The sequence below is a fragment of the Methylobacterium sp. CB376 genome, assembly GCF_029714205.1.
Classification (GTDB): Bacteria; Pseudomonadota; Alphaproteobacteria; order Rhizobiales; family Beijerinckiaceae; genus Methylobacterium.
In genome coordinates, this window is sequence record NZ_CP121648.1 from 5374142 (window position 1) to 5599295 (window position 225154).

The window sequence follows — 225154 nt, forward strand, 5'->3', positions numbered from 1 at the left end:
CGGGCCCTGGCTCGTCACCGCGGACGAGGTCGGCGACCCGCAGAGCCTCGACATGTGGCTCGATCTCAACGGCCGGCGCATGCAGACCGGCAACACCCGGACGATGATCTTCCCCTGCGCGGAGATCGTCTCCTACGTCAGCCGCTTCCTCACGCTGATGCCGGGCGACATCATCACCACCGGCACGCCCCCGGGCGTCGGCATGGGCATCAAGCCGGAGCCGGTCTTCCTGAAGCCCGGCGACGTGATGACGCTCGGCATCGAGAAGCTCGGGACCCAGCGCCAGGACGTGGTGGCGTGGCGCCGGCAGGAGGGCTGAGGCGATGACGCCGTCCGATCGATTCCAGGGCCGGCGCGCCATCGTCACCGGCGGCGCCTCCGGCATCGGGCTCTGCGTCGCCGCGCGGCTCGCCGCCGAGGGCGCGGCGGTCAGCCTGTGGGACGTGAACGCGGAGGCCCTCGGGCGCGCCCGGACCGAGGCCGGGGCCGCCGACGTGCAGGCCCTCGACATCGCGGACCCGGCCCGCGTCGAGGCCGCCATGCAGGCGAGCGTGGCGGCCCTGGGCGGGCTCGACGTGCTGGTCTGCAGCGCGGGCATCACCGGCCCCAACGGCCCGGTGCGCGACTACCCCGTCGAGGCGTGGCGGCGGGTCTTCGACGTGAACGTCCACGGCCTGTTCTACTGCAACCGGGCCGCGGTGCCGGTGCTGGAGCGGACGGGCTACGGCCGGATCGTCAACGTCGCCTCGATCGCCGGCAAGGAGGGCAACCCGAACGCCTCGGCCTACAGCGCCTCCAAGGCGGCGGTGATCGGCCTGACGAAGTCGCTCGGCAAGGAGCTCGCCAGGACCGACATCCGGGTGAACTGCGTCACCCCGGCGGCGGTGCGCACCGCCATCTTCGACCAGATGACGCAGGAGCACATCGACTTCATGCTCTCGAAGATCCCGATCGGCCGCTTCGGCACGATCGAGGAGGTGGCCGCGCTGATCTGCTGGCTGGCGAGCGAGGAGGCCTCCTTCTCGACCGGCGGCGTCTTCGACGTCTCGGGCGGCCGCGCCACCTACTGATCCGGCGCCGCGACCCGCCGGCCATCCCACGACATCGCAGGGTGCGGGGCGCGGTGCCCCGCGCCCTCCCGGTTCCGCCCGCCCGCGCCGCGCTCCGAGCGGCGCGCGCGGCCGGCCGCGCGTCCGGCGGAGGGCCGGGCCCGGCCGGATCCGTTCAGGAGCGCCCCATGAGTGCGGCCCATGAGTGCGGCCCATCTCAGCCTGGCGGGCGCCGGCGATGCCGGCGCGGACGACCCGATCCGCCAGCGCGTGCTCGGCAAGCTGCGCACGCGCATCGTCCTCTACTGCTTCGTCCTCTTCATCATCAACTATCTCGACCGGGTGAACGTCGGCTTCGCGGCGCTCCACATGAACCGGGATCTCGGCTTCTCGTCCACGGTCTACGGGCTCGGCGCCGGCATCTTCTTCCTCGGCTACATCGCCTTCGAGATCCCGAGCAACATGATCATGCACCGGGTCGGGCCGCGGCGCTGGATCGCCCGGATCATGGTGAGCTGGGGGCTCGTCTCCTGCGGGATGGCGGCGATCCAGGGCGAGACGAGCTTCTACCTGATGCGGTTCCTGCTCGGCCTGGCCGAGGCGGGCTTCGTGCCGGGCGTGCTGCTCTACCTCACCTACTGGTTCCCGGCCCGCGACCGGGCCAAGGCGACGGCCGGGTTCATGACGGCGACCGTGCTCTCCAGCGTGATCGGCGCGCCGCTCTCGGGCTGGATCCTCTCCGCCAACCCGACCTGGTTCGGGCTCGCGGCCTGGCAGTGGCTGTTCATCCTCGAGGGCGCGCCCGCGATCCTGCTCGGGATCGTCACCTACCTCTACCTCGTCGACCGCCCGCAGGACGGGCGCTGGCTCGACGCGGAGGAGCGCGCGTGGCTGATCGCCACCCTCGCGCGCGAGAACCGGGACGTGGCGCGGACGGGCTCGCACGAATTCGCGGCGATCTTCCGCGACCCGCGGGTCTGGGTCCTGACGCTGATCTACCTGTTCAACGCGGTCGCGGTGTACGGGGTGGTGCTGTGGCTGCCCCAGATCGTGCGCAGCATCGGCGGCCTGTCCGATTTCCAGACCGGGCTCGTCACGGCCCTGCCCTTCGCGGTCGCGGCGGTCGGCCTCGTCGTGGTCGCGCGCAGTTCCGACCGCACCGGCGAGCGCAGGCTCCACACCGCCCTCGCGGCCCTGTGCGGCGGCGTCTTCCTGGGCCTGAGCGCGCTCGCCCCGAGCCCGCTGGCGGGCCTGCTGCTGCTCTGCGTCGCGGCCTTCGGGGTCTGGGCCGTGCTCGGCGTGTTCTGGACCCTGCCGACGCAGTTCCTCACCGGGGCGGCGGCGGCGGGGGGCCTCGCGATGATCAACGGCTTCGCGCAGGTCGGGGGCTTCGCCGGCCCCTACCTGGTCGGCTGGATCAGGGACGCCACCCAGAGCTTCACGCCCGCACTCCTCACGTTGGCGGCCGGACCGGTGATCGCGGCTTTGCTCTGCTTCGCGCTGCGGCTGCGGCCGGCCGCGCCGTGACGAAACCGCGCGTGCCGCACGCGACGGGAGAGTGGCGCGGCGCCCCGGATCGTGTATAGGAGGAAGCCCCCGCCAGTGTATGGCGGGGCTTTCGGCTTTGGACGACCGCGCTGGACGACATCCCGGCCCGGCCGAATCCGAAGCGGGAGCGGCTGTCGAGGGCCGCGCCCATCCTGAACCCTGACCAGAAGGACACGCGATGTCGATCACGGCAGAGCGCAAGACCGCGCTCATCAAGGATTACGCCCGCGGCGGGACCGACACCGGCTCGCCCGAAGTGCAGGTCGCGATCCTCACCGAGCGGATCGCCAACCTGACCGGGCACTTCAAGACCCACACCAAGGACAACCACTCGCGCCGCGGCCTGCTCAAGCTGGTCTCGCAGCGCCGGTCGCTCCTCGACTACCTGAAGCGCAAGGACGAGGGGCGCTACCGCACCCTGATCGAGCGCCTCGGCATCCGCCGCTGAGGCGCTCGCGACGCGGCCCGGATCCCCGGGCCGCGTTTTCGCTTGGGGGTCCGCGGACCCGCCGAGCGCGGCCGCCCCGGCCTCCGAGGCCGGCGGCGCGCCCTGAGTGGGCCGGAATGGGTCCGGCCGCTCGCCCTCCGGGATCCTGAGGCGTGATCGCCAGGGCAGGATCGCCAGGGGCTCTGCCGGCCGCCGCCGGCGCGCCGGGGTCGGCAGCGACCCCGCCCGGGGTCGACAGGCCCCGCAGAGCCTCTCGCCGTCTTGCACTGGCGCCGCCCCGCCCCGGACGACCGCATGAAGGCATGACGACATGTTCGATACACAACGCGAAGAACTGCTCTGGGGTGGACGCAAGCTGGTCCTGGAGACGGGCAAGGTCGCCCGCCAGGCCGACGGGGCCGTGGTCGCGAGCTACGGTGAGACCACCGTGCTCGCCACCGTCGTGTCGATGAAGGAGCCCAAGCCCGGCATCGACTTCCTGCCGCTCACGGTGAACTACCAGGAGCGCGCCTACGCGGCGGGTCGCATCCCGGGCGGCTACTTCAAGCGCGAGGGCCGGCCCTCCGAGAAGGAGACGCTGGTCTCCCGCCTGATCGACCGCCCGATCCGCCCCCTCTTCGTCGAGGGCTGGCGCAACGACACCCAGGTCGTGGTCACGGTGCTGTCGCACGACCTCGAGAACGATCCCGACATCGTCTCGATGGTGGCCGCCTCCGCGGCGCTGACCCTCTCGGGCGTGCCCTTCATGGGCCCGATCGGCGCCGCGCGCGTCGGCTACCTGGGCGGCCAGTACAAGCTCAACCCGACCGTCCAGGAGATGGAGGAGTCGAGCCTCGACCTGGTCGTGGCCGGCACCGACGCCGCCGTGCTGATGGTCGAGTCCGAGGCCAAGGAACTGCCCGAGGACGTGATGCTCGGGGCCGTGATGTTCGGCCACAAGCACTTCCAGCCGGTGATCGAGGCGATCATCCGCCTCGCCGAGAAGGCCGCCAAGGAGCCGCGCGACTTCCAGCCGACCGACCTCACCGAGGTCGAGAAGGCGGTGCTCGAGATCGGCGAGGCCGACCTGCGCGAGGCCTATCGGAAGACCGTCAAGCAGGAGCGCTACGCCGCCGTCGATGCCGTCAAGGCGAAGGTGATGGCGGCGCTCGTCCCCGAGGGCGGCGAGGCGAAGTTCGAGCCCGAGAAGGTCAAGGCCGCCTTCAAGGAGGTCCAGGCCAAGGTCGTGCGCTGGAACATCCTCGACACCGGCTCCCGCATCGACGGCCGCGACGTGCGCACCGTGCGCCCGATCCTGTCGGAGGTCGGCGTGCTGCCGCGCGCCCACGGCTCGGCGCTGTTCACCCGCGGCGAGACCCAGGCCCTGGTGGTGGCGACGCTCGGCACCGGCGACGACGAGCAGTTCATCGACGCGCTCGAAGGCACCTACAAGGAGACGTTCCTCCTCCACTACAACTTCCCGCCCTATTCGGTGGGCGAGACCGGCCGCATGGGCTCGCCGGGCCGGCGCGAGATCGGCCACGGCAAGCTCGCCTGGCGCGCCGTCCACCCGCTCCTGCCGCCGGCGCACGAGTTCCCCTACACGCTGCGCGTCGTGTCGGAGATCACCGAGTCGAACGGCTCCTCCTCGATGGCGACGGTCTGCGGCTCGTCGCTGGCGCTGATGGATGCGGGCGTGCCGCTGCGCCGCCCGGTGGCGGGCATCGCCATGGGGCTGATCCTGGAGGGCGAGCGCTACGCGGTGCTGTCCGACATCCTGGGCGACGAGGACCACCTCGGCGACATGGACTTCAAGGTGGCCGGCACGGAGGAGGGCGTCACCTCCCTCCAGATGGACATCAAGATCGCCGGCATCACCGAGGAGATCATGCGGGTCGCCCTCGACCAGGCGAAGGAGGGCCGCGCCCACATCCTCGGCGAGATGGCCAAGGCGCTGACCGCCGCGCGTCCGGAGCTCGGCGAGCACGCGCCCCGGATCGAGACCATGCAGATCCCGACCGACAAGATCCGCGAGGTCATCGGCACGGGCGGCAAGGTCATCCGCGAGATCGTGGAGAAGACCGGCGCCAAGATCGACATCCAGGACACCGGGGTGGTCAAGATCGCCTCGTCCGACGGCAAGGCCATCAAGGCGGCCTACAACTGGATCCGCTCGATCGTGGCGGAGCCGGAGGCGGGCATGATCTACGACGGCACGGTGGTGAAGACGATGGAGTTCGGCGCCTTCGTCAACTTCTTCGGCGCCAAGGACGGCCTCGTCCACATCTCGGAACTCGCGCCCCAGCGCGTCGCCAAGGTCACCGACGTGGTGAAGGAGGGCGACAAGGTCAAGGTGAAGTTCCTCGGCCAGGACGAGCGCGGCAAGATCCGCCTGTCGATGAAGGTCGTCGACCAGCAGACCGGCGAGGATCTGACCGAGAAGCTGAAGGCCGAGCGCGAGGCCGACCGCAACCGCGAGCGGCAGGCGCGCCAGAGCGCGGGCGAGTAGGCTCGCGTAAGCGGGCGCCCCGCGGGGCGCCCGATCCGACCGGCGCGGCCCCGCGAGGGGCCGCGCTTTTTTCATGACGGCTCTCCCCTCGCGCGCCGCCGCGGGCGCGCGGCTGCGGGCACGGAACGGCGCCGCTTCTCCCGCGTTCGCCTGTCGACCCCCCGACAGTACGGACGCGAGGAACCAGCGCATCATGTCGAACGCGATCACGGACGTCTTCCACGGCGACGTCAACCTCAGCACGAAGGAGCGCGCGATCTCCGTCGTGCTCGGCCTCGGCCTCGCCGCGGCCGCGGCGCAGCCGCGCCCGAACAAGTGGCTGAGCCTCGCGGTGCTGGTCGGCGGCGCCATGCTGGCGATCCGCGGCGCCACCGGCCACTGCGCCGCCAAGGCGCTCCTGGAGCAGGCGCCGGACCGCATCGAGCACGCCTGACCTTCCTCGGGGCTTTCCGGGGCCGAGCGGTCCCGGGGTCACGGCGTGGGACGAAGGGCGCCCCCGGGAGGGGACGCCCTTCGCGCGTCAGGCATGGGGCGTCAGGCATGCGGCGAGAGCGCGACGCCCCCGACCTGCAGGGCCACCGACCGGTCGATGTGGTCGCGCACCGCGGCGAGGCGCGCGTCGATGGCGAGGCGGCGGGCCTCCTCCTCTCCGTGGACCGAGACGGAGAACTTGCGCTGGATCTTTCGGCCCTGCGCATCGTCCCAGTAGGCGACCCAGAAGGCGGTGCCGCTCGCCTTGCGGACGAAGCGCGACACGCCGGGCAGGCCGGAGCGGCAATTCCGCCGCGGCCGCAGGCGCCGCATCAGGGCGAGACCCTCGCGGTCGGTCGCGGCCGGAGCGGCGACGAAGCGCTCGGCCTCCGCCCGCGCGGCCGCCTCGCCGCCGAAGGTCTCGTCCGCGAAGTGGCGGGTGACCGCGCGGCCCGCGCGGTCGGAGGTGGCGAGCCAGCCAATGCGGCCGGCGGCGTCGGTGCCGCGGGAGATGCGGGCGGCCGGGCTGGGCGTCGAATCGGACACGGGCCGGGCGCGCCGCGGCAGCGCCTCGGCGGAGGAATGGAACAGGGACATCGGGATGGGCTCCGCGCAGGCCGTCCGCGATCGAGCGGAGGCCCGCCAAGGGGGTTTCGTTCGCGTGGGGAGCGGTCACGAAACCCGCGGCGGCCCGCGGGGCGAGGCAGCGGAGAGGAGGATCGGCCGATGCGGCGGGTCCCGGCGGACCGGAAGCCGCGCCCAGGCGCAGGCGTGGGGCGGAAGGATCTGGGCGGGGAGCGCAAGGTCCGCGGCACCGGAGCCATGCGATCCGGGCAGGCCCCGCTCGTCGTCGTCGGCCAGGATCGCGCTGAGCAGGGCCCAGGGCGTCCCGCCCCCGTGCGAGCGCTGCGCCACGGCGGCGTGCCCGGGAGGCGCGCCGACCGGCAGGCCCGACCACCCGTCGAGGGACGCGGCGAGCGCCCCGATCAGGAAGACGAGGTTGAGGATCAGGGGGCTGCGCCGCAACGGCCGGCATCCTTCGCGGGTCAGCCGGAAGTCTACCGTTTCCGGGCCGGCGCCATCAAGCCGGGACGTGCGCCGGGCGGGAGGGCTGCGACCTCCCGCCCGGGCCCGCCTGCGGCTCAGTAGGTCGTGGTGCGCCGGCTCTGGATCATGCCCCAGATCCCCAGCACGATCACGGCGCCGACCACCGAGGCGATCAGGCCGGCACCCTGGTTCGGCCCGTACCAGCCTACGGCCTGCCCCAGAAAGGTGGCCACGAAGGCCCCCACGATGCCCAGGATCGTCGTGAGGATGAACCCGCTCGGCTCGTTCGGGCCGGGCATGATGAACTTCGCGATGACGCCGGCGACGAAGCCGATGATGATGGTCCAGAGGATCGACATGGAGGGTGCGCCTTTCGGCCTCGCTTGAAACTACCCGAGCAACGCGCGGAACGCCCCGGGGTTGCGTGGCCGTAAGCTTGTCCGCGCGCCCCGCGGGTCTTTACGCGGTGCCGCGCGGGGCGGCACAAGGCGCAGCGCCGCCCCGGCGGCGAATTCGGCACTCACCCAGGAAGCCAGCATGACCATCCAACGGATCGAGACCGGCGCGCGCATGAGCCAGGCGGTCGTGCATAACGGCACGGTCTACCTCGCCGGCCAAGTGGCCGAGGGCGACGACGTCGCCGCCCAGACCCGCGCGATCCTCGCCCAGATCGAGGCGCTGCTGGCGCAGGCCGGCTCCGCCAAGGAGCGGATCCTCTCGGCCACGATCTACCTCGCCGACATCGGCGCCTTCGCGGACATGAACCGGGTCTGGGACGCCTGGGTCCCGGCCGGCCAGGCGCCGGCCCGGGCCACCGTCGAGGCGAAGCTCGCCGGGCCGCAATACCGCGTCGAGATCGCCGTCATCGCCGCGGCGGGAGCCTGAGATGGCGCGCCCCCTCCTCGGCGGCCTGTTGGCCGCCTGCCTCGCCCTCGCCTGGCCCGCCGCTGCCGCCGGGGAGCGGGTCGTCAACATCTACAACTGGTCGGACTATATCGACCACAAGATGCTCGACGCCTTCACGCGCGAGACCGGCATCAAGGTGGTCTACGACACCTACGACACGAACGAGATCCTCGAGACGAAGCTGCTCGCCGGCAAGTCGGGCTACGACGTCGTGGTGCCGTCCGGGCCCTTCCTGCAGCGCCTGATCCGGGCCGGGGCGTTCCAGCCCCTCGACAAGGCCAAGCTGCCGAACCTGAAGAACGCGTGGCCCGAGGTGATGGCGCGGCTCGCCGTCTACGACCCGGGCAACGCCTACGCGGTCGACTACATGTGGGGCACGACCGGCATCGGCGTGAACACCGCGCTGGTGCGCGAGCGGCTCGGCCCGAACCAGCCCCTCAACACCTGGGACATCGTCCTGCGGCCCGAACTGATCGCCAAGCTCAAGGATTGCGGCGTCACCATGCTGGACGCCCCCGAGGACATCTTTCCCAACGTGCTGGCGGCGCTCGGCCTCAAGCCCGACTCGAAGCGCGTCGACGACCTGAACCAGGCCGGCGAGGCGCTCTTCCGCATCCGCGGGGCGGTGCAGAAGTTCCACTCCTCCGAGTACATCAACCAACTCGCCAACGGCGACGTGTGCCTCTCGGTCGGCTATTCGGGCGACGTGCTGCAGGCCCGCAGGCGCGCCCAGGAGGCGAAGAACGACGTCGACATCGCCTACTACATCCCGCAGCAGGGGGCGCTGATGTGGTTCGATTCCTTCGCGATCCCGAAGGACGCCGCCCATCCGGCCGAGGCGCACGCCTTCATCGACTTCATGCTCCGGCCCGAGGTGGCGGCGGCCAACACCAATTTCGTGTCCTACGCGAGCGGCAACCTCGCCGCCAAGGCGCTGGTGAAGCCCGAGATCCTGTCGAACCCGGGCGTCTACCCGGACGAGGCGACCTTCAGGCGCCTGTTCACCAACACCGCCTACGACGACCGCACCCAGCGGGTCGTCACCCGGCTGTGGACGCGGGTGCGCACCGGCAAGTGAATCCGGCAACTGAATCCGGCAAGTCAGTCCGGCAAGTCAGTCCGGCAAGTGAGTCGAGTGCCGGGCCGGAACACCGACCGGACCGGGTCGCGGCGGCTCCGGCTTCCGCGGCCCGCGCCGGTGCCCTAGGGTCGATCGCCCCGCGAGGGGCGGACCGGCAGGAGGCGGAGCGTGAACGTCCTCGTCGTCGACGACCACCCCATCGTGCTCCAGGGCTGCCGCCGCGTCCTCGAGGATGCCGGCGTCGAGGCGGTCCACGAGGCGACCTGCATCCGGGCGGGCTACCGCAGCTTCCACCGCCACCGGCCGGACGTCGTCGTGGCCGACCTCACCTTCCACGGCGCCGCCCTCAAGGGGCTCGACCTCATCCGGCGCATCCGGGCCGTGGCGCCCGGGACCCGGATCCTCGTCTTCACCATGCACGACGACCCGGTGATCGTCGCCCGCGCCCTCGACAGCGGGGCGCTGGGCTACGTCCTCAAGGACACGGCCTCGGCCGAGCTGCACCAGGCCTTCGAGCGCGTGCGCGCCGGCGAGCCCTACCTCGACCCCTCGCTCGCCGCCGAGGTGGCGCTGCTGCGCGCCCGCCCGAGGCCCGAGCCCCTGGCGGGCCTCACCGCGCGGGAGCGCCAGATCCTGGCCCTGCTCGGCGCCGGGCGCTCGCACGGGGCGATCGCGGCCGAACTCGCGCTCAGCTACAAGACCGTGGCCAATGCCTGCTCGCAGATGCGCCACAAGCTCGGCGCGCGCAGCCTCGCCGACCTCCTGCGGATCGCGCTCCAGGCCGCCGACCGCGCCCCCTGAGGCGCCCGGGGCCGGCCCGGGGCCGCCCGGCGCAGGCCGCCGGGCTCTCGGGAAAATCAGTCAACCCAAGATGTTGCACTGCAACGCGGGCCGTTCGGGTACTAATAAATCTCCGTTAATACTTCTCACTTCGGCAGTCACATTCTTGCCCAGATCAGCCCTATGTTGCGCCGCCTCAGCATATCAAAACGGGAATGTGAAATGTTTTCGAAGGCCAAGCTGGCGCTGATCTGTCTTGCCGCGTCCGTCGGCGGTAGCGCGACGCTCCAAGCCAGCACGCCTGCCCTGGCTCAGACCGGGGGTGCCTCGTGGTACGGGCCCGGGTTCCAGGGCCGGCGCACCGCCAACGGCGAGCGCTTCAACACCCACGCGCTCACGGCCGCCCACCGCAGCCTGCCCTTCGGCAGCCGGGTGCGGGTCACCAACACCAGCAACGGCCGCTCGGTCGTGGTGCGGATCAACGACCGCGGGCCCTACGTGGGCGGCCGCGTCATCGACCTGTCGCAGGCCTCCGCGCGGGCGATCGGCATCAGCGGCGTCAGCAAGGTCCAGCTCAGCCGCCTCTGAGGCGCCGGCGCCGCACTGTCCCCCGGCGGGATCGATCAGACAACGTCAAGTTTTCCGGACGGCAGCGGAACTGTTCGGGCACAGTCGAGGTTGGAGGACACAAGACCTTCGCCGTTCCGACAGTGCCCGGGGAGAGGCTCCATGCCGTCGCATCGTTCCCGCTCGGCCGCGCCCCGGCGCGGCCTGTTCCTGGCCCTGGTTTCGGGATGCCTGCTGATCTCGACGGCCGGCGCGGGCCGGGCGACCGAGGGGGACGGGCTCGGCGGCCTGTTCGGGGCCCTGTTCGGCGGCGGCGCCGCTCGCAGCACGGCCCCCGCGGCGATCCCGCAGCCCCTCGCCGAGCCGACGACCCGGCTGCGGCGGCGCCTCGCAGGGCGCAACCGGGCCGACGCCCGGGCCGCCCTGCGCCACCGGGCCCGCTACGCCGCCCTGCCCAAGGCCCCGGCCGAGGACAAGGCCGGGGCCCTCAAGGTCCTGGTCCCGGCCGAGCGGATCACCAATCCCTCCGAGGCCCGGGCCGCCCTCCTGCGCGACCCGACCCTGCGCCACGGCGACATCGTCATCATGCCGGAGGGACCGCGCGTCTTCGTGGGCGCGGCGGGCTCCGCCAAGCACCGCCCGGGCGAGTTCGAGGATGTGCGCCGCTCGCGGGTCGTCAACGACCAGACCCGCCGCGAGTTGCTCGCCCGCACGGCCCCGATCGGGGCGCTGCCGGCCGACGAGGCCCGCAAGCTGATGGCCCGCCTCGTCCGCCACGCCCCGAAACCGTGGACCGCGCCGGAGGAGGCGCGGACCGAGACCGCCATGCGGTCCGAGAGCGACGCGCGGGCGGAGACCGCCATGCGGGTGATCTACCCAGCCCGCTGACGCGCCCGCGCTCGGCCGCGCCCCTGCCGGGTGCGGCCCGCGCGGCACGGTGCGTCAACGCGGCCGTGGGATCCGACACCGTGGGTTGCGTCCCCGCCGCCTCCGCTTGCTAGGCTGCGCGCCCGCGGTCGCTCGCGACCGCTTCGTGTCAGGGATCCCCCATGGTGAGATGGATGCTGGTCGTGGCCACCGCGGCGTGCCTCGCGGCGTCGGACGCGTCCGCGGCGAATGGCGACCAGATCGTGACGCAGTGCAAGAGCCTCCTGCGGACCGCCAAGCAGCGCGGCGACACCCTCGACTACCGGCAGGACCCCGACACGGTGAGCTGCTTCGCCTTCATGAGCGCGGTGCAGAACCTCGCCGTGGTGGCCGAGCGCGCCGACGCGCCGCCCCTGCTCGGGGCCTGCCTGCCGCCCGAGGGGACGCTCCTGCAGCTGATCCGGGCGGTGGTCGCCTACGGCAAGGCGCACCCGCCCGCCCTGCGCGAGAGCGCGGGCGTGCTGGCGCTCCTCGCCCTCCGGGACGCGTATCCCTGCGACAAGAAGGGGTGAGCGCCGGCATCGCGCGCGGGGCCGAAAGGTTCCAGCGCGATATTTCCGCCCGCGACGCTTGCCGGCCGCGCCCCGCCTGCTCATCTCAGGTACCCCGATGGGGTATTTGGCCCCGCTCGGCAGCCGGAGGAGCAGGATGGCGAAGGCCGACAAGCACCACATGGGTCCCGGGACGCAGGGCAAGGGCTCGGGGACCGGCGCGATGACCGAGTTGCCGGAGGGGATCCTCCCGGAGAACATGGTGCTGAGCAACCGCGACAAGTCCCGCCACAGCCACGAGCGCGGGCTCGACAGCAAGAACGTGCAGACCGAGCAGTACCAGGACCATTCCGCCAATCGCCGGGACTTCGACGAGACCGGCGCGCCGCGGGGCGGTCAGCCGACCGGCGGCGACAACACCAGCGGCGCCGAGGCGCCGATGACCACCGTCTCGGGCAACGACAGCAGCCTGTCGAGCCAGCATCGGCGCTGAGCGCCATGCGCCGAACCGGTCACCGGCTCGGCGGCGAAACAGGATGCGGACCAAGAGACCCACCAGGCAAGAGACCCACCAGGCAAGAGACCCACAAGGCAAGGGACTCACCAGGCAAGGGACTCACCAGAATTGCCTCGTGCGATTCCGGTGAGGGCTGCGGCCCGGGACCGGCACCGGTCATGCGCCGGGCGGATGCCGGTCCCCCGCCGCGCCCCGTGGCGTCGCTCCCCCCGCTCGGGCAGAGAGGGCAGGGTCTCCCGGGAACGGCCGCGGGGACGTCTCGGGAGGAGGCGGTGGGACTCGTCTACGCGCTCGGCGCCTATCTGTGCTGGGGCCTCCTGGTCCCGCTGCACTTTCGCCTCCTCGGCAGCCTGCCGCCCTGGACGATCCTCGCCCACCGCATCCTGTGGTCGAGCCTGTTCGTGCTCCTCCTGCTGGTGGTCCTGCGCGGGCGCCGCGCGCCCTTCGTGCCCGCGCGGCGGCACGCGCTGCTCGCCGTCTCGGCGCTGCTGATCGCGGTGAACTGGTCGCTCTATCTCTGGGCGGTCCAGAACGGGCACATGGTCGAGGCGAGCCTCGGCTACTTCATCAACCCGCTGGTGGCCGTGGCGCTCGGCGCCGCGGTGCTGGGCGAGCGGCTGCGCCCGCTCCAGGCCTGGGCGGTGGGGCTCGCGGCGGCCGGGGTCGCCGCGGCGGTGGCGCTCGCCGGAACCCTGCCCTGGCTCGCCCTCGCGCTCGCCACGAGCTTCGCCCTCTACGCGCTGATCCGCAAGCTGGTGCCGATCGACCCGATCCTCGGCTTCGGCGCCGAGACCGTGCTGCTGCTGCCGGCGGCCTTGGCCTACCTCGCCGGTGCCGCGCCCGAGTCCGCCGCCCTCCCGGCCCTCGACGGGCGCACGGCCGGGCTCCTGCTCCTGACCGGCATCACGACCTCGCTGCCGCTGATCTGGTTCGCGGCCGCGGCGCGGCGCCTGAAGCTGGCGACGCTCGGGCTGATGCAGTACCTCTCGCCGACCTGCACCCTCCTGCTGAGCGTGACGGTGTTCGGCGAGAGCCTGGACCCGGCCCGGGCGGCCGTGTTCGGGTTCACCTGGATCGCCCTCGCCCTCTACGCCGCCGACGCGGTGCGCCTGTCGCGCAGCCCGGCCCCACCCCTCGCGCCCCAGCGCTGCCCGGGCTGAGGCAGGACCGCGTTTACACGTCCACGTCGGTGCTCTATCGCGGCCACAACACGGGCGGGAGGGGCGGCCGGCGGCCATGCGCGAGATCCTGGAGAAGGCCGCCTTCCTGCGGGCGGAGCGCGGCCTCGCCGGCCTCGCCGCCAAGGCCGCCTCCGTCGCCTACGACCGGGCCCTGCGCCGTCACCTGCCGCGGGCGGAGCCGGTCCTCTACGCGGGGCTGCCGACCGGCCGCTACCGCCGCTGGGGCGACCGCTGGCTCCCCGCCGCCCTGGTGGCGCAGGACATTCCCGATTTCGAGGAGGGGCTGGTCCGGGCCCTGCGCGCCCATCTCCGCCCGGGCGACGCCGTGACGGTGGTGGGCACCGGGAGCGGCGTCACGACCGCGGTCGCGGCCCTCGGGGTCGGCGCGGAGGGCACGGTCACCGCCTACGAAGGCGACCCGGGCGGGATCGCGGCGACGCGCCGGATGCTGGAGGCGAACGGGGTCGCCGCGCGGGTGCGGCTGCACCACGCCGTCGTCGGGGCGCCGGTCCGGGTCTATGGCGGGGCCGGCGCCGCCCGGATCGTGGCCCCGGCCGACCTGCCCCCGACCGACCTGCTCGAACTCGACTGCGAGGGCGCCGAGACGGTGATCCTCGGCGCCATGACGATCCGCCCGCGGGTCGTCGCGGTCGAGACCCACGGCTGCTACGGCGCGCCCTCCGCGGCGGTCCGCGCCCTCCTCGAAGGGCTCGGCTACGCGGTCACCGACACCGGGCTGGCCGAGCCCCGGATGGCGCGGCTCTGCCGCGAGGGGGACGTGCGGGTGCTGGTCGGGCTGCGCGGCGCGGCGGCCGGGGCTTGAACGGGCCGGGAACCTCGCGGACGGGGAACGGCGCGGGCGCCATGCGTCTCCCGCCCCACGGTTCACCCTTCGCGGCAGGGCCAAGCCGGGCAGGCCGCACCTCGCACCGTCCCCACCCTCTCAGAGCAGCCCCAGGGCCGCGAGTTCCCGGCGCATCGCCTCGGGCATCGCCGAGAGGCTCACCGCCGCGTCGCGGCCGAGGTCGCGGGGCGCGTCGGCCTCCGCGAGGTAGCGCCAACCCTGGAACGGCCGGCAGGGGCGCGGCTCGACCGGCACCACGGACGGATCGAGGACGAGGTGGCAGCGGCCGATCCCGTCCCCGTCCACGAAGGGCCGGATCGCCCGGATCGGCTGGCGGCAGGCGACGAGCCCCTTGATCACCCAGTAGAGCGAGCCCGCTCCCGCGATCGCGTCGGCGCGCTTGGGGACCATGCGGGTGGTGTGGACCTGCTCGAAGGCCGTCCCGGCCCGCCGCGCGCCGTCGCGCCGCTCGGCGATCCACGCCTCCAGGTCGCCGATCGAGTCGCAGCCGACGCAGAGCTTGAGGAGGTGAAGGGGCATAATCGTCTCGCGGGAGGGGCCGCTCTGCCGCCCGATCGTGGCACCCGCGAGGCGCGGCCCGGGCGCGCCCCGTCAGCTGAAGCGGATGATCTTCTCGGTCGGCGGGAGCCCGTCGAGGTCGGCGAAGGCCGCGCCGAGCGCGAGGTTCTCGCCCTCGAAGGGAGCCGGCTCGGCCGGGGGCGCCGGCAGGCTCGGCACGAAGGCGATGTCGTCCGAGGCCAGAACCGGGTCCTCCAGGTCGCGGCGGCGCACCGGCGGAGGGGGCGGCGCCGACGTCGCGATCATCGCGTCGACGTCGCTCTGGGCGAGTTCGGGCGAGGGCGCCACCGGCTCCGGCGGCGGCGGAGCCGCGTCGGCGTCGCCGCCCCAGATCTCGATCATTGCGGTGAGCCGCTGCTCCAGGTAGCGCAGCGTGTTGACGATCCGGCTGGTGCGCTGGGCGGTCAGGTCCTGGAACGAGCAGGCGGTGTAGATCCGGGTCGCGTTCTGGTCGAGCATGTCGCAGACCCGGCTGTCGGCGCCGCTCTCGCGCAGGGTCCAGGCAACCTCCTGCATCTCCTCGGCCGCGGCGAGGATGTCGGAGGTGGCCCGCTCCGTGGTGCGCACGATCGCGTCGAGGGCCTCCGAGGCGGCTTCGAGGCGGCTCTGGTCCTGGTCCGGCGACTGGATCGCCGTGATCTCGTCCTTGGTGCGGCTGATCGCCTTGACCATCTCGACGAGGTCGAGGCGCATGCGGTCCATCTCCGGCACCTGCCGGTCCGCCGCGATGGTGGATTCCAGGCGTCCGATCGCCGCGAGCAGGCGCTCGGTGTCGTCCCCGCGCTGGCGCCGGGCGAACTCGGCCAGGAACCACCGGCCCCGCGCCGTTTCCATCAGCGCCGACTCGATCACGCCATACTCGTCCGCGCCGGGCGTCGGGAGCGAGGTGAAGCCTGCCATGGTGCGTGTCCCGGGACTGTGAGGGCGCCCGATGGCCCGTTTTCATGGCTTGACATCCCCACGTTAACGGCCGCTTACGCGACGTCCGTTGTCAACCGGAGGCGATGTCCCTGCTCCCCCTCGCCGCCGGCCCGCGCCTCGGCCTGCTCTACGCCCTGATCTTCGCGGGGATCGGCGTGGCGATGCCGTTCCTGCCGCTCTGGCTCGCGAGCCTCGGGCTGCCGCCGGAAGTGATCGGCGCCCTGGTGGCCCTGCCGATCGCCGTGAAGATCGTCGCCACCGCGCCGCTGGTGGCGCTGATCGACCGGGGCGTCACCGCGCGGGCGCTCCTCGTCGCGGGCAGCCTCGGGCTCGCCCTCACCTACGCGCTGATGCCCGCGGCGGCGGCGCGGGGCTGGCCCGTCCTCGCCGGGGCGATCGCGCTCAACGCGGTGGCGGGGGCGCCGCTCGTGCCGGCGCTCGACTACCTCTGCCTCGCGGCGGTGCGGCGCGACCCGCGCCTCGCCTACGCGCGGATCCGGCTCGGGGGCTCCCTCGGCTTCCTGGCCGCGAGCCTCGCCGGCGGCTGGCTGCTCGGGCTGGTCGGCGAGCGGGCCGGGGTCACGGCCTTCCTGGCCGGCCTCGGCCTCGTCTCGGCGCTGGGCAGCGCGGCGCTGGCCGCCGGAACCGCGGCGGAGCCGGCGCGCCGGACGCCGCCGGGCTCCGCCCGGCTCCCCCTCGCGCTGCGGCTCGCCATGGCGGCGGCCGCGTCGGCCCAGGCGAGCCACGCGGCGGTCTACGCCTTCGGCAGCATCCACTGGACGTCGCTGGGCCTCACTCCGCCCCTCATCGGCGCCGCCTGGGCGACCGGCGTCGTCGCCGAGATCGCCTTCTTCGTCCTGGTCGGACGCGTCGCGGCCCTGCGCGACGCGCCCTTCCGGCTCCTCGCCCTCGGGGCAGGGGCGGCGCTCCTGCGCTGGGCCGGGCTCATTGGCCTCTCGGGCCTCTCGGGCCTCTCGGGCCTCTCGGGCCTCTCGGGCCTCTCGGGCCTCTCGGGCCTCTCGGGCCTCTCGGGCCTCTCGGGCCCGGGCCTGGCGGCCGCCCTGCTGCCCCTCCAGGCGCTGCACGGGCTCACCTTCGGGGCGACCCAGCTCGGCGCGATGGGGGCGCTGGCGCGGCTCGCCCCGGAGGCGGCCCGCGGCCGGGCGCAGGGGATCTACGCGGCGAGCGCCTCGCTCGCCTCCGCGGCCGCCACCCTGGCGAGCGGGGCGGCCGTCCGGCAGGGCGGGCCGCTCCTCGCCTTTGCCCTGATGCTCCCGGTCGCCGCCCTCGCGCTCGTCCTCACCGCGGCGGCGGCCCGGGCCGCGGCGGCGCGGTTTGTCACGCGCGGCGAGCCCAGGCTATAAGGCCGCCCGAGGGGATGTCGAGCAACCAGGAGGCCGGGCCCGTGTCGACCGAGGCCAGCGCGCACCTGACCGTGGCCGGCGCCACCCTCCTGCGCTTCCGCGACGGCGTCCAGGCGCGGCTCACCGGGTCCTGGACCGCCGACCAGGCGCCCGCCGTCGAGGCCGCCGCCGCCGCGATCGCGGCGCCGGGCGAGCCGGGGCCGCGCGTGCAGGTCGATCTCTCCGGGCTGGTCCGGCTCGACACGCTCGGGGCCTTCGTGCTGGAGCGCACCCGCAGCGAGATCGAGGCGGCGGGCCGCGCCGTCGACTACGCGGGCGCCCGGCCCGAGCACCGCATCCTGCTTCGCGAGGTCGCCTATCGGCGGGACACCCCCCCTCCCCCGCGCCGCCGCCGCCTCGGCCTCCTCGACGGGCTCGAGGCGCTCGGGGCCGGCCTGCGCCGGCTCGGGGCGGAGGGCCTGTCCTGGCTCGGCTTCCTCGGGGAGGTGGTGGCGGCCTGCCTGCGGGTCCTGGCCCGGCCGCGCCGCTTCCGCGCCGCCTCCTTCGTCAACCAGATGGAGCAGATCGCCTATCGGGGCACGCCGATCATCATGCTGATCGCCTTCCTGGTCGGCTGCATCGTCACCCAGCAGGGCATCATCCAGCTGCAGCGCTTCGGGGCGCAGTCCTTCGTCGTCAACATGATCGGCATCCTCACGCTGCGCGAGCTCGGGGTGCTGCTCACCGCCATCATGGTGGCGGGCCGCTCGGGCTCGGCCTTCACGGCCGAGATCGGCTCGATGCGGATGCGCGAGGAGGTCGACGCCCTGCGGGTGATGGGCCTCGACCCGATCGAGATCCTGATCGTGCCGCGCATCCTCGCCCTGATGCTGGCCCTGCCGATGCTCGGCTTCCTCGCCGACGTCGCGGCCCTGCTCGGCGGGGCCCTGACCTCGATGGCCTACGGCAACCTGTCCTTCGACGCCTTCCTGGCGCGGCTGCAGGCAGTGATCTCGGTCCGGCACGGCCTCGTGGGCATGCTGAAGGCCCCCTTCATGGCCCTGATCATCGGCATCATCGCGACGAGCGAAGGCTTCCGCGTCGAGGGCTCGGCGGAATCGCTCGGCCGCCACGTCACCGCCTCAGTCGTCAAGTCAATCTTCATGGTCATCGTGCTCGATGGCGTCTTCGCCATCTTCTTCGCGGCCATCGACCTGTAGAAGCGGCTCCCGTGCAGGCTCACGCCCAACCCCTTGCCTCCCCGGGAGGCGACGCGGTGATCCGCGTGCGCGACCTCGTGGTCGGCTTCGGCGAGCGGACGGTCCTGAAGGGCCTGAACCTCGACATCCGCCGGGGCGAGATCCTGGGCTTCGTCGGCCCCTCCGGCCAGGGCAAGTCCGTCCTGACCCGGACCCTGCTCGGCCTCGTGCCGAAGCGCTCGGGCACGATCGAGGTCTTCGGGGAGGATGTCGACCGCCTCTCCCCGGCCCGGCGGCGCCTGATCGAGCGCCGCTGGGGCGTGCTGTTCCAGCAGGGCGCCCTGTTCTCCGCCCTCACCGTCAAGCAGAACATCCAGGTGCCGATGCGCGAGCACCTGACCCTGTCCGAGCGCCTGCTCGACGAGTTCGCGCGGCTCAAGATCGAGCTCGTCGGCCTCAAGCCGGACGCGGCCGACAAGCTGCCCTCCGAACTCTCGGGCGGCATGATCAAGCGCGCGGCCCTCGCCCGGGCGCTGGCCCTCGACCCGGAGGTGCTCTTCCTCGACGAGCCGACCTCGGGCCTCGACCCGATCGGCGCGGGCGAGTTCGACGACCTCGTCGCCACCCTGCAGCGCACGCTCGGCCTGACCGTGTTCATGGTCACGCACGACCTCGACAGCCTCTACACCGCCTGCGACCGCATCGCGGCGCTCGGCGACGGCCAGATCATCGCGGCGGGCCCGATCGAGGAGATGCTCGCCTCGGACCACCCCTGGCTGCGCTCCTACTTCCACGGCAAGCGCGCGCGGGCGATCGTGCCCGGCGAGCCCCGCGCGGCGGCGCGATGACGCGATCCCGCGCGGCGGCGCCCCCCAGCTCCTCCGGAGGACCCTGACGGCATGGAAACCCGCGCCAACAACGTCCTGATCGGGACCTTCACCCTCGCGGTGATCGCCGCCGGCTTCCTGTTCGCGTTCTGGATGCGCGGCCCCGTCTCGAACGACGGCCGCATGCCCCTGCGCATCGTGTTCTCGGGCGGCGTCGGCGGGCTCGCCAAGGGCTCGGTCGTCACCTTCAACGGCATCCGGGTCGGCGAGGCGACGGAGGTCGAGCTGCTGCCGCAGGACCCGCGGCGGGTGATGGCCCTGGTCGAGGTCGAGCGCAGCACGCCCCTGCGCGCCGACACCCGGGCGCGCCTCGACATGACGATGCTGACCGGCGTCGCCTCGATCGCCCTCGTGGGCGGCAGCGCCGATGCCCCGCCCCTGAAGGCGCCGGAGGGCGACCGGATGGCGACCATCTTCGCCGATTCGTCGGACATCCAGGACCTGATGCAGAGCGCGCGCACCATCGCGCAGCGCGCGGACGACATGCTGCAGCGCCTCGACCGGGTGGTGGCGGGCAACGAGGGGGCGATCAACCGCACCCTCGCCAATGTCGAGCAATTCTCGAAGGCGCTGAACGACAGCGCCCCCGCCCTCGACGCCCTGGTCAAGGCCGTGGACGGCCGCAAGCTCGGCAGCCTGATCGACAATGCGGACCGCTTCTCGGCCGCCCTCGCGGCGGCGGCGCCCGACATCCAGGACGGGCTGCACGACGCGCGCCTCCTGGCCGCCAAGCTCAACGCCTCCGCCGACCGCGTCGACGCGGTGCTCAAGGGGGCCGAGGGCTTCCTCGGCTCGGCCTCCGGCGAGGCCGGCAAGAGCACCTTCGGCGAGATCCGCGAGGCGGCGATCTCGATCCGCGAGGCGGGCCGGGCCTTCCGGACCATGTCGGAGAACCTCGACAAGCGCACCGCGACCATCACGACGAGCTTCGGCCGCCTGAGCGGGGCGGGCCGGCGCGAGGTCCAGAACCTGTCCACCGAGGGCCAGCGCACCCTCAACAGCCTCAACAGCGCCGCCCGCACCATCGAGCGCGACCCCTCGCAGGTGATCTTCGGCGGCAAGCCGTCGTTGCCCGAATACAACGGTCGCTGACCGAGTGACCGGGCACGGCGGGTGCCCATGTGCGCTGCGGCACCACCGGGGCCCGGGCGTCGATGTCCGGTCAAGGTTTCCGGCCTATATCGGTGCGACGAACAGCCAGCCCATCCGTGCTCATGCCGCCTGTGTTCCTCCGGATCCCGCACGTCCCGACCGCGAGCGCCCTCGCCCTGGCGCTGGTGCTCGGCGGCTGCGGGGGTACGGTGCCCACGACCTTCGATCTCACGGCCCTGCCGGGCGCGGCCCGCGCGGGCAGCGCCCGCCGGAGCCTGATCGTGGCGGAGCCGGTCGGCCTGCAGCCCTTCGAGGCGGACCGCATCATCGTGCGCGAGCCGGGCGGCTCGCTCTCCTTCCTGGGCGGCGGGCAATGGGTGGACCGGCTGCCGCGCCTGATCCAGGCCCGGCTGATCCAGAGCCTGGAGAACGCCAGGAGCCTGCGCGCGGTGAGCCGGCCGGGAGACAAGATCGCCGCCGACACCCTGCTGGTGACCGAGATCCGCGCCTTCGACATCGCGGCCGGGAGCCGGGAGGCGGTGGTGGACCTGTCGGCCAAGCTGGTGTCGGAGGCGACCGGGAGCGTGGTCGCCGCGCGGGTCTTCGCGGCGCGGGTCCCGGTGGCGGACCTGAGCCCGGGCGCCTCCGCGAACGGCCTCGACCGCGCCCTCTCCCTCGTGCTCGCGGACGTGGTGCGCTGGGTCGGGGCCGGCGGCTGATCGGCCGCATCCCGCGCCCGCGCCGCGAAGACCCGCGCGGCGCCTGAGCGAGCCCGACCCGCATGGCGACGCAATCCGTCGGATGTCGGATCACTGCACGAGCTTGACGGTGCGCTTCAGGGTATTGCCGACGCCGTCCGGGACCGGGATGTCGCTCGACCCGTAATTCGAGTTGAGATAGAGGCTCGGCCCGTCGAAGAACTCGACCTGCCGCGCCACGATGATCGTGTAGGCCGAGCGGTCGGCCACCGGATTGTTCGCGTCGACGATGAGCCGACCGGCCGGCAAGTAGATCGTGCCGAGCAGGTTGCGGGCGTTGTTGCTGATGATGCGGTACTGGCGCATCGGGGGCGAGCCCGGCGGCGGCGGCGGCGGCGGCAGCTTGGTGTCGGACTGGACGGCGACCGGCGCGCTGACCGAGCGGTTCTCGAAGAACAGCAGCCCGGCCATCGGGCCGTCCTTCGGCGCCGTCAGGTCGATGCTGCTCTTGACGTCGAACAGCACCCCGCCCGCGTCGCCCGTGAAGTAGAAGCCGACGTTCTGCCCGGTGATCACGCCGTTCTTGTCGACGACCAGCGGACCGTCGTTGATCACGTAGATGCCGGCCGCGAAGGTCACCACGGCGCCGTTGGTGATCTTGAGGCCCCCGCAATAGACGCCGGGCATCAGCAGGGCCGTCGGGGTCCTGGTGCCGTCGATGAGGGTCTGGGTGGTGGAGTAGCAGGGCGGGATCGCGGGGCCGGCGCGGCTCGCCAGGGGGTCGGTGCGCGGCGGGCAGCCGCTCTGGGTGACCCCGCGGATCGTGGCGCGGCCGAGGGCGATGCCCCCGACCGAGCAGATCAGCGCGGCGTCCACGAAGGCCCCGTCCTCGATGTGGATGCCGGCCCGGTCCGCCGAGGCGCCGAACAGGCCGCAGCTCGTCGCCACGACGTTGGCGTTCTTGTGCAGGTGCATCGCGTCCGGGCGGGCCTCGTCGAGGGTCAGGAGGCAGACCCGGGTCGAGCCCGACGATTCGGCCGTGGCGCTCGCGCCGATCTCCATCGAGGGCAGGGTCAGGAGCCGTCCGAACAGGCTCTGCACCGTCTCGTTGATCGCCACCGTGACCGAGGTGCCGCGGCCGACCACCGCGGCGCTGACGCGCGTGATGCCCGGATCCGTGGCGCGGGCGGAGTCGAAGGCGAGGCGCCTGGCCATCGCCTCGACGGAGACGTCGGAGCCCGCCACGCTGAGCTCGCCGGCCGCGCCGAGGGCCGCGACGTCGACCGCCTTCTGCAGCTCCGCCCGCCGCTTGTGGATGCGGGCGTACTCGACCGCGGCGCCGCTCCCGGCCACGAGCAGCGGCAGGCTGAGACCGATGATCAGCGCAACCGCCCCCGTCCGGTCAGCGAGAAAGCGCCTGATCGCTCTCATCATCCGTTGAACCCCCTCCCCGATCAGGTTTGCGAGGGGGCCGTGAAGATTCCATTACTAAACCGGGGCGGCATCCCCGCCGGATTGACTGTCCACGACGAGGAAGATGTGGGCGAAGATGTCAAAATCCAAGTTGCGCGACTGCCGTACCGTTGCGCGCCCGACATCTCGGCGGCGGGCCAGGGGCGCAGCGGCAGGTTGCAGATGTCGCGGGCCTCCGCTTGCACCCGCGCGGGAGGTCGCGCCCGCCGGACCGGGCCGGAAGGCCGCCGCGCCCCGGATGACCGCGCGCCCGCCCGCGCGGGCGAGGCCGTCCTCGCGGGGCGCCCGCCCCTACTCCATCACGGCGGCCTTCATGATCACCACCATCGTGGCCCGCCCGGGCCGGTCGCCGACGCAGCGCACCGTGTGCGGCCGGTCGCAGCGGTAGCGCAGCGTCTCTCCGGCCTTGGCCCGCTGCAGGCTCCCCGCCACGTCGACCTCGAACTCGCCCTCCAGCACCGAGAGGCACTCGACCGAGCCGCGCTGGTGGGCGTCCGAATCGAGCTCCCCGCCCGGCTCCGCGGTGAGGTCGTACCATTGCAGCCATTCCACCGTCTTGATCCAGCCGGTGATGGCGAGCCGCACCTTGCCGTCCTCCGAGACCAGGATCGGCGTGTCGGCCCGGGACGACTTCTCGATGAACGGTTCCTCGTCCCCCGTCGCCAGCACCCGCTCGATCGAGACGTCGAGCGCCTGGCTGAGGCGCCAGATCGTGGCCAGGGTCGGGTTGGTCTCGTTGCGCTCGATCTGGCTGATGATCGACTTCGCGACGCCCGACTGTTCGGCGAGTTCGGACAGCGACAGATTGTAGGCCTTGCGCAGGCGCTGGATCGTCTTGCCGAGCTGCCCCGAAAGGACCTGGGCGCCCGTCATCAGGTCCTTGGCCCGCTCTCGTCCCCGCTCGACGCCCATCGCCCGCTCACGCCCGCCGTCGTTCCGCATTCCGAACGACCGTACGCTCCATCAAACGCAATCGCGGCGCAAGGGCAAGGGGCCAAGGGGGCCGGCGCCGAGGTTTTCGGGGATCCCTACCAGAGGGCGTGGAAGTGGTGGACCGGCCCGTGGCCCCGGCCGACGGCGAGCCGCTCGGCCGCCGCGAGCGCGGCCGCGAGGTAGGCCTTCGCCGCCCGCGCGGCGTCCGGCAGGGGCAGCCCGCGCGCGAGGCCGGCCGCGAGCGCGGCCGAGAGCGTGCAGCCGGTCCCGTGCGTGTGCCGCGTCGCCAGCCGCGGGCCGGTCAGGCGCAGGACGTCCTCCCCCGGCCCGACCAGGAGGTCGGTGCTCTCCTCGCCCGCGCCGTGGCCGCCCTTCATCAGCACCGCGCCCGGGCCGAGGGCGAGGAGGCGGCGCCCCTGCGCCAGCATCGCGGCCTCGTCGGCGGCCAGCGGCTCGCCGAGGAGGATGGCCGCCTCGGGCAGGTTCGGCGTCAGCACGCTCGCCCGCGGGATCAGGCGATCGCGCAGGGAGGCGACCGCGTCCGCGGCGAGGAGGCGGTCGCCGCTCGTCGCCACCATCACGGGGTCGAGCACCACCGGGATGCCGGCCGCGTGCGCCGCCAGCCCCTCGGCCACCGCGGCGATCACCGGCTCCCGCGCCAGCATGCCGATCTTCACCGCGCCCACCGCGAGGTCACCGAAGACGCTGGCGATCTGGCGCGCCACGAAGTCGCCCGGCACCTCATGGACCGCCTGGACCCCGAGGGTGTTCTGGGCGGTCAGGGCCGTGACGACGCTGGCCCCGTAGACGCCGAGCGCCGAGAAGGTCTTGAGATCCGCCTGGATCCCGGCCCCGCCGCCGGAATCCGAGCCCGCGACGGTGACGGCGATCGGGGTCACGCCGCCCCCCGCGCCGCGAGCGCCCGATCGACCAGCTGGCGCAGCGCGCGCGCCCGCGCCTCGACCTCGTCGGGAGCGCCGAACAGGGCCGAGATCAGCGCGATGCCGTCCGCCCCCGCGCCGATCACCGAGGCGGCGTTGCCGGAATCGATCCCGGCGATCGCCCCGATCGGCAGGCCGCCCCGGGCGAGCCGGGCCCGGAAGGCGATGCGCGCGAGGCCTTCCAGCCCCACCGGCGGGTCCGGGTTGCGCTTGCTCGCGGTCGCGAAGACGCCGCCGATGCAGGCGTAGTCCACCGGCAGGCGGTAGAGTTCGTCCGCCTGGGTGCCGGTCTTGACGGTGAGGCCGATGATCGCCCCGGGCCCGAGCAGCCGGCGGGCCTCGGCCGGGTGCAGGTCCTCCTGGCCGAGATGCACGCCCTCGGCCCCGGCCGCCAGCGCGAGGTCGACTCGGTCGTTGACGAGGAGCGGCACGCCGCTGCCCGACAGGGCCGCCCGGATCGCCCGCAGGCGGGCGAGGCTCTCGCGGGCGTTCGGGATCGCCTTCTCGCGGTACTGGAGCAGGGTGCAGCCGCCCGCCGCGGCCGCGCCGGCCATGCGCGCGAGCAGCGCGGGATCGCCGCCGCTCACCCCGACGTCGAGGATGCCGTAGAGCCGCAGGTCGACCGGAACGGTGCCATCCATGCCCACGGGGCGCATCGCCTTCCTCCCGGCCGGCCGCTCCGGCCCCGCCCCGAGTAAGCGTCGGCCGCGCCGGGCGTCAACCTGCGCGCGACTTCGCGCCCGGCCTCAGGCCGCGCGGGCGCCGCCGGCCGCCTCGCGGGCGCGCTCCAGCGCGACCCTGCGCTCGCGCCACACCGTGTAGACGCCGGCCGCCGCCACGATGCTGCCGCCGAGCGCCACCGCCGGCTGCGGCAATTGCCCGAACACGAACCAGCCGATCAGCAGCGACCACAGCATGGTGGTGTACTCGAAGGGCGCCACCAGCGAGGCGTCGCCGTGGCGGTAGCTCTCGGTGAGCAGGATCTGGCCGATGCCGCCCAGCACGCCGACGAGGACGAAGAGGCCGAATTCGGGCAGGCTCGGCAGGCTCCAGCCGAGGACCAGCGTCGAGAGGCCGAGCAGCGAGGTGAACAGGAAGAAGTAGAGGACGATCGCGCCCGTGCGCTCGGTCATGGTCAGGCGCCGGACCTGGATCGTCGCCGCCGCGGCGCAGACCGCCGCCAGGCAGGCGAACAGGGCCCCGATCGAGCCCGCGGCCCCGCCGGCCCCGAATTCGAGGTGCGGCGCCAGCATGATCAGCACGCCGAGGAAGCCCACCAGCACCGCCGCCCAGCGATAGCCCTGGACCCGCTCGCGCAGCACCAGGGCCGCCAGCACCACCACCAGGAGCGGCGAGGCGTAGCCGATCGCGATCGAATCGGAGAGCGGCAGGAAGGACAGGCCGGCGAAGCCCGCGAACATCCCGCAGGCGCCGATCAGGCTGCGCAGGACGTGGCCGCGCAGGTTGCGGGTGCGCACCGCCTCGACCACGCTCCCCTGCCAGCGCAGCCAGATCACGAGCGGCAGGATCGCGAAGGCCGAGCGGAAGAACACGATCTCGCCGGTCGGGAAGTGCCGGTCCGAGAGGCCCTTCACCCCCGCCGACATCAGCGTGAAGGCGAGCGCCGACAGCACCTTGAGGCCGATCCCGAGATAGGGCCGGCCGGACGAGGCGGGGCGCGCGGCATCCCCGCGCAGCGGGCGCTCGGGGAGGACGACGGGGGCTGCCATGGGAGGGTCGCACGCAGGACGAGAGGAAATTCTCCACACCACTTTTCGAATGGCCGAGCCAGCGGCCGCGGCGGTGCTCAGACCTGCAGCCCGCGCATGTGGACCTTAATCGAACCGCAAGAATGGCCTGAACCTGGTTTTCGCGCGGTCGAGACCGCCCAATTCCGCTCCGGGGGGAGCTTCGTCATCAAAGTGATACGGGAATGCGGTTTGGCATGGCGGCCATCGACCGCAAGGAGACGGATGTGGCCGACGACGCCGATGCGCTGCGTGTCCGCTCGCTCTTCCTGTCCGATATCCATCTCGGCACGAAGGGCTGTCAAGCGGAACTCTTGCTCGATTTCCTGCGGGAGGTCGACGCCGACGAGATCTATCTGGTCGGCGACATCGTCGACGGCTGGAAGCTGAAATCCGGCTGGTACTGGCCGCAGGCCCACAACGACGTCGTGCAGAAGCTCCTGCGCAAGGTGCGCAAGGGCTCCCGGCTGATCTACGTGCCGGGCAATCACGACGAGTTCCTGCGCGACTTCCTCGACCTGCATTTCGGCGGCATCGAGGTCCACGACCAGATCCTGCACGAGGGTGCCGACGGCAAGCGCTACCTCGTCATCCACGGCGACCAGTTCGACCTCGTCGTCCGGCACGCCAAGTGGCTCGCCCTGCTCGGGGACGGCGCCTACACGGCGGCCCTGTTCGTCAACACGCACCTGAACTGGGCGCGCCGGCGCCTCGGCCTGACCTACTGGTCTCTCTCGGCCTGGGCCAAGCTCAAGGTGAAGAACGCCGTCAACTTCATCGGCCGCTTCGAGGAGCTGCTGGCGGCGGAGGCCAGGCGCGCGGGCGCCGACGGGGTGATCTGCGGCCACATCCACCACGCGGCCAACCGCGAGATCGAGGGCCTGCGCTACCTCAATACCGGCGACTGGGTCGAATCCTGCACGGCGATCGTCGAGCATTACGACGGCCGCATGGAGGTGATCCGCTTCGCCGAGATGCGGGCCGAGGCGAGCGGCGCGCGGCGGGTCCTGCCCCGGCCCGAGCCGGTCGCGGCGGTCGAGCCCCTGTCGGTCCCCCGGCAAGCCGCCGAGCGGACCTCGTCCAACGCGCGGGCCTTGGCGTGAGGCTGCTCATCGCGACGGATGCGTGGCATCCGCAGGTCAACGGCGTCGTGCGCTCCCTGGAGCAGATGGCCAAGGCCGGGCCCGGCCTCGGCGTCTCGCCGAGCTTCGTCACGCCGCTGCTGTTCCGGTCGGTCCCGCTGCCCGGCTACCGCGAGATCCGCCTCTCGCTGGTGACGTCCCGGAGCATCGCGCCCCATTGGCGCGCCTTCGGCCCCACCCACGTGCACATCGCCACCGAGGGGCCGATCGGGCTCGCCGTGCGCCGCCTCTGCCTCTCCGAGCGCAGGCCGTTCACCACGAGCTACCACACGCGCTTTCCGGAATACCTCGCGGCGCGCCTGCCGGTCCCGCCCGCGCTGAGCTACGCGTGGCTGCGCCGCTTCCACAACGCGGCGAGCGGCACGATGGTGAGCACGCCGTCCCTGGAGCGCGACCTCGCGGATCGCGGCTTCCGCAACCTGATGCGGTGGACCCGGGGCGTCGACACCGAGCTGTTCCGCCCCCGCGCCGCGCCGGAGCCCGAGGCCCTGCGCGGGCTGCCCCGGCCGCTCTTCCTGTTCGTCGGCCGACTCGCGGTCGAGAAGAACGTCGCGGCCTTCCTGTCCCTCGACCTGCCCGGCACCAAGGTGCTGGTGGGCGACGGGCCGGACCGGGCCCGGCTCCAGGCGGAGCACCCGGGCGCGCGGTTCCTCGGCACGCTCACCGGCGAGGCGCTGGCCCGGGCCTACGCGGCGGCGGACGCCTTCGTGTTCCCGAGCCTCACCGACACGTTCGGGATCGTGTTGCTGGAAGCCCTGGCGAGCGGCCTGCCGATCGCCGCCTACCCGGTGACTGGCCCCCTCGACGTGGTGGGCGAGACCCGCGTCGGCGTCCTCGACCGCGACCTCCGGCAGGCGGCCCTCGGCGCCCTGCAGATCCCGCGCGAGCGCTGCCGGGCCGAGGCCCTGCGCTACACCTGGGCCGAGAGCGCGAGGCAGTTCTACCGCAACATCGAGGTCGCCCACGCCAAGGGCCCGGCCGACCGGCGCGCGAAGGGCCCGGCCGACCGGCGCGCGAAGGGCCCGGCCGGCGGGCGCGCGACGCGCACGGCCCCCCTCGCCGCGGATCCGGGCTCCCGCCCGCGCGAGGGCTGACCCCGACGCGCATCGGGCAAGACGCGCATCGGGCAAGACCGTCGTCCCCCCCGGGCCGGTGCGCGCGACGCCGAGACGCCCCGCTCCGCCCCGGCTCAGGTCGCCTTGCGCGGGCGCCCGCGCTTGCGGGGCGGCTGGGCCGGCTCGGGCTTGCGCGCCGCGCGCTCGCGGCGCAGCTGGCCGAGGCCGAGGCTCTTGGCGAGTTCGGAGCGCTGGGCCGCGTAGGTCGCCGCCACCATCGGGTAGTCCGGCGGCAGGCCCCACTTCTCCCGGTACTGCTCGGGGGTGAGCCCGCGCCCGGACAGGTGCCGCTTCAGCGACTTGTAGGGCTTGCCGTCCTCCAGCGAGATGATCGCGTCCGGCGTCACCGTCTTCCTGATCGGGATCGGCGGCACCGGCTTGGCCGGCTCCGGCGGCGGCGGCGACACGATCGTCGCCAGGGACTTGTGCACCGACACGATCAGCCCGCCGAGATCTCCCAGCGGCACCGAATTGTTCGCCACATACGCCGACACGATATCGGCCGCGAGATTGACCAGGCCCGCCTGGTCCGCCGATGGGTCGCTGGTCATGAGGAATGCCCCGCCGAGAAACTCCTTTTCAGGTGCGGGAAAAAGCTGCGACCGTCAATCGTTATCTGGATCCGCTCTGTGCTTACCCGACCTTCCGATTACCGCGGTGCGGGCTCATCATTTCGGTTCAGCCAAACTAAAGTTGTTACGAAGCGACGAACCGACGACCTCTCGGCGAAAGCTGACCTGCGGCGGATCTTCCCCGGGGCGAGCGGCGCCCGGAGGGCGGTGCGGAGGGCGGACCGGCGCCGCAAACCTCCGCGCCGACAAGCGTTTGGGTCGGGCGCGGAACGGCCCGCGGCGGCCGCCGCGCGGCCGGTCGGCGGCGGCCCGGCCGGCCGCGCCGGCCGCTCGGGCGATACAACCAATGAGAGAGGCGGGCCGGCCGCACCCGGGCCGCAATGGGGTGTGGATGGGTGGCGGGAGCGCCCCCGGGGCCGGGTCGTCAGGGCTTGGCCGAGGGCTCCGGCCGAGCGGCCGAGGGCGTCCCGGCGGGCGCGGCCGCGGACGGCTTCGGGGCCGGCGGCTTGGGCGTCCACTCCGCGTCGGCGCGCGGGCCGCCCGCGCCGTTGGTCGGGCCGGTGAGCTGGCCGGGCGCAACGTCGGCGGTCTTCTTCCAGGTCTGCGAGCCGCACAGGAAGCCGAGCAGGCAGCCGCGCACGGTCAGCTCGGACGGATCGTCCACCCAGATCGCGACGTCGTAGTTCTTTCCGTCCTCCGAATTGTAGATCTGACCCTCGTAATGGTCGTCGGCATTGGGCTTGAGGCCCATGATCAGCTGGTGCCCGAGGGAGGGGCGGTTGCGCTTCTTCGGATCGGTGTTCTTGAAGTCGATGCGCGGCTGGCCCTGGTCGTTGAGCGGGGTCTTCAACCAGACCACGTAGCCGCAGACCCGGTCGCTGCGGGTGAGGCACTTCTCGACCCGGATCCGGGCCCGGCCGTCCTCGGTCAGCCAGACGCCGCTCGGATCTTTCGGCGCGGCGAGGACCGCCGTGGGGACGAAGAGGCCGAGGGCGGCAAGGCCCCGGCTCAAGGGCTTCATCATGCAGGTCTCCTCCGGTGCGGCCGTGCGCGGAAGTACGACGCGACCGCCCGCGCCGCAACCCGCGCGCCGCGGCGCGGGAGGGCCGACGACCCCGGCGGGGGCGGGGCGTCGCCTGCCTCGCCGTCGCCTGCCTCGCCGTCGCCTGCCTCGCCATCACATGGCGGGATGTCACATGGCCGGATGTCACATAGGCCGCCGCGGCGCCGCCGCGATAGAGCGGCGAGGCCGGGGGCGAGCACCCGCGGCGAGGGAGCGGCCCGCGCCGCGGCCCGCCCGGCTCCGCCCGCCCCCCAGCAAGGCCCACGCATGATCCCGATCGAGATCCTCGTGATGACCTCCGGCCTGGTCGGCGCGATCGTGATCGTCGTGGCGGCGCGTCCGGGCCGGCTGTCCCTGCGCTGGCCGCGCCACGGCGCGGCGGCGACGCCCGGACCGGCCCCCGAGGCCGAGGACCCGATCCGCTCCGGCGCGTCCCTGCCCCCGCGCTGATCCGCGGCAGGATCCGCACAAGGCGGGCCCGAAGCTGCTATCCTGGCCCCGACACCACGAGTTGAGGAGGCCGACGCACCGTGCCGCACGCCACCGAGCTGATCGCCATCATCGCCCTCGGCCTCGTCTTCGCCTTCGCCGGGGGCATGCTGGCGCAGCGCCTGCGCCTGCCGCCGCTCGTCGGCTACCTGATCGCCGGCATCGCCATCGGCCCGCACACGCCGGGCTTCGTCGGAAACGGGGAACTGGCCGGCCAGCTCGCCGAGATCGGCGTGATCCTGCTGATGTTCGGGGTCGGGCTGCACTTCTCGATCGGCGACCTGATGGCCGTGCGCGCCATCGCGCTGCCCGGGGCCGTGGTGCAGATCGCCGTCGCCACGCTGATGGGCCTCGCCCTGGCCCTCGGCTTCGGCTGGAGCGCGGGCGCCGGGATCGTCTTCGGGCTCGCGCTCTCGGTCGCCTCCACCGTGGTGCTGCTGCGGGCGCTGGAGGAGCGCGGCCTGCTCGACAGCGACAAGGGCCGGATCGCGGTGGGCTGGCTCATCGTCGAGGATCTGGCGATGGTCCTCGCCCTGGTGCTGCTCCCGGCGCTGGCGGGTCCCCTCGGCGGCGAGGGGGCGGGCGCCGCGCACGCGGCCGGCGGGCCGCTCTGGCTGACCCTCGGCCTGACCCTGGCCAAGGTCGCGGCCTTCGCCGGGCTGATGCTCGTCGGCGGGCGGCGCCTCGTGCCCTGGCTCCTCGACCAGGCGGCCCGGACCGGGTCGCGGGAACTCTTCACCCTCGCCGTGCTGGCCCTCGCCCTCGGCATCGCCTTCGGCTCGGCGGAGCTGTTCGGCGTCTCCTTCGCGCTCGGCGCCTTCTTCGCCGGGATGGTGCTCGCCGAATCCGACCTGAGCCACCAGGCCGCCGCGAATTCGCTGCCGCTCCAGGACGCCTTCGCGGTCCTGTTCTTCGTCTCGGTCGGGATGCTGTTCGATCCCGGCATCCTGCTGGCGCAGCCCCTCGCGGTGCTCGCCGTGCTCGCCATCATCCTGATCGGCAAGTCCATCGCCGCGGTCGCGATCGTGCTGGCCTTCCGCCACCCGCTCGCCACCGCGCTCACCATCGCGGCGAGCCTCGCGCAGATCGGCGAGTTCTCCTTCATCCTGGTGGGGCTCGGCATCGGGCTGAAGCTGCTGCCGCTCGAGGGGCGCGACCTGATCCTGGCCGGCGCGCTGCTGTCCATCACCCTCAATCCGCTGTTCTTCGCCGGGATCGGGCGCTTGGTGGCGCTCCTCGACACCCGGCCCGGCCTCGCTGCCCGCTTCGAGCGGCGCGGCGCCGGGCCGCTGCCGCAGGTGAGCGGTGCGCGCGGGCGGCGGGCGGGCCACGCGGTCGTGGTCGGGTTCGGACGGGTCGGCAGCAGCATCGGCCGCGCCCTCGACGCCTGGGACCTGCCCTACGTGGTGGTCGAGCGCGATCGCCGCCGGGTCGAGGAATTGCGCAAGGCCGGGCGCGAGACGGTGTTCGGCGACGCGGCGGCGCCCGGCATCCTGGAGGCCGCCGGGATCGGGCGCGCCCGGCTCCTCGTCGTGGCGAGCCCCGACGCGCATCAGGCCCGCCACCTCATCGCCATCGCCCGGGAGGCGAATCCCGGCATCGACACGCTGGTGCGCACCCACAGCGACGCCGAGCGCCGGCACCTGGAGGCGGAGGGGGTCGGGCTCGTCCTGATGCCCGAGCGCGAGCTCGGTTTCGGCATGACCCTCTACGCCCTGCGCAGCCTCGGCATCAGCGAGGGCGAGGCGCGGGTCTTCGTCGATTCGAGCCGCGCCGAGAGCCGGTCCGACCCGGTCCCGGAGGCCGCCCCCGCCCTCGGCGCGCCGGAACTGCGCCCGCATCGGGAGGCGCTGGGGGGCGAGTGATCCGGCGGCGAGTGATCCGGCGGTGAGTGATCCGGCGGCGCGCGGACCGGCCCCGCCGCATTACGGGATGGCAATGCGGCGGTCATCATGGCCAGAGCCGCCACGGCGCATCATCGGCGCGACCTTCGGAAGATGGAGCGCTGCCGATGTCGCAGATGGATCGTCCGGCCGAGCTGATGATCTGGCACGCGAACCGTGCCGCGCCGCCCGGGGAGGCGCGGATCTACCCGACCCTGGAACAGGCGCTCCTCGCGGCCGCCGACTGCGCGGGCGACCCCGACGCGCTGCCCTGGATCGTCACCGAGGACGGCGAGATCCTGAGCCCGCACTGGATCGACCAGCACCTCGCCGGGCGCCGCGACCGGCCCGCCGCCGGCCGGCTGCGCAGCTGGCTCACCCACTGGGCATGACGCCGCAGCGGCCGGCGCCGCCGTGAAATCGCCGAAAGACGCTGGCAAGAAGGGCTCCCGTTCGACGCCCTCCGTGGTAAACTGTCTTCATGTCGAGCCTGCGCAAGTCCGTCCCACCGCGTCGCGACCCGGTCGCGACGACCTACGGCTACGGCGTGCTGCGCGGGCGGCCGCCGCGGCCCGGCAACGACAACCGGCGCGCGGCGCGCCGCCGGTCGGTGCCCCTGCTGCTCGGGGCGTGGTTCATGATCCTGGCATCGATCACGGCCCTGTTCTGGCGCTCGGCCGGACTCTGACCGGCCGGCCGATCCCGGCCGGGCCATAGGGTTAAGGCATCCGCGGGCGAGCGCCGAGTCCGTCAAGCATGGCGCGCGTCGCGTGTGGATGACGGGGCCGCCGGGACGGGGCGCCGCCGCGGAGGGGCGGTCACCCGGCACACTCGCCGCCATGCAGGCCGAGTCATTTCGGCCGAGTCACGTCGGCCGAGGCGCGCAGGCCAGGTCGTGAAACCCGGGATCGTGAGCATCACTCAGGCCGTGCGGCGGCGAGCGGGAGGACCCGGCGCGCACCAGGGCCTCGGCGACGAGGCCGCGCGGATGATCGCCCTGCGGCGGCGCTTCCTTCCCGCCGTCCAGGCGCTGGGTGCCGCCGGCCCGGCGCTGTCTCGCTGATCCGGACCTCGCGCGGCACCGTTCGGGCCGGTCATCGAGTCAGCCAGCCGATGTCGGCCTTGCCGGATGGCGAGGCTGAACCGCTCGATCGAGAACCGCATGGCGCCCGGGCGGCATGCGCGCGGTGCGGGCCCGACACCGGACCGCCGCGCTGACGGCGGCTCGGACCATCCTGCGGGCCAGGGGGTGGATTGGTGCCGGCGGAGGGCACTTAGGCACCGAACTAGGCGCGCTAACCATTTGATCTTATTGGAAACGATGCGCTTGGTGCAAGGGCTGGTATCACCCCGCGTATCACCTCTGACGGCTGTGGATAGCGCGGTGCCCGCACACCATAAGGTTCTCATTTCGTTCCCTCCATGCAATGATGCGCTCGGGGAGCGTGGAGGCTACTATGCTCAAGATCACCGGTCTTGATGAAATGTCCCGTACCTTGGAGCAGGCGCAGCGGGCGTTTGCAGACCTGGACGGCGAACTTGGCACAGTGCGCTTCGACCCCAACGACCCGGCAAGCATTGAGGCAGCCATTCAACATGCGCACGCTCTAATTGATGGGAAGCTGGGCGACTATGTCAGCAACCCTTTGGTAGCTCCGATGATTGAGGCTTCTAAGGAGCGGTTCCGGGAAGCCATCATTGAACGAGCGGCAGCCGCGCGCCTCAAGGGTGATAGCGAAGATGAGCAGCAAAACTGACGTTTTCACTCAAATCAACAACGCTGTCCTAGACCTACAAGGTGCGCACCTTCAGGGTTTTGAGCGTCCTCTGAAGACTCTTGCACGACTCCTGCAAAGCCCCGATCTTCAGGACATAAACCGTGAGTTGACTTCAGGTGTGGATTATGAGGGCTTCATCGCCGCAAGCGAGGCCACTATTGGCGGCATGGTCGGTAGCGGCAACTTGGTTTGGCCGGAGGACCAAAAGCAGACTCTCGGATTGACGCTAATTTTAATTGAGAAGCTGGCGGCCGAACCCGGTCATGCGTTGAATTTTGCCCATAACTTCTTCTATTCCGGGAACAAGCTTATTGCGGGTCTGCATTCCCTTGTCGGGCAAGTGCTGATTCCATTTGCTCGCGATTACAAAGCATATGTGTTGAGCAGGGGCGATGTGCAGCCACGACTTGTTCAAGCTGCATCTAACAAGGTGTTCATTGTTCACGGTCATGACGATGCGGCCCTTCAAGGATTGGCGCGATTCATCGAGAAGCTTGGCCTTGAAGCCATTGTGTTGAAGGAGCAGCCCGACCAAGGCCGAACCATCATCGAAAAGTTCGAGCAATCTGCCACCGATGTTGGATATGCTGTGGTGTTGCTGACTCCGGACGATATGGGGGGCGCCAAGACCACGGAAGAACAGGACACGCGCGCTAGGCAGAACGTCATCTTCGAGCTGGGCTACTTCGCTGGCAGGCTGGGTCGTGGACGAGTTTGCCTGCTGAAGAAGGGTCGTATCGAGATACCATCGGACTTGTTTGGCGTCATCTACACTGAAATGGACCCTTCAGACGGATGGAAGGCGCGACTGGTGGGTGAACTCAAGGCCGCAAAGCTAGACTTTGACGCTAACTCCTTTTGGCGCTAGCCGGGGTAGCCTGAGGGACCTAATGCTATCCTGGCGATCTTCGTTGCTAATTCTTCGCCCTTCGCGGTCAGTGTATAACAAACCTGCCTCAAGCTCTCGGGGCTGACACGACGTTCCAATAGGCCCAAACCCTCAGGCTTGTCCCGTGTCTTCGGCCCTAGGTCTAGCAGCATCCGGGACATGATGGGCTGAGTGGTCCCGAGCATTGGGGCATAGTCTGTGGGACCAAGGCCGGGCCGATTGGCCACCATCAGGAATCCCATGGCGTAGGTGATAGACATCCTGGGGTTCATCCCTCGGAAGGTGTCTAGTATCCACAAGGCTCGCATGAGGCCCCGAAGATAGTCGCCATCCTGCGTGAAGTCCGCGGGCGTGTCTTCGTTCATACCACCTCCGATTCCATGGTAACCTGCTTGGATACGGATCAGAAAAGAGGCCCGCTAGGGGAGCCTCAAGTCTCTGGCTTTAGGCCAGGGTCATTGTATGGAGCGATTCAGGTATGCCGTTCAGGGCATCCTCTATGTCCTCCAGGGTTGTCAGGATCACAGCTTCACCGGCCCGAACGCCAATGCAAAGGGTGAAAAGCCAGTCACGGCCGAGTTGAGTGAGCGCCTGTAGGCACACCGATGGTGTCTCGCCAAGGGCGCTAGGCCGCAGTGAGTAGACCACCAGATCAAGTAAGCCAGTCATTCTGCCATTCGAGCCCCATTCAGTCGCATCGTTGTGCAACCCGGGTTCTATGGCACCATCAACGTACGCTGTCTAGCTTATTTCTTGTTGAAATGCTTGCATAGGATGACAACTACCAATCCATGGAAAGTGGCATGATGTGAAATAACCCCTATAGTGCTTTATTTCTGGCTGCTCCTACTGGCCTCCCACAGCCTTCCATGCCGCGGAGTCTCGCATGAACCTTCTGCGCCCCGTGTTTCGCCAAAATGACTGCCTAGATGCTTCGGACACCCAAGCTCGATGGGACCCGTTGTTGACCGTGAGCCGGCCCCGCAGGACCACAACACACCGCAAGGCCCAACAACAACTTGAGGCTTTACCGAAAATTTGAAGATGGGGTGGTGGGGGTCTCAATCTGAAAAGCTCTGAGCCTGGGACTCCTAAGCTCTCTGATGGACCACCAACCCCGCTGAGGTGAGCCAGCGTCCACTCACAAGGGCTAATAGTGGCTGTGAGTGAGCTAAGGGCAGCCTGGGTCATTCACATGGACACGGGCAGACATTCGGGGACATAGGGTAGACATTCGCCCTATGCCCAGCCACGGCCCTCCTACAGCCCAACAATCTGTAAGGCGATGGAGGCTATCATCGTGACACACAGGGACACATAGGCCGCCCCTAAGATGTGGAGCGGGTTCCGTAGCGCGCCTTTGCCCTTGATGAGCAGCGCAATGAAGATAATGCAGAAGAGTACGGTCATAGATGATCATGCCAGTGTGATCGGGTGAGCGATATAAATGGCACGAATAGCCCGGGGTGGCAATGGGTGGGAACGCTTAGATCGGCTATATTCATGAAAGATAGTTGCTTCAACCCGGATATATCCCTTGCTGTGCTGAGTCGCTGCCTGTTACACCGATAGCAACGAGCGTAGGGCTCAGCGTTACACCAGGGGAGAGCGATGGCTCAGGGGCGGTTTGTGTCGTATCTGCGGGTGTCCACCGAACGCCAGGGGCGCTCTGGACTTGGCTTGGAGGCACAGCGGGAGGCCGTGTCAGCGTTCCTCAGCGCGGGCCAGGGGGCGTTAGTGGCCGAGGTGGTGGAGGTGGAGTCGGGAGGGCGCAATGATCGCCCCAAGCTCGCTGAGGCCCTGAGGCTGTGCCGGCTCCACAACGCCACGCTGGTGATAGCGAAGCTCGATAGGCTCTCACGAGACGCCGCCTTCCTGCTGACCCTTGAGAGCAACCTGAAGCGGATGGGTCTCCGGTTCGTGGCCGCTGACATGCCCGATGCCAACGAACTCACCATCCACATCATGGCCGTAGTGGCTCAGGCCGAACGCCAGATGATTTCCACGAGGACCAAGGCCGCGCTACAGGCAGCTAAGGCCCGCGGGACGAAGCTCGGGGGAGACCGGGGGAACATCGGGCAGATTAGAGCAGCAGGGGTGGCCGCCAGCGTGGCCAGGAGGGTCGAGAAGGCCGCTCAGAGGGCGGAGGACCTGGGGCCGCTCGTGGTGGAGCTACACGCCTCTGGGGCGTCCCTGAGGGCGATAGCGGCCGATCTCAACAGCAAGGGCATTCCGACAACCAAGGGTGGCCTTTGGGGTCCTGTGCAGGTCGCGCGCGTGCTGGCACGGGTGGCGAGCGTAGGGAGTGCGGCCGGCGCGTGAGGGCACCACAACTCCTACTCTGAGTCCTACTCATGCAGATTTTTTGGTCTTCCCGGCGTCTCTAACTGCGTGTCTTTGCTCGTATTCCTAATGAACCCTCAGAGGATGTGTAGTCCTCACGCCTCACAAGATCGTTGACTGATGCGAGTTGCTATCACATAGCTTCTTCGCGCTGACCACGGCTGCACAAGGCGGTCTGGCAGGCATTCGATTAACACGGTCCGAGAACAAGGGGCGGCTTCAGCTTGCCTCAAGGATCACGCACACGGAGAAACCATGCCACCACCATCAATATTCGACCTTGTCAGTGGGCGAGAGACTGCCCAGGGGGAGACTCAGACCGGCCCACAGGCAACACAGACGCCAATAGACCCACTCGCGAAGCTTGCTCAGTGGCAGTGGAGGCCAGGGCAGCCATTCGACCCGGCAAGCTCAGGGCAGCCGTTCGGGCCGATGCGGATAGCGATGCTGGACCCTGCCAAGCTCCCGGCTCCGGGAACCGAAGGCTTCACCACGGAGGACCACGCAGCCATCCAGCAGTGGGCTCGGGGTCGCCTCAGTGACCAGGAAGCCGATGAGGACCAAGAGCAGCAACGCCTAGCCAACGAACAGAGGTTTGCCCAGGCGGACGCTGAGGATGAAGCTCGGAGAGCCCAGGCGCAGGCTGAGGCTGAGCAGCTTGCCAACGCACCACGAAGCCCAGGATTGGCCGATAGCCCTTCGGCGCTTGCGGGTCTCATGGAGAGTCAGACAGCCCTTAGGCGCCTGGGAGGGGCCACAGGACGCCCAGGAGGACCGCAGGGAGGCGCGGGAGCCACCGCCCTAGCTCAGCAGGCTCAGAGCAGCCAAGCCGCCTTGAGGCAGCTAGCGCATACTAGCGGGCTGGTGCGCGGTGTGAGGAAGCCCGGCTATCCAGGAAGTCGGGGCTGACACATGGATAGCCAAGAGCAGACCACAAGCCTGCCTGACTCGGAACTCACTTACGAGCATCTGGCCGAAATAGAAGCTACTCAACCTCGCAACGAAGAGACACCAGAAGCTCTGAGGTTGGATCAAATCCGAGTGGCGGAGCAGGTGTTTCAGCCACGGGTCGGCCGGGGCAATCTGCTGGATGATACCCACTTCGTTCCGGTACTTGTGGAGGAGCTTAGGAGAAACCAAGGGCGGCCACTGGAGGCTGTGCTGGTTACAGCCATTGGACCAGACTTCTTTTGTGTGGATGGCCACCACCGGCTTGCTGCCTATGAGCAGTTTGGCTGGACGGAGCCGGTGCCGGTCAGAGTCTTTGAGGGAAGTCTGGTAGAGGCATTCGTTCAGTCGTGGACTGAGAACCGGAGGCCGAAGCTGTCTCCTTCAAGGAGTGACAGAACCGAGTGGGCTTGGCGGTTGGTTCAGCTTGAGAAGTTCTCAAAGCACAGGGAGCAGGAACTAACGGGCTGTAGCGAGGGAACTATCGCTAAGATGCGAAGGGCGCTCAAACACGAGGGCAACATAGTTCGTGGGCAGCCCTGGTGGTGGGTGCTCAGAAGGGAGAACAATAAGGAAGCTATGGATGTGGAGGAGTGGCAGGAGCAACAAGCTCAGCAGGTAGCTCAAGCCGTGGTGAAGCACACAGGTGTGAAGCTTGCTCGCAATCCTGAGGTACTAGCGAGGGCCATTTATCTCATTAATGATGGACTACCTGCCTTGCTCATGGAGATTTGGCGTGGGCAGATAGAGCTTGAGGCCGCTCTGGAGCAGATGGACATCTAAGGAGCAGCATGGGGTAAACCCGGGGCTTTGTCGTCTCGTGGTCTGCTATGGGCCGCCAGGGGGCTCCGGGTTACCCTATGCACCTACTGGAAGGCATTTCTGCATAAGCAGGGGTGCATTTGCATAGGCATATTTCCCTTAGGCAGCTACACGTCTGAGACAAGATAGATTGCGTGCGATTTATTACGAGTCTTGCAGCGGAGAGCCTATGTGTGGACAGCGGGCCTCGCCTCGGAACGCGCCTACGCGGTCTGGCTGTGTCAATGATCCATGATGCCTGTGCTGAGTGACTGTGGACAAAGGACCGCCTAGCGAGGGCGAGTGGCTTGCCTTGGGCTTCCGTTTGGCTACCAACGCAGGTAGGCAAATAGATGAGATAAACCACATGCCGCCAGAGCCTCAGCAGCAAACTAACTGGGATCGGATCATTGAGATATCGGAGCGGGCGGGGCATTGGTGGTGGGCGCTGGACGTTGGGACATTTACCTTCGTTACATTCTTTGTTGCTTTATTTGGTATGGCAATGGTCACTGGCAAGCGGCGGTTTGAGCTTGTGCTCAGTAGTTGTATGCTGACCGCCATGGCTTGCCTGTATCGATGGTTTTTGTCTCCAGCCGTGTTCTGACTCTCTCAAGGCTACTTCGCGGGAGGCTTGCCAGCGGCGGCCAGCTTAGCGTTGAGAGCCGCCTTGCGGGCTTTGGCTTGCGCAGGACGCACGTAGAAGTGCTCAAAGAGCTCATCTAGTATATCGAGGCACCACTCTGCCTCATGTGGCTCCACGTCAATAACCTGAAGGCTGGTGACATCGGTAAGCGGGTGTGCTGAGAAGTTGCCGAAGTTCCTAATGCCATCAATGGTTTCCCGTAAGGAGATCGGAATGGCTTTTGAGGCATCAGTCTCGTTTAGCAGAAGATCGATTTCTTTTGCTAGGTCTCTAGCTTTATAGCCGTTATTGTGAAGCACAGCCTGGAGACAGCGGCGAGCAAGAGCAGCAGAAGCCTTCGGACTTATCGATAACACCTCGGAAGCTTCTTTGTAATCCGATGCTAGCGACGCGGGCACATGCTCTGAAACTGGACCCCTATTAGCGCGGCGAGGATAGACCATAATCAAGGAGACGAGTCGGCTGGCCAAGAAGCAGGGTTTTCTCTATTAAAGGCAATCTCGATGATGTCATTTTTGCACTCCGGACATTTGCATATACGACCGAACCAACCACTTGGATGGGTGTTCAACATAAGGGCGTTTCTTGACCAGAGATCATGGATGCTGGTTCCGCAGTGGGGGCACTTCACAGGGGTACCTCTTATTGCGTGCTGAAAGTCGTTGGGGAGTCACGATTTATGAGAACCGCAATTCCTTCGCAAGAACCACCTTCTCCAATTGCTCGCGAAGTTGCCCTAAGCGATAGCCCTGGCCATATCCCTGCCCAATAGACCGCGTTCCCCATCCACCGATGAGGTTCTGAAATTCCTCCGGGACATCTGCGTGTCTCAGACGGTCCCTCATGGCGTGCCGGAAGGAATGCGTGGTTTTCTCAATCTTGAGCGCCTCAGACAGCCACTTGTTGATGGTCTGAGCGGCGCTGGCAGCCTTGATGTTCCTGTCCGCGGCATAGCGAGGGAACAGCCATCCTGACGACTCAGGAGCCTGCTGAGCGGCTTCTACGGCCTTCCGGGCAGCCCAGACCGCCAAGCCAACCAAGGGCACCAGCCGCTCGCTATTAGCGTTCTTCAGGGTCCTGCCGAGAGCGAGATGCGGCCTGATGTTAATGTGCGGAGTTTCATGGTCGAGCACTACGTCGCCCACCCGCAAGCCCACAATCTCTGCGATGCGAGCCCCTGTATCTGCCTGAAGGGCCATGATCTGGCGAATATCATCACCCTTCTGTAGACAGGCAGCAGAGATGGTCCGCAGTTCCTCTGAGGTGAATGGCTTGCGACCACCCGCATCCTCAGCCTCGCGAGGTATTTTCAAGCCCTCAAATGGATTGCCGTGACTCCTCAGATTGTACTCTCTTAGTCCGAAATTGAAGACGGCCCTTATACTGTTTAGGTGTCTGCGAACCGTGGTAGTCTTGTTTCCTTCCTTGAGCAAGCCGTCCCGTACTGCGTTAGCGTGCTTCCGCTCATACGTGTTAAGCGGGAAGTCTCCAACCAGCGTGAATACATGCCCCAGCGATCGCTTGGTATCCGCCACGAACTTGGGCTGATTCCCTTTGTCATGGTTCTGAAGGTACGCCGCCAGAGCATCGCTCAGCAGAGCACGGGGCTTGCCGGGGTCTTCCTTGGCCAGCCTGACAGCTTCACGCTCAGCAGGGGTCCACTGGTCCTCAAGCCATTCGCGCGGGGCGTTAGTGTTGTGGCGAAGCTCCGTGTAGGCTTGTCCGTACCGGCGCTCAAAGTAGGCGTCGAAGGCGTCCCCGGCATCAGGACCATCCACCCAGCCACGGCCCGGTGCAAGGTCGCCTGGGGCAACGCCAATGGCATTCAGGATGGCCACGGCAGCAAGGCGGTTCTCTGGCGTGGTCAGCTTAGCTGCTTGTCCCTCCCTGGATCGCAGCGATGTCCACAACGCATCATCCTGAGCCGCCAGTTGTGTGGCCTTCTGGGCTGCAACGGCCATGTCTCGCGTGCTGAGGCTGATTCGCCTGAACCGCTTGCCGGGGTAGTGGCTCAGGAGGTCCACAGGGATGCGGCGATAATAAAAGAGCGGGCCACCGCGTTTAAGGGGTCGGACGTATCGCACTGTGATTCGTAGCAAACCGGTATCAAGAAGCACCGAAGGCATCGGTAACACCCCGTGTATCACCACGGGCGCCTCAGCGCGATACCTAAGTGTCTAAGCTGGCTTCAAAAACCACTAGGGTGGTGGTGCCGGCGGAGGGGATCGAACCCCCGACCTTCGGTTTACAAAACCGCTGCACTACCGCTGTGCTACACCGGCCGACATCGGGAAGGCGTCGAGGACCACGCGACCGCCGCGGCGGTCCGGCGGCCTTTAGAACCCCTGCCCGGGCGGAGGTCAAGGCACAAACCCGCCCGTCCGCTCTCCGCCGCGCGGCCGGCCTCACCGCGTCAGCGCGGCCAGCGTCCGCGCCAAGTCGTCGGGGTCGATCCGGTAATCCTGGTTGATGCGCGCCTGGGTTCCCGCCCCCGGCCCGGCCTCCCCGTCGGTCGGCACGATTTTGAGCACGTAGTCGAGGCCGAGGAGCGCGCAGAGCTGCTCGAGCCCGCGGTGGAGGAACGCCTCGACGCTGAAGCGGCTCTCGAAGACCAGCACCCGCGTGCCGGGCCGGCAGAACAGCAGGTTGGACAGGTCGGAGCCGTGGCCGCCGACCACCACCCGGGCGCTCCGGAACAGCCGGGCCTGCTCCCGCGCCGGCAGCCCGCCGCAGGCCACCACGTCGAGCCCGAACCGGGCCAGGACCGGGGCGACCTCCTCGAAATTGGCGATGCGCCGCTTGGGCGCGGGCAGATCCTGGCGGCTCGCGAACAGCCCGCGCGGCGCCGCTCCAGGCGCGGGCCCGCGGGCGCCGAGGTTTGGGCCGGCGAAGCGGCGGACGATCGCGGCGAGCGGCCCGCGCGCCGGCCCCGGCCCGGGATCGCCCGCCCCGTCGAGCCCCCACGCGGCGAGGAGATGGGCGGCGAAAGCCCGGATCATCTCGGGATACAATCTGTTCTGGTCGAGGAACGAGACCAGGCAGGCCTCCTCCAGCAGGTGGTCCCGGCCGGGATCGAGGACCAGGAAGCGCTCGGCCGGGAGGCCGAAACTGTCCAGCACGGCCCGGTACGGCTCCCGCAGCGCGAGGGGATGGACGGCGATGCGCAGGTCCGCGCACGCCAGCAGGTCGGGGCGCAGCTGCCCGAGCAGCAGCAGCCGCGGGCACCAGTTGAACAGCCAGTGATACCACACGCCGTCGATCGGGCCGCCCAGCACGATGTGGCGCCCCGGGCAGGGGACGGGCGTTCCCTCCAGCCGGTAGCGGCCCTCCTCGACGCGAAACCGGGTCGGGAAGATCGTCTCGACGCCCGAGTAGGATTGGTTGAGGAACATCCGGCTCCGCCGGGTGTCGATCGGCACGAAGGCGCTCGTCACCAGAACGTCGCGCGCCGTGAAGCTCACGAGCTCCTGCGTGGTCCAGCGGAAGTCCGGCCAGAGCTGCAGGGCGCGCATCGCGACGCGGCGGGCGTCCGGGTAGTCCGCCGCGACCGCGTGGTCGTCGACGACGGTTCCGGCGAGGACCTGTCCGGCGGTCGGCGGGGTCATGGCGGGGTCATGGCGGGGTCATGGCGGGGTCTCGCGGCGGCGGGGCGCTCGGCGGCCGGGATGCGGCCGCCCGACGCGGGAAGAGGAGGCCGGGGGAGTCATACCACCGGTCATTTCTCATGACCGGTGGTGCGGCTCTCGAATTTTCGCCAAGCCTCTGATTCGCCAACCCTCTGGTTCGCCAACCCTCTGGTTCGCCAACCCTCTGGTTCGCCAACCCTCTGGCTTGAAATCGAAAATCCGAGATGGAGCAACGGCTCGATGCGTCAGCATCCTGAGCCGTTGGTATCAGTCCCGGCGGCGATTGGTCGAATCCCCGACCGGGGCGAGGCGCGGGAGCAGCGCCCGGGCCGCGTCCGGGTCGGTCAGCTCGGCCTGGAGATAGAGCCGCGCGATGTCGAGCCCGCCTTCCGGCCCGTGCTCGATCGTGAGGCTGCCGAACCCGAGGCGCGGCAGCAGCCGTTCGAGCAGCGTCCGGTCGATCCAGTGGAAGCGCGTGCAGGGGGAATCGTCGAAGGCGGAGTGGCGGCCCGCGTCGCGCAGCATGCGCTCGACGCCGCTCTCGCTCCCGCCATCCGCGAAGGTCGCCACCAGCCGCCCCCCGGGGCGCAGCATCGCCGCCGCGGAGATCAGGTAGACCAGGGCCGACTGGAAATCCATCATCATCAGGACGTCGATCGCGAGCCAGAGGTCGGCGGATCCGACCCGGCCGCCGTAGTCGCGCAGCAGGCCCTCGTTGTCGGTCCAGTCGATCAGGCGGGCGTCGAGCCGCCCCCGCGCCGCGGCCTCGCCGCAGCGCTGACGCAGCGCGTCGAGGAAGGCCGCGCTGATCTCGTAGGCGGTGACGCGGGCCGGCGAGCGGGCGAGCACCCACTCGGTGTACTTGCCCGATCCCGGGCCGATCTCGACCACCTCGCGCCACCCCGCCGCATCGCTCGTCCCGACGATCCGCCGCCAAGTCGCCTCGCGCAGCGCCGCGTCGGCCCATTCGTCTCCCGGCCAGGCCCAGTCCGCCCCGGCGGCGGCCTTGCGCGCCGGGAAGACGCGCCTGACGTACTCGTCGAAGAAGGATGCGGCCCCGGATCCTGGTGTCTGCACGTCGCTGCTCCCCGCCTCAGGGAGCGGCACCCTAGAGCATTTTCCGACGAAGTGGATGCCGGTTCGTCGCAGAAAATCCGGCAAGATCAAAGATCTAGAGCGGCACCCGGTTGCAACGTGATCGGGTGCTGCTCTAGAGATTGTCATGGGTCGTGGACAGGTGTCGTGCGGGCCATCGCAGCCTCCGGCCCGGATTGCCCGCAGGACGAGCGACGGGGCCCGCCCTCCCCCTCCGGGCGGGGATGACGCCACCACGGCGCGCCGCTATCGTCGGCCCGATCCGAATTCGCCCGGAGCGCGAAGGCACTCGTCATGCTGTCGGTGGGTGATGTGATCGTGACGGCGGCGCCGAAGCCTGCGGACAACGACAACGCATTCCGCGCGACGAACAGGTTGCGCGACCTCTGCGCGGGGCTCACGCTCCTGATCGCCGCGTCGGGAATCGGCCTGTTCGCCGTCCACCTCGAGGCCGTGTACGGCCTGCGGTAAGGGCGGGGCGGCGCCGCGCGTCCGACGCTGCCGCGGAGCCGCGAGCGCCGCCGGCAAGTTGTCGACCCGCGGCAAGCTCGTGTCGCGCTCACCCCCTCGGGCCGATGACGCGTTCCTGGCAACTGGCGTTCGGGCTCCTGCTCACGGGGCTCGCCGGCTACGTCGACGCGCTCGGGTTCATTCGCCTGAGCGGCCTCTACACCTCGTTCATGAGCGGGAACACGACCCAGCTCGCCGTCTTCCTGGGCCAGGGCCCGATCGACCACGTGGCAATGCCGGCCCTCCTCGTGCTGATGTTCCTGGCCGGCTCGACCCTCGGCAGCGGCTTGTCGATCCTCACCGCGCCCCGATGGTCCAGCCCGGTGGTGCTGGCCTACGAGGCGCTCCTGATCCTGGGCGCGCTCGCCTTCGGCCTCGCGATCCCGGATCTCGGCCTGGCCTCCCTGTTCATGGCGCTCGCCATGGGGTCGCAGAATGCCGTGCTCGGGTCGGTCAAGGGATTTCGCGCCGGCACCACCTTCGTCACGGGCGCGCTGCACAGCCTCGGGCAGAACCTCGCGGCGGCGCTGACGGGCACCGGCGCGCCCCTCGGCTGGGTCGGCGACGCGGCGGTCTGGGCCGCGCTCCTGCTCGGCGCGCTCTGCGGCGCCGCGGCCTATCACGCGCTGCAGCTCTACGCCCTGATCATTCCCGCCGGCCTCGCCGGATTGCTCGCCGTGGCAGCCGCCCTGTTCGCCGTCGCGCGCGGCTGAGCCGGCGCCGAGGCGCGCCCGCGACGGGTCGAGCAGGCGCGCGGCGCGCGGCCGGGCTCCCGGGCGACACGGCGGTCCGCCGCGGCGAGATCGGCCCTGGCGCACGGTCAGGTCTTCCGAGTCGGGCGCGAGGCTGGGGACCCCGCGGCCTCCGTATTGTGCCGGCAATCCAGGTCATCGCGGCATCGAAGCCGCGCGGCGCCAAGCATCCTCTCCACCCGCGCCGCACCGCAGCCGCCGCCTCAGCGTTGCCGATTCACAACATCAGCTGTGGATTATTTGTGGTTTCCAACTTATTCACAACGGCTCAGGTTGCAGCAATCATGTCCGGCACATTCTACTGGTCTCCTGGTTCCCGAAGGAGCCGGTCTCAGCGGGGACGAAGATGGAGTTGTTGTTGATCATGGGCGCCGTGATGATGATGGGCGCTCTTTCCCTGTTCCAGGGGCACAGGTTCGTGGGCCAGCGCGGAGCGGAGGGCGCTCGACTTGAGCGTCGGGGCCAAGCGATCGCCTGGGACGCGCCGGGCGAGCGATGACCCCGGACGATCGCGACGCGCTCACCCGGGCCCGCGAGGCCCTTGCCCGGGTCCGGCTGACGCTCGCGCGGCGCATCGCCGCGACGAACGATCTCGACCTCTCGAATGTCGAGGCGCTCACCAAGGTGCTGGGCGCGATCGAGAGCATCGATCGCGCGCTGGTCGACGCGGGCCACCCGTTCATGCCGGCCGGTCTCGGCGCCGATCCGGCGCCCTGAGCAGCCTCGTCCGAACCGGTCATCCGCTGCCCGGACGATCACGTCCGGACAGCGGATGATCCGGGATCCCCTTGATCGAAGCGGGTCGCGTGTCACGAGCCCGCGCGGCGCCTGAGCGAAGCCGAAATCCGCCATCCCGAAGCGATCGCCCGGATCTGGGATGAGGCATCCGGCCCCGGCGGCACGCGCCTTGCTGGACGACCCGCGTTGCTCCGCCAGCAGACCCCCTCTCACGCGGGCGACCGGCGGCCGGGGGCGGCGCGGCGCGCTCCCGGTCACCGCCCCCGTCCGCGCCCGCGGCGATGCCGCGGCCCGGGGACGACGCGCGAGGCGCCCGGCCCCGCCGTCACAGCTCCTCGGCGCAATCCGCCGTCCGGCTGCTGGCCACCGGCTCGGATGACGGGCGGCCGGGGCTGAGGGGGGCGATGAGCCGCGCGTATTCGCGCTCGGCGGTGCCGTAGCCGGCGCCCGCGATCGTCGCGAGGCGCGCACGGTCCAGAACGGTCAGCTTCCGGCGCCCCGCGGCGATCGCCTTCCCCCTCACGAGTTTCTGCAACGCCGCGGTGATGCCCGGGCGATGGGTTCCCAGCACCTGGGCCAGCACTTCGTGCGTGATCTCGATGTCGTCCCCGGGCAACCGGTCCGCGGCCTGCAGCACCCAGGCCGCCAAGCGCTGCTCGAGCTTGCACCGGTGCAGGCCGAGCGCCGTCTGGTGACCCGACACGATCGTCGCCTGCACGTACCGCATCAGGGTGAGGCGCAGGACGGCGTTCCGGAGGATCAGCTCACGCAGCGACCCGACCGCGATCCGCAGCGCGGTGCCGCCGACCCGCGCGCGCACCTCGTGCGGGGTGCGTCCGACCCCGAGCACCGACGCGGTGCTGACCATGCCCTCCTGCCCGACCACGGACATGTCGAGGCATCCGCGCCCGCCCGCGTCGAAGGACACCGACAGCAAGCCGCTCTCGGGAAAGAACGCGTACCGGATCGTCTCGTCGGCGCCGATGATCCTCTCGCCGACCTCGACCGGGACCTCCTCGCAGAGCGGCAGGATCCCGCGCAGCTCATCCGGCGGCAGAGAGACCAGCAGCTTGTTCCGCACATCGGCGTGCATAGCCAATACCCTGCCAGAGAGCCGCGAATCACCGGATCGGCGCCGATCACGCGGCGAGCGGCCGCCTCAGCGGCGCGCCCGCGGCCGATGCGAGGCCTCCGCTCTCACCGGCGGGGGCGGATCGGACAACAACAGCTCGTTCGACGAACAGTAACTGAGCGTCCTCCACTCCGTCCTGAGTTCGACCCAGTTGCTCATCCCGGATCCAGGATTGTTGGCGAAGCCCTGCACGAACTCCGCGGTCTCGTCGCGCCACCAATCCGCCCCGACATTCGCGATCAGGCCGAGGCGGGGATCGGTGACGCGCAGGTCCATCTGCACGTAGACGCCGTCGACGGAACCGGCCGGGAAGGTCCCTCGCGTGACCGGCCAGAAGTGGTTGTTGGACCCCTCCGGCGGGGCGGCGAAGGAGACCGTTCCGTCCTCCCCGCGGCTGATCGGCATCGGGCCCGCGCCGCCCCCGGTGAAATCGGCTCTGAAGAACCCGCCCGCGATCGGGTCGGCCTCCGAGGCTTGAACCTGTCTCCAGGTCCTCTCGATCCGGTCGTGAACGTAGGTCCGTACGCGCGCGACCTCGACCTTGCCGTCGAAGCCGCCGAGGGAAGGCCTGCGCTTGTTCTGATAGACCTGTCCCCAGGCGGTGACCGCCGAGAAGCCCGGCGGAGGGGCCGGGCGGGCCTTCTGGACCCCCGCATACCAATCGTAGCTGATAGGCACGCCGGCGGGCTCGCCCTCGCTGTTCCCCTTGGAATTCTGCCGGAGCGCCTCGCTCATCGACAGGGCGGCGGCGCCGGTCGCGCCGGGCAGGGCCGCGGCGGCTGCGATCGCGAGCCACGCCGCGGCGCGCCGGCAACGCGCACCGACGCGCCGCCGGAGGCCCGGCCACGGGCGCGGCGCCCGAGCGCGCCCCTCGCAGCCCGGAACGGCTTTCCTCGCCATGGTCCAACCTCCCGTGCCAGGTCACGAATGCCGCGAACCGCCCGTCCGCGCGGGCCGCCTCAGGCGGCCGCCTGCGCCCCGGGACGATGGCGCCTGAGGAAATCCGCCAGGAAGCCCGGACACATGACCTTGGCCACGAAGCCCGAGGCGTAGACCAAGTCGCGGGCGCCGAGGTCGCGCCGCAGGTTCCATCCGGCCCGCAACCGCGCGGCCCGCGCCTCGGCCAGGGTCGGGTCCGCCAGGGCCTGCAACCCCCGCCGCGCGAAGCACCGGCGCGCGTGGTCCTTGATGTCGCGGCGCAGCCGGTCGTCGGAGAGGCGCTCATCCGCCACCATCGACAACAGGTCGACGAGCTTCGCGCCGTCACGCAACCGCCGCTCGACGGCGAGGCGGGACGTCTCCGAGCCCGCATGGTAGGCGAACGTGGCGCAGGGCGCGTTGATGAAGCCGACCGCGTCGGCGAACAGGAACGGCGCCCAGGCCGCCACATCGGCCATGTGGGGAAGCTCGGACGAGAAGCCGCCCCGCTCCCGCAGCAGGTCGGTGCGAAGGGCGACGCTGCACATCGTCACGGAGATGCTGTCCCTCAGGTATTCGAGGAGCAGGTCCGGCCCTCGGCAGATCCCCGTCGCCAGGGCGGCGCTCCGCCGCGCCGGACGCGTCCGCGCGCTCGCCAGCGAGTGCAGGTTGCTCAACCCGATGATCGCGGGGAGGCCGGGCGATTGCCGCACCAGCCGCGCGCAGCGCTCGAGGAAGTCCGGCTCGACCCGGTCGTCATCGCTCAGCACGACGGTGTACCGGCCCCTCGCCATGCTCAGGCAGGCGTTCCAGTTCGGAATGAGGCCGATGTTGCGCCCCTGCCGCACGAACCTGAGGCGCGGATCCGCGACGTCCTCCAGCAGCCGCCCGGTCGCGTCGCTGGACGCGTTGTCCGACACGACGACCTCGAAATCGGGGAAGCGCTGCGCGAGGGCCGAGGCGAGGCAGTCCCGAAGCAGGTGCGCCCTGTTGAAGGTTGGGATCGCTATCGTGAACAACGGCGGAGCACCGTCCGACTGAGCGCGATCACCCGACATCCTGTCCTCCCTCTCAAGCCGGCGCCGCGCGACCGCGGACCATCACGCCGGCGGCGTCAGCGGGTCGCGATCACTCCGCGGCGATCCGCCTGGGAAGCTGCCCGCTCCGCGCGGACAGAAGCAGCTGATCATCGACGTCGTCGTAGCTCTCGAAGCTGTCCATCTCCAGGAACACGGCGATGACGGAGCCGAGCACGAACCCGAAGGCCAGGGCGAGCAGCACCAGCTGCTGGACCTGCGGAAACAGCGGGGACGTCGGACGGTCCGCCTGCTGCACGACGCGGATGCTCGACAGCTGCGCCTTCTTCGCGCTGGCCGCGCTGATCTGCTCCTCCATCATGCGGTTTCCGTAGAAGTCGGCGGCGCTCGCCGCGCGGGCGAGCACCCGCTTGAGGCGCTCGTACTCCGCCTCTTTGTCGGTGATCGCCCTCAACTGGCCATTGACGGTCGTCAACTCCTTCTGCAGCAGCGCTTCGAGGCTGACCGCGCCGTTGAGATCGGAATTGAGCTTCAGGAGGTTGGCCATCGCGTCCTGGTAGACGCGGACGAGGAGCAGCGGCGGCGCCTCCTCGAAGGCCGGGATCGGGTCGCTCCCCTGCCCGGTCTTGGTGTCGCGCCCGCCGAGCCGGCCCACGATCGCCGACACGGTGCGGGACTGCGTGACCGGCTTCATGAGACTGAGCTGGTCGAGGATCGCCTGCTTCTGCCCCTTGCGGTCGACGATCGCGCCGCGCGTGGTGGCGATCAGCGCGTCGAGCTCGCTGGCCCGCTTCAGGAGCAGCGCCTTCTGCTCCGTCGTCGAGTAGATCGAGGCGGCGATCGAGAAGTTCTTCAGATCCGATGCGGCCTTGTGGGCCTCCTCCTCCAGCCGCTTGGCCTGCTGCTGAAAGAACTCGTCCGCCCCGGGGATCTGGACGAGGCTCGCCTGCACGGTCACCAGCGCCTCGGCGAGCGCGTTGACGAATTTGGGGGCGACTTCCGGGTCCGGGAAGCGGAACGAGATGCGCAGCAGGTCGGACCGCCCCTCCTGCCGCGCCGAGATGAGGTCGCGCAACCCCGCGACCGCCTCCGCCCGGACCTGGGCGGGGTCGCGCTTGCGCTGCCGCTTGGCGATGGTCTCGCGGACGAAGGCGCGGGCTTGCTCGACGAGGCCGCTCACCGGGCGGGCCGCCTCGAGGCTCAGCACGTAGGTCGAGGCGGCTTCGAGCCCGTTCAGCGCCGCGGCGGAGAGCCATGTCCGGAACTGACCCAGCAGCGTCGTGTCGCCCTTCATGGTCAGGCGCTGCAGTCCGACCTTGTCGAGCGCCTCCGAGATGACCTGGTCGGTGGACCCGATGCGGCCGATCGAGTCGAGGCGGGCGCTGAGGTCCACCGAATCGCCCAGCGTGCTCCCCGTGTTGTTCTTGTCCTTGATGCCCTGCCCGACGCGCACGAGCGTGTAGACCTCGTACCGCTCACCGACTGCCGAGTAATAGACGAACGCGGCCAACGAGGTCGCGAAGATCGATACAACGATTATACTCTTACGGCGCCACAAAATGGAGGGAGTGCTAGCGAAAATGAGTCCAGGACTGTAGCGACGCGAATGCACATGAGTCTCCATTCAAAACGGCGTCCAGACACCTTCACGCGGGAGCTTCAACGGGCGCGCCGTCGAGGGGCGAGCCGAGACCCAGCCGAGGTCTACATCCGATTGCCGGCGACGAGTTGACGTTCGTCAGGTTCGTGCATCGCGGGACCAGTTACATCAGCATCACTGGCGTATCTCCGGCCGACAGCGCGACTCGGCCGCCGCATTGAGATCACCTCGCCAGGGATGGGGAAACAGATGAAAGTTGTCATCCTTGCCGGTGGATACGGCACCCGCCTCAGTGAACACACCAGCGTCATCCCCAAACCACTTGTCGAGATCGGCGGCAGGCCGATGCTTTGGCACATTATGAAGATTTATTCACATTATGGTCTCAACGATTTCGTGATCTGCTGCGGCTACAAGGGGAATGTGATCAAGGATTATTTCTTGAATTACGCCAAACATGACAGCGATTTCACCGTCGATCTTCGGAATGACGTGATCGAATGCCATCGAAAGCCGACGGAGCCGTGGCGGGTGACGCTGGTCGACACCGGCGAGAAGACGATGACGGGGGGCCGCCTGAAGCGCGTGCGCCCGCATCTCGGCAATTCGACCTTCTGCCTGACCTACGGCGACGGGGTCGGGGACGTGAACATCTCCGAGTTGATCGCCTTCCACCACCAGCAGAGCGCGCTGGCGACCGTGACGGCGGTGCGGCAGCCCGGCCGGTTCGGAGCGATCAACCTGTCGGAGGATCGTCCGCGCGCCGCCGGCTTCCGCGAGAAGGACATGGCCGACGGTCAGATGATCAACGGCGGCTTCTTCGTCGTGGAGCCGGAAGCCCTCGACACGATCGACGGCGACGGCACCAGCTGGGAGAACGAGCCGCTCGCGCGCCTCATCGCCATGGACCAGCTCGCGGTCTATCGGCACCGCGGCTACTGGCAGAACATGGACACGCTCCGCGACAAGATGATCCTGCAGGAGCTCTGGGATCAGGGCAATCCGCCCTGGTGCATCTGGAACAAGCAGCGCCCGGCCTCCGCGCCAGCCGGTGCTTCGGAAGCGATCCACGCGGTCAGCGCGATCTAAAGGAGGCAGCATTGCGTATTTTGTACACTGGGTCCGACGGCTATATCGGCGCCGTGCTTGGCCCGAAGCTGCTGGAGAGCGGGCACGACGTCGTCGGTCTGGATTCCGGGTTCTATCGGCGGGGATGGCTGTTCGACGACGGGCGCACCCGGCCGATGGTGATCTCGAAGGACACCCGCCACGTGACGGTCGCGGACCTGACCGGCTTCGACGCGGTCGTGCATCTCGCCGAACTCTCCAACGACCCGCTCGGGGAGAACGATCCCGAGGTCACGATCGAGATCAACCACCGCGGCTCGGTCGAGCTCGCGCGCAAGTGCAAGCTCGCCGGCGTGCGCCGGTTCATCTACGCCTCGTCCTGCAGCGTGTACGGCGCGGCCGGCGCCGAGGCGCGGGTCGAAACGTCGGAGGTCAATCCCCAGACGGCCTACGCGCGCTGCAAGATCATGGTGGAGAACGACCTGCGCAGGCTCGCGGACGAGACCTTCACCCCGGTGTTCCTGCGCAACGCGACGGCCTTCGGCGCATCGCCGCGGCAGCGCTTCGACCTCGTCCTCAACAACCTCGCGGGCTTCGCGTTCACGACCGGCAAGATCCGCGTGATGAGCGACGGCAGCCCGTGCCGGCCCCTCGTCCACATCGAGGACATCTGCCAGGCCATCCTGTGCGCGCTCGAGGCCCCGCGCGAGAACGTCAGCGGCGAGGCGTTCAACGTCGGCGACGACGATCAGAACTACACGATCCGGGAGATCGCCGAGATCGTCGGTCGCGTCTTCCAGAATTGCGAGGTCACCTTCGGACCGAGCGGACCCGACAGCCGGAGCTACCGCGTCTCCTTCGCGAAGATCGCGCAGCGCATGCCGCGCTTCCGGTGCCGCTGGAGCGCGGAGCGGGGCGCGCGGCAGCTGAAATCCGTGTTCGAGCGGATCCAGCTCGACGCGGCCACGTTCAACGCCTCGCCCTACACGCGGCTGTCGGAGCTGCGCAGCCTGCAGGTGACGGACCAGCTCGACGGGCATCTCCACTGGACGCAGCTGAAGGAACAGGCTTGGCCCGAGGCCGCCGAGTAGGCGCCGGCCGCGCCGGATCCGGGCCGGGCGACGCGGCCCGGCCGCCGGGGCCGGGCCCCGCGGCGGCTGCCGGTCGGTGCCCCTTCGGCGCGGCGCGGCGTCGCGGCCAGCGGGCGCCCGGTCGGCCCCGTCGGCCGGACGGGCCGGCCTCGGTTCCCGGTCGGGCGGTCCGTCGCCCGCCCCTCCCGATCGTCCTCACGCGCGGATTGTCTCGCGGCTCGCAGAGGTGCACTGCATGTCCAGGTCAGGTCTTCGCCTGCTCTCGGTGAACAACTACTTCTACCGCCGCGGCGGGGCCGACGTCGTCTTTCTCGAGCAGAACGAGTTGTTCGAGGCGGCGGGTTGGGAGGTTGCGCCCTTCGCGATGCAGCATCCTCAGAATCTGCCCACCCCATGGGCGTCGTACTTCGTGGACGAGATCGAGCTCGGACGCCGTTACGGGGTGGGGCGGAGCATCACGAATGCCGGCCGCGTGATGTATTCCCTGCAGGCCCGGTCCCGGCTGGCGAAGCTGCTCGATCGGTTCCGGCCGGACATCGCCCACATCCACAACATCTACCACCATCTCTCGCCCTCGATCCTGCCGCTGATGCGGGCCCGGGGGATCCCGATCGTGATGTCGGTGCACGACATGAAGCTGGTCTGCCCCGCCTACACGGCGTTCCGCGACGGCCAGGTCTGCCGCGCGTGCCAGGGCGCGAAACTGTACAATGCCGTGCGCTACCGCTGCCTCAAGGGGTCTCGCCTGCTCTCCGGCTTCGTCGCGCTCGAAACCTCCCTGCATCGGCTGCTGGGCCTCTACGCGTCGAACGTGAGCCGCTTCGTCGTACCCAGTCGCTACTACCGCGACATACTGTTGGAGGCGGGCTGGCCGAGCGAGAAGGTCGCCCACGTTCCGAACTTCGTCGATCCGTCCCACTACGACCCGTCCCCCGAGATCGGCGACCGGTTCGTCTATTTCGGTCGCCTCGACCGGCTCAAGGGCATCGAGACGCTGCTGCGCGCGGCGGCGCAGGCCGGCGTTCCGCTGACCCTGGCGGGGCGCGGCCCCGACGAGGACAGCTTCCGGCAACTCGCCGAGTCGCTCGGCAGCGACGTGCACTTCGCCGGTCACCTCGACCGGCCGGGCCTGGCCGCCCTCCTGCGGACCGCGCGCGCGGCCGTGCTGCCGTCCGTGTGGAACGAGAATGCCCCGGTCTCCGTGCTGGAGGCCTACGCGGCGGGCCGGCCCGTCATCGCCAGCCGGATCGCGGGCATCCCCGAACTGATCCGGGAGGGCGAGACGGGCGTGCTCGTGCCGCCCGGCAACGTCGCGGCGCTCGCCGACGCCCTGTCGGATTTCGCCGCGATGCCGCCGGGACGGGTCGCCGCGCTGGGCGCCGCGGCGCGCGCCTGGGCGGCCCGCGACTTCTCGCCCGAGGCCTACCGGTCGCGCGTGCTCGGCCTCTACGCCGAGCTCGGTGTCAGCGAGGGGACGGGAGCCCGGGGGGCCTCCAGTGAGGCGGGTCCCGGCCAGGGCCACGGCCTCGCCGGCGCGGGCTCAGCATCGTTCGCCGGAGGGGTCGCCGGCTAAGCATCATTCGCCGAAGGGGTCACCGGTTCGGCGGCGAGGAATGATGCGAAAGCAAGAGGCTCAGCAGAATTGCAGGGCGCTATTCTGCTGAGGCCGCGACAATGATGCGGGAGGAGGACGCTGAGCAGACGTGCCGCAGGCGACTCTGTTCAGCCCGGCCCGATGCGGGCGAGGCCGGGCCCGCCGCGGGCGGCTGTCCCGATGAGCGGCTGGACGAACCGGCCGGCGCGGCGCCGCCTCCAGGCCTCGCTTCGGCGCGACAGCCCTCGACCTCGGCAACGACGATCCTCGGAGGATTCAGACGTGTATCGGCGGGCAGAAGGGCTTCTTTGATGGATCGATACGCGGTCGCAGTCCGCTGCCTCCTCCTGAGCATGAGGTGCATGATCCTCGTCTGCAAATTCGGGCTCGCGTTCTTCATCGGGAAGTACCTCGACCTCGCCTCCCTGGGGATCTTCGGCCTTGCCGCGGGCGCGGCCTCGTTCGGCCCGATCGTCTTCGGACTGGGCCTGATCCAGGTGATCATGCGGGACGCGGTCACGCTCTCGCTCGAGCGCGTGGTCGAACGCGTGCTGGCGTACTGGTGCCTGGTGGCGCTCCTCTACGGCGTGATCCTCGTCGCGGCTGTCCTGACGACGGTCGCGACCGGCGCGCCCTGGCTCGTCGTTCTCGTCTGCGGGATCGTCGTGTTCGAGCATCTGGGGAACGACATCGTCCAGCTCTACTCGTACCGCGAGCAACCCCTGTGGGCGAACGGCAACGCGTTCATCCGGGGCGGCTTGTGGATCATGGTGTACGTGCCGGTCGCGCTGCTGTTTCCATCGTTTCGCTCGCTGTCCTGCGTGCTCGGCTTCTGGCTGGCCGGCAGCGCGCTGGCCTTCGTCATCTTCCTGCTGGCGACGCGCGACTGGCCGTGGCGGACGGCCCTGAGCGGCGAGCTGACGCCGGCCTGGATGAAGACGACGATCAGGCGCTCGCTCGTGATCTACGTCAGCGATCTCAGCTTCGCGGCGAGCCAGCAGATCGACCGCTACGTGGTGACCGCCTTCCTGGGGCTGCGCCTCGCGGGAGTGTACTTTCTCTACTGGTCGGCCGCGAACGCGGTCAGCAATCTCGTGAGCGTCTCCGTGCTGCAGATCGAGCGGCCGCGCCTGATCAAGGCGTTCCACGAGGGCGTCGCGCAGCACCGCCGGCTCGTCCGCTCGGTGATGCGGGTGACCGTCCTCTCCTCGCTGGGCTTCAGCCTGATCGTCGTCTGCGGCGTACTGCTGTTCCTGCCGCTCATGAAACAGCAGGCCGTGACGCAGTACCCGGGGGCGCTCGCCCTGATCATGGCCGGGATCATCGTGAGAAACATCGCCGACGTCGGCGCGATGGGGCTGTTCACGGCCCACCGGGACGGCATCACCACCGTGACGAATTGCGCCGCCGTGCTGGGCCTGCTGGCGAGCCAAGTCATCCTGCTGCCGGTCGCGGGCCTCTACGGCGCCGGGGCCGCGATCCTGATCGCCTTCGGTGCGGTCTCGATCCAGCGCCACGTCCTGTTGTTCGGCGGCAGAGCCCCCTGAGCACGGCCGCTCCGCCCCGCCCGGGCGATCGCGGGAGCGCCCCGCGGGCGGATGCCCGATCGCTCCCTGCCGCGGGTCTGCGCCGCGCGCAGCCCCTTCCCGGCGCGGCAGCACGCAATCCGGGCCCGCCCGGCGGTCGGACCGGGCGGTGCGCCGGGGGCTGCACCGGAGAGCCGGGCGCGCTTCGGCCAAGGGCGGCCCGCGACGGACGCGCCGGAATCGTCCGCCGGGGCCTCGGCGGGCACGGCAGCCCTCGCCGGTGACGGCCCGGGGGGCGTCGCGCCGGACCGGCCGGGATTCTCGACGGGGTCGTGCCGGGCGAGGCGCGCGCGACCGCCGCCGGTGACGCGCCCTCCGGCCTGGCGGCCCGGCCGGCGCACCGCCTCGGCAGGTCTCCCAGGGCTCGATCTTCGCCGGAAGCGCCTCGGCGCGGCTGGCGGCGGGGCCGGGTGCCCCGCCGCCAGCCGCGCGACGCGATGATCGTCCCCGCTCCGTCCTGACCTCGACCCGGCCGATACGGTCCCGGCGCGGAGGGGAAGCCGAGCCCGCCCCCGCGGACGGGCGCAACCGGGAGGAGGCGTGCCGCCGAGCCGCCGCTCCGCCCGTGCGCGGCGCGCCGAGGCCCTGCGCCGCCGACCGGCGCCGGCCGGACCGCTTTGCCCCGGCCGCGATCCTACCAGGTCAAGGTGTAGGTGAGGGGAAATCCGAACAATTTCGATGTCCTGATCGTGTAATTCCTCACGCCCGCGCTGTCCGCGATGCTGGCAAGTTCCTGCTTTGACAGCAAATTCATGTAATTGCCAGTTGCCCAGTCTTTCCCGATCAGCCGAATGAATCGGTCGAACATCTGCTTGCTCAGCACGAGATGGAGCAGCGGAACCCGCGTATGCAGCTCGATCGGAAAATACCGGCTGGGGGTCGTCACGTAGCCACGTGCTCCGACGCGTCTCAGCTCACTGAGGAACCGGATCTGAGCAGGCTTTTCCCCGACATGCTCGATGACCGCATTCGCGTAAGAAATCGAGAATGACCTGTCATCGAATGGAAGATCAAGTCCGTCGGCAATGACCGGAGACACGGCGGGATATTTCGCTGGAAAATAGGTCAGAGTGGACTGCGCCACGGCCGTAATATTATGAGGGTACTGATAATATTTTTCGAGATAGTTATCGTACGGTGAATATTCTTCGTCATTGACGCCGACGTCGACGATCTTATCTGCCGGAGAAGGTGAGAAACGTGACAGGAAATCGTCGAATTTCGCCTTGCGATTGCGCCCCGAGATTGTCGCGGCGATTTTCTCAACCAGAACGGACATGGTGATGCGCACCTCAGATCGTGAGTTGATGATTTGCGAGCGGACGGGAGGTCGTCCGCGCGGTGACCCGACGATTCATCTCAGGCTTGGTCCCCCAGATCTCCTCCGTCGTGACTGATGCGAGCTCGTTCTGCTCCGGCTCTCCGATGTCATTCCGGTGGAGTGGCCTTGCCGATTATCGTCCAACTACTCTTCCTGTTTCCCAGCCATTGCCGACAGTTGCAGGCCAAATCCGCCGGGCCCGTCGCATCCAAGCATCGCATTCAGCACGCAAACGACGGCGCAGCTTTCTCGGCATCGTATACGCTGGGCTGCACTGGTTGATATTGACACGCGTCAAATCCGAGCAGCGCGTGTCGGACGGTCCGTTTCGAGTGCGGATCCGTTTGTGCTTGCGAACGGTGGCGCGAGCTCGCTTCCGCGATGGCTGGCGCGGCGTCGCCGGAGCGCGCGGCCGCGCCATCGGGCCGTCCTCCGCCAGCACGGCCGCGCCCCTGGGCGCGCCGCGCGGCCGACCCGGGCGCGCCCTCCGCATCGGATCGCGCGACGGTCCTGGTTCCGAACGATGAGGGCCGGCCCGACCGGCGGGAGCCATCAGCCCCTCGGCTTCCTTCGGTCGGCGTGCTACGTTGACCGAATAAAAAGGTCCGGTCGGCGAGCCGTGTTTTGCGCGATCGGAAGCGATCCATCATGAAGCGTCATTCCAGATTGGCCGCCGACTGTGCCGCTTCACTTTGCGCCTGGCTCGCGATTCCGCGCGACGTCTGGCAGGAGCTCTATCGTCGGCGGCACCCGGCCAAGGTGGCGGCGGAGCCTCCCCGCGGCCGCCATGGCCGCCGCCGCCGACGGTCGCAGTGGCTGATCAATGCGCGCTACGGCGTCGATTACTTCGTCATCAGCGCCAGGAGGCGGCGCTCCAGCGCCGCGGACCGGAGCAACTTTCTCATCATGCTGACGGTCACGGCATTTCTGATCTTTTTCATCTTCATTTCTGGGTACGATTACTTGTTCGTCTGGAGCGATTTTCCCTGACGCGGCGATCTCCCGCGGCCGGCGGGTCGTCGCGCGCCGCGGCACGGTCGCAATTGACGGCCGTCAACTTCGGCTCGGCGGGTCGATGCAATCTGCACATCGCACGCCAGCGCGCCCAGATCCGGCGAGGACGAGCGTACCGGCGGTCTCACCGTCCGCGCGATCCCGGCGGCGTGAGGGATGCGCGCCCGGCGGTTTCCGAAGGCCGCGTGGCGCACCCCGCGGCGAGGAGGCCCGCCCCGCACCGCGGGCATCGAGGCTCGACCGACCCGCGGTCCCGACAAGAGCGATCGCCCGCCTTCGTGGGTCGGATCGAGACCCGTTCAGGCGAGACGGAGGTCACGTTGTTCTCATTCCCGGACTTCGCGCGCGAGATCGAGCGGACGGCCATCGACGTGACGTGGCGGTCCGGCCTGTCTCGCCTGTTCGTCCGAAATTTCGCCGGACGCGGCGCCGTGTACATGTTTCACAGCGTCGTGCCCGACCGGGCGAGATTCCTGACGCCCGGCCTGCGGGCGAGCCCGCGCTTCGTCGACCGCTTCCTGGCCGATCTGCGACGACGCGACATCGACATCATCAGGATCGAGGACCTCGAAGACAGGCTGAGATCTCCGAATTCCCGCAGGTTCATCGTCTTCACGTTCGACGACGGCTACGTCGACAACCTCCAATATGCGCTTCCGGTGTTTGAGAAGCACCGTGCTCCGATGACGATCTACGTCACAACCAGCATGATCACCGGCGAGCTCTACTGCTGGTGGCTCGCACTGGAGCGCCTCATACTCGAGACATCGCGCGTCGACATCGCCCCGATGGGGCGGCGATTCGTGTGCGCCACGATGGGCGACAAGCTTCGCGCCTACCGGGAGATCTCCACCTGGGTCTCGGACGACATCACCGGACGAGCGCCGCTTCTGCAGCCCCTCTTCCTGGTCTCCGGCGTGTCGACCCGACAGATCGTCGAGAATGTCGGGCTGTCCGTCGAACAGCTCAAATATCTCGGCCGGAACGATCTGGTCACCATCGGCGGCCACACCGACCGGCACGCCGAGCTCTCGCGGTTGGGCGAGAGCGAGGCCCGCGCCGAGATCGTGGCGAACAAGCGCTATCTGGAGGACACCCTTCAGAACGAGGTCTCGCACTTCGCCTTCCCGTTCGGGGGCAGGACGGCCTGCGGCGAGCGGGAAGCCCGGCTCGTGCGGGAGGCGGGGTACCGGACCGCCGTCACGACCGAGCACGGCTGCGTCTTCGATCGACACCTCGGTCGCCTTCACCTCCTCCCGCGGATCGGATCGTCGCGGCACTACGAATCCGTCAGCCTCGCTCACCTGCAGACCGACGGGGCGCTCGCGGCCCTGAGGACCTGGGCCCGGAACGGCGCGCGGTGGCGGGCGGCCGCCCCGAGGGCCTCGCACGGCTTCGGGACCGGAACGGGGCAAGGGTCGTTCTGACCTGCTCCCGAGAGCGGCCCGGCCGGGAAGCGAGGCAGCGACGACGGCCCGCCCGCGGCATCGCGGCTTTCGGCGGCGAGGAGGAGTCCGCGCGGCGGATGGAGGACCGGCCGGAGGGCACGCGCCTCCTCCGGGCATGACGGCCCCTAGAGCATTTTCCGACGAAGTGGATGCCGGTTCGTCGAAGAGAATGCGGCAAAATCAAAGACCTAGAGCAGGGTTCCGTTGCAACTTGATCGAACCCTGCTCTAGGCGCGGCGGAGCAGGCGGCGCAGCATGGGCGGGAGCCGCGGCCGCCGTCCGAACGTCGCCGGGTCGGGGCCGAGGCGGCCATCCGCGCGGTCGAGGGACGCGATGGCGGCGTGATCCTCCGCCGTGAGCGCGAAGTCGAAGACGCGGATGTTCTCGGCGAGCCGCACCGGCGAGGCCGATTTGGGGATCGCCACGCAGCCGTTCTCCAGGTGCCAGCGCAGCACGACCTGGGCCGGCGTGCGGCCGTGGCGGTCGGCGATGCCCCGCAGCACGGGATCGGCGAGGCAGCCGGCGCGTCCGAGCGGGCTCCAGGCCTGGGTCACGATGCCGTACCGCGCGTGGACCTCCCGCAGCCCTCGCTGCTGGAAGTGAGGATGAAGCTCGATCTGGTTCACGCAGGGCAGGATTCCGGTGGCGTCGGCGATGCGCGCCAAGTGCTCCTCGGTGAAGTTCGAGACGCCGATCGAGCGCACGCGGCCCTGCCTGCGCAGCTCCACCAGGGCGCGCCACGCGTCGACGTAGGCCTTGCGCTGCGGGCACGGCCAATGGATCAGGTAGAGGTCGATGACCTGGAGACCGAGTCTCGCCGCACTCGCATCGCACGCGCGCAGCGCCGCGTCGTAGCCGTGATCGTCGTTCCAGAGCTTCGTGGTGACGTGCAGGGCGTCCCGGGAAACCGGGCTCTGCCGCAGGGCCCGACCGACACCGGCCTCGTTGCCGTAATTCGCGGCCGTGTCGATCGAGCGGTACCCCGCGCCGATGGCGGCCGCGACCACGTCCGGAAGACGCTCCTCCGCGATCTGCCACACGCCGAGGCCGAGCTGGGGCATCGCGTGTCCGTCGTTGAGCTGGACGCGCGGGAGGGTCAGCACATCGTTCATCGGCACACCTTGAGGCTCTCGCCGCGAGCCCCCCTGCGCCGCGGCAGAGGGGTGACCGGCACCTGCCTTCCGTCGCTTCGCCTCACGACGGCTTGATCTCGCGCGGCGCGACGAGAGCCTTCCTCCAGTGCCTGCGCTTCAACATATCGGTCAGGACGGCCCGGACCTTGCCGGAATGCCGCTCGAAGAGGAGGTACAGCAGGCAGGAGCTCATGATGCATATCAGCGAGAACGTGGCCCACAGCAGAATTGAGGTCAGATTGTACTCGACGACTCGCGCCGCGAAGGCGACGTTGAGGGCCACCAGCATCGGATAGTGAAAAGCGTAGAGTGAGAAGCTCGACCGCGCGATGAGTCCGGTCCAGCTTCCCAACCGTGTCACGCCGACGTCGAGGATTTCGAGCGCCTTGATCGCGCCGGCCGTCAGCAGGCCCAGTTGCAGGTGGTACGCGGCCCAGGACGGCAGCAAACCCCGCGCGAGGAGGACGGCGCTGACCGCGACGCCGAGCGCGATCGCGGCGCCGATCAGCGGCCCCGGAGCGCGAACCGCGTACACGGCCGCGCCGATGCACCATATCGCAAAATAGAAGAAGAACTTGAGTCCGGTATGGGTCCCCTGGACGTCCAGGCGCTCCGACGCGACGAAGAGGGCAAGAACGAAGATCGCGATCAGCGGGCACAGGACATTCTGTCGGATGCTCAGCAAGCAGAAGAAGAGGACGTAGTACCATGCCTCGTTCGACAAGCTCCAGAGAGCGAGGTTTCCGGCAAACTCGTGGCAGAGGATGGTCTGCAGGAACAGCGCGTTGCATGCCGCGGCGGCGGGCGTGAGTTTGGCTTCGAGCAGCCGGTCCGCGTGGTACAGATCGGCGTGGGCAACGGCGAAGGTGGACCAGTTCGCCGATTGCTGCGAGAGCACGTAGAGGAGGGCGGAGAGCACGAGGGACGGGATCAGGACCGTGTAGAGGCGCGAGAGGCGCGCGCCCGCGTAGTCCGCGGCGCTCAGCCGCCCCGTCCTGGCTCGGACGATCGCCGGCCCACCCACCAAATACCCGCTCAGAACGAAGAACACGATCACGGCCGCGACACCGTGCTGGCTCACCATCCATACAAACGAATACAAGTATCTGATCGGCTCACTGTATTCCGCGCCCGGCACTTTCTCCAGAAACAAGAGCTGATACGAGTGAAATAACAGAACTTCGATTGCGGCTATGCCTCTCGCCAAATCCAACCATGCGCTGAGCCGGGGCGGTATTTGATTATCCTGGCGTATTGAGATCATTTCGGCGCCCTATGAGTTCTCTGAAAATGCTTTTTATTCACATTCTCAGTCCGAATCCGGCCCCGGAGACAAGGGCGCCAGCATGGCATCGGACATACGCCTAACGCGTCGGCCTGCCGGCGATTTGACGGCCGTCAACAATCTTCTGTTTCGCGGATGTGTCTCGGCGCAAGCTTGACGCCGCGCGGTGGCGGGCGCGTCCCGGAGCGACGCGGGGCCGGGCGTGACTCGGGCTCGCACCGGTCGGGCGCTCGCTCTCGCCGGCGCGCCCCCTGCCCCGAGCAGCCGTCCTGTCCGCGATCGGCGATCGCCCGGCAGGGTGGCCGGCCAGGGTGGCGGCGCGCCGCGTCATGGACGAATCACTCGGACGAATCACTCGGACGGATCGCCCGCTCGCCGACCGGCGGGCAGCCCGCGCGGCAGAGCCGAGGGCGCGAAGCCCGCGCGGGCGGGACGCGGCGCCCGCAGCCGCCGCCTCGAAGGCGGATGGCGCGGGCCCGCTCGGCGGGGTGGGATCGGCGTCGGCCGGCACGTGACGCGGGGGGGGGACCGGCCGTGCCAAGCCCGGAGGGCGTTCGATGCGCGATCAGGCCGGGTCGCGCCGCGAGCCCTCGGGTATCAAAGTTTCGATTTCAGTCTTTCTGCGCCGCGTTCTGAACTTTGCTCTTGGTGGTCTTTGCAATTATTTTCTTTATGTGCTGTTTTATTTGGTCTGCTCGCTTTGAAGAAGGGCTATCTGAAATTCTTTGTTCGAGGAATTCTTGTATATACATCGCCCGTCCCCTTCTCCAAGCATGCTCGCGCACCCGATGAGGGTCGGGCCAAAACGAGCATGGCGTCGCTCCGTTCCAAGCGTCCCGAGCAAGTTCTTTGCCTTGTTTCTGACATATAGCAGGAAACCGCCTGCGCTTCCATCACTAGTAACGCGTCAAAATGGGTGTCGTTGCCGTTACAAGCTTGACCGTGGCAGTGAGTTGCGGCTTATCGCAAACTACGTAGTGACTGCGTAGGCGCAGATCGGGTACTTTTGTGCGTGTTGATGGGGGCTGATGTGGCACAGCGCTTCTACGTGGATCTGTCAGACAGCGAGAACCTGATTCGCGACGAGGAGGGTGTAGACGCGGATTCACTGGAAGAAATTCTTGAACAAGCCAAAATCGTGATCGCCGAGATGCTGCTCAGCGGAAAATTCGATTACTCTGACGGCGGCTGGCAGCTCGTCATTCGGTCCGAGAATGGAGCCGTGGTGGCGACGATCCCGTTCGTCGCCGAGACCTGAATAGTGGCGAGTGTCAGCGTGACAGGTCGAGGAGCCGCATCTGATCGCGCGACGGCACGTAAAGCGGGAGCGTTGTTGTCGGGGTAACGTGTCCCGCCGGCGATCGCCGGACCCGGACTATCCTGCGCAGTCAGGGGAGAGCGCGATCCGATCCCGCTGCCGATCGATCCTGATCGAGTCCGCCGCGTTCGCGACCTGCCCGGCACCGATTCGGCGGGCGCGGCGTCGCGGAACCTCGGCGGCCGCGGTGGGCCCGACCCCACCGGCGCTGCCCGCTCGCGCCGCAGGAACCATCCGACCTGAAAGCGTGGCTTGCCGATCGGACGGACGCGCGCAGCGCTCCCGTCGCGGCGCGCGGGGCACCGCGCTCCCGTTCACGCTTGCCGGCCGCCCTCGCCGGCGGATCGGCGACCGCGGCGCTGAGCCGATCCCCGACACCGACGAGCGGTCCGATGCCGCGATGATCGCCCCGCGCAGGGTCTCCGGCCGGGCCGACGCGCCGCGCGAGGCCGATGCGGGCGCGGCGAGAGGTTCCGGTCCCGCATCATCTCCGCGACCGGACCGGCGACCTCTCGGCGCGCGATGCCGCGCCCCGCTGCAGCGCCAGCCGGGCGGCGTTCCGGCCGCGGCGTCCACCCGCTCCCGCGGCCGCCTCGCGCCCTGCCGGGGCGGCGCGGCCCAGACCAGCGAGCGCTGAAATGTACCGGACCGTACCTTCTGGCACCGATCAGGGCCAGATTTGATCAGCACTACCGGGAGCGCGAGCGCCCCTGTGCCAGACCATCCACGGCAGCATACCCAGAGACACCGATGTGCTGGGACAATGCCACGGCCGGCGCTTGGCCGATGGCGGCGATAAACAGGCGCCGCCGACTGCCGTTAAGCTTCTGTTAACCATTTCGACAGATTGTTTCAGAACCACGACCGAGGCTGCTTGCTGTTGGACAGCCCGCAGAATCCGTCCGTCAGGCCGATCGCGGGAGCGGGCGCGCTCCGGCGGGGGCGCGGTGTGCCGGCCGGGTACGACCTGACGGACGGTTCCTGACCGGCCGATGACTTTCGCGAGCTTGATGCGTCGCGCTCCGCCTCGCGCGGAGCTTCGACTGTGTACCGTGAGTAGCTTCGTCAAAAAAAAAGCAGATTCGAAAAAACTCATGGGGGTCGAGCGATGACGTTGTCGGTTGACGAGGTTCTGCGGCAGAACACGGTCGGCTTCAGCGAGGCGGCGCCGCTCGGCGTGCCGACCAGCTACTCGTGGTACGGCGGTGCCGACCAGTTCACGGCCGCGGCGCCCTCCGGCTTCACCGCCGTCACGGCCTGGGGCCAAGTCTACCAGGAGGCCGGGGCACCCGCCTACAGCAACCCGAGCGCCCGCGTGCAGGTCGGCAACACCCAGACCTTCGTCCACATCAAGGCCACCGGCGAGTGGGTTCAGGTCCAGAGCCAAGCCGGCAACGCCATCGCGGGCGGCCACTTCGCGACCGACTTCGCCGGCAACACCGCCACCGCGATGCCCGTCAGCACCGGCGCGGACGGCTCCGCGACCTTCGACGCGCCGTCGGCCGGCTACAACGACCATTTCTGGCCGACCGCGCGCGGCATCTACGCGGCCAACGCGGTCGATGCCGTCTACGTGCAGATGGACATGCGCGTCACGGATCCCAACCTCCACCTGATCGCCAATATCGGGGCGGACTGGTGGCGCGACGCGTCGGCCGGGTTCGTGGACGGCTTCGCCAACAATCCCTGCGCGGGCATGAACAACTGGGCCAAGCTGACGACCGAGTGGAGGACGCTGGCCTACTGCTCCTCCGACGCCGTGCTGCGGGCCGACCCGCCGCCGGTCGTGACCGGCGCCGCGCTCGAACCCACCGTCACGCCGCTTCCCCTGCCGGACACGATCCCGACCGTCACCGCCCCCACGGACCCGACCCCGCCGACCCCCGCGCAGCCGGACACGGCGCCGGCCATGACGCCGCCCGCGGCGGCGGCCGACGTGAACCTCCTGGTGAACGGCTCCTTCGAGCAGAGCGCGGTGGCGCCCGGCCAGGGCGCCGCCTTCGACGCGGTTCCGGGCTGGCAGGCCATCTCGGGCGGCAAGATCGAGCTGTGGAACCAGCTCAACGGGGTGTCGGCGACGGACGGCGCGAAGTTCGGCGAGCTGGACTACCTGGGCGCCCAGGACGGCCTCACCCAGACCGTGAAGACCGCGGCCGGCCAGAGCTACGCCCTGAGCTTCGACGCGCGCAACCGCCCCGGCCTGAGCGCCTCCACCTGCAGCATCGAGGTGCTCTGGAACGACAAGCTGATCGCGACGGTGCCGCCGGGCAGCGACTGGAGCCGGTACAATTTCCCGGTGGTCGGCACGGGCCAGGACGACCGGCTGACGCTGCGCGAGGTCGCGAGCCAGGGCGGGGACGGCCTCGGGGCCCTGTACGACAACGTCAGCCTCGTCGCGACGGGCCCGGCCGCTCCGGCGCAGTCGACGGCGCCGGCGACGGTCGGCGCCGGGTCGGACCAGCTCCTGCTGCAGATCAGCCAGGACGCCTACCAGGGCGACGCGCAGTACACGGTCTCGGTCGACGGGCGCCAGGTCGGGGATACGCAGACGGCGCACGCCTCGCACGCGGACGGCAAGGCCGACCAGCTGCTGGTGCTCGGGGATTGGGGCGCGGGCGGGCACACGGTGTCGGTCAACTTCCTGAACGACGCCTGGGGCGGCACGCCGGGCACGGACCGGAACCTGTACGTGACCGGGGCGAGCTACAACGGCGCCGACGTTGCCGGGGCCGCCCACTCGCTCCACACGTCCGGGGCGCAGAGCTTCGCGTTCGCCGCGCCCGGTTCGGCGACGGCGACCGATCCGGTCCAGCCGGCGGCGACGATCGGTGCCGGCTCCAACCGGCTCCTGCTGCAGATCAGCCAGGACGCCTACAGGGGCGACGCGCAGTACACGGTCTCGGTCGACGGGCGCCAGGTCGGGGATACGCAGACGGCGCACGCCTCGCACGCGGACGGCAAGGCCGACCAGCTGCTGGTGCTCGGGGATTGGGGCGCGGGCAGGCACACGGTGTCGGTCAACTTCCTGAACGACGCCTGGGACGGCACGCCGAGCACGGACCGGAACCTGTACGTGACCGGGGCGAGCTACAACGGCGCTGACGTTGCCGGGGCCGCCCACTCGCTCTACGGGGCCGGGCCGCAGAGCTTCACCTTTGGTGGATGAGGAGCGCCCGGCAGGGACCCTCCGGGGCCCGCGCGCGGGATCAGGACTCGGCCCGTCGCTCCTGCCGCGCCGCGTCGGCGGTCACGCCTCGCGGGGCTCCCGGGGCAGTTCCCGGCGGGCTGGGGCGGCGCGGCGCGTGCGGGCGATCCGGCACGCGGGCGGAGTCGGCCCGACCGGATCATCCTCCCGGAGCGGCGGCGCGCCCGAAACGGGTCGCGGTCGAGCGGACCTCGATGGGGTGGAACTCAGAAATAGGTGCCGTTTCGGAAATGCACGGCGACGCCTCCGGCCGCGTGCTCGCCGAAACCGCTGATGATGAACGGGTTGCCGGCCCGGGTCTCCGTCTGCGGCGAGCCGCCCACGAGCTTGGCCGCGATGAAGGCCGCCTCGGTCCGGTTTCGCGCCCCGAGCGCGCGGAGAAGCGCCGCCGTGTGGATCTTCGCCGTGCCCGCGGCGATGTTCAGGGAGTTGGCGATCTCCTTGTTGGACATGCCCTGGGCCAACAGAGGCAGGATCTCGTGTTGACGAGGCGTCAGCTTCAGCCGGTCGCTCGGCAGGGCAATCGACGCGGGGGTGTTCGGCTTGACGTCGTCCCCATCCGCGAGCCATCGTGGCACGTAGATCCGCCCCGAGAGGAGGTCCGTGATCGCTCTGATCAGCTCGCTATCGGGCTGCATCTTGTAAATGAAGCCATGAAATCCCGCAGACAGACAATTCAAGACGTCCGAGCGTGCATTCGAGGATGACATCACGGCAAATCGCATACTGCGGCAGGCAACACGCATTTCCTTGATGCGTTCGAGCGCTTCCTTGCTCAAGTTAAATGCATCTATTAGGACAAGATCGGCTTGGAAATTTTTATCGACTTGAGCGAGCGATGAGGCATCGGTAATACGGACTTTGTCAAGGTTAGCTTCAATAATATTACGAAGGCCGACGCGGTAGACACTGTGCTCATCGACAAGCAAGATTTCAGGCACGGCACGATTCTCCCGATCTTCACGTCGGCACCAAATCCAAGAGCTTGTTAAACCTAGTTACATCTGTATACCTCACCTCAGCCTCACCAGCGGTTGAATTCATTGTCCTCGATACACCTGACGCCAACATGCCATGTTAATACATTCAAATTATCCGCAGCGATCTAGATTTTGTCAAGGCTGGCGGCAAAAGCACAGCTTGCCTATCCCGTGAGAATGGCGGGCGATACAAATGCCAATAAGGCATCAATCGCATCCTATAGTGGACAAAGTTCGCTCATTACAAAATATACTCTAGCCATGCACCGACCTTTCTGTGACGCATGGTCTGGACAGGTTCTCTCCCACGGTAGCAACGTAAATACTTAAATACACAGCCGTTATAAGTTTACGCATTTCAGTTTGGATGTTACTCTTTGCAAGATCAACTCGATTGTTGCGTCGCGGTAGCGATTTCACACGAGATTTGTCGTCCGGCTGATAAGCGGGCAAGTGCCGGGCATCCACTCGCACTGCACACTAAGCGGCCGCACTTAACGATGACGCTGCACGTTAGCGAGCAGACAAAATCTTCTGCGGCTCGGCCCACAGCAGATTGTCCTCGAGCGTATCAATCGACCCTGCCGGTGCAACTATCGATCCGTCGATCTATGCCCCGAGGCGGGTCGCGCCGATTTCATCGCCGAACCGGCTCCCCAGGGGCGGCGCGGAATCCCGTGCGTCCCCTCCTGCGGCGCCGCAGCACCCGCGAACCTGCACCTAACGGTTGCGCCTGCCCCGCGGCGGGACCGATCCGCCCGCGCACCCGGCCAGTCACCCGTGCCCGGTCTCGGCCCGAGGCGGGCCGCCGAAGGTCCGGCCGGCGCCGCGCCGCCGGTGCGGCCGAGCCGGCCGGGGGAACGCGACCTCAGGCCCCGGTCGGGTCGGCGGGGGCGGTCCCCGTCACGGCGAATCGCTACGGGCGCCAGGCCGACATCCACACCGCCCTCCTCAGCCTCGCCTCGGCGCGCAGCACCTGGTGCTTGCTCGGTCCCTGGCTCCGCGCGGGTCCCGCGATCGGCTGCACGCTGCACGGCTGGTCGCGCAGGGGCACGATCTCGCGCAGGCGGGCCATCGCCGCCTCGTAGGTGTCGTACCGCTCCACCAGCGGCTGGCCCTTCCTCGGGATCGTCAGCAGGGCGAAGTGCGCCGGCCGGCGCCGGATCCAACCGCGCGCGCGCTGCCACACGACGACCGCGTGGCATGACTCGGTGCTCGCCGCCGCCCAGTCGGAGCCGTCCCGGTATTGCGGCCAATCGGCTTCCCAAATCGGTCCCTGGACGCGGAGGGCCATCCAGACAACGGACCGGGCCGCCGTGCGGTGGATCTCTCCATGTCTCATTCGGATTGCCTGGCGTGCGCGATGCGGGAGATCGGATGGCGCGGGGGTGAGGGCGGCGGCTGCGGATGCCCGCCCACCCCCTCGCGCGGAGAACGGCGCGCCGTGGACACTCTGAAACCGGGGTCGATCACGGTGCAATCGCGCCCTGTTCTAGAGCAGGATCCGGTCGCGGCGCAATCGGACCGCGTGATAGGCCCTTGATGCGACCGAATTTTCCGCATCGGAGGGGCGACCTTCCGGGACGCGACTGCGCGTCCGCGCGATGGCCGGATCCGGACGGCGAACCGGTGCTCCCTGCGCCGGGGGCTGGTCCAGCCGCGTCCTCCCGCGGGAGGGGGCGATCCGCCGCATTCGGCCTCGTCCCCACCGTCGGGGAGGCGGGAAAGGCGCGATGATTCACTTCGGATCCCGAGCCCGTGCGGGCCGCGGCTCGGCGCCTGACCGGGCCGCTGATTCCCGGTCGGCCAAGGGATCCGCCCAAGAGGCTCGGCGACGGCGCTCGGCCCGCCGACCTGATCAGCGGCTCACCGGGACGCCGCGCTTCAGCAGCGTCCCGGTGCGGAGAGGGTCCAGGGCAGCCGTGCCGCCCCGGACCGTTGGTCTCCGGGATCGTCCCGGAGAGAAGTCCGGATCGGGGCCCGGTCAGGCGCCGAAGGTGAAGCTCTGCGCCCCGGACGTGTGGAGCGAGTGGGCGGCCCCGGCAACGTCGGCGCCGTTGTAGCTCGCCCCGGTCACGTACAGGTTCCGGTCCGTGCCCGGCGTGCCGCCCCAGGCGTCGTTCAGGAAGTTGACCGACACCGTGTGCCCGCCCGCGCCCCAATCCCCGAGCACCAGCAGCTGGTCGGCCTTGCCGTCCGCGTGCGAGGCGTGCGCCGTCTGCGTATCCCCGACCTGGCGCCCGTCGACCGAGACCGTGTACTGCGCGTCGCCCTGGTAGGCGTCCTGGCTGATCTGCAGCAGGAGCTGGTCCGACCCGGCGCCGACCGTCGCCGGCGCCGTCGACTGCGCCGGAGCGGCCGGGCCCGTCGCGACGAGGCTGACGTTGTCGTACAGGGCCCCGAGGCCGTCCCCGCCCTGGCTCGCGACCTCGCGCAGCGTCAGCCGGTCGTCCTGGCCCGTGCCGACCACCGGGAAATTGTACCGGCTCCAGTCGCTGCCCGGCGGCACCGTCGCGATCAGCTTGTCGTTCCAGAGCACCTCGATGCTGCAGGTGGAGGCGCTCAGGCCGGGGCGGTTGCGCGCGTCGAAGCTCAGGGCGTAGCTCTGGCCGGCCGCGGTCTTCACGGTCTGGGTGAGGCCGTCCTGGGCGCCCAGGTAGTCCAGCTCGCCGAACTTCGCGCCGTCCGTCGCCGACACCCCGTTGAGCTGGTTCCACAGCTCGATCTTGCCGCCCGAGATGGCCTGCCAGCCCGGAACCGCGTCGAAGGCGGCGCCCTGGCCGGGCGCCACCGCGCTCTGCTCGAAGGAGCCGTTCACCAGGAGGTTCACGTCGGCCGCCGCCGCGGGCGGCGTCATGGCCGGCGCCGTGTCCGGCTGCGCGGGGGCGGCGACGGTCGGAACCGTGTCCGGCTGAGGCGTCGGCGTGACGGTGGCAGCCGGTGCGGCGCCGGTCACGACCGGCGGCGGGTCGGCCTGCAGCACGGCGTTGTCCGAGACGTAGGCCAGCGTCTTCCACTCGGTCGTCAGCTTGACCCAGTTGTTCATGCCCGAGCCGGGATTGTTGGCGAAGCCGTCCACGAACCCGGCCGACGCGTCGCGCCACCAGTCCGCCCCGATATTGGCGATCAGGTGGAGGTTGGGATCCGTGACGCGCATGTCCATCTGCACGTAGACGGCGTCGACGGCGTTGGCCGCGAAGGTGCCGCGCGCGGTCGGCCAGAAATGGTCGTTGTAGCTGGCCGACGGCACGTCGAAGGTCGCGGTGCCGTCCGCGCCGGTGCTGACGGGCATCGCGGTGGCGGTGTTGCCGGCGAAGTCGTTCCCGAAATGGCCGCCCGCGATGGCGTTGCCGGCCTGGTTCTGGACCTGAACCCACTCGCCGGTGGACTTGATATGGACGAAGGTCTGGGTGTTGGCGACCTGCACGCGGGCGCTCGGGTTGCTGTAGGCGGGTGCCCCGGCCTCCTGGTAGACTTGGCCCCACCCCGTGACGGCGGTGAAGCCGGAGGGCGCCCCGGGCCTGAACTGGTCGACACCGTCATACCACGAGTAGCTGGTCGGCACGCCGAGCGGCGCCGCTTCGCTGTTGCCGGCCGTGTTTTGCCGCAGAACCTCGTTAATCGACAACGCCATTCGATATCTCCAATTTAAATTGGTGCACCTGAAAGGAATGGTGCAGGAGGGCCAGGTCCATCCGCAACGTAGGATGGGCTACGCAACGCACATGGAGCGTATTCGCAAGGGCGGCGCTCGCATGTCCGGCCCAGATGACGCATCCGCGCAGCTTGGCGGTGCGTTGGCCGACATATATCGATCCAAACTGACGATCAAGCCTTTCGTTACCAGCCCCCGGAATGAGGCAGAATTGCGCGTAAGCCACCTAAAGGTACGGCAGAATACAATCAGTACTGCAGATGCCTGTGCTGGCTTCGGAATCTGGCGACCGCTGCCATGGGGAGATGCCTGGGGCGGCGCGCCGCGCCCGCGGTCGCGCGGAGTTGCCGGAACGCCTCTGGGGACGGTTCGGTCCGGCCGCGCTGCGGCGACCGGCCGCGGCCAAGCTGGCCGGAGGAACGGCGCGCGTCGGCCTCGCCAAGGGGGGCGCGGGCCGCGGAGGACCCGCCAGGGTGACCGCCCTCCCCCTCCCCTGCGCGATCCGCCTGGCGGAGCCGGGGGGGTCCGCCCCATCGCCGCCGGCACGCGCGGCGGAGCGGCGACCAGGGATCCGCGCGGAGTGCGGGGCGGCCGCGGGCCGGCGCCGGCCAGCGCGCGCCTCGCTTCGCAGCCGGTCAGCCGGAGGTCGTCGGGCGAGGCGGCGGCGCGGGAACGGCACCGTCCGCGGCGCCTCGGAGCCGGGCGCGGCGGACGGGAGCGACGGCGAGCCGAACGGCCGCCGGGTCGCCTCAGGGACGAGGCGTCGGGGTCGCCACCAGGGCGGGCTCGGGCCCGTCCGGGAGCAGGCCGCCGGCGCCGTGTCCGGCCGGCTCATCCCCGCGGCGCGCGCGGGCGCCGTACTCGCGCGCGGGCTCCGCGCCCAACCGCCGGGTCGTCCGCCCGGCATAGGCGAAGAACAGACCCATCGAGGAGAAACTCTCGATCAGGTTCTCCGAGAAAAAATAAACACACAGCACCAAGAACAGGACCCTCTCAGGGCCGTTCCCGAGGGATTTCCAGACGTGATAGAGGAAGCAGACGAACACGATGAGACTCGGCAGGCCATACTCGGCAAGCACGCGCAGATAGTCGTTATGCGGGGCCAGCGCCGAATAGGTGAGAGTGATGGTCTGCCCCGGGCCGTATCCGACCAGCCAGTTGGCGGGGTTCGACACGAACACGTCCCAGATGTTCGACCAATGGATGAGCCTGAAGAAGGAGGACAGGTCGGTGGAGCCGGTGAGCTCGACGAGATCCCGGTACGGCATCGACACCAGGGCTTGCGGCTGCATGCTGAAGACCAGCGAGAGGTTGTCCAGCGCGGCGATCACGCGATCGAAGGCTCCGAGCGAGAACGCGGCCACGCAGACGAAGGCGATGAAGATCCCGGCCAGGACCGACTCCTTGCGGACCGGCACGGCGATCCACAGCGTCACGGCAAGCAAAGTCGCCAGAATAGCGCCGATCTTCGTCATCACCGCCGCGTTGATGAGTTGCAGCACGATCGCGTACCGGCCGAGCATAGGAGCAGCCGCGAACAAGATCGAGCAATAGTAGAGAACGGCAGTGTTCTGGTTATAGATGTAGCCGATCGCCTCCTGATGCCCCCGCAATGCGATCTCGATCTCGTAAACTTTGCTCTTCCCGATCGCCATGAAGACGATCGGCAGCGCGAAGAGCACGAGGAGGGAGAACTTCTCGAAGCCGCGGATCGGCGATCGGTCACTCCGGCCCGCCGCGTAAAAAACATAAACCGAGATATATTTGATGAAATCTGACAAAACTAAAGATGTCATGTTGAACAGGGCGCTGATCGTGGCGAAAATGAGTGCCATCAGCAGGAAATTTTTGGCGCTGTGACTCGAGTCGGTGCAGAGGATCGACACGATGAGAGAATACGCCACCAGCACCACGCCGACGCCGACGCTCAGGGCGTTGAAGAGCCCGATCGCCGTCGCGTGATAGATGAAGGTCAGACCGTTCAGTGCGACCAGCGCGGTGCACAGGATGCCGAAATAGCCGCGAACCCACGCGCTCGTGTACGGGCGGTCTTGCTCAGGCATGCGTCGCTGTCCGCATTTCGGGGGATCGGGGCGCGGGCCGGTGACGGCACGGCCTCGCGGGGACCAGGGTGTGGATCGACGCGTCGGCGCGGCGAGCGCATCGTCCGACGAGGGCGGCGCCGGTCTCCCGGGAAAGCGGCAGAACCGAGGACCCGGAGCGGGGCCTGCTCGCGCCCGGAACCAAGCCCGCTCTAGGTGAGCTTGGAGTCGGAGATCTCGGTCCCCGCCGAGGTCGGGTAGGTCGGCGCGGAATCTTGGCCTCCCGTGGCCAGTTCGCGGTAGACTGCCGCGGTGCGGCGGGCGATCTTGGCCCAGTCGTAGCGGCTGGCATCGTTGCGGCGGATGGCCTCGCGGGCCGTCTGGTCGACCGACACGCCGACGATCTCGACCATCTTGGTCGACAGATCCTCGATGTCCCCGACCTTGAAGATCCTCGTCGGATCACTGATCACCTCCCTGTTGGACGGGATGTCGGACGCGAGCGTCGGGATGCCGTAGCTCAAGGCTTCCAGGAGAACGATCGGGAGCCCCTCGTGCGACGAGGGCAGGACGAAGAGCCCGGCATGCGCGTAGAGCTGCGCCAGGGTCTCCCCGGTCCGGTAGCCCGCCATCACCACGTCGGCGTCGCCCGCCGCCTCCGAGGCGAGCAGTTCGGCGTAGCTGCTCGCGTGGTCCGCCTGACCCACGATGACGAGCTTCCAGTCGGCCATCCCCGCCCTGCGGAAGGCGCGGAGGAGGTCGAGCTGCCGCTTCTCGGGAACGATCCTGCCGATCGTGAGCACGTAGCGGCCGGCCCGCAAGCCGAGCTCCCGGATGCGTCCGTCGTTGGTCGGCAGGTCCGGAACCTCGACGCCGTTCGGGATCAGCTCGCAGGTCAGCCCGTACTTCGACTGGATCAGATCGCAGATGTTGCGGCTGATCGCGATCCGCTTGTTGGCGAACTTCATCCCGAGATACTCACCGAGAACCAGGACCGAGCGCGCCGCCCGACCCCATTTCTCGCGGTTGTAGTCTTCGCCGTGATGGGTGACGACGACCTGCAAGCCGAAGAGGCGAAGCAGGGGCGTGACGAGCGCCGGACCGATGCCGTGGACGTGGACCAGCCGCGGCCGGCGGAAGGCCGCGACCAGGGCGCAGGCGACCGAGTGCATCAGGGTCTCGAGGTAGGTCTGCCGGACCGTCCAGATCCTCAGCAGCGTGACACCCTTCCAGGTTCGCTCGCGCGGCGTTCCCACGTAGGGCGACCGGCTGCAGGCCGTCACGGCGAAGCCGAGCTCGACCAGCCTGGGGGCCAAGTGCTCGACATGGGTCTCGATGCCTCCTTGTACATTCGGAAATCCGCGAAAGCCAAATACGAAGATGTCGCTCTTTCTCATCTTGCTCTGCTTTCATGAACGTATTGTCTGCATCGTGTCCGTGACATGCGCAGCAGTTCCGGGTGCAGCCGCAAGTCGGGGGCAGCGACGTCGGCGTATCGTCATTTCGCAGTCGAGTTCACATCGAGTGGGGACTTGCCGTCCTGCCGGCGCCATAAGCGTGAGCATGACAGGCACATCGGTCCAATAAGTGATATTCGGCCCGGTGGCGACGAAGTTGACGGGCGTCAAATTGCTGGCCCTGTTCAGCGCCCGTGCGGTCGAGAGCTTGTCGCGACGCGTGATCGGGGGCGGTTCGGGGCTCCGGCCGCACCGTCACCGCCGCGCGGGCCGATCATGCGCGTGCCCGTGTGCCGAACTCGGTCGCAGCCGGCCGCCCCTCGCCGCGCCCGGAACGCCGAATCCGGTCAGGCGCTCGTCACCGTGACCGGGGATGCCGACCAGGAGCCGGGCGCGCCCGCTCCCGCGGCGAGGGCGGGCGCGTCGACGGCCCGGAGCAACCCCGCCGCCTCCAGAGATCGCAGGGCCGCCTTCACGGTCTCCCACGGCAGGCCCGCGCGGCTCGCGATGTCGAGCACCGAATGCGCGCCATCCGACATATTGAGCAGCCAGAGCAGCGCCATCCGGTAGTCGGAGGCGTTCCCTCCCCCGACATTCTCGTAGAGATCGTACTTCCCGAGTCTCGGCTCGCAGAACGGCTTCTGGTTCACGTAAGCGAGGTTGTTCTCGAGGACGTCGATGACGGACATGACCTTCAGGGCCGAGTCGCGCAGCGAGGCCGGCCGGACGAAGCCGAGATCGTCCCCGGAGGTGTGATACTCGGCGAACTCCCCGTGCGGCGTCCGCATGAAGCACCCGACCGGCAGGTTGATGCCAGGCGAGCAGAACTGCCGCTCGTCGTAGCCGTAGGGCGAGAAGGGCCGCAGGCGAAATTCGCCGCCGCCCTGACCGAGCACGTAGGCCCAAGCGCGGTCGATCTCCGCCTCGCCGCCGCGGCTCTGCTTGTAGGTCGGCGCACCGCCGTCACCCACGCAGGACATCACGAAGCCGTGCTTGATGCGGTCGAGACGCGCGTGATTCAGGGCGAGCCACGTGATCGACCCGATCGTGCCTGGGATGAACAGGAAGCGGTACGAGTAGCGCAGGTCCATCTCGCTCAGCCGCTGCGCGACTGCGGTCGCCACGGCGATTCCCGACAGATTATCGTTGGCGAGCGACGGATGGCAGATATGGGTCGAGATCAGGACCTCCTGCGAGGACCTACCCTTGATCAGGAACTCGCCGTACGTCAGGTGACCGGGTGAGAGAGTCGAATCGATGCAAACCTCGTACTCGTCATCGTGCATGCCGTCGAGCTGGTCCTGGCTGAGGCAGAATCCCCAGGTCGGCGCATAATAGGACGTTCGATACGGGATCGATCCGCGCGACAGGGGATCGGTATGCAAATGCGTCTTGAGTTCGGCGAGACCGACCGTTCGCCTGATCGGCAGGCTGTAACTCACGACGTGCAAGTTCGAGCGATTGAAATCAACGATGCGAGTTCCGCTCCTGTCCTTGATGTAGGCGTCCCTGATGTTCCACTCCAGCGGAACGGTCCAGTCGAACACCTCCAGCCCGGAGGGAACCTCGACGACGGTCAGGGGCACGAAGCGCGACAGGGCCCTGAGGGTCTCGCGCACGCCCCTGCCGGTGATGCTTCGGCAGATCGGGTAGAGTTCGGCGACGAGGTCGAACATCGCCGAACCGCCCTCCGACGCCATCAGGCGCGGCGCCGCGTCATCGAATGGCCTTTCGGCTCTCAGGCTTTGATTGACCATGCGATCCACTTTGCTGCCGGAGGCACGTCCATGCGGGCGAAGGCGGGCTCAGGGCACGACCTGCGGATCCGGGATCGGGATGATGAACTGGCAGCCCCACTCGCGCGTGAACGACAGCTGCTCGATGATCTCGTCCTTCAGGTTCCACGGAAGGATCAGGATGTAGTCCGGCTTCGTGACGCTGATCCGCTCGGGCTCGTAGATCGGGATGTGGGTGCCCGGCAGGAAGCGTCCCTGCTTGTAGGGGTTGCGGTCGACCGTGTACTCGACGAGCGTGGCGTCGACGTCGCAGAAATTGAGGAGCGTGTTGCCCTTGGCGGGGGCCCCGTAACCCACCACGCGCTTGCCCGCCCGATTCACCTCGACGAGGAAGTCCCGGAGCCGGCGTTTGATCTGCGTCGCCTGCTCGGCGAAGGTCAGGTAGGTGCGGATGTCCGACAAGCCGGCCTTGATCTCACGGTCGCGCAGCTCGCCGAGGCGCGCGGAGATCGGCTGCTGTCCGGTCTTGGCGTTCTGCGCGAAGATCCGCAGTGAGCCGCCGTGCGTCGGCACCTCCTCGACGTCGAACACCGTCAGCCCGTGCGCTGCGAAGACCTTCTCGACCGCGATCAATGAGAAGTACGAGAAGTGCTCGTGATAGATGGTGTCGATCTGGCGCTCATCGTAGAGACGGAGGAGGTGCGGGAACTCCATCGTCAGCACGCCTTGCGGCTTCAGGAGCGTCCTGAGCCCGCTCACGAAGTCGTTCAGATCCGGGACGTGGGCGAGCACGTTGTTGCCGATCAGCAGATCCGCCTCGAGCCCCTCGCGGCGCAGCGCCCGCGCGGTGCGCTGACCGAAGAACTCCACCCGCGTCGGGATGCCCCGCGAGCGCGCCACCGCGGCGACGTTCTGGGCGGGCTCGATGCCGAGCACCGGGGTGCCCTTCTCGACGAAGTACTGCAGGAGGTAGCCGTCGTTGCTGGCGATCTCGACGACGTGGGAGGTCTGGTCGATGCCGAACCGCGCCGTCATCGCCTCGACGTAGTCCCGCGCGTGGCGCAGCCACGACTCGCTGTAGGACGAGAAATACGCGTAATCGCTGAATATATTTTCCGGAGCTTCCCACTCCTCCAACTGAACCAGGAAGCACTCGTCGCAGACAAACACCTTCAGAGGGAAAAACGGCTCGTTCTTGGAGAGATCTTTCTCCGTAAGATAGCTGTTGGCCAGAGGCGAGAGACCGAGGTCAACGAATACATTGCTGAGTTTGGTCTGACAGAATCGGCAGTGCGCTGTCCGGTTCGAAGGCGTGTGCGATTCGTGCTTGCCGGTGTCCAAATCGACGCTCTCGAGATCAAGCATCCAACCTCTCCTGTTCAGACATAGTGTCTGCTGAAAATGACATACTTGTTTGGGCCTCAGCTTGAGTTGACGGCCGTCAAGTCGGCGGTCCGGTTTCCGCAGGAGGTTCGGCCGCCGCCCTCGTTCTTCTGAGGGAACCGGCCCGCTCCGGCCCGGGCGCGCGCGCTCACCGCCGCGCGCGGCGCGGCACCGCGGCCGCGAGGCCCCTCCCCGTCCGACCGGGCGCGGCCGGCGTCGGGACGATTCCGCCGCCCGGCGCGTGGTCGGACGACGTGGATCCCGGTTCGTCGAAGACAACGCGGCACCGTCACCGGCCGAGAGCAGCGTCCGACTGCGACGCGATCGGGCGCGGCTCCGGGCCGCGCAGCGCCATGCGCGACCGCACCGCGTCCTCGACCTCGGCGAGCGCCGGCCACTCGGCGTCGCGCCTGGATATCACCTCGACCGGGATCGGCCAGGGAATCGCGAGCCGCGGATCGTCGTGGACGAGGCCGCCCTCCCCGTCGGGCGCGTGAGGTGCGGAGATCATGTACATCACTTCGCTATCGTCCTCCAAAGTGATGAAGCCGTGCGCGCACCGCTCCGGAATGTAGAGGCAGCGCCCGTTCTCGGCCGACAGTTCGGCACAGAGATGGCCCAGGTAGGTCCGCGATTCCGGGCGGAGATCGACGACCACGTCGAAGATCCTCCCGCGAACGCAGCGCACGTATTTGGTCTCGCTGTAGGGCGGGTACTTGAAATGCATGCCGCGAAGGGTGCCGCGCTTGATGTTGTAGCTCAAGCTTATTTGCGGAATGTGATGGATCAGGCCTCGCTCAGCGAGTTCCTGGGTGCAGAAGATGCGGGCGAAGTGACCTCGCTCGTCGCGCCTCGGATCGATGTCGACGATGTACACTCCCGAAAGGTCAGTCTCGGACACGATCATGGGCGGCGAATCCTCGATTGAACCGTGGACGTCGGGCGCCGGCCGCGCGTGCGCGCAGGATCGCGTCGCGCCCCCGTCGCCGGCGAACTCTCGAACCGCGCGCAGGTCCGCGCGCAGCCGCGGCACCGCCGCCGCGGCACTAGCTCAGCAACCGGCGCAGGACGTTCACCAATGCCCATAGCCAGAGCAGCGTCCAGCCGACGACCGAGCTGGCGGCGAAGGCCAGGATGATGACCACCAGCTTCGACCATAGCAGATCATGTCCGATCGGTTGTTCAGGCACGGCAGCCTCCCTTGTGCGCGCCGCGCCGCGAAGTTTGGCGCGGCGTTGCGGACGCGGATGAGCACGCGGCACCGACGCGGTCGGCCTCGGGGTCGCCTCAGGACGGGATCCGGCCCCGTCGCGCGCGGATCCGCTTCCTTTCCGGCGCGCTCTCCGCGCGGGAGCGCACGGAAATGCCGGCCGGCTTCTCCAGCGCGCATCAAAGCCGCGGCCGGACCGACGACCCATTCGGCAAGGAGTTGCTCAGTAGGCGCTCTCAGACTTGAGAACCCGCAGGACCGTCAGCAGGATGATGCGGATATCCAGCCAGATCGACCAAGATTCGATGTACCAGAGATCGCTGTCGACCCGCTGCTTCATCATCCTGAGCTCGGGCGTCTCGCCCCGCAGGCCGTTGACCTGCGCCCAGCCGGTGATGCCGGGCTTCATCTTGTGCCGCGCCGCGTAGCTCGCGATGAGGCGGTTGTACTCGTTGTCGTGCGCGAGGGCGTGCGGGCGCGGCCCGACGATGGACATCTCGCCGCGCAGGACGTTGAGGAGCTGCGGCAGCTCGTCGATGCTCGACTTGCGCAGCCATCGTCCCAGCGCCGTGACGCGCCGGTCGCCCCTGGTGGCCTGGACGATCACCGCGCCGTTGTCGCAGGTGGTCATCGTTCTGAACTTGAAGATCGTGAACGGCCGGCCGTTGAACCCGGTGCGGGTCTGCCTGAACAGGACCGGGCCCTTCGACTCGAGCCGGATCGCGAGCGCCACGATCGCCATCAGCGGCGCCAGGAAGAACAGGCCGGCCGCCGCCAGGACGCGATCCATGAGGTTCTTCGCGCATTGCTCGGTGACGCTCAGGGGCGCCCGCTGAAGCTCGATCACCCTGATCGGCCCGAAATTGAACGCGGGGTGGGAGAGCACTTGATTGGCCCGCATATCCGGCGCGAGCTTGACCGAGACCGGAAGAACCTGCAGCTGACCCTGGACTTCGAAGATCAATTCGGATCTGTTCCAGGGTATCACCAACAGGATTTCCTCGACATCGTGCGCCCGCACGAAATCTACGACGTCCTTGAGGACATCTCGCGCCCGATCGAGCCCGGCATCCGGATCCTGGGCGTCGAGAAGAACGAAATGCTTGGGCGTCGTGTACTCGTACTTGTTGATCTGCTGGAGATAGGGATGGCTCGCGGCCTCCAGCGAGTAATCCGATATGATGACCCGGTACGAACTCAGGGCCCGCTGCTCGGTGACGTGGCGGCAGAGTTTGACCGCCGACAGCTTCGACGCGACGACCCCGACTCCGCCGAAGGCGAACACCGCCAGCAACTCGCCGTAGGTGAGCCACGTCCCCACCCTGAGAAAATACACGAGCAAGGACAGGAACAGGAAGCTGGCGACCCAGGTCGCCAACGATTGCTGGATCTGCCACCTCAGCTTCAGCAGGTTCGGGGCCGCGTACAAGTTCGAGGTCTGCCCGAAGATCGAGTAGGTGACCGCCAGGGCAGCGCTCGACGGCGCGCAGTGGCTCCAATTCGACGCGACTGACAAGTCGCGCCCGTTCAGTGCCGACAAGCAGATGGTGCCCAGAGTCACGATGAAGACGATGTCGACGAGGGCGATGATCGGCGAGAGAACCCCGAGCGAGCCGGGAACGCTCACGGGCTCTGCGTCTTCTCCTTGCTTGTAGCGCGGCAACTCGTCGGCGAGGATCAAACGTCGCGTGATGTTCATCGTCCCAACCCAATATCCTCAAGGCCTGCAGGCGATCACCCATCAATCCCCGGCGATGTGATGGAGGCCCGGCAGGTCGAGGAACCGGATCGTCTTGCGGTTCGGCATGTCGATCAGGTTGCGCGCTTTCAGCTCCGCCAAGGTGCGGCAGACGGTTTCGAGGGACGTGCCGACGTGGTCGGCGATGTCGGCCCGCGAGATCAGCAGCCGCTGCGCGGACGGCAGCTTGGGATCCCTGGGCAGGTGCTTGCGTATCGTCAGGAGGAAGGAGGTGATGCGGGCCATGCCGCTCTTCTGGCTGATCTGCGAGACCAGCGACAATGTCTCGGCGAGAACCTGGTGGACGCCGCACCGCTCGCCGCTCTGACAGATGTTCGAGACCGCGGAGAGACGGACGCGGCAGTTGGTGACGGCCTCCGCGGTGAAGTGCTGGCAATCGGCCTGCGACGGCATCACCACGTCGCCGGACCAGAAGAAGGCCAGGATCTGCCGGTTCCCGTTGTCGAACAGCCGAACGGCGCGCACGACACCCTCGACGATCTCGATCTTGTGGGCCTGCGTATCGCCCTCCCAGAACAACGCGCGGCCGCGCGGGATCAGTGATCCCCTCGAGTGCGGTTGGATCAGTGCGGAAGTTCTGGGAATGTCGGTGTGATGCAGCGGGATGGATTTTGACCAAGCCGACTCGGTCGTCGCGAGAGCGCTCATTCCTCAGCCTCGTCATCTCAGGATTGAGTCAAGGCTTGCACGCGGAGGTTGGGAAAAAAACCCGTGCTGATGCTCTAGCCGCACACTGCGAAACGTGTAGCCGCGATGGCATAGGCCAAGTGGCTTAAAATCTATGCGGAAGGCCTCTGCGCGCCGGACCGGGATCCGATCCGCGGCGCCGTCCCCCCGGACCGGACGGAGCGGGGACGCGGTCGGCCGGGCGCGGGCCCCGGGCCCGTCCCGGGGCGAGGGCGCGACTCGCCGGACCATGGTCGCGTTGACCAGTTAACATCCCGTTAACGGTCGACTCGCGCGGCGATCGGCGCCGCGCCGGGCCCGCGTCCCGGCGCCGGATCGCCGGATCGCCGGCCGGGCGAGGCTCACCCCCGCAGCAGGGCCGCGGCGAATTCGCGGTCGGCATGCTCGACCTGTTCGGCGAGCAGGCGGAGGTAATTCGCCGTGGCCGCCGAGCCGTGCCGGTCGACGTAGCTCCTGAATGCCACCTCGCCCATGGTCTCGAGCGCCACGATCTCGTCGCAGCCTTTGCTCACGAGGTGCTGAAGCGCGAATTCCCACGCGTGGTGGGCGCGCTCACGCTGCTCTCCGACGTCCATCCCTGACCTACTCGACCGAACTCATCGCGTGCGCGCACTCTCTCCGCACTCGATGGCGAGAAAATGGAGGCAGGACCGTCGCGATGCATCGGCCGCGATTGCTCCGTCGTCGTGCTCGGCTGGGAGCCTGTTTGAGCGCCGTCGGCCGGGCGCGCCGATCTGCTTTCCGAGATCGCCGTGGCTTCCGCCCGGCAGGGTGAAGGGAAAGCAGATGGGCACGGACCGTCAGCGGAGGCGTCACGGGGCGCGCCCGAAGGGTGTCGCGTCGCTTGACGATGGTTAGGTGCCATATGAAACGGTTGGAGCGGAAGCACCTCGCGTTGCTCAAGGAGGCGGAGCGGCGGTCCATTGCCGGGACGGACAACATGCGCTCCTGTTTCGAACTGCTGGCGCTGGCCGATGCGATCGACAGGGATTGCGCCAGCCGCCTCGCACCTTTTCGCCTGTCCGAAGGTAAGTTCGTCCTGCTGTTTCTTCTCCGCAGCCAACCCGACGGACTGTCGCCGCACGAGTTGGCGGCGAGAGCCGGCGTAACGCGGGCAACGATCACCGGTCTTCTCGATGGTCTTGAGCGTGACGGTTTCGTCGCGCGGCGCTCCGGTCTCGACGACCGCCGCAAGATCGCGGTCGTGCTGACGGGGGCCGGACGGGAGATCACCCACGAGCTCTTCGATCAACACAGCGCGTGGATAGCCTCACTGTTCGCCGGGTTCACGGCCGCCGACCGCGAGGCGCTCACCATGCTCCTCCAGCGTATCTGGAAAAACGTCGATGCCGCCACCGAGCCGCGAGACAGCTAGGAGGTGTGGAGGTGCGCAAGGCCAAGCCCGCAGGGCGAAAGGTCACGGACATTCCTGCCGATCGACTGGCGCAACTCAATACGGGTGCGGCAGCGAGGACGCTCACCGAATGCCTCGCGGTCGACTTCGCAGCTCTCATGGGGCACGTGCTGCCCACGATCGGCAGCGACGCCCTCACCGGAATGAGGCAGGCAGCGGCAACCGGCATTTCAAGACGAATGCCGCTCGCTGCCCGCTTGATCGCGGACCATCTCGGTCCTTCAGGTCTCGATGACCTCGGCACGCACGCGTCCGACACGGTGCGCGGCTGGTGCTGTTTCATGATCGGCCTGCCCGGGGCAACCGACCTCGCAGACCGCCTCGACGCGATCCGGCCCTTTGCCGACGATCCGCATTTCGGCGTTCGCGAATGGGCCTGGATGGCGCTTCGCCCGCATATCGCGGCCGAATTGGAGCGGGCCGTTGCCCTCCTGGCGGACTGGACGGGGGCTCCATCCCCCAATCTTCGCCGGTTCGCGTCGGAAGCGACGCGGCCGCGCGGTGTCTGGTGCAGCCATATCGGGGCGCTGCGCCACCGCCCCGAATTGGGGCTCGCCATTCTCGAGCCGCTCAGGGCCGATCGATCCAGCTACGTGCGCGACTCGGTCGGCAATTGGCTCAACGATGCCAGCAAGGACCGTCCGGATTGGGTGCGGGAGTTATGTGCCCGCTGGACTGCCGAGAACCCGACCCCGGACACCCTGAATCTTTGCCGGCGCGCGCTCCGCTCGCTGCATCCCGACCAGTGATCCTCTCGGAGGAGGCAGAACGTGTCTCATTATCTCATCGAACTCTACACAGCCAAGCCGGCGTGGCTCGCCCTTTCTCAGGACGAACGAGAACACTTCCTCTCCGCCATCGATTCCGCCATGCCGCTGTTGTCCAAAGCTGGCGTCGAGCCGATGACCTTCGGCAGGGTCGATCCCTCCCAACGGCATCCCGCTTCCCACAGCTTCTACGCCGTGTGGCGCTGCCGGGACGAGGCCGCGCTCGAAGCGCTCGTGTCCGGCATCGCCCAATCGGGTTGGCACGACCATTTCGATACGATCAATGCCTGCGGTGAAGGAGTCGGTCTCATCGACCATCTCTCGCAACTCGGCGACCTCGCATAGGCCAGATCCTCCGACGCAACGGCGATCGCTTCGCGGCGCGTCACCAAATCCATCACCGGCGCTTCTCATAGCAACGATCAATCGTCATGATTGCTGGTTCCGTTCCGGATTCTCATCAAGCGATTTGCTCGTGTCGAAACCTTGAGAGGGGCGACGGTCCGATGCCCCGGCATTCCGGGAGGTTGGCATCGGAGCCTGCATGACTATGGCCGACTGCATTGATGTCGCTGGTCGGCCTGAATGAGCCTGCCGGATCGCATCGCTGCTCCGGCAGCATCGCCCGCGACCGCGGCGTGAACCCAGACATGCACTTCCACTTCATGCAGCCGATGCTCGCGCCGGCTTCATGCCCGAGATGTAAAGCGTCTGACGTTTTTTGAAACACATTTTCAAAGTTGAAGACAAGCCTGCTTGCTAGGGTGCCCTGGAACCGACCGTCCTTGCCGAAGGGCTTCGTCGTGCAGGTGAAACGCACCGTCCGCGTGATCAATGTCTTATACGACATTCAGGACGCCCTTGGCGACGAAGTCATGAACTTCCGCCCGATCATGGGACGTGTCCGGGAGGTACGTGACAGCGGCCACCACGCGATCATCGCGCTGCATCTGGCTCACTCCGCCAATACGGATTCCCGTCATGTCGGCACGGCTGCCTCTTGCGCGATCGCGGCCGTCGCACAGACGGTTGCCCTCGCCGAGCTGCACAGAGGCCTCGAACTGTCAAACTTCCTCGCGGCGCAAATCATCGTCGATCCTAGCGGGCATCAGCAATTATCGTTGGTCAACTTGACCAAGACCATCGCCAATCTCCTGAGATGCGGCGCCGTACCGATCGTATCCAGAAAGGTCGATGTCCTCCCATGCGCTGCCTCTCAGCGAGGTTATGAGAAGGCCTTCCTATTTGAATCAGCGTTTTTCGAAGAACTCACGCAGTCTGTCGGATGGAGAATGGCCCGTGCTTAAATTTCTGACCGACGGGATATCGTTACGCCCCGACACCAACCGGCCACCACTGCAAAGTGAGCTCGGGCGCAAACTCACGGGCGGCGAACTCCCCGACTCGATTTCGCAGTTGCGTGTCAAAGCGGATCCGACGGCGGCCGCGAAGGCCAGAATCTTGCTGCTGATCCCGCACTACACGCGGATCAGGCGCCCCCTCGACGTCGTCGCGGACAATCTGGTCAAGAAGGGGGGGCCGCATCTGAGCAGAGACCTCAAGCTGGTGCGGGATCTGCAAGCCGAGGGCATCACCTACATAGAAGAGATGAAACGGGCAGGCGTCCCCATGGGCCTGCTGCGCGTGGGCACACAGGCAAAAGCACAGGGATATGCCGTCAAGATCGTTGATGGAGCATATCAAGGATGGAATAACGAGCGCCACGCGTTTACATCTTCGGAAGGCAGCGAAATCTGGAGCTACGGAATCAATAATGATGCGATGAGCAGGACTATAAAGGAGTTCGAGCCGCACATCGTCGGAATATCTTGCGACTACAGCCACCAGTGGGGCAACAATCGTGCCCTCGCTGACCTGGTCAAGGGTATCGACGAAGACATCATCGTGATCATGGGTGGAACGCATGTGTCTGGCTTGCCGGAAGACGCGTTGCGCGATTGCCCGGCAGACTACGTCGTCACTCAGCAAGGTGATGTGACATTTGTCGAACTGCTCGAGGCGCTCCGCAAGAACTCCGCGATCGAGGACGTCGCAGGGATCGTGTTCCGCCGCGGCGGAGCAATCGTCCAGACGCGCCCTCGCGGATTTCTGCCGACCATGGATCTGTTTTCACAGCCGGATTATTCGTTGGTCGATTTCAGCCTCTATGACAGCCCCTTCCACTCAGGCGGCAAGCGCCAGGTCGATCATGGCCACCTCACCTACGGCTTTACGACGATCGGGTGCGACGTGCGCTGCACGTTCTGCACGATCCCGCGAGTCCAGGGAGGGTGGCTCAAGATGAACGAGGTGTCCTTCGACAAGTACCTCGCCAAATTGGTCGAGATTGGCATTACTGAGTTCATCGTCGAAGACGACCATTTGTTCCACGATCCCGAATGGGCGTTGAAGGTCTGCGACCTTCTGGAGAAATATAAATTGCCTTGGTTTGAGGAGGGCGGCGTCGCGTTATTTTCGTTGATTGCGCTGCTGCCGGAAGTGAGTGAGGACTTCATCCTCGCGAAGACCGGTCGCGAGAAACTCTTCGAGCCTCTCTTGAGAGCGAAGAGGTCGGGTCTCACCCTCGACCGCATGGTGAAACGAATGCGTGAGAGCGGATGCTACAGCCTCTACCTTGCCGTTGAAAGCAGCAACCTCGAGGCGCTTGGAACCGCCAACAAGCCGCCGATCAACACATTCGAATACTATACACAGCGCGTCCTCAATATCTTGTACGACAATGCGATCCACGCCACGGGCGGCTTGATGTTCGGATTCGTGAATCCTACCGCCGGTCGCAAGCTCTACGTGGAGACACGGGAAGACATCGAAAGGACGTTCGAATATGGCCGGTTCCTGATGGCGGCGGGTGCGTCCTACATGAACCCTTTCATCTTCACGCCACTTCCCGGCGCGCCGCATTTTCCGACATTGCGGCCCTACGCGACCACGAATACGGATGAAGGCTACTCGCACGAGTTCGCGACGATGAACGATGCACCGAACGGCGAGTGGACCAAGGATGAATTGAACCTGCTTCGCGTGCGCTCGCTCGTCGAAGTCAACGGCATGGAAAGCTACAGGACCATCCTGCAGACAGGCACATGGCCCATTTCACACAGCGATCCTATCTCGCGGCGCATCAACAGGGCGGCTTGACTGCGGTGCGCAAGATGAAATCGCTGACACACCGCACACGCGCAACAATCGTCGGCTCTTTGGCGGTTGTTCTGTGGTCATCTTTGGCTGCATTGACCATTGGGGCGACGCCAACCCCTCCACTTTTGCTCAATAGCGTGTGCTTCACCATTGGCGGCTTGATCGGATTTGGCTGGACTCTTTGGCGAGGTCATCTCTCAGCTCTCGGTCTGATCAAATGGCCTGTTTATGTTTTCGGCGCGCTGGGTCTGTTCGGGTACCACGTTCTCTACTTCTACGCTTTGCGGCTGGCCCCGGCCGCGGAAGCGAGCCTGATCGCCTATCTCTGGCCGCTCCTCATCGTTCTTTTTTCCAGCCTGCTGCCGAACGAGCGTTTCCGGATCGGCCATGTGGTGGGCGCCCTCCTCAGCTTTTGCGGCGCGGCCCTCATCATCGCCAACCAATCGCTCGATTTCTCGGACACCTACCTCACCGGCTTCGCACTGGCCGCTGCCTGCGCCCTCACGTGGTCGAGCTACTCCGTCGTGTCGCGGCGGTTTGGTGATATACCGACCGAAAGTGTTTTTGTTTTCTGCCTCGTCACCGCTGCTGCGTCTTGGCTTCTCCATGTTTTCGTAGAAGCAACCGTCTTTCCAACCACGTATCTCGGCTGGGCAGCGATCTTCATGCTCGGGGTCGGCCCGGTCGGTACCGCGTTCTACTTTTGGGACGTCGGAGTGAAGCACGGAGACATCCAATTGCTTGGAACCGTTTCGTATGCGGCACCGCTGCTTTCAACATTCATCCTTATCTGTTTGGGCAAGGCCGCGTTGTCCGTCACGCTCGTCCTCGCGGCGCTCCTGATCACCTCCGGCGCCGTAGTCGCCGCGCGTGTCAGCATGCTGAGACGCAAGCCGCCGGGCCGCTCTGAAATCTGATGGCGTGGCACCGTGTCGTCGGCGAAACGCATTCGTGAACGACGACGGGCTTTTGAAGCCGACCTCCAATGCGACCGAGGAAACGGGCCGATCCGATGAAATGAGAAGGTGCTCCGCATGACTAAGCCTTTCCTCCATTTGCAGCCGCTTCGGTGAATCACCGAAGGACCGTCTGATCGCACGGCGGAAAGTCGCCTCTGACATCCCGTTCTTCCTCGCAGCCGCCTGCACGGTCTCCGATATGCCGAAATTCCAGTGTTTTCCGCCTTCCAGCATCGGAAAATCTCGCGGCGAACTCTGCTTTATTAGCTCAATGATGGCCGTGAAGAGGGACGCACACTTGAACAGCTCACCGGGAGCCCGAAAAGACTCCTCCGCGAGGAACTTCATCAATCTTTGATGCGATGGCGTGATTTCGCCTATGACAAATCCACCGCTCTTTTTGTCGGCACAAACTGCCGCATCGGCCTGAATATTGATGACCAGAAAGATGCCATTTCTCGTGCTCTGAAATTTGTGCTCGGTTCCAGGGCCCAGGATGATCGCTTTCGAGGGAGTCAATCGATTGCTTTCTCCTCCGGCGCTCATCTCCATCTCACCGGACACAGGCAGAACAGCCTGAATGTAGCCATGGACATGCGTCTGACTCTGCCGTCCGTAGCTGCGGAAATTGCCTACAATGTCCCGTGTCAGCATGGGAATTCTCCGCGTTTTATCGGGCAGATCGGCTCGATCGCTTTTGCTCTGATGAGGTGCCTTGGAGACGTCATTTCGAGCGCGGATCGTGGATGGGCTTCGATGCAATTCTCGATCCGTCCAGCGCTGAGCCGCGGCGCGGTTCCGGCGTCCGGACGCCGCGACATCGGATGGAGCGGCGCTTGAGAGTTCTGAGGAAGGCCTCGTACGGGCCGCTCCGGCTGGCAACCGGCGCGAAGCAGGGCGTCAGGTCAGGCGCCTGAGCGAACAGCCCCGTGCCCCTTGCGGTCAAGGCAGCGCCATTGTCGGAGAGGTGCTCGGCGGCTCGGCGAGTGCGGGTCGCGGCGAACCGCTTCCCGGCGGCTTCCCGCATCCACCCGGCGACCTCACGGTCGAAGACGTCCGTCACGGGGGCGAGGCGGATGATGTCGCCATCCCGGCGGGCAAACTCCCGCCCATCGGAGCACCAGCGCCGGGTCGAGCGCATCGCCATCCTCGCCATCGCGAATGCGGCTCTCGCGGACCGGCGCATGCTCCCCCCGCTCCATGGCAGTGTTGCCGGTGATGCGGTGAGCCCTTTCGGCGGTGACGACGGGCCGATCGCCGACCCGTCGTTCGCGCTCGAGGAGGGCTGCGATCCGGCGACAGCCATCGGTCGGCCGCTGAGTCACAGGCCTGCGAAGGGCGGGCGGACGCCCTGAACTCGGCCTTGCGGCAGGGTCCGCGCGGCTTCGATCTGCCCTCGCGCCTCTCGGCGAGATGGGGGGCGCCCGGCGCGTCCGCGACTTTCCTCATCGGGCAGGACGAGCCGCGGATCTGGTTCGCGATGCGGCCGATTTTCAGGTCGCGCGCCTTGCGACCGGTCAGGAGGGTTCGCGGCCGCCCCTGGCGGCCCACAGCCGAGCACGACGCGTCGGTCAGGTCGGGCTCATGCCCATCCCCCCTCGCGGTCGGCGCATCTCGATCTTGCATGGTCGGCGAGGCCCGGCTTCGCCCGGTCCGTATCCAAAGCCCGCCCTGGTCTCCATGCACCGGTTCGCAACGGCGGCAGGGCGGCTCGGCATGTCGGCCTTCGGACGGACGCGAACGTGCCACCGCCGCGGTCCAGGTACCGCCGGGGACACGCATGGCGTCGCAGGCAATATGGAGACAAGGCACAGCCGCGCCGGCATTGTCTCCGCATTGACCCAGCTTACGAAAGCCGTCGATCACTGTAGGAAGTATATTTTGGAGCGGGCGAAGGGATTCGAACCCTCGACCCCAACCTTGGCAAGGTTGTGCTCTACCCCTGAGCTACACCCGCTCTCTTCGGCGTTGGCGCTGCGCCGCTGCCGATGGCCGGGATAAACACCATTCCGGCCGGCGGCGCAAGGGGTGCTGCGCCGCTTTTTTCGCGCCGGCTACCAGAGCGGCGCGGGGGGGCGGCCGTGGGCGATCTCGTCGAGGCGCGCCCGGGTCGCCGGGCTCGTCCCGGCCGGGAGCGCCCCGAGGGGGAAGAACCCCGCCTCGGCGATCTCGCGGTCGGGTCGCTTGGGCCCGCGCACCGCGAAGACCGGCGCGACGTAGAGGACGACGTGGTCGCGGCGCGAGACCCGGCTGTTGAAGAAGACCCCGTGCAACCGGGCGGCGCCGGGGTCGATCTCGATTTCGGCCTCCTCGCGGAACTCCCGCGCCAGGGCGTCGAGCGCGGTCTCGCCGGGCTCGACGCCGCCGCCGGGCAGGTGCCAGCCGTCCAGGTAGGTGTGCCGGATCAGGCAGACCCGACCCTCCCGGTCGATGGCGGCGCCGCGCACGCCGAGGGTCATGCCCCGCGAGACGCGCCAGACCAGGTGGGCGCCCCGCGCGAGCAGGCGCTGCGTGCGCGTCGCCATCCGACTCAGACCACCTTGAGGCGGATGGCGCCGACGCCCGCGATGCGGGCCTCCATGGTCTGGCCGCGCAGGACCGGACCGACCCCCTCCGGCGTGCCGGCGAAGATCACGTCGCCGGGCTCCAGGGCGAAGTAGGCGGACAGGTAGGCGATCTGCTCGGGCACCGACCAGATCATGTCGGAGAGGTCGCCCGACTGGCGCAGCGCGCCGTCGACGGTGAGCGTGATCGCGCCGCGCGCCGGATGCCCGATCGCGGAGGCCGGGCGCAGCAGACCGACCGGCCCCGAAGCGTCGGCGGCCTTGCCGAGCTCCCAGGGCCGGCGCAGGCTCTTGGCCTCGTCCTGGAGGTCCCGGCGCGTCATGTCGAGGCCGACCGCGTAGCCGTAGACGTGGTCGAGGGCCGATTCGACCGGGATGTCGCGCCCGCCGCGGCCGAGGGCCACCACGAGCTCCACCTCGAAATGGTAGTTGGCAGTCTTGGGCGGGTAGGGATGCTCGACGGTCTCGCCGTCCGGGACGACCTGCAGCGCGTCGGCCGGTTTCATGAAGAAGAAGGGCGGCTCGCGGGTCGGGTCGGCGCCCATCTCGCGGGCATGGGCGGCGTAGTTGCGGCCGACGCAGTAGACGCGCCGCACCGGGAAGAGGTCGTCCGTCCCCTCGATGGGAAGGGCCGTGCGCGGGGGATTGGGGATGACGGAGAGCATGAGCCTCGATCTCGGAGAAGCCGGGCCAACGACTTGGCAAGCCCGGGCCACTTGGCAAGCCCGGGCCACTTGGGAGGCCCGGGCCACTTGGGAGGCCCGGGCCGACACGCTATCTAGAGGCCGCCCCCGCGGGACGCCATCCTGGCGCCTCACCCTCTGACCGCGATGCCCCACTCCCCCCACGCCGACCTCCTCGACGCCCTGCGCGGACGCCTCGGCGCCGCCCAGGTGATCACGGACGCCGATGCGATCGCCCCGCACCTCGCGGAAACCCGCGGCCTCTATCGGGGCGCGGCGCTCGCCGTGGTGCGACCGGCCGACACCGAGGCGGTCGCCTTCGCGGTGCGGGCCTGCGCCGCCGCCCGGGTGCCAGTGGTGGCGCAGGGGGGCAATACCGGCCTCGTGGGCGGCGGCGTGCCGGAGGGCGGGATCGTGATCTCGCTCGCCCGCCTCGACCGCATCCGGGAGATCGACCGGGAGAACGCCACGCTCACGGCCGAGGCGGGCTGCATCCTCGCCCAGGTCCAGGCGGCGGCCGAGGCGGAGGGCCTGCTGTTCCCGCTCTCCCTCGCCTCGGAGGGCTCCTGCCGGATCGGCGGCAACCTCTCCACTAATGCGGGCGGCACGGCGGTGCTCGCCTACGGCAACGCACGCGACCTCGTGCTCGGGCTCGAAGTCGTGCTGGCGGACGGGCGCGTCTGGAACGGGCTCACGGCCCTGCGCAAGGACAATGCCGGCTACGACCTCAAGCACCTCTTCGTCGGCTCGGAGGGCACGCTCGGCATCATCACGGCCGCGGTGCTGAAACTCTCGCCGCGGCCGGCCTCCACGGCGACGGCCTTCGTGGGGCTGGCCTCGGCCCGCGCGGCGCTGGCCCTGCTCACGCAGCTGCGCCAACGGGCGGGCGGGCGCCTCACCGCCTTCGAGTACGTCCCGCGCTTCGGCCTGGAGATCGTGCTGCGGCACGCCCCCGGCGCGGTGCGGCCGCTCGGCGGCGACCACGAGGCCTACGCGCTCGTCGAGCTCTCCTCCGCGGCGCCCGACGCGGACGCGGCGCTGGAGGCGCTGCTCGCCGCGGCGCTGGAGGAGGGACTCGCCGAGGACGCGGCCCTGGCCCGCAGCACGGCGCAGGGCCGGGCCCTGTGGCACCTGCGCGAGAGCCTGTCCGAGGTCCAGCGGCGGGAGGGGGCCTCGATCAAGCACGACGTCTCGGTGCCGGTCTCGCGCGTCCCGGACTTCCTCGAACGGGCGAGCGCGGCCTGCGAGGCGGAACTGCCCGGCGTGCGGGTCTGCGCCTTCGGCCATCTCGGCGACGGCAACATCCACTTCAACCTGACGCAGCCGGTCGGCATGGCGGCGCCGGACTTCCTGGCCCTGTGGCCCCGCTTCAACCGGATCGTGCACGATCTCGTGCATGCCATGCGCGGTTCGATCGCGGCGGAGCACGGAGTCGGCCGGCTCAAGCGCGACGAACTCCTGCGCTACAAGGACCCGGTCGCCCTCGACCTGATGCGGCGCCTGAAGGCCGCCCTCGACCCGGACGGCATCCTCAATCCCGGCAAGGTCGTGCCCGTTCCGGAGGCAGCCCCGGAGCCCTGAGCGGCCGCGCTCCTCTCCCGGCCGATCCGCCGCACTGCCCGTTCCTCAGGCAGATCCGCCGCGGCCGAGCGTTGCGCGCCGCGCCTCGCGGCGGGCTCCCGCTGCACCCCGAAAGATTTTCCGCGCCCAACATTCAGATTTTCTGAGATGCGGTGAAGTGTAGCGGGCGCGGGCGGCGCCGGCTGCCTCGCGGCGGCACCCGCCGATCATCCGCCGCCCCCGGATCCCAGGGGCAGGCAGACCGCCGAGGCGAGATTCACCGCGAAGGACCGACGTCGCGGGCCCGAGACTGCCTCCGCGGCGCCTCATCCCGGCCCATCGGCCGATTGCCCGGGCCCGCCCCCTCCGCGCCGGCGCCGCGCTGGCCGCCCGCGCGCGGCCGCCGTTGCTGCGGTGCAGCATAAGGTCGCAAAGGAATTCCGTTAGCCGGGAATGGCACATTCCTCGCCTCACCACCGTTCAGTACGGCGGGCTTTCGTCCGGCCCGGGAGCCGCCGGTTGCGTGACCGCGGATTGGCCGGTGGAGGTGGTATGGCCGATTTTCTGACGGTGGCGCTGATCTGCGCCAAGACGCTCGCAGGACCGGATTGCTCGCGCGACACGGCACTCGACGTGGTGATCGCGCCCGCGCCCTCGCCCGTCGCCTGCATGATGCAGGGCGAGACGCTGGCCGCGCGCAGCAACCTCGTCGACCGCGACACCAACTATCTGAAGGTGTCCTGCGAGCGGCGCCGGACGGCCTCACTGGCGCCGACCGACTCCGTGGCGTCGCGGGCACCCTAGGATCCGGATCGGGCCGGACTCCAAGTCATCCGCCACTCATCCGACGCGGGCGTCTCCGCGGATCAGGGCAGCGCCCCGATCAGCGTCTTCGCCTGAGTCATCGTGTCCTCACAGGCATCGGCCTGGCCGGCCTTGTCCTGCTCGCGCGCCTTCGCGATCAGGGCACGGGCCTGCGCGATCTTCTGCGGATCGGGCTTGACGCCGGGATCGCTCGGCTGACCGCCGGGCGGCGTCGGAAGTGCACGGGGCGAACCGGTCTGCGTGCCGGTGCTTCCCGTGACGGAGGCCGCGCCCGCGCTGTCGAGTCGCCGCTCGATGGTGGCGATCTGCTCGGCACAGGACGTCGCGAAGGCCGGCGCGGTGCCGGACAGCGCGACGAGGACGCTCGTCACGGCGATGGTCATGCGCATGGGTGGGGTCTCCTGTCAAGGCGATTGCCGGTCGGCCTTTTCGGCAGATTCGGCGCGAGGACTTCACCAACCCCCGAGCGGGGCACAGGGTTCGCAGTTCGAGCAAAGGGTTAGCCGGGGCCACGGCGTCTCCCCGCAGCGGTCACAAGGGCGTGAGAATGCGGGCGCGGGGACGGGCGAGCCTTGTCGTGGATGCAGGTCCCGGCCCAGATGCGCGGCGGGCCGGCGAGAGCCCGCATCCGGGAGGACGCGCATGCGCATGCGGCACCCCATCGTCGCGGTCGCCGCGGCCGCGCTGACGGCAGCCCTGCTCCGGCCCGCGGCGGCCCAGGACATGATGCGGCACGTCGATCTCACCTCTCCCGACATGGCGCAGCCCGAGACCAGCCGCGAGGCCGTAGAGGCCATGATCGCGGCGTCGGGCGGGCGGCCCCTCGACCTCTCGGGCCGGCGGCTCTCGGGACTCGACCTGTCCGGCCTCGACCTGCGCGGGGCCAACCTGCGCCTCGCCCGGCTGAACCGGACCAAGCTGCGGGGCAGCGACCTCTCCGGGGCCGTGCTCGATCAGGCCTGGGCGCTGGAGGCGGATCTCTCCGGTGCGCGGCTCGCCGGCGCGAGCCTGTTCGCCCTGCAGGGCCGCGGGGCGATCCTTTCGGGAGCCGACCTGTCGGGGGCGCGGATCGTCGGCGACCTCACCGGGGCCGACCTCACGGGCGCGCGCCTGCGCGGGGTGCGCGGCGGCGCCGACATGCGCAACCAGTCGATGGGGCTGATCCGGGCCGTGCTGGTCTCGGCCAAGCTCGACCGCGCGGACCTCGCGGGGGCCGACCTGTCTCGGGGCAAGCTCGACTTCGCGAGCCTGACCGGGGCCGAGCTGTCGAAGGCCGACCTGACGGGGGCCGACCTCTCCGGGGCGGATCTCACCGGCGCGCGGATCGCCGGCGCCACCCTGACCGGGGCCGACGTCACCGGGGCGAAGCTCGTGCGCCTCGACGGCGCGCAGGCGGCGCGCGGCCTCGACCATCTCGTGAACGGCGACCGGGCGGTCCGGGACTGAGAGGACCGGGCGCGGGACCGAGAGCGGACCGAGAGGGGACCCTTGGAGCCCCGGCGGGCGAGCCGGCCTCAGAGCTTCGCCTGGATCTTGCGGGCGATCTCGCCCAGCCGCTGCTCCAGCAGCGTGGGCACCTCGCAGACGTAGGTCAGCGACTGGCTGCGCTCCTGGAAGATCCGCTTGTCCCAGTTGAAGCGGGTCTCCAGCTCGCTGAGCTCCTTCGTCTCCTTGACGTCCGGCGAGGTCTTGATCTCGCTGATCTGGCCGGCCTCGTCGCGGATGCGCTCGGCCATGACCCGCTGGCCGCGGGCGTAGCGGCCGATGCCGGCCACCACCTTGCCGCGCTCGCCGTTGATGACGTCGAACACGCCGGCGAAGACGCGGGTCAGGCGCTCGGCCTTGTCCGGCCCGGCCTTCTCGACGAACTCGGCCAGGAGGGGATCGACCTCGTCGAGGGGCGTCTTGCGCGAGGCGAGCTTCTGGGCGAGCTGCGCCGCCTCGCGGTCGCGGCCCCAATCCTGCAGGGCCTGGGTCGGGTCGGGCCCGGTCCAGACCGCGCCGAAGCCGAGGGTCGGCACCTTGCGCTGCGGGCAGGGCCATTCGGGATCGGGCTTCGGCTGCGCGAGGGCGGCGGCGGACCAGGCGGCGGCGAGGGCGGCGAGGGCGAGGGTGCGGAGCATCGTCACGAGGGATCCCGTCCGTGTCAGGCGGCGTCGCCCGCCGGGCCGCCGCGCCGGGCGAGGAGGCCGCGGCCGGGGTCGTAGGCGATCACCGCGAGGATGAAGAAGAGGAGGCCGGTGCCGAGCACCACCGCGCAGGCGACCGGCTCGAAGGCGCCGTAGAGGGCGAAGCGCACCAGTTCCACCGCGTGGGTGAAGGGGTTGGCCTCGCAGATCCAGTATAGCGTCGCGCTCGACTCGTTCACCCGCCAGAGCGGGTAGAGGGCCGAGGAGGCGAAGAACATCGGGAAGATCACGAAGTTCATCACGCTGGCGAAGTTCTCGAGCTGGCGCACCAGCGAGGAGAGGAAGAGCCCGATCGCGCCGAGCATCAGCCCCGAGGCCACGAAGGCCGGCAGCGCCGCGAGGTAGCCGGTCCAGGGGATGTCGGTCTCCCAGAAGGCCGCGACGGCGAGGAAGACGTAGGCCTGGATGATCGAGACCGCCACGCCCGCCGCGAGCTTGGCGAAGAGCAGGCTCCAGCGCGGATACGGGCTGGTGAGCAGCACCCGCATCGAGCCGACCTCGCGGTCGTAGACCATCGACAGCGAGGATTGCATGCCGTTGAAGAGCTGAATCATCGCCGCGAGGCCCGGCACCACGTAGACCTCGTAGAGCACGTAGGTCTGGTAGGGCGGCGTGATCGACAGGCCGAGCGTGTTGCGGAACCCCGCCGCGAAGATGAAGAGCCAGACCAGCGGGCGCACCAGGGCCGAGAAGAACCGCTCCTTCTGGTTGAAGAAGCGCAGCAACTCCCGGCGCGTGATGCCCAGGAAGCAGATCAGGTAACCGGTCGCGTCGAGGCGGCCGCGGGACGCCGCCTTGTCGGGCGCCGGGAGGGCGGGAGCGGAACTCATGCGACCTGCCTCCGGCCGGGCTCCGCCACGATCTGGCGGAAGGAGGTTTCGAGGGAGCCGGAGGGCTCGCTGAGCGCGCCCGCGAGCCCGCGGGCGACGATCCGGCCCCGGTGCAGGACCACCACCCGGTCCTGCGGCTCGACCTCGTCGAAGATGTGGGTGGCCCAGAGCACCGAGAGCCCCTCCTCCCGCACCAGCGCCCGCACGATGGCGACGATGTCGGAGCGGGCCTCCAGGTCGAGGCCGACGGTGGGCTCGTCGAGGAGCAGGAGGTCGGGGGCGTGGATCAGGGCGCGGGCGATCTCGATGCGCCGCGACTGGCCGCCCGAGAGGGTGCGGATCTTGTCGTCGCGCCGGTCGATCAGGCCGACGCGGGCGAGCAGGGCGGCGATGCGCGCCTCGGCGGCCCGGCGGGCGATGCCGTGGAGCGCCGCGTGGTAGAGCAGGTTCTGGCGGACGGTGAGGTCGGTGTCGAGGGTGCGGGCCTGGAACACGACGCCGAGCCGCGCCAGGGCCCGCGAGGGCTCCCGGCGCAGGTCGTGCCCGAAGATCGCCACCGCCCCCTCCTGGTTGGTGTAGAGCCGGGTGACCACCGAGAACAGGGTGGTCTTGCCGGCGCCGTTGGGGCCGAGCAGGGCGACGAACTGCCCCCTCGGCACCTGCAGGGAGACGTCGTCGAGGGCCGCGCGGCTGCCGAAGCGGTGACTGACGCGCTCGACGGCGAGCGCCGGCGCCGGCTCGGGCGAGGCGGCGCTCATCGGCCGAGGGCCTTGCCGGCGTCCCGAACCGCGTCCATGCACTCGTCGAACTCGCCCTCGCCCAGCTCGCGCTCGGCCGTGCGCAGGGCCTTCCTGAGGCTGCGCTGGAGCGGCTCGGCCGGCGACTTGGCCAGTTCGGCCTTGATCATCGCGATGCCGTCGCGGCAGGAGGCCGCGTCGTCGGCCCTCGCCGGCGCGGCCGCGAGGCCGCCCGCGAGGCCGCCCGCGAGGCCGGCGATCAGACACAGGGTGGCGCGCATGGGGATCCGGTTTCCTCCTCGGTCGGGGGATGATGTAGGTCGCCGCGGCGCGGGGCGGAACGCCCTCACTTCACGATGAAGCGCCCGGTCATGCCGCGGCTCTCCAGCCCCTGCACGAACCACGGGAACTCGCCGGCCCGCACCGCCACGAACTCGACCTCCATCGTGCCCTGGTCGTCGAATTCGAGGTGGTGCGGCGGGCCGGCCATGTGGACCTCGAGATGGTTCACGATGATCTGATTCATCCAGACGCCGCGGAAGAAGTCGGGCGCGAAGAACTTGTATTCCTTCTGACCCTTGGCGGTGATGCGGAGCCGGTAGGACTTGCCGGCCTCCATCTCGATATCCTTGGCGGAGACCGCGTAGTCGTTGCCCTGGTCGTCGCCGAGCACGAGGTCGGGCAAGTCGGTGCGGCCCTTGGCGAGGTCGCGGGCGGTGGCCGCGAGAGTGGCCGCGAGAGTGGCCGCCAGTGCGGCAAAGAGGGCGGCCTTGCGGAGGAGCGCGTGCATGAGCCTGTCCTGGTGGGGAAGCGGGGCGGCCTCAGCAGAGCGGCGCGGGGCAACTCTGCCGACCTCTTGTTCCTGCATCATCGCCGCCGCCGAACCGGCGACCGCTCCGGCGCGTGATGCTCAGCGGGGCGAGACTGCCACCCCCCAGGGCAGCAGCCCGACCGGGATGCTCTTCACCACCTTCAGGCTCTCGACGTCGATCACCGAGACGTCGTTCGAGGTGCCGTTGGTGGTGAAGAGCTGCTTCTGGTCCGGCGTGAAGGCGAGCTGCCAGACGCGCTGGCCCACCGGCAGGTACTTCTCGACCTCGAAGGTCCTGGCGTCGATCACGGCGACGCGGTTCGCCGGGCCCAGGGCCACGAAGGCGCGGCTGCCGTCCCGGGTCAGCCGCACGCCGACCGGCTGGATCTGCTCGTCGGTGACGCCCGGGATCTTGAACGAGATCTTCCTGACCACCTTGCGCGCCTCCGCGTCGATCACCGCGACGGTGCCGCCGACCTCGGCCGAGACCCAGAGCCACTTCCCGTCGGCCGAGAACTCGGCGAAGCGGGGCCGGGCGTCGACCAGCACGTTGTCGATCACCTGGTGCGTCCGGGTGTCGATGAAGTGGGCCATGTTGGTGGTCTCGGAGGTGTTCACCAGGATGGTGCCGTCCGGGCTCAGGCCCATCCCCTCCGGCTCCACGCCCACCGGGATCTCGGCGACGATCCGGTTCTTCTCGACGTCGAGCACCGTGACCTGGCTGTCATCCTCGTTGGCGACGTAGAGGGGGTTCCCGTCCGGCGCCAGGATGAACAGTTCCGGGTCCGGCCCCGAGCGCAGGGACTTGGTGATCTTGCCGGTGGCGGTGTCGACCACGTCGATGCGGTCGTCGTCGCTGGCGCAGACGTAGAGCTCCTTGCCGTCGCGGCTGATCGTGACGCCGCGCGGGCGCCGCCCCACCGGCCAGGTCGCCGTCACCTGCAGGGTCGCCGAGTCGATGACGCTGACCGAGTTGCCCTTCTCGTTCGTCACGTAGACCGTGTAGGCCCGCGCCGGCGGCGCGGCCGCGAGGCCGAGCCCCAACGCCGCGAGGGCGAGCGCGTCCCTGATCCGGTGGCGGCGCATGTCGGTTCCTCTCCGGGTGTCCGTCGTCTTGCCCCTATGGGCTTCGTCTTGCCCCTGCGGGCCGTCGGCCCCGCTATGCCGCGGGAAGGCGCGGGCCGCGCCTCACGATTTCGCCAGCTTGCACGGCGTCTCGGGCAGGTCGAAGCCGAGCGTGTCGAGGGGCGTGCGCTGGTGCAGGTAGCCCTGCTCGGGCGCCACCGCCACCAGGAAGCTCGGCTGGACCAGCAGGATCGGCTGGCGCAGCTGCCTGTCCCAGGGCCGGAAGCTCAGCGACACGCCCTTGTAGGCCGGCAGCGCGAAGGCGGGATCGGCGAGGAGCCCGGCGATCGCGGCCGGATCCGCGCTCTTGGTCTGCAGGGCCGCCTCGCCGACCGCGCGGATCGCGGTCCAGAACTGGTAGTCGAGGGGCCGCATCAGGCGCCCGGTCAGGCGGCGGAAGCGGTTCTGGGCCTGGGCCGCCCCCCAGACCTCGAGCGTCGGGTGCCAGGTCGTCGGGAAGAGCCCCTGCGTGCCCACCACGGGGCGCGGGTCGACGGTGTGGAAGGGCACGTAATCGCCGAAATCCCCCGCCTCGTCCGCCACCACGGCCACGTCGTAGTCGAGGCCGCGGGTGAAGACGAGGGCCTCCGCCCGGGTCGGCGTGTCGCCCCGCGCCTTGGCGAGGGGCCCGAAGGTCCAGGGCTTCTCGGCGGTGATCTGGAGCCCGAACTTCTTCGCCGAGCGCCGCATCGCCTCGGCCCAGAGCCGGTCCCCCTCCTGCGGCCCGACGATCAGGAAGAGCTTGCGCCAGCGCATGAAGGCCAGGAACTGCACCAGCGCGTCCGTCTGCATCGCCCGGCTCGGCGCGACGTGGAACACGTTGGCCCGGCAATCGGCCCCGCGCAGGCGGTCGTCGGGCGCGGCGGCGTTGAAGAGCGTCACGCCCGTGTCCTTCAGCGCGTCCGCCACCGCCAGCACCTCCGGCCCGGCGAGGGCGAGCACGATGAAGCGGATGCCCCGGCCGGCGAGGTCGCGGGCGGCCGCGACCGGATCCCGCGGGGGCGGACCGCCGGGCGCCGGGGCGGCGAGCGCCTCCTCCTCCAGGGCGTAGAACTGCTTGACGAAGCGGCCGGTGGCGTTGTTGTCGCGCACCGCCATGCGGGCGCCCGCCACGCCCTCGTCCTCGGGGGCGGCCTGCGCGTCGTAGGAGGAGGGCGCCGCCGGCGGCCGGTAGATCAGGCCGATGCGGATCTCGGCCGCGCCCGGGGGCGCCACCTCGGGCGCCGCCGCCGGGGGAGCCTTCTGGGCGAGGGCCGGCAGCGGCCCCGCGGCCGCGGCGAGCGCCGCGGCGAGGAGGCCGGTCCGGATCAGGGGGAGGCCGGGGAAGCACGCCATGCGGGCGGCACGCTAACCAGAATTCTCCCGTGCGCTCAACGCTTTATCGATAAGGGAAATCTAAGACGGGGATGGCGCGCGGTCGCACCCGAAAGTCCAAGCCGCCGCCGGCACGGGGCCGCCCCCCGCCGCGTTGCGCCGGCCGCCCCCGCCGTGGCATCGTCCGGCGATGCGTGCGGCCCGCCTCCTCCCATTCCTCGCCGCCCTGCTGCTGCCGGGCGCCGCGCTCGCCGCGCCGCGGAGTGCGGCGGTGTTCGGCATCGAACTCCTCGACCCGGGCGTGGTGGGCGGGCGCCCGCCGCGCCCCGAGGAGGCCCGCCGCCTCGCGCTGATCACCGACGCGCTGCGCCGGGCGGTGGCGGAGCAGGAGACGGTGCAGGCGGTCGACCTCGCGCCGAAGGCCGAGGAGATCCGCAAGGACGCGCCGCTCTACAAGTGCGAGGGCTGCGCCGAGCGCATCGCCAGGGAGGCCGGCGCCGGCCTCGCCATCTACGGCTACGTCCAGCGCAACACCAACCAGATCATGAACCTCAGCGTCACCATCTCGGACAGCGAGAGCGGCAAGGTGCTGCGCGGCGGCCAGGTGGTGATCCGCGGGGACACGGACGAGACCTGGCTTCACGGCCTGCGCTGGCTGGTGAAGAACCGCCTCTTCGCCGACCCCCTGCCCGACCGGTCCTGACCCTTGCCCGATTCCCCCTCCCTCCCGGCCCGCCCGCGGGTGCGGCTCCTGGTCAGCGTGCGCGACGCGGCCGAGGCGGCCCTCGCCCGCGCGCGGGGCGCCGACCTCGTCGATGCCAAGGACCCCGACCGCGGCGCCCTCGGCGGCCTGCCCGCCGCGACCGTGCGGGCGATCGTCGCCGCTTCCCCCGGCGGATTGACCAGCGCCGTGGCGGGCGAGCCCCGCGACGCGGCCGAGGCCGCCCGGATGCTGGCGGAGCTCCGCGGAACCGGGGTGGATTACCTCAAGATCGCGCGGCCGGCCGCGTGCCGCGGCCTCGCGCTGCCGCGGGGCGCGCCGGTGATCGCGGTGCTCTTCGCCGAGGACCCGATCGGGGCCGGCGATCCGGCGGCCCTCGCGCGAGCGGGGTTCCGCGGCGCCATGATCGACACGCGCGGCAAGGACGGGCGGCGCCTGACCGACCACCTCCCCCTGCCCCGCCTCGCCGCCTTCCTGGCGGAATGCCGGCGGCACGGGCTGCTCTCGGGGCTCGCCGGCTCGCTCGCCCTCGACGACGTTCCGGCGCTCGCCTCCCTCGGGCCGGATTACCTCGGCTTCCGCGGCGGGCTCTGCGGCGGCGGCGACCGGCGCGGCGCCCTCGACCCCGCCCGCATCGCGGAGGCCGCGCGACGCCTCGCCGCGGCTGCGGCCCGCCCCGCGGCGGCGTAAGGACGGCGCCATGACGCGCCCCCTCAGCGTGGTGAAGCTCGGCGGCAGCCTCGTGGCCGATGGCCCGCGCCTGCGCGGGCTGCTGCGCGGCCTCGCCGAGGGCGCCGAGGGCGCGGCCGTGATCGTGCCGGGCGGCGGCGGCCTCGCCGAGGCAGTGCGCGAGGCCCAGGCGGCCCTCGGCTTCGACGACGGCCTCGCCCACCGCCTCGCCCTCGACGCGATGGGCGGCATGGCGCGGATCCTCCAGGCCCTCGAACCGCGCCTCGCGGTGTCGCGCGACCCCGCGGCCGCGCTCGCGCGGGGCCTCGTGCCGGTCTGGGACCCGGCCGCGCTCAAGGCCGGGCACCCGGCCATCCCGGAGAGCTGGGACGTGACCTCCGACAGCCTCGCGCTCTTCCTGGCGGCCGAACTCGGGGCGGCGCGCTGCATCCTGGTGAAATCGGCGCGGGCCGAGGATCCGGTCGCGGCGGGGCTCGTCGACGCGGCCTTCCCCCGCTTCGCCCGGCGCTTCCGGGGCGAGATCCGGCTGCGCGGCCCGGGCGGCGAGCGGGTCTGGCGCGCGCCCGCGCCGGCGGAGGCCTGAGATGGCGCGCGCCCTCCCGCGCGGGTGCCGCCGCCCAGGTCCGGGCCGGCCATGACCGAGCACCTCGTCTTCGTCACCGGGCGCCTCGCCAAGCCGCGGCTCGAATCGGTCGTCGCGGCGCTCCCGCGCGAGCGCTTCACCGGCACCATCGCGGATGCGGGCGTGAAGGTCGCCGCGCTGATGACCGAGGAGATCATCCGCCGCCGCGTCACGCTGCCGGAGGGGGCCGACCGCGTCATCCTGCCGGGGCGCTGCCGGGCCGACCTCGCCGCGCTCTCCGCCCATTTCGGGGTGCCGGTCGAGCGCGGGCCCGACGAGATCGTCGACCTGCCGGCCCATCTCGGCCTCGCCGGCCGCAAGGTCGACCTGTCGCGGCACGACCTCACCATCTTCTCGGAGATCGTCGACGCCTCCCGCATGACGCCGGACGAGATCCTCGTCCGCGCCCGGGACCTCGCCCGCCGGGGCGCCGACGTGATCGACCTCGGCGGCCTGCCGGACACGCCCTTCCCGCACCTGGAGGAGGCGGTGCGGCTGCTGAAGGGGGCGGGCCTGCGGGTCAGCGTCGATTCCTTCGACCGCGAGGAACTCGCCCGGGGCGCGCGGGCGGGCGCCGATTTCCTGCTGAGCCTCAACGAGGACAGCCTCGACCTCGCCTTCGAGACCGACGCCGTGCCGGTGCTGGTGCCGGTGCGGCCCGACGACCTCGAGTCCCTCGACCGCGCGATCGCGCGGATGCGGGCGGCGGGAAAGCCCTTCCTGGCCGACCCGATCCTGGAGCCGATCCATTTCGGCTTCGCCGCCTCGATCGTGCGCTACCACGAGACCCGCCGCCGCCATCCCGACATCGAGATGATGATGGGGACCGGCAACCTGACCGAACTGACCGAGGCGGACAGCGTCGGGGTGACGGCGCTCCTGGTCGGCCTGTGCTCGGAACTGGCGATCCGCAACGTGCTGATCGTGCAGGTCTCGAACCACACCCGACGCACGGTCGAGGAGCACGACGCCGCCCGGCGGGTGATGTACGCGGCCCGCGCCGACGGGGCGCTGCCGAAGGGCTACGGCCGCCAGCTCCTCGGACTCCACGACAAGCGCCCCTACACGCAGACGCCCGAGGAGATCGCGGCGCTGGCCGCCGAGGTGCGCGACCCGAACTACCGCGTCGCGGTCGCGCAGGACGGGGTCCATGTCTACAACCGGGCGATCCACAAGGTCGGCACCGACGCCATGGCGTTCTTCCCCGACCTCGACGTGGCGACCGACGGCGGCCACGCCTTCTATCTCGGCGGGGAATTGACCAAAGCCGAACTCGCCTGGCGGCTCGGCAAGCGCTACGTGCAGGACGAGCCCCTGGACTGGGGCTGCGCGGCGGATGCGGCGGCGGAGGACACCACCGCGTTCAAGGAGGTCGGCCACACCCTGCACGGGCGCCGGCCGGCCCGCGCGCCCGACGGGACGGAGTGAGCGGTGCCGCTGATCCTGGAGACCATCGTCACGACCCAGGCGGCGGACCGCCTGCACCTCGTGCCGTTCGGGCTGATCCAGGAGGGCGACGGTTTCGTGCTCGCCCCGTTCCGGCCCTCGCCGACGATCACGAACCTGGAGGCGAACCCGACCTTCGCGGCCGCCGCCCCCGCCGACATGCGGGTGATCGCCGGCTGCGTCACCGGGCGGCGCGACTGGGCCACCCTGCCCTGCGCGCGCATCCCGGGCCGCCGCCTCGCCGAGGCCTACGGCCACCGGGAATTCGAGGTGGTCGCGGTCGAGGACGATCCGGTGCGCCCGCGCTTCCGCGCCCGCATCGTGCACGAGGAGGCCCACCGCCCCTTCACCGGCTACAACCGGGCCCAGGCGGCGGTGCTGGAGGCGGCGATCCTCTCGACGCGCCTCGACCGCCTGCCGCCCGAGAAAGTGCTCTCGGAGATGCGATACCTCTTCATCGCGGTCTCCAAGACGGCCGGCCCCGCCGAGCGCGAGGCCTGGACCTGGATCGAGGAGAAGGTCGCCGCCGCGCTCGGCCTCGGGGCGGCGGACCGGCTCCTCGCCGACGACACCGATCCGTGAGAGGAGTTCACCCATGAAGCTGTTGATCGGGAGCGCCGTCGCGGCGCTCGTCGCGCTGTCGCCCCTCGCCGCCGAGGCGCACGGCCCGACCCGCAAGAAGGTCGAGGAGAAGATCACCATCGACGCGCCGCCCGCCAAGGTCTGGGCCGTGGTCGGCAACTTCCAGGACATGAGCTGGCTGCCCCCGGTCGAGAAGACCGAGGGCAAGGGCGGCAACGAGGTCAAGGCCACCCGCACCCTCACGCTCAAGGGCGGCGCCACCGTCGAGGAAGAGCTCTACAAGTACAACGCCGAGCAGATGAGCCTGTCGTACCGGATCAACAAGGTCGACGTGAAGGTTCTGCCGGTCAATAACTACTCCTCGACGATCAAGGTCGAGCCCGCCGAGGGCGGCAAGTCGAGCGTGAGCTGGGACGGTGCGTTCTACCGCGGCTTCATGAACAACGACCCGCCGCCCGAGCTGAGCGACGAGGCGGCCGTGAAGGCGGTGAGCGACCTCTACAAGGCCGGGCTTCAGGGCCTGAAGGCGAAGGTCGAGAAGAGCGGTTCGTGAGGGCCCTGCTCGCGGGGCTCCTCCTCGGCGCCGGCCTGCTCGCCCCGGCGGGCGCCGAGGAGGCGGTGGTCACGGCCCAGAACGCGAACGCGGTCGACATCGTCGACCTCGCGGCCGGCCGGGTCGCGGCGACGCTGCCGGTGCCGGGCGCGCCGGCCGGCGTGGCGCTCTCGCCGGACCGGGCGCGGGCCTACGTGACCGCGCCGGAGGGCAAGGCGCTGGTGGTGATCGACCTCGCGGCCCGGCGCGTCGCCGGCACGGTCGCCCTCGGGGGCGGGCCCCTCGGCGTCGGGGTCAACCCGGCGAGCGGGGAGGTCTACGTGGCCGACTGGTACGCCAAGCGGCTCTGGGCGGTCGATCCCGGCACGCTCGCGGTCACCGGCGAGATCGCGGTGGGCACCTCGCCGTCCGGCATCGCGGCGACCCGGGACGGGCGCCTGATCCTGGTCACCGACCGGGACGACGACGCGGTCTCGGTGGTGGACGCCGCGACCCGCCGGCGGGTCGCGGTGGTGAAGGTGGGCACGCGGCCCTTCGGCGTGACCCTCGACCCGGACGGGCAGCGGGCCTACACGGCCAATGTCGGCTCGAACGACGTCTCGGTGATCGACCTGGCGGCGCGGCGGGAGATCGCCCGGGTCCCGGTCGGCGAGCGGCCCTACGCGGTCGCGCTGACCGGCGGCCGCGCCTTCGTGACCGACCAGTACGGCGGGACGGTCAGCACCTTCGACCTCGCCGGGCTCACGCCCGGCCCGCGGATCGAGGTCGGCGAGTATCCCGAGGGCATCGCGGCGAGCCGCGACGGGCGGCGGGTCTACGTCGCGAACTGGGAATCGAACACCGTCAGCGTGATCGACACCGACAGCCTGCGGGTGACCGGGCAGGTGAGGACCTCGGACGGGCCGCGGGCCTTCGGGGACTTCTTGCGCTGACCCCGTCCCGGGCCGATCCTGCGGCGGCGTCCCGGGCGGGAGGCAGGGCAGGGAGGCAGGGCATGAGCGACGATTACGCGTGGCGGAGGATTGGCCGGCCGGTCTTCATGGAGCCGCCCTTCGACGGGGAGCCGGTGGGCCTGCAGCTGCGCAGCGGCGCGGTGGTCGAGGGACGGCTCGCCGAGCCGGAGGTCGTGGTGACGGAGGACGAGGCCTTCTCCCGCCGCGCCATGGCGTGGCGGCGCCGCGACGGCGGGCCCCTGCCGGAGGACGACCCGCCGGTCTGCTGGCGGCCCCTGGATGCGGCGCCCGAGGGCTGAGCCGCGACGCGGCCCTCAACGCGCCCCGACGCGCCGCGCCTCGGCGACGCTCCGCGTCGCCCCGATGCCCGGCGCCGCCCCGGCGCCCGGCGTCGGCACAATGTCGTTGGCGATCACCTCGCCGAAGGGCCCGTCGTTGCGGGCCCGCCGCGGCGCGGTCCCGGTCGTGTCGCGCAGGGGGAGTTTCGGGAAGACGAGTTCGGCGAAGCGGTAGGCCTCCTCCAGGTGCGGGTAGCCCGAGAGGATGAAGCGGTCGATGCCGAGGTCGATGTACTCCTTCATGCGGTCGGCGACCTGGTCGGCCGAGCCCACCAGGGCGGTGCCGGCGCCCCCGCGCACCAGCCCCACCCCGGCCCACAGGTTCGGCGCGACGACGAGGTTGCGGCGGTCGCCCCGGTGCAGCGCCATCATGCGGCTCTGCCCGACGGAATCCTGGCGCTTCAGGGTCTCCTGCGCCCGCGCGATGGTGGCGTCGTCGAGGCGCGAGATCAGGGATTCGGCGGCCTCCCAGGCCGCGCCCTCGGTCTCGCGCACGATCACGTGCAGCCGGATCCCGAACGAGAAGGTCTTCCCCTTGGCGGCGGCGGCGGCGCGCGCCCGGGCGATCTTCTCGGCCACCTGGGCGGGGGGCTCGCCCCAGGTCAGGTAGACCTCGCAATGCTCGGCCGCGACCGCGATGCCGGCCTCCGACGAGCCGCCGAAATAGAGCGGCGGCGAGGGCTGCTGCACCGGCCCGAAGATCAGCCGCCCCTCCTCGGTGCGCAGGTGCCGGCCCGCGTAGGTGACGGTCTCGCCCGCCATCAGGCGGCGCCAGATGTGCAGGAACTCGTCCGTGACCGCGTAGCGCGCGTCGTGGTCGAGGAAGACGCCGTCGCCGCGCAGCTCCACCGGGTCGCCGCCCGTCACCACGTTGATGAGCAGGCGGCCCTCGGAGATCCGGTCGAGGGTCGCGGCCATGCGCGCCGCCGCCGACGGCTCCTGCAGGCCCGGCCGCACCGCCACGAGGAAGCGCAGCCGGCGCGTCAGCGGCGCCAGCGCCGAGGCGACGATCCAGGAATCCTCGCAGGACCGCCCGGTCGGCAGCAGGACCCCGAAATAGCCGAGGTCGTCCGCCGCCTGCGCAATCTGGCGCAGATAGGCGAGGGAGACGTGCCGGGCGCCCTCGCTCGCGCCGAGGTAGCGGCCGTCGCCGTGGGTCGGGAGGAACCAGAGGACGTCGGTCTGTGCGCTCATCGCTGTCCTTCCTGACGACGCGCGCCGCCTGCCGCAGATCCCGGGCGGCAGACTCGCGGTCGGGTGGAGTTCAGGAACGAGAGATTACAGCCCGAATTACCTCGGTCAATTTCGCATTTTTCGAGATTTCGGAAGATATCTTCCTCGTCAGCGGTGAGGCGGGGAAAATTCTTGTTGCGGGTGAGTCGACAGGCAAGAACGAGGCACGGCCGCCCCGCGCGGGGCGGCCGTGCCGGTCAGGTCGTCACAGGCCGGCCAGGGCGTCCAGGGAGCCGCGCGCCGTCATGGCGAGCGCGGCGACGAGCACGCCGATCATGCCGTAAGAGAAGGCTCTCAGAAGCATCGCGGGGCCCGGATCAGCACCGCGGCCCGCCGGAGACCTGGCCGTACTGCTTCACCGGCCGGTTCTGCTGCCGCGCGTTGCCCTCGGCCGCGGGATTGTCGCAGCGGTCGAAGAGCGGCCCGTCATGCGCGCCGAGGGGCGCCCAGCCGCCGATCGAGCCCGTCGTGCCGACGTCGCGCGGGTGGGAGGGCTGGAACGGCGCCCCCGGGCCGAAGGCCATGGCGGACGGGACCGGCGCGAGGCCGAGAACGAGGGCGGACACGGCGGCGGCGATACGGGTCTTCATCTCAGTCTCACTCTCCTTGTTCCTCGGCGAGATCTTCCGTAGATCTCGCCTCGTTCGACACTCCCGATATAGGATGTTGCAGCGCAACGCGGCGTGCGATCGCGCACATGGAGGCAGGGATTAAAAGTCGATGCGACCAGGAAAGTGCGTCCTGATCTGAGACATGGAATGTATTGACCGGGATGTTTCGCCGCACGGCGGATTGATCCCCAGCGTCAGAGCGTCCGCAAGGCAGGGAGCAAGCGCGACCGATGCGGCCACCGATACAGGACAGCGCTTCAGGACAGCGCGCCGCGTCGCCCCGCGCCGCCAGGTCGGGGTCGAGCGCGACCGGGGGACGGTCGCGTCAGGCCGGGACCGGCTCCGGCTCGGCCAGGGCCGCCGCGATGGCGGCCTCCAGGGCGGCGGGGCGGGCGAGGGGCGGGTAGCGGCCGATGACCCGGCCGTCGCGGCCGACCAGGAACTTGGTGAAGTTCCACTTGATCGCCCGGGTCCCGAGCAGGCCCGGCCGCGCCCGCTTGAGGAAGTCGAAGAGGGGGTCGACCCCGGGCCCGTTCACCTCGACCTTCGCGAGGACCGGGAAGGTCACGTCGTAGGTGAGGCGGCAGAAGCGCGCGATCTCGTCGGCGTCGCCGGGCTCCTGCGCGCCGAACTGGTTGCAGGGCACGCCGAGCACCACCAGCCCCTCGGGCCCGTACCGGCGCCAGAGCGCCTCCAGCCCCTCGTATTGCGGGGTGAAGCCGCATTTCGACGCCGTGTTGACGATGAGGAGCACCTTGCCGCGGTGCTGGGCGAGGGGATGCGGGGTCCCGTCGGCGCCGCGCGGCGCGAAGTCGTGAATGGTCGTCATGCGCCCGAACATGGCAGGGAGCGCGGCCGACGCAAGGCGGGGCCCGCGCGGGCGGAGGCTCGCACGAGCGGAGGCTCGCGCGAGCGGAGGCTCGCGCGGGGGAGAGCTTGGACGGCGGCGCGGCGGCGCCCTAGCTTCGCCTCGGCCGAGTCCGCCGGGACCCCGTTACCGAGACCACGTTTCATGTCAGCGATCCACGAAGCCCTGAGCGCCCTCGACGCGAGCCGCGCCGCCACCCAGGTCCGGCTGGCGCGCACGGTGGCGACCTGGAACCTGGACATCGTCTGCCTGCTGCGCTCGGCCCAGGCGCTCGGGCGGTCGGAGCAGGCGCTGCGCGAGGTCCCGCCGGCGCTCGCGCAGAGCCGGCGGCGGCGCGCCGCCTCGTCCCGGGCCGAGTGGCCCGCCTCGCTGATCGCCGAACTGCCCGAGTTCCCGGCGCCCGTCACCTCCGGCTGATCGGCCGGACGGCGCGGGCCTCAGAGGCCGAGATCGCCGAGACCGGGATGATCCTCCGGCCGGGGTCCGAGCGGCCAGTGGAACTTGCGGTCCTGCTCGCGCAGCGGCACGTCGTTGATCGAGGCCTCGCGCCGCCGCATCAGGCCGTTCGCGTCGAACTCCCACTGCTCGTTGCCGTGGGAGCGGAACCAGTGGCCCGAATCGTCGTGCCACTCGTAGGCGAAGCGCACGGCGATGCGGTTCTCGTGGAAGGCCCAGACCTCCTTGATCAGCCGGTAATCGAGCTCGCGTGCCCATTTCCGGGTCAGGAACTCGACGATGGCCTCCCGCCCGGAGAAGAACTCCGCGCGGTTGCGCCAGCGGCTGTCGGGCGTGTAGGCGAGCGAGACCCGCACCGGGTCCCGGTGGTTCCAGGCATCCTCCGCGGCGCGGGCCTTGCGGGAAGCGGTCTCCGCCGTGAAGGGCGGCAGGGGCGGGCGGCTCTCCGACATCGCCCGCCTCAGGCGAGATCCAGCATCAGGCGCAGGTTCTGCACCGCGGCGCCGGACGCGCCCTTGCCGAGATTGTCGAGCCGCGCGACCAGCACCGCCTGGCCGTGCGCGTCCGAGCCGAACACGCGCAGCTCCAGACCGTCGGTGCCGTTGAGCGCCTCCGGCTCCAGCCGCTCGCGATGCGCCCCCTCCTCCGCGCCGGTGACCACCCGCACCAGCTCCTCGCCCGCGTAGCGCGCCGCCAGGGCCTGTTCGAGGTCGCCCGGGTGCGGCCGGCCCGGCAGCGCGTCGAGGTGGAGCGGGATCGACACCAGCATGCCCTGCCGGAAATTGCCGACCGAGGGCACGAAGATCGGGCGCCGGGTCAGGCGGCTGTAGGCCTGCGTCTCGGGCAGGTGCTTGTGGGCGAAGCCGAGGCCGTACAATTCGAAGGCCGGGGCGGTGCCGTCCTCGTAGGCCCCGATCATCTTGCGGCCGCCGCCGCTGTAGCCGCTCACCGCGTTGATGCTGATCGGGTGATCGGCCGGGATCAGCCCCGCATCGACGAGGGGGCGCAGGAGCGCGATCGCCCCGGTCGGGTAGCAGCCCGGATTGGCGACGCGCCGGGAGGCCCGCAGGGCCGCGCGCTGCTCGGGCGCGAGTTCGGCGAAGCCGTAGGTCCAGCCGGGGGCGACCCGGTGCGCGGTGCTGGCGTCCAGGATGCGCGGGCCGCCGCCCGGCAACGCGTCCGCCATCGCCACCGTCTCCTTGGCGGCGTCGTCGGGCAGGCACAGGACCACGAGGTCGACCTCGGCGAGGAGGGCGCGCTTGGCGTCCGGGTCCTTGCGCTGCGCGGGCGGGAGCGAGCGCAGAGTGATCTCGTGCGAGGGCTCCAGGCGCTCGCGGATGCCCAGGCCGGTCGTGCCGGCCTCGCCGTCAATGAAGACGCTGGGGCGGTTCGTGGCTGTGCGGCTCATGGCAGGCTCCGCGCGGCGTCGCGATCGGACGCCGGGACGCGATGTGGGATGGGGTCAGGAGCCCGCCAAGTCAACGGGGCGCGTATCAACGGGGCGCGCGTCAACGGGGGGCGTGACGTCGACCCGTCGACGGGGCGCGACGCCGCGCCGTTCCGCCCCCTCCCCCGCCGGGGAGGAACCGGGCGGGCCGAGGCCCGGTTGCCGTGTCCAAGACGATTGCACGCGAGGCAGATCATGGCCGGCACGGCGAAGCGAACGGATCCCAAGCTGTGGGAGCGGGTGAAGGCGAAGGTCACGCGCTCGAACAAGGGCGGCAAGCCCGGGCAATGGTCGGCGCGCAAGGCGCAGGCCGCCGTCCACGACTACAAGGAGGCGGGCGGCGGCTACGTGGGCGCGAAATCTCCCGACAACCACCTGACCCAGTGGACCGAGGAGGAGTGGGGCACGCGCTCGGGCGCCAAGAGCGGCGAGACCGGGGAGCGGTACCTGCCGAAGGCGGCCCGGGCGCGCCTCAGCCGGGGCGAGTACGCCCGCACCTCCGCCAAGAAGCGGGCCGACACCGCCAAGGGCAAGCAGCATTCGCGCCAGCCCGCCGACATCGCCGCCAAGACAGCCTCGGGGCGCAAGACAGCCGCGGCGCGCAAGGCAGCCGCGGCGCGCAAGACGGCCTCGGCCCGCAAGACGGCCTCGGCCCGCGAGACCGCGTCGGCGAAGCGCGATTCGGGCAAGGGCACGACCAAGGCCGCCCTGCTGCGGGCCGCCCGCGCCCGCAACATCCCGGGCCGGTCGCGGATGTCGAAGGACGAATTGGAGCGGGCCCTCGGAGCGCGGGGGTGAGGCGACGCCCGCCGCGCGGCGGCCGCGGCCCGGGCGTCATCCGACATCCGGTTGATGGCTTCGCCATCTCCCATTTCGGCCATGCGGATGTCGGCTTCGCTCAGGCGCCGCGCGGGCTCGTGATCCGGTTGATGGCTTCGCCATCTCCGATTTCGGCCATGCGGATGTCGGCTTCGCTCAGGCGCCGCGCTCAGGCGCCGCGCAGGCGCGTGATCCGGGATCCGCGTCGATCAAGCGGATCCCGGATCACTCCTCGCCCACGCTCTCGCGCAGGCGCTGCAGCTGCGGGCGCAGCTCCTGGCAGCTGAGGTCGCGCGCGAAGCGGTCGATCGCCGGCACGTCGCGGCTGTTGCGCAGCTGGGCGAGGATCTGGGCCTCGCGCTCGCAGGCGCCCGGGGTCGCCCGCGCCGTGCTCGTCGTCAGCGGCTCGCCGGGGATCGGCGGGATCGGGTCGGGCAGAACGGAAGGCGGTGCGGGCGGACGCACCGCCTCGATCAGCCGGGCGAGCTGCGGGCGCAGCGCCTCGCAGGTGAATTCGCGCTCGAAGCGCAGCACTGCCTCCGGCGCGCGGGTCGCGCGCAGGCGGGCGAGGGTCTGGGCCTCGCGCTGGCAGGCCCCGTTGTGCTCGGCGCCGGGCGGGGAAGCGGCGGGGCCGGGCGCGACGGCGGCGGTCGCCGGGTCGGTGCCGACCGGCCGCGTCTGCGGGAGCGGCCGGCGGGCTGGCTCGCCGGCCGGCGGCGCGGCCGGGCTGCCCGTGAGCTTGGCCACCTGGGCGCGGGCCAGATCCGCGTAGAAGCCGGCCGGATGCGCGGCCAGGAAGGAGGACCACGCCTCCCGCGTGCCGACGCGCTCGGCGAATTCGTAGTCGCGCCGCATCTCCTTGGGGTCGCCCTCCGGGTCGGCGGCCCTGACGTCCGGCACCAGCGCCATGGTGGCGCCCCCGAGGGAGCCGTAGACGAAGGGCTCCTGCTTGCCGCCGGTGAGGCGCAGAACCTCGTCGCGGACCCGCCCGAAGGCGACCCGCACGTCGAGGCCCGGCGCCGCGAGGTGCTTGAGCATCGCCGTCGTGAAGGGGCTGTGGTCGCCGCCGCCGTCGTCGGCGACCGACCCGGCCTTGGCCGCGAAGGCCACGAGGGTGTCGCTGATCAGCGGGTCCACCTTGGCGAGGCCGTTCGCCACGCCCCGGATGCTCACCATCCGCTGCATGCCGACGTTGAACGGGTTGTTGCGGCAGGCATCCAGGATGACGAGGCGCAGGCGCCGCGCCGGCTCGATCGCGCGGATCACCCGCTCCAGCGACAAACCCTCGTCCTCGACGTCGAAATCGGTCCGCAGGCGGGCATCGGTCGGGATCAGGTAGTTGACCCCCGCGACCTCGATGCCGTGGCCGGCGAAGAACACCACCGCAACGTCCGCGTCGCGGCTAGTCTGCATGAATTCCCGCACGGTGCGTTTCAGCTCGACCGTGCCGAGATCCTGCCTCAGGTCGACCGACTCGAAGCCCGCCCGGCGCAGCATCTCCGCCATGGCCGAGGCGTCGCGGCCCGGATTGGCGAGCACCGGCACGGAGCGGTAGGCGGAGTTCCCGATCACCAGGGCGACGCGCCGGTCGGCCGCCGAGGCCCCCGTCCCGGTCAGGAGGCATGCCGCCAGGATCAGGAGCGGTCCCAGTCTCCACCGCAACATCCTCGCCTCCTCGCGGCGCTCCCGCGCGACGCGCTCCCCCGCTTCTCCGGGACGGGCCCGGCCCGATGGACGGTTCCCCGCCCCGATACCGCGACCCAGCATGCGCCGGTTGCGGCCATGAACGCAATCAACTGTGACGTGCTCAAGCCCGCTCCGGCCGGCGGCGGGCGCTCAAGCCCGCCCCGGGCGGCGGGCGCTCAAGCCCGCCGCCGGCCGGGATGCGGGATGATCCGCGCCGGGGCCGGCTGCGGCTCGACCGGCTTGTCGGGAAACCACATCTTCACCGTCGTCCCCGTGCGGGGGTCCAGGATGGTGAGGGTCATGGACGCCTCCTCTGTCGCTGATGCGGACCATTCCATCCCCCGGCCCGGGCGGATGTGATGGACCGCACCCGGGGCGCCTCAGCCGTAGCGGCCCCGCCGCGGCGCCCGCGCCCGGGGCGGCCGGCCCGAGGCGGTGACGAGGACGCGGATCGGCTTGGAATAGATCGGCGGATCGTGCGGGACGTGGTCCTCGTCGGCGAGCAGCAACTGCAGGGTGTGGCGGCCGAGCGGCAGCGTCACGCGCGCCTCGGTCTGGCCCGCGCCGAAATGCAGGTGGTTGAAATCGTTGGGAATCGGCCGGTCGAAGGGCGGCAGCGGCGTGTCGATGAGCAGGTGGTGGTGGCCCGTATTGGCCTTGACGATCCCGGCCGGCGCCACGCCCATGTTGATGAGACCGAACCGGACCAGGACGGTGCGCGGCACCGTGGCGCCGTTCACCGGGCTCGCGATGTAGACCTTGGCGCCCTTGGCCGAGGCCCGGCGCTGCCCCGGCGGTCTCGGCCCGGCCGCGACGCCGCCGGCGCCGCCCTCCCGCACCACCACCCGGATCTTCTCCGACATGATCGGGGGCGAATGCGCGATGTGCTTGTGGTCGCCGAGCAGGAGCTGCAGCGTGTGCTCGCCCGGAGGCAGGTTCAGCTCGGCCTCGGTCTGACCCGCGCCGAAATGCAGGTGGTTGAAGTCGTTGGGGATCGGCTCGGAGAGGTTCGGCAGGTCGGTATCGACCAGCAGGTGGTGGTGGCCGGCATTCTCCCGCGGCACGCCCGCCGGCGCCACGCCCATGCCGTGCAGGCCGAAATGGATCGTGGTCCGGGTCGGCAGCACGCTCCCGTCCTTGACGTCGACGAAGTAGACGCTCGCGCCGGCCGGCGCCGGGGAGGGTCCGCCCCGCGGCGCCTCCTGGGCGATGCCGGGGTGCGGCAGGAACAACAGCAGTGCCGGCAATAGCCTGGTGAGTCGCATCGCCCTCTCCTCCGGGTCAGCCACGACGCCGAAATGTCACCCAATAATCGGTCCCACGCAAAGCACAGTGCCTCTTTTTACTGCTCCTCGTTCAGTCGAGATGTGCTTTGATAAGCGGCAAAATGCCGCAATCACAGTTTTTCCCTACCACGCCGGAGCGATTCGTTGTTGGCTGTGCTGCGGGTCGCGCGATGACCTGGGTGTGCGAGTCGAGCATGGGACGGACCGGACCGGCCGGTGCGGCGCTTGCGGCGGCGAGGAGCCTCGTCCTCCTCCTGTGCCTCGTCCTCGGGCCGGGACCGGCGGCGGCGCAGGGCCGCGCGGTGGTCCTCGAAGCGAGCCCGCGCATCGCTCTCGTCATCAGCAACTCGGCCTATTCGGGCGGGGGCGATCCCCTCGGGACCAACCGCTCCGCCCGCCTCGTCGCGGAGGAGCTGGACCGGCTCGGCTTCGTGGTGGAGGCCGGGGAGAATCTCACCAAGGCGCAGATGCAGCAGCGCGTCGCCGAGGTCGCGGCCCGGATCGGGCGCAGCTCCGTGGTGGTGTTCTTCTACAACGGCTACGCGATCCGCTCGGGCCAGCAGAATTTCCTGATCCCGGTCGGGGCCAGCGTGCGCTCCGAGGTTCAGGTGCGCCAGGAGGGGCTCGACCTCGACTCGATCCTCGCCGAGTTCACCCGCCGCGGGGCGGCGACCCGGATCGTCATCGTGGACGCGGCCCGGCGCAACCCGTTCGAGGAGACGTTCCGGCGCCCGCCCGAGGGCTTGGCGGCCCTCGACATGCGCGACGGCACGCTGGCGATCTTCAGCGCCGCCCTCGACAAGCCGCCGGAGGAGGCCGACGACGGCGGCCTGTTCGTGCGCGAGCTCCTGCGCCAGATCGCGGCCCCGGGCGTGAGCGCCGAGCAGGGCTTCGCGCGCACCCGGATGGCGGTGGCGCGGGCGACCGGGGCGCGGCGCGTGCCCTGGGTCTCCTCCTCCCTCCTCGACGACGTCTTCTTCGCGACGCCGGGCGCGGCGCCTCGCCCGCCGCCCGCCGGCCCGCCGCCGGTGGCCGAGGCGCCCTCCCCGCCCCCGGCCTCCGAGCGCGCGGCGGGCGAGGGGCCGAGGCCGGGCGAGACCTTCCGCGACTGCCCGACCTGCCCGGAACTCGTCGTGGTGCCGGCGGGCGACTTCGTGATGGGCGGGGACGCGGAGTACGAGAAGCCCGCCCACCGGGTGACGATCCGGCGCCCCTTCGCGATCGGCCGGCACGAGGTGACCTTCGCGCAGTGGGATGCCTGCGTGGCCGCGGGCGGCTGCAAGGGCGACATCGACGACCACGGCTTCGGGCGCGGCGACCGACCGGTCATCGACGTGAGCTACGACGACGTGCAGGGCTACCTGCGCTGGCTGTCCGCGCAGACGCGCCGGACCTACCGCCTGCCGAGCGAGGCGGAGTGGGAATACGCGGCCCGCGCGGGCGCGACCTCGCCGTTCTGGTGGGGGCCGGCGGCGGGCAGCGGGCGGGCGAATTGCGAGGATTGCAGCCAGGCTCCGTCCCACCGCACCGTCGCGGTGGGCTCGTACCGCCCCAACGCCTTCGGGCTGTTCGACACCGCCGGCAACGCCGCCGAGTGGGTCGAGGATTGCTGGAACATGAGCTACCGGGGGGCGCCGACCGACGGCGCGGCGTGGCGCACGGGCCAGTGCGACCTGCGCGTCCTGCGCGGCGGCTCCTTCACGGCCCGCTCGGCGCTCCTGCGCTCGGGCTCGCGCTTCCGCTACGACCACGACATCCGCTACTACGCCAACGGGTTCCGGGTGGTGCGGGAGCTCCCCTGATCCGCACCGGGCCGGGGCCGGCCTGCGCCACATCGCCCCTTGCGGCGGGCCGGGCGGCGGGGGATGGGCAGGCTTTCGTCCCCGAGGAGCCCCCGATGTCCCCCGAATCCGCCGCCCCGTCGCCCGAGGAGGCCGTCGCCGCGATCAGCCGCTGGCTCTCGGTCGAGAGCCCGACCCACCACGCGGCCGGGGTCAACCGGATGATGGACCTCGTCGCCGACGAGGCCGAGGCGACCGGCATCCCGTGGGAGCGGATCGGCGGCACGCAGGGCCTCGGCGACAGCCTGATCCTGCGGGCCGGGCCGCGGACCGGGGAGCCCGCCCTCCTGGTCCTGTCGCACCTCGACACGGTCCATCCGGTCGGCACCCTGGCGGAGCTGCCGGTGCGGGTCGAGGGCGACCGGCTCTACGGGCCGGGCGTGTACGACATGAAGGGCGGGGCGTGGCTCTGCCTGCAGGGCTTCATCGCCGCGGCGAAGGGCGGGCAGGCCCGGCGGCCCCTCGTCTTCCTGTTCACGAGCGACGAGGAGATCGGCTCGCCGACGACCCGCGGGCTGATCGAGGATCTGGGGCGGCGGGCCGAGGCGGTGCTGGTGACCGAGCCCGGCCGGGACGGCGGCCGGGTGGTCACGGGCCGCAAGGGCGTCGGGCGCTTCGACATCCACGTGGAGGGGCGCCCCGCCCATGCCGGTAGCCGCCACGCGGAGGGGCGCAACGCGATCCGCGAGGCCGCCCGGCTGATCCTGGAGATCGAGGCCCTGACCGACTACGCGCGCGGCATCACCACCACGGTCGGGCTGGTCCAGGGCGGCACCGCCGAGAACGTGGTGCCGCAGCATTGCCGCTTCACCGCGGACCTGCGGGTGGTGACGGAGGAGGACGGGCGGGCCTGCGTGGCGCGCCTCCGCGGCCTGCAGGCCGCGCCCGACTTCACCGTGACGGTGACCGGCGGCATGAACCGCCCGCCCTATCCGCGCTCGGACCTGACCGGCCGGCTCTTCGCGCAGGCGCGCGCCATCGCCGAGCAGGAGCTCGGCCTCGCCCTCGGCGAGGTGCCGCTGACGGGCGGCGGCTCGGACGGGAACTTCACGGCGGCGCTCGGCGTGCCGACCCTCGACGGCCTCGGCATCGACGGGGACGGCGCCCACACGCTGTGGGAGTACGGCCTGATCTCCTCCATCGCGCCGCGGCGGCGGCTGATGCAGCGGATGCTGGAGACGCTGTGATCCGAAATCCGACGGATTGCGTCGCAATGCGGATTTCGGCTTCGCTCAAGCGCCGCGCCGGCTCGTGATCCGACGGATTGCGTCGCAATGCGGATTTGGCGCAGCCCGCGCCCCGTCCGGGCCCCCTCGGGGTCCGGGAACGAAGGGCCGGGCCGTCACGCCGCCCGCGTCGCCGGCCGGTCCTCCACGAGGGCGACCACCTCGTCCCAGCGCGACAGGAAGGCCCGCACGCAGGCCGGGTCGAAATGCCGGCCCGCCTCCTCCTCCAGGAAGGACCGGGCCCGGTCGAGCGGCCAGCCCGGCTTGTAGACCCGGTCCGAGATCAGCGCGTCGAACACGTCCGCCACCGCGGTGATGCGGCCCGGCAGCGGGATCGCCTCGCCTTTCAGGCCGCGCGGGTAGCCGGTCCCGTCCCAGCGCTCGTGGTGGGTCAGCGCGATCTCGGCGGCGAGGCGCAGGAGCCGGGACGGGCTGTCGCTCAGCATCCGGTAGCCGCGCAGGGCGTGCTCCATCATCTCGACCCGCTCGGCCTCGCTCAGGGGCCCGGGCTTGCGCAGGATCGCGTCCGCCACCCCGATCTTGCCGATGTCGTGCATGGTCGAGGCCAGCGCGATGTCGTTCGCCTCCTCCTCCGGGAGGCCGAGCCCGTCCGCGATGGCGATGACGCAGCCGGCCACCCGGGTGAGGTGGCCGCCCGCCTGATCGTCCCGGTACTCCGCCGCCAGCATCAGGCGGTGGATGATCTCCCGCTCCCGCTGGGCGCTCTGCGCGTGCACCCGCCGCATCTCGCGGGCGAGGTCCTCCGCCTCCGCGGCGCCCGCCTGGGCCCGGGACAGGGCGACGAGGTTGCGGGCGCGGATCTGCAGGTCGAACCCGTCGAGGGGCGGCAGCACCACGTCGGTGGCGCCCGCTTCGAGGGCGCGCCGCCGCGCCGCGCCCGGCTCGCCGCTGCCCAGCACCATCAGGGAGGTGCGCACGAGGTGCGGCAGGCGGCGCAGGTCGCGCACGAGGCCGATCGCGTCGAGGCGGGGCCCGTCCTCGATCAGCACGAGGTCGGTGCCCTGATCCGCCAGGGCGCTGCGGGCGGCCTCGGCCTCGCCGAGGACCAGGGTGGCGTAGGCGGGGGCGAAGAGGCGCGAGAGCTGCGCCGGATCCGGCCGTGCCGTGACGATGACGACGGAGGGGTCCGCGGCGGAAGTCATGGCGTGTCTGGGATCCCGTGCCGGGCCGTCGGGTGCGGCGGCATCAGCGAAATGTCGCCGAGTTTGCTGAAGCGATCTTTAAAGCATGTTTTGGCGGTCAGATGGCGAAATCGCTGCCGCTGGGCAGGTCCGGGAAGATCCTGGCCGCCTCGGCCCGTCGGCAGAGCTCCTCCACCGTCACCGCGTCGAGGGTCGCGAGGAAGGCCTGCCCGGCCGCCGCGAGGAGCGGGTCGATCAGCCCCGCCGCCGGCGCCGGCCTGCCCGCCTCGCCGTCGCCGAGGGCCAGCACCGCCCTGGCGATGTCGCCGACGCGGATGCGGCGGCGCTCGCGGGCGAGTTCGTAGCCGCCATGCGGGCCGCGCAGGCCCTTGAGCAGCCCGTGCCGGACCAGGGCCTGCAGCACCGTCTCGAGGTGGCGCGGGGGCAGGCCGTGGCGGGCCGCGAGGGCCCGGGCGCTGACCGCCTGCGGCCGGGCGTGGAGCGCGATGTCGATCACCGCCGCCACCGCGAGCGCGAGGCGCGGGGGCGCCAGCGCCGGCGGGGCCGCGCCGGCGGGCTCCTGCGGGCTGGTCGAGGCCTCCCCCATCGCGCCCTCAGTGCCGCCCCGTCGAGCCGAACCCGCTCTCCCCCCGCGCCGCCGCCTCGCCCGAGAAGGTCTCGACGAGGCGCAGGGCCGGCCGGGTCACCCGGGTGAAGACGAGCTGCGCCACGCGCTCCCCCGGCGCGATGGTGAGCGGCCGGGACGCGCCCGGCGGGTTGCGGTTCCAGAGCGAGAGCATCAGGGGCCCCTCGTAATCGGCGTCGATCACCCCGACCGTGTTGCCGAGGACGAGCCCCTCCCGGTGGCCGAGCCCCGAGCGGGGACAGACCAGGCCGCACCAGCCGGGATCGCGGATCGCCACCGCGAATCCGGCCGGCACCAGGACCGGGGCGGCCTGCGGGGCGAGCGTCAGGGGCGCGTCCAGGCAGGCGTGCAGGTCGAGCCCCGCCGCCTGCGCCGAGCCCCAGCGCGGGAACCCCCACCCGGAGAGCCGCGGATCGAGGAGGCGGATCTCGACCGCGAGGTCGTCGGGCCCGGTCATGCGCCGCCCCGCCACCGCATTCCGCCCCGGTGCCGCGGTCGGGCGCATCGGCCGGAGGGCAGGTCGGGCATGGGCGAGCCTCGCGCTGGCATCGCCCGGCGGCGCGCCGGATCCGGCGCGGACGATGCGGTCAGGTATCCGGTGATGGGCGCGGCCCGGCCGGGCCGCCCCGCGGCGCCCTTATGCCCCGGCCGCGCGCCCGCGGCTACACCCCCGGGAGGGGGAGCCGGCCTCAGCCGAGCCGCGCGGCGAGGGTGCGGGCGAAGGACTCGATATGCGCCGTCATGGCCGCCGCGGCGTCCGACGGGGAGCGCCGGGCGAGGGCGTCGCGGATCGCCGCGTGCTCCACCGCCACCTCCGCGAGGTGCTGGCCGGTGCCGAGGGACAGGGCCCAGAAGCGCACCGATCGGCCGTGCAGCCCGTCCAGCACCTCGGCCAGGACGCGGTTGCCGCTCGCCGCGGCGATCGCCGCGTGGAAGCGCCGGTCGGCCTCGATGATCGGGTCGAGGTCGGGCGAGGGCGCGGCCGGGGCCTCGGCCAGCACCGCGTCGAGCCGGGCCAGATCCGCCGCGCCGATCCGCTCGGCCGCCCGCGCCGCGCAGGCCGGCTCGGTCAGCCGGCGCACCTCGACGAGCTGCGCGAACTCGTCCATCGAGAGCGGCTGCACCAGGACGCCCTTGCGGGGCAGGATCCGCACCAGCCCCTCGTGCATCAACCGGTGCAGCGCCTTGTTCACCGGCGTGCGTCCGATGCCGAATTCCGCGCAGAGGGCCGCCTCGTTGAGCGCCTCGCCGGGCTTCAGCCGGAGGGCCAGGATGTCGCCCTTCAGGCGCCGGTAGGCCCGCTCGTTCTCCGAGATAATGGGGGGATCGCCCGCTCTCATCCGCTCACCGCTCCCGCAGCGCGGCCGCGCCATAGCACGGTTTGTGAAATTTCACAGGCATGCTAATTGCGAGGCCAAGCGCCGATCGGCCCCGTCCGGGCGGGGGGAGAAGAGCGCGGGAGAAGTGCGATGATGCGGGGAGACGAGGTGAGCGCGGCCGAGCTGGAGGAGGGTTACCGCGGGGCGACCCTGCGGCTGATCCCCTTCCTGGTGATCCTGTTCATCCTGGCCTGGATCGACCGGGTGAATGTGGGCTTCGCCAAGCTGCAGATGCTGACCGACCTGCGGTTCAGCGAGGCGGTCTACGGCTTCGGGGCGGGGATCTTCTTCGTCGGCTACTTCCTGTTCGAGGTGCCGAGCAACCTGCTCCTGGAGCGCATCGGCGCGCGCCGGACGCTGGCGCGGATCACCATCCTGTGGGGGCTCGCCTCGATGGGCCTCGCCTTCGTGCGCGACGAGTGGACGTTCTACGCCGTGCGTTTCCTGCTCGGCGTGTTCGAGGCGGGCTTCTTCCCGGGCGTGGTCCTCTACCTGACCTACTGGTTCCCGAGCGCCCGGCGCTCGCGCATCAACGGCCTGTTCATGACCTCCTTCGCGGTGGCCGGGATCGTCGGCGGGCCGGTGGCCGGGCTGATCATGGGCACGATGGGGGGCGTCGGCGGCCTCGCCAACTGGCAGTGGCTGTTCATCCTGGAGGGGATCCCCTCGCTCGTCGCCGGGCTCGCGGTGCTCGCCTGGCTGCCGGACCGGCCCGAGAGCGCGCGCTGGCTTCCCGCGCCGGTCGCCGCCGCCATGAGCGCGGCGGTGGCGGCGGAGGGCCGCGCGGCCGGCAAGGAGGCGCATCTCGGGGCGGCCCTGCGCGACGGCCGGGTCTGGCTCTGCGCGCTGATCTACTTCTGCATCGTCAGCGGCAACGCCACCATCGCGTTCTGGACGCCCTCGATCATCAAGGAGATCGGCGTGCGCGACCCGATCGCCATCGGCCTCCTCTCGGCGATCCCCTTCGTCGCCGGCACGGCCGCGATGGTCTGGAACGGCGCGCATTCCGACCGCCGCCGGGAGCGGCGCCTGCATTGCGCCGGCGCGAGCCTGGTCGCCGCCGCGGGCCTCGCGGCGACGGGCGCCCTGATCGGCCAGGCCGTCCCCGCGCTGGCGGCCCTCACGGTCGCGGCGATCGGCATCCTGGCGGCCTTCCCGGTCTTCTGGGCGCTGCCGCAGACCTTCCTCTCCGGCACCGCCGCGGCGGGCGCCATCGCGGCGATCAACGCGATCGGCAACCTCGCGGGCTTCGCCGCGCCCTCCATGATCGGCCTGTCCACCTCCCTCACCGGCTCGTCCAGCGGCGGGCTCACCGTCGTGGCCGGCCTCGAACTCCTGGCCGCCATCCTGGTCTTCGGCTTCGCGCGCTGGCAGGAGGAATCCGCGCCCGAACCGGCCATTCCATGAGGAACCCCGCGATGCTGACCTTCCACCGCAGCGCCCGCGGGCGCGAGGACCGGATCGCCATCGAGCCCGAATCCGTGGTGATCGCCGGCTGGGCCGGGAGCGACGAGGCGGCGATCCGCCACCACATCGAGGAACTGGCGGCGATCGGCGTGCCGCGCCCCTCGGCGGTGCCGGTCTATTACCGGGTCGCGGCCCAGACCCTCACGCAGGCGGCGCGCCTCGTCGTGCTCGGTCCCGACACCTCCGGCGAGGCCGAGCCGGTGGTGGTCTCGCTGGCGGACGGGCTCTGGCTCGGGCTCGGCTCCGACCACACCGACCGCAAGGCCGAGACGCTCGGCATCGCCCTCTCGAAGCAGCTCTGCGGCAAGCCGATCGGCACCGGCCTGTGGCGCCTCGACGAGGTCGAGCCGCACTGGGACGCCCTGGTGCTGCGGGCCTACGCGACGATCGACGGCGCGCGGGTGCTCTACCAGGAAGGCGCGCTCGCCGGCCTGCGCCGCCCGAGCGACCTCCTGGCACGCCGGCCCGGCGGCCCGGACCTGCCGCCCGGCAGCGTGATGTTCGGCGGCACCCTCGCGGCCATCGGGGGCATCCGGCCGGCCTCGCGCTTCGAGATCGAACTGGAGGATCCGGTGCGCGGAAAGCGCCTCGGCCACGCCTACGACGTCGAGGTGCTGCCGGTCGTGTCCTGAGGCGGCGGGAGCGGCAGGGGATGCTCGCCGGGGCGGAGATCGTCGCCACCGCCGCCAAGATGGCGGCGAGCGCGGCCGTGGTGGTGGTCGCCGCCCGGGCGGTCGAGCGCGCCGGGCCCCTCGTGGCGGCGATGATCGCGACGCTGCCGCTCTCGGCCGGGCCCGCCTACCTGTTCCTCGCCCTGGAGCACGGGCCGGATTTCCTGCGCGCGAGCGCCGTCGCCAGCCTGCCGGCCATCGCGGCGACCGGGATCCTGATCGTGGTCTACGCCGCCCTGGCCCGCCGCGGCGGGCTCGCCCTCAGTCTCGGGGCGGGGCTCCTGGCCTGGGGCGCGGCCGCCACGGCCCTGCGCCAGCTCGCGCCCGGCCTCGCCCCGGCGGCCGGCCTCGCCGCCCTGGCGCTCCTCGCCTGCATGGCGGCGGGGCGGGCGATCCGCCCCGCCCGGCCGGTGCCGCGGCGGCCCGGACGGCCCCGCGACGTGGCGATCCGGGCCGGGATCGTCATGGGCCTCGTCGGCCTCGTGCTGCTGGCCGGCCGGGTGGCGGGCCCGGGCCTCGCCGGTCTGCTGGCGCTGGCCCCGGTCGTGATGGTGAGCCTCGCGCTGATCCTGCATCCGCGCCTCGGCGGGGAGGCGAGCGCCGGCGTGCTGGTCCTCGGCCTGCCCGGACTCCTCGGCTTCGTGGCGGCCCTCACGATCCTCGCCCTGACGGTGGAGCGCCTGGGGGCGGCCTTCGGCCTGACGCTGGCGCTCCTCGTGACCCTCGCCTGGAACGGGGGCATCCTGCTCCTGAACCGCCTCTGGCCCTCTCGCCCCTCGGAGACCGTCCCGTGAACCCGACCCCCGCGAGCCCGACCCCCGTGCGCGACGACCTCGAGCGCCGCCTCGCCGCCATCGGCGAGGAGGCGGGGCGCCACGTCTTCACCCGCGTCGCCGCCCGGGCGGCCCGCGCCGAGGCCGACGCCGCCGATGCGCGGCGCCGGGCCGGGCTCTCCCTCGGGCCGCTCGACGGCGCCATCGTGTCGATCAAGGACCTGTTCGATGTCGCGGGCGAGCCGACCACGGCGGGCTCCGCCATCCGGCGCGCCAGCCCGCCCGCCGCCGCGGACGCGCCGGTCGTGGCGCGGCTGCGCCGGGCGGGCGCCGTGATCGTCGGCAAGACCAACATGACGGAATTCGCCTTCTCGGGGCTCGGCCTCAACCCGCATTACGGGACCCCGGGCAACGCCGCCGATCCGGCCCGGCTGCCGGGCGGCTCCTCCTCGGGAGCGGGGGTCTCGGCGGCCCTCGGCACCAGCGACGTCGCCATCGGCACCGACACGGGCGGGTCGGTGCGGATCCCGGCCTCCCTCAACGGGGTCGTCGGGTTCAAGCCCACCGCCCGGCGCGTGCCCCTGGCGGGCGCCTTCCCGCTGAGCCCCTCCCTCGACTCGATCGGGCCGCTCGCCCGCAGCGTCGCGGCCTGCGCGGCGGCCGACGCCGTGATGGCCGGGGAGGAGCCGGCGCCGCTGCGCCCGCCCGCCCTCGCCGACCTGCGCATCGGCGTGCCCCGCGGCCTCCTCTTCACCGACACGGATCCGGGCGTGGCGGCCGACGTCGAGGCCGCGCTCGGCCGCCTCGCGGCGGCGGGCGCCCGCATCGCCGACATGACGATCGACGACCTGCTGGAGCGCTTCGCCCTCGCCACCGCGGCGGCGCCCATCGCCTCGGTCGAGGCCTACGAGGTCCATGCCGACTGGCTCGATCGCGAGGGGGCCGGGATGGATCCGCGGGTGCGGGTGCGCATCGAGCGCGGGCGCCCGGTCGGCGCGGCGGCCTACCTGCGCATGATGCGCGCCCGGGCCGAGCTGATCCGGGCCTGCGACGCGCGCCTGCTGCCCTTCGACGCCGTCGCCCTGCCCACCACCGCGATCCCGGCGCCGACCATCGCCTCGGTGGCCGAGGACGACGAGGCCTTCTCGCGCACCAACGTCCTGATGCTGCGCAACACCATGGTGGGCAACCTGTTCGACCTCACCGCGCTGTCGCTGCCGCTGCCGGGCCGCGCCCTGCCGGCGGGGCTGATGCTGCTCGCCCGCCACGGCCACGACCGGCGCCTGCTCGAGATCGGGGCCGCGATCGAGGCCTGCCTCGGCTGACGGGCAGCCCGCGCGGCCGCCCCGGCCCGCGCCGGGATTCCTCCCGCTTCCGTCGGGGCCGGGGGCCGCTATGGTGGCCGGCGCGCCGCAAGGCCGCTCCCGGTCCCAAACGGAAGATCGCCCCGATGCCCCACGCCCCCTCCGCCGGTGCCTCGCCGCGCTCCTGCTCGGCGCCCTGCCCCTCGCCGCCCCCGCGCTGGCCCTCGAAGCGCCGCAGCCCGAGGCGGCCGCCCCTTCCGCCGCCCGCAAGGCGAGCATCGTGATCCTGGCCACCGGCGGCACCATCGCCGGGGCGGGCGCCGATGCCAGCAACAGCGCCACCTACCAGGCCGCCAAGGTGCCGGTGGACAAGCTCATCGCCGCCGTGCCGGCGCTCGGCGAAGTCGCCGCCGTGCGGGGCGAGCAGGTCTTCCAGATCGCCTCCGAGAGCTTCACCAACGCGCAGCTCGTCACCCTCGCCAAGCGCGTGGCCGACCTCGTGAAGCGGGACGACGTCGACGGCGTCGTCGTTACCCACGGCACCGACACCCTGGAGGAGACCGCCTACTTCCTCGACCTCGTCGTGCCGACCGACAAGCCGATCGTGGTGGTGGGCTCGATGCGGCCCTCGACCGCCCTCTCGGCCGACGGCGCCCTCAACCTCATGGACGCGGTCGCCACGGCGGCCTCGCCGGATTCCCGCGGCAAGGGCGTCCTCGTCACCATGAACGACGAGATCCAGGCCGGCCGCGACGTGACGAAGCGCGTCAACATCAAGCCGAGCGCCTTCTCCAGCCAGTGGGGGCCGCTCGGCATGGTGGTCGAGGGCAGGACCTACTATTTCCGCGCCCCGGTGAAGCGGCACGGCACCAGCTCGGAATTCGACATCGCGGCGATCGACGCGCTGCCCGAGGTGGCGATCGTGTACGGCGCGGGCAACATGAACCCCGCCCCCTACGCGGCGGCCGTGCAGGCGGGCGCCAAGGCGATCATCCACGCGGGCACCGGCAACGGCTCGGTGGCCGGCTACCTCGTCGACACCCTCAGGGACCTGCGCCAGCGCGGCACGGTGATCATCCGCTCGTCGCGGGTCGGCGACGGGTTCGTCCTGCGCAACGCCGAGCAGCCCGACGACCGCTACGACTGGGTCGTCGCCCACGACCTCAATCCGCAAAAGGCAAAGATCCTGGCCGCCGTCGCCCTCACGCGCACCAGTGACAGCAAGGAGCTGCAGCGCATCTTCTGGCAGTACTGACCGGTGAAACCGGGGCCGGAGGCCATCCCCCCTTGGGTCGCCCCGGCCCGCTCGTCTTGAGACGGCGTTAATCAACCTGCGCGATGGTGCGGCGGACTGAGAACTACCCGCCCGCGCCCCGGACGGGCCATCGCGCAGGGGACGTCATGCACATCGTCGTCGTCGATCCGAGCCGGGTCGTGCTGAAGGTGATCGGCGGGCTGCTCGACCCGCGCGGCCACACCGTGAACACCTTCACGGATTCGCGCGAGGCGCTCGACTACGTGACCGCCAACGAAGCCGTCACGGCGCTGATCACCAGCCTGGAGGTGCGGCCGCTGACCGGGCTCGAACTGTGCTGGTCGGCCCGCCTGCTGGCGGAGGCGCACCGCCCCCTCTACATCATCGCGATGTCCTCGGCCCGCAACGCCCGCAACCTCGCCGAGGTGCTCGACAGCGGCGCCGACGACTTCATCGACAAGCCCCCGGGCGGCGAGGAGCTCTACGCCCGGCTGCGGGCCGCCGAGCGCGTGACCCGGATGCAGCGCGAGCTGATCCGCCTCGCCGAGACCGACTCGCTCACGGAACTCCTGAACCGCCGCGCCTTCGTGCAGCGGGTGGCCGAGATCGCCGGGCGCGCGGGCAACCATGGCAAGCTCGCCCTCGTCGTCGCGGACATCGACAATTTCAAGCGCATCAACGACGAGCACGGCCACGCCCTCGGCGACGTCGCCATCCAGGGCGTGGCGACCGCCCTCTCGGAGGTGCCGGACTCGCTCGTCGGGCGCCTCGGCGGCGAGGAATTCGGCGTCGCCCTCCCGGGCCGGAGCCTGGAGGAGGCCGAGGCCATCGCCAACCGCCTGCGGCTGCGCTGCACGCAGCTGCGCTTCAAGGGCCGGCACGGCCCGGTCCAGCTCAGCTGCAGCTTCGGGGTGAGCGCGTGGTCGGAGGGCGAGACGATCGAGGGCCTGCACAAGCGGGCCGACATTGCCCTCTACGAGGCGAAGGCGACCGGGCGCAACCGCGTGGTCTCCGCCTTCACGGACCTCGTCCTCGCCCGCGCGGGCTGAGGCCCCTCGGTAAACGCCCACGATAGCGCCGCCCCCCGGTGAGCGCCTATCGAGGGCGCGGTCACCGCCCGTCCGTTCCGAACTGGCACAGGTGCCGGGCGCCCATCCCGGAACGTTCCCGCATGCGAGCCCGACTTCGCCGGACAGAACCGGCCTCGCGGGTCGCGCGTAAACCATAGCAACCGACAATTTCCCTTGAGTCTCCGTGCGGCGCGGTCCGCCGCGCCGCGGTTGGAACGCCGCTTGATCATCACACTCCGTCAACCAGGCGCGTGTGCCGCGCCGAGACGGAGGCAGAACGGCATGAGTGACGCCGTGAATGTGCTGATCATCGACGAGCCGCCGGATCTCGGGGCGGCCTTCCGCGCAACGCTGGAACATCATCCCGAGCTTCGGACGCTGGATGAATCCGGCCTGCGCGCGGGCTCCGGGGGCCTGCTGCTCGACGGCGTCGCCCTCGTCTTCTCCGCGCGGAGCGCGAGCGCCGTCGCGGCGCTGCGGGAGCGCCACCCGCGCCTGAAGGTGCTGGTCGCCTTCCTGGCCGCCGACGCGGCGACCCTGACCCAGCTCGCCGCGTCGGGCGCCGACGCCTTCGTGGCGCGCTCGGCCTCGCCGCGGGAGATCTGCGCCGCGATCCTGGCCCTCGCCCACGGCATGCCGCTCGGCGGCGCGGTCCCGGAGGCGGTCGGGACCGAGGAGGTGGCCGCGAGCCTCGGCCTCACCCCCCGGGAGGCCGAGGTGCTGCGCTTCCTCAGCGCCGGGTTCAGCAACAAGGAGGTGGCGCGCCGCCTCACCGTGAGCGTGCGCACCGTCGAGACGCATCGCCTCAACCTGCGCCGCAAGACCAAGACCGGGCGGCTCAAGGACCTCGTCCAGCTCGCCCGGCAGATGGGCCTCGCGCCGGTGATCGACACCGAGCCGTCGAGCCATCGGCCGGCCGTGGCGGGCCGCAGCGCGCGCCACGGCAGCTCGTCCCACGCGGCGGCCCCCCATTGAGGCGGGGCCGCCGCGGAATGGCCGGAGCGGCCCGTCAGGCCGCCCGGCGGGCAGCCGCGCGGGTCCTGCCCGCTCCCTTGCGACTCCTCTGCGCCGCGGGCCCCTCGGCGGGCGCGTCCGCCGCCAGCCGCCCCTGGAGCAGAGCCAGCACGGCGGTCTCCTCCGGCCGCAGCCGGTGGATGTCCTCCCGCAGCTCCGCCTCGATCTCGTCGCGCGCCCGCAGCAGGAAGCTCCCTTCGAGGTAGGAGCCGAGGATCTCCGGGTGGATGTAGCACTTGCGGCAGATCGTCGGCGTGTTGCCGAGCCGCTCGGCCACCCGCTCGATGGCGCTGCGCACGTTGCGCTTGGCCGCCGCCTGGCTGTCGAAGGTCTCGAATTCCCGCAGCGCCAGGGCCGCCAGCACCGTGCCCGACCAGGTGCGGAAATCCTTGGCGGTGATGTCCCGGCCGGTGATCTCCCGCAGGTAGGCGTTGACGTCGGCCGAGGTCACGTCGCGCTGCACCCCGTCCTCGTCGAGGTACTGGAACAGCTCCTGGCCCGGCAGGTCCTGGCAGGCCTTCACGATCTTGGCCACGCGCCGGTCGCGCAGGGCCAGCTGCCAGACCTTGCCGCTCTTGCCCTTGAAGCGGAATTTCAGCTCCGCGCCCTCGACGTTCACGTGCGGGTCGCGCAGGGTCGTGAGCCCGAAGGAGCGGTTGGCGCGGGCGTAATCGTCGTTCCCGACCCGGATCAGCGTGGTCTCCAGCAGGTGGACCACCGTGGCGAGCACCTTCTCCCGCGGCAGGCCCCGCCGGCCCATATCCTCCTGCACCCGCGCCCGCAGGGCCGGCAGCGCCCGCGCGAAGTCCATCATGTGGGCGAACTTGGTCGAGTCCCGCGCCTCCCGGAACTGCGGATGGTAGCGGTACTGCTTGCGGCCGCGATCGTCCCGCCCCGTCGCCTGGATGTGCCCGTTGGGATGCCGGCAGATCCAGACATCCGTGTAGGCCGGCGGGATCGCCAGGGCCCTGATGCGCTTGAGCACCGCCTCGTCGCGGACCGGCCGGCCGTCCGGGTCGATGTAGCGGAAGCCGCGCCCGTTGCGCTTGCGGCGATAGCCGGGCTCCTCGTCGCTGACGTAGCGCAGCCCGATCTCGCGGGCGGCCTCGCGCGGGTCGGCGCGACCCTCCGGCGCGGACGGCGCGGTCTCGGGATCCGACGGCATGCGGGGCCTCGCTCGGCAGGACGCAACGGGTGGATGCTCAACCGTGGCGTGCCGCGGCGGGTTCCTGCGGCGGGATGGTCGGGGCGGGCAGGATGCCGCCGCAGCCTCGCGGCGACCCGCCGCGCGCCGGCGCGCGGGCGAGGCGTCCCGTCCGACCTTCCGGCCCGCCGGCGGTTTCCCCCGGCGGTCCTCCGGGTTAGGGAGGCGGGCGAGAGCAGGAGAGCCGCGTGACCGCAGCCGAAGGCCAGAAGACCATCGCGTTCGTCGTCACGGAGGATTGGTTCTTCGCCTCGCACTTCCTGCCCATGGCCCGGGCCGCCGTCGCGGCCGGGCACCGGGTCGCGGTGGTGACGCGGGTGCGCGACCATCGCGGCGCGATCGAGGCCGCGGGCGCCCAGGTGGTGGCCCTGGAGGCCGAGCGGTCGAGCCTGAACCCGATGAGCGCGGGCTACGCCGCAGGCCAGCTCGCCGCGCTGCTGAAGGCCCTGCGGGCCGACCTCGTGCACTGCGTCGCGCTGCGCGGCATCCTGGTGGGCGGCGCCGCCGCCGCCCTCGCCGGCATCCCCCGGCGCGTCTACGCGCTCACCGGGCTCGGCCTCCTGGGCGCCCGGCAGGACCGCGCCGCGCGCCTCGCCCGGGGGGCGCTGCGCCACCTGATCCGCGGGCCGCTGGAGACCCGGGCGACCCGCTACCTCGTGGAGAATCCCGACGACGCGGCGCTCCTCGGCCTCGACCCGGCCGAGAGCCGCGTCACCCTGGTGGGCGGCGCCGGGGTCGATCCGCGGGCCTTCGCGCCGACGCCGCTGCCGCCCCTGCCGCCCCTGCGGGTCGCCCTCGTCGCCCGCATGCTGTGGTCGAAGGGCGTCGACACCGCCGTGGAGGCCGTGCGCCTCGCCCGCGCCGGCGGCGCGCCGGTCGAACTCGCCCTCTACGGGGCGCCCGACCCCTCGAACCGCCGGGCGATCCCGGAGGCGACCCTGCGGGGCTGGGCCGGCGACGGCGTGGCGTGGCACGGGCCGACCGCGGACGCGGCCGGCGCCTACGCGGCCGCGCAGGTCGGCTGCCTGCCCTCCCGCGGCGGCGAGGGCCTGCCCCGCACCCTGCTCGAAGCCGCCTCCTGCGGCCGGGCCATCGTCACCACGGACGTGCCGGGCTGCCGCACCCTCGTGCGCGACGGGATCGAGGGCCGGCTCGTCCCGCCGGACGACCCCGCCGCCCTCGCGGCCGCCCTGGCGCGCCTCGCCGCCGACCCGGCGCGGGTCGCCGCCATGGGCGAGGCCGCGCGCCGGCGCATCCTCGAGGGCGGCTTCACCGAGGAGGCGGTGGCCTCGGCGGTCGCCCGCCTCCACGCCGCGATGCTCGCGTGACGCCGCGCCCCGTCCCGGATCCGGAGGCGTCCGCCCTGCGCGAGCCGCTGCGCTTCATCCGGGCCAACACCGCCCTGCGGCCGGTGCCGCACGCGCCGGAGATCCGCCTCCACGTCGCCGACGAGGCCACGGAGCTGTGGAGCCGCACCGAGGAGGAGCTGGGCGAGATCGGCCTGCCCCCGCCCTTCTGGGCCTTCGCCTGGGCGGGGGGCCAGGGGCTTGCCCGCTACGTCCTCGATCACCCCGAGACGGTGCGGGGCGCCCGGGTGCTCGACTTCGCCTCCGGCTCCGGCCTCGTCTCCATCGCGGCCGCGCGCGCGGCCGCCGCCGCCGTCGAGGCGAGCGACCTCGATCCCTTCGCGCTGGCGGCGATCGGCCTCAACGCCGCCGAGAACGGCGTCGCCGACCGGGTCCGGGCCGTCGCCGGCGACCTCATCGGCCGCGACGAGGGCTGGGACTGCGTGCTCGCCGCCGACATCTTCTACGAGCGCGACCTCGCGGCCCGGGTCGGCGACTGGCTCGCCGCCCTGCAGGCGAGGGGGGCCCGCGTCCTCCTGGGGGATCCGGGCCGGGCCTACCTGCCGGCGGCGCGGCTCGACAGGCTCGCCACCTACGCGGTGCCGGTGAGCCGCGCCCTGGAGGATGCCGAGATCAAGCGCACCGGGGTGTGGCGCTTCGCGCCGGACGGCGCCTGACGCCGACGGCCGTGTCCGTCGGCCGTCGGCTCCGGTCTCGAATCGCCGCCAAGGTGAACGTGTCTCGCCGAGCCGATGGCTCGTGTCGCGCATGCGAGAGGGCCGACGGCCCGGTGCGTCGACATCCGGGGCCGTCGGGACGAGGCGAGTCATTCGACATCCGACGGATTGCGTCGCCATGCGGATGTCGGCTGCGCTCAGGCGCCGCGCTCGGGCGCCGCGCGGGCTCGTGATCCGGGATCCGCTGCGATCAACCGGATCACCCGTACATGGCGCGCAGGTCGAGGCTGCTCTCGCGCCCGACCGCGTCGAAATGCTGGTCGAGCCACGCCCGCGCGGCCGCGCGCCCGGCGTCGCGCAGGCGCAAGAGGAACGGCCACTGCGCCTTGAGCTTCGTCGCCGCGGTGTAGTCGTCGAGTTCGCCGCTGCCGTCGATCCGGTGCAGCCGCAGCGGCCGGTAGCCCTCGGTCGCCAGCGCCCCCTCGTCGACCAATCCCTGCACGAAGTCGATCGCCCGCAATTCCCGCAGGAGATTGCCGTTGAAGGTGATCTCGTTCAGGCGGTCGCGTATCTCCTGGGGCGTGCGCGGCGTCTCGCGCCGCTCGACCGGGTTGATCTGGATCAGCAGGATGTCGCGGGTCTCGGCCCCGTGATAGAGGGGGTAGAGGGGCGGGTTGCCGAGATAGCCCCCGTCCCAGTAGGGCACGCCGTCGATCTCCACCGCCTGGAACACGGTCGGCAGGCAGGCCGAGGCCATGACGTGGTCGGCCGTCAGGTCGCGGCCCTCGAAGACCGCGATCTTGCCCGTCCAGACATTGGTGGCCGAGATGAAGAGCGGCGGCGCGTTCTCGCGGCGCAGCGCCTCGAAATCCACCGTGTCGGTCAGCGCCCGCTTGAGCGGGTTGATGTTGAGCGGATTGGCCGCGTAGGGGCTGGCGAGGCTCGCCCAGACCTCGGCGAGCGGGGTGCGCCGCCACAGGCGCAGCATGCCGTCGAAGGCGCGCTGCTGGCTGTGCGGCAGGTCGCCGTCGAGGCTCACCTCCCGCCAGAAGGCTTCGAGCTGCGCCCGCGCGCCCTCGGGCCCGTCCTTCAGCCAGCCATGCGTCATCACCACGGCGTTCATCGCCCCGGCGCTCGCCCCGGTGATCGCCTCGAAGGCGAGGCGGCCGTCCTCGATCAGGGCGTCGAGCACGCCCCACGTGAAGGCGCCGTGGGCGCCGCCGCCCTGCAGGGCGAGGGCGATGCCCTTCTCGGCCCGCGGCCCCGCGAGGCGCCGGCCGGGCGACGCGTCCGGGCGGCTCCCGGGATCGCGGGCGGCCTCGACGCCGACCGGATCGGCCCCGACGGGGCCGGCGGAGGCGGCGCCGGCGGCGCCGGCGGAGGCGACGGAGAGGCGGGTTCTGTCGAGCGTGTCGGTCATGGCCTGCCACCGATTGTTGCGCTGCAATACAAGATGGTGCGATGCACAGGCGGCGCAAGCCTCCCGCCCGGTCGGCGCCTCGACAGGAGAGGGGCGATAGGTCATGAAGCGGGCGGGCCTCTCGGGGCCATCTGCCCGGGCGGGCCTCGCGCGGCCGGGAGGATGAGGCGTGCGCGCCGTCACAGACTTGACGCCGGCCGCGCGCAGGATCAGCTAAACCGCTTGACGCCGGAGCGGGAACCGCCCGGCACGAGGGATCCGATGCAACCCATGGAAGCTTCCGCCGCGCCCGAGATCGCAGGCCCGGCGCCCCGGCACGGCACCGTCGGCGTGCGGATCGGCGAGGGCGAGGGCGCCGTCACGATCGGCGGCGGCGCGCCCATCGTCGTCCAGTCGATGACGAACACCGACACGGCGGACATCGACGCCACCGTGGCGCAGGTCGCCGCGCTCGCCCGCGCCGGCTCCGAGATCGTGCGCATCACCGTCGACCGCGACGAGGCCGCCGCCGCGGTGCCGAAGATCCGCGAGCGCCTGGACCGCATCGGCGTCCACGTGCCCCTCGTCGGCGACTTCCACTACATCGGCCACAAGCTCCTCTCCGACCACCCGGCCTGCGCCGAGGCGCTCGCCAAGTACCGGATCAATCCGGGCAACGTCGGCTTCAAGGAGAAGAAGGACCTCCAGTTCTCGACCATCGTCGAGATGGCGGCCCGGTACGGCAAGGCCGTGCGCATCGGCGCGAACTGGGGCTCCCTCGACGAGGCGCTCCTCACCCGCCTGATGGACGAGAACGCCCGCAGCGAGCGACCGGTCGATGCCCGCGCGGTGATGCGCGAGGCCATGGTGCAGTCCGCCCTCCTCTCCGCCGACCGGGCGGTCGAGATCGGCCTGCCGAAGGACCGCATCGTGCTCTCCGCCAAGGTCTCGGCGGTGCAGGACCTGATCGCGGTCTACCGCGAGGTCGCCCGCCGCTCGGACTACGCGATCCACCTCGGCCTGACCGAGGCCGGCATGGGCACCAAGGGCATCGTCGCGGCCTCGGCCGCCATGGGCGTGCTCCTGCAGGAGGGCATCGGCGACACGATCCGCTACTCGCTCACCCCGGAGCCCGGCGGCGACCGCACCGTGGAGGTGAAGGCCGCCCAGGAACTGCTCCAGACGATGGGCTTCCGCACCTTCGTGCCCCTCGTCGCCGCCTGCCCGGGCTGCGGGCGCACCACCTCGACGGTGTTCCAGGAACTCGCCCGCGACATCCAGAACTGGATCGCGACCTCGATGCCGGAATGGCGCAAGACCTATCCGGGCGTCGAGACCCTGAACGTGGCGGTGATGGGCTGCATCGTGAACGGCCCGGGCGAATCGAAGCACGCCGACATCGGCATCTCGTTGCCGGGAACCGGCGAGAGCCCCTCCGCCCCCGTCTTCATCGACGGCAAGAAGGCGATGACCTTGCGCGGGGCCACCCTTGCCAAGGATTTCGAAACCATCGTCATCGACTACATTGAGCGCCGATTCGGCCAGGGCCGGCGGAGCGCGGCGGAGTAACCTTGCGCCGCCCCGGCGGCGCAACGCGCGGACGGGGCGGAAAGCTAGGCATGTGCACAGCCGCATGCTATGATCCGGGCGATTTCGAGGCCGGGTTCGCCACGCGCCCGGCCCCCAAAGGCCTCGTGCCGCCGAATGGCCCTGACCCATGCCCGGCGGCCCCTGCCGCTCGCGGGCGGACCCTCGATCAGCTATGACGCAGTCAGCCGCACCCGCGGGTGGGCGCCCCGGCGCCCCGCCCGAATCCCTGACCCCGCCGAGCGGCGGTCCGCCCACCCCGCCGGCAGCGTCGATGAGCCCGAGGGCCACGTCGCGACCCACGCGAAGTTCTGGACGCTGTTCATTGGCTCGATCGGCGTCGTCTACGGCGACATCGGCACGAGCCCGCTCTACGCCTTCCGGGAGGCCCTGGCCCCCGGCCGCGCCGACGGGGTGCTGAGCCAGGAGGAGGTGCTGGGCACCGTCTCGCTGCTGCTCTGGGCGCTGATCCTGATCGTCACCATCAAGTACGTCCTGCTGCTTCTGCACATGGACAACAAGGGCGAGGGCGGGATCCTCTCGCTGATGGCGCTCGCCCGCAAGGCGCTGGGCGGCTCGCGGACCGTCTTCCTGCTGGGGCTGCTCGGGGCCGCCCTGTTCTACGGCGACGCCATCATCACCCCGGCGATCTCGGTGCTCTCGGCGGTGGAGGGCCTGAAGCTCGTCACGCCGGCCTTCGACCACTACGTGCTGCCGATCACGATCGCCATCATCGTGCCGCTCTTCCTGGTGCAGAGCCGCGGCACCGGGCGGATGGCGAGCTTCTTCGGGCCGATCACGCTGGTCTGGTTCCTCGCCATGGCGGTGGCGGCGGTGCCGCACATCCTGCGCCGGCCGGACGTGCTGCTCGCCCTCAACCCGCTGCACGCGGCGACCTACCTGGTCAGCCACGGCGCCGGCGCCCTGGTGGTGCTCGGCGCAGTCTTCCTGGCGGTGACGGGGGCCGAGGCGCTCTTCGCCGATCTCGGCCATTTCGGCCGCCGGCCGATCCAGGCCGCCTGGAGCGCGGTGGTGGGGCCGTCCCTGGCCATCAACTATCTGGGCCAGGCGGCCCTGGTCCTGACCTACCCGGACGCGTCGGACCCCTTCTTCCAGCTCGTGCCGGAATGGGCGCTGCTGCCGATGGTGATCCTCGCCACCGCCGCCACGGTGATCGCCAGCCAGGCGGTCATCACCGGCGCCTTCTCGCTGTCGCGCCAGGCGGTGCAGCTCGGCCTGCTGCCGCGGCTGGAGATCCGCCACACCTCCGAGGCGCATTCCGGCCAGATCTTCCTGCCGCAGATCAACCTGCTGCTGATGGTCGGCGTCGTGGTGCTGGTCTTCCTGTTCCGCTCGTCGAGCGCCCTGGCCTCGGCCTACGGCATCGCGGTGACCGGCACGATGCTGATCACGGCGAGCCTCGCCTTCCTGGTCCTGTGGCGCTTCTGGAACTGGTCGCCGCTGGCGGCCGGCGCCGTCATGGTGCCGTTCATCGCCATCGAGATCATGTTCCTGGTCTCGAACCTGCTCAAGGTCTTCGAGGGCGGCTACGTGCCCCTGATGCTGGCCGGCGTGCTGCTGCTGCTGATGTGGACCTGGGTGCGCGGGGTCACGATCCTGTTCAACAAGACCCGCAAGACCGATGTGCCATTGGTCGAGCTGGTCAGCATGCTGGAGAAGAGCCCGCCCCACCACGTCAAGGGCACGGCGGTGTTCCTGACCAGTGACCCCGAGACCGCCCCGGCGGCTTTGCTGCACAACCTCAAGCACAACAAGGTGCTGCACGAGAAGAACGTCGTGCTCACCGTGAAGACGATCGACCTGCCGCGCCTCGCCGATGCCGACCGGATCCGCATCGAGCCGATGGGCCCGCATTTCTGGCGGGTGGTGATGAAGTTCGGCTACATGGAATCGCCGAACATCCCGAAAGGGCTGGCGCTGCTGCGCAAGCAGGGCTTCAAGTTCGACATCATGGCGACGTCGTTCTTCCTGTCCCGCCGCTCGATCCGGCCGGCCGCGCAATCCGGCATGCCGCTCTGGCAGGACCGCATCTTCATCGCCCTCGCCCGCAACGCCAACGACGCGACCGACTTCTTCCAGATCCCGACCGGGCGCGTGGTCGAAGTCGGCACGCAGGTCACGGTGTAGGGCGAGGCGCGCCGCCCCCCGCCCGTCCTCGGGGGCGTTGCGGGCACCGGTCGGCGCAGGCCCGGGGCGGGCTCACCCACCCGCCGCGACGCCGTCGAGCACCGCCAGGATCTCGCGCCCGGTGTCGTACCGGGCGAAGCAGGCCGCCAGGGCGCGCGCCCGCGCCCGGTAGGCGGGCGCGTCGAGCACCGCGTCGACGGCCCGGCGCAGGGCAGCGGGCTCCTGGCCCGAAGCGGGACTTTGGCTCGAAGCGGGACTTGGGCCCGAAGCGGGACTTGGGCCCGAAGCGGGACTTGGGCCCGAAGCGGGACTTGGGCCCTCCTCGCGCAGGAAGATCCCGGCCCCCGACCAGCCGACGCGCGCCCCGACCTCGGCCTTGTCCTCGGTGAGCCCGGCCGAGACGATCGGCACCCCCGCCTGCAGGGCCGCCAGCACCGTGCCGTAGCCGCCATTGGTGACGAGGGCATCGACCCGCGGCATCAGCTCGGCGAAGGGCAGAAAGGTCGCCGCCCGCGCATTGGCCGGCAGCGGGACCCGGATCGCGTCCAGGGGCCGCCCGCCGGTCGTCGCCACCACGAGCACGTCGTCCCGGTCGGCGAGGGCGCGCAGCGTCGGCTCGACCAGCTCGCCGAAATCCTCGTTGGCGAGGGTGCCCTGCGTCACCAGGACGACGCGCGAGGCGCCGTCGAGGTCGGACCACCAGGCCGGACGAGGCCCGGAGACCGGCGGCGGGGGCAGCGCGCCGACGAAGCGGATCGAGGGCGGCAGCGGCGCGAAATCGTACTCGAAATCCGGGATCGTCAGCTGGATGACCGCGTCCGGCAGGGTGAGGATCGAGTGGGTCAGCGAGGCCGGCAGCCCCGGCAGTCCCATCCGGGCGAGCGCCGCGTCCGCCGCGGCGCGGACCGGGCCCGTGAAGGCGCGGTCGACCTGCGCCCGGATCGCCGCGTAGAGCGCCCGCTCGGCCTCGTCCCGCGCCGGGGGCAGGCCGGGGCCGAGCGGCGCGCCGTCCGGTCGGTCGAGGAACAGGAAGCTGATGTTGCAGGTCACCACCGGCGGCCGCTCCCGGCGGTCGAGGAGGAGCGGCAGCACGCCGAGGAACAGGCTCCCGGCCACCACCGCGTCCGGCCGCTCGGCCGCGATCAGCGCGCGCAGGGCCTTGGCCTGGCCCGGCATGCTGTCGATGAAGCGCCGCTCGAATTCCCGCCGGCCGCGCTCCGGCCCGGGCGGCAGCGAGGTCTCGCGGTACTCGGGCGCGTGGTCGTCCGCGTAGGCCGCGCAGCGGAAACCCGCCGCCTCCACCCTCCCCCGCATCGCCGCGGAGGTGAGCACCACCACCTCGTCCCCGCGGGCGGCCGCGATCCGCGCCACCGCGAGCAGGGGGTTGACGTGTCCGGTCAGGGGCGTCGCCGCCAGGATGAGTTTCATCGCCGTCTCCCGATCTCCCGGATCGATGGGGTACCCCATCGCGGGGCCCGCGCCGGGTGCGCAGGTCTCCGTTCCGCCTAGGGCATTTTCCGACGAAGTGGATGCCGGTTCGTCGCAGAAAATGCTGCAAGATCAAAGACCTAGAGCAGTACCCGATTGCAACGTGATCGGGTGCTGCTCTAGCCCCCGCCGTGCGGCGGCGGCGCCCGCCCGCCGCCGAGCAGGCGCCCGCCCGCCAGCGCGTTCGCGCCGATCACCGCCGCGACCGCGGCGGCGTGCACGGCGAGGTCCGTCCCGGTCGCGTCGTGCGGGTGGAACAGGACCAGGATCGCGGCCGCCGCCGCCGCCGCCGCGAGCCCCGCCAGGGCAGCAGTGAGGACCGGCCGCAGCGGGCAGGCCCGGCGCAGCATCGCCGCGAGGAGGAGGGAGAGCGGCAGCGAGACCGCGACCAGGAAGACCGCGCAGCCGCGCATCTCCCCGGCATCCGGCAGGTCCGTCCCGGGGGCGATCCAGGCCCGCAGGCAGCCGAGGCCGCTCGCCGCGAGCCAGAGCGCGGCGGGCGGCAGGGGCAGCAGCGCCCAGCGCGGCGAGCGGCCGGGCACGCTGGTGCAGAAGGCGGCGAACGCCGCGGCCGCGGCGGTGAGCACGGCGCCGAGGGCGGCGAGGGCGAGGTCCGGCACGCCCATGCGCAGCCGCAGGGCCTGCACGTCGACGAAGGGCAGCGTCAGCAGGGCGAGGCCGAGCGCGGCGGCGCACCAGGCGAGACCCCGGCGGAGCGGGCTGGGCAGCGGGCGGACGGGCCTGAGGTCGCGGGCGAGCGCCTCGACCAGGATCTCGTGGGCAGGGGCGTCAGACATGGCCGTCCTCCCTGTCGGGCGCGAGCGCGGCGCGCAAGGATTTCAGCGCCCGGTGCAGGTTCACCTTGAGCGCCCCCTTGCTGCGGCCGGTCGCGGCCGCGGCCTCGGCGAGGGAGCGCTCGCGCAGGGAGAGCTGCTCGACGGCCTGTCGCTGGCCCTCCGGCAGCGCCGCGACCGCGCGGGCGAGGCGCGCCTCGCGCTGGCGGCGCTCGATGGCCTCGCCGGGGAGCGGTCCCCCGTCGCTCTCGGCCTCGTAGGCGAGCGGGTCGTGCACCTCCTGCGGGCGGCGGCCCGTCCGACGCACGAGGTCGATGGCGCGGCGCTGGGCGATGGCGCGCAGCCAGGGCAGGAAGGGCCGGGCCGGATCGTAGGTGGCGCGGGCCCGGTGCACCGTGAGGAGCGCGTCCTGGACCACGTCGTCCACCGCGTCCCCGCGCACGCCCTGGCCCCGCGCGGCCGCGGCGATGACCGGCACGCAGTCGCGCAGGAGCACCCGGTAGGCGGCGGCGTCGCCCCCCTGCGCCGCCGCCATCGCGGCCGAGAGCCTGGTCTCGAGGTCCATGGCCGCGCCTCACCCGATCCCGGACCGGCCAGGGGCGGGCGGCATCGGCTCGCCGGGGCGAGGATCGACGAGCAGCGCCCGCCCCAGGCCCGACCCCGCCCCGACCATGGCGGCGATGGCGGCCACCTGCGCGGCGACGTCGCGCCCGGACGGCCGGTAGGGATGGAACAGGGCGACCAGGGTCGCGGCGGTGGCCGCCGCCGCGAGGCCGATCAGGGCGCCCGTGAGGCGCGGGCGCAAGGGGTGGCCGCGCCGCACGACCTCGCCGAGGAGCAGCGCGACCGGGACCGCGACGCCGACGATGAACAGGAGGCTCGCGGCCGTCTCGGCCGGGGTCGCCGGGTGGTGCTCCATCTCGCGGCCGCTCAGGGACGCGGCGAGCCCCGCCCCGAGCCAGATCGCGGCCGGCGCCAGCGCCAGCGCGGTCCAGCCCCGGCCGCGGTCCGGCAACCCGGTCAGCACCGCCGCCGCGGCCGCCCCCGCGGCGGTCGCGGCCGAGCAGGCGAGCATCACGCCGATCTCCGGCATGGCGGCGACCCGCGCGGCGAGGTCGCCGAGGTCGGAGACCGCCGCGAGGCCCGCCGCCATGGCGAGCACGACCGCGCCCCAGGCCGCGATGCGCCGCCCGGGCGGGGCGAGGCGGCGCATCGGCTCGAGGCGCCGCGCCAAGCCCTCGATCGTGGCGCGGTGGCGCCGGTCCTGTGCCATCGCCGAACTCTCCCTTTTGGCGGGCGGGACGGCCCGCGCGAGCGGGGCGCCCCGCCGCGTCATGAGATGGGCGCGAGCCGCGCGGCGGCGAGGATCCGCCCGTCCGGCGCCTGCAGGAGGATGGCCGCGTCCTCGCCCGCGGGCGCCGGATGGACCAAGCGCAGCGGGGCGCCGCGCCAGGACCCGAGATCCCGGATCGCCCGGACGACGTTCGACTCGGTCAGGGTGCGGCCGGCATTCTCGCCGCGCCGGACCGGGGTCCTGTGCGCGCGATCGAAGCCGACGAGGATGAGCCGGCCCTCGCCCGGCCCCGCCCCGACCGCGACGGCGATCCCGTCCGGGCCGCGCCTCAGGGTCAGGGCCGGGCCGGCCTGCCGGTCGGCCCCTTCTGGGTCTGCCTCTGCCGGGGCGGCCCCTGCCGGGGCGGCCTTTTCCCGCGCGGCTCGCGCCCGGGCGATCGCGCGCCCGGCGGCCTCCCTGTCCGATCCGACGACGCTCTCCCGCCCGTCGATCACGAGTTGCGGGGTGAAGGAGACGCCGTCGAACCGCGCCGCGTCGCCGGCCTGCCGCGCGGTCGCCTCCGGCAGCGAGAGCGGATCGTGCCAGCCGAGGCCGTTCCAGGAGGTGACGTGGAAAGTGAGCGGGAGCAGGTCGGGACGCTCGCGGGCGAGGTCGGTCACGAAGGCGTCGGCCGGCGGGCAGGAGGAGCAGCCCTGCGAGGTGAAGAGTTCGAGCACGACCGGCCGCTCGGCGGCGCGGGCGGGCACGACGGCGAGGAGAGCCAGGAGGGCGAGGAATGGACGCATCGGGGCGGGCCTGCGCTTGGGTGACGCGCCGGATTCGCCCGCGCGCCCGTCCCGGTTACGGCCCCGCGCCCGGGACCGGGGCGCGCCGCGGGGGCGACGGCGAGGAGAATCCGTCCGCGGGTCTCGCGGGACGATGGGCAGCCCGGCGACGGGCAGGTCTTCAGCGTCCCCGTTGAGCATGTCCCAACCCCTCGACCAGTCCGCTGCGCCGGCTCCGCAAGCTTCGCTGTGGCGGGGTCGCAACACCGCGAAAGCATCCCAGGATTGCCCTCAACCGCCCCCCCTGCCGCCCCGATCCCGCCATAAACCGACGGCACCTCAACGGCCACGTTAAACGGCTGTCCCCACAACGATTTACTGCGGCGAACCGGGTGCCCCGGGGGATCGCAGGCGACGCTGGCGGAGTTACCGTCAGGGGTGTCGTTCAGCGCCGTCATGCGGCCTCCAAAAGGACGCATGGCGGGAGGATCAGGGCTCGGGGCAAACCGACCGATCCGGCAATCAGTGAGTACGGGACAGGCCATGGACGCGCGTCACACCATCGACAAGTCGAGGCTCCCCAGCCGCCACGTCACCGAGGGACCGGCGCGGGCGCCGCACCGCTCCTACCTCTACGCGATGGGGCTCACGCGCGAGCAGATCCACCAGCCTCTGGTCGGCGTCGCCTCGTGCTGGAACGAGGCCGCGCCCTGCAACATCGCCCTGATGCGCCAAGCGCAGGCGGTGAAGAAGGGCGTGGCCGCCGCCGCCGGCACGCCGCGCGAATTCTGCACCATCACGGTGACGGACGGCATCGCCATGGGCCACCGGGGCATGCGCGCCTCCCTGCCCTCCCGCGAGGTCATCGCGGATTCGGTCGAGCTGACCATGCGCGGCCACGCCTACGACGCCCTCGTGGGCCTCGCCGGCTGCGACAAGTCCCTGCCCGGCATGATGATGGCGATGGTGCGCCTCAACGTGCCGTCGATCTTCATCTATGGCGGCTCGATCCTGCCCGGCACCTTCCGGGGCCGGCCCGTCACCGTCCAGGACCTGTTCGAGGCGGTGGGCAAGCACTCGGTCGGCGCGATGAGCGACGAGGATCTCGACGAGCTGGAGCAGGTCGCCTGCCCCTCGGCCGGGGCCTGCGGGGCGCAGTTCACCGCCAACACCATGGCGACCGTCTCCGAGGCGATCGGCCTCGCGCTGCCCTACTCGGCCGGCGCGCCGGCGCCCTACGAGATCCGCGACAAGTTCTGCGCCGCGGCCGGCGAGATGGTGATGGACCTGCTCGCCAGGAACATCCGCCCGCGCGACATCGTCACCCGCCGGGCGCTGGAGAACGCCGCCACCGTGGTGGCGGCCTCCGGCGGCTCGACCAACGCGGCGCTGCACCTGCCGGCGATCGCGCACGAGGCGGGCATCTCCTTCGACCTGTTCGACGTCGCCGAGATCTTCAAGCGCACCCCCTACGTCGCGGACCTGAAGCCGGGCGGGCGCTACGTCGCCAAGGACCTGTTCGAGGTCGGCGGCATCCCGCTGCTGATGAAGACCCTCCTCGACCACGGCTTCCTGCACGGCGACTGCATGACCGTGACGGGCCGCACCATCGCCGAGAACCTCGCCAAGGTCGCCTGGAACGACCAGCAGGACGTGGTGCGCCCGGCCAACACCCCGATCACCCCGACCGGCGGCGTGGTCGGCCTGAAGGGCAACCTCGCCCCCGAGGGCGCGATCGTGAAGGTGGCCGGCATGGCGCCGGACCGCCAGGTCTTCGCCGGTCCCGCCAGGGTCTTCGACACCGAGGAGGCCTGCTTCGAGGCGGTGCAGAACCGCCAGTACAAGGAGGGCGACGTTCTCGTCATCCGCTACGAGGGTCCGAAGGGCGGCCCCGGCATGCGCGAGATGCTGGCGACCACGGCCGCCCTCTACGGCCAGGGCATGGGCGACAAGGTCGCGCTCATCACCGACGGTCGCTTCTCCGGCGCGACCCGCGGCTTCTGCGTCGGCCATGTCGGCCCGGAGGCGGCGGTGGGCGGCCCGATCGGGCTGCTCAAGGACGGCGACATCATCCGCCTCGACGCGATCCAGGGCACGCTCACGGTCGACCTCTCGGACGAGGAACTGGCCGAGCGGCGCAAGGCCTGGGCCCCGCGCGGCAACGAGGCGACCTCCGGCTATCTCTGGAAATACGCGCAGACCGTCGGCCCGGCGGTGAACGGCGCGGTGACGCATCCGGGCGGTGCCCAGGAGACGCTCGCCTATGCGGATGTGTGAGGGCGGCGCTCGGTCCGGATCGGGACCCGGCCGCCGGACCCTGGGCGCCGTGCTGATCGCAGCCGCGCTGATCGGGGCCAGCGTCGGGGCCGGAGATTCCGCGGCGGCGCTCGACGCCGCCGCGCGCACCCCCGTGCCGGCGGGCGGCTACCGCAACGTGCGCGAGGCCGTGCGCTCGGGCGTGCGCGACTACAATGCCGGCGACAAGGAGGGCGCGGCGCGCGCCCTCGAATACGCGGCGGGCCAGGGCCACGCCCTCGCCCTGTGGAAGCTCGGCCGCATGTACGCGGAGGGCGACGGCGTCCCCCACGACGATCTCAAGGCCTTCGAGTTCTTCTCGAAGATCGCCGACGAGAACGCCGATGACGGGCCCGATTCCGCCAACGCCACCGTGGTGGCGAGCGCCTTCACGGCGCTCGGCCGCTACTTCCTGGACGGGATCAAGGGCTCCTACGTCCAGCCGAACGTCGAGCGCGCCTACGAGATGTTCAACTACGCGGCCTCGTATTACGGGGACCCGAACGCGCAGTACAATCTCGCCCGGCTCTACCTCGACGGAACGGGCGTGGCGCAGGACACGCGGCAGGCGGCGCGCTGGTTCAACCTCGCGGCCGAGAAGGGCCACCCGGCCGCGCAAGCCCTCCTCGGCCAGATGCTGATGAACGGCCAGGGCGTGCCGGTGCAGCGGGCGCGCGGGCTCGCCTGGCTGACGCTCGCCCGCGACGCCGTCGAGGGCCCCAAGGATCAGTGGATCGTGACCCTGCAGGAGCAGGCGCTCGCCTCGGCGAGCGAGCGCGACCGGGCCGAGGCGCAGGCGCAGGTGGACGGGTTCTACCGCCGCAGCGCGCGGGCGCGCTGAGGCGGCCGCCCGGCTCCGCATCTCCCGCCCGGTCGCGCCGCACGAGAGAAGCGCCCGATCACGGTGCAACCGGACGCTGCTCTCGGTCCGTGATCGTGCCGCATCGTCCTCGACGAACCGGCATCCGCGTCGTCGGAAAATGCTCTAGCCCTTGCGCGCCGCGACCGCGGCCGTGAACGCGCGCCGCTCCAGGATCCCGGCGAGCCAGCCGGCGAGGCGGGGGAAGCGCTCCGCATCCACCTCCTCACCGGCGAGGCGCAGGTTCACGAAGCCGGTGGCGACCGCGATGTCGGCGAGGCTGAACGCGTCGCCGACGAGGAAGGGCCCGGAGATCTGCGTCTCCAGGTAGCCGAACAGCCGCGGCTGCTCCTCGTCGATCGCCCGGCGGGCAACCGCCTCGTCGCCCGGCAGCTTCAGCACCTTGGGCCGCAGCACGCGGTGCACGAAGGGGCGCAGCAGCGGCCCCATCAGCTCCGTGTCGGCGAACTTGTCGAACCAGACCGCCCGGCCGCGCGCCCGCGGCTCCGCCGGGAGCAGCGCCGGCCCCGGATAGGCCGCGTCGAGGTAGTGCAGGATCGCGGAGGAATCGGCGATGCGGAAATCCCCGTCGCACAGGGCCGGGATCTTGCCGAGCGGGCTCGACGCCCGGAACTCCGTGTCAGGATCGTGGAAGCGGAGCGGGACGTGCTCGAAATCGAGCCCCTTCTCGAACAGCCCGACCAGCACCTTGCGCACGAAGGGCGACACGCTGCTGCCGTAGAGCTTCACGGCCTTCCTCCCTCTGGGGAGCCGGGAGACTATCAGGTGACCCGGCCCGAAGGCGAGCGACGAGGCCGATGGCGCGCCGTCGCGGCCGCGACCGGCCTCACTCCTCCGCGCAGGACGCGTCGACGCGCCAGGCCCGCTCGGGCGGGCCGGACCACGCGACGGGCGATGGGCCTTGAGCGAGGTCGAAGCAGGGGCGCCCCGCGAGCGCGTTGACGATCACCGCGCTGCGCCACGCCATCAGGCTCAGCTGCGGCTCGGCGATCCCGTGGCTCGTCAGCCCGGCATTGAGCGCGAAGATCCGGCAATGGTCGGGCCCGTCCCAGCGGATCGCGAAATCCGCGGAGGGCTGCGGGCGCCCGTCCGCGTCGAGGGCGAGCCGGTGCCGGATCGGGGCGAGGCAGTCGGGCAGGGCGTAGCGGTAGCCGGTCGCGAGGATGACCACCTCCGTGCGAAGCACCTCGATCCCCCCGTCGAAGCCGTTGCGCATCACGAGCCGCGGGACGCCCCCGGTCGCGTCCGCGTCGCGCACGTCGCGGTGCGGCAGGAGGCCGACCGCGGGCCCCTCCGGCTCCAGGTGCCGCAGGGCGTAGAGCCGGCGGTAGAGCGCCCGCAGGGTCTCGGCCGAGATGCCGTCCCCGGCGAGCTTCTGGCGGGCCACGATGGCCCGCCGCCGCGGCTCCGGCAGGTCGCGGAAGCGCTCCACGTAGTGCGGGGTGAACACTTCGTTGGTGAAGGGGGTCGCGTCGAGGGGGAGGAAGTTCGGGCGCCGGCTGATCCAGTCCACCCGCGCGGGCGCGTCGCGGCCCCGCCCGAGAAGGTCGAGGACGATCTCCGCCCCGCTCTGGCCGCCGCCCACCACCGCGACGCGCCGGCCGGCCGTGCGGTCGAGGGCGAAGGCGGCCTTCGAGGCGTGGAACCATTGCGGCTCCGGCAGCTTCGCGGCGAAGTCCGGAACCGCCGGACGCAGGCCGACGCCGAGCGCGAGGTTGCGCGCGCGCACGGGCCCGCCGGCCCGCGGACCGTCGCAGGCGAGCACGAAGCTGTCCTCCGCGAAGGTCACCTCGCGCACCGCCGTGCCGATGCGCAGGGACGGCAGCCGCGCCGCCACCCAGGCGAGGTAGCGGGCGAATTCCCGGCGCGGAACCTCGGCGAAATCGGCGTTCAGGAACTCGTAGAAGCGCTTCTGCGCCACGAGGTAGGCCATGAAGCTCCACGGGCTCGTCGGGTTCGTCGCCGTGACGAGGTCCTTCAGGAAGGAGGTCTGCAGGCTCACCCCCGGCAGCATCATGCCGGGGTGCCAGTCGAAGGCCGGCTCGCGCTCGAAGAAGCGCGCGTCGAGGTCGCCGACCGCGTCGGCCTGGGCCGCGAGACTGAGGTTGAAGGGACCGATGCCGATGCCGGCGAGATCCAGCGGAGATCCGGTCACTGTGCGCGCGCTCCTGCGGCTGCGGCCTGCTCGGCCCGGTGGAGGGGGTTGAGGAGGGGGCTGCCCGTCCGCGGGACGGGACGCTGGCTCGACGCGCCGTAGCCGAGGGCGAGGCGCACGCGGTTGATGCACACGCGCGGCACCGTCGGCGCGAAGAGGTCGAAGAGGGCGAAGCGTCCGGCGAGGTCGGGATGGGCCGCCTGGTAGCGGCGCAGCACCCGGGCGAGCGCCGCGTAGAACCGGATCTCCGGGAGGCCGTCGTGCTGGGCGAGCGCGTCCGAGACGAAGCGCAGCACGCTCGCGAAGTGCCCCGTCTGGAGGTGCTGCAGGAGGTGCGCGGCGGGCCGGCGCAGCAGCGTCTCGCGCACGCCCTCGGGCAGGTCCCCCGCCTCCGGGAAATCCTGGTCGACGAGGTCGCAATCGCCCTGGAAATCCTTGAGCGCGACCCCGCAGGGCACCGCGTCCCGCAGCACCAGGGTCACGTTCTGGCCGTGCGCGACGAAGCCGACGCCGTAGCGGCACAGGAAGTGGTAGAGCGGCACCGCGACGCGCGCGAACAGGTGCTCCAGCCACGCCTCCGCCCCGAGGCCGGACCTGGCGACGAGCGCGCTCACGAGCGGCCGGCCGTCCGCGCCCCGCTTGGTCAGCGCGCCCATCATCAGCGCCTGCTCGCCCGCGCCGAGCCGCGCCGCGACGGCGTCGCGCCAGATCGCGCCGAGCATCTCCCGGTGCTGATAGGGCGCGTCCGCCACCCGCTCGTGGACGGGGTGCGGGTAGAAGGCGCCGGCGCGCTCGCGCAGGACGATCGTGCCGGCGAGCGCCGGGTCGCGCGCCGCCCGCTCGGCGAGCCAGCCCGAGAGGGCCGGGCCGATCGCCATGTACTTGCCGGGCACGCCGCGCCACGCCGAGGTGTTGAGCACCGTCAGCGCGAGCTTCACGTCGAGGCGCGCGGCCGGGTCGCTGCCGGCCAGGGTGCGCAGCGATTGCTGCGGCAGGAAGGGGCTGCCGAAGACCCCCAGGGGAACGAGGCGCCCCGCCGCGATCTCGCCCGCGAACTGGAACGCGATCACCCGGTCCCACTGCCAGGGATGGATCGGCAGGAGCAGGAACCGGTCGAGCCCGAGCCCTCGCGTCCGGCAGGCCTGCGCGAGGCGCGCCCGCTCGGCGGGGTCGAGGGCGTCGGCGACGAGCGCCGCCTCGTCGAGGCCCGGCTCCAGCGTCAGGCGGCAGGCCGCGCGGTCGGCGGCGGCCCAGACGAGCCGCACGCCCGCCCGGAACTCCGGCGCGTAGGCCTCGAAATCCGCCAAGCCCCAGCCGATCCGGCCCTTGCTCGCCGGGGCCTTCGGGTGCCCGTCGAGGACTTGCTGCACCATCCGCTCGGGCAGGGCGAGGAGGTCGGCCCCCTCGCCCGCGGCGGCGATCCGCGCGTCGGCCGCGAGCGTGCTGTACAGTTCCTGCACGTAGGTGCAGAGGGTGTCGGGCGCGATGCCGAGCGGCTCGCGCGCGTCGACCAAGAATCCCGGCGCGTCCCCGGCCGGGACCGGCCGCCCGCCCTCCTCGCGCAGGAGGCTCTCCGGGTCGATCGCGAGGTTGCCCCAGATCCGGCGCGCGGCGGTGAAGCGGTAGGCGACGCCGCCCGGCAGGCGCAGCGCCCAGCGCGTGCCCGCCGCGTCGGTCGGCTCCGGCGCGAGCGCCTCCTCGAAGGCGAGTTCGCTGATCGCCTTGGCGATCACCGCGCGGTTGAGGCGCAGCCACAGCGCGGCGCCGACCGGCGCGCCGCCCGGCAGCGGGCCGAGGCCGGGCCCGCGCTGCCCCTCCGGCGGGCGCGGCACGCCCGCGCTCACAGCGGCACCTCGCGGAAGAACCGCTCGCGCTCGCAGCAGACCAGCGCCGCGCGCTTGTGCGGGAAGTCGAACTCCTTCAGCACCGCGTAGGCCGTGGTGGCGCAGTAGCTCAGCATCTTGCGGTGGGTGGCCCGGGGCTCGCCCATGATCCGGCGCGTGCGCGGCTCGTCGAGGAACAGGCAGTGGGTGACGGCGGTGAACCACGCCTGCGTGCGCGGCCGGCCGAGGTGGCGGGGATCGCCCACGAGGCCGTGCCAGCCGCGGTCGAAATCCTCCGCGTCGTAGTGGGGCCCGAGGCGATCCTCCTTCGCCCAGTAGACCTCGAAATAGGCGACCGGCTCGTCGTCGAACGCCCCGATCACGCCGTAGAGGTGCGGGTCGGCCTCCTGCTCGGCGAGGTAGCGATCGAGCGCGGCCTCGCTCCCGGCGAGGTCCCAGTAATGGGCGACCCGCTCCTGGTTCATCCAGCCGTGGAAGAGGGCGAGGTCGCGACGGCGGTCGATCGCCCGCAGCGACAGCGTCGTCCCGAGGCGCGGCAGCCAGCGCCGGTAGAAGGTGCCGGTCGGCCGCGGGGGCCGCAGCGGGCGCCCCTGCGCCGATCCGGGGGCCGCGCGCAGGAGCGGGTAGGCCGTCGCGGCGGGCCGGCCCCAGAGGAGCGGCAGCTGGTGGAAGGCCGCGCGGTCGACGAGCGCCTCGCCCTCGCGGCGGTCGGTCGCGAGCCCGAGCAGCGCGGGGCCGTCGGCGACGCGCAGGCGCACCGCCCCGGGGCAGCGCTGGAAGGCCGCCTCGGCGAGCACCGCCACGAGGTCCGCGTCGTCCGGGTGGGTCCCGAGCGGGGCGTCGAGGACGAGGCGGGCCGTGTCGCTCCCGTCCGTGCGCAGCTCCGCCCCGCCGAGGGGCGCGCCCTCCCGCCGCACCGTGAGCCGCGCGGCATTCGCGTCGCTCGGCTCGCACAGGACCGCGATCATCCCCTCCCGCCGGGCCGGCCAGTGCCGGCTCGTCGCGGCCGCGACGTCGAGGGCGAGCCCGGCCCCGGCCGCGATCCTTCCCTGCGCGGTCACGTCAGCGCCCCGCGATCGGGTTGGGGAGCGGCACGTACTCCGCGAGCGGGTCGGTGACCTCGGTGTTCTCGTCGATGTCGCGCAAGCCGATCATGAAGTTTCCCTTGCTGTCCAGGGTCGGGCTGGTGAGGAGGTGGTCGAGGCAGGTGCGGTCGCGCAGCGGCCCCGCGGCGAGCTCCGCGAGGACGTCCCGCAGGAGGCCGATCAGGTCGGACTCGGCGGCGAGCCCCGCGAGCGCGAGGGCGCCGACGACCGAGAACAGGCTGTTGACGACGAGGTAATAGCCCATGATGCGGGCCGCCTCCGGCGCACCGAACAGGTGGCCGGCCTCGAAGGCGAGCCCCGGGGCGGCCGCGCGCAGGGCCGGCAGGGCCTCGCGCACGTAGCCCGTGCCCTGGCAGTCGCGGAACCAGGCCCGGTCGGGCCAGCCCCCGCTCAGGCCGAGCACGAGGTTCTGCTGGTGCGCGCCGAAGAGCAGGCCCTCGTCCGCCTGCAGGACCAGGAGCGGGGCGACCGCGACCTCGAGGAAGCGCCGGAACCAGCGCGGTGCCACGCTCTCCGGGGCGGTCCCCTCGCGGGCCGCGACGCGGCGGATCGTGAGGGAGAGCCCGCTCTCGCGCCCGTCCGGCCCGACCTCGCACAGGGCCGCCAGGACCGCGGCCGGTCCCGCCCCCTCGCGGAAGGGGTTGTCGCGCAGGACCACCATGGTCTGCGGCAGCGCCGTCCCGTCCTCGCGCCGCAGCAGGAGGTAGGCCGGCTCGCCGAGGACCCGGAACCGGGGAAAGCGCGCGGCGACGCGCTCGCCCACCGGGCCGGCGAGCAGCCGGTCCACCACGAGGCCGCGCTCCCCCTCGGCCGGCCGGATCACCCGGGCCGAGTTGGTGAGGCGCAGGGACAGCGAGACCTTCAGCATGAAGGCCGCGCCCGGGGCGTAGAGGCTGCGCAGGGACGAGGTCGCGAACCAGGAAGCGCCGGCCTCGCCGTGGTCGACGACGAGCCCGGCCCGCATCAGCGCCCCGACCTCCGGATCGAGGGCGAGGCGCGCCGCCTGCCAGGGATGCATCGGCAGCAGCACCCGCCCCTCCGCCTCCTCCAGGATCCGGGTCGGAAAGACGGGATCCTCCTCGGCGAGATCCCGGACCAGCGCGGCGGCTTTCCGGGCGCGGGAGGCGCCCTGCGCCACGCACCAGGGCGCGGCCGACCACCAGCGCAGGGAGAAGCCCCGGCCGTATTCGGGCGCGTAGCGGCGCGCATCCGCGCGGGTGAACTCGTCCCGGCTGCGCGGCGTCGGGTGGACCGAGTGGCCGAAGCGCAGCGCCTGCTCGCCCTCCAGGAAGGCGGGGTCGCGCTCCCGGAAGGCGCCCCCGGGGGCGGCCGGGTCCGCCAGGAGGTCGGCCGTCTCCTCGAGGCTGTGGAGCACCCGCCGCAGGAAGGTCACCGCCCTGGTGCGATGCGCCCCTCCGACGATCGCCGGCTCGCCCGTCACCATGGCGGCGAATTCGGGCAGGCCCAGCGCGCGCGGCGGCAGGCCCGGTCGGTGCTCGCGGAGCGGCAGCCGGAAGGCGTGCTGCCCGACCCGCGACAGGTGCGCCACCTCCACCTCGACATGCGTCCCGCGCGCCGGCAGCGGGACGCGCACCACGACCGGCGCGCCCTCGCCATCGCCGTGCAGCGACCAGCCGGACCATTCCCGCATCAGGCTGTTCAGGAAGCACCGCGTCGCGACCCGGCACGCCTCGCCGCCGGACCGCGGTCCGAGTTCATCCATCGGAAAGCACCCCGTATCGCTGCGCAATGCCGCCCATCTAGCTGAAACTAGCCGCGTGTCGAGCAAAAAAATACTTTGTGATTGTTCTAGATAGAATTATTACGACTTGATGTTTACGTTGCGTCTGATTATGGGATGCGCGGCGCGAGCGGGCGGAGGCGTGCGATGGAGGATCCGACGGAGCGCGGCGCGGCGTGGCGGCTGGCCCTGGCGGTCTCCGGCGTCGGCTTCGGGCAATCGGCGCTGCTCGCCCTGGTACCGGTGGCGAGCGAGCGGACCGGGCTCGGCGGCGCGGCCATGGGGGCGCTGGCCTTCCTGGGCGCGCTCACCTTCCTGGTCGCGGCCCCGCTGTGGGGCGGCCTCGGGGCCGGGTGGCGCCTGCGCCGGCTCTGCGCGCTCCTCGGCGGCCTGATGGTGCTCGGCCACGGCCTCTTCGCCGCCGCCCTCCTGACGAAGGGCGCGGCGGCGCTCGGCCTCCTCGCCCTGTCGCGGCTCGTCCACGCGGCGGGGGCCGCCGGCGTGGTGCCGCACGCCCAGGCCGCGCTCGTGCGGCGCACGCCCGAGGCGGCGCGGCCCGCCATGCTCGGCCGGCTCGGGGCCGGGTTCTCGCTCGGGCGGATCGCCGGGTCGCTGGCGATGCTCGCGGGCGCGGCGTCCCCCGCCGCGCCCGTCCTGCTGCTGCTGGCGAGCCCGCTCGTGCTCCTCGCCGCCCCCGACTGGGCGGCGCCGGCCCGGGCGCCGGACGCGGCCGGGCGGGTGCGGCCCGGCCGGGGCGTGGCGCCGCTCCTCGCCGTCGCCTTCGCGGTCAGCTTCGCGCTCGGACAGGTCCAGATCGCGCTCGGCCTGCTCGTGCAGCAGCGCTTCGGCCTCTCCGCCGGGGCGGCCGCGGCGCTGGCGGGCTCGACCCTGGCCGCCGTCGCCCTCGCGGCGGTCGCGACGCAGCTCGTCCTCCTGCCCCGGCTCGGCCCCGGGCTCGGGCGCAACCTGCGCCGCGGCCTCGCCGCCCTGGCGGGCGGGGCCGCCGTCATGGCGGCGAGCCCGTGGCCCGGCCTCCTGGTCGTCGGCGGGGCGCTCGCCGGTGCCGGCACGGCGCTCGCGACGCCCCACTACGCCGCCTGGATCGCCGCCCGCACCGCCGGGGCCGCGCAGGCGCGCGCCGCCGGCTGGCTCGCGAGCGCCCACGTGGCGGGACAGGGGGCGGGCGCGCTGGCGGGCGGCGCGGCGCTGGCGCTGGCGCCCGCCGCGCCCTTCTGGTCCTGCGCGGCGGTGGCCCTCGCCGCCCTCGCGCTCTGCCTCGGGCTGAGCGAGGAGCCCACCGGCGCCGGGACGGACGCCCCCGCGGGGCCGCGGCCGCCGGAGGAGCGCGCGCCCGCTCACCCCGCCGCCTCCCGGCCGGCGCGCCGCAGCAGGCCGACCGTCGCCGCGGTGGCGGCGCCCGAGAGCAGGGCCGCGAGGCCGAACAGCGCGCCGTAGCCGAAGAGGTCGGCGAGCTTGCCCGAGACGAGGGACCCGGCGAGGTAGACGACGAGCTGGGCGCAGGCGAGGACCGTGAAATCCGTGCCCGGCTGCCCCGCGGAGGCGGCCGCCATGAACAGGCTGTAGAGGGCGACGATCTCCATGTAGCGGATCAGGGTCTGGAACCCCGCCGCCCCGAAGAGCGGCCCGTGGCCGGCGACCAGGCCGAGCGCGTGGGCGGCGAACAGGCCGAAGCAGAGGGTGCGCAGGAGGCCGAGCAGGCCGAGGGTGGCCGCCGTGCCGAGGCGCCGGACCAGCACGGCCGCCACCACCGAGCCGGCGAGCCCGGCGGTCGTCGCCGCGACGCCCGAGAGGTAGCCGATCCGGTCGAGGGGCACTCCGGCATCGACGAGGTAGGGCCCCTCCATCGCCTTCACGAGGCCCTCGCTCACCCGGTAGGTGAGCGCGACCCAGAGGATGCTGCGCACCTCGCGGCGGCGCAGGAAGGCGCGCACCGAGGGCCGCCTCGCGCCGGCCTCGGGGGCGGGATCGCCCTCCCGCATGGCGAGGGCCGCGGCGAGCGGCAGGGTCGAGGCGGCCGCGAGGGTCAGCAGCATCCAGGTCCAGCCGACGCGGTGGTAGAGGACGAGCCCGAGCGTCCCGCCGACCACCACCCCGAGGGCGACGGAGCCGCCCTGGATGGCGTTGCCGACGGGCCGATCCTCGGCGCGCAGCTGCTTCACGGCGTAGCCGTCCGTGGCGATGTCCTGCGTGGAGATCAGGAGCGAGGCGAGGAAGCCGACCGCCATGATCGGGCCGACCTGCGTCGGCCCGAACGGCACCAGCGCGAGCAGGCAGGCGATGACGCCGAGCTGGGTGACGATCACCCAGCCCGCCCGGTGGGCGCGCGCGAAGGGGCGGACGCGGTCGACCACCGGGGCCCACAGGAACTTCAGCACGAGAGGGAGGAACAGGAGGCTGAGAGAGCCGATCGCGGCGCGCGAGACCCCCGCCTCGCGCATGATCGGCGGCAGCGCCGCCGCGATCAGGTAGGAGGGGATCGCCTGCGCGACGTAGAGCCCGGCGAGCACCGCGAAGAGCCGCGCGCGGCCGGGCGCGGGCCCGGCCGCGAGGGCGGGCGGGGAGGACGGGCGCGGTCCGGCGGTCGCGGTCATTCGGTCTCCCCCCTGCCCGCGGAGCGGCCGGGGGCCTGCGCGGCGAGGAAGCGGCGGGCGCCCGCCTCGTCCTGCGTGACGGCGAGCGGCATCGACCAGAGCTTCCGGAAGGTCTCGGCCATCCGGGGCGTCGCGCCCGGCCGGACCAGGGCGATCGCCCAGCAATCCCGCTCGATGCGGGCGCGGCTGCCCTTGAACCACAGCGCCTGCGCGCGCTCCCCGGCCTGCGACAGCCGGCCCTCGCCGCCGAACACGGCGAGGAGCGCGAAGGGGCGCCCCGTCTCCGCGATCGCCGCGAGGGCGGCGAGGTAGTCGCCCTCGTCGCGCTCGCCGTGGGGCGGCACGAAGCGCAGCACGCGCAGCGCGCCCTCGTCCTCCAGGCTCACCATGGTCAGAAGGTCACCCGGTAGCCGGCCGTGACGGTGCGGCCGAGGGAATAGACCGGCAGGTTGCGCACCGAGGTGGCGGACGGGTTCTGGACGACCGCGTCGAGCAGGTTGTTGACCGCGAGATAGGCCTCGCCCCCCGCGACCGGCACCGAGAGCGCCGCGTTCATGGTGGCGCCGGCCTGATCCGGTAGCGCGTCCCCGCGAGGTCGATGCGCGCGTCGCGCCCCGAATAGCCCTCGCCCTCCAGGCGCAGGGAGACCCCGCCGTCGAACAGGTAGCTCAGCCAGACCGTTCCCCGGTAGGGCGTGGCGATGCGGTTGTTGGGCAGCCAGCTGTCGAGGCGGCCGTCCTTGTTGCTGTCGAAGCGGCCCTCCCGGTAGGTGCCGATCACGCCCACGCGCGCCCGCTCGGTGAGGGCGTAGTCGGCGGTCGCCTCCGTGCCGTAGATGAATTCGCGCTGCTGCGAGATCGTGTTGCTGACCGGGTCGAAGGTCACGCCCTCCCGCGAGGTGCTGATGAAGCCCGCGAGGCTCGCGCGCCACGGACCCTCGCCGCCGCGCAGGCCGAGCTCGTAGTTGTTCACGATCTGCGCCTCCGGGGCGATCTGCTGGAAGCCGATCGTCCGGCGCGCGGCGGGCAGGCAGGTCGGGTTCGCCACCGGGCAGGCGAAGGCGGTGGAGAGGCCCGCGCGCCGGGTATAGGCGCCGACGTCCGGCAGGGCGAAGCCCTGGGAGAAGCCGGCATAGACCTCCGCGAAGTCGGTGACCCGGTAGGTCGCCCCGACGTTGAAGGTCGGCGCCGCATAGTCGAAGTGGCTGTCCGTCACCGCGAGGGCCGGCAGCACGTAGCCCTGGTAGCCGAGCGCGTTGCGCGCCGCGAGCGCCACGAAGGCGGCCGGCCGCGTGAAGTCCTGCACGTCGAGCATGAAGGCCTCGTAGCGCATGCCCCCGCGCACGGTCAGGCGGTCGGTGACCGGGATCTGGAGCTGCGCGAAGCCCGCCGCGGTCACCTGCTGGAGGGGCGTTAACACGTCCTCGCCGCTCGTGAGCGTCTGCCGGGTCTTCTCGACGATCACGTCGCTGCCCCAGGTCAGGCGCGCGCCCGGCCAGAGCCAGTCGAGGGGCGTGTCGACGGTCGCGTTCACGCCGCCGCGGTTGGAGAACAGCGTCGATTGGTTGTTGCGGCTCGTCGGGTCGTTCGGATTGAAGGAATAATAGACCTGCGCGTTGTAGGGAAACGAGAACGTGTTGAAATTGAAGCGCTTCTGGATGTCGTTGTAGAACCCGAGGATGCTGAGCGAGCCGAGGGCGAAGTCGCGGTCGAGGTAGCGCAGCTGCAGCGACTTGGTGTCCTCCAGCACGCTCAGGCCGGTGTAGGGCTTGCCGAAGAGCGGGCGGGCGAAGGGCGGGGAATAGTCGGTCAGGTAGCGGGGCGTCTGGTCGAAGGTGAACCAGTTGAACGACATCTCGACGCGCCGCGAGGCGTCGATGTCGTAGCCGAGCTTGGCCAAGATGGTCCCGCTGCCGAAGCGGTCGCCGCCGCCCTGGCCCAGCATGGCGTCGGAGGGCATTTCGCGGCCGGCCCCGTCGTAGGTCCGCCGGCTCATCCGGCCGGTGCCCGTGAAGACGTAGTCGAAGCCGCTCGGCTCGCGCCCCGAGACCGTGGCCGAGAGCTCCGGCACGACGGAGGCGCCGACGTCGTGCGTGAAGGCGCGCGTCGCCGCGTTGATCGTGACCCGCGGCGGCCCCGGCTCCGCCTTCCTGGTGATGAAGTTCACGGTGCCGCCCGTGGCGCCGGCCCCGTAGAGGCTGGAGGCGCCCGCCACCAGTTCGATCCGCTCGACCGCGTTGAGGTCGATGAGCGAGAGGATGCGCGAGACGTCGCGCAGCGGCGTGTTGAGCGGGACCCCGTCCACCAGCACGAGGAGGTCGCGGCCGCGATAGGTCTCGGAGGCGCCCGACACCGTCTGGTTCGACGCCGAGAAGCCCGGCAGCAGCCGCGCCAGGGCCGCGGAGGCGCTCGGGCTCTGCTTGAGCTGCTCCTCGATCGCGGGCCGGCCCACGACCTGCACCGTCTGCGGGATCTCCGACACCGAGCGCTCGGCCCGCGCCGCCGTCACCGTGATCGCGTCGAGGGCGACGGTGCCGTCGGGGGCGCCCTGCGCGGCGGCCTGCGCCGTCGCGGCGATCAGGGCCGTCGTCGAGATCAGGATGGTCCGCATCGTTCCTCGCATGCCTCCAAAGCTCCCCCGCACATCCGGGGTCCCGAGCCCCTGCCCTCGCGGAGCATTCGGAGCTGACCCAATGTTCGGTGCCAGTTTTTAATCGTTACAATGTAATCTTGCTGCATTCCGGCCGATTTTCGGCGGCCGTGTTCTTTCGTAATGTTCTCTGGCTAGTAGGATTGGGCGACGACAGCTGTCTAGGACGGGAGCGCAGTGGAAGACGGACTCACGCGAAACCCGGATCCGGGGGCGCCGCCGGGCGGCCTCGCGCCGGTGTGGATCCTCGCCGAGGGCGCGCCGCCGGGCGGCGGCTTCGCGCCGCCCCGCGCCGCGGGCCGGACCGCCCCCGTCCGCCGCGCGCCGCCCCCGGAGCTCCCGTTCGGGGCCGCGGCTTTGCTGCGCCTGGAGCCGGATATCGGGCTGATGTCCTGCTTCCGCCCGACGCCCGAGACCGACCTCCCGGTGGCGAGCCCCGTCCTGCCGGGCGGCGCCGTGCTGCTGCGCCCGCACGGCGGCGCCGTCCGGGCGCGGGTGGGGGGGACCCACGTCCTCGTCGAGGACGGCGAGGCGATCCTGCTTGCGGGGCCGGCGAGCCTGCGCGTCGCGGATGCGGGGCGCCTCGACGCGCTCGCGCTGCCCGCGCGCGCCGTCACGCCCGCCATGGCGGAGGTGGCCGCCTCCCTCCGGGTCTTCCCTCGGGACAGCGCGGCCTTGGCCCTGCTGCACCATTACGGCGCGGCCCTGATGCGGGGGCTGCTGCCGGTGGCGACGGGCGCGCTGCGCGAGCACGCCCTCGGGCACATGGCGGGCCTCGTCGTGATCCTGTGCGCCGACCCGGCGCCGGGCCCCGTCCCCGCGCCCCTCGACCGCGCGGCGGCCCGGATCGGGGCGATCAAGGCCGAGATCGAGCTGCGCCTCGACGACCGCACGATCACGGCGCGGCGCGTCGCGCAGCAGCACGGGATCAGCCTGCGCTCGCTCCAGAAGCTGTTCGAGGCGGAGGGCCGGACCTTCTCGGACTTCGTGCTGGAGCGCCGGCTCGACCGGGCGTTGCGCCTCCTGCGCTCGCCCGCGCGGCGGCGCCAGCCGATCAGCGCGATCGCCTTCGAGGTCGGGTTCGGCGACCTCTCCTACTTCAACCGCACCTTCCGGCGGCGCTACGGGATCGCGCCGCGCCGGGCCCGCGCCGCGCCGGGCGATCCGCCCGAGGGCCACTGACCCGGCCGGCGCGGGGGCTTCGCTCGGCCCGCCGGCCCGCATCGCGGCCGCCCCGAGCCGGCGCCCCCTTCGGCGCAGGAGGTCCGGGGCGGCGCGAGCCGCCCGAGGGGCCGCTCAGCGCCCGCGACGGGCCGCCGCGGCGGCCGCCTCAGGCCGTCGCCGCCGAGGGGTCGGGCCGGGCGGGCAGGCGCTGGCGCAGGCGCAGCCGCGTGATCGCCTCGATCTCGGCGAGCGCCGCCTCGCGCTCGGTCTCCGGGTCGTGGCCGAGGCGCTCCTCCAGGGCGGCGAGGATCTCCTCGGGCCGGCGGTCCCGCACCGCCATCACGAAGGGGAAGCCGAAGCGGTCGCGGTAGCGGGCGTTGAGGTCGAGGAAGCGGCCGCGATCCGCCTCCGAGAGGGCGTCGAGCCCGGCGCTCGCCTGCTCGGAGGCGGAATCCGGCGTGAGCGCCGCGACCCGCTCGCCGAGATCCGGGTGGCTCCGGATCAGGGCGGTGAGCCGCTCGGGATCGGCGGCGCGCATCGCCGCGACCATCGCGGCGTGCAGCCCCTCGGCGCTGTCCTGCTCGGGGCCGATCCCGCCCGCGAGGGTGCGCTCGGCCACCCAGGGGGAATGCTCGAAGAGGTCGCCGAAATGCTCCAGGAACAGGGCCGGGCTCATCGTGCTGGGCGCCAGGTCGCCCGGCGCGTGCCGGCGGATCCAGTGCCGGGCGATGTCGAGCCGCGTCGCCACCCAGACGTCCGCGTGGCCCGCCACGTAGTCGAGGAAGCGCGCCAGGGCCGCCGCCCGGCCCGGCCGCCCGACCAGCCGGCAATGGAGCCCGACCGACATCATCTTCGGCGCGCGCTCGCCCTCGGCGTAGAGCAGGTCGAACGTGTCCTTCAGGTAGGTGAAGAACTGGTCGCCGCTGTTGAAGCCCTGCGGCGTGGCGAAGCGCATGTCGTTGGCGTCGAGGGTGTAGGGCACGATCAGGAAGGGCCCGCGCGGGCCGGACACCCAGTAGGGCAGGTCGTCCGCGTAGGAATCGGCGCCGTAGAGGAAGCCGCCCTCCTCCTGCACGAGGCGCAGGGTGTGCTCCGAGGTGCGGCCCTGGTAGAAGCCGAGCGGCCGGGCGCCGGTCACCTCCGCGTGGATGCGGATCGCCTCGCCGATATGGGCGCGCTCCTCCTCGGCGGAGAAGTCCTTGTAGTCGATCCACTTGAGGCCGTGCGAGGCGATCTCCCAGCCGGCCTCGCGCATCGCCGCGACCGCCTCCGGGTTGCGTGCCAGCGCGGTCGCGACTCCGTACACGGTCACCGGGAGGCCGCGCGCGGTGAACAGCCGCCACAGGCGCCAGAAGCCCGCCCGGGCGCCGTACTCGTAGATCGATTCCATGGTCATGTGCCGCTGGCCCAGCCAGGGCACGGCGCCGACGATCTCGGACAGGAAGGCCTCGGAGGCCCGGTCCCCGTGCAGCAGGCAGTTCTCGCCGCCCTCCTCGTAGTTGATGACGAACTGCACCGCGAGGCGGGCACCGTTCGGCCACTCGGCCTGCGGCGGGGTGCGGCCGTAGCCGATCAGGTCGCGCGGGTAGGAGGTCTCGGTCATGGCTCCGGTCCGGATTGGGAACCGCCCAGTTTAGCTCCCCGCCGCCGGGACGCCAGGGCGTGATCCGCCGCGAGCCCCCGGCGGCCCCGGGGCCGCGAGACCGGGCCCCGGGGCGCGCTCAGCCGAGCGCGTCGAGCATCGGATCCACCCGCGCGAAATGGTCCGCCCAGCTCGGCGGCGCGAAGCCGGCGAGCCGCGCCGCGAGGTCCCGGCGCGTCCGCGAGCCGGGCGCCGCCAGATCCTCGACCATCCGCATCCAGCCGAGGCCGTCGAGGGGGTGGAGGAGGGCCGCGAAGGATCCCGCCACCTCCCGGTGGACCGGGATGTCCGAGGCCACGACCGGCAGGCCGGCGGCGGCGGCCTCCACCACCGGCAGGCCGTAGCCCTCCGCGAAGGAGGGCATGAGCAGCGCGGTGGCGCCCCGCATCAGCCGCACCAGCCCCGCCGTGGACAGGCCCGCCACCTCGACGACGTGCCGCCGCACCGCCGGGCAGCGGTCGAGGAGGTCGATCAGGTTCTCGCTCTCCCAGCCCCGGCGCCCGGCGATCACCAGCCGGGGCGTCGCGGGGCCGAGCCGGGCGTCGAGCTCCCGCCACAGGGTGAGGAGCCCGGAATGGTTCTTGCGCGGCTCGATCGTCCCGCAGGCGAGGAAGGTCGGGCGGTCGGGCGCGAGCGCCTCCCCGGCCCGGGCCGCGAAGGCGGGCTCGACGCCGAGGGGGCCCACCGTGACGGGGGGCACCCGCAGGCCCGCGCCCGCGAGGTAGGCCGCGACCCGCGCGCCCACGTCGGCCGAGTTCACCACGATCGCGGCGGCGTGGCGCGAGACCGTGCGCATCCGGCGGGCGTGGCGCGCCGCCTCGCCGTCGCGGCCGTATTCCGGGTACTCGATCGGGATGATGTCGTGCACGAAGAAGACCGGGCGCACGTCGGGGCGGTCGTAGAGCCAGTCGAACCGGGCCGGCCTGTCGAGGCGCAGATGCGAGGTGTGGAGGTAGAGCGCGCCCCGCGGCAGCCCGGCGATGCCGGGCATCCGGGCGAGCCGCAGCCGGATCGCCGCCTGAACCCGCCGCCGCCGGGGCGCCGGGGCGCCGCCCGCCGCGGCCGGCACGCCCTGGCCGAGGCGCGCCGCGAGCGCCCGGTAGGCGGGGTCGGCCTCGGCGGCGGCGTCCTCCGCCCAGCCCGCGACGGCGGCCTCCACGACGGCCTGCGCCTCCGGCCGCGGGAGGAGCCGCGGCCCGAGCGGCGTCGAGACGAGGCCGAAGCGCGGTCCCGGCTGGCCGAGCGCGTGGCGCGCATAGGCCAGATCGACGCGGTCGATGCCGGTCGGATGCGCCTGGGCGAGGCGCGTGACGAGGCGGGTCAGGTCGAGGACGACGGCACGATCTGTCATGAAGGACCAGTCGAGAGAGGACCGGGCGCCCATAGACGGGCCGGCCGGCCGAGGCCAGGGTCTGTGCGATGCCGCACGTCGCAGCGCTTGCCAGCCTAAGCAGTGATGATTAATCCCAATCGTCAGCGGCAGCCCGCCCACCGGCGGGCTTCGCCCATGGCGGCGATCGGTGACGGGGCGGGCACCGGCGCGTCGCACATCTTGGGCAGATTGATTAACCTGGAGCATTGTCCGAACCGGTGGATCGGACAGATCTCCAGCATGCGGAACGGGCCGCGGGCCCGGGCCCGCACTCGGGTGGGCGACATGACGATCGTGGATTGGGATCGCGAGGCGGTGAAGCGCGGCTTGGCCGAGGGTTCGGTCCTCCTCATCGACGTGCGGGAGGCGGACGAGTTCGCGCGGGGGCACATACCGGGCTCGGTGTCGCATCCGCTCTCGACCTTCGACCTCGGCGCGCTGCAGGCGCTGATCGCCGGTGACGGCCGGCGGCCGGTGCTCTCCTGCGCGGCGGGCGTGCGCTCCGCGCGGGCGCTCGCCTACGCGCAGAGCCAGGGCGTCGCGCTCACCGAGCATTACGCGGGCGGGTTCAAGGATTGGCTCGGCGCCGGCGAGGCGGTCGAGTAGGACGGCAATCCGCCGGGCCGCCCCGCGGCCCGGCGCTCGGATCGGCAGAGAGGCCCGCGGGAGGGCCGCGCGCCGCCCGCCGGCGCGGGTCCCGCTGCGGCCGGCGCGCCCCCCGGCCCCTGGCCGGATTCCCTCAAGGCAGGCGGCCGCGTGTGGCAGCGAGACACGGGAGAGTGAGTATGCGCAGGCGCTGGCTGGCAGCGATGGTCTCGGCGCTCGTCCTGGCGGCGGGGGGCGGGCGCTCGGGCAGGCCCCGGGCGGCGCCCCGCCGACCGTGGTCGTCGCCAAGCCCGTGGTGAAGGAGGTGGTCGAGCGCGACGACTACACCGGCCGCTTCAACGCGGTCGACTACGTCGAGGTGCGCGCCCGGGTGACCGGCTACCTGGAGAAGATCCACTTCCAGGACGGCGCCGTGGTGAAGAAGGGCGACCTGCTCTTCACCATCGACCGGCGCCCCTACAAGGCGGCCCTCGACCAGGCCCAGGCCTCCCTCGCCTCGGCGCAGGCCCGCCTCACCTTCGCCCAGACCGACCTCGAGCGCGCCCAGACGCTCAGCCGCTCGGGCAACATCTCCGAGCAGGTCACCGACCAGCGCCGGCAGGCCTCGCTCACCGCGCAGGCCGACGTCGACAACGCCACCGCGGCCCTGCGGCAGGCCCAGCTCAACTACGACTTCACCGAGGTGCGCTCGCCGATCACCGGGCGCATCTCCCAGCGCAACGTGACCGAGGGCAACATCGTCATCACCGACCAGACGATGCTGACCACGATCGTGTCGCTCGACCCGATCTACTTCTCGTTCACGGTCGACGAGCGCTCCTTCCTGACCTACCAGGGCACCCTCCGGATCGGCATGGGCGCGACCCAGAAGGAGCACACGGTGCCGATCCTGGTGGCGCTCACCGGCGAGGACAAGCCGAGCCGCAAGGGCCAGCTCAACTTCGTCGACAACCGCGTCGACGAATCGACCGGCACCGTGCTGCTGCGCGCCACGGTCGAGAATCCGGACAACTTCATCAAGCCGGGCCTGTTCGGGGTGGTGAGCATGCCGGCCTCGCAGCCCTACAAGGGCGTGCTGATCCCCGACGAGGCGGTGGCGGCCAACCAGGACAAGCGCATCGTCTACGTGGTCGCGGACGACAACACCGTCTCCTCCCGCAACGTGCGCCTCGGGCCGAAGATCGACGGCTACCGGATCGTCCGCGACGGGCTGAAGGGCGACGAGACCATCGTGATCAGCGGGCTCACCCGGGTCCGGCCGGGCGCCAAGGTGACGCCGGACCGCAAGGACCTGCCCCCGACCCGGACCTGACCGGGCGTCCCGACACCCGGGGCGCGCGGCGCCCCGACACGCGGGGGCGCCGCCGCCCCCTCCGAGCGGGGCGCCCCTCCCGGAGGGGTGCCGCGCCCCCAAGGCCACGACAGAGCGGCCGGCCGCCCGCGGGCGGAGCCGGGCCGGAGGTCTCCGATGCGGTTTGCCCACTTCTTCGTCGACCGGCCGATCTTCGCCTCGGTGACGTCGATCGTCATCCTGATCATCGGCTACGTCTCGTACATCTCGCTGCCGGTCTCGCAATATCCCGAGATCGTGCCGCCCACCGTGGTGGTGCGCGCCTCCTACCCGGGCGCCAATGCCGAGACCGTGGCGGCCACCATCGCGACGCCGATCGAGCAGGAGATCAACGGCGTCGACAACATGCTCTACATGTCGTCGCTGTCGACGAACGACGGCAACATGCAGTTGACCATCACGTTCGCGCTCGGCACCAACCTCGACATCGCCAACGTGCTGGTCCAGAACCGGCTCTCGGTGGCGACGCCGCGGCTGCCGCCGGACGTGCGCAACCTCGGCGTCACGGTCCGCAAGTCCTCGCCCGACCTGATGATGGTCGTTCACCTGCTGTCGCCCGACAACACCTACGACCAGAACTACATCGCCAACTACATCTACCTGCGCATCCGCGACCAGCTGCTGCGCCTGAACGGCGTCGGCGACATCACGGTGTTCGGCGGCAGCGAGTACGCCCTGCGGTTGTGGCTCGACCCGGACAAGCTCGCGGCCTACCAGCTCTCGACCACCGACGTGATCGGCGCCCTGCAGGAGCAGAACGTCCAGGTCGCCTCGGGCGCCCTCGGCGCCCCGCCCTCGCCGACGAGCCAAGCCTTCCAGCTCGTGGTGCAGACGCAGGGCCGCTTCCAGGACCCGAACGAGTTCCGCAAGGTGATCGTGAAGGCCTCGGAGGGGCGGCTCGTGCGCATCTCCGACATCGCCCGCGTCGAGATGGGCCAGAAGGACTACGTCACCCAGTCCTTCCTGAACGGCCAGCCGGCGATCGGCGTCGGCGTCTTCCAGCGCCCCGGCACCAACGCGCTCGAAGCGGCCGAGACCGTGCAGAGCCTGATGAAGGAGCTGGCCAAGGACTTCCCGCCCGGGCTCGAGTACCGCATCGCCTACAATCCGACCGAGTTCATCGCCGAGTCGGTGCACGAGGTCTACAAGACGCTCGGCGAGGCGGTGGTCCTCGTCGTGGTGGTGATCCTGGTCTTCCTGCAGAGCTGGCGCACCGCGCTGGTGCCGATCATCGCGATCCCGGTCTCCCTCGTCGGGACCTTCGCGGTGATGGCGGCGCTCGGCTTCTCGCTCAACAACCTGACCCTGTTCGGGCTGGTGCTCGCCATCGGCATCGTGGTCGACGACGCGATCGTGGTGGTGGAGAACGTCGAGCGCAACATCTCGGACGGACTCTCCCCCGGCGAGGCCGCCCACAAGACCATGGACGAGGTCGGCGGCGCCGTCGTCGCCATCGCCCTGGTGCTCTCGGCGGTGTTCATCCCCACCGCCTTCATCCCGGGCATCTCCGGCCAGTTCTACCGGCAGTTCGCGCTGACGATCGCGGCCTCGACCATCATCTCGATGTTCAACTCGCTGACGCTGTCGCCCGCGCTGTGCAAGCTGCTGCTGCAGCCCCACCACGCCCACGGCCGGTCGCGCTTCGTCCTGGCGCGGCTCGGCAGCTTCGCGGCCAACACCTTCAACCGGGCCTTCGACGCGACCGCGAACGGCTACGCGGCGACGATCCGCTTCCTCACCGGCCGCACCGTGCCGCTGCTCGTGATGCTCGCCCTCTACGGCGGGGTGATCGCCGGCACCCTCCACCTCGCCCGCACCACCCCCACGGGCTTCATCCCACTCCAGGACCAGGGCTACCTGATCGTGGTGGTGCAGCTGCCGCCGGGCTCGGCGCTGGAGCGCACGACCGCGGTGGTGAAGGAGGCGGCCACCCGCGCGCTTACCATCGACGGCGTCGCCAACGCGGTGGTGATCTCGGGCTTCGACGGCTCGACCTTCACCAACACCACCAACGGCGCGGTGATGTTCCTGACGCTCAAGCCGTTCAAGGAGCGGCAGGCGCGCGGGCGCACCGCCGCCGCCATCGTGGGCGACGTCTTCGGCAAGACCGCCTCGATCACCGAGGCGCGCATCATCGCCATCCCGCCGCCGCCCGTGCGCGGCCTCGGCAACGCGGGCGGCTACAAGATGCAGGTGCAGAACCGCTCCGGCTCCGACATCGCGAGCCTGCTCGCCGCCTCGGGCGACCTGATCGCGGCCGCCAACCAGGACCCCAACCTGACCCGCGTCTTCACCACCTTCGGGAACGACACGCCGCAGATCTACCTCGACATCGACCGCACCAAGGCGCGCATGCTGAACGTGCCGCTCGCCAACGTGTTCTCGACCCTGCAGGTCAATCTCGGCGGCGCCTACGTCAACGACTTCAACACGTTCGGGCGCATCTACCAGGTCCGGGCCCAGGCCGACGCCAAGTTCCGTCTGGAGAAGGACGACATCGCGCGGCTGAAGGTGCGCTCCTCGACGGGCGCGCTGGTGCCGATGGGGTCGCTCGCGGGCATCCGCGACATCGCCGGGCCGCAGATCGTGCAGCGCTACAACCTGTTCTACGCGATCCCGGTCCAGGGCGACACGCGGCCCGGCGTGTCGACCGGCCAGGCGCTCGGCGCCATGGAGGCCCTGGCCAGGAAGACCCTGCCGGAGGGGATGAGCTTCGAGTGGACCGAGATCGCCTTCCAGCAGAAGGCGGTGGGCAACACGGCGCTCTACGTCTTCGCGCTCGGCGTGCTCCTGGTCTTCCTGGTGCTGGCCGCCCAGTACGAATCCTGGGCGCTGCCGCTCGCGATCCTGCTGGTGGTGCCCACGGGCGTGCTCGCGGCCTTCGCGGGGGTGCAGCTCCGGGCGCAGGACAACAACATCCTGACCCAGATCGGCCTGATCGTGCTGATCGGCCTCGCGGCCAAGAACGCGATCCTGATCGTGGAATTCGCCCACCAGATCGAGGAGAGCGAGCATCGCGGCCCGGTCGCCGCGGCGGTCGAGGCCTGCCGCCTGCGCCTGCGCCCGATCCTGATGACGGCCTTCGCCTTCATCCTCGGCGTGGTGCCGCTCGCCATCGCGACCGGCCCGGGCGCCGAGATGCGCCAGGCGCTCGGCACCGCGGTGCTGTTCGGCATGCTCGGCGCCACGGTGTTCGGCCTGTTCCTGACGCCGGTCTTCTACGTGGTGATCCGCCACGTCCTGATCCGCATCAACCGCTGGCGCGGCAGGGACGAGCCGCCGCCGAACCTCGCGGCCGCGCAGTAGCCGCGGTCCGGACCGCCCCGCGCCCCGGCGCGGGGCCGCCGCGGGGTCGAGCGCCCGTCCTCGCGCCCGGCGCGGCCCGCCCGCGCGCGGACTGCCTCAATCCCGCGGCCGGCCGGCTCCGTTGTGCGCGGCGCCGATCCGGTCGTTGCGAAGTCTTGCGTTTGCAATAAGCTTCCGACTGCTCAGAACGATAAAGCAACGTCTGAAGGGAGGAAGGTCGGATGAGGATGACGCGTCGCGGCGTGCTCGCCGCCAGCGTCGGCGCGAGCCTGACGCCGATGCTGCCCCGCCTGCCGCGGGCGCAGGCCGCCGACACGATCCGGATCGGCGTCCTGAACGATCAGTCCGGCCCCTACCGGGACATCAGCGGGCCCTACGGCGTCGCCTGCACCCAGATGGCGGTCGACGAGTTCGCCGCGAACGGCTTCCGGGTCGAGGTGATCTCCGCCGACCACCAGAACAAGCCCGATGTCGGGGCCAGCATCGCCCGGCAATGGTACGACCGCGACGGCGTCGACATGATCATCGACGTGCCGACTTCCTCGGTCGGCCTCGCGGTGAACCAGGTCGCCCGCGAGAAGAACAAGGTCTACATCAATACCGGGGCGGCGACGTCGGACCTCACGGGGGTGCAGTGCACGCCGGTGACGATCGCCTGGATGTACGACACCTACATGCTGGCGAAGTCGACCGGCGCCGCCATGGTGCGGGCGGGGGGCGACTCGTGGTTCTTCGTCACCGCCGACTACGCCTTCGGGCACGCGCTGGAGCGGGACACCACGGCCTTCATCAAGGCGGCGAACGGGCGGGTGCTCGGCAGCGTGCGCTACCCCTTCCCGTCGACCAGCGACTTCTCCTCCTTCCTGGTCCAGGCCCAGGCGAGCGGCGCCAAGGTGATCGCCTTCGCCAATGCGGGCGCCGACACGGTCAACTGCATCAAGCAGGCGGCGGAGTTCGGCGTGACCCAACACGGCACGAAGCTCGCGGCCCTGCTGATGTTCCTCTCCGACGTGCACGCGCTCGGGCTGCAGGCCGCGCAGGGCCTGATCCTGACCGAGAGCTTCTACTGGGACCTCAACGACCGCACCCGCGCGGTGACGAGGCGCGCCCTGCCGCGGTTGAGCGGCGTCTACCCGAACATGGCCTCGATCGCCGATTACTCCGCGACGCTGCACTACCTCAAGGCGGTGGCCGACATGGGGGTGAAGGCCGCCAAGGCCTCGGGCGTCGACGTGGTGAACCGCATGAAGGCGATGCCGACGGACGACGACGCCTTCGGACCCGGGCGCATCCGCGAGGACGGCCGCAAGCTCTGCCCCTCCTACCTGTTCGAGGTGAAGACGCCCGCCGAGAGCAGCAAGCCCTGGGATTACTACAAGCTCATCGGCACCACCCCGGCCGAGGAGGCGTTCCGCCCGCTCGACAAGGGCAATTGCCCGCTCGTGAAGGCGTGATCCGGGATCCGCTTCGATCAAGCGGATCTCGGATCACCCGATCATGCCGTCGGCTGCCCTCAAGGAAGCGCCGGGCCCCTCCGGCGCGCGTCCGGCCGGACGGCGGCGCGCGCTACGCCGAGCGCGGCGGCGCGATCGGGGTGCGCAGGCCCGCGATCACCGCCTTGAGCGTCCCGGCGACCGCGCCCGGCGAATCGGTCCGCGCGTGGATGCGGTCGTGCACGAAGGAGAGCTTGCCGATCACCACCGGCGTGAGCCGGAACGGGTACAGGTCCGGCTGCCCCATGCTGCGGTTGAGCGAGTTCATCGCGAAGGTGAGCGGCAGCCACGCCTCGATCAGCCGGCCGAGATCCGGCGCGTGGTGCGGGTCGAAGTCCATCGTCGTCGCGAGGCCGGCGCGCAGCTTGGGCCGCACCCGCAGGCCGAAGCTCGACGCGGTCTCGAGCGTGTCCACGATGTGGAGGTAATGCGCGAACGTCTCGGCGAAATCCTCCCAAGGGTGCGCGCCCGCGTAGGTCGAGACGAAGCGCTCCTGCCACGCCTGCGGCGCGCCGTGCGCGTAGTAGCCCCGCAGGGCGGCGCCGTAATCGGCCCGCTCGTCGCCGAAGATGTCCCGGAAGGCCGGCAGGCTCGGGTCGTGGCGGACCAGCACGTTCCAGAAATAATGCCCGATCTCGTGCCGGAAATGGCCGAGCAGCGTGCGGTAGGGCTCGCCGAACTGCGTGCGCCGGCGCTCGCGCTCGACGTCGTCGGCCTCCGCGAGGTTCACCGTGATGAGCCCGTTGTCGTGGCCGGTGAGCACCGCCGGGCCGGCCAGCTGCGCCTCGGCCGGATCGACCAGGAAGTCGAAGGCGAGCCCCTCGGGATCGTCGCGCCGCAGGGTGAGCGGCAGGTGCATGCGCAGGAGCGTGTAGAACAGGCGCCGCTTGGCGATCTCGATCTCCCGCCAGCGGGTGAGGTTCCAGGCGATCGAGAGGTCCGGCACCGTGCGGTTGTGGCGGCAGGCGACGCAGTAGGAGTCGGGGGCCTCCTCCGGGATCAGCCAGTTGCAGGCGCCGAGCGCCGCGTTGGCGCAGGCGCGGTAGCGGCGATGGGGCGGACAGGAGCCGCGCAGCGGCCCCTCGGCCCCGCTCACCGTCACGACGGTCTCGGCCTGCGGGTCGTAGCCCGCCCGGCGCCCGCAGCTGGCGCAGCGCTTGGTCTCGAAGTGGAAGGGCTGCTCGCAGGCTTCGCACTGGAAGATCTTCATCGCGCCCTCCGCCGCATCGGCGATGCGCCGCGTCCCGGATCAGCCCTGAAAAGGCTCAAACCCGGCAAAGTTCCGCCGTCGGCGGCACGGGACTTGCCTCGACCGGGGACCGCGCCGCCCCGCGGGAATGCGGCGGTCCCCGCGTCCCGTCCGCGGCTGACGCGCCAGGGGCGGACGTGTAGAAGCCCGAAGGACCAGGATCGCGATCAGGACCGACGCGCGCGCCGCGACGCCGCCAGACATCCGGAGACACCGTGTCGATCAAGGCTGCCCTGCACCACGTCACCTCCTACACCTACGACCGTCCGGTGAGCCTCGGCCCGCAGGTGATCCGCCTGCGGCCGGCGCCGCACACGCGCACCCGCATCCTGAGCTATTCGCTCAAGGTCACGCCCGGCAACCACTTCGTGAACTGGCAGCAGGACCCGAGCGGCAACTGGCTCGCCCGGCTCGTCTTCCCCGAGAAGACGACGCAGTTCCGGGTCGAGGTCGACATCGCCGCCGACATGGCGGTGATCAACCCGTTCGACTTCTTCGTCGACGATTACGCCCAGACCCTGCCCTTCGCGTATCCGGCGGAGCTGCAGGAGGAACTCGCGCCCTACCTGGTGCCGAACGACGGCGGGCCGCTGCTCGACGCGTTCCTGACGCGCCTGCCCGAGGAGAAGAACACCGTCCTGTTCCTGGTCGCGCTCAACGAGATGGTGCGGGACAGCGTCAATTACGTGGTGCGCATGGAGCCGGGCGTGCAGACGCCCGACGAGACGCTCGACGCCGCCAGCGGCTCCTGCCGGGATTCGGCCTGGCTCCTCGTCCAGGTGCTGCGCCGCCTCAACCTCGCGGCCCGGTTCGTCTCCGGCTACCTGATCCAGCTCGTCCCCGACACCACCGCGGTCGACGGGCCGGCCGGCACCTCCAAGGACTTCACCGACCTGCACGCCTGGGCCGAGGTCTACGTGCCGGGCGCGGGCTGGATCGGCCTCGACGCAACCTCCGGCCTGCTCTGCGGCGAGGGCCACATCCCGCTCGCCGCCACGCCGCACTACCGCTCGGCCGCGCCGATCTCCGGCCTCGCGGACCCCGCGGAGGTGGATTTCCACTTCGAGATGAACGTGATGCGGGTCGCCGAGGCGCCCCGGGTGACGCGGCCGTTCTCGGACGAGGCCTGGGGCGCCATGGACGCGCTCGGGGACCGGATCGACCGGGACCTCGCCGCCCAGGACGTGCGCCTGACCATGGGCGGCGAGCCGACCTTCGTGTCGGTGGACGATTTCCAGTCGCCCGAGTGGAACACCGCGGCGGTGGGCCCGACCAAGCGGGCGCTCGCCGACCAGCTGATCCGCCGCCTGCGCGAGCGCTTCGCGCCGGGCGGCCTCCTGCATTACGGCCAGGGCAAGTGGTATCCGGGCGAGAGCCTGCCCCGCTGGGCCTTCGCCCTCTACTGGCGCAAGGACGGGCAGCCGATCTGGCGCGACGAGGCGCTGATCGCCCGCGTGGCCGGGCCGCAGGATACCGGCATCGAGCACGCGGAGGCCTTCGGCAAGGCGCTCGCCAAGGCGCTCGGCCTGGGGCCCTACCTGCAGCCGACCTTCGAGGACCCGGTCTACTGGGAGCGCAAGGAGGCGGAACTCCCGATCAACACCACGCCGCTTCAGCCGCGGGTCGGCGACGCCGAGTTCCAGGAGCGGATGGCGCGGATCTACAGGCGCGGCCTCACGGAGCCGGTCGGCTACGTGCTGCCCCTCGCCAGCGTGCAGGCCGGGGCCGGGAGGGTCTGGGTCTCGGAGAAGTGGCAGACGCGCCGGGGAGCCCTCTACCTCGCGGCGGGCGACTCGCCGGTGGGCTTCCGGCTGCCGCTCAACTCCCTGATCTCCCTGCCGCCGGAGGAGTTTCCCTACTACGCCCCGCAGGATCCGCTGGAGGCGCGGGGTCCCCTGCCCTCCCGGCCCGCGGCGCGCAGCCGCCCCGTCCCCGGCGTCCCGGTGCGCACCGCGCTCGCGATCGAGCCGCGGGACGGGGCGGTGTGCGTGTTCATGCCGCCCGTCGAGCGGGCGGACGAGTACGTCGAACTCGTCGCGACCCTGGAGAAGGCCGCGGCCGAGACCGGCATCCCGATCCACATCGAGGGCTACGAGCCGCCCTACGACCCGCGCCTCGGGGTGATCAAGGTCACGCCCGATCCCGGCGTGATCGAGGTCAACGTGCACCCGGCCCGCACCTGGCGGGAGGCGGTCGAGATCACCACCGGCCTCTACCAGGACGCCCGCGAGATCCGGCTCGGCGCGCAGAAATTCATGATCGACGGGCGCCACACCGGCACCGGCGGCGGCAACCACGTGGTGCTCGGCGGCGCGACCCCGGCGGATTCGCCCTTCCTGCGCCGGCCCGACCTGCTGAAGAGCCTCGTGCTCTACTGGCAGCGCCACCCGTCGCTGTCCTACCTGTTCTCGGGCCTCTACATCGGCCCGACGAGCCAGGCGCCGCGCATGGACGAGGCGCGCCACGACGGGCTCTACGAGCTGGAGATCGCCCTCGCGCAGGTGCCGCCCCCGGGCGGGCCCGAGGTGCCGCTCTGGCTCGTCGACCGGCTCTTCCGCAACGTCCTCGTCGACGTGACCGGCAACACCCACCGGGCCGAGATCTGCATCGACAAGCTCTACTCGCCGGACGGGCCGACGGGGCGGCTCGGCCTGCTCGAATTCCGCTCCTTCGAGATGCCGCCGGACGCGCGCATGAGCCTCGCCCAGCAATTGCTGCTGCGGGCGATCATCGCGTGGCTGTGGCGCGAGCCGCAGGAGGGCGGCTTCGTCCGCTGGGGCACCGCGCTCCACGACCGCTTCATGCTGCCCCACTTCCTCTGGCAGGATTTCCTCGGCGTGCTCGGCGACCTGCGCGGGGCGGGCTACGCCTTCGACCCGGTCTGGTACCGGGCGCAGGCCGAGTTCCGCTTCCCCCTCTACGGCACGGTCCAGCACGGCGGCGTCACGCTGGAACTGCGCCAGGCCCTCGAACCCTGGCACGTGCTGGGCGAGGAGGGCTCGTCCGGCGGCACGGTGCGCTTCGTCGATTCCTCGGTCGAGCGGCTGCAGGTGCGCGTCGAGGGCTACGTGCCGAGCCGGCACGTCGTCACCTGCAACGGGCGGCGCCTGCCCCTGACCGAGACCGGGCGCTCCGGCGAGGCGGTGGCGGGCCTGCGCTTCAAGGCCTGGCAGCCGGCCTCGGCGCTGCACCCGATGATCCCGGTCCATTCGCCGCTGACCTTCGACATCGTCGACGCGTGGTCGGGCCGCTCGCTGGGCGGTTGCACCTACCACGTGTCCCATCCGGGCGGGCGCAATTACGAGACCTTCCCGGTCAACACCTACGAGGCGGAGGGGCGGCGCCTCGCCCGCTTCCAGGACCACGGCCACACGCCCGGCCGGGTCACCCCCGCCCCCGAGGAGCCGCGGCGCGAATTCCCGCTCACCCTCGACCTGCGCGCGCCCGCGCCCCGATGAGCGCCGCGGCCTCGCTCGCCGCCGCCCCGGATCCCGACGCGGAGCGGGCGGAGCGGCGCGCGCGCTGGAGCGCCGGCTACCGGCCGCTCCCGGGCGTGCCCGACGAGCTGATCGGCCCGGACGGGACGCCCCGCCGGGCCTGGGACGGCTTCCTCGACCGGCTCTCCGCCCTGGCCGAGGAGGAGATCGCCGCCCGGCTCGCCGCCGCCGAGCGGCACATCCACAACACCGGCATCGCCTACCGGGTCTACGGGGAAGCGGCGGAGCGCGACTGGCCCCTCGGCGTGCTGCCGCTGCTGATCGAGGGCGACGAGTGGGCGGAGATCGCCGCGGGCGTCGCCCAGCGCGCGAGCCTGCTGGAGACGATCCTCGCCGACCTCTACGGCGAGGCCCACCTGGTCGCGGCGGGCCTGATCCCGGCCGCGGCGGTGGCGGGCAGCCCCGAATTCCTGCGCCCCCTGCACGGGGTGCGCCAGCCCGGCCACGGGCGCCAGCTCCACCTCTACGCCGCCGACCTCTCGCGCGGGCCGGACGGGCGCTGGCGCGTGCTCGCCGACCGCACCCAGGCCCCCTCCGGCGTCGGCTACGCGCTGGAGAACCGGATGGTGCTCGCCCGCGCCCTGCCGGAGGTGCACGGGGCCCTCGACGTCGAGCGCCTCGCGCCGTTCTTCCAGGCCTTCCGGGACGGGCTCGCCGCCGCCGCCGAGCGGGTCGAGCCCCGCATCGGCCTGCTCACCTCCGGCCCCTACGGCGACACCTACGTCGAGCAGGCGGTGCTCGCCCGCTACCTCGGCCTCGCCCTCGTCGAGGGCGACGACCTGCTGGTCCAGGACGGCCGGCTCTACGTGCGCACGGTGGCGGGCCTCAAGCGCGCCGACGTGCTCTGGCGCCGGGTCGACGGCGACTACGTCGATCCCCTCGCCCTCGAGCCGGATTCCCGGCTCGGCGTGCCGGGCCTCGTCGAGGCGGTGAAGGCCGGCGCTTGCGTGATCGGCAACATGCCGGGGGCGGGGCTGGTCGAGGGCGGCTGGCTCGCCGCCTACCTGCCGCGGCTCGCCGAGCACCTGTTCGGGCAGCCCCTGCGCCTGCCGGGCCTCGCGACCTGGTGGTGCGGCGACCGCGCCCAGCGCGAGGCGGTGCTGGAGCGGGTCGAGACCCTGACCCTGCGCCCCGCCGCGGCGCCGGCCCAGGGCGCCTTCACCACGAGGGCCTTCGGCGCCCGCGACCCCGAGGAGACCGCCCGCCTCCTCGCCGTCCTGCGCGACCGCCCCGGCGACCTCGTGGCCCAGGAGCCGGTCCAGCTCTCGACCGCCCCGGTCTGGGACGGGGACGGGCTGGTGCCGCGGCCCTTCGTGCTGCGGGTCTTCGCCGCGGCGACGCCGGGGGGCTGGCAGGTGATGCCGGGAGGGTTCTGCCGCATCTCGGCCCAGGCGGACGTGCAGCCGCTCGCCATGGGGGCGGGGGTGCGCGCCGCCGACGTCTGGGTGCTGGGCGGCAGCGACGGCGATCCCGCCGCGGCCCTGCCGCGCCTGGAGCAGCCCTCGGTGCGCCGGGTGCAGGGCCTGCTGCCGAGCCGGGCGGCCGACAACCTGTTCTGGTTCGGCCGCTACCTGGAGCGGGCCGAGGCGATGCTGCGCCTCACCTCCTGCCTGCTCAGCGGGGCGGGCGGGCTCGCGCGCAGCGAGGCGGATCTCGGCACGCACGCGCGGCTGCGCAACCTCCTGCACAGCTGGGGGGCGGTGCCGACGACGCTCGGACCCGCGGCCGCCCTCGCCGCCCACGCGCTCTCGGGCCGCGAGGCCTGGGGCTCGGCCCGCGCCCACGTCGCGGCGGCGCGGCGCAACGCCGCCTCCCTGCGCGAGCGGCTCTCCCTCGAGACCTGGCGGGCGCTCAGCGCCCTGCACGACCTGCTGGAGCGGCCGCAATCCGTTCCCGGCTCGGAGGCGGCGTGGCTCGACCGCGCGGAGCGGGCGCTCGAACTCGCCGCCGCGCTGGCGGGGCTCGCGCAGGAGAACATGAACCGGGCCGGCGGCTGGCCCTTCGTCGACATGGGCCGGCGGATCGAGCGGGCGATCAACACCTGCCGCTTCGCCGAGATCTTCGCGGCGGACGAGGCCAGCGGCGACGACCTCGCCACGCTGCTGCAGCTCGTCGATTCCCGCATCTCCTACGGGGCGCGCTACCTGCTCGGCGTGGCCCTGGCGCCGGTGCGCGACTTGGTGCTGCTCGACCCCTTCAACCCGCGCTCGGTGGCCTTCCAGGTCGAGCGGCTCGCCGAGCACCTCGACGGGCTGCCGGCCCTGCGCCAGGACGGGCTGCCCGAGCCGCCGACCCGGATGGTGCTCCGGCTCGCGGGCGAGATCGCCAGCGCCGAGGCCGCCGCCCTCTCCCCCGCCGTGGCGCAGGACTGGGAGGCGCGCCTCTGGGCCATCGCCGAGGCGGCGGCGGCGCGCTACTTCCCGGGGGGCTCCGACGCCGCCCGCCCCGAGCGACTGGTGGCCCTCGCGTGATCTACCTCCTGCGCCACGTCACCTCCTACGCCTACCGGGACGCGGTGACCCACGCGCGCTGCGTCCTGCGCCTGACGCCGGCCACCGGCGAGGGGCAGCGCGTGCTCTCGCACCAGATCACGATCCAGCCGCACTCCCACCGGCGCGCGACCGGGGCCGACTTCTTCGGCAACGCGACCACGACGCTCACCGTGGAGACGCCGCACCGGGCCTTCCGGATCGAGGCGCTGTCGCGCATCGACGTCGACCGGTCGGAACTGCCCGACCTCGCCTCGGGCCTCGCCTGGGAGGAGGTGCGCGAGCGGGTCCTGGCGCATCCGAGCCTCGCGCCGCATTCCCCGGTGCACTTCGCCGGCCCGAGCCGGCGGGTGCCGCTCGCGGCCGAGGTGACGGCCTATGCCCGGGCGAGCTTCCCGCCGGGGGGCGGCCTCTACGCGGGGGCGGTCGACCTGATGCGGCGCATCCACGCGGACTTCACCTTCGACGCCGGGGCCACCGACGTGGCGACCCCGGTGGCGCAGGCCTTCGCGGGCCGCAGGGGCGTCTGCCAGGACTTCGCCCACATCATGATCGCGGGGCTGCGCGGGCTCGGCCTGCCGGCGGCCTATGTCAGCGGCTACCTGCGTACCCGCCCGCCCCCGGGCATGAAGCGCCTCGAAGGGGCGGATGCGAGCCACGCCTGGGTCTCGGTCTGGTGCGGCGACGGCTGGCACGGCCTCGACCCGACCAACGCGGTCGCGGTCGAGGACGACCACATCGTGCTGGCGACGGGGCGCGACTACGCCGACGTCGCCCCGGTCGCCGGAATCATCGCCGGGTCGGGGTCGCAGCGCCTGACGGTCGCCGTCGACGTGGTGCCGGAGGAGGAGGCGCGGGACCTCGCGGCCGGGGCCTAGAGCAGCACCCGATCACGTTGCAACCGGGTGCCGCTCTCGATCTTTGATCTTGCCGCATTATCTGCGACGAACCGGCATCCACTTCGTCGGAAATCGCTCTAGCGCTCAGAACTTGAACACGGACTTCGCCGCCTCCTGCGAGGCCTGCCGGTGCCGGCGGGCCTCCTCCAGCCGGGCGATCTCCGCCCGCAGGAGCGCGATGCGGGCGTCGAGGTCGCCGAGCGAGAGGGCCGTGAGGTCCTGGCCGAGCACGTGGGTGGAGGTCTGGGGCCGCGGGCGGTCGTCGTCGGTGAGCATGCGGGGTCTCCTTGGGGCGGGCGCCGGCCTTCTGGGCGCGGGCGCGTCTCTCCCTGCGCGGGCGCGTCCCGGGCCGCAAGCATGTCCGGCAAGCATGTCCGGCTTGGCCCGCCGCCGGAACCCCTCCGGGCCCGGAGACCCGGGCCGCACCTGTCCCAACGCGATTGACTCGCCCCGGCCATTCCGCCATACAGCGCCGGACGCGAGGCCGCCGCCCGACGAGGGCGGGCGCTCGCCATTCGTCTGAACAGTTCAGTCATCCACGAGGGCTGCGGCGGTGTCGCACATCGTCGGCCCCGGCCTTCTGAGGCATCGCCGTGAAGAGAACGTATCAACCCTCCAAGCTCGTGCGCAAGCGCCGTCACGGCTTCCGCGCGCGGATGGCCACGGTCGGCGGCCGCAAGGTCATCGCCGCCCGCCGCGCCCGCGGCCGCAAGCGCCTGTCGGCGTAAGCGGTCCGGCCAGGCCTCGGCCCAGGCCCTCAGCCGCATGGGCGCCGGCAGGCCGCCGATCGGGCGGATCACGCGGCGCCCCGACTACCTGGCGGCGGCCACGGGCCGCCGTTTCCACACCGGGCGCATGACCGCGCAGGGGCGCCCGCGGCGGGCGGAGGAGCCCGCCACCGGGTTGCGGTTCGGCTTCACGGTCACCAAGAAGACCGGCCACGCCACCGAGCGCAACCGCATCCGGCGCCGCCTGAAGGCCGCCGCGGCCGAGATCGGACCGGAGCACGCGGAGCGGGCCCTCGACCTGGTGCTGATCGGCCGGCGCGAGGCCCTGGGCGCGCCTTTCGAGGTCCTGGTCAACGACATCCGGCGGGCGCTCGCCACCGTGACGAAGCCGAAGCCGGCGGGACAGCCGGGCCGGCCCCGCCGCGAGGCCGCGCCGCCCGAACCACAACCGTGAGGCGATACCGGGTCGCCCGGCCTCGCCTCTTGCAGAAGAATCCGGGCCGGACGCCGCCTGACGCGCGCCCGGCCTCGTGCATGAGGCGGCAGCCGTCGCGGGACCTTCATGGGTAACGACAAGACCAACATGATCATCGCCATCGCGCTGTCGCTGGCGGTGCTCCTCGGCTGGAACTACTTCGTGACGGCGCCGCAGGTCGAGCGCCAGCGCCAGCAGCAGGCGGCCCAGGTCAACCCTTCGCAGGGCGTCAACCCTTCGCAGGGCGTCGATCCCTCGCAGGGCGTCAACGCCTCCCCGAGCCCGAAGGAGGGCGGCCCCTCCGCCCCCGTGCCCGGCACGCTCCCGGGCGCCGCCGGCGGCAGCCCGCAGGCGGCGCTCGCCCGCGACGAGGCGCTCGCCCGCGCCCCGCGGGTGCGCATCGACACGGAGGCCCTGCGGGGCTCGGTCGCGCTCAAGGGTGGGCGCATCGACGACGTCGCCCTCAAGGGCTACCACGAGACGGTCGACCCGAAGAGCCCGGAGATCGTGCTGCTCTCGCCGGCGGGCTCGGCCAATCCCTACTACGCCGAGTTCGGCTGGGTCGGCCAGAATGCCGGGCCGCTGCCGGGCAGCGACACGGTCTGGACCGCGGACGGCGACGTGCTGACCGCGAAGAAGCCCCTGGTCCTGACCTTCGACAACGGCGCCGGCCTGGTGTTCCGCCGGACCCTCTCGGTCGACGACAAGTACATGTTCACGATCGAGGATTCGGTCGAGAACAAGGGCCCGAACCCGGTCACGCTCTACCCCTACGGGCTGGTCTCGCGCTGGGGCAAGCCGCACACCCAGGGCTACTACGTGCTCCACGAGGGCATGATCGGCGTGGTCGGCGACAAGGGCCTCCAGGAATACACCTACGACAAGATGGCCAAGGAGAACCCGCTCGGCGCCCCCGGCACCCGCGGCGTGTCCTGGCCCGGCGCCACCGGCGGCTTCCTCGGCATCACCGACAAGTACTGGGCGGCGGCGACGATCCCCGACCAGCAGGCGCCCTATACCGGCAGCTTCACCGAGCGCGACGAGGGCGCGACCAAGGTCTACCAGGCAAGCAGCCTCGGCGAGGCCAGGGCGGTCGCGCCCGGCGCCTCCGTGCAGGCGAGCCAGCGCCTCTTCGCCGGCGCCAAGGAGGTCTCGACCGTCGACGCCTACCGCGAGAAGCTGAACATCAAGCAATTCGATCTCCTGATCGACTGGGGCTGGTTCTACTTCATCACCAAGCCGATGTTCAAAGCCCTGGACCTGTTCTACAAGCTCTTCGGCAATTTCGGCGTCTCGATCCTGGTGGTGACGCTGATCCTGAAGCTGTTCTTCCTGCCGATCGCCAATCGCTCCTACGTCTCGATGGCCAAGATGAAGGCCGTCCAGCCGGAGATGACCGCGATCCGCGAGCGCTACGCCGACGACAAGGTGAAGCAGCAGCAGGCGATGATGGAGCTGTACAAGAAGGAGAAGATCAATCCGGTGGCGGGCTGCTGGCCGGTGCTGATCCAGATCCCCGTCTTCTTCTCGCTCTACAAGGTGCTGTTCGTCACGATCGAGATGCGGCACGCGCCGTTCTTCGGCTGGATCCGCGACCTCGCCGCCCCGGATCCGACCTCGATCGTCAACCTGTTCGGCCTCCTGCCCTTCACGCCGCCGGACCTGCTCCATCTCGGCGTCTGGCCCATCGTCATGGGCATCACGATGTTCCTGCAGATGAAGATGAACCCGGCCCCGCCCGATCCGGTGCAGGCCCAGGTCTTCACCTTCATGCCGATCATCTTCACCTTCATGCTGGGCTCGTTCCCGGCCGGGCTGGTGATCTACTGGGCGTGGAACAACCTGCTGTCGATCCTGCAGCAATACTGGATCATGCGGCGCAACGGGGTGAAGGTGGAGCTGTGGGACAACCTGCGCTCGACGTTCCAGCGCCGCACCCAGGTGAAGACGGCCAAGGGCTGATGGCGGGGCCGGACGAGGCCGACGCGGCCCTGATCGAGGCGGGGCGCCTGCTCTTCGCGGGCCCCGCCGACTTCGCCACCGCGTCCGACACGCTGGCGGGTCTGCCGCCCATGCGCGGCCTGGAGATCGCCTTCGCGGGCCGCTCGAATGTCGGCAAGTCGAGCCTCATCAACGCGCTCACCGGCCGCAACACGCTGGCGCGCACCTCGCACACGCCGGGGCGCACGCAGCAGCTCAACTTCTTCGACCTCGGCGGCAAGCTCACGCTGGTCGACATGCCGGGCTACGGCTACGCCGCGGTGTCGAAGGCCAAGGTCGCCTCCTGGACCGAGCTGATCCACGCCTACCTGCAGGGCCGGGCGAACCTCGCCCGGGTCTACGTGCTGATCGACGCCCGCCACGGCATCAAGCCGAACGACGGCGAGGTGCTGGACGAGCTCGACGCGGCCGCCGTTTCCTACCAGGTGGTGCTGACGAAGGGCGACGACCTCAAGAAGGGCGAGGTGGCGTCCCGGCTCGACGCCACCGCGGCCGCCCTCGCCCGCCGGCCGGCGGCCTATCCGGAGATCATCCTGACCTCGAGCCGCACGGGCGAGGGCATCCCGGCCCTGCGGGCCAGCGTGGCGCGGCTCCTCGCCGAGCGCGGCTGATGCCCCGCCCCGAGCGCATCCTGTTCGCGCTCGGCGCGCTCGCGGGCCTGCTCGGCGTCGCCGCCTCCGCGGCGGCCGCCCACCTGACCGGCGGCACGCTCGCGACCGCCGCGCAGTTCCTGCTCGTCCACGCGGGCCCGGTGCTGGCGCTGGCCGGCCTCAGCGGGAGCGGCCGCCTGCGCCCGGGCCTCGCCCGGCCCGCCGCCGCCTGCCTCGTCCTCGGCCTCGTCCTGTTCAGCGGCGACCTGTCCGCGCGGGCGCTGGCGGGCCATCCGCTCTTCCCGATGGCGGCGCCGACCGGCGGCCTCGTCCTGATGCTCGGCTGGGCGCTCGCCGCCCTCGCGGGCCTGCTGCGGGTCAGCGCACCTGCAGGAACGTCACCGCCGCCGCCTGCTCGCGGGTGAACACCCCGGCGGTGAGCGGCCCCCCGAACACCGCCCCGGTGTCGAGGTTGGTGCGATGGTGCCGCGCGTCCGGATGGCCGCTGCGCAGGGGCGTGTGGCCGTGCACCACGTGCTTGCCGAAATCGTAATCGGCCGACAGGAAGGGCTCGCGGATCCACAGCCGCTGCTCCGGATCCGGGTCGGGGGCGGGCCGGCCGGGCCGGAACCCCGCATGGACGTACCAGCGCCGCGCATCCTCGTGCAGCGTCGGCAGGGCGGCGATCCAGTCGAGGTCGCCCCGGGGCAGCTGGTCGACCCGCGCCACGCCGTAGGAGGCGAGCACGGCCCGGCCGCCGTTGAACAGCCAGAGCGGCTCGTCGGCGCCCGAGAGGGCGCCGAGCAGCATCGCCTCGTGATTGCCCTTCAGGCAGGTGACCTGGCCGGGCTCCCGCTCCTGGAGGGCGCGCAGGGTGGCGATGACCCGGGCGCTGTCGGGCCCGCGGTCGACGTAGTCGCCGAGGCAGACGATGCGCCGCGGCCGCCCCGCCCGATGCACCTCGATCTCGGCGAGCAGCCGGTCGAGCTGGTCGGCGCAACCGTGGATGTCCCCGATCGCGTAGGTGAGCCCCTCGCCGTCCATCCGCGTTCCCTCGCAGGACCTCTCGCCCGGTCCGGGCCATCATAGAGCAACCGGAACGCCGGCGGCACGATCCCGATCCGCGACCGCGGCGCGGCTCCCACGGCAGAGAGGGCCGGCCCCGCGCGGTGACCGGCCCTCGCCGTCGTCGCTCCGGCCCGTACCGGCGGTCACGAGACGTGACCGCCGGTACGGTGCTCGACCGGTCGCCGAGCCGCTGGCTTGGCTCGCGCATGCGAGAGGGTCGACGGCCCGATGCGTCCGCATCCCGGGCCGCCGGCATCAGTTCAGCGGCACGCCGGCCGGCCGGCGCGCGGCGGTGACCGCCACGTCGCCGATCATCAGCCCCTCCGGCCCGAGCCGCACCCGCACGGCCTCGCCGTCGTGGACGCTGCCGGCGAGGATCTGCTCGGCCATCGGGTCCTGCACGGACTTCTGGATCACGCGCTTGAGCGGGCGCGCGCCGTAGGCCGGGTCGTAGCCGCGCTCGGCCAGCCAGGCGCGGGCATCGGGCTCGACGTCGAGCGTGATCTTGCGCTCGTCGAGGAGCTTCTGCAGGCGGCCGAGCTGGATGTCGACGATCGCGCCCATCTCCGCCCGCTTCAGCCGGTGGAACAGGATGATCTCGTCCACCCGGTTGAGGAATTCGGGCCGGAAATGCGCCCGCACCACCGCCATCACCTCGTCCCGGACCGCGTCGGTGTCCTGGCCCTCGGGCTGGTTCACCAGGTACTCGGCGCCGAGATTGGAGGTCATCACCAGGAGCGTGTTGCGGAAGTCGACCGTCCGCCCCTGCCCGTCGGTGAGCCGCCCGTCGTCGAGAACCTGCAGCAGGACGTTGAACACGTCCGGATGCGCCTTCTCGATCTCGTCGAACAGCACGACTTGGTAGGGCCGGCGCCGCACGGCCTCGGTGAGGGCGCCGCCCTCCTCGTAGCCGACATAGCCGGGGGGGGCGCCGATGAGGCGGGCGACGGAGTGCTTCTCCATGTACTCGGACATGTCGAGGCGCACCATCGCGGTCTCGTCGTCGAACAGGAAGCTCGCCAGCGCCTTGGTCAGCTCGGTCTTGCCGACGCCCGTCGGCCCGAGGAACATGAACGAGCCGATCGGCCGGTTCGGGTCCTGCAGGCCGGCGCGGGCGCGCCGGACCGCGGTCGCCACCGCCTCCACCGCCTCGCGCTGGCCGACCACCCGGCGACCCAGCGCCTCCTCCATCGCCAGCAGCTTCTCGCGCTCTCCCTCCAGCATCTTGTCGACCGGCACGCCGGTCCAGCGCGAGACGACGCCGGCCACGTGGTTGGGCGTCACCGCCTCCTCCATGAAGCCCGAGCCGTTGCCGCGGCTGCCGTCCGGGCCCCGGGCCTCGATGTCGCCGAGTTCGCGCTCCAGCCCCGGGATGATGCCGTAGGCCAGTTCGCCCGCCCGCTGGTACTGGCCCTGGCGCTGCGCCGAGGCGAGTTCCGTGCGGGCCTCGTCGAGCTTCTTCTTCAGCTCCGCGGCCCGGCCGAGCTTGTCCTTCTCGGCCTTCCAGCGCGCCGTGATCGCCGCCGACTGCTCCTCGAGGTCGCCGAGCTCCTTCTCCAGCCGGGTCAGCCGGTCGCGGGAGGCGGCGTCGGTCTCCTTCTTCAGCGCCTCGGCCTCGATCTTCAGGCGCACGATCTCGCGGTCGACGTTGTCGAGTTCCTCGGGCTTGGAATCGACCTGCATGCGCAGGCGCGAGGCGGCCTCGTCGACGAGGTCGATCGCCTTGTCGGGCAGGAAGCGGTCGGTGATGTAGCGGTTCGACAGGGTCGCGGCCGCCACCAGCGCCGAATCCTGGATGCGCACGCCGTGGTGCTGCTCGTACTTCTCCTTGATGCCGCGCAGGATCGAGACCGTGTCCTCCACGGTCGGCTCCGAGACGAAGACCGGCTGGAAGCGCCGCGCGAGCGCCGCGTCCTTCTCGACGTGCTTGCGGTACTCGTCGAGGGTTGTGGCGCCGACGCAGTGCAGCTCGCCGCGGGCGAGGGCGGGCTTGAGCAGGTTCGAGGCGTCCATCGCCCCGTCCGCCTTGCCGGCCCCGACCAGGGTGTGCATCTCGTCGATGAACAGGATGATGCCGCCCTCGGCCGCCGTGACCTCGGAGAGCACGCCCTTCAGCCGCTCCTCGAACTCGCCGCGGTACTTCGCGCCGGCGATCAGCGCGCCCATGTCGAGGGCGAGCAGCTGCTTGTCGCGCAGGCTCTCCGGCACGTCGCCGTTGATGATGCGCAGCGCCAGCCCCTCCACGATGGCGGTCTTGCCGACGCCGGGCTCGCCGATCAGCACCGGGTTGTTCTTGGTGCGCCGGGACAGGACCTGGATGGTGCGGCGGATCTCCTCGTCGCGGCCGATCACCGGGTCGAGCTTGCCCTCGCGCGCCGCCTCGGTGAGGTCGCGGGCGTACTTCTTGAGCGCGTCGTAGGCGTTCTCGGCCGTCGGGTTGTCGGCGGTGCGGCCCTTGCGCAGGGCGTTGATGGCCGCGTTCAGGGACTGGGCGGTGACGCCCGCGGCCGCGAGGGCGCGGCCGGCCTCGCTGTCCTTCTCGACCGCGAGGGCGAGCAGCAGGCGCTCGACCGTGACGTAGGAATCGCCCGCCTTCTCGGCGGCCTTCTCGGCGGTGTCGAACAGGCGCATCAGGTCGCGGGTCGCCTGGGGCTGCGAGGCGCCGCCCGAGACCTTGGGCTGCTTGGCGAGCCACGCCTCGGTCTGCGCGAGCGCCACCCGCGACTGGCCGCCGGCGCGCTCGATCAGCCCGGCGCAGAGACCCTCGGGATCGTCGAGCAGGACCTTCAGCACGTGGCCGGGCGAGAGCTGCGGGTGCCCCTCGCGCAGCGCGAGATTCTGCGCGGCCTGAACGAAGCCGCGGGCGCGCTCGGTGTATTTCTCGAAATTCATCTCGTCTCCCCTCCTCGTGCGCGACCGCCCGCCCCACCGGGCGCGGACGGACCGACAGGCGCCCCCGCCGCTCCGGCGCGGGGCCCCCGGCGCTCGCAGCGAGCCGCCGGTGACCTGCATGTGGTGTGACATATCGGTAACACAAGGGGTGGCACGCCGCGGCGACGCCGATCCGTCATGCGCGCGGCGGGGGACGGGGCGGCTTGCTCCGCGGGCCGGGGCGGCGTAGCGCTGGGCCATGCCCGTCACGCTGCGCGTCGCCGCCCTCCACCGCTACCCGGTCAAGGGCCTCTCCCCCGAGCCGCTGGAGGCGGCGGAGCTGGAGGCCGGGTGCTACTTCCCGGGTGACCGGCTGTTCGCGATCGAGAACGGCCCGAGCGGGTTCGACCCGGCCGCGCCCGCCCACCAGCCCAAGATCAAGTTCCTGATGCTGATGCGCGACGAGGCGCTGGCGCGGCTCGCCACCCGCTACGACGACGCGAGCGGCACGCTGACGATCCGCGAGGGGGACCGGGAGGTGCTGCGGGCCGACCTCGGCACGCGCGAGGGGCGGCTCGCGGTCGAGGCCCTGATGCGCCGCGTCGTGCCGGACGCCCTGCGCGGGCCCCCGAAGCTGCTCGCGGCGCCGGAGGGGTTCCGCTTCACGGATTCGCGGCAGGGCTTCGTCTCGCTCATCAACCTCGCCAGCGTGGCGGCGATCGAGGACATGGTCGGGGCGCCGGTCGACCCGCTGCGCTTCCGGGGCAACCTGCAGGTCACCGGCCTCGCGCCCTTCGCGGAGCTGGACCTGGTCGGGACCGAGCTGGCGGCGGAGAACGGGCTGCGCCTGCGCGTGACCAAGCGGACGGAGCGCTGCGCGGCCACCAACGTGGATCCGGCGACCGGCCAGCGCGACCTCGCGATCCCGCGGGCGCTGATGCGGCGCCTCGGCCACGCCGATTGCGGAGTCTACGCGACGGTAGTGGCCGGGGGCGCCCTGCGCCGCGGCGACGCGCTCTCCGCGGCGGCCTGACCGCTCATGCGACATCCGGTCGATGGCTTTGCCATCCCCGATTTCGGCAACGCGGATGTCGGCGTCGCTCAGGCGCCGCGCGGGCTCATGCGACATCCGGTCGATGGCTTCGCCATCCCCGATTTCGGCAACGCGGATGTCGGCTTCGCTCGGGCGCCGCGCGGGCTGGTGATCCGGGATCCGCTTCGATCAAGCCGATCCCGGATCAGCCCTTGAGCGGCAGCCAGATCGGCTCGGGCTCCTCGGGCGGCAGGGCCGCCGCCACCGCGTCCAGATCGACCGTGTAGCGGTCGGTCAGCAGGCGCCAGACCTCCCGGCGGCTTCCCGCATCGCGGCCCAGCCTGGCGAGCGCGGCGGCGAGGTGGGCCGGATGGGTGAGGGCTGGGCGGGGGAGCAGCGGATCCGTCTGCGGCATCGTTCGGCCTCGGGCTGGGCTCCCCGGGACCCTGCGCGCAAATGGTTAACGCGTTCTTAATCCCACGTCGTCCGGGCCGCGGAACCCGACCTTCCTTGCGTCAGCTCCGCATCAATACTGGACCCGGGAAAGGGGCGGGGCGCGAAGGAGGCGGGACATCGACCGGCTCTCGATGATCGCGCCGCGAGCACGATCGGATCGCGCGCCGCAGCCGCGGCGGGCCCGGAGCCGTCGATGGGTCGGGATCCGGCGCGGCGCCGCCGGCGCGGCGGACGATCCGCCCCCTGCCCCGGGGCGGGCGCGGCCGCGAGGCGCGCGCCCTCGCGCGGCGCGCGCCGGGAAGCACTCAGCGCAGGAGCTGGAGGATCGCCTGCTGCGCCTGGTTGGCGAGCGACAGCGCCGACGTGCCGAGCGAGGTGCGGGTCTGCAGCGCCTGCGAATTCGCCGCTTCCTCGTTCATGTCCGCGTTGGTCAGGTTCGCCGCGCCGGTGTCGAGCACGGTGATGAGCTGCTTGGTGAAGTCCTGCCGGTTCTGCACCACGGCGAGGTTCGCGCCGAGCGACGCGGCCTGGTTCTTCAGCGCGCTGGCGGCCGAGTTGATGGTGGCGAGCACCTTGTTGATCGCGATGCTCTCCACGAAGTCGGCCTGGCCGACCGGCGTCAGGCCGAGGCTCGCCGCGGACACGTTGACCCCGGTCACGGAGAGCTGCGACGTGCTGCGCTCGTTGAAGTTGAGCGTCAGGTTGTCCCCGGCGAGCAGGTTGACGCCGTTGAAGCTCGCATCGGCGGCGAGTTGGTCGATCTGGGTGAGCAGGCCGTTATAGGTCGTCACGAGGCCGTTGCGCGCCGTGAGGCCGTCGCCGCCGATCGTGGCGATCGCCGTGCCGGTGTTGAACGGGTTGGCGACGTTGTTCGAGGTCGGGGGCGGCGAGGCGATCAACGTCAGGCTGTCGGCGCCGGCCTCGTTGGTGGTGGTGAGCTTGATCTGCCCCGTCGTGGGATCGAGGGTCGCCTGCGCGTTGGCCGGGGCGAGCGCCGCGTTGAGCTGCGTCAGGGTCGAGATCTGGCCCGCGGCGGGGCCGAAGGTCAGGGTCACGCCGGTGCCGTTCGCCACCCGCACCGTGATGGTCTGGCCGTTGAGCGGGCTCTGCTTGAAGTTCGTGCCGGAACCGGCCCCGAGGCCGGCCCCGAAGCTCGTGGTGCTGAAGCCGAGATTGGCGACCTTGCCGGTGGCGGTGCCGCCGTCGCCGAGGGCGATGGTGGTGGCGGGATCCGCCGCCGTGAAGACGAATTTCTGGCTCACCGCGTCGTAGGCCGCGGTCACGGCGCCGCCGGTGGCGGTGCCGACCTTCTGGGCGAGGGAGGCCAGGGTGTCGTTGCGGGCGATCGTCACCGAGCGGCCGTTCACCGTGAAGGAATCCCCGACCTGAAAGCCGAGGCCGGTGGCGAGCGTCGTCGCCGTCGGCACGAAGACGTTGCTCGACTGCGTGACCGTGCCGAACAGCTTGGTGGTCGCGGCGTCGGTCCCGATGCTGAAGGGCGCACCGTCCGCCGTGCCCTTGGCGACCAGCGTGTTGGGGGTGGCGCCGCTCGGCGCGACCGTGATCGACGATCCGGCGGCCTTGAGCTGGGCCGTGATCGAGGCGGCCAAAGCCGTCGGGCTGGCGTCGTCGATCCCCTTGTTCACCGTGACCTGAACCCCGTCGATGGTCACCGTCAGGCTGTTGCTCGACGTGAACAACGCCGCCTGGATCGCGGCCGTATTGCTGAGATCGACGCTGCCCGTCATGGTCAGCTGCACGGCCGTGGCGGGCGGCAGCGAGCCGATCGCGGCATCGCTCGCCGCCGCGGTCGGGCCGATCGAGAGCAGGTTCGTGCTCGTGGCCCCGGTCAGGGTGGTCGAGGCCACGCTGGCCTTGGCCGAGAAGGCATTGGCGGAGGAGAGCGCCTGCTGGGCCACCGATTTCAGCTGTTCGGTGAGGCTCTTCAGCTTGGTGATGCCGGTATTGGCGGCCTGGATCACCTGGATGCCGTTCGAGACCCCGTCGAGGAGCGCGCTGAGCCCGGCCGACCGCGCCGTCAGCCCGTCGGCCGTGAAGTAGTTGGTCGGGTTGTCGAGGGCCGTGTTGACCTTCTTGCCGGTCGCGAGGCGGTTCTGGGTGGTGGCGAGCAGGCTCGCCGTGTCCTGCAGCGACAGCAGGTTCTGACGCGTCGCAGCCGAGAGGGTGATGGACGACATCCGAGCGGAATCCTGTCGTTCGGTATCCCCGGGTTCGGGGATGCGCGCACTTGTCGCTTACGGTCAGTTTACGAGCGTATGGTTGAGTGTTGGTTAATGCGGTCGCGCGTCTGATCCGATTCGAGACTTGGAATTAAGAATCGCGCCGCGCGAGTTCCACCCGGCCGTCAGGCGCGCTTCTCTCAAGAACAGGTATGGTTAAAATCGGACCTCAGGCCCGCCGCGATCGTAATGCGCGCGCGTGATCCGCGGCCGCGCGCCAAGGATTGCGGTCGTCCCGGGCGCGGGCGGGGCCTCTGAGCGAACAGGACCGATCCCGTGGCCCGGTCTGCCCTGAGAAAGGTTGCGCTCAAGGCGATTGACGCTGCGCCATTACGGCACGGAGGGGGCGGGCCGGGGCGCCGGGCCGGTGCCTGCGCGGCGCCGGCCGGGACAGGTGGCACGCGGATTGCTGCCGGGCCCGGCGGGGCGGCCGGCCCGGCGGTCGGGCTCAATCCGGCTCGTCCCGCAGGAGGTGGTAGAGCAGGATCGAGGCGGCGGTCGCCGTGCCGATGCCGCCGAGCCGGAACTGACCGAGGCTCACCGTGAAGTCGCCGGCCCCGAGCACCAGGGCGGTGCCGACGGTGAGCAGGGTCCGGGTGCGCGAGAAATCGACCCGGTTCTCCACGAAGATGCGCCCCGCCGTGGCGGCGATCAGGCCGAACACCACCACCGCCAGGCCGCCGATCACCGGGCCGGGGATCAGCAGGATCGCGGCGCCGAATTTCGGCGAGAGCCCGAACAGGATGGCGACGAGGCCGGCGGTGGCGAAGACCAGGGTGGAGTAGATGCGCGTGACCGCCATCACGCCCATGTTCTCCGCGTAGGTGGTCACGCCCGTGCCGCCGAAGGCCCCCGACAGCATCGTGGCGAGGCCGTCGCCGAGGAAGGCCCGGCCCAGATAGGGGTCGAGGTCGCGGCCGGTCATCGCCGCGATGGCCTTCACGTGGCCGAGATTCTCCGCGACCAGCACCAGGGCGACCGGGGCGATCAGCGCGATCGCCGCCGGCTCGAAGACCGGCGCGGCGAAACGCGGCCAGCCGAACCAGGGCGCCTCGGCCACCCGCGCGAGGTCGAGGGGCGGGGCGAGGCCGAGACCGTTCGCGAGGCCGGCATACAGGAGCGTGGCGGCGAGGGCCCCGATCAGCAGGGGCAGCCGCCGGGCGGCGCCCGGCAGCGAGGCGGCGAGCCCCACCGCCGCCACCGTGAAGAGCCCCACCCCCACCGCGAGCCCGGAGCCCGAGATGCCCTTCACGCCGATCGGCGCGAGGTTGAGGCCGATCGCCCCGACGATCGCGCCGGTCACCGCCGGGGGCATCAGCCGGCCGATCCAGGCATGGCCCGCGACCATGACGACGCCGCCGATGAGAGCGTAGAGCGCCCCGGCCGCCACGATGCCCCCGAGCGCCACCGGGAGGTTCGGGTTGGGGCCGCTGCCGCCGTAGCCGGTCGCGGCGATCACCACGGCGATGAAGGCGAAGCTGGAGCCCAGATAGCTCGGCACCCGGCCGCCGACCACGACGAAGAACAGGAGCGTGGCGATGCCGGAGAACAGGATGGCGAGGTTGGGATCGAATCCCATCAGCAGCGGCGCGAGGGCCGTCGAGCCGAACATCGCGACGACGTGCTGGAGGGCGAGCACGAGCATCTGGCCCAGCGGCGGCCGCTCGTCGGACAGGATCACCCCTCCCCGGCTGAGGCGCCAGCGCGGCCATCCCGACGGCCCGTCCCGGTCCCGCTGCTCCATGGCGGCTCCTCCCCCGCGCCTCCTCTGCCGCATCTCCCGCGCGCAGGCCAGCGCGGCGCGGCGCCTCCGGAGCCCCCTCACGCCCCGCTGAGGTGCCGCTGCAGGAAGCGCTGCACCCGCGCCGCGGCGTCGAACTGCGCGGCCCCGACCAGGGCGTGCCCCTGGTCGGGATAGATCCGGATCTCGTGGGGGGTGCCCTGCTCCGCCAGCAGGCGGGCGATCGCGTGGGCCTGCGCGACCGGCACGATCGGATCGCGCGCCCCGTGCAGGATCAGGGTCGGCGGCAGGCGCGGCCGGCGCGCCGCGAGCCCCTCGGGCAGGGGCCCGAAATAATCGACGATCGCCCTGATCCCGGCCAGGGAGGCGGCCGTCTCGAAGGCCAGGGCCGCGCCGAGCGAGACCCCCACGAGGCCGATCCGCTGCGCGTCCACGCCGGGCTGGCGCGCGAGCCAGCCGACCGCGTCGCGCACCGTCCCGGCCCAGAGCGGGAAATCCTGCCGGAGCCGGGAATAGGCGACCCGGCGGTCGCCGGTGCGGTCGAGGTAGTGCACGAAGCCGACCGGGTAGCCCGCGGCCGCGAAGGTGCGGGCCGCCAACCGGTAGCCCTCCGCGAAGCTGAGCCCGTCCGCCCCGTGCAGGAGGAGGAGGGCCGGGGCGGCCGGCCCGCCCCCCGCCGCGAACCACTCCACCGCGATCCGCGTCCCGCCACTCGTGAAGCTCAGCATGCTCCGGCCTCGAATCCCGCCCGCTGGTCGTCGCCCCGGCCGCACCAACTCGCGGTCCGCGGCGAAGGATGCGGGGCGGGGGCCGGAGGACTCGTACCAAATCCGCTTGATCCCTTCGGGATGGCGGATTTGGGCTTCGCTCAGGCGCCGCGCGGGCTCGTGATCCGGGATCCGCTTCGATCAAGCGGATCCCGGATCAGGCGGCCCGGTCGCTCCGGCGCAGGCTCTCCGGCATCGCGGTGAGCAGCAGGATGGCGGCGAGCAGGCAGAGCGCGCCGATGCCGTAGAGGGCCGGCGTGGTCGAGCCGGTCAGGTCCTTGACCCAGCCGACCATCACCGGGCTGACGATGCCGCCGAACTGGCCCAGCGTGTTGATGAGCGCGATGCCGCCCGCCGCGCCGACCCCGGTGGTGAGCTTCGCCGGCAGCGTCCAGAAGGCCGGGATCGAGGCGATGATGCCCGAGCCGAGCAGGGCGAGCGCCAGCATCAGCGGCACGATCTGGCGGTCGAACAGGCCGGCGGCGAAGAAGCCGAGCGCCGCCGCGACGGCGAGGGCCGCCACGAATTTCGGCCGCTCGCCCGAGGCGTCGGACAGGCGCCCGACCACCACCATGCTGATCGCGCCGCAGATGTAGGGGATCGCCGTCAGCAGGCCGACCGAGGCCGCCGCGCCGCCGCTCGCGGTCTTGATCAGGTCCGGCCCCCAGAAGTTCAGGCCGTAGGAGCCCACCTGCAGCAGGAAGTACACGAAGGCGATGAGCAGGAAGCCCGGCTGCCGGATCGCGCCCCAGAGCGAGTGGTCGCCGATGTCGCGGTTGTGGTGGGCGATGCGCGAGGCGAGCAGGTCCTTCTCGCGCGCCGAGAGCCAGCGCGCGTCCGAGACCCGGTCCTCGAGGCGGGTCAGGACCAGCGCGCCGAGGAGGAGGCAGGGCAGGCCGCCGGCCAGGAAGAGCCACTGCCACCCGGTGAGCCCGAGGGCACCGTCGAGGCCGCCGAGGATCAGGCCGGCCAGCGGCGCCCCGAAGATCCCCGAGAAGGCCGAGGCCACGAACATGAAGGAGGTGATGCGGCCGCGATGCGAGGCCGGGAACCACAGGGTGAGGTAGTACAGGATGCCCGGGGCGAAACCCGCCTCCATCGCGCCGATCACGAAGCGCAGGGCGTAGAAGTGCCATTCCGCGCGGATGAAGATCATCAGCGCGGTGGCGATGCCCCAGGAGATCATGATGCGGGCGATCCAGCGCCGCGCCCCCACCCGGTAGAGCATCAGGTTCGAGGGCACCTCGAAGATGACGTAGCCGACCACGAACATGCTGGCGCCGAGACCGTACGCCACGTTGCTGAAGCCGAGGTCGCTCTGCAGCTGGAACTTGGCGAAGCTGATGTTGATGCGGTCGAAGAAAGCGACCATGTAGCAGATCATGATGAGCGGCATCAGCCGCCACGCGACCTTGCGGACGACGCTCCGCTCCGTGACCTCATCGATTCCGGCGAGCGGGCCGGCGGTGGCGATGGCCATCGTTTCCTCCTGGTTTGGATGGGCGCACGCGCCCGTGAGGGGCCGCGTCGTCGCGCATGGGGGGGAGCGCGGGGCCGCCTTCGGACGGGCGGCTTCCCGCGCGGGTCATTCCAAATCCGCTTGATCCCTTCGGGATGGCGGATCTGGGCTTCGCTCAAGCGCCGCGCGGGCTCGGGTGGAGGTCGCAGGGCCGGCCGGCCTTGGCGACCTGGCCCGGAACGTCGTGCCCGACGAGCCGCGGCAGGTCCCGCGACAGGGCGATCAGGGCCGGGAGGTCGAGGCCGGTGGGCACGCCCATCTCGTGGGCCATGCTCACCAGGTCCTCGGTGCAGATGTTGCCGGTCGCCCCCGGGGCGAAGGGGCAGCCGCCGAGGCCGCCCAGGGCGGCGTCGAAGCGGCGGGCCCCGGCCTCGTAGGCGGCGAGCACGTTGGCGAGCCCGGAGCCGCGGGTGTTGTGGAAGTGCAGCGTCAGCCGCTCCGGCCCGACCAGCGCGAGGGCGCGGGCGACGAGCCGGGCCACCTGCCGGGGATTGGCCATGCCGGTCGTGTCGGCGAGGGTCACCCCGTCGACGCCGAGCGCGCGGTAGCGCTCGACCTGAGCCAGCACCTTGTCCTCGGGCTGCGCGCCCTCGAAGGGGCAGCCGAAGGCGGTCGCCACCGTGGCGTTGACGCTGACGGGCGCGCCCCGCACCGTCTCCATGATCCGCGCGAAGCCGGCGATCGAGGCCTCGGGAGTCATGCCCATATTGGCGCGGTTGTGGGTCTCGCTCGCCGAGGCGACGAGATTGATCTCGTCGGCGCCCGCCGCCAGGGCGCGCTCGGCGCCCCGCGGATTCGGCACCAGGGCCACGTAGGTGGTGCCGGGGCGGCGCCGGATGCCGGAGAAGATTTCGGCCGCGTCGGCGAGGGCCGGCACCGCCTTCGGCGAGACGAAGGAGGAGACCTCGATCCGGCTGAAGCCGCAGGCCGAGAGCGCGTCGATCAGCCGGATCTTCTCCGGGGTCGGCACGAAGGTGGGCTCGATCTGGAAGCCGTCGCGGGTCGCGACCTCCTGGACGATCATGGCGTCGCTCATGCCACCGCTCCCGCGTCGCGCAGGCGGGCGATGCGCTCGGCGTCGAGGCCGAGTTCGGTCAGCACCGCGTCGGTGTGGGCGCCGAGCGCCGGCCCCTGCCAGCGCACCGTGCCGGGGGTCTCGGAGAGCTTGGGCACGATGCCCGGCATCTTCACCCGGGCGCCGCCGGGCAGCTCGGCCTGCAGGATCATGTCGCGGGCCTGGTAGTGCGGGTCGGCGACGATGTCGGCCACCGAGTAGATGCGGCCGGCCGGCACGTCGGCCGCGTCGAGCGCCGCCAGCGCCTCCTCGACGCTGCGCGCCCGCGTCCAGTCCGCGATGGCGTCGTCGAGCATCCCGGCCTGGCGCGAGCGGCCGTCGTTGCTGGCGAGCGCCGGGGCCTCGGCGAGGTCGGGCCGGCCGATCGCCGCCATCAGCCGGCGGAAGATCGGGTCGCTGTTGCCCGCGATGACGACGTAGCCGCCGTCCCGGGTCGGGTAGGTGTTGGAGGGCGTGATGCCGGGCAGCGCGCCGCCCGTCCGCGTGCGGACCTCGCCGAGGAGGTCGTACTCGGGCACGAGGCTCTCCATCACGTTGAACACGCTCTCGACGAGCGACACGTCGATCACTTGGCCGCCGCCCTGGCCGGTCTTCACCCGCAACAGCGCCATCAGGGCGCCGATCACCCCGTGCAGCGAGGCGAGCGTGTCGCCGATGCTGACCCCGACCCGGGCCGGCGGGGCGTCCGGGCTGCCGGTGGTGAAGCGGATCCCGCCCATCGACTCGCCGATGGCGCCGAAGCCCGGGCGGTCGCGGTAGGGGCCGGTCTGGCCGTAGCCCGAGATGCGCACCATCACCAGGTTCGGGTTGAGGGCCGAGAGCACGTCCCAGCCGAGGCCGAGCTTCTCCAGGCCGCCGGGCCGGAAATTCTCCACCACCACGTCGGCGCCGCGGGCGAGGTCGCGGACGATCTCGAGCCCCTCGGGCGACTTCAGGTTGACGGCGATCGACTTCTTGTTGCGCGACTGCAGGTACCACCAGAGCGAGGTGCCCTCGTGCATCTTGCGCCACTTGCGCAGGGGGTCGCCCTGTCCCGGCGGCTCGACCTTGATCACCTCGGCGCCGAACTCCGCCATCAGCCGCGTGGCGAAGGGCGCGGCGATCAGCTGGCCGAGTTCCAGCACGCGAATGCCCGCGAGGGGACCGCTCATGGCCTTTCCTCCATCTTTCCCTGTTGCCGAAGACGTAACGGAGAAGGCGGTCGCGGATCCAACCGCATCTCGCCAATGACCGTTCGCGATTCGAGAACGCGGACGTCCTCCGGCGGGGGCCGCGCGGCGGCGCGGGACCGGCCCCGGGCCGCGACCGTGAGCCTCCTCGGAGCGGGCGGAGCGGCCCGCCGGGCTTCTGCTCGGGAGTCGCGTTCCCGCATCGTGCTCGCCGCCGAACCGGTGACCCCTTCGGCGAATGATGCTCCGCGGCCGCGCCGCGCTGCCGGCACGATGCTCCGCCTGGGCAGTGCCGGAGATCAGGCAATTCGACCGAGATCGCCCGATATCCACCTGTCACGGGGCCGGATCATGCGCCGCGATGGCCTTGCCGCGGCGTGACGAAGCAGGTCTCAGGCACGGCTTCTCTATGATGCCACGCGGCGCGACGGTCTTTGCTGCGACGCAACATGGACCCCGGAACTCTCACCCAGGAGAGACCGGCGCCCATAACCAGACTGCCAAGATAACGCTATCTTAGGACTCGTCACGTCTGATGGCCGGGCCTGATGACGCAAGGTTCGTCACTGAACAATCCGAACCGTCGACTTTTTGAAATAATTCCCAACCTGCGGTCCGGGGCCTCCCCGGCAGCCGAAATCCCCCGACGCGGAACACAGAGCAGAGCAGCGACCATGATGGTTCGACGATTCCTGGGGAGACTGTCGATCGGCGGCCGCTTGACCGCGGCCCTGCTGGCCTGCTCGCTCGCGGCGGTGGCGGTCATCGGTGCCGCGGCGTACCGGCAGCAGCGGGACGCCACCGACCTCGCCGTGGCCGCGGCCCTGGCCGAGCGCTACAAGTCCGTCACGGCCGCGATGGCCGACCGCACGCAGCGCGCCCTCGGCGTCGCCCTGACCCTCGCGCACGACCCCGCGGTCGCGGAGGCGCTGCGCCGCGACGATCGGACAGGCCTGCTGGAGCGCTACCGGCTCCTGTTCGAGCCTCTGAGCGCGGGCCTGAACCTGTCCTTCATCACGATCCACCGGGCCGACGGGACGGCCTTCCTGCGCTACCACGCGCCCGGCACGTTCGGCGACTCGGTCCTGGCGCGCCGCGGCACCGTGCGGGACGCGGTCGCGGCGATGCGCCCTGTGAGCGGCGTCGAGCCCGGCCGCGAGACCATCGCGATCTTCGCGGTCGCCCCGGTCCGCGAGGCCGGCGCCCTGCGGGGCGCGGCGGATGTCGGCCTTCCCTTGGGCGAGCCCTTCCTCGCCGAGATGAAGGGGCAGTACGGGGTGAACCTCGCCATGCACCTCGTGAGGGACGCTGCGGTCACGACGCTCGCCGCCACCTTCCCGGGCAGGACGCTCCTCGATCCGCAGGGCCACGCCGCCGCGATGGGGACCGGGATGCACTGGCGGGAGGCGACCCTCGACGGGCGTCCGGTCGCCGTGATGGCGGGCCCCCTGCGCAACTATGCCGGACAGGCGATCGGCACGATCGAGATGGCGCTCGACATCTCCGACTTCATCGCGGCGCGGCGCGCGGCGATGCTCACGCTGGTCACCGTCCTCGCCGCGGTGGCCGCCGCCGGCGGCCTGGTCGCGCGGCGCGTCACGCGCCACCTCGTGGGGCCGATCCGGGCCATCACCGGAACGATGCACGACCTCGCCGGCGGCCGCCTTCGCACCGAGATCCCGTCGACGGAGCGCCCCGACGAGATCGGCGCGATGGCCCGCTCGCTCCAGGTCTTCCGCGACCAGCTGATCGAGGCCGAGGCGCTGCGCGGCGCGCAGGCCGAGGGGCTCGCCGACCGCGAGCGGCGGACCGCCGTGATCGACGACCTCGTCAAGCGCTTCGACGCGTCGGTGGAGGCCGTGCTCTGCCGCGTCTCGGCGGCCGCGACGGAGCTGCAGGCCACGGCCGGGCAGCTGACCGCCACGGCGGGGGGCACGGCCCGGCAATCCGCCGCGGTGGCGCAGGCCGCCGGCGAGGCCGCCCAGAACGTCGTCACGGTCTCGGGCGCCGCCGAGGAGCTCGCATCCTCCGTGAGCGAGATCGCCCGCCAGGTCGAGCGCACCGAGAGCATGGCGCGGGGGGCGGCGACGGAGGCGACCCAGGCCGGCGCCATCGTCGCGGACCTCTCGAACGCCGCGAACAAGATCGGGGAGGTGATCGGGCTCGTCTCCGGCATCGCGCAGCAGACGAACCTGCTCGCGCTCAACGCGACGATCGAGGCGGCCCGGGCCGGCGAGGTCGGCAAGGGTTTCGCGGTGGTCGCCGCCGAGGTGAAGGCGCTGGCGGCCCAGACCTCCCGCGCCACGACGGAGATCGGCGAGCAGGTGGTGTGGATCCAGACCTCCACCGGACGGGCCGTCGAGGCGATCGGCCGCATCGCCCAGACGATCGGCTCCCTCAACGAGACGACGCAGGCGGTGTCCGGCACGATGCGCCAGCAGCACGCGGCGACCGGCGAGATCCTCGGGGCGGTGACCTGCGCCTCCGGCCGGACCAGCGAGGTGACGGCGACGATCCGGGAGGTCTCGGACGCCGCCGCCCATACGGGGGGCGCGGCGGGCCAAGTGCTGGACGCCTCCTCCGAGCTCGCGGCGCAGACCGAGACCCTGCGCGGGCAGGTCCAGAGCTTCCTCGCCGCCTTCCGGGCCGCCTGAGGGCGCGCCCGCCGGGCCGCCTGAGGGCGCGCCCGGACGCTCGCGTCGCGTCGCCGGCGAGACGACCTCGCTCGCCCTGCAGGGCGTAGGATCCCGCTCTCCGGCCCTCCGTTCCGCACGGTCTCGGCGGCCGGATCCTCCGTCACGCTGGAGAACGCCGCCTCATGAGGCGGAGGCCGCGAGGTGGTCGCGCAGCAGGGTGGCGGCCGGCGAGAGCCGGCCGGGCCGCGTCACCAGCCGCAGCTCGCGCCGCGCCCAGGCATCGGAGAGCGGGACGGCGACGAGCTGCATCGCGGCGCCGAACAGGCCGACGACGCGCTCCGGCACCACCGCGAGGCCCATATCGGCCTGGACCATGCGGCAGACCGCGTCGAAACCGGGGACGTGCACCCGCAGCCTGAGCGGGCGGCCGACGCGCTGCGCCTCGGCCCGCACGCTGTCGTGGATCGAACTCGCCGCGTGCAGGCCGACGAAGTCGTGGTCGAGCGTCTCCGCGAAGGCGAGCTCGGCCCTGTCCGCCAGGGGATGCCCGGCCCGCATCACCACCACCAGCCGGTCGCGGCGGTAGAGGTGGGTGGCGAGGCCCTGGGCCGGCACGCTGGCCGAGCAGATCCCGATCTCGGCCGCGCCCTCGGCCACGCCGCGCACCACGCCGGTGCTGGGGCGCTCCTCGAGGTCGATGCGGATGGCGCCCTGCGCGGCCAGGAAGGCGCGCAAATCCTCGGGCAGGAACTGCACGATCGCCGAGAGGTTCGCGAGCATCCGGACGATGCCGCGCACGCCCTTGGCGTGCTCGGCGAGTTCGAGGGCGATCCGGTCCGCGCTCGCCAGCATGCGGCGGGTGTGGTGCAGCAGCGTCTCGCCGGCCGGGGTCGGCCGCATGCCCCGCGGCTCGCGGGTGAGCAGCGCGCAGCCGAGGGCGTGTTCCAGCTCGGCGAGGCGCTTGCTGACCGCCGAGGGGGCGATGGCGGCGCGGCGCGCGGCGCCGTTGAGGGTGCCCTCCTCGCAGATGGCGGCGAAGAGCCGGAGCGTCTTCAGGTCGAGGCGGCTCAGCGTGGCGGCGGCGGGGTGGTCTCCGGGAGCGGCCATGGGCCTCCAGGCGGCGGGCGGGACGGCGCGGGCCCGCCATCGTCGCCGCGCGCGGGGCGCCGGTCCAGCCCGGCGGCCGCCCGCGACGCAACACGGCACGACATCCCGCCGCAACGCGCGCGCCCTAGGCCTCCCCGCCCGGGCCGCCACTGGCCCCGGAGGGAGATCGCGATGAACGCCACACGACGCGGGATGCGGACGGGGAGCTTGGTGCTGCGGGGCCTGATCACGGCCGTCTTCGTGCTCGCGGCCGGAATGAAATTCGCCGCGGTCCCGTTCGAGGTGTCGGGCTTCCTGCGCTTCGGCTACCCGCTCTGGTTCATGTACGCGGTCGGCGCGGCGCAGCTCGCCGGAGCGGCGCTGCTCTGGATCCGGGGCGCGACGGCCCTCGGCGCTTTCCTGCTCGCGGCGATCATGGCGGGCGCGGTCGGGAGCCACCTGCGGGCGGGCGACCCGCTGCCGATGGCCCTCCCCGCGCTCGTGCTCCTCGTCCTGCTCGCCGGCCTGACGTGGTCCCGCCGGCACGAACTCGTCGCGCCGCGGCCGCGCGTGGCGGCCGAGCGGGCCTGATCGCCGTCCCGGTCCGGCGGGCCGCGCCCGCCGGGGCGGAGCTCAATCCTCGTAGTGGTCGCGCACCAGGCGGTCGAGGAGGCGCACGCCCCAGCCCGACCCCCAGGAGCGGCTGATCTCGCTCGACGGCGCGTTCATGCCGACCCCGGCGATGTCGAGATGCACCCAGGGCACGTCGTTCACGAAGCGCTTGATGAACTGCGCCGCCGTCGCCGAGCCGCCGTGGCGCCCGCCGGTATTCTTCATGTCGGCGAATTTCGAGTCGATCAGCTTGTCGAAGCCCGGAGCGAGCGGCATGCGCCAGACCTTCTCGCCCGTCGCCTCGCCGGCCGCCGACAGCCGCGCCGCGAGTTCGTCGCTGGTGCTGAACATCCCGGCGTATTCCTGGCCGAGCGCGACCAGGATGGCGCCGGTCAGCGTCGCGAGGTCGATCATGAACTTCGGCTTGGCCTCCTGCTGGACGTAGGTGATCACGTCCGCCAGGACGAGGCGGCCCTCCGCGTCGGTGTTGATGATCTCGATCGTCTGGCCGGAGAGCGAGGTGACGATGTCGCCCGGGCGCTGGGCCTTGCCGTCGGGCATGTTCTCGACGATGCCGATGGCGCCGAGCGCGTTGACCTTGGCCTTGCGGGCGGCGAGGGCCTGCATCAGCCCGACCACGCAGGCGGCGCCGGCCATGTCGCCCTTCATGTCCTCCATGCCGCCGCTCCCCTTGATGGAGATGCCGCCGGAATCGAAGCACACGCCCTTGCCGATGAAGGCGACCGGCGGCTCCGAGGGATCCTCGGCGCCGTTCCAGCGCATGATGACGGTGCGCGCCTCCTTGCCCGAGCCCTGCGCCACCGCGAGGAGCGCGCGCATGCCGATCCGGCGCATCGCCTTCTCGTCGAGGACCTCGACGGCGATTCCGAGCTTCGCCAGCGGCTCGGTGCGCCGGGCGAACTCCTCCGGGTCGAGGACGTTCGGCGGCTCGTTGACGAGTTCGCGGGCGAGGATCACCCCGTCCGCCACCGCCTCGGCGGCGCGCAGGAGCTTCTTGAGCGCGCCGGGCTCGGCCGTCAGCACCGTGACCTTGGCCCCGCCGGCCTCCTCGCCCTCGCCCTTCTTGCTCTTGTAGCGGTCGAACTTGTAGGCCCGCAGGCGCAGGCCGAGGGAGAAGTCCGCCGCCGCCTCGGGGGTCGGGGCCCCGCCGGCCCAGTCGAGGACCACGACGGCCTGCCGCCCGCCGACCTTGCCGGCCACGACGCCGCCCAGCGCGGCCCAGTCGAGCTTGGCCCGCTCCGCCTCGGGCCCGAGCCCGACCACGACCAGCCGGTCCGCCCGCAGCCCTGCCGGCGCGGTCACCGCGATGGCGCTGTTCGCCTTGCCCTTGAAGCGCTCGACGGCCGCCGCCCGCGCCAGGATGTCGCCGGCCCCGGCGCCCGCCACCTCCGCGGCGCGGGCGGAGAGGGCGAGATCCTCGCCGACGAACACGACGAGGTCGCTGCCCTGCTCGGCCCTGGCCGATCCGAAGGACTCGAACGCGATGCTGATGCCGTCCGCCATGACGCTGCTTTCAATCCCTTGGGAAACCCGGAGGCGCCGGAAAGCCCCTGTGTAGCCAAGGCCCGCGCCGGAAGGCAACGCGCCGCCCGCGCGTCGCCCGGCCGCGCATTCGCCGCGCCCGGCATGCCGAGGCACGCCGGACACAGGAGCGCCCGCAAAAGGCCGCGTTCCGGGTGCTTCCATCGAAAGCGCTTGTGCGGGGAAGCCCCCCGGCTTAACGCAGGAGCCGCGGAAGGGGGCCCGACCGCACCGAGCCGATGAAGCAGATCGAGCGATACATCTTCCGCATCGCCCTCGGCGCCTTCCTGGCCTGCCTGGCGGGCCTCACCGGCGTGATCTGGGTGACGCAGGCCTTGCGCGAGCTCGACCTCGTGACCGCCAAGGGCCAGACCGTGCTGATCTTCTTCCTGATCACCGGCCTGTCGATCCCGGCGCTCCTCACGGTCGTGGCGCCCGTCGCCCTGTTCATGGCGGTGGTGCACGCGCTCAACCGCCTCAACGGCGATTCCGAGCTGATCGTGATGAGCGCGGCCGGGATGTCGCCGCGCCAGCTCCTGCGCCCCTTCCTGACCCTGGCGCTGATCGTGAGCGCGGCGCTCGGCTTCCTGACCATCCAGGTGCTGCCGTCGAGCTTCCAGGAGCTGCGCGACCTCCTCACCCGGGTGCGCGGCGACTTCATCGCCAACGTCGTGCAGGAGGGGCAGTTCACCAGCCTCGACAACGGCATCACCTTCCACTTCCGCGAGAGCGCGCCGGGCGGCGTGCTGCTCGGCATCTTCATGCAGGACCGCCGGGAGGCCGGGCGCAGCGTGACCTACCTGGCCGAGCGCGGGCAGGCCCTCGACCTCGACGGGCAGACCTACCTCGTCCTGGAGAAGGGCAGCATCCACCGCCAGCAGCAGAACAGCCGCGACGCCTCGATCATCAGCTTCGCGCGCTACGCGGTCGACCTCGCGGCCTTCACGCCGCCCGACACGGACACGGTCTACAAGCCGCGGGAGCGCTCGACGGCGCAGCTGCTGTTCCCCGACCCGAACGAGCACTACTACAAGCTGGTGAAGGGGCGGTTCCGGGCCGAGCTGCACGACCGGCTCACCAGCTGGCTCTACCCGCTGGCGATGGCGCTGATCGCCTTCGCGGCGCTCGGCGACCCGCGCACCACCCGCCAGGGGCGGGGGCTCGCCATCGCCGCGGCGGTGGCGGCGGTGGTGGCGCTGCGGATCGCGGGCTTCGCGGCGGCGAGCGCGGCCGTGCGCAGCCCCGGGGCCGCCGCCGCCCTCTACGCGGTGCCCCTCCTCGCCGGCCTCGCGGCGCTGCTCGTGGCCTTCCACGGCAACCGGGTGCGGGCCTTCAACGCGGCCCTGGCGCTGCGGCTGCGCCACGTCGGGGCCGGGCTGCCGCGGCTGCGGCCGAGCCACGGCTGAGGCCGCCATGCTGATCGGCGCCACCCTCGGCCGCTACATCGCGGCCCGCTTCCTGCGCATGATCGCCGGGGTGTTCCTGACGGTCTTCGCCCTCGTCTACACCCTCGACTTCGTCGAGCTGATGCGGCGCGCCGGCGAGGCGCCCGGGGCGAGCGCGCTCACGGTCGCGCATCTCTCCCTGCTGCGCACGCCCGCGGTCGCCGAGCAGATCATGCCCTTCGCGATCCTGTTCGGCGCGATGGGGGCGCTGCTCCAGCTCAGCCGCAAGCTCGAACTGGTGGTGGCGCGGGCCGCCGGCATCTCGGCCTGGCAGTTCCTGCAGCCGGGCGTGCTCGTCGCGGTGGGGATCGGGGCCCTGATGGTCGGGGCCTACAACCCCCTGGCGGCCTCCCTCAAGCAGCGCTCGACGCAGGTCGAGGCCCGGATCTTCGCCCGCTCCACCAAGGGGGGCCTGAGCAACGACCTCTGGATCCGCCAGCGCAGCGTCGACGGGCAGGCGATCGTGCGGGCGAGCACCGCCATCGAGGGCACGACCTCGCTCGCGGGCGTCACGATCTTCACCTTCGACGCGCAGGGCGCCTTCGGCCAGCAGATCGAGGCCCGCCGGGCCACCCTGCACGACGGCTACTGGGAGCTGCAGGACGCGCGCGTCCTCACTCAGGATTCGGGGCCCGAGAGCTACGACACCTACCTGGTCGCCTCGAACCTCGCCCCGAGCCAGGTCCGCCAGCGCGTCACGCCCCCGGATTCCGTGCCTTTCTGGCAACTGAGCGAGACGATCGCGCGCAGCGAGCGGGCCGGGCTCGACGCCGCGCGCTATCGTCTGCAGCGGGCGGTGCTCCTCGCCCGGCCGATGCTGTTCGTCGCGATGGTGCTGGTGGCCGCCTCCGTTTCATTAAGATTCTTCCGCTTTGGTGGCATCGGCAGGATGGCGCTGGCGGGTGTGGCGGCGGGCTTCGCGCTCTACGTCGCCCGGCAGGTCATGGAGGGCCTCGGCGCCTCGGGGATCGTCGCGGCCCCCGTGGCGGCGTGGTTCCCGGCCGTGGTAGGGAGTCTGCTCGGTACGCTCGCGCTTCTGTACCAGGAGGATGGCTGATGCCTTCCCCTCGGACGGGCGACGCGACGGCAACGGGTGCGGGGATGGGTCGAGTCGTGCGTAGGAGCGCCCTCCGGGTGGCCTCCCCGGTGCTGGCGACGCTGCCGGCCCTCGCCCTGGCGGCGGGGCTGCCGGACGCGGCGCGCGCCCAGCCCACCCTCAACGACCGCATCAACGCGGGCGCCTCCAAGAGCGCGAACCAGCAGCGCCTCCTCGTGGAGGCGCAGGAACTCGTCTACGACAACGACCGCAACACGGTCTCGGCGGTCGGCAATGCCGAGCTGCATTACGGCGCCCGCACGCTGCTGGCCGACCGGGTGCGCTACGACCGCGACAGCGGCCGGGTCTTCGCCGAGGGCAACGTCCGGCTCACCGACGAGACCGGCGCCGTCGTCACCGGCGACCGGATGGAGCTGACGGACGATTTCCGCAACGGCTTCATCGACTCCCTGCGCCTGCAGCAGACGATCTCGCCGCGCGGGCGGGTGGCGCGGGTGCGGTTCTCGGCCCCGCGGGCCGAGCGGGTCGACGGCGAGACCACCACCTTCGAACGCGGCACCTACACGGCCTGCGAGCCCTGCAAGGACCATCCCGAGCGCCCGCCCCTCTGGCAGGTCAAGGCCGCGCGGATCATCCACAACAATCAGGAGCGGCGCATCTACTACGAGGATGCCTCGATCGAGATCGGCGGCATCCCGGTCGCGTACCTGCCCTACTTCTACACCTCGGACCCGACGGTGCGGCGCGAGACCGGCTTCCTCACGCCCCACTTCGTGAATTCGAGCGTGTTCGGCTACGGCATCGGCACGCCGTTCTTCTGGAACATCGCGCCCGACTACGACCTGACGGTCACGCCGACCTTCTCGACCAAGCAGGGCGTGCTCGGCCAGCTGGAGTGGCGCCAGCGCCTCGCCAACGGCTTCTACAACCTGCGGCTCAGCGGCATCTTCCAGTCGACGCCGAGCGTCTTCCTCGCCTCGCCGCTCGGGCCGGGCGACCGGGAATTCCGCGGCTCGATCGAATCGGCGGGCCAGTTCTACCTGAGCCCGCAATGGCGCGCGGGCTGGGACGTGGTCGGCGTCACCGACAAGTGGTTCCTCGACAATTACCGCATCCGCAACCAGGCCATCTCCACCGACTATTTCCGCGAGGCGGTCTCCACCGCCTACCTGATCGGCCAGGGCGACCGCTCCTGGTTCGAGGCGCGGGCCTACTACTTCAAGGGCCTGTCGACCTACGACTGGCAGAAGCAGCAGCCGATCGTCGCCCCGGTGATCGACTACGACAAGCGCGTCAACGGCCCCGACCCGCTCGGCGGCGAGGTGCGCGTGCAGATGAACTTCCAGAACCTGACGCGCGACGCGACCCAGTACCAGGAGGTGCCGCGCACCCGGTCCTACCTGCTGTCGCCGAGCCTCTACGGGATCTCCTACCCGCTCTACCCGACCTGCACGGTCTTCGAGCGCGGCCAGTGCGTGGTGCGCGGCCTCGCCGGCACCGACACCCGCCTCTCCACCCAGGTCTCCTGGCGACGGGAATTCATCGACGAGTTCGGGCAGGTCTGGCAGCCCTTCGCGTACCTGCGCACCGACGCCTTCTACGTCGACCCGAACACGAGGTCGTACCAGAACAGCCAGATCACCAACCTGTTCTCGCCCGACGTCGACTTCTCCGGCCGGGTGACGCCGGCGGTCGGGCTGGAATACCGCTACCCGTTCGTGGCCGATCTGGGCGGGCTCGGGGTGCACACGGTGACGCCGATCGCCCAGGTGATCGCGCGGCCGAGCGAGACGCATATCGGGCGGCTGCCGAACGAGGACGCCCAGAGCCTCGTCTTCGACGACACCTCCCTGTTCCAGTGGGACAAGTTCTCGGGCTACGACCGCGTCGAGGGCGGCGTGCGCGCCAATCTGGGCGCCGAGTACGCCATCACCACCCGGACGGGCTTCCACCTCAACGCCATGTTCGGCGAATCGATCGCGGTGGCGGGCGTGAACTCCTTCCGGCGCGGCGACATCGCCAATGTCGGGCTGAATTCGGGGCTGGAGACCCAGGGCTCGGACTTCGTGTCCCGGCTCCAGGTCTCGCCGAACCAGAACATCAGCTTCATCACCCGGGCGCGCTTCGACAACGACACCTTCGCGCTCAAGCGGCTGGAGACCGGCATCTTCGCCAAGCTGTCGCCCTTCCTGCCCCTCGACACCTCGCTGCTCTACGCCCGCTACGCCGCCCAGCCGGCGCTCGGCTACGATTACCGGCGCGAGGGCATCCAGGCCGCGGCCACCTACAGCATCACGCCGAACTGGTTCATCACCGGCTCGCTGCTCCTCGACCTCTCGCACTACCTCGAAGTGCGCGACCAGTACGCCGCCTCGCTCGAGGCCTACCTGCTCAACCCGGTCGGCACGCCGCCGGTCTACGCCAAGGGTAACAAGTTCTACGTCTCGTCGGCGCAATTCGGGTTCGGCTACCGGGACGAGTGCACGACCGTGTCGCTGAGCTACTATACCTCGCCGATCGAGACGGCGGTGGGCCTGCGCGAGCGGAACCAGACCGTGCTGCTGCGCCTTGAGCTGCGCACGCTCGGCGAGGCGAACCTGCGCCAGAACCTGAATTCCAGCACGACCACGGACGGGATCGCCACGACGACGGTGCGGTGACGGCCCGGCCGGCAGGAGACGCGCCATGCGCCAGATCCTCGCCCTGACCCAGGGCGACCCGGCGGGCATCGGCCCGGAGATCGCGCTCAAGGCCTGGGCCTCCCGCGAGGCGGCGGGGCTGGCGCCCTTCGTGCTGATCGGCGACCCGGACTTCATGGCGGAGCGGGCCGCGCGCCTGGGCCTCGCCGTGCCGGTCGCGGCCGCCGCGCCCGAGGAGGCCGCCGCCGCCTTTTCCCGGGCGCTCCCGGTCTGGCCGCTGGGCGAGCGGGTGCGGGCCGAGCCCGGCCGCCCCGACCCGGCGACGGCGCCCGCGACCCTGGCCTCGATCGAGGCGGCGGTGCGGCTGGTGCGCGAGGGCCGGGCGGCGGCCCTGGTCACGAACCCGATCGCCAAGCACGTGCTCTACGCGGCGGGGTTCCGCCATCCCGGCCACACGGAGTACCTCGCCGCCCTCGCGGCGGGGCCCGACGGCGTCGCGCCGCGGCCCGTGATGCTGCTGTGGTCGGAGCTGCTGGCGGTGGTGCCGGTGACGATCCACGTGCCCCTGCGGCAGGTGCTGGAGCTGCTGACCGAGGACCTCGTCGTCGAGACGGCCCGCATCGTCGACCGGGATCTGCGGGCGCGGTTCGGCCTCGCGCGGCCGCGGCTGGTCCTGGCCGGCCTCAACCCGCACGCGGGCGAGGAGGGCGGCATCGGCCACGAGGACAGGGACGTGCTCGCCCCGGCGGTGGCGCGGCTGCGCGCCGAGGGGATCGAGATCCGCGGCCCGCTCCCCGCCGACACGCTGTTCCACGCCCGGGCGCGGGCCGGCTACGACGTCGCCCTCGCCCCGACCCACGACCAGGCGCTGATCCCGATCAAGACGCTGGCCTTCGACGAGGGGGTGAACGTGACGCTCGGCCTGCCCTTCCTGCGCACCTCGCCGGACCATGGCACGGCCTTCGACATCGCCGCGCGCGGCATCGCCGAGCCCGCCAGCCTGATCGCGGCGCTGCGCCTCGCCGGGCGCCTGGCGGCGGCCGGCCGCCCGGCCGCGTGAGCGCGGACGGGATGAGTGCGGACGCGGTGAGCGCGGACGGGCTGCCTCCCCTGCGGGAGGTCGTGCGGGCGCACGACCTGATGCCCCGCAAGGCGCTCGGCCAGAACTTCCTGTTCGACCTCAACCTGACGGGCCGGATCGCGCGCGCGGCCGGGCCGCTCGCGGGCGTGACCGTGGTGGAGGTCGGCCCGGGACCGGGCGGGCTCACCCGCGCGCTCCTCGCCGAGGGCGCGGCCCGGGTGGTCGCGATCGAGCGCGACGAGCGGGCGCTGCCGGCCCTGGCCGAGATCGCCGCGCATTACCCGGGCCGGCTCACCGTGGTCCAGGCGGACGCGCTCGCCTTCGACCCGCGCCCGCTCGTCGGCGCGGGGCCGGCGCGGATCGTGGCGAACCTGCCCTACAATGTCGGCACGGCGCTGCTGACCGGCTGGCTCGCCGCGGAGGCGTGGCCGCCCTGGTTCGACTCGCTGACCCTGATGTTCCAGCGCGAGGTGGCCGAGCGCATCGTGGCCGACGAGCGCGACCGGGCGAATTACGGGCGGCTCGGGGTCCTGTGCGGCTGGCGGACGCAGGCGCGCATCCTGTTCGACGTCCCGCCCTCCGCCTTCGTGCCGCCCCCGAAGGTGACGTCGAGCGTGGTGCGGCTGGTGCCGCGCGCCGCGCCCCTGCCCTGCCGGGTGCGGGCGCTGGAGGCGGTGACGGGCGCGGCCTTCGGCCAGCGCCGCAAGATGCTGCGCCAGAGCCTGCGGGCCGCGACGCCGGATCCCGGCCCGCTCCTCGCCGCCGCCGGCATCCCCGAGACGGCCCGGGCCGAGGAGGTGCCGGTGGCGGGCTTCGTGGCGATGGCGCGGGCGCTCGCGCCGCCGTGAGCGCCCGTCGGCGAGGGCGGCCCGCCGGCGGAGCCTCGGCCGTCAAGAAGGCGCGGGTCGGCGGCAGGACCGCGACGAGCCGGATCGGCGTCGCGAACAGCGCGGACGAGGCCGGTCGCGGGAGCGGAGGATGCCCCGAACGGCGAGGGCGGGGGCCTGCGGGCCCCCGCGCGCCGGTCAGCGGGTCTGCTGGATCGCCGAGAGCAGCCAGGGCCCGCCGCGGTCGCGGCGGAAGGTCCAGATCTCGACCGCCTCCGGATCGCCGTTGGCGACGACGCGGCCCGAGCCGCGCTCCACGGTCACGTCGCGCAGGGCGTAGCGCATGGCCACCGTGGCGTAGTCGGTCGGGCCCTCGCGCCACGCCTCCGACAGGTCGCCCTGCAGGAGCTTCACGTCGGCGATGCGGTTGATCACGCCGCGGGCGGCGTTGGCCTGCAGCTCCTCGGTGAAGTAGCCGGCCATCTCGGGCGTCGCGAGGCGGCGGAGCGTCCCCACATCCTCGGCGCCGTAGGCGAGCTGGATCTGGGTCAGGGAGCGCTCGAAGGCCTCGAAATCGGCCGGGCTGATGCCGACCTGATCGCGCTGCGGCGGCCCGGCCGGGCGCGCGCCGCCCCCGCCGAGGCCCGTCATCGGGTTCGGGCCCGGAGGCGGGCCGGAGCGGGCGTAGCCGCCGGCCATGGCCGGCTCGGCCTGGCGCCGCCGGAAGAAGCGCACCGCCAGCATCACGAGGCCGACCAGCAGGCCGACCTGGAGCAGGAAGCCCAGGAAGGAGCCGAAGCCGCCGATGCCGCCGAAGAAGCCGCTGCCGAGGAGCGCGCCGAGCAGGCCCGCGCCGAGAAGGCCGGCGAAGAAGCCGCCGCCGAAGCGCGGCCGGGCCGGCTGCGGCGCGTAGCCGGGATTGTTCATGGTCGGGCCGGGGGCCGTCTGCGAGCGCTGGATCGGGCCGGACATGCCGGGAGCCGTGGTGGTCGGGGCCGGCGCCGAGTAGGTGCGCGAGCCGCGCGAGCCCATCCCGGAGCCCGACGAGCCGCCTGGACGCGCCTCGCCGGCCGTCGACGCCACGGCCATCAGGGCCGCGAGACCGAGGGCCGCCGCCGTCCGGCGGCCGCGGGAGAAGGTGGTCATCATCGGTTCAATTCGCCTCACGCAGTCTACTCGGGCGAGGATCGCCCTCGCAGGATATGGGGAGCGTCGCTTCGCAGTAAAAGGGAGGGCGCGGGGCGCCCCACCCAGCGTCTAGGGTGGTCCGAGATGCGCACCATCTGCGAGGGCGGGCAGTTCCGCCAGGACGAAATTTTTTTCGCCCCCCGGATTAACCCGGACGTGTTCTTCGTCAGGCCGCGGCCCCGGGACGGGGCGGGCGGGGCGGATCGGCGGCCGGGAAGCTGAGGCGCAGAATCGTGCCCTCGCCGAGGGTGCTGCGCAGCCCGACCGCGCCGCCCTGGCGCTTCATCAGCGCGTGGAGGATGGCGAGCCCGGTGCCGCGGCCGGGCTCGCGGGTGGTGAAGAAGGGTTCGAGGGCGCGGGCCAGCACCTCGGGGGGCATGCCGCTGCCCGTATCGGCGATGGTCAGCACCACGTGGCGGCCGAGGGTGCCGTCCGCCGCGACGCCCTCGCCGCCGTGGTTGGCGGTGGTCAGGGTGACGCGGCCGCCCTCCGGCATCGCCTCGCGGGCGTTGGTGAGCACGACCGCGAGGATGAACTCGGTCTGGACCGGGTCGAGGCAGGCCGGCCACAGCGCCTCGTCGAGGGCGAGGGTGAGCGCGACGCCCTCGCCCAGGATCGCGCGGGCGCGGGGCTCGCAGCCGCGCAGGAGGGCGTTGAGGTCGGTCGCGCGCGGCTCCGGCCGGTGCTTGCGCGAGAAGGCGAGGAGGTGGCGGGTCAGGGCCGAGGCGCGCTCGGCCGCGTCGGTGGCCCGGGTGAGCGCGCGCTGCACGAAGGGGTCCGGGTGCTCGCCGAGGCGGCGCTTCAGGCCGTCGACGTAGCCGACCAGGATCTGCAGCAGGTTGTTGAACTCGTGGGCGACGCCGTTGGTGAGCTGGCCCAGGGCCTCGCGCCGCTGCGCCTGGGCGAGGGCGGATTCGAGGTCGCGGCGGCGGGAGACGTCGAGCCACTGGACGAGGCGCAGGTCCGGCGCGCCGTCGATGGGCGAGAGGTGGAGCGAGGCCCAGAAGCTGCACCCGTCGCGGCGGCGCAGGAGCAGGTCCGCGCTCGCGGCCGCGTCGCCGCGCAGGAGCGCCCGCAGGGCGCCCGCATTCTCCGCGTCGGCGCCGAGGGCCGCGAGGGCCTGCCCGGCGAGGGCCTCCGGCTCCTCGCCGAGGGCGCGGGCGGCGGCCGCGTTCGCCCGGCGGATCGCCCCGTCGCGGCCCAGCAGCAGCGACGGCAGGGGCGAGGCGCCGAGCGCGGTCCATATCAGGGCGAAAGGGGCCTCCGGCGCAGCCTCGGGCGCGAGCAGATCCGACACGTCAGCCCCTCGCTGGCGGCGGTGGCGGACCCGCCGCGCGTCGTTCCGGCGCGGCCGGCGGCCGGCCGCGCCCGGATCCTACGCCGGCGCCGGCGGCCAGGCGAGTCGCCGCGACCGGGCGGGTCGCCGCGACCGGCCGCTACCACATGTCGAGGGCGACGCGGGCCTCGTCGGACATCCGGCTCTGGTCCCAGGGCGGGTCGAACACCATGGTGACGGTGCAGCCCTGCACGCCCGGCACGGCCGCGACGGCGTTCTCCACCCAGCCCGGCATCTCGCCCGCGACCGGGCAGCCCGGGGCGGTGAGCGTCATGTCGATCGCCACGTGGCGGTCGTCGCTGATGTCGACCTTGTAGATCAGGCCGAGCTCGTAGATGTCGGCCGGGATCTCCGGGTCGTAGACGGTCTTGAGGGCGGCCACGATGCCGTCGGTGAGCCGGTCGAGCTCGTCCGGCGGCAGGGCGGAGCCGGTCTCTGGCGCGGTGTCGGTCATCGGGGTCCCTACGCGAACATCATCTCGGCCTTGGCGAGCGCCGCGACCAGCGCGTCGACCTCGTCCCGCGTATTATACAGTCCGAACGAGGCGCGACAGGTCGATGTGGTGCCGAAACGACTGAGCAGCGGCATCGCGCAATGGGTGCCGGCCCGCACCGCCACGCCCTGGCGGTCGATCACCGTGGCGATGTCGTGGGCGTGCGCGCCCTTCATCTCGAAGGAGATCACCGCGCCCTTGGACCGCGCCCGCCCGATGATGCGCAGCGCGTTCATCTCCGAGAGGCGCTGATGCGCGTAGGCCGAGAGGGCGGCCTCGTGCGCGGCGATCCTCTCGCGGCCGAGATTCATCATGAATTCGAGGGCGGCCCCGAGGCCGACCGCCTCGACGATCGCCGGGGTGCCGGCCTCGAAGCGGTGCGGCGGCTCGTTGTAGGTGATGGCGTCCTCGGTGACGGTCTGGATCATCTCGCCGCCGCCCTGGTAGGGGGGCAGGCGCTCCAGCCACTCCTTCTTGCCGTAGAGCACGCCGATGCCGGTCGGCCCGTAGACCTTGTGGCCGGTGAAGACGAAGAAGTCGCAGCCGAGATCCTGCACGTCGATGCTCTGGTGCACGGCGCTCTGGGCGCCGTCGAGGAGCACCGGCACGCCGTGCGCGTGCGCGATGCGCACGATCTCCTTGGCGGGGGTGATCGTGCCGAGCACGTTCGACATGTGGGTGATGGCCACCATGCGGGTGCGCGGCGTGAACAGCTTCTCGAAGGCCTCGACCAGGAAGTTGCCCTCGTCGTCGACGGGCGCCCACTTGATCACCGCGCCCCGGCGCTCGCGCAGGAAGTGCCAGGGCACGATGTTGGAATGGTGCTCCATGATCGACAGGATGATCTCGTCCCCCTCCCCGATCAGGCCGGCCCAGCCCATCGACGAGGCGACGAGGTTGTAGGCCTCGGTGGCGTTGCGGGTGAAGATGATCTCGTCCGTCGAGCGGGCGTTGAGGAACAGCCGCGCGGTCTCGCGGGCGCCCTCGTAGCCCTCGGTGGCGGCGTTCGCCATGAAGTGCAGGCCGCGATGGACGTTGGCGTAGGCCGTCTCCATCGTGCGGGTCATGGCCTCGATCACCACCCGCGGCTTCTGGGCCGAGGCGGCGTTGTCGAGGTAGACGAGGGGCTTGCCGTAGACCGTCCGCGACAGGATCGGGAATTCGGCCCGGATCGCCGCGACGTCGTAGGGCGGGAGGACGGGTGCGTTCATCGCGTGTCGCTCTCTGGTCTCCGGGGCCGGGATGGCCTTCCCGGGAACGGGACCGCGCGGACTCGCCTCACCCGCTCCGGGGAGGCTCCCGCGCGATCCCGGCGCTCACCGCCGCGCGGCGAGCCAAGTCTCCGCCGCGGCGCTCATCGCCGCGCGGCGAGCCAGGTCTCCACCGCGGCGATCATCGCCGCGCGGGCGCCCTCGTGGGTGACGGCCTCGATGGCCTCGCCCAGGAAGGCCTGGATCATCAGCCCCTCCGCCTCGGCCCGCGGCAGCCCGCGCGCCATCAGGTAGAAGAGCAGGTCCTCGTCCGGCGCCCCGCAGGTCGCGCCGTGGCCGCAGGCCACGTCGTCGGCGAAGATCTCCAGCTCCGGCTTGTTCATCATCTGCCCCTCGTCGCTGAGGAGGAGGCAGTCGGACTTCATCTTGCCGTCGGTCTTCTGGGCGACCTGCGCGACGATGATCTTGCCCTGGAACACGCCGGTGGCGTCGCCGTCGATCACGGTCTTGAACTGCTCGCGGCTGATGCCGCCGGGGGCGGCATGGTCGGCGAGCAGCGTCGAATCCCCGAGCTGCCCGTCCTTCAGCATGGTGGCGCCGTTGACCTGCGCGGTCGCCTCCGCGCCGGCGAAGAGCAGGAAGATCTGGTGGCGCGCGAAGGCGGCTCCGGTCGCGACGTTCACGGTCTCCAGGTGCGACTTGGCCCCGAGCTTGACCGAGAGGGTCGAGAGGGCGACCGCCCCGCCGCCCTCGCGGTTGAGCCGCGCGTGCCGCAGGGTGGCGCCGTCGCCGACCACCGCGTCGAGGGCGTCGTTCGGCTGGTAGCCGACGCCGTCCGGCCCCTCGTGGCTCTCGACCAGGGTCAGCGCCGCCCCCCCCTCCAGCACCACGAGGGTGCGGGTGGCGGTGGAGAAGGCCTCCGCGCCGGTGCCGACGAAGCGCAGGTGCAGCGGCCGCTCCGGCCTGGCGCCGGCCGTGACCCGGATCAAGGCCCCGTCCGCCATGAAGGCGGTGTTGAGCTGGTAGATCGGATTGTCGCGGGCCTGCGCCACCGGCGTGAACTCGGCCGTGAGGGCGTGGCCGTCGGTCAGCGCCTCGACCAGGGGCACGACCTCGACGCCGTCCGGCATCGCGCCGAGATCCGACAGGGCCGGGACGAGGTGGCCGTTGACGAAGGTCAGCCGCGCCGCCTCGACGGTGGCGAAGCCCTCCGCCCGCACGATCGCGGTGCGGGCCGCCTCCGGGCTCGGCGGCTCGGCGGGCGCCGCCGCCTCGCGCAGGGCCGCCCTGAGGTCGGAATACTTGAAGGCCTCGACGCGGCGATGGGGCAGGCCCGCCGCCTCGAAGAAGCGGAAGGCCTCCTCGCGGGCGATGGCCGAGCCCGGCAGCTTCAGGCGCCGGACCTGGAACAGGGCGGCGAGGCCGGTCTCGGCCGCATTGCGCAGGGGGGTGATCTCCGCCATGGTCACGCCGCCTCCGCGCCGCGATACTCGGCGTAGCCGCTCGCCTCGAGTTCGAGGGCGAGTTCCTTGCCGCCCGACTTCACGACCCGGCCCTGGGACATCACGTGCACGGTGTCGGGCACGATGTGGTTGAGGAGCCGCTGGTAGTGGGTGATGACGAGGAAGCTGCGCTTGGGGTCGCGCAGGGCGTTCACGCCCTCGGAGACGATGCGCAGGGCGTCGATGTCGAGGCCGGAATCGGTCTCGTCGAGGACGCAGAAGCGCGGCTCCAGCAGCGCCATCTGGAGGATCTCCATGCGCTTCTTCTCGCCGCCGGAGAAGCCGACGTTGAGGGCGCGCTTGAGCATCTCGCGGTTGATCTCGAGCCGGTCGGCGGCGCCGTAGACGCGGCGCATGAAGTCGGGCGTGGACAATTCGTCCTCGCCGCGGGCCTTGCGCTGCGCGTTCAGCGCCGCCTTGAGGAAGGTCATGGTGGCGACGCCCGGGATCTCCAGCGGGTACTGGAAGGCCAGGAAGATGCCGGCGGCGGCGCGCTCGTCGGGGGCCATCTCCAGGATGTTCTCGCCGTCGAGCAGCACCTCGCCGTCCAGCACCTCGTAATCGGCCTTGCCGGCGATCACGTAGGAGAGGGTCGACTTGCCGGAGCCGTTCGGGCCCATGATGGCCGCGATTTCACCGTCGGCCACCGTGAGGTCGAGGCCGTTGAGGATGCGCTTGTCCTCGATCTGGACGACCAGGTTCTTGATTTCGAGCATGAATCTTCACCGTTCAGGGGGACGGCCGGGAGCAGGGCGGCCATCCGCGGAGGGGCCGGGAGGCGGCACCCGCCGGGGGGACCGGAACCCGGCGGGTCGAGGCGGAGCGGGGCGCGGGGCCCGCCCTCACCCCACCGAGCCTTCGAGGCTGATCGAGATCAGCTTCTGTGCCTCGACCGCGAACTCCATGGGCAATTGCTGCAGCACGTCGCGCACGAAGCCGTTCACGATCAGCGCCCGCGCCTCCTCCTCGCCGAGGCCGCGCTGCTGGCAGTAGAACAGCTGCTCCTCGGAGATCTTGGAGGTGGTCGCCTCGTGCTCGAACACCGCGCTGGCGTTCTTCGACTCGATGTAGGGCACGGTGTGCGCCCCGCACTGGTCGCCGATCAGCAGCGAGTCGCAATTGGTGAAGTTGCGGGCGTTGCTGGCCTTCTTGTGCGCCGAGACGAGGCCCCGATAGGTGTTCTGCGAGCGCCCGGCCGAGATGCCCTTCGAGATGATCCGGCTCGTCGTGTTCTTGCCGAGATGGATCATCTTGGTGCCGGAATCGACCTGCTGCATGCCGTTCGAGACCGCGATCGAGTAGAACTCGCCGCGCGAGCCGTCGCCGCGCAGGATGCAGGACGGGTACTTCCAGGTGATCGCCGAGCCGGTCTCGACCTGCGTCCACGAGATCTTGGAATTGGCGCCGCGGCAATCGCCGCGCTTGGTCACGAAGTTGTAGATGCCGCCGCGGCCCTGGGCGTTGCCCGGGTACCAGTTCTGCACCGTCGAGTACTTGATCTCGGCGTCGTCGAGGGCGACGAGCTCGACCACCGCGGCGTGGAGCTGGTTGTCGTCGCGGCGCGGGGCGGTGCAGCCCTCCAGGTACGAGACGTAGGAGCCCTTGTCGGCGATGATCAGCGTGCGCTCGAACTGGCCCGTGTCGCGCTCGTTGATGCGGAAGTAGGTCGACAGCTCCATCGGGCAGCGCACGCCCGGCGGGATGTAGACGAAGGACCCGTCCGAGAACACGGCCGAGTTGAGCGTCGCGAAGAAGTTGTCGGTCACCGGCACGACCGAGCCGAGGTACTTGCGCACGAGGTCGGGGTGCTCGCGCAGGGCCTCCGAGATCGGCATGAAGATGACGCCGGCCTTGGCCAGCTCGGCCTTGAAGGTGGTCGCCACCGAGACCGAGTCGAACACGGCGTCGACCGCGACGCGGTTCTCGGGCGCGATGCCCTCCAGCGCCTCGACCTCGCGCAGCGGGATGCCGAGCTTCTCGTAGGTCTTCAGGATCTCGGGATCGATCTCATCGAGCGACTGCGCCGCCTTCCGCTTCGGGGCGGCGTAATAGTAGAGGTTGTCGTAGTCGATCCTGTCGTACGAGACCCGCGCCCAGTCCGGCTCGCGCATCGTCAGCCAGCGCCGATAGGCGTCGAGGCGCCATTCCAGCATCCATTCCGGCTCCTGCTTCTTGGCCGAGATGAAGCGGATCACGTCCTCGGAGAGGCCCTTCTCGGACTTCTCCATCTCGATCGTGGTCTCGAATCCGTACTTGTACTGATCGACGTCGATGGCGCGAACGCGATCGACCGTCTCCTGCACTGCAGGCATTCCCGTCTCCTACCGCTGACGGCTTCAAGGGCCGCGGGTTGATGACACGGCCGGTGCGGGGTGCGCGGTCACGCGGCCCTCTCCCGACGCTTATATAGGGTGGCCAGCAGCCGATCGAAGACCGACAGGAACCGATCCCCGTCCGCCTCCCGGCTCGACCACCCGAAACTGACGCGCAAGGCGCATGCCGCCAGGCCGGCGGGGACGCCCATGGCGGCGAGGACCGTCGAGCGCCCGACCTTGCCCGAGGCGCAGGCCGAACCCGACGAGACCGCCACCCCGCCGAGGTCGAAGGCGATGAGCGCGGTCGCCGCCTCCAGCCCCGGCACCCCGAGGCAGGCGGTGTTGGGCAGGCGCGCCGCGCCCGCCCCGAAGATCACCGCGTCCGGCGCCCGGGCGCGGATCCCCGCCTCGAGGGCGTCGCGCAGCCGCGCGAGCCGCGCCGCCTCGGCGGCGAGCCCGCGCGCCGCGATCTCCGCCGCCACGCCCATCCCGACGAGGCCGGCGAGGTTCTCGGTGCCGCCCCGCAGCCGCGCCTCCTGGCCGCCGCCGCGCACGAGACCGCCGTCGAGCGCGACGTCCTCGGCCAGGACCAGGGCGCCCACCCCCTTCGGGCCGGCGAACTTGTGGCCCGAGAGCGTCAGCGCGTCGAGTCCGGAGCCGGCGAAATCCAGCGGAATCCGCCCGGCCGCCTGGACGGCGTCGCAGTGGACCAGGGCGGCGCCGTGCCGCCGGGCCAGGGCGACCACCGCGGCGAGGGGCTGGAGCACCCCGGTCTCGTTGTTGGCCGCCTGCAGGGAGATCAGCACCCCCTCCCCGGCGAGCGCCGCGAGGCGCGCCTCGAGATGGGCGAGGTCGACGACGCCCGCCGCGTCGACCGGCAGGATCTCGGCCGAGGCGGCCGGGAAGCGGTGGCCCGCCAGGATGCAGGGATGCTCCGTCGCCCCGACCAGGAGCCGGGTCGGGGCGGGCGCGCCGCGCCGCGCCAGGGCGCCGGAGAGCGCCGCGTTCGCCGCCTCGGTGCCGCCGCTCGTGAAGGTCACGCGGGCGGGCGCCGCTCCGACGAGGCCCGCCACCCGCGCGCGGGCGGTCTCCAGGGCCGCGCGGGCGGCCCGCCCCTCCCGGTGCACCGAGGAGGGATTGCCGGGAAGGTCGAGGAGCGCGCGCGCGACCGCCTCCGCCACCTCCGGTCGCACCGGCGCGGTCGCGTTGTGGTCGAGATAGACGCGGTCTGCTGCCTGCACCTGCCGATTTCCTTTGCCTTGCCCCCCGGGAGCCGTGCTAAGGCGCCGTCGACACACGCGTTCCGCACGCCGCCGGGCGGCTGGCGCGAGGGCCGCGAATGGGCCGGACACGGGCTTTTTAGAATTGTTCTAACGCGGTAGAACCATTCTAAGGGTGCTTGTAGGGGAGCCTCCCCCCGAGTCAAGGCTCCGGCCGACCCGCCGCATTCGCGCTGCCCGCATGCCTCGCCCGGCCGATCGCTCGTTGAAGGGGTTCACGCATGCCCGAGGTCATCTTCGCCGGCCCGGCCGGCCGCCTGGAGGGACGCTACCAAGCTCCCAAGCAGAGGGGCGCCCCGATCGCCATCGTGCTGCACCCGCACCCGCAATTCGGCGGCACGATGAACAACCAGATCGTGTATAACCTGTTCTATACTTTCGCGAATCGCGGCTTCGCGACGCTGCGCTTCAACTTCCGCGGCGTCGGGCGCAGCCAGGGCTCGTTCGACCACGGGGCGGGCGAATTGTCCGACGCGGCCGCGGCCCTGGACTGGGTGCAGGCGGTGAACCCGGAGGCGCGGGCCTGCTGGATCGCCGGCGTGTCGTTCGGCTCCTGGATCGGCATGCAGCTCCTGATGCGCCGGCCGGAAGTGGAGGGCTTCATCTCGATCGCCGCCATGGCGAACCGCTTCGACTTCAGCTTCCTCGCCCCCTGCCCGTCCTCGGGCCTGTTCGTGCACGGCTCCGAGGACCGGGTCGCCCCGGCCCGCGAGGTCATGCCGGTGATCGAGAAGGTGAAGACCCAGAAGGGCGTCGTGATCGAGCACCAGATCGTCGAGGGCGCCAACCACTTCTTCGACGGCAAGATCGACGAGCTCGGCCAGACGGTCGAGGCCTATCTCGACAAGCGGCTCGGCAAGCGGGACGAGGCCGCCGCCTGACGGGGCGCCGCGCAACCTGAAGGCGCGCACAACCTAGGATTACGTCCGCCCCTTGCCGAATAACCGTCGGTTCGCTAGGGACGGGGAATGCGGGACCGAGGGGCGCCAGGGCGCCCGGCGCGACCCCGCCTGTCCGATCCGGCGGGCCGAATGGCGCAGCGAGCAGCGACCCCGACCTCCGCGCGCCCCGCCCCGGGGCTCGGGCCGGACGAGGTCGCCGCGCGGGTCGCGGAGCTCGCCCCGGGCCGGCGGCTCACGCTGACCGGGCTCGGCCGGGAGACCCTGCGCGCGATCCTGGCCGAGGGACCGGCGGGCCGGCGCAGCCTGCTCTTCCTCGCGCCGGGCCCGGTCGCGAGCGCCGAGGCGGTGCTCGACCGGATCCTCGACGACCTCGCGGACCTCGCCCTGGCCCGCTGGCCGGACTGGCCCCCGGACGAGGCTCCGGCCGCGACGCCCGTCTCGGGCCCGTGGCGCAGGGCCGCGGCGAAATGCGCCGCGTCCGGTCGCCCGCCCCGCTTCCGCCGCTGCGCGCGGGCCTTCGAACTCGCCCAGCTCCTGCCCGTGATCGATCCCGGCGGCGTGATCCTGGCGGCGGAGATCGACCCGGTCTCGCCGGCGCGGGCCGCCCCGGTGATCGCCGCCCTCGAAGGCTGCCTCCTGCACGGGGCGGCCGGCCTGTTCGTCCTCCCGGCCGCGCCGCCGCCGGTCCCGCCCTACGACCGCATCCTCTACGGCGCCCTGGCGGCGGCGGCGCCCGCGGAGCCCGCCCGCGCCCGCTTCCTGCCGCCCTCCCGCGCCCATCCGGCGAGCGGGACGGAGCGGCGCCTGGAGGAGGCCCTGCGGCGCGACCCGGAGCTCGGCCCGCTCTTCTCGGGCAACGAGCCCGTCGCGCTCGCCGGCTACGGCGCGCCGCGGGTCGATCAGCTCTGGCAGTCGGGCCGCGTCGTGGTGGAGATCGACGGGCCCGAGCACCGCGGCGAGGCGCGCTTCGCCGAGGACCGCCAGCGCGACTACGAGCTCCTGGTGGCCGGCTACCTCGTGCTGCGCCTCACCAACGCGCAGGTCGAGACCGACCTGCAGCGGGCCATCGAGAAGATCCGCGCCGTCGTGCGGTTCCGGCGGGCGCAAGGAGAGGCTTGAGCGGATGAGCGAGACCCTGACGCCCCGGCGCGGGCTGATCCTGTGGTGCCTGCTCGGGAGGCAGGGCTCGGCCCTGCAGAGCGAGGTGCGGCCCGCGGTCGCGCGGCTCGACCGGGAGGCCCTGATCGAGCGCGGGCTCGTCGCGGCGGAGAAGCAGGGGCGCTCGCTCCGGCTGACCGTGACCGAGCGGGGCTGGCGCTGGGCGAGCGACCACCTGCACGCGCCGCTCCCCGAGACGTTCCGCGTGCTGCAGGATTGGCTGGGGCTGGTCGCGCGCCACCTCGACGCGACCGGCGCCACGCTCGCCGACCTCGTGGGCGAGGCCCCGGCGCCCACGCGGGAGGCCCTGCCGGCGCGGCAGGCGAGGATCCTGCGGGCCCTGATCGACGCGCAGGGATCCGCCTCGCCGCGCGACCTCAAGCCGGCGGCCTCCCGGGCCGACCGGGAGGCGCTGGTGGCGGCCGGCCTCGTCGCGCAGGAGCCGCGGGGGCGCTCCGTCCGGCTCACGGTCACGGAGGCGGGCCGGCACTGGGCGCGGACGCATCTCGGCCTGGCGCTGCCGGGGGGGCAGGAGGCGGCGCCCGCGCCCGCCGCGCTCGAGCGGATCGAGGCGGCCTACCTCGCGCTCACGGACGGGCGCCGGCGCGAGGCGGTCCGCCTCAGCCGCATCCGGGCGGAACTCGCCGATCTCGACCGGGCCAGCGTCGATGCCGGCCTCGCCCTGATCCTGCGGGAGGGCCGCAAGGCCCGCCTGATGCAGATCACCGATCCGCGCGGCCTCGACGCCGCCGAGCGGGCGGCGGCCTTCAGCCCGGCCGGCGAGCCCTTCCACCTCCTCTGGATCGAGCCATGACCGACGCCCTCGACGCCCTGCGCAGGGTCGATTTCGACTGGGTGAACACCCTCGACAGCGTCTGGATCGACGCCGGGGCGGCTCCCGGGCCGAACAGCGCCCAGGCCGCCGGGATCGTGCGCGAGTTCGTGCGGCGCGCCCGCGCGCCCGAGGACAAGCTCAAGGGCGCGATCCTCGTCGGCCAGTCCGGGATCGGGAAGACGCACCTCGTCGGCGAGATGCGCCGGGAGATCTGGCGGGCGGGCGGCTGGTTCGTGCTCCTCGACGTGCTCGGGCTCGCCGATTTCTGGCGCAGCACGGCCCTGAGCTACCTCACCGCCCTCCTCCACCGGATGCCGGACGGGCGCCGGCAATGCGAGGCGGTGCTGGCCGGGGTGGCCCGGCGCTTCAACGTCGAGCAGCAGGTCGAGCAGGCCTTCGCCACGCCGGACATTGACGCGCGCCGCGTCGTCGACCTCCTGGTGCGGGCGCTGACGCAGATCGACATGGCGCGGGCCCTCCGGCACCAGGACGTGTTCCGGGCTCTCTGCCTCTTGCGGGCGAGCGATGTCGGCGTCGTCGGCCTCGCCCATGCGTGGCTGCAGGGGCACGACGCCGACGAGGAGGCGCGCCGGGCCCTCGGCTTCCGCAGCGCCCCGCCGCCGCCGGCGGAGCTCGTGGCGGGGATGTCCTGGGTGATGAGCCTCGCGGGCCCGACCCTGGTGGCCGTCGACCAGATCGACGGGGTCGTCAGCCCGGCGAGCGCCGCCCTCGGGGAGGATTTCGAGCCGGGGCCGAACCTCGCCGCCGTGCTCACCGCGGGGCTGCTCGAACTGCACGACGTCCGCCACCGGGGCCAGACCGTGGTCACCTGCCTGGTCGATTCCTGGGAGCGCATCCGGGAGAACGGCCTCAGGTCGGGGACCGAGCGCTTCGAGCCGCCGGTCGCGCTGCTGGGCATGAACGACCGCAGGGCGGCGAGCGCGCTCGTGGTCGACCGGCTGGGGCGCGCCTACGCGGAGGCCGGCTTCACCCCGCCCTTCCCGACCTGGCCCTTCGGCGAGGTCGCGATCGCCGAGGCCGCCGCCTCCGGCATGATGCCGCGCACGCTGCTGATGCGCTGCGACGCGCATCGCCGCGCCTGCCTGGAGCGGGGGACCGTCACGGTCTGCGAGAGCCTGATCGCCGAGGCGCCGCCGCGCGACCCGGGCGCGCCGCGGGCGCCCTTCGACCTCGCGGCGGCCGCGCGGGCGGCCGACATCGCCGGCCTCCTCGACGGCGAGGACGACGCGATCGGCCCGCTCCTGCGCGACGCCTTCGACCTCTACGCCCTGCAGGCGCCGCCGCACGAGCGGGTCGAGATCGTCAACCGGGGCGACCCCGACCAGCGGATCCCGCCCCTGCACGGCCGGCTGACCTTCATCTTCCGGGACGACAACGACCGCGAGCGCCACATCTGCTACCGGGGCCTGACGCAGCGCCACGCCATCGCGTTCCAGGCGCGGCTGCGGGCGGCGCTCACCGCCTCGGGCATCCGCACGCGCCTGCATCACCGCGAACTCGTCCTGGTGCGGCGCGGCCCGCCGCCCGGCGGCGCCAAGACGCAGCAGCTCTTCGACGTCTTCACCCGGGCGGGCGGGCGGCTGATCGACCCCGCCGACGCGGATCTGCGCCTCCTGGTCGCCCTGCAGACTCTGCGGGCGCGGGCGGTGGCCGAGGGCCGCCTCGCCGAGTTCGAGGCCTGGATGCGGGCCGCGCGGCCCCTCGACGGGCTCGGCTTCTTCCGCGCCGCGGGCCTCGGCGAGGCGGCCGCGCTCGCCCCCGCCCGCCGAGGGCGCGACCAGGATCCCGCCCCGCCGGCACGCGGCGGGCCGCCCCGCGCCGGACGCGCCGCCGTTCGATCCCGGCCCGACCTCGCGCATCTCGGCGGAGGGGATTGCGCCGGAGGCGAAGGTCGCGCCGGAGCCGCGCCGGGAGACGCCTCCTGGACCCCGTGCGGAGGCGATCCCGGACCGCATCCCGCTCGGCCGTCGCACGACGCCGGAGGCCGAGCCCGTGGACCTCGCGACCGCGCTGCTGCGCCGGCACACGGCGATCATCGCGGGTTCGGGGTCGGGCAAGACCGTGCTGTTGCGCCGCATCGTCGAGGAGGCGGCGCTCGCCGGCCTCCCGGCCATCGTGGTCGACCCGAACAACGACCTCTCGCGGCTCGGCGATCCCTGGCCGGAGCCGCCCGTCGGCTTCACGGCGCAGGACGAGGCCCGGGCGGGCCGCTACCGGGCGCAGGTCGAGGTGGTGGTCTGGACGCCCGGCCTGCGGGCCGGCAACCCGCTCTTCGTGCCCGCGATGCCCGACTTCTCCGGCCTCGGCGGCGACGCGGACGAGCGCGACCAGGCCGTCGAGATGGCGGTCGAGACGCTCGCGCCGCTCGCGGTGGCGGGCGGCCGCCGGGAGCTGCAGCGGGGCGTGCTGGCCGACGCGCTGCGCTTCTTCGCCGGGCGGGGCGGCGGCGACCTGCCGGACTTCACGGCCCTGCTCTCCGACCTGCCGGACGGGATCAGCCTGATCGGCGACGCGGGCCGGCTCGCCGCCGGCATGGCCAACCAGCTCCACGCCGCCGTGGCGACGAACCCGCTGCTGCGGGCCGAGGGGCCGGTGATCGACCCGGCGCTGCTGTTCTTCGGCCGGGACCCGGCCCGCACCCGGATCTCGGTCGTCAACCTGTCGGGCCTCGCCTCCGAGGCGGCGCGCGAGGACTTCGTGAACCGCCTGCAGATGACGCTGTTCGGCTGGATCAAGCGGCACCCGTCGCCCCGCGGGCTGCTCTACGTGATGGACGAGGCGCAGACCTTCCTGCCCGCCCAGCGCCAGCCGCCGAGCCTCGGCAGCGGCATCAAGCTCGCCGCGCAGGGGCGCAAGTACGGGCTCGGGATGATCCTCGCCACGCAGGCGCCGCGGGGCATCCACAATCAGATCGTGTCGAACTGCACCACGCAGTTCCTCGGCCGCCAAGCGAGTCCGGCCACGATCGCGGCGGCGCACGACATCCTCTCCGCCAAGGGCGGCGGGGCGGGCGACATCGGCAAGCTCAAGGCCGGGGAATTCTACTTCTCGACCGAGGGATCGGGCCGCCCCGCGAAGCTGCGCACGCCCTACTGCCTCAGCCACCACCCGGCGAACCCGCCGACCCCCGAGGAGGTGACGGTGCGGGCGCACCGCGCCGCGCAGGTGCTGGCGGGCGGGTGATCCGACATCCGACGGATCGCGTCGCGATGCGGATGTCGGCTTCGCTCAAGCGCCGCGCGGGCTTGGGATACGCATCCGACGGATCGCGTCGCGATGCGGATGTCGGCTTCGCTCAAGCGCCGCGCGGGCTTGGCATACGCATCCGACGGATCGCGTCGCGATGCGGATGTCGGCTTCCCTCAAGCGCCGCGCGGGCGTGTCATGCGCTGTCCGGACAGCGCATGAGCAGGGGGCCCGGACGATCCCGGCCCGCGGCTCACGCCCGGTCCGGGACGGTGATGCGGAAGCGGGCCCCGACGCGGGTCGGATCCAGGGACAGGGTGCCCCCGTGCAGCCGGGTGAGCTCCGCCGCGATGGCGAGGCCGAGCCCGGTGCCCCCCGGTCGGGTCGAGCCCTGGAAGGGCGAGAACAGGTTCGCCCGCGCGCGCTCCGGCAGGCCCGGGCCGTTGTCGGCGATCAGGATCGTCACCACCTCCCCGTCCCGGCGGCCCTCCAGCGTGACCAGGGGCGGCGATCCGCAGGCCGTGCCGGCGAGCGCCAGGGCCTGCACGGCGTTGCGCACGAGGTTGATCACCACCCGCGAGAGCTGGTCGGGATCGGCATCGACCAGGAGTGCCCCGGGCGTGCGGTCCACCACCCGGATGTCGGTCCCGGGCTCCATCCCGGCGAGGTCGACGGCGTCGGCCAGGATCGGCTTGAGCAGCGTGAGCCGCCGCTCCGGCACCCGCTCGGCGGCCCGGCCGTAGGCGAGCGTCGCCTCGCAGTAGCGGATCGCCCGGTCCAGGGTCGCCATCAGGCGCGGCGCCACCCGCTGCGCCGCCGGATCGGCGCTCGCCTCCAGACGGTCGCCCAGGAGCTGGGCCGTGGTCAGCAGGTTGCGCAGCTCGTGATTGATCTTGCTCACCGACAGGCCGAGATCGGCGAGCCGCCGCTTCTGGCGCAGCTCGCCCGCCAGCACGGTCTCCATGCGGGCGAGGGCCGTCTCGGCGAGCCCGATCTCGTCGCGGCGCCAGGAGGGCGCGATCAGGCGCGAGGCGTCCTCCGGGTCGTCCGCGAAGGCCGCGATGTTGCGCGTTAGGCGCAGGACGGGGCGGACGATCGAGACCTGCAGGGCGAGGAAGACCAGGAGCCCGGTGATCCCGGAGATCGCCATCGAGGTCATCAGGATGCGCCAGGAGAAGTCGATCAGCGCGGCACGCAGGGGGGCGGGGTCGAGCAGGATCTCGACGAAGTCGACCCCGTCCATGCCGTGGCCGACCACCCGGATCGGCCCCTCGCCCGGGTGCCAGAGGGTCTGCCACGCCCCGGCGATCATGTCGCCCCAGCTCGACTCGCGCAGGTCCACCGCCTCGCTGACCTCGGAGGGCATCTCCGTCACGGTGATGAGCCGGCGGGTGCCGCCGGCGCGAAGCGCGATCGCCCGGGCGCCGACCCCGGTCAGCAGGCGCCGGGCGAGGTCGTCCGAGACCTTCGCGGACGGGGCGGCGTCGAGGACCAGGGCCGCCACCTGGGCGGCCGCGACCCGGTCCGACAGCCAGGTGCGCCGGAAATTGGCGACGCTCGGCACGTAGATCAGGATCTCGGCGATCAGCACGAACAGGATCGTCAGCAGCAGCAGACGGCCGGAGAGGCCGAATCGGCTGGACTGGGCGCCCAGGGCGCCGCGCTCCCGCATGGCATCGGCGAGACGCAACGAGCTCCACCCTCCCCGAATGCACCGTCTCGACGGGCGCTATCCTGGCGCGACGCCGCGAACAAGCCGCCGTAAAGAACTTAGACCAGTCTAGGGCGCGACACCGTGGGAGATCGAAGTCTCAATCGTCGCAGGGGGCGGGCCGGCGCAGGCGCCGCACCGCGACCGGCAGCAGGGCGAGAGCGCCGAGGGCGAGCAGCGTCGCCACCAAGCCCGGCGTGATCACGGCGCGCAGCGACAGGGCGCGGTCGCAATCGATGCCGGCCGCCGCGAGGCAGGCCGCGCGGGCGTCCTGGTGGGCCGCCACCACCTCCTCGATCCGCGCCCCCGTCGCCGCGTAGATGAAGCCGCCCGGCGAGATCCCCAGGAAGGTCGCGAGCGCGAAGACGCGCAGGCGCACCCCGAAGATCGCCGGGCCGAGATTGGTCATCCAGAAGGGGAAGAGCGGCAGGAGCCGCAGGACCAGGATGTACGAGAAGGCGTCCCGGCGGAAGCCCGCGGCGAGGCGGGCGAGGCGGCGCCCGGCATGCCGCAGGAGCATCTCTCCGGCCGCGGTGCGGCCGATCGAGAACACGATCACGGCGCCCGTGGTCGAGGAGGAGATCGCGAGCAGCGCCCCCGGCACGGTCCCGAACAGGAAGCCGCACAGCATGGTCATGAACACCGAGACCGGCACCGAGACCACCACGGTGCCGACGTAGAGGAGCGCGGTCACGGCCATGGCCCGCAGGCGATCCTGCTCGACCATGGCGAGCGCCCAGGCGCGCGAGGCGAGGAAGCGCTCCAGGCTGAACCACTGGGTGGCGCCGCTCAGGATCAGCCCGAGCGAGAGCAGCACCAGGGCCGCGAGGGGCAGCAGGCGCAGCCAGCGCCGCCAGGGCGGGCGGGCCACGGCCGCGGGCCCGACCTCCTCCCGGGCCGCCTGCCCGGCCTGTTGCCCGGCCGCTTGCCCGACCTCCTGCCCCGCTCCTTGCCCGGCCCCCCGCGCGGGCGGCCCCGGCTCGTCCGCGCGCATGCGGCTCAGGCCGCCTTGCGCAGGCGCAGGATCTTGAAGAAGCCGCCCGGGAAGGTCGGCCGCAGACCC

General features: G+C 71.5%; 203 protein-coding genes, 2 tRNA genes and 2 pseudogenes (2 of these 207 cut by a window edge). 104 read left to right on the forward strand and 103 right to left on the reverse strand.

The features are described from left to right. From QA634_RS24700 to QA634_RS24725, 6 genes are all read left to right on the forward strand, one after another. Positions 1 to 319, forward strand: the 3' end of a protein-coding gene (locus QA634_RS24700; RefSeq protein ID WP_012334628.1) for a fumarylacetoacetate hydrolase family protein. It extends 542 nt beyond the left edge of the window; only the last 319 of its 861 coding nucleotides appear in the window; its start codon lies beyond the left edge, outside the window; its stop codon occupies positions 317 to 319. A 4-nt stretch (positions 320 to 323) separates the two neighbouring features. Next, positions 324 to 1070, forward strand: a complete 747-nt coding sequence (locus QA634_RS24705; RefSeq protein ID WP_012334629.1) for an SDR family NAD(P)-dependent oxidoreductase — start codon at positions 324 to 326, stop codon at positions 1068 to 1070. A gap of 180 nt (positions 1071 to 1250) precedes the next feature. Next, positions 1251 to 2576 carry an MFS transporter gene (locus QA634_RS24710; RefSeq protein ID WP_012334630.1) on the forward strand — a complete coding sequence of 442 codons (1326 nt, stop codon included), beginning with the start codon at positions 1251 to 1253 and terminating at the stop codon, positions 2574 to 2576. Between the two features lie 199 nt (positions 2577 to 2775). After that, on the forward strand, positions 2776 to 3045 hold the full coding sequence (gene rpsO / locus QA634_RS24715) for a 30S ribosomal protein S15 (RefSeq protein WP_012334631.1): 270 nt from the start codon (positions 2776 to 2778) through the stop codon (positions 3043 to 3045). A 310-nt stretch (positions 3046 to 3355) separates the two neighbouring features. Next, the gene (gene pnp, locus QA634_RS24720; RefSeq protein WP_012334632.1) at positions 3356 to 5533 is read left to right on the forward strand and encodes a polyribonucleotide nucleotidyltransferase; all 2178 of its coding nucleotides are present in this window, start codon (positions 3356 to 3358) and stop codon (positions 5531 to 5533) included. 193 nt (positions 5534 to 5726) lie between these two features. Continuing rightward, positions 5727 to 5966, forward strand: a complete 240-nt coding sequence (locus QA634_RS24725; protein ID WP_012334633.1) for a YgaP family membrane protein — start codon at positions 5727 to 5729, stop codon at positions 5964 to 5966. A 101-nt stretch (positions 5967 to 6067) separates the two neighbouring features. Here QA634_RS24725 and QA634_RS24730 read toward each other — a convergent pair whose 3' ends face one another. From QA634_RS24730 to QA634_RS24740, 3 genes are all read right to left on the reverse strand, one after another. Continuing rightward, the gene (locus QA634_RS24730) at positions 6068 to 6601 is read right to left on the reverse strand and encodes an AP2/ERF family transcription factor (RefSeq protein ID WP_012334634.1); all 534 of its coding nucleotides are present in this window, start codon (positions 6599 to 6601) and stop codon (positions 6068 to 6070) included. A 75-nt stretch (positions 6602 to 6676) separates the two neighbouring features. Continuing rightward, positions 6677 to 7030, reverse strand: coding sequence for a hypothetical protein (locus tag QA634_RS24735; protein WP_012334635.1), 354 nt, complete (start codon positions 7028 to 7030; stop codon positions 6677 to 6679). A 116-nt stretch (positions 7031 to 7146) separates the two neighbouring features. Continuing rightward, positions 7147 to 7410, reverse strand: coding sequence for a GlsB/YeaQ/YmgE family stress response membrane protein (locus tag QA634_RS24740; RefSeq protein WP_012334636.1), 264 nt, complete (start codon positions 7408 to 7410; stop codon positions 7147 to 7149). A 178-nt stretch (positions 7411 to 7588) separates the two neighbouring features. On the opposite strand from QA634_RS24740, the gene QA634_RS24745 reads away from it, so the two are divergent. The 9 genes from QA634_RS24745 (at position 7589) to QA634_RS24785 (ending at position 14324) form a co-directional block, all read left to right on the forward strand. Then, on the forward strand, positions 7589 to 7936 hold the full coding sequence (locus tag QA634_RS24745; RefSeq protein ID WP_012334637.1) for a RidA family protein: 348 nt from the start codon (positions 7589 to 7591) through the stop codon (positions 7934 to 7936). Between the two features lies 1 nt (position 7937). Next, positions 7938 to 9035: a polyamine ABC transporter substrate-binding protein gene (locus QA634_RS24750; RefSeq protein WP_012334638.1), complete on the forward strand. Its 1098-nt coding sequence runs from the start codon at positions 7938 to 7940 to the stop codon at positions 9033 to 9035. 171 nt (positions 9036 to 9206) lie between these two features. Further along, complete coding sequence (locus QA634_RS24755) at positions 9207 to 9839, forward strand: response regulator (protein ID WP_012334639.1); 633 nt, start codon at positions 9207 to 9209, stop codon at positions 9837 to 9839. A gap of 201 nt (positions 9840 to 10040) precedes the next feature. Next, a complete protein-coding gene (locus QA634_RS24760; protein ID WP_012334640.1) occupies positions 10041 to 10406 on the forward strand; it encodes a septal ring lytic transglycosylase RlpA family protein in 366 nt (121 codons plus the stop codon). Positions 10407 to 10547: 141 nt separating this feature from the next. After that, positions 10548 to 11273: a hypothetical protein gene (locus QA634_RS24765; protein ID WP_012334641.1), complete on the forward strand. Its 726-nt coding sequence runs from the start codon at positions 10548 to 10550 to the stop codon at positions 11271 to 11273. A 161-nt stretch (positions 11274 to 11434) separates the two neighbouring features. Continuing rightward, complete coding sequence (locus QA634_RS24770) at positions 11435 to 11824, forward strand: Rap1a/Tai family immunity protein (RefSeq protein WP_012334642.1); 390 nt, start codon at positions 11435 to 11437, stop codon at positions 11822 to 11824. Between the two features lie 136 nt (positions 11825 to 11960). Beyond that, complete coding sequence (locus tag QA634_RS24775; protein ID WP_012334643.1) at positions 11961 to 12296, forward strand: hypothetical protein; 336 nt, start codon at positions 11961 to 11963, stop codon at positions 12294 to 12296. Positions 12297 to 12592: 296 nt separating this feature from the next. Further along, entirely contained in the window at positions 12593 to 13480 is an 888-nt protein-coding gene (gene rarD / locus QA634_RS24780; protein ID WP_012334644.1) for an EamA family transporter RarD, read from the forward strand. 76 nt (positions 13481 to 13556) lie between these two features. Then, positions 13557 to 14324: a 50S ribosomal protein L11 methyltransferase gene (locus QA634_RS24785; protein WP_012334645.1), complete on the forward strand. Its 768-nt coding sequence runs from the start codon at positions 13557 to 13559 to the stop codon at positions 14322 to 14324. Between the two features lie 120 nt (positions 14325 to 14444). Here the strand turns inward: QA634_RS24785 and QA634_RS24790 are convergent, their stop codons facing one another. Together QA634_RS24790 and QA634_RS24795 are read right to left on the reverse strand one after the other, a co-directional pair. After that, the gene (locus tag QA634_RS24790) at positions 14445 to 14885 is read right to left on the reverse strand and encodes a DUF1489 family protein (protein WP_012334646.1); all 441 of its coding nucleotides are present in this window, start codon (positions 14883 to 14885) and stop codon (positions 14445 to 14447) included. A 72-nt stretch (positions 14886 to 14957) separates the two neighbouring features. After that, the gene (locus QA634_RS24795; protein WP_012334647.1) at positions 14958 to 15824 is read right to left on the reverse strand and encodes a hypothetical protein; all 867 of its coding nucleotides are present in this window, start codon (positions 15822 to 15824) and stop codon (positions 14958 to 14960) included. A 104-nt stretch (positions 15825 to 15928) separates the two neighbouring features. Between QA634_RS24795 and QA634_RS24800 the strand changes: the two genes are divergently transcribed. From QA634_RS24800 to QA634_RS24820, 5 genes are all read left to right on the forward strand, one after another. Then, positions 15929 to 17209 (forward strand): MFS transporter, encoded by a 1281-nt coding sequence (locus QA634_RS24800; protein WP_012334648.1) that lies wholly within the window; start codon positions 15929 to 15931, stop codon positions 17207 to 17209. Positions 17210 to 17223: 14 nt separating this feature from the next. Next, positions 17224 to 18408 carry an ABC transporter permease gene (locus tag QA634_RS24805; protein ID WP_012334649.1) on the forward strand — a complete coding sequence of 395 codons (1185 nt, stop codon included), beginning with the start codon at positions 17224 to 17226 and terminating at the stop codon, positions 18406 to 18408. 56 nt (positions 18409 to 18464) lie between these two features. Next, a complete protein-coding gene (locus tag QA634_RS24810; protein WP_012334650.1) occupies positions 18465 to 19235 on the forward strand; it encodes an ABC transporter ATP-binding protein in 771 nt (256 codons plus the stop codon). 51 nt (positions 19236 to 19286) lie between these two features. Beyond that, positions 19287 to 20366 (forward strand): MlaD family protein, encoded by a 1080-nt coding sequence (locus tag QA634_RS24815; RefSeq protein ID WP_012334651.1) that lies wholly within the window; start codon positions 19287 to 19289, stop codon positions 20364 to 20366. A 122-nt stretch (positions 20367 to 20488) separates the two neighbouring features. Next, a complete protein-coding gene (locus tag QA634_RS24820; RefSeq protein WP_012334652.1) occupies positions 20489 to 21085 on the forward strand; it encodes an ABC-type transport auxiliary lipoprotein family protein in 597 nt (198 codons plus the stop codon). Positions 21086 to 21175: 90 nt separating this feature from the next. Here the strand turns inward: QA634_RS24820 and QA634_RS24825 are convergent, their stop codons facing one another. From QA634_RS24825 to QA634_RS24845, 5 genes are all read right to left on the reverse strand, one after another. Continuing rightward, entirely contained in the window at positions 21176 to 22498 is a 1323-nt protein-coding gene (locus QA634_RS24825; RefSeq protein ID WP_012334653.1) for a pilus assembly protein TadG-related protein, read from the reverse strand. A 330-nt stretch (positions 22499 to 22828) separates the two neighbouring features. After that, complete coding sequence (locus QA634_RS24830; protein WP_012334654.1) at positions 22829 to 23449, reverse strand: helix-turn-helix domain-containing protein; 621 nt, start codon at positions 23447 to 23449, stop codon at positions 22829 to 22831. Positions 23450 to 23565: 116 nt separating this feature from the next. Then, positions 23566 to 24369, reverse strand: coding sequence for a bifunctional hydroxymethylpyrimidine kinase/phosphomethylpyrimidine kinase (gene thiD / locus QA634_RS24835; protein WP_012334655.1), 804 nt, complete (start codon positions 24367 to 24369; stop codon positions 23566 to 23568). Further along, positions 24366 to 25067 (reverse strand): thiamine phosphate synthase, encoded by a 702-nt coding sequence (thiE, locus tag QA634_RS24840; protein ID WP_012334656.1) that lies wholly within the window; start codon positions 25065 to 25067, stop codon positions 24366 to 24368. The genes thiD and thiE overlap by 4 nt, the downstream gene beginning before the upstream one ends. A gap of 90 nt (positions 25068 to 25157) precedes the next feature. After that, positions 25158 to 26141, reverse strand: coding sequence for a DMT family transporter (locus QA634_RS24845; protein WP_012334657.1), 984 nt, complete (start codon positions 26139 to 26141; stop codon positions 25158 to 25160). A gap of 215 nt (positions 26142 to 26356) precedes the next feature. On the opposite strand from QA634_RS24845, the gene QA634_RS24850 reads away from it, so the two are divergent. Beyond that, a complete protein-coding gene (locus QA634_RS24850; RefSeq protein ID WP_012334658.1) occupies positions 26357 to 27262 on the forward strand; it encodes a UDP-2,3-diacylglucosamine diphosphatase in 906 nt (301 codons plus the stop codon). Then, on the forward strand, positions 27259 to 28395 hold the full coding sequence (locus QA634_RS24855) for a glycosyltransferase family 4 protein (RefSeq protein ID WP_012334659.1): 1137 nt from the start codon (positions 27259 to 27261) through the stop codon (positions 28393 to 28395). Before QA634_RS24850 ends, QA634_RS24855 begins: the two co-directional genes overlap by 4 nt. A gap of 95 nt (positions 28396 to 28490) precedes the next feature. Here the strand turns inward: QA634_RS24855 and QA634_RS24860 are convergent, their stop codons facing one another. Together QA634_RS24860 and QA634_RS24865 are read right to left on the reverse strand one after the other, a co-directional pair. Continuing rightward, a complete protein-coding gene (locus QA634_RS24860) occupies positions 28491 to 28967 on the reverse strand; it encodes a MucR family transcriptional regulator (RefSeq protein ID WP_012334660.1) in 477 nt (158 codons plus the stop codon). A gap of 445 nt (positions 28968 to 29412) precedes the next feature. Further along, on the reverse strand, positions 29413 to 30012 hold the full coding sequence (locus tag QA634_RS24865; protein WP_012334661.1) for a DUF2147 domain-containing protein: 600 nt from the start codon (positions 30010 to 30012) through the stop codon (positions 29413 to 29415). Between the two features lie 306 nt (positions 30013 to 30318). Between QA634_RS24865 and QA634_RS24870 the strand changes: the two genes are divergently transcribed. From QA634_RS24870 to QA634_RS24910, 9 genes are all read left to right on the forward strand, one after another. Beyond that, positions 30319 to 30501, forward strand: coding sequence for a hypothetical protein (locus tag QA634_RS24870; protein WP_012334662.1), 183 nt, complete (start codon positions 30319 to 30321; stop codon positions 30499 to 30501). Positions 30502 to 30581: 80 nt separating this feature from the next. Then, positions 30582 to 32405, forward strand: a complete 1824-nt coding sequence (ybaL, locus tag QA634_RS24875) for a YbaL family putative K(+) efflux transporter (protein ID WP_012334663.1) — start codon at positions 30582 to 30584, stop codon at positions 32403 to 32405. Positions 32406 to 32551: 146 nt separating this feature from the next. Continuing rightward, positions 32552 to 32815, forward strand: a complete 264-nt coding sequence (locus QA634_RS24880) for a hypothetical protein (RefSeq protein ID WP_012334664.1) — start codon at positions 32552 to 32554, stop codon at positions 32813 to 32815. Positions 32816 to 32904: 89 nt separating this feature from the next. Then, a complete protein-coding gene (locus tag QA634_RS24885; protein ID WP_012334665.1) occupies positions 32905 to 33111 on the forward strand; it encodes a hypothetical protein in 207 nt (68 codons plus the stop codon). Positions 33112 to 33880: 769 nt separating this feature from the next. Further along, complete coding sequence (locus tag QA634_RS24890) at positions 33881 to 34180, forward strand: hypothetical protein (protein ID WP_012334667.1); 300 nt, start codon at positions 33881 to 33883, stop codon at positions 34178 to 34180. After that, a complete protein-coding gene (locus QA634_RS24895; protein ID WP_012334668.1) occupies positions 34164 to 35069 on the forward strand; it encodes a TIR domain-containing protein in 906 nt (301 codons plus the stop codon). The genes QA634_RS24890 and QA634_RS24895 overlap by 17 nt, the downstream gene beginning before the upstream one ends. A 1632-nt stretch (positions 35070 to 36701) precedes the next feature. Further along, positions 36702 to 37412, forward strand: coding sequence for a recombinase family protein (locus QA634_RS24900; RefSeq protein WP_012334672.1), 711 nt, complete (start codon positions 36702 to 36704; stop codon positions 37410 to 37412). Positions 37413 to 38345: 933 nt separating this feature from the next. Next, on the forward strand, positions 38346 to 39164 hold the full coding sequence (locus tag QA634_RS24905) for a hypothetical protein (protein ID WP_012334673.1): 819 nt from the start codon (positions 38346 to 38348) through the stop codon (positions 39162 to 39164). Between the two features lie 385 nt (positions 39165 to 39549). After that, a complete protein-coding gene (locus tag QA634_RS24910) occupies positions 39550 to 39789 on the forward strand; it encodes a hypothetical protein (RefSeq protein WP_150108721.1) in 240 nt (79 codons plus the stop codon). 11 nt (positions 39790 to 39800) lie between these two features. Here QA634_RS24910 and QA634_RS24915 read toward each other — a convergent pair whose 3' ends face one another. From QA634_RS24915 to QA634_RS24935, 5 genes are all read right to left on the reverse strand, one after another. Beyond that, positions 39801 to 40298: a DUF4145 domain-containing protein gene (locus tag QA634_RS24915; RefSeq protein WP_210161164.1), complete on the reverse strand. Its 498-nt coding sequence runs from the start codon at positions 40296 to 40298 to the stop codon at positions 39801 to 39803. 207 nt (positions 40299 to 40505) lie between these two features. Then, positions 40506 to 41954: a tyrosine-type recombinase/integrase gene (locus tag QA634_RS24920; protein WP_150108722.1), complete on the reverse strand. Its 1449-nt coding sequence runs from the start codon at positions 41952 to 41954 to the stop codon at positions 40506 to 40508. Positions 41955 to 42035: 81 nt separating this feature from the next. Then, positions 42036 to 42110: transfer RNA gene (locus QA634_RS24925), tRNA-Thr, on the reverse strand. 123 nt (positions 42111 to 42233) lie between these two features. Further along, positions 42234 to 43433 (reverse strand): glycosyltransferase family 61 protein, encoded by a 1200-nt coding sequence (locus QA634_RS24930; protein WP_012334675.1) that lies wholly within the window; start codon positions 43431 to 43433, stop codon positions 42234 to 42236. Between the two features lie 288 nt (positions 43434 to 43721). Beyond that, positions 43722 to 44531 carry a class I SAM-dependent methyltransferase gene (locus QA634_RS24935; RefSeq protein ID WP_012334676.1) on the reverse strand — a complete coding sequence of 270 codons (810 nt, stop codon included), beginning with the start codon at positions 44529 to 44531 and terminating at the stop codon, positions 43722 to 43724. A 312-nt stretch (positions 44532 to 44843) separates the two neighbouring features. Between QA634_RS24935 and QA634_RS24940 the strand changes: the two genes are divergently transcribed. The 3 genes from QA634_RS24940 to QA634_RS24950 all read left to right on the forward strand — a co-directional run bounded on the left by QA634_RS24940 (position 44844) and on the right by QA634_RS24950 (position 46528). Beyond that, entirely contained in the window at positions 44844 to 45020 is a 177-nt protein-coding gene (locus tag QA634_RS24940; protein ID WP_012334677.1) for a hypothetical protein, read from the forward strand. Positions 45021 to 45124: 104 nt separating this feature from the next. After that, positions 45125 to 45772 carry a YoaK family protein gene (locus QA634_RS24945; RefSeq protein ID WP_012334678.1) on the forward strand — a complete coding sequence of 216 codons (648 nt, stop codon included), beginning with the start codon at positions 45125 to 45127 and terminating at the stop codon, positions 45770 to 45772. 534 nt (positions 45773 to 46306) lie between these two features. Continuing rightward, on the forward strand, positions 46307 to 46528 hold the full coding sequence (locus QA634_RS24950; protein WP_012334680.1) for a hypothetical protein: 222 nt from the start codon (positions 46307 to 46309) through the stop codon (positions 46526 to 46528). Positions 46529 to 46874: 346 nt separating this feature from the next. Here the strand turns inward: QA634_RS24950 and QA634_RS24955 are convergent, their stop codons facing one another. From QA634_RS24955 to QA634_RS24970, 4 genes are all read right to left on the reverse strand, one after another. Next, on the reverse strand, positions 46875 to 47642 hold the full coding sequence (locus QA634_RS24955) for a Crp/Fnr family transcriptional regulator (protein ID WP_012334681.1): 768 nt from the start codon (positions 47640 to 47642) through the stop codon (positions 46875 to 46877). A 66-nt stretch (positions 47643 to 47708) separates the two neighbouring features. Further along, a complete protein-coding gene (locus QA634_RS24960; RefSeq protein WP_012334682.1) occupies positions 47709 to 48581 on the reverse strand; it encodes a hypothetical protein in 873 nt (290 codons plus the stop codon). 59 nt (positions 48582 to 48640) lie between these two features. After that, positions 48641 to 49618, reverse strand: a complete 978-nt coding sequence (locus tag QA634_RS24965; RefSeq protein WP_150108723.1) for a glycosyltransferase family 2 protein — start codon at positions 49616 to 49618, stop codon at positions 48641 to 48643. Between the two features lie 109 nt (positions 49619 to 49727). Then, on the reverse strand, positions 49728 to 51146 hold the full coding sequence (locus QA634_RS24970; protein ID WP_012334684.1) for a hypothetical protein: 1419 nt from the start codon (positions 51144 to 51146) through the stop codon (positions 49728 to 49730). Between the two features lie 339 nt (positions 51147 to 51485). Here QA634_RS24970 and rfbF point away from each other — a divergent pair, with 339 nt between their 5' ends. The 4 genes from rfbF (at position 51486) to QA634_RS24990 (ending at position 56536) form a co-directional block, all read left to right on the forward strand. Further along, positions 51486 to 52325, forward strand: a complete 840-nt coding sequence (gene rfbF / locus QA634_RS24975; protein WP_012334685.1) for a glucose-1-phosphate cytidylyltransferase — start codon at positions 51486 to 51488, stop codon at positions 52323 to 52325. A gap of 20 nt (positions 52326 to 52345) precedes the next feature. Beyond that, complete coding sequence (locus QA634_RS24980) at positions 52346 to 53395, forward strand: NAD-dependent epimerase/dehydratase family protein (protein ID WP_018260948.1); 1050 nt, start codon at positions 52346 to 52348, stop codon at positions 53393 to 53395. 235 nt (positions 53396 to 53630) lie between these two features. Continuing rightward, on the forward strand, positions 53631 to 54968 hold the full coding sequence (locus QA634_RS24985) for a glycosyltransferase (protein ID WP_012334687.1): 1338 nt from the start codon (positions 53631 to 53633) through the stop codon (positions 54966 to 54968). A 383-nt stretch (positions 54969 to 55351) separates the two neighbouring features. Beyond that, on the forward strand, positions 55352 to 56536 hold the full coding sequence (locus QA634_RS24990) for a lipopolysaccharide biosynthesis protein (protein ID WP_043701579.1): 1185 nt from the start codon (positions 55352 to 55354) through the stop codon (positions 56534 to 56536). 673 nt (positions 56537 to 57209) lie between these two features. Here QA634_RS24990 and QA634_RS24995 read toward each other — a convergent pair. After that, positions 57210 to 57866: a class I SAM-dependent methyltransferase gene (locus tag QA634_RS24995; RefSeq protein WP_012334689.1), complete on the reverse strand. Its 657-nt coding sequence runs from the start codon at positions 57864 to 57866 to the stop codon at positions 57210 to 57212. 678 nt (positions 57867 to 58544) lie between these two features. On the opposite strand from QA634_RS24995, the gene QA634_RS25000 reads away from it, so the two are divergent. Both QA634_RS25000 and QA634_RS25005 read left to right on the forward strand, forming a co-directional pair. Next, positions 58545 to 58886 (forward strand): hypothetical protein, encoded by a 342-nt coding sequence (locus QA634_RS25000; RefSeq protein WP_018260951.1) that lies wholly within the window; start codon positions 58545 to 58547, stop codon positions 58884 to 58886. Positions 58887 to 59059: 173 nt separating this feature from the next. Continuing rightward, on the forward strand, positions 59060 to 60337 hold the full coding sequence (locus QA634_RS25005; protein ID WP_150108724.1) for a polysaccharide deacetylase family protein: 1278 nt from the start codon (positions 59060 to 59062) through the stop codon (positions 60335 to 60337). 248 nt (positions 60338 to 60585) lie between these two features. Here the strand turns inward: QA634_RS25005 and QA634_RS25010 are convergent, their stop codons facing one another. Together QA634_RS25010 and QA634_RS25015 are read right to left on the reverse strand one after the other, a co-directional pair. Further along, entirely contained in the window at positions 60586 to 61470 is an 885-nt protein-coding gene (locus QA634_RS25010) for an aldo/keto reductase (RefSeq protein WP_012334692.1), read from the reverse strand. Positions 61471 to 61552: 82 nt separating this feature from the next. Continuing rightward, positions 61553 to 62755, reverse strand: coding sequence for an acyltransferase family protein (locus QA634_RS25015; RefSeq protein ID WP_012334693.1), 1203 nt, complete (start codon positions 62753 to 62755; stop codon positions 61553 to 61555). Between the two features lie 578 nt (positions 62756 to 63333). On the opposite strand from QA634_RS25015, the gene QA634_RS25020 reads away from it, so the two are divergent. The 3 genes from QA634_RS25020 to QA634_RS25030 all read left to right on the forward strand — a co-directional run bounded on the left by QA634_RS25020 (position 63334) and on the right by QA634_RS25030 (position 67260). Further along, complete coding sequence (locus QA634_RS25020; RefSeq protein ID WP_168169171.1) at positions 63334 to 63480, forward strand: hypothetical protein; 147 nt, start codon at positions 63334 to 63336, stop codon at positions 63478 to 63480. A 326-nt stretch (positions 63481 to 63806) separates the two neighbouring features. After that, positions 63807 to 64034, forward strand: coding sequence for a DUF6894 family protein (locus tag QA634_RS25025; RefSeq protein ID WP_236728710.1), 228 nt, complete (start codon positions 63807 to 63809; stop codon positions 64032 to 64034). Positions 64035 to 65202: 1168 nt separating this feature from the next. Beyond that, positions 65203 to 67260 (forward strand): carbohydrate-binding domain-containing protein, encoded by a 2058-nt coding sequence (locus QA634_RS25030; protein WP_012334695.1) that lies wholly within the window; start codon positions 65203 to 65205, stop codon positions 67258 to 67260. A gap of 245 nt (positions 67261 to 67505) precedes the next feature. Here QA634_RS25030 and QA634_RS25035 read toward each other — a convergent pair whose 3' ends face one another. The 12 genes from QA634_RS25035 to QA634_RS25090 form a co-directional block, all read right to left on the reverse strand. After that, positions 67506 to 68240, reverse strand: coding sequence for a LuxR C-terminal-related transcriptional regulator (locus QA634_RS25035; protein WP_012334696.1), 735 nt, complete (start codon positions 68238 to 68240; stop codon positions 67506 to 67508). Between the two features lie 955 nt (positions 68241 to 69195). Next, the gene (locus QA634_RS25040) at positions 69196 to 69573 is read right to left on the reverse strand and encodes a hypothetical protein (RefSeq protein ID WP_012334697.1); all 378 of its coding nucleotides are present in this window, start codon (positions 69571 to 69573) and stop codon (positions 69196 to 69198) included. 690 nt (positions 69574 to 70263) lie between these two features. After that, positions 70264 to 71913, reverse strand: coding sequence for a carbohydrate-binding domain-containing protein (locus QA634_RS25045; protein ID WP_012334698.1), 1650 nt, complete (start codon positions 71911 to 71913; stop codon positions 70264 to 70266). 770 nt (positions 71914 to 72683) lie between these two features. After that, positions 72684 to 73997, reverse strand: a complete 1314-nt coding sequence (locus QA634_RS25050) for an O-antigen ligase family protein (RefSeq protein ID WP_012334699.1) — start codon at positions 73995 to 73997, stop codon at positions 72684 to 72686. A 191-nt stretch (positions 73998 to 74188) separates the two neighbouring features. Further along, positions 74189 to 75373, reverse strand: a complete 1185-nt coding sequence (locus tag QA634_RS25055; protein ID WP_012334700.1) for a glycosyltransferase family 4 protein — start codon at positions 75371 to 75373, stop codon at positions 74189 to 74191. 407 nt (positions 75374 to 75780) lie between these two features. Beyond that, positions 75781 to 77133, reverse strand: coding sequence for a DUF4910 domain-containing protein (locus QA634_RS25060; protein ID WP_012334701.1), 1353 nt, complete (start codon positions 77131 to 77133; stop codon positions 75781 to 75783). A 105-nt stretch (positions 77134 to 77238) separates the two neighbouring features. Continuing rightward, the gene (locus tag QA634_RS25065; RefSeq protein ID WP_012334702.1) at positions 77239 to 78534 is read right to left on the reverse strand and encodes a class I SAM-dependent methyltransferase; all 1296 of its coding nucleotides are present in this window, start codon (positions 78532 to 78534) and stop codon (positions 77239 to 77241) included. A gap of 307 nt (positions 78535 to 78841) precedes the next feature. Next, positions 78842 to 79459 carry a dTDP-4-dehydrorhamnose 3,5-epimerase family protein gene (locus QA634_RS25070; RefSeq protein ID WP_012334703.1) on the reverse strand — a complete coding sequence of 206 codons (618 nt, stop codon included), beginning with the start codon at positions 79457 to 79459 and terminating at the stop codon, positions 78842 to 78844. A 139-nt stretch (positions 79460 to 79598) separates the two neighbouring features. Then, positions 79599 to 79742, reverse strand: a complete 144-nt coding sequence (locus QA634_RS25075; RefSeq protein WP_012334704.1) for a hypothetical protein — start codon at positions 79740 to 79742, stop codon at positions 79599 to 79601. Positions 79743 to 79985: 243 nt separating this feature from the next. After that, positions 79986 to 81389, reverse strand: a complete 1404-nt coding sequence (locus QA634_RS25080) for an undecaprenyl-phosphate glucose phosphotransferase (protein ID WP_043701582.1) — start codon at positions 81387 to 81389, stop codon at positions 79986 to 79988. Between the two features lie 114 nt (positions 81390 to 81503). Continuing rightward, complete coding sequence (locus QA634_RS25085) at positions 81504 to 82169, reverse strand: Crp/Fnr family transcriptional regulator (RefSeq protein WP_012334706.1); 666 nt, start codon at positions 82167 to 82169, stop codon at positions 81504 to 81506. 380 nt (positions 82170 to 82549) lie between these two features. Continuing rightward, positions 82550 to 82783: a hypothetical protein gene (locus QA634_RS25090; RefSeq protein WP_012334707.1), complete on the reverse strand. Its 234-nt coding sequence runs from the start codon at positions 82781 to 82783 to the stop codon at positions 82550 to 82552. A gap of 290 nt (positions 82784 to 83073) precedes the next feature. Here QA634_RS25090 and QA634_RS25095 point away from each other — a divergent pair, with 290 nt between their 5' ends. The 6 genes from QA634_RS25095 (at position 83074) to yddG (ending at position 88465) form a co-directional block, all read left to right on the forward strand. Then, positions 83074 to 83583, forward strand: coding sequence for a MarR family winged helix-turn-helix transcriptional regulator (locus tag QA634_RS25095; RefSeq protein WP_012334708.1), 510 nt, complete (start codon positions 83074 to 83076; stop codon positions 83581 to 83583). A gap of 11 nt (positions 83584 to 83594) precedes the next feature. Beyond that, positions 83595 to 84371, forward strand: coding sequence for a DNA alkylation repair protein (locus QA634_RS25100; protein ID WP_012334709.1), 777 nt, complete (start codon positions 83595 to 83597; stop codon positions 84369 to 84371). Positions 84372 to 84392: 21 nt separating this feature from the next. After that, positions 84393 to 84734: a DUF6616 family protein gene (locus QA634_RS25105; protein ID WP_012334710.1), complete on the forward strand. Its 342-nt coding sequence runs from the start codon at positions 84393 to 84395 to the stop codon at positions 84732 to 84734. 440 nt (positions 84735 to 85174) lie between these two features. Next, a complete protein-coding gene (locus QA634_RS25110; protein WP_012334711.1) occupies positions 85175 to 85696 on the forward strand; it encodes a hypothetical protein in 522 nt (173 codons plus the stop codon). Next, on the forward strand, positions 85689 to 87548 hold the full coding sequence (locus QA634_RS25115) for a B12-binding domain-containing radical SAM protein (protein WP_012334712.1): 1860 nt from the start codon (positions 85689 to 85691) through the stop codon (positions 87546 to 87548). Before QA634_RS25110 ends, QA634_RS25115 begins: the two co-directional genes overlap by 8 nt. Positions 87549 to 87562: 14 nt before the next feature. After that, complete coding sequence (gene yddG, locus QA634_RS25120) at positions 87563 to 88465, forward strand: aromatic amino acid exporter YddG (protein WP_012334713.1); 903 nt, start codon at positions 87563 to 87565, stop codon at positions 88463 to 88465. Positions 88466 to 88504: 39 nt separating this feature from the next. Here yddG and QA634_RS35590 read toward each other — a convergent pair. From QA634_RS35590 to QA634_RS25145, 5 genes and pseudogenes are all read right to left on the reverse strand, one after another. Then, positions 88505 to 89161 (reverse strand): annotated as a pseudogene (locus QA634_RS35590) (AraC family transcriptional regulator); the annotation flags it as partial. A gap of 70 nt (positions 89162 to 89231) precedes the next feature. Further along, entirely contained in the window at positions 89232 to 89654 is a 423-nt protein-coding gene (locus QA634_RS35945; protein ID WP_150108726.1) for a hypothetical protein, read from the reverse strand. A 735-nt stretch (positions 89655 to 90389) separates the two neighbouring features. Continuing rightward, positions 90390 to 90464 (reverse strand) — tRNA-Gly (locus QA634_RS25135). 97 nt (positions 90465 to 90561) lie between these two features. Beyond that, positions 90562 to 91032: an NUDIX domain-containing protein gene (locus QA634_RS25140; protein WP_012334715.1), complete on the reverse strand. Its 471-nt coding sequence runs from the start codon at positions 91030 to 91032 to the stop codon at positions 90562 to 90564. A 5-nt stretch (positions 91033 to 91037) separates the two neighbouring features. Further along, positions 91038 to 91736, reverse strand: coding sequence for a fumarylacetoacetate hydrolase family protein (locus QA634_RS25145; protein WP_012334716.1), 699 nt, complete (start codon positions 91734 to 91736; stop codon positions 91038 to 91040). A 165-nt stretch (positions 91737 to 91901) separates the two neighbouring features. Here QA634_RS25145 and QA634_RS25150 point away from each other — a divergent pair, with 165 nt between their 5' ends. Together QA634_RS25150 and QA634_RS25155 are read left to right on the forward strand one after the other, a co-directional pair. Continuing rightward, positions 91902 to 93335 carry an FAD-binding oxidoreductase gene (locus QA634_RS25150; RefSeq protein WP_012334717.1) on the forward strand — a complete coding sequence of 478 codons (1434 nt, stop codon included), beginning with the start codon at positions 91902 to 91904 and terminating at the stop codon, positions 93333 to 93335. 531 nt (positions 93336 to 93866) lie between these two features. Further along, the gene (locus QA634_RS25155) at positions 93867 to 94118 is read left to right on the forward strand and encodes a hypothetical protein (RefSeq protein ID WP_012334718.1); all 252 of its coding nucleotides are present in this window, start codon (positions 93867 to 93869) and stop codon (positions 94116 to 94118) included. 62 nt (positions 94119 to 94180) lie between these two features. Here QA634_RS25155 and QA634_RS25160 read toward each other — a convergent pair whose 3' ends face one another. Next, positions 94181 to 94528: a hypothetical protein gene (locus QA634_RS25160; protein WP_012334719.1), complete on the reverse strand. Its 348-nt coding sequence runs from the start codon at positions 94526 to 94528 to the stop codon at positions 94181 to 94183. A gap of 253 nt (positions 94529 to 94781) precedes the next feature. Between QA634_RS25160 and QA634_RS25165 the strand changes: the two genes are divergently transcribed. After that, positions 94782 to 95585: a pentapeptide repeat-containing protein gene (locus QA634_RS25165; protein ID WP_012334720.1), complete on the forward strand. Its 804-nt coding sequence runs from the start codon at positions 94782 to 94784 to the stop codon at positions 95583 to 95585. A 68-nt stretch (positions 95586 to 95653) separates the two neighbouring features. On the opposite strand, the gene QA634_RS25170 is transcribed toward QA634_RS25165, so the two are convergent. From QA634_RS25170 to QA634_RS25200, 7 genes are all read right to left on the reverse strand, one after another. Then, a complete protein-coding gene (locus QA634_RS25170) occupies positions 95654 to 96262 on the reverse strand; it encodes a hypothetical protein (RefSeq protein WP_012334721.1) in 609 nt (202 codons plus the stop codon). 23 nt (positions 96263 to 96285) lie between these two features. After that, positions 96286 to 97158, reverse strand: a complete 873-nt coding sequence (locus tag QA634_RS25175) for an ABC transporter permease (RefSeq protein WP_012334722.1) — start codon at positions 97156 to 97158, stop codon at positions 96286 to 96288. Beyond that, on the reverse strand, positions 97155 to 97916 hold the full coding sequence (locus QA634_RS25180; RefSeq protein ID WP_012334723.1) for an ABC transporter ATP-binding protein: 762 nt from the start codon (positions 97914 to 97916) through the stop codon (positions 97155 to 97157). Before QA634_RS25180 ends, QA634_RS25175 begins: the two co-directional genes overlap by 4 nt. Next, entirely contained in the window at positions 97913 to 98176 is a 264-nt protein-coding gene (locus QA634_RS25185) for a hypothetical protein (protein ID WP_012334724.1), read from the reverse strand. The genes QA634_RS25180 and QA634_RS25185 overlap by 4 nt, the downstream gene beginning before the upstream one ends. A gap of 65 nt (positions 98177 to 98241) precedes the next feature. Then, on the reverse strand, positions 98242 to 98685 hold the full coding sequence (locus QA634_RS25190) for a hypothetical protein (protein WP_012334725.1): 444 nt from the start codon (positions 98683 to 98685) through the stop codon (positions 98242 to 98244). Positions 98686 to 98805: 120 nt separating this feature from the next. Beyond that, the gene (locus tag QA634_RS25195; RefSeq protein WP_012334726.1) at positions 98806 to 99792 is read right to left on the reverse strand and encodes a YVTN family beta-propeller repeat protein; all 987 of its coding nucleotides are present in this window, start codon (positions 99790 to 99792) and stop codon (positions 98806 to 98808) included. A gap of 102 nt (positions 99793 to 99894) precedes the next feature. Further along, complete coding sequence (locus QA634_RS25200; RefSeq protein WP_012334727.1) at positions 99895 to 101166, reverse strand: ABC transporter substrate-binding protein; 1272 nt, start codon at positions 101164 to 101166, stop codon at positions 99895 to 99897. Positions 101167 to 101335: 169 nt separating this feature from the next. On the opposite strand from QA634_RS25200, the gene QA634_RS25205 reads away from it, so the two are divergent. The 8 genes from QA634_RS25205 (at position 101336) to QA634_RS25240 (ending at position 107011) form a co-directional block, all read left to right on the forward strand. Further along, positions 101336 to 101848, forward strand: a complete 513-nt coding sequence (locus QA634_RS25205; RefSeq protein ID WP_012334728.1) for a DUF3280 domain-containing protein — start codon at positions 101336 to 101338, stop codon at positions 101846 to 101848. A 3-nt stretch (positions 101849 to 101851) separates the two neighbouring features. Next, positions 101852 to 102556, forward strand: coding sequence for a (5-formylfuran-3-yl)methyl phosphate synthase (locus QA634_RS25210; RefSeq protein WP_012334729.1), 705 nt, complete (start codon positions 101852 to 101854; stop codon positions 102554 to 102556). 10 nt (positions 102557 to 102566) lie between these two features. Next, the gene (locus QA634_RS25215; protein WP_012334730.1) at positions 102567 to 103139 is read left to right on the forward strand and encodes a uridylate kinase; all 573 of its coding nucleotides are present in this window, start codon (positions 102567 to 102569) and stop codon (positions 103137 to 103139) included. Between the two features lie 51 nt (positions 103140 to 103190). After that, positions 103191 to 104606 (forward strand): DUF6513 domain-containing protein, encoded by a 1416-nt coding sequence (locus QA634_RS25220; RefSeq protein ID WP_012334731.1) that lies wholly within the window; start codon positions 103191 to 103193, stop codon positions 104604 to 104606. A gap of 3 nt (positions 104607 to 104609) precedes the next feature. Next, the gene (locus QA634_RS25225) at positions 104610 to 105206 is read left to right on the forward strand and encodes a DUF447 domain-containing protein (protein WP_012334732.1); all 597 of its coding nucleotides are present in this window, start codon (positions 104610 to 104612) and stop codon (positions 105204 to 105206) included. A gap of 13 nt (positions 105207 to 105219) precedes the next feature. Beyond that, positions 105220 to 105759: an SRPBCC family protein gene (locus tag QA634_RS25230; RefSeq protein WP_012334733.1), complete on the forward strand. Its 540-nt coding sequence runs from the start codon at positions 105220 to 105222 to the stop codon at positions 105757 to 105759. Next, the gene (locus QA634_RS25235; RefSeq protein WP_012334734.1) at positions 105756 to 106691 is read left to right on the forward strand and encodes a YncE family protein; all 936 of its coding nucleotides are present in this window, start codon (positions 105756 to 105758) and stop codon (positions 106689 to 106691) included. The genes QA634_RS25230 and QA634_RS25235 overlap by 4 nt, the downstream gene beginning before the upstream one ends. A 62-nt stretch (positions 106692 to 106753) precedes the next feature. Beyond that, positions 106754 to 107011, forward strand: a complete 258-nt coding sequence (locus QA634_RS25240; RefSeq protein WP_012334735.1) for a hypothetical protein — start codon at positions 106754 to 106756, stop codon at positions 107009 to 107011. A 15-nt stretch (positions 107012 to 107026) separates the two neighbouring features. Here QA634_RS25240 and ssuD read toward each other — a convergent pair whose 3' ends face one another. The 3 genes from ssuD to QA634_RS25255 form a co-directional block, all read right to left on the reverse strand. Beyond that, complete coding sequence (ssuD, locus tag QA634_RS25245; protein WP_012334736.1) at positions 107027 to 108244, reverse strand: FMNH2-dependent alkanesulfonate monooxygenase; 1218 nt, start codon at positions 108242 to 108244, stop codon at positions 107027 to 107029. 356 nt (positions 108245 to 108600) lie between these two features. Then, entirely contained in the window at positions 108601 to 108873 is a 273-nt protein-coding gene (locus QA634_RS25250; RefSeq protein WP_012334738.1) for a hypothetical protein, read from the reverse strand. A 346-nt stretch (positions 108874 to 109219) separates the two neighbouring features. Beyond that, positions 109220 to 109723, reverse strand: a complete 504-nt coding sequence (locus tag QA634_RS25255; RefSeq protein WP_210161165.1) for a glutathione peroxidase — start codon at positions 109721 to 109723, stop codon at positions 109220 to 109222. A 183-nt stretch (positions 109724 to 109906) separates the two neighbouring features. On the opposite strand from QA634_RS25255, the gene QA634_RS25260 reads away from it, so the two are divergent. Further along, a complete protein-coding gene (locus tag QA634_RS25260) occupies positions 109907 to 110179 on the forward strand; it encodes a hypothetical protein (RefSeq protein ID WP_012334740.1) in 273 nt (90 codons plus the stop codon). Positions 110180 to 110199: 20 nt separating this feature from the next. On the opposite strand, the gene QA634_RS25265 is transcribed toward QA634_RS25260, so the two are convergent. Together QA634_RS25265 and argC are read right to left on the reverse strand one after the other, a co-directional pair. Continuing rightward, on the reverse strand, positions 110200 to 110670 hold the full coding sequence (locus tag QA634_RS25265) for a nuclear transport factor 2 family protein (RefSeq protein WP_012334741.1): 471 nt from the start codon (positions 110668 to 110670) through the stop codon (positions 110200 to 110202). Between the two features lie 8 nt (positions 110671 to 110678). Further along, positions 110679 to 111626 (reverse strand): N-acetyl-gamma-glutamyl-phosphate reductase, encoded by a 948-nt coding sequence (gene argC / locus QA634_RS25270; protein ID WP_012334742.1) that lies wholly within the window; start codon positions 111624 to 111626, stop codon positions 110679 to 110681. A 234-nt stretch (positions 111627 to 111860) separates the two neighbouring features. Here argC and QA634_RS25275 point away from each other — a divergent pair, with 234 nt between their 5' ends. Next, positions 111861 to 112463 (forward strand): hypothetical protein, encoded by a 603-nt coding sequence (locus QA634_RS25275; protein ID WP_012334743.1) that lies wholly within the window; start codon positions 111861 to 111863, stop codon positions 112461 to 112463. 246 nt (positions 112464 to 112709) lie between these two features. Here QA634_RS25275 and QA634_RS25280 read toward each other — a convergent pair whose 3' ends face one another. The 3 genes from QA634_RS25280 to QA634_RS25290 all read right to left on the reverse strand — a co-directional run bounded on the left by QA634_RS25280 (position 112710) and on the right by QA634_RS25290 (position 115435). Further along, the gene (locus QA634_RS25280) at positions 112710 to 114149 is read right to left on the reverse strand and encodes a caspase family protein (RefSeq protein WP_012334744.1); all 1440 of its coding nucleotides are present in this window, start codon (positions 114147 to 114149) and stop codon (positions 112710 to 112712) included. A gap of 197 nt (positions 114150 to 114346) precedes the next feature. Continuing rightward, positions 114347 to 114472, reverse strand: a complete 126-nt coding sequence (locus QA634_RS25285) for a hypothetical protein (protein ID WP_018260989.1) — start codon at positions 114470 to 114472, stop codon at positions 114347 to 114349. Between the two features lie 78 nt (positions 114473 to 114550). Continuing rightward, positions 114551 to 115435 (reverse strand): DUF4399 domain-containing protein, encoded by an 885-nt coding sequence (locus tag QA634_RS25290; protein ID WP_012334745.1) that lies wholly within the window; start codon positions 115433 to 115435, stop codon positions 114551 to 114553. A 215-nt stretch (positions 115436 to 115650) separates the two neighbouring features. Here QA634_RS25290 and QA634_RS25295 point away from each other — a divergent pair, with 215 nt between their 5' ends. Next, entirely contained in the window at positions 115651 to 117258 is a 1608-nt protein-coding gene (locus QA634_RS25295; protein WP_012334746.1) for an SUMF1/EgtB/PvdO family nonheme iron enzyme, read from the forward strand. Between the two features lie 95 nt (positions 117259 to 117353). Then, positions 117354 to 118484, forward strand: a complete 1131-nt coding sequence (locus tag QA634_RS25300; protein WP_012334747.1) for a M20 family metallopeptidase — start codon at positions 117354 to 117356, stop codon at positions 118482 to 118484. Positions 118485 to 118639: 155 nt separating this feature from the next. Here QA634_RS25300 and QA634_RS25305 read toward each other — a convergent pair whose 3' ends face one another. From QA634_RS25305 to QA634_RS25320, 4 genes are all read right to left on the reverse strand, one after another. Then, complete coding sequence (locus QA634_RS25305; protein WP_012334748.1) at positions 118640 to 119686, reverse strand: HD-GYP domain-containing protein; 1047 nt, start codon at positions 119684 to 119686, stop codon at positions 118640 to 118642. 97 nt (positions 119687 to 119783) lie between these two features. After that, positions 119784 to 120272 carry an RrF2 family transcriptional regulator gene (locus tag QA634_RS25310; protein ID WP_012334749.1) on the reverse strand — a complete coding sequence of 163 codons (489 nt, stop codon included), beginning with the start codon at positions 120270 to 120272 and terminating at the stop codon, positions 119784 to 119786. Between the two features lie 7 nt (positions 120273 to 120279). Further along, the gene (gene dut / locus QA634_RS25315) at positions 120280 to 120768 is read right to left on the reverse strand and encodes a dUTP diphosphatase (RefSeq protein ID WP_012334750.1); all 489 of its coding nucleotides are present in this window, start codon (positions 120766 to 120768) and stop codon (positions 120280 to 120282) included. 232 nt (positions 120769 to 121000) lie between these two features. After that, a complete protein-coding gene (locus QA634_RS25320; protein ID WP_012334751.1) occupies positions 121001 to 121651 on the reverse strand; it encodes a GntR family transcriptional regulator in 651 nt (216 codons plus the stop codon). Positions 121652 to 121780: 129 nt separating this feature from the next. On the opposite strand from QA634_RS25320, the gene QA634_RS25325 reads away from it, so the two are divergent. The 7 genes from QA634_RS25325 to QA634_RS25355 all read left to right on the forward strand — a co-directional run bounded on the left by QA634_RS25325 (position 121781) and on the right by QA634_RS25355 (position 129205). Continuing rightward, positions 121781 to 123097: an MFS transporter gene (locus tag QA634_RS25325; RefSeq protein WP_012334752.1), complete on the forward strand. Its 1317-nt coding sequence runs from the start codon at positions 121781 to 121783 to the stop codon at positions 123095 to 123097. Positions 123098 to 123108: 11 nt separating this feature from the next. Then, the gene (locus tag QA634_RS25330; protein WP_012334753.1) at positions 123109 to 123789 is read left to right on the forward strand and encodes a DUF2848 domain-containing protein; all 681 of its coding nucleotides are present in this window, start codon (positions 123109 to 123111) and stop codon (positions 123787 to 123789) included. Positions 123790 to 123809: 20 nt separating this feature from the next. Further along, positions 123810 to 124622 (forward strand): hypothetical protein, encoded by an 813-nt coding sequence (locus QA634_RS25335; RefSeq protein WP_012334754.1) that lies wholly within the window; start codon positions 123810 to 123812, stop codon positions 124620 to 124622. Then, complete coding sequence (locus QA634_RS25340) at positions 124619 to 125926, forward strand: amidase (protein WP_012334755.1); 1308 nt, start codon at positions 124619 to 124621, stop codon at positions 125924 to 125926. Before QA634_RS25335 ends, QA634_RS25340 begins: the two co-directional genes overlap by 4 nt. A 70-nt stretch (positions 125927 to 125996) precedes the next feature. Next, positions 125997 to 127160 carry an asparaginase gene (locus QA634_RS25345; protein ID WP_283026847.1) on the forward strand — a complete coding sequence of 388 codons (1164 nt, stop codon included), beginning with the start codon at positions 125997 to 125999 and terminating at the stop codon, positions 127158 to 127160. 146 nt (positions 127161 to 127306) lie between these two features. Further along, positions 127307 to 128209: a GGDEF domain-containing protein gene (locus QA634_RS25350; RefSeq protein WP_012334757.1), complete on the forward strand. Its 903-nt coding sequence runs from the start codon at positions 127307 to 127309 to the stop codon at positions 128207 to 128209. Positions 128210 to 128512: 303 nt separating this feature from the next. Then, entirely contained in the window at positions 128513 to 129205 is a 693-nt protein-coding gene (locus tag QA634_RS25355; protein WP_012334758.1) for a response regulator transcription factor, read from the forward strand. Positions 129206 to 129239: 34 nt separating this feature from the next. Here QA634_RS25355 and QA634_RS25360 read toward each other — a convergent pair whose 3' ends face one another. Further along, the gene (locus QA634_RS25360) at positions 129240 to 130409 is read right to left on the reverse strand and encodes a DNA topoisomerase IB (RefSeq protein WP_012334759.1); all 1170 of its coding nucleotides are present in this window, start codon (positions 130407 to 130409) and stop codon (positions 129240 to 129242) included. 227 nt (positions 130410 to 130636) lie between these two features. On the opposite strand from QA634_RS25360, the gene QA634_RS25365 reads away from it, so the two are divergent. Beyond that, entirely contained in the window at positions 130637 to 131776 is a 1140-nt protein-coding gene (locus QA634_RS25365) for a glycosyltransferase (protein ID WP_012334760.1), read from the forward strand. After that, positions 131773 to 132471, forward strand: a complete 699-nt coding sequence (locus QA634_RS25370) for a class I SAM-dependent methyltransferase (protein WP_012334761.1) — start codon at positions 131773 to 131775, stop codon at positions 132469 to 132471. The genes QA634_RS25365 and QA634_RS25370 overlap by 4 nt, the downstream gene beginning before the upstream one ends. A 259-nt stretch (positions 132472 to 132730) precedes the next feature. Here the strand turns inward: QA634_RS25370 and QA634_RS25375 are convergent, their stop codons facing one another. Further along, positions 132731 to 133891: a patatin-like phospholipase family protein gene (locus QA634_RS25375; RefSeq protein WP_012334762.1), complete on the reverse strand. Its 1161-nt coding sequence runs from the start codon at positions 133889 to 133891 to the stop codon at positions 132731 to 132733. 261 nt (positions 133892 to 134152) lie between these two features. Here QA634_RS25375 and ispG point away from each other — a divergent pair, with 261 nt between their 5' ends. Together ispG and QA634_RS25385 are read left to right on the forward strand one after the other, a co-directional pair. Continuing rightward, positions 134153 to 135439, forward strand: coding sequence for a flavodoxin-dependent (E)-4-hydroxy-3-methylbut-2-enyl-diphosphate synthase (gene ispG / locus QA634_RS25380; RefSeq protein WP_012334763.1), 1287 nt, complete (start codon positions 134153 to 134155; stop codon positions 135437 to 135439). A gap of 193 nt (positions 135440 to 135632) precedes the next feature. Next, a pseudogene (locus tag QA634_RS25385) lies at positions 135633 to 137605 on the forward strand (potassium transporter Kup). 72 nt (positions 137606 to 137677) lie between these two features. Here QA634_RS25385 and QA634_RS25390 read toward each other — a convergent pair. The 5 genes from QA634_RS25390 to QA634_RS25410 all read right to left on the reverse strand — a co-directional run bounded on the left by QA634_RS25390 (position 137678) and on the right by QA634_RS25410 (position 141966). Next, the gene (locus QA634_RS25390; protein ID WP_012334765.1) at positions 137678 to 139033 is read right to left on the reverse strand and encodes a glycosyltransferase; all 1356 of its coding nucleotides are present in this window, start codon (positions 139031 to 139033) and stop codon (positions 137678 to 137680) included. A gap of 179 nt (positions 139034 to 139212) precedes the next feature. Continuing rightward, positions 139213 to 139890 carry an NrsF family protein gene (locus QA634_RS25395; RefSeq protein WP_012334766.1) on the reverse strand — a complete coding sequence of 226 codons (678 nt, stop codon included), beginning with the start codon at positions 139888 to 139890 and terminating at the stop codon, positions 139213 to 139215. Beyond that, complete coding sequence (locus QA634_RS25400; RefSeq protein ID WP_012334767.1) at positions 139883 to 140452, reverse strand: sigma-70 family RNA polymerase sigma factor; 570 nt, start codon at positions 140450 to 140452, stop codon at positions 139883 to 139885. Before QA634_RS25400 ends, QA634_RS25395 begins: the two co-directional genes overlap by 8 nt. Positions 140453 to 140461: 9 nt before the next feature. Continuing rightward, on the reverse strand, positions 140462 to 141160 hold the full coding sequence (locus QA634_RS25405) for an NrsF family protein (RefSeq protein WP_012334768.1): 699 nt from the start codon (positions 141158 to 141160) through the stop codon (positions 140462 to 140464). 59 nt (positions 141161 to 141219) lie between these two features. After that, positions 141220 to 141966, reverse strand: a complete 747-nt coding sequence (locus tag QA634_RS25410) for a DUF1223 domain-containing protein (protein ID WP_012334769.1) — start codon at positions 141964 to 141966, stop codon at positions 141220 to 141222. A gap of 522 nt (positions 141967 to 142488) precedes the next feature. Here QA634_RS25410 and ilvD point away from each other — a divergent pair. Both ilvD and QA634_RS25420 read left to right on the forward strand, forming a co-directional pair. Further along, positions 142489 to 144222: a dihydroxy-acid dehydratase gene (gene ilvD / locus QA634_RS25415; protein ID WP_012334770.1), complete on the forward strand. Its 1734-nt coding sequence runs from the start codon at positions 142489 to 142491 to the stop codon at positions 144220 to 144222. Then, complete coding sequence (locus tag QA634_RS25420; protein WP_050777585.1) at positions 144215 to 145081, forward strand: tetratricopeptide repeat protein; 867 nt, start codon at positions 144215 to 144217, stop codon at positions 145079 to 145081. Before ilvD ends, QA634_RS25420 begins: the two co-directional genes overlap by 8 nt. A 144-nt stretch (positions 145082 to 145225) precedes the next feature. Here QA634_RS25420 and QA634_RS25425 read toward each other — a convergent pair whose 3' ends face one another. The 5 genes from QA634_RS25425 to QA634_RS25445 all read right to left on the reverse strand — a co-directional run bounded on the left by QA634_RS25425 (position 145226) and on the right by QA634_RS25445 (position 151948). Beyond that, positions 145226 to 145849, reverse strand: a complete 624-nt coding sequence (locus QA634_RS25425; protein ID WP_012334772.1) for a glutathione S-transferase family protein — start codon at positions 145847 to 145849, stop codon at positions 145226 to 145228. Between the two features lie 97 nt (positions 145850 to 145946). Next, positions 145947 to 147275, reverse strand: coding sequence for a lysine N(6)-hydroxylase/L-ornithine N(5)-oxygenase family protein (locus QA634_RS25430; RefSeq protein WP_012334773.1), 1329 nt, complete (start codon positions 147273 to 147275; stop codon positions 145947 to 145949). Further along, the gene (locus tag QA634_RS25435) at positions 147272 to 149107 is read right to left on the reverse strand and encodes an IucA/IucC family protein (protein WP_265576418.1); all 1836 of its coding nucleotides are present in this window, start codon (positions 149105 to 149107) and stop codon (positions 147272 to 147274) included. The genes QA634_RS25430 and QA634_RS25435 overlap by 4 nt, the downstream gene beginning before the upstream one ends. Before the next feature lie 8 nt (positions 149108 to 149115). Further along, complete coding sequence (locus tag QA634_RS25440) at positions 149116 to 150180, reverse strand: GNAT family N-acetyltransferase (RefSeq protein WP_012334775.1); 1065 nt, start codon at positions 150178 to 150180, stop codon at positions 149116 to 149118. Position 150181: 1 nt separating this feature from the next. Beyond that, entirely contained in the window at positions 150182 to 151948 is a 1767-nt protein-coding gene (locus tag QA634_RS25445) for an IucA/IucC family protein (RefSeq protein ID WP_012334776.1), read from the reverse strand. A 165-nt stretch (positions 151949 to 152113) separates the two neighbouring features. On the opposite strand from QA634_RS25445, the gene QA634_RS25450 reads away from it, so the two are divergent. Beyond that, positions 152114 to 153421 carry an MFS transporter gene (locus QA634_RS25450; RefSeq protein WP_012334777.1) on the forward strand — a complete coding sequence of 436 codons (1308 nt, stop codon included), beginning with the start codon at positions 152114 to 152116 and terminating at the stop codon, positions 153419 to 153421. On the opposite strand, the gene QA634_RS25455 is transcribed toward QA634_RS25450, so the two are convergent. From QA634_RS25455 to QA634_RS25470, 4 genes are read right to left on the reverse strand one after another with little or no spacing between them, the layout of a single operon-like run. After that, entirely contained in the window at positions 153322 to 154578 is a 1257-nt protein-coding gene (locus QA634_RS25455) for an MFS transporter (protein WP_012334778.1), read from the reverse strand. The genes QA634_RS25450 and QA634_RS25455 overlap by 100 nt on opposite strands. Further along, positions 154575 to 154967 (reverse strand): hypothetical protein, encoded by a 393-nt coding sequence (locus QA634_RS25460; protein WP_012334779.1) that lies wholly within the window; start codon positions 154965 to 154967, stop codon positions 154575 to 154577. The genes QA634_RS25455 and QA634_RS25460 overlap by 4 nt, the downstream gene beginning before the upstream one ends. Positions 154968 to 154969: 2 nt before the next feature. After that, entirely contained in the window at positions 154970 to 155134 is a 165-nt protein-coding gene (locus tag QA634_RS25465) for a hypothetical protein (RefSeq protein ID WP_265576419.1), read from the reverse strand. Next, positions 155131 to 157200, reverse strand: coding sequence for a TonB-dependent receptor (locus QA634_RS25470; RefSeq protein WP_265576420.1), 2070 nt, complete (start codon positions 157198 to 157200; stop codon positions 155131 to 155133). Before QA634_RS25470 ends, QA634_RS25465 begins: the two co-directional genes overlap by 4 nt. A gap of 204 nt (positions 157201 to 157404) precedes the next feature. Between QA634_RS25470 and QA634_RS25475 the strand changes: the two genes are divergently transcribed. Continuing rightward, positions 157405 to 158409 carry a helix-turn-helix transcriptional regulator gene (locus QA634_RS25475; RefSeq protein WP_012334780.1) on the forward strand — a complete coding sequence of 335 codons (1005 nt, stop codon included), beginning with the start codon at positions 157405 to 157407 and terminating at the stop codon, positions 158407 to 158409. A 148-nt stretch (positions 158410 to 158557) separates the two neighbouring features. Here the strand turns inward: QA634_RS25475 and puuE are convergent, their stop codons facing one another. Both puuE and QA634_RS25485 read right to left on the reverse strand, forming a co-directional pair. Beyond that, entirely contained in the window at positions 158558 to 159994 is a 1437-nt protein-coding gene (gene puuE / locus QA634_RS25480; protein ID WP_012334781.1) for an allantoinase PuuE, read from the reverse strand. 118 nt (positions 159995 to 160112) lie between these two features. Beyond that, positions 160113 to 161384, reverse strand: a complete 1272-nt coding sequence (locus QA634_RS25485; RefSeq protein ID WP_043701591.1) for a glycosyltransferase family 4 protein — start codon at positions 161382 to 161384, stop codon at positions 160113 to 160115. Positions 161385 to 161690: 306 nt separating this feature from the next. On the opposite strand from QA634_RS25485, the gene QA634_RS25490 reads away from it, so the two are divergent. The 4 genes from QA634_RS25490 to QA634_RS25505 all read left to right on the forward strand — a co-directional run bounded on the left by QA634_RS25490 (position 161691) and on the right by QA634_RS25505 (position 168122). Beyond that, positions 161691 to 162011 carry a rhodanese-like domain-containing protein gene (locus tag QA634_RS25490; protein ID WP_012334783.1) on the forward strand — a complete coding sequence of 107 codons (321 nt, stop codon included), beginning with the start codon at positions 161691 to 161693 and terminating at the stop codon, positions 162009 to 162011. A gap of 190 nt (positions 162012 to 162201) precedes the next feature. Continuing rightward, a complete protein-coding gene (locus QA634_RS25495; protein ID WP_341850700.1) occupies positions 162202 to 163323 on the forward strand; it encodes an efflux RND transporter periplasmic adaptor subunit in 1122 nt (373 codons plus the stop codon). A gap of 156 nt (positions 163324 to 163479) precedes the next feature. Further along, entirely contained in the window at positions 163480 to 166668 is a 3189-nt protein-coding gene (locus tag QA634_RS25500) for an efflux RND transporter permease subunit (RefSeq protein ID WP_012334785.1), read from the forward strand. 221 nt (positions 166669 to 166889) lie between these two features. Next, on the forward strand, positions 166890 to 168122 hold the full coding sequence (locus QA634_RS25505; RefSeq protein ID WP_012334786.1) for an ABC transporter substrate-binding protein: 1233 nt from the start codon (positions 166890 to 166892) through the stop codon (positions 168120 to 168122). A 112-nt stretch (positions 168123 to 168234) separates the two neighbouring features. Here QA634_RS25505 and QA634_RS25510 read toward each other — a convergent pair whose 3' ends face one another. Beyond that, positions 168235 to 169371, reverse strand: coding sequence for a zinc-binding metallopeptidase family protein (locus QA634_RS25510; protein ID WP_012334787.1), 1137 nt, complete (start codon positions 169369 to 169371; stop codon positions 168235 to 168237). Between the two features lie 254 nt (positions 169372 to 169625). Between QA634_RS25510 and QA634_RS25515 the strand changes: the two genes are divergently transcribed. From QA634_RS25515 to QA634_RS25525, 3 genes are read left to right on the forward strand one after another with little or no spacing between them, the layout of a single operon-like run. Further along, a complete protein-coding gene (locus QA634_RS25515; protein WP_012334788.1) occupies positions 169626 to 172868 on the forward strand; it encodes a transglutaminase family protein in 3243 nt (1080 codons plus the stop codon). Next, positions 172865 to 175378 carry a circularly permuted type 2 ATP-grasp protein gene (locus QA634_RS25520; RefSeq protein ID WP_012334789.1) on the forward strand — a complete coding sequence of 838 codons (2514 nt, stop codon included), beginning with the start codon at positions 172865 to 172867 and terminating at the stop codon, positions 175376 to 175378. Before QA634_RS25515 ends, QA634_RS25520 begins: the two co-directional genes overlap by 4 nt. Continuing rightward, positions 175375 to 176274 carry a transglutaminase family protein gene (locus tag QA634_RS25525; RefSeq protein ID WP_012334790.1) on the forward strand — a complete coding sequence of 300 codons (900 nt, stop codon included), beginning with the start codon at positions 175375 to 175377 and terminating at the stop codon, positions 176272 to 176274. The genes QA634_RS25520 and QA634_RS25525 overlap by 4 nt, the downstream gene beginning before the upstream one ends. Before the next feature lie 105 nt (positions 176275 to 176379). On the opposite strand, the gene QA634_RS25530 is transcribed toward QA634_RS25525, so the two are convergent. After that, positions 176380 to 176571, reverse strand: coding sequence for a DUF1192 domain-containing protein (locus tag QA634_RS25530; protein WP_012334791.1), 192 nt, complete (start codon positions 176569 to 176571; stop codon positions 176380 to 176382). A gap of 317 nt (positions 176572 to 176888) precedes the next feature. On the opposite strand from QA634_RS25530, the gene rpmH reads away from it, so the two are divergent. The 5 genes from rpmH (at position 176889) to QA634_RS25555 (ending at position 180514) form a co-directional block, all read left to right on the forward strand. Beyond that, positions 176889 to 177023, forward strand: coding sequence for a 50S ribosomal protein L34 (gene rpmH / locus QA634_RS25535; protein WP_010300405.1), 135 nt, complete (start codon positions 176889 to 176891; stop codon positions 177021 to 177023). A gap of 37 nt (positions 177024 to 177060) precedes the next feature. Beyond that, positions 177061 to 177477, forward strand: coding sequence for a ribonuclease P protein component (gene rnpA, locus QA634_RS25540; protein ID WP_012334792.1), 417 nt, complete (start codon positions 177061 to 177063; stop codon positions 177475 to 177477). A 108-nt stretch (positions 177478 to 177585) separates the two neighbouring features. After that, complete coding sequence (gene yidC, locus QA634_RS25545) at positions 177586 to 179460, forward strand: membrane protein insertase YidC (RefSeq protein WP_012334793.1); 1875 nt, start codon at positions 177586 to 177588, stop codon at positions 179458 to 179460. Further along, the gene (gene yihA / locus QA634_RS25550) at positions 179460 to 180110 is read left to right on the forward strand and encodes a ribosome biogenesis GTP-binding protein YihA/YsxC (RefSeq protein WP_012334794.1); all 651 of its coding nucleotides are present in this window, start codon (positions 179460 to 179462) and stop codon (positions 180108 to 180110) included. The genes yidC and yihA overlap by 1 nt, the downstream gene beginning before the upstream one ends. After that, a complete protein-coding gene (locus QA634_RS25555; RefSeq protein ID WP_012334795.1) occupies positions 180110 to 180514 on the forward strand; it encodes a DUF423 domain-containing protein in 405 nt (134 codons plus the stop codon). The genes yihA and QA634_RS25555 overlap by 1 nt, the downstream gene beginning before the upstream one ends. On the opposite strand, the gene QA634_RS25560 is transcribed toward QA634_RS25555, so the two are convergent. Together QA634_RS25560 and clpB are read right to left on the reverse strand one after the other, a co-directional pair. Then, positions 180468 to 181133 carry a metallophosphoesterase family protein gene (locus tag QA634_RS25560; RefSeq protein ID WP_012334796.1) on the reverse strand — a complete coding sequence of 222 codons (666 nt, stop codon included), beginning with the start codon at positions 181131 to 181133 and terminating at the stop codon, positions 180468 to 180470. The two genes, QA634_RS25555 and QA634_RS25560, sit on opposite strands and share 47 nt — an antisense overlap. A 279-nt stretch (positions 181134 to 181412) precedes the next feature. After that, the gene (clpB, locus tag QA634_RS25565; protein WP_012334797.1) at positions 181413 to 184049 is read right to left on the reverse strand and encodes an ATP-dependent chaperone ClpB; all 2637 of its coding nucleotides are present in this window, start codon (positions 184047 to 184049) and stop codon (positions 181413 to 181415) included. 238 nt (positions 184050 to 184287) lie between these two features. Here clpB and QA634_RS25570 point away from each other — a divergent pair, with 238 nt between their 5' ends. Beyond that, positions 184288 to 185061 carry an MOSC domain-containing protein gene (locus QA634_RS25570; RefSeq protein ID WP_012334798.1) on the forward strand — a complete coding sequence of 258 codons (774 nt, stop codon included), beginning with the start codon at positions 184288 to 184290 and terminating at the stop codon, positions 185059 to 185061. Between the two features lie 6 nt (positions 185062 to 185067). After that, on the forward strand, positions 185068 to 185277 hold the full coding sequence (locus QA634_RS25575; protein WP_083784731.1) for a hypothetical protein: 210 nt from the start codon (positions 185068 to 185070) through the stop codon (positions 185275 to 185277). Here QA634_RS25575 and QA634_RS25580 read toward each other — a convergent pair. The 7 genes from QA634_RS25580 to QA634_RS25610 all read right to left on the reverse strand — a co-directional run bounded on the left by QA634_RS25580 (position 185267) and on the right by QA634_RS25610 (position 194010). After that, complete coding sequence (locus QA634_RS25580) at positions 185267 to 185476, reverse strand: hypothetical protein (RefSeq protein WP_012334799.1); 210 nt, start codon at positions 185474 to 185476, stop codon at positions 185267 to 185269. The two genes, QA634_RS25575 and QA634_RS25580, sit on opposite strands and share 11 nt — an antisense overlap. Positions 185477 to 185822: 346 nt before the next feature. Beyond that, entirely contained in the window at positions 185823 to 187715 is a 1893-nt protein-coding gene (locus QA634_RS25585) for a flagellin N-terminal helical domain-containing protein (RefSeq protein ID WP_012334800.1), read from the reverse strand. 490 nt (positions 187716 to 188205) lie between these two features. Next, positions 188206 to 189501 carry a solute carrier family 23 protein gene (locus QA634_RS25590; RefSeq protein ID WP_012334801.1) on the reverse strand — a complete coding sequence of 432 codons (1296 nt, stop codon included), beginning with the start codon at positions 189499 to 189501 and terminating at the stop codon, positions 188206 to 188208. A 77-nt stretch (positions 189502 to 189578) separates the two neighbouring features. After that, positions 189579 to 190226 carry a dienelactone hydrolase family protein gene (locus QA634_RS25595; RefSeq protein WP_012334802.1) on the reverse strand — a complete coding sequence of 216 codons (648 nt, stop codon included), beginning with the start codon at positions 190224 to 190226 and terminating at the stop codon, positions 189579 to 189581. Between the two features lie 196 nt (positions 190227 to 190422). Next, the gene (locus QA634_RS25600; protein WP_012334803.1) at positions 190423 to 191745 is read right to left on the reverse strand and encodes an MFS transporter; all 1323 of its coding nucleotides are present in this window, start codon (positions 191743 to 191745) and stop codon (positions 190423 to 190425) included. 154 nt (positions 191746 to 191899) lie between these two features. After that, on the reverse strand, positions 191900 to 192820 hold the full coding sequence (locus QA634_RS25605; protein WP_012334804.1) for a hydroxymethylglutaryl-CoA lyase: 921 nt from the start codon (positions 192818 to 192820) through the stop codon (positions 191900 to 191902). After that, positions 192817 to 194010 carry a CaiB/BaiF CoA transferase family protein gene (locus QA634_RS25610; RefSeq protein WP_012334805.1) on the reverse strand — a complete coding sequence of 398 codons (1194 nt, stop codon included), beginning with the start codon at positions 194008 to 194010 and terminating at the stop codon, positions 192817 to 192819. The genes QA634_RS25605 and QA634_RS25610 overlap by 4 nt, the downstream gene beginning before the upstream one ends. 692 nt (positions 194011 to 194702) lie before the next feature. On the opposite strand from QA634_RS25610, the gene QA634_RS25615 reads away from it, so the two are divergent. Beyond that, the gene (locus QA634_RS25615; RefSeq protein WP_012334806.1) at positions 194703 to 196682 is read left to right on the forward strand and encodes a methyl-accepting chemotaxis protein; all 1980 of its coding nucleotides are present in this window, start codon (positions 194703 to 194705) and stop codon (positions 196680 to 196682) included. A 162-nt stretch (positions 196683 to 196844) separates the two neighbouring features. On the opposite strand, the gene QA634_RS25620 is transcribed toward QA634_RS25615, so the two are convergent. Beyond that, a complete protein-coding gene (locus QA634_RS25620) occupies positions 196845 to 197771 on the reverse strand; it encodes a LysR family transcriptional regulator (protein WP_012334807.1) in 927 nt (308 codons plus the stop codon). A 171-nt stretch (positions 197772 to 197942) separates the two neighbouring features. On the opposite strand from QA634_RS25620, the gene QA634_RS25625 reads away from it, so the two are divergent. Then, positions 197943 to 198341 (forward strand): DoxX family protein, encoded by a 399-nt coding sequence (locus tag QA634_RS25625; protein WP_012334808.1) that lies wholly within the window; start codon positions 197943 to 197945, stop codon positions 198339 to 198341. A gap of 42 nt (positions 198342 to 198383) precedes the next feature. Here QA634_RS25625 and QA634_RS25630 read toward each other — a convergent pair whose 3' ends face one another. Then, the gene (locus QA634_RS25630) at positions 198384 to 199886 is read right to left on the reverse strand and encodes a leucyl aminopeptidase (protein WP_012334809.1); all 1503 of its coding nucleotides are present in this window, start codon (positions 199884 to 199886) and stop codon (positions 198384 to 198386) included. 257 nt (positions 199887 to 200143) lie between these two features. On the opposite strand from QA634_RS25630, the gene lptF reads away from it, so the two are divergent. From lptF to rsmA, 5 genes are read left to right on the forward strand one after another with little or no spacing between them, the layout of a single operon-like run. Next, the gene (gene lptF, locus QA634_RS25635; RefSeq protein ID WP_012334810.1) at positions 200144 to 201310 is read left to right on the forward strand and encodes an LPS export ABC transporter permease LptF; all 1167 of its coding nucleotides are present in this window, start codon (positions 200144 to 200146) and stop codon (positions 201308 to 201310) included. A 7-nt stretch (positions 201311 to 201317) separates the two neighbouring features. Then, entirely contained in the window at positions 201318 to 202406 is a 1089-nt protein-coding gene (gene lptG / locus QA634_RS25640; protein ID WP_012334811.1) for an LPS export ABC transporter permease LptG, read from the forward strand. A gap of 44 nt (positions 202407 to 202450) precedes the next feature. Further along, the gene (locus tag QA634_RS25645; protein WP_043701601.1) at positions 202451 to 205066 is read left to right on the forward strand and encodes an LPS-assembly protein LptD; all 2616 of its coding nucleotides are present in this window, start codon (positions 202451 to 202453) and stop codon (positions 205064 to 205066) included. A 25-nt stretch (positions 205067 to 205091) separates the two neighbouring features. Beyond that, positions 205092 to 206105, forward strand: a complete 1014-nt coding sequence (pdxA, locus tag QA634_RS25650; protein WP_012334813.1) for a 4-hydroxythreonine-4-phosphate dehydrogenase PdxA — start codon at positions 205092 to 205094, stop codon at positions 206103 to 206105. Positions 206106 to 206116: 11 nt separating this feature from the next. Continuing rightward, positions 206117 to 206974, forward strand: coding sequence for a 16S rRNA (adenine(1518)-N(6)/adenine(1519)-N(6))-dimethyltransferase RsmA (rsmA, locus tag QA634_RS25655; protein ID WP_012334814.1), 858 nt, complete (start codon positions 206117 to 206119; stop codon positions 206972 to 206974). Positions 206975 to 207151: 177 nt separating this feature from the next. Here the strand turns inward: rsmA and QA634_RS25660 are convergent, their stop codons facing one another. The 8 genes from QA634_RS25660 to QA634_RS25695 form a co-directional block, all read right to left on the reverse strand. Continuing rightward, positions 207152 to 208102: a TIM44-like domain-containing protein gene (locus QA634_RS25660; RefSeq protein WP_012334815.1), complete on the reverse strand. Its 951-nt coding sequence runs from the start codon at positions 208100 to 208102 to the stop codon at positions 207152 to 207154. Between the two features lie 205 nt (positions 208103 to 208307). After that, positions 208308 to 209438: an ATP-binding protein gene (locus QA634_RS25665; protein WP_012334816.1), complete on the reverse strand. Its 1131-nt coding sequence runs from the start codon at positions 209436 to 209438 to the stop codon at positions 208308 to 208310. Between the two features lie 139 nt (positions 209439 to 209577). After that, entirely contained in the window at positions 209578 to 209931 is a 354-nt protein-coding gene (locus QA634_RS25670; RefSeq protein WP_012334817.1) for an SUF system Fe-S cluster assembly protein, read from the reverse strand. A gap of 8 nt (positions 209932 to 209939) precedes the next feature. Continuing rightward, positions 209940 to 211181: a cysteine desulfurase gene (locus tag QA634_RS25675; protein ID WP_012334818.1), complete on the reverse strand. Its 1242-nt coding sequence runs from the start codon at positions 211179 to 211181 to the stop codon at positions 209940 to 209942. Between the two features lie 143 nt (positions 211182 to 211324). Then, positions 211325 to 212644 (reverse strand): SufB/SufD family protein, encoded by a 1320-nt coding sequence (locus tag QA634_RS25680; protein ID WP_012334819.1) that lies wholly within the window; start codon positions 212642 to 212644, stop codon positions 211325 to 211327. 2 nt (positions 212645 to 212646) lie between these two features. Next, positions 212647 to 213399: a Fe-S cluster assembly ATPase SufC gene (gene sufC / locus QA634_RS25685; protein ID WP_012334820.1), complete on the reverse strand. Its 753-nt coding sequence runs from the start codon at positions 213397 to 213399 to the stop codon at positions 212647 to 212649. A 126-nt stretch (positions 213400 to 213525) separates the two neighbouring features. Next, the gene (gene sufB / locus QA634_RS25690) at positions 213526 to 214995 is read right to left on the reverse strand and encodes a Fe-S cluster assembly protein SufB (RefSeq protein WP_012334821.1); all 1470 of its coding nucleotides are present in this window, start codon (positions 214993 to 214995) and stop codon (positions 213526 to 213528) included. Between the two features lie 68 nt (positions 214996 to 215063). Then, entirely contained in the window at positions 215064 to 216239 is a 1176-nt protein-coding gene (locus QA634_RS25695) for a cysteine desulfurase family protein (RefSeq protein WP_012334822.1), read from the reverse strand. A gap of 260 nt (positions 216240 to 216499) precedes the next feature. Between QA634_RS25695 and QA634_RS25700 the strand changes: the two genes are divergently transcribed. From QA634_RS25700 to QA634_RS25715, 4 genes are all read left to right on the forward strand, one after another. Continuing rightward, positions 216500 to 217159 (forward strand): alpha/beta hydrolase, encoded by a 660-nt coding sequence (locus QA634_RS25700; protein ID WP_012334823.1) that lies wholly within the window; start codon positions 216500 to 216502, stop codon positions 217157 to 217159. A 150-nt stretch (positions 217160 to 217309) separates the two neighbouring features. Beyond that, the gene (locus QA634_RS25705) at positions 217310 to 218299 is read left to right on the forward strand and encodes an endonuclease domain-containing protein (RefSeq protein ID WP_012334824.1); all 990 of its coding nucleotides are present in this window, start codon (positions 217310 to 217312) and stop codon (positions 218297 to 218299) included. 4 nt (positions 218300 to 218303) lie between these two features. Further along, positions 218304 to 219152 (forward strand): hypothetical protein, encoded by an 849-nt coding sequence (locus tag QA634_RS25710; RefSeq protein ID WP_012334825.1) that lies wholly within the window; start codon positions 218304 to 218306, stop codon positions 219150 to 219152. A gap of 2034 nt (positions 219153 to 221186) precedes the next feature. After that, positions 221187 to 222377: an ATP-binding protein gene (locus tag QA634_RS25715; protein ID WP_283026888.1), complete on the forward strand. Its 1191-nt coding sequence runs from the start codon at positions 221187 to 221189 to the stop codon at positions 222375 to 222377. Between the two features lie 256 nt (positions 222378 to 222633). Here the strand turns inward: QA634_RS25715 and QA634_RS25720 are convergent, their stop codons facing one another. From QA634_RS25720 to QA634_RS25730, 3 genes are all read right to left on the reverse strand, one after another. Then, entirely contained in the window at positions 222634 to 224052 is a 1419-nt protein-coding gene (locus QA634_RS25720; RefSeq protein ID WP_018261043.1) for a sensor histidine kinase, read from the reverse strand. A 139-nt stretch (positions 224053 to 224191) separates the two neighbouring features. Beyond that, on the reverse strand, positions 224192 to 225085 hold the full coding sequence (locus tag QA634_RS25725) for a TVP38/TMEM64 family protein (protein WP_012334828.1): 894 nt from the start codon (positions 225083 to 225085) through the stop codon (positions 224192 to 224194). 5 nt (positions 225086 to 225090) lie between these two features. Beyond that, on the reverse strand, positions 225091 to 225154 hold the end of the coding sequence (locus tag QA634_RS25730; RefSeq protein WP_012334829.1) for a class I SAM-dependent methyltransferase. 590 nt of this gene lie beyond the right edge of the window; only the last 64 of its 654 coding nucleotides appear in the window; its start codon lies off the right edge, out of view; the stop codon is at positions 225091 to 225093.

What these genes read in the sequence shown, in the direction of transcription:
- QA634_RS25360 (WP_012334759.1), bottom strand. Translation starts at nt 130,409, where the DNA reads ATGCCGTCGGATCCCGAGACCGCGCCGTCCGCGCCGGAGGGTCGCGCC.
- sufB (WP_012334821.1), bottom strand. Translation starts at nt 214,995, where the DNA reads ATGCCTGCAGTGCAGGAGACGGTCGATCGCGTTCGCGCCATCGACGTC.
- QA634_RS24905 (WP_012334673.1), top strand. Translation starts at nt 38,346, where the DNA reads ATGGATAGCCAAGAGCAGACCACAAGCCTGCCTGACTCGGAACTCACT.
- QA634_RS25620 (WP_012334807.1), bottom strand. Translation starts at nt 197,771, where the DNA reads ATGGCCGCTCCCGGAGACCACCCCGCCGCCGCCACGCTGAGCCGCCTC.
- QA634_RS24775 (WP_012334643.1), top strand. Translation starts at nt 11,961, where the DNA reads ATGGCGAAGGCCGACAAGCACCACATGGGTCCCGGGACGCAGGGCAAG.
- dut (WP_012334750.1), bottom strand. Translation starts at nt 120,768, where the DNA reads ATGACCGGGCCCGACGACCTCGCGGTCGAGATCCGCCTCCTCGATCCG.
- QA634_RS24820 (WP_012334652.1), top strand. Translation starts at nt 20,489, where the DNA reads ATGCCGCCTGTGTTCCTCCGGATCCCGCACGTCCCGACCGCGAGCGCC.
- QA634_RS25630 (WP_012334809.1), bottom strand. Translation starts at nt 199,886, where the DNA reads ATGGCGGACGGCATCAGCATCGCGTTCGAGTCCTTCGGATCGGCCAGG.
- QA634_RS25015 (WP_012334693.1), bottom strand. Translation starts at nt 62,755, where the DNA reads ATGATCTCAATACGCCAGGATAATCAAATACCGCCCCGGCTCAGCGCA.
- QA634_RS25195 (WP_012334726.1), bottom strand. Translation starts at nt 99,792, where the DNA reads ATGCGCCGCCACCGGATCAGGGACGCGCTCGCCCTCGCGGCGTTGGGG.
- rsmA (WP_012334814.1), top strand. Translation starts at nt 206,117, where the DNA reads ATGAGTGCGGACGCGGTGAGCGCGGACGGGCTGCCTCCCCTGCGGGAG.
- QA634_RS24895 (WP_012334668.1), top strand. Translation starts at nt 34,164, where the DNA reads ATGAGCAGCAAAACTGACGTTTTCACTCAAATCAACAACGCTGTCCTA.
- QA634_RS25375 (WP_012334762.1), bottom strand. Translation starts at nt 133,891, where the DNA reads ATGACCGACACGCTCGACAGAACCCGCCTCTCCGTCGCCTCCGCCGGC.
- sufC (WP_012334820.1), bottom strand. Translation starts at nt 213,399, where the DNA reads ATGCTCGAAATCAAGAACCTGGTCGTCCAGATCGAGGACAAGCGCATC.
- QA634_RS25250 (WP_012334738.1), bottom strand. Translation starts at nt 108,873, where the DNA reads ATGAAGACCCGTATCGCCGCCGCCGTGTCCGCCCTCGTTCTCGGCCTC.
- QA634_RS24885 (WP_012334665.1), top strand. Translation starts at nt 32,905, where the DNA reads ATGTCGAGCCTGCGCAAGTCCGTCCCACCGCGTCGCGACCCGGTCGCG.
- QA634_RS25175 (WP_012334722.1), bottom strand. Translation starts at nt 97,158, where the DNA reads ATGAGTTCCGCTCCCGCCCTCCCGGCGCCCGACAAGGCGGCGTCCCGC.
- pnp (WP_012334632.1), top strand. Translation starts at nt 3,356, where the DNA reads ATGTTCGATACACAACGCGAAGAACTGCTCTGGGGTGGACGCAAGCTG.
- QA634_RS24765 (WP_012334641.1), top strand. Translation starts at nt 10,548, where the DNA reads ATGCCGTCGCATCGTTCCCGCTCGGCCGCGCCCCGGCGCGGCCTGTTC.
- QA634_RS25320 (WP_012334751.1), bottom strand. Translation starts at nt 121,651, where the DNA reads ATGAGAGCGGGCGATCCCCCCATTATCTCGGAGAACGAGCGGGCCTAC.
- QA634_RS25390 (WP_012334765.1), bottom strand. Translation starts at nt 139,033, where the DNA reads ATGAAACTCATCCTGGCGGCGACGCCCCTGACCGGACACGTCAACCCC.
- clpB (WP_012334797.1), bottom strand. Translation starts at nt 184,049, where the DNA reads ATGAATTTCGAGAAATACACCGAGCGCGCCCGCGGCTTCGTTCAGGCC.
- QA634_RS24730 (WP_012334634.1), bottom strand. Translation starts at nt 6,601, where the DNA reads ATGTCCCTGTTCCATTCCTCCGCCGAGGCGCTGCCGCGGCGCGCCCGG.
- QA634_RS24785 (WP_012334645.1), top strand. Translation starts at nt 13,557, where the DNA reads ATGCGCGAGATCCTGGAGAAGGCCGCCTTCCTGCGGGCGGAGCGCGGC.
- pdxA (WP_012334813.1), top strand. Translation starts at nt 205,092, where the DNA reads ATGCGCCAGATCCTCGCCCTGACCCAGGGCGACCCGGCGGGCATCGGC.
- QA634_RS25680 (WP_012334819.1), bottom strand. Translation starts at nt 212,644, where the DNA reads ATGGCGGAGATCACCCCCCTGCGCAATGCGGCCGAGACCGGCCTCGCC.
- QA634_RS24800 (WP_012334648.1), top strand. Translation starts at nt 15,929, where the DNA reads ATGTCCCTGCTCCCCCTCGCCGCCGGCCCGCGCCTCGGCCTGCTCTAC.
- QA634_RS25310 (WP_012334749.1), bottom strand. Translation starts at nt 120,272, where the DNA reads ATGGGGGAGGCCTCGACCAGCCCGCAGGAGCCCGCCGGCGCGGCCCCG.
- QA634_RS25185 (WP_012334724.1), bottom strand. Translation starts at nt 98,176, where the DNA reads ATGCGCGCCACCCTGTGTCTGATCGCCGGCCTCGCGGGCGGCCTCGCG.
- QA634_RS25670 (WP_012334817.1), bottom strand. Translation starts at nt 209,931, where the DNA reads ATGACCGACACCGCGCCAGAGACCGGCTCCGCCCTGCCGCCGGACGAG.
- QA634_RS24795 (WP_012334647.1), bottom strand. Translation starts at nt 15,824, where the DNA reads ATGGCAGGCTTCACCTCGCTCCCGACGCCCGGCGCGGACGAGTATGGC.
- QA634_RS25355 (WP_012334758.1), top strand. Translation starts at nt 128,513, where the DNA reads ATGAGTGACGCCGTGAATGTGCTGATCATCGACGAGCCGCCGGATCTC.
- QA634_RS25170 (WP_012334721.1), bottom strand. Translation starts at nt 96,262, where the DNA reads ATGCTCCGCACCCTCGCCCTCGCCGCCCTCGCCGCCGCCTGGTCCGCC.
- QA634_RS25260 (WP_012334740.1), top strand. Translation starts at nt 109,907, where the DNA reads ATGTCAGCGATCCACGAAGCCCTGAGCGCCCTCGACGCGAGCCGCGCC.
- QA634_RS24945 (WP_012334678.1), top strand. Translation starts at nt 45,125, where the DNA reads ATGACGCGTTCCTGGCAACTGGCGTTCGGGCTCCTGCTCACGGGGCTC.
- QA634_RS25485 (WP_043701591.1), bottom strand. Translation starts at nt 161,384, where the DNA reads ATGACAGATCGTGCCGTCGTCCTCGACCTGACCCGCCTCGTCACGCGC.
- QA634_RS25090 (WP_012334707.1), bottom strand. Translation starts at nt 82,783, where the DNA reads ATGGACGTCGGAGAGCAGCGTGAGCGCGCCCACCACGCGTGGGAATTC.
- QA634_RS25460 (WP_012334779.1), bottom strand. Translation starts at nt 154,967, where the DNA reads ATGGTGAGCCTGGAGGACGAGGGCGCGCTGCGCGTGCTGCGCTTCGTG.
- QA634_RS25575 (WP_083784731.1), top strand. Translation starts at nt 185,068, where the DNA reads ATGCGACATCCGGTCGATGGCTTTGCCATCCCCGATTTCGGCAACGCG.
- QA634_RS24740 (WP_012334636.1), bottom strand. Translation starts at nt 7,410, where the DNA reads ATGTCGATCCTCTGGACCATCATCATCGGCTTCGTCGCCGGCGTCATC.
- QA634_RS24985 (WP_012334687.1), top strand. Translation starts at nt 53,631, where the DNA reads ATGTCCAGGTCAGGTCTTCGCCTGCTCTCGGTGAACAACTACTTCTAC.
- QA634_RS25070 (WP_012334703.1), bottom strand. Translation starts at nt 79,459, where the DNA reads ATGATCGTGTCCGAGACTGACCTTTCGGGAGTGTACATCGTCGACATC.
- QA634_RS25055 (WP_012334700.1), bottom strand. Translation starts at nt 75,373, where the DNA reads ATGAGAAAGAGCGACATCTTCGTATTTGGCTTTCGCGGATTTCCGAAT.
- QA634_RS25160 (WP_012334719.1), bottom strand. Translation starts at nt 94,528, where the DNA reads ATGCGCATGACCATCGCCGTGACGAGCGTCCTCGTCGCGCTGTCCGGC.
- QA634_RS25660 (WP_012334815.1), bottom strand. Translation starts at nt 208,102, where the DNA reads ATGATGACCACCTTCTCCCGCGGCCGCCGGACGGCGGCGGCCCTCGGT.
- QA634_RS25085 (WP_012334706.1), bottom strand. Translation starts at nt 82,169, where the DNA reads ATGAGCGCTCTCGCGACGACCGAGTCGGCTTGGTCAAAATCCATCCCG.
- QA634_RS25520 (WP_012334789.1), top strand. Translation starts at nt 172,865, where the DNA reads ATGAGCGCCGCGGCCTCGCTCGCCGCCGCCCCGGATCCCGACGCGGAG.
- QA634_RS24990 (WP_043701579.1), top strand. Translation starts at nt 55,352, where the DNA reads ATGATCCTCGTCTGCAAATTCGGGCTCGCGTTCTTCATCGGGAAGTAC.
- QA634_RS25580 (WP_012334799.1), bottom strand. Translation starts at nt 185,476, where the DNA reads ATGCCGCAGACGGATCCGCTGCTCCCCCGCCCAGCCCTCACCCATCCG.
- argC (WP_012334742.1), bottom strand. Translation starts at nt 111,626, where the DNA reads ATGAGCCGCACAGCCACGAACCGCCCCAGCGTCTTCATTGACGGCGAG.
- QA634_RS25145 (WP_012334716.1), bottom strand. Translation starts at nt 91,736, where the DNA reads ATGCTCTCCGTCATCCCCAATCCCCCGCGCACGGCCCTTCCCATCGAG.
- QA634_RS25190 (WP_012334725.1), bottom strand. Translation starts at nt 98,685, where the DNA reads ATGCACGCGCTCCTCCGCAAGGCCGCCCTCTTTGCCGCACTGGCGGCC.
- ilvD (WP_012334770.1), top strand. Translation starts at nt 142,489, where the DNA reads ATGGACGCGCGTCACACCATCGACAAGTCGAGGCTCCCCAGCCGCCAC.
- QA634_RS25285 (WP_018260989.1), bottom strand. Translation starts at nt 114,472, where the DNA reads ATGACCCTCACCATCCTGGACCCCCGCACGGGGACGACGGTGAAGATG.
- QA634_RS25345 (WP_283026847.1), top strand. Translation starts at nt 125,997, where the DNA reads ATGGTGGCCGGCGCGCCGCAAGGCCGCTCCCGGTCCCAAACGGAAGAT.
- QA634_RS24960 (WP_012334682.1), bottom strand. Translation starts at nt 48,581, where the DNA reads ATGGCGAGGAAAGCCGTTCCGGGCTGCGAGGGGCGCGCTCGGGCGCCG.
- ispG (WP_012334763.1), top strand. Translation starts at nt 134,153, where the DNA reads ATGCAACCCATGGAAGCTTCCGCCGCGCCCGAGATCGCAGGCCCGGCG.
- QA634_RS24770 (WP_012334642.1), top strand. Translation starts at nt 11,435, where the DNA reads ATGGTGAGATGGATGCTGGTCGTGGCCACCGCGGCGTGCCTCGCGGCG.
- QA634_RS25590 (WP_012334801.1), bottom strand. Translation starts at nt 189,501, where the DNA reads ATGGAGCAGCGGGACCGGGACGGGCCGTCGGGATGGCCGCGCTGGCGC.
- ssuD (WP_012334736.1), bottom strand. Translation starts at nt 108,244, where the DNA reads ATGAGCGCACAGACCGACGTCCTCTGGTTCCTCCCGACCCACGGCGAC.
- lptG (WP_012334811.1), top strand. Translation starts at nt 201,318, where the DNA reads ATGCTGATCGGCGCCACCCTCGGCCGCTACATCGCGGCCCGCTTCCTG.
- QA634_RS25200 (WP_012334727.1), bottom strand. Translation starts at nt 101,166, where the DNA reads ATGGCGTGCTTCCCCGGCCTCCCCCTGATCCGGACCGGCCTCCTCGCC.
- QA634_RS25220 (WP_012334731.1), top strand. Translation starts at nt 103,191, where the DNA reads ATGACCGAGCACCTCGTCTTCGTCACCGGGCGCCTCGCCAAGCCGCGG.
- QA634_RS25305 (WP_012334748.1), bottom strand. Translation starts at nt 119,686, where the DNA reads ATGACTTCCGCCGCGGACCCCTCCGTCGTCATCGTCACGGCACGGCCG.
- QA634_RS25570 (WP_012334798.1), top strand. Translation starts at nt 184,288, where the DNA reads ATGCCCGTCACGCTGCGCGTCGCCGCCCTCCACCGCTACCCGGTCAAG.
- QA634_RS25330 (WP_012334753.1), top strand. Translation starts at nt 123,109, where the DNA reads ATGCTGACCTTCCACCGCAGCGCCCGCGGGCGCGAGGACCGGATCGCC.
- QA634_RS25560 (WP_012334796.1), bottom strand. Translation starts at nt 181,133, where the DNA reads ATGGACGGCGAGGGGCTCACCTACGCGATCGGGGACATCCACGGTTGC.
- QA634_RS25095 (WP_012334708.1), top strand. Translation starts at nt 83,074, where the DNA reads ATGAAACGGTTGGAGCGGAAGCACCTCGCGTTGCTCAAGGAGGCGGAG.
- QA634_RS24890 (WP_012334667.1), top strand. Translation starts at nt 33,881, where the DNA reads ATGCTCAAGATCACCGGTCTTGATGAAATGTCCCGTACCTTGGAGCAG.
- QA634_RS25615 (WP_012334806.1), top strand. Translation starts at nt 194,703, where the DNA reads ATGATGGTTCGACGATTCCTGGGGAGACTGTCGATCGGCGGCCGCTTG.
- QA634_RS24825 (WP_012334653.1), bottom strand. Translation starts at nt 22,498, where the DNA reads ATGATGAGAGCGATCAGGCGCTTTCTCGCTGACCGGACGGGGGCGGTT.
- QA634_RS25700 (WP_012334823.1), top strand. Translation starts at nt 216,500, where the DNA reads ATGCCCGAGGTCATCTTCGCCGGCCCGGCCGGCCGCCTGGAGGGACGC.
- QA634_RS24710 (WP_012334630.1), top strand. Translation starts at nt 1,251, where the DNA reads ATGAGTGCGGCCCATCTCAGCCTGGCGGGCGCCGGCGATGCCGGCGCG.
- QA634_RS25490 (WP_012334783.1), top strand. Translation starts at nt 161,691, where the DNA reads ATGACGATCGTGGATTGGGATCGCGAGGCGGTGAAGCGCGGCTTGGCC.
- puuE (WP_012334781.1), bottom strand. Translation starts at nt 159,994, where the DNA reads ATGACCGAGACCTCCTACCCGCGCGACCTGATCGGCTACGGCCGCACC.
- QA634_RS25140 (WP_012334715.1), bottom strand. Translation starts at nt 91,032, where the DNA reads ATGGCGACGCGCACGCAGCGCCTGCTCGCGCGGGGCGCCCACCTGGTC.
- QA634_RS24850 (WP_012334658.1), top strand. Translation starts at nt 26,357, where the DNA reads ATGGCGGCCATCGACCGCAAGGAGACGGATGTGGCCGACGACGCCGAT.
- QA634_RS25645 (WP_043701601.1), top strand. Translation starts at nt 202,451, where the DNA reads ATGGGTCGAGTCGTGCGTAGGAGCGCCCTCCGGGTGGCCTCCCCGGTG.
- QA634_RS25530 (WP_012334791.1), bottom strand. Translation starts at nt 176,571, where the DNA reads ATGCTCACCGACGACGACCGCCCGCGGCCCCAGACCTCCACCCACGTG.
- QA634_RS24815 (WP_012334651.1), top strand. Translation starts at nt 19,287, where the DNA reads ATGGAAACCCGCGCCAACAACGTCCTGATCGGGACCTTCACCCTCGCG.
- QA634_RS25605 (WP_012334804.1), bottom strand. Translation starts at nt 192,820, where the DNA reads ATGAGCGACGCCATGATCGTCCAGGAGGTCGCGACCCGCGACGGCTTC.
- QA634_RS25205 (WP_012334728.1), top strand. Translation starts at nt 101,336, where the DNA reads ATGCGTGCGGCCCGCCTCCTCCCATTCCTCGCCGCCCTGCTGCTGCCG.
- QA634_RS24725 (WP_012334633.1), top strand. Translation starts at nt 5,727, where the DNA reads ATGTCGAACGCGATCACGGACGTCTTCCACGGCGACGTCAACCTCAGC.
- QA634_RS25350 (WP_012334757.1), top strand. Translation starts at nt 127,307, where the DNA reads ATGCACATCGTCGTCGTCGATCCGAGCCGGGTCGTGCTGAAGGTGATC.
- QA634_RS25455 (WP_012334778.1), bottom strand. Translation starts at nt 154,578, where the DNA reads ATGACCGCGACCGCCGGACCGCGCCCGTCCTCCCCGCCCGCCCTCGCG.
- QA634_RS25295 (WP_012334746.1), top strand. Translation starts at nt 115,651, where the DNA reads ATGGGACGGACCGGACCGGCCGGTGCGGCGCTTGCGGCGGCGAGGAGC.
- QA634_RS25300 (WP_012334747.1), top strand. Translation starts at nt 117,354, where the DNA reads ATGTCCCCCGAATCCGCCGCCCCGTCGCCCGAGGAGGCCGTCGCCGCG.
- QA634_RS25405 (WP_012334768.1), bottom strand. Translation starts at nt 141,160, where the DNA reads ATGGCACAGGACCGGCGCCACCGCGCCACGATCGAGGGCTTGGCGCGG.
- rpsO (WP_012334631.1), top strand. Translation starts at nt 2,776, where the DNA reads ATGTCGATCACGGCAGAGCGCAAGACCGCGCTCATCAAGGATTACGCC.
- QA634_RS24940 (WP_012334677.1), top strand. Translation starts at nt 44,844, where the DNA reads ATGCTGTCGGTGGGTGATGTGATCGTGACGGCGGCGCCGAAGCCTGCG.
- QA634_RS24870 (WP_012334662.1), top strand. Translation starts at nt 30,319, where the DNA reads ATGATCCCGATCGAGATCCTCGTGATGACCTCCGGCCTGGTCGGCGCG.
- QA634_RS24955 (WP_012334681.1), bottom strand. Translation starts at nt 47,642, where the DNA reads ATGCACGCCGATGTGCGGAACAAGCTGCTGGTCTCTCTGCCGCCGGAT.
- QA634_RS24750 (WP_012334638.1), top strand. Translation starts at nt 7,938, where the DNA reads ATGGCGCGCCCCCTCCTCGGCGGCCTGTTGGCCGCCTGCCTCGCCCTC.
- QA634_RS25290 (WP_012334745.1), bottom strand. Translation starts at nt 115,435, where the DNA reads ATGCGACTCACCAGGCTATTGCCGGCACTGCTGTTGTTCCTGCCGCAC.
- QA634_RS25705 (WP_012334824.1), top strand. Translation starts at nt 217,310, where the DNA reads ATGGCGCAGCGAGCAGCGACCCCGACCTCCGCGCGCCCCGCCCCGGGG.
- QA634_RS25180 (WP_012334723.1), bottom strand. Translation starts at nt 97,916, where the DNA reads ATGAGCGCCGCCTCGCCCGAGCCGGCGCCGGCGCTCGCCGTCGAGCGC.
- QA634_RS25240 (WP_012334735.1), top strand. Translation starts at nt 106,754, where the DNA reads ATGAGCGACGATTACGCGTGGCGGAGGATTGGCCGGCCGGTCTTCATG.
- QA634_RS25265 (WP_012334741.1), bottom strand. Translation starts at nt 110,670, where the DNA reads ATGTCGGAGAGCCGCCCGCCCCTGCCGCCCTTCACGGCGGAGACCGCT.
- QA634_RS25510 (WP_012334787.1), bottom strand. Translation starts at nt 169,371, where the DNA reads ATGAAGATCTTCCAGTGCGAAGCCTGCGAGCAGCCCTTCCACTTCGAG.
- QA634_RS25000 (WP_018260951.1), top strand. Translation starts at nt 58,545, where the DNA reads ATGAAGCGTCATTCCAGATTGGCCGCCGACTGTGCCGCTTCACTTTGC.
- QA634_RS25040 (WP_012334697.1), bottom strand. Translation starts at nt 69,573, where the DNA reads ATGGCCCTCCGCGTCCAGGGACCGATTTGGGAAGCCGATTGGCCGCAA.
- QA634_RS25585 (WP_012334800.1), bottom strand. Translation starts at nt 187,715, where the DNA reads ATGTCGTCCATCACCCTCTCGGCTGCGACGCGTCAGAACCTGCTGTCG.
- QA634_RS24950 (WP_012334680.1), top strand. Translation starts at nt 46,307, where the DNA reads ATGACCCCGGACGATCGCGACGCGCTCACCCGGGCCCGCGAGGCCCTT.
- QA634_RS25275 (WP_012334743.1), top strand. Translation starts at nt 111,861, where the DNA reads ATGGCCGGCACGGCGAAGCGAACGGATCCCAAGCTGTGGGAGCGGGTG.
- QA634_RS25555 (WP_012334795.1), top strand. Translation starts at nt 180,110, where the DNA reads ATGCCCCGCCCCGAGCGCATCCTGTTCGCGCTCGGCGCGCTCGCGGGC.
- thiE (WP_012334656.1), bottom strand. Translation starts at nt 25,067, where the DNA reads ATGCGCCCCGTGGGCATGGATGGCACCGTTCCGGTCGACCTGCGGCTC.
- QA634_RS25465 (WP_265576419.1), bottom strand. Translation starts at nt 155,134, where the DNA reads ATGAACGCGGCGCTCTCGGTGCCGGTCGCGGGGGGCGAGGCCTATCTC.
- QA634_RS25710 (WP_012334825.1), top strand. Translation starts at nt 218,304, where the DNA reads ATGAGCGAGACCCTGACGCCCCGGCGCGGGCTGATCCTGTGGTGCCTG.
- QA634_RS25725 (WP_012334828.1), bottom strand. Translation starts at nt 225,085, where the DNA reads ATGCGCGCGGACGAGCCGGGGCCGCCCGCGCGGGGGGCCGGGCAAGGA.
- QA634_RS25395 (WP_012334766.1), bottom strand. Translation starts at nt 139,890, where the DNA reads ATGTCTGACGCCCCTGCCCACGAGATCCTGGTCGAGGCGCTCGCCCGC.
- QA634_RS25400 (WP_012334767.1), bottom strand. Translation starts at nt 140,452, where the DNA reads ATGGACCTCGAGACCAGGCTCTCGGCCGCGATGGCGGCGGCGCAGGGG.
- QA634_RS25675 (WP_012334818.1), bottom strand. Translation starts at nt 211,181, where the DNA reads ATGAACGCACCCGTCCTCCCGCCCTACGACGTCGCGGCGATCCGGGCC.
- rnpA (WP_012334792.1), top strand. Translation starts at nt 177,061, where the DNA reads ATGGGCGCCGGCAGGCCGCCGATCGGGCGGATCACGCGGCGCCCCGAC.
- QA634_RS25280 (WP_012334744.1), bottom strand. Translation starts at nt 114,149, where the DNA reads ATGTTGCGGTGGAGACTGGGACCGCTCCTGATCCTGGCGGCATGCCTC.
- QA634_RS24760 (WP_012334640.1), top strand. Translation starts at nt 10,041, where the DNA reads ATGTTTTCGAAGGCCAAGCTGGCGCTGATCTGTCTTGCCGCGTCCGTC.
- QA634_RS25155 (WP_012334718.1), top strand. Translation starts at nt 93,867, where the DNA reads ATGGCCGATTTTCTGACGGTGGCGCTGATCTGCGCCAAGACGCTCGCA.
- QA634_RS25165 (WP_012334720.1), top strand. Translation starts at nt 94,782, where the DNA reads ATGCGCATGCGGCACCCCATCGTCGCGGTCGCCGCGGCCGCGCTGACG.
- QA634_RS25595 (WP_012334802.1), bottom strand. Translation starts at nt 190,226, where the DNA reads ATGCTGAGCTTCACGAGTGGCGGGACGCGGATCGCGGTGGAGTGGTTC.
- QA634_RS24790 (WP_012334646.1), bottom strand. Translation starts at nt 14,885, where the DNA reads ATGCCCCTTCACCTCCTCAAGCTCTGCGTCGGCTGCGACTCGATCGGC.
- QA634_RS25030 (WP_012334695.1), top strand. Translation starts at nt 65,203, where the DNA reads ATGACGTTGTCGGTTGACGAGGTTCTGCGGCAGAACACGGTCGGCTTC.
- QA634_RS25050 (WP_012334699.1), bottom strand. Translation starts at nt 73,997, where the DNA reads ATGCCTGAGCAAGACCGCCCGTACACGAGCGCGTGGGTTCGCGGCTAT.
- rfbF (WP_012334685.1), top strand. Translation starts at nt 51,486, where the DNA reads ATGAAAGTTGTCATCCTTGCCGGTGGATACGGCACCCGCCTCAGTGAA.
- yihA (WP_012334794.1), top strand. Translation starts at nt 179,460, where the DNA reads ATGGCGGGGCCGGACGAGGCCGACGCGGCCCTGATCGAGGCGGGGCGC.
- QA634_RS25450 (WP_012334777.1), top strand. Translation starts at nt 152,114, where the DNA reads ATGGAGGATCCGACGGAGCGCGGCGCGGCGTGGCGGCTGGCCCTGGCG.
- QA634_RS24845 (WP_012334657.1), bottom strand. Translation starts at nt 26,141, where the DNA reads ATGGCAGCCCCCGTCGTCCTCCCCGAGCGCCCGCTGCGCGGGGATGCC.
- QA634_RS24930 (WP_012334675.1), bottom strand. Translation starts at nt 43,433, where the DNA reads ATGACCCCGCCGACCGCCGGACAGGTCCTCGCCGGAACCGTCGTCGAC.
- QA634_RS25150 (WP_012334717.1), top strand. Translation starts at nt 91,902, where the DNA reads ATGCCCCACTCCCCCCACGCCGACCTCCTCGACGCCCTGCGCGGACGC.
- QA634_RS24910 (WP_150108721.1), top strand. Translation starts at nt 39,550, where the DNA reads ATGCCGCCAGAGCCTCAGCAGCAAACTAACTGGGATCGGATCATTGAG.
- QA634_RS25720 (WP_018261043.1), bottom strand. Translation starts at nt 224,052, where the DNA reads ATGCGGGAGCGCGGCGCCCTGGGCGCCCAGTCCAGCCGATTCGGCCTC.
- QA634_RS25610 (WP_012334805.1), bottom strand. Translation starts at nt 194,010, where the DNA reads ATGAGCGGTCCCCTCGCGGGCATTCGCGTGCTGGAACTCGGCCAGCTG.
- QA634_RS25500 (WP_012334785.1), top strand. Translation starts at nt 163,480, where the DNA reads ATGCGGTTTGCCCACTTCTTCGTCGACCGGCCGATCTTCGCCTCGGTG.
- QA634_RS24865 (WP_012334661.1), bottom strand. Translation starts at nt 30,012, where the DNA reads ATGATGAAGCCCTTGAGCCGGGGCCTTGCCGCCCTCGGCCTCTTCGTC.
- QA634_RS25045 (WP_012334698.1), bottom strand. Translation starts at nt 71,913, where the DNA reads ATGGCGTTGTCGATTAACGAGGTTCTGCGGCAAAACACGGCCGGCAAC.
- QA634_RS24920 (WP_150108722.1), bottom strand. Translation starts at nt 41,954, where the DNA reads ATGCCTTCGGTGCTTCTTGATACCGGTTTGCTACGAATCACAGTGCGA.
- QA634_RS24830 (WP_012334654.1), bottom strand. Translation starts at nt 23,449, where the DNA reads ATGGGCGTCGAGCGGGGACGAGAGCGGGCCAAGGACCTGATGACGGGC.
- QA634_RS25625 (WP_012334808.1), top strand. Translation starts at nt 197,943, where the DNA reads ATGAACGCCACACGACGCGGGATGCGGACGGGGAGCTTGGTGCTGCGG.
- QA634_RS35945 (WP_150108726.1), bottom strand. Translation starts at nt 89,654, where the DNA reads ATGGCGATGCGCTCGACCCGGCGCTGGTGCTCCGATGGGCGGGAGTTT.
- QA634_RS25065 (WP_012334702.1), bottom strand. Translation starts at nt 78,534, where the DNA reads ATGCTTGATCTCGAGAGCGTCGATTTGGACACCGGCAAGCACGAATCG.
- QA634_RS25020 (WP_168169171.1), top strand. Translation starts at nt 63,334, where the DNA reads ATGCGCGATCAGGCCGGGTCGCGCCGCGAGCCCTCGGGTATCAAAGTT.
- QA634_RS25255 (WP_210161165.1), bottom strand. Translation starts at nt 109,723, where the DNA reads ATGACGACCATTCACGACTTCGCGCCGCGCGGCGCCGACGGGACCCCG.
- QA634_RS25230 (WP_012334733.1), top strand. Translation starts at nt 105,220, where the DNA reads ATGAAGCTGTTGATCGGGAGCGCCGTCGCGGCGCTCGTCGCGCTGTCG.
- QA634_RS25505 (WP_012334786.1), top strand. Translation starts at nt 166,890, where the DNA reads ATGAGGATGACGCGTCGCGGCGTGCTCGCCGCCAGCGTCGGCGCGAGC.
- QA634_RS25470 (WP_265576420.1), bottom strand. Translation starts at nt 157,200, where the DNA reads ATGCGAGGAACGATGCGGACCATCCTGATCTCGACGACGGCCCTGATC.
- QA634_RS25335 (WP_012334754.1), top strand. Translation starts at nt 123,810, where the DNA reads ATGCTCGCCGGGGCGGAGATCGTCGCCACCGCCGCCAAGATGGCGGCG.
- QA634_RS24705 (WP_012334629.1), top strand. Translation starts at nt 324, where the DNA reads ATGACGCCGTCCGATCGATTCCAGGGCCGGCGCGCCATCGTCACCGGC.
- QA634_RS25325 (WP_012334752.1), top strand. Translation starts at nt 121,781, where the DNA reads ATGATGCGGGGAGACGAGGTGAGCGCGGCCGAGCTGGAGGAGGGTTAC.
- QA634_RS25420 (WP_050777585.1), top strand. Translation starts at nt 144,215, where the DNA reads ATGTGTGAGGGCGGCGCTCGGTCCGGATCGGGACCCGGCCGCCGGACC.
- yddG (WP_012334713.1), top strand. Translation starts at nt 87,563, where the DNA reads ATGAAATCGCTGACACACCGCACACGCGCAACAATCGTCGGCTCTTTG.
- QA634_RS24805 (WP_012334649.1), top strand. Translation starts at nt 17,224, where the DNA reads ATGTCGAGCAACCAGGAGGCCGGGCCCGTGTCGACCGAGGCCAGCGCG.
- QA634_RS24880 (WP_012334664.1), top strand. Translation starts at nt 32,552, where the DNA reads ATGTCGCAGATGGATCGTCCGGCCGAGCTGATGATCTGGCACGCGAAC.
- QA634_RS24745 (WP_012334637.1), top strand. Translation starts at nt 7,589, where the DNA reads ATGACCATCCAACGGATCGAGACCGGCGCGCGCATGAGCCAGGCGGTC.
- QA634_RS24860 (WP_012334660.1), bottom strand. Translation starts at nt 28,967, where the DNA reads ATGACCAGCGACCCATCGGCGGACCAGGCGGGCCTGGTCAATCTCGCG.
- QA634_RS25060 (WP_012334701.1), bottom strand. Translation starts at nt 77,133, where the DNA reads ATGGCGTCGGAGGGCGGTTCGGCGATGTTCGACCTCGTCGCCGAACTC.
- QA634_RS24900 (WP_012334672.1), top strand. Translation starts at nt 36,702, where the DNA reads ATGGCTCAGGGGCGGTTTGTGTCGTATCTGCGGGTGTCCACCGAACGC.
- QA634_RS25215 (WP_012334730.1), top strand. Translation starts at nt 102,567, where the DNA reads ATGACGCGCCCCCTCAGCGTGGTGAAGCTCGGCGGCAGCCTCGTGGCC.
- QA634_RS25010 (WP_012334692.1), bottom strand. Translation starts at nt 61,470, where the DNA reads ATGAACGATGTGCTGACCCTCCCGCGCGTCCAGCTCAACGACGGACAC.
- lptF (WP_012334810.1), top strand. Translation starts at nt 200,144, where the DNA reads ATGAAGCAGATCGAGCGATACATCTTCCGCATCGCCCTCGGCGCCTTC.
- QA634_RS25600 (WP_012334803.1), bottom strand. Translation starts at nt 191,745, where the DNA reads ATGGCCATCGCCACCGCCGGCCCGCTCGCCGGAATCGATGAGGTCACG.
- QA634_RS25445 (WP_012334776.1), bottom strand. Translation starts at nt 151,948, where the DNA reads ATGGATGAACTCGGACCGCGGTCCGGCGGCGAGGCGTGCCGGGTCGCG.
- QA634_RS25410 (WP_012334769.1), bottom strand. Translation starts at nt 141,966, where the DNA reads ATGCGTCCATTCCTCGCCCTCCTGGCTCTCCTCGCCGTCGTGCCCGCC.
- yidC (WP_012334793.1), top strand. Translation starts at nt 177,586, where the DNA reads ATGGGTAACGACAAGACCAACATGATCATCGCCATCGCGCTGTCGCTG.